Raw genomic sequence first — 224,637 nt, 5'->3', positions numbered from 1 at the left:
GCCCGCCTGCCAGATCAGGCTGGTCGTGAGACCCGCGTTGCCGGAGTCGTTCAGGATGTAGACCTCGGGGTCCGCGGCGTGCAGCTGCTCGGCCGCGGTCACGTACTCCGACCAGGTGGTCGGCACCTGGACGCCGAGCCGATCGAAGACGGCCTGGTTGTAGAACATCACCATCGGGCCCGACGCCCAGGGCAGCCCGAGTGTCCTGCCGTTCAGCTGCGATGCCGCCCAGGGTCCGGGAGCGAAGTCGTCGGCCAGCTCGTCCGCGCCCAGGGGACCGAGATCGGCCAGCGCGCCCGCGATGCCGAACTGCGGAAGGGCGGTCGCGTCGAGGAAGGCGATGTCCGGGGCGCCCGACTTCGCGGCGATCGCGTTCTGGAGGGCGGTGTACTGGTCGATGCCGGTGCCCACGTTGACGACCTCGATCTCGACCCCCGGGTGCTCCTCCTGGTAGGCCTCTGCGATCTGCGGGACGTTGCCGTCCCAGGTCCAGACGAGGAGGCTCTGATCCTCCGGCGCGGCCCCGCCGGCGCACCCGCCGAGGGCGAGGGCGACCGCCGCTGCCACGACTGCGGCCGCGACGCGACGCGCGCGGTTCGACGTGTGAGAAGACATCTTCGTCCCTTCTATGTGCACGATCCGAGTTTCGTCGTTCGTGCATGGTTGCGTTACCATCATCGCATGTCACATGAAAATGCGCAAGGCTCATTTTCCGGCGACGATCTTGTCGACGACGTGATGAACCACGTCCGCGAGCGGAGGAGCCAGACTGAGGACATGACCGAAGCCTCTCGGCGCCCGTCGCTCGCGGACGTGGCGCGCCTCGCCGGTGTGGCGCCCGTCACGGCGTCCCGCGTCGCCAACGGCCAGTCGAACGTCGTCCCCACGACGAGGGCCGCCGTGCTGGACGCGATGCGCGCCCTCGGATACCGGCCCAACAGCGCGGCGCGCGCCCTGAAGAGCGGCTCGTTCCGCACCATCGGCGTCGCCGTCTTCAGCCTGGACAGCCTGGGGATGACGAGGACGATCGATTCGATCGCCCGCGCCGCCGCCGCCGCCGGGTACGCGATCACCCTCGTCCCGGTCTCGGCGCCCAGTCAGACCGGGCTCAACGGCGCGTTCACGCGCTTCGGTGAGCTGGCCGTCGACGGACTCATCGTCATCGTCGAGACCCACCTGCGGGACACGGAGGAGCTGACCCTCCCGGAGATCCCGCGGGTGCTCGTGAACGCGGCCGCCGGCGCCCGCGGACCGGTGGTGGACGCCGATCAGGCGGGCGGTGTCCGCGCCGCCGTCGAGCACCTGCTGCAGCTCGGGCACCGGACCGTGCACCACATCGCCGGCCCCCGGGGCTCGTACGCGGCCGAGCGCCGCGAGGCGGCGTGGCGAGAGACCCTCCTCGCGGCGGGAGCACCCGTGCCGCCCGTGCGGTACAGCAACTGGCGCTCCGACGGCGGGCACCTGCAGGGCGCAGCCCTGGCCGAGGACAGCGAGTGCACCGCCGTGCTGGTCTCCAGCGACGAGGCCGCGCTCGGCGTCTACCGGGCGTTCGCGGAGCACGGACTTCGGATCCCGGAGGACGTCAGCGTGGTGGGGTTCAACGACATCCCGGAGGCGCAGGACTTCTCGCCCCCGCTGACGACGATCCGCCAGGACTACCGGGCGATCGGCGAGAGGTGCGTGGCGCGTCTGCTCGAGCAGCTCGCGCACGGGGTCACCGACGAGCCTGTCGTCGAGCTGGTGCCGACGACCCTGATCGTGAGGGCGAGCACGGCGCCGCCCGCGAAGCGAGAGGCCGACGCTCGTGCCCGATAGCGCAGCGCCCGTTCCCGCAGTGCCCGACCTCGCGCGGGTGATCGCCCTGCTGGAGGTGACCTGGCCCGACAACCGGGCGGTGAACCTCGTCTTCCATGGGCACAGCGTCCCCTCCGGCTACTTCGCGACGCCGGTGATCGATCGCCGCGCCTCCTACCCGCACGTCGTCGCCGGCCGGCTCGCGGAGCGCCATCCGCACGCCGTCCTCAACGCGATCGTCACCGCCGTCGGCGGCGAGCACTCGGAGTCGGGAGCGCGGAGGATGAGCGAGGTCCTCGGCCATCGCCCGGACGTCGTCCTGATCGACTACGCGCTGAACGACAGGGCGATCGGACCGGAGCGCTCCCGCCGCGCCTGGACATCGATGATCGACTCCGTGCTCGAGGCGGGCGTCGTCCCCGTGCTGATCACGCCGTCGCCGGATCTGACCGCGGATCTCGCCGACCCCGCCGACGACCTCGTCCGGCAGGCGGAGCAGATCCGCGAGCTCGCCGGCCGCGAGGGCGTGCTGCTGGCGGACCCGTTCCGGGTCTTCTGCGCCGTGCAGGAGCGCGGCGAGCCTCTGGCGGACGTGATGTCGTACGTCAACCATCCGAACGAGCGCGGCCACGCGATCATCGCCGCGGAGATCCTCGCGGTGTTCGACGCGGCTGCCGCACGTGCCGCTGCGGCACGCGCCGCTACAGCTGAGAGCGCCGGCTGAACCGCCGTGAGCGCCGGCAGCCGGGGGAGTCGGAGCGAGTGACGGGAATCGAACCCGCGCCATCTGCTTGGGAAGCAGAAGTTCTACCATTGAACTACACTCGCGCGGCGCCGCTCGGGCGCACCGCCCCATGGTAGCAAGCCCCGCGCCCTAAGCTCGCCTCGTGCTGCTCTCCGATCGCGACATCAAGCTCGAACTCTCCTCCGGCCGCGTCGGGCTCTCGCCCCACGACCCCGCGATGATCCAGCCGTCGTCGGTCGACGTGCGGCTCGACCGCTTCTTCCGGCTGTTCGACAACCACCGCTACCCCTACATCGACCCGGCGGAGGACCAGCCCGAGCTGACGCGCCTGGTCGAGACCCCGGCGGGCGAGGCGTTCATCCTGCACCCCGGCGAGTTCGTGCTCGGCTCGACCTACGAGGAGGTCTCGCTCCCCGACGACATCGCCGCGCGGCTCGAGGGCAAGAGCTCGCTCGGGCGGCTGGGGCTGCTCACCCACTCGACCGCGGGGTTCATCGATCCGGGCTTCACCGGTCACGTGACGCTCGAGCTGAGCAACGTCGCGACGCTGCCGATCATGCTCTGGCCCGGGATGAAGATCGGCCAGATGTGCTTCTTCCGCCTGAGCTCGCCCGCCGAGCAGCCCTACGGCTCGGCCGCCTACCTCTCGCGCTACCAGGGCCAGCGCGGCCCCACCGCCTCCCGCTCGTCCCTCAACTTCCACCGCACCGACGTCTACGGCGACTGACCCCCTCCGCGAGATGCCACTTGTGCACGCTCTCCACGGCGTGTCGCGTGCACAAGTGGCATCTCGCGGGAGGGAGCGGTCAGCCGAGCAGGCGGGGGAGCTGCAGCACGAGCCAGGGGGAGAAGGCCCAGGGGGTCGCGCGGACGGCGGCGAGGGTCGCCTCGGGGTCGACCCACTCGACGTCCATGACCTCGTCGGCGCGCGGACTCAGCGCGTCGCGGCTCGACACGGTCGCCGTGTAGACGGGGCAGATCTCGTTCTCGACGATCCCGGAGGCGTCGACCGCGCGGTAGCGGAAGTCCGGCAGCGCGACCTCGAGCGTCTCGAGCCGGGCACCGAGCTCGCGCTCGGCACGGCGCACCACCGCGTCCTCGATCCGCTCGCCGGGAGCGGGGTGCCCGCAGAACGAGTTGGTCCACACGCCGGGCCAGGTGCGCTTGCCGAGCGCGCGCCGGGTGACCAGCAGCGCGCCGTCGGGGGCGAAGACGTGGCAGGAGAACGCGAGGTGCAGGCGGGTCTGCGTGTCGTGCACGGTCGCCTTGTCGGCCACACCGACGGCGGTCCCGGACTCGTCGAGGAGGACCACCTCCTCGAGGAGATCCAGCTGCTCGAGCTCGTCGGTGCGCACGGCGATTCCTTCCGAAGTCATGACCGTAAGTCAAGCACGACGACGGAACTCAGCCGGCTTATTGCTAGAGAAGCGAGTTTGTTAGCCTCGACCCCGTGGATACGCGCGACCCCGTGGTTCTCTCCCGAAGGCGGCAGGAGCACGTCGATGCTGTCCTCGACCGGTTCTTCTCGCTGGCGCGCTCGCGCGCGACCCGGCTCGGACCCCGCTACCTGACCCTCTGGCAGACCATCGAGGCGAACACCCGCGGCGGCAAGCGCTTCCGCCCGCTGATGGTGATCTCGGCCTACGAGGCGCACGGCGGACTCGACCCCGAGGCGTCCGCCCACCTGGGCGCGGCCTTCGAGCTGCTGCACACCGCGCTGATCGTGCACGACGACGTGATCGACCGCGACTTCGTCCGCCGCGGCGGCCCCAACGTCTCCGGCAGCTACCGCGACGAGGCGACGACCGCCGGCCTCTCGATCCCGATCGCCGAGCACCGCGGCACCTCCGTCGCCGTCATCGCGGGCGACCTCGCGCTCACCGGCGCGCACCGCCTGGTCGAGGGCGTCGGCGCCTCCGACGGCGTCCGCGCCCGGCTGCTCACCCTGCTCGACGAGGCCGTCTTCGCCTCCGCCGCGGGCGAGCTGGCCGACGTCGACTTCTCGCTGATGCCTGGCATGCCCTCCGTCGACGAGGTGCTCGAGATGGAGCGGATGAAGACCGCGGTCTACTCGTTCGAGGCGCCGCTGCAGGCCGGCGCGATCCTGGCCGGCGCCGACGACGCGGCGGTCGAGGCGCTCGGCGAGTTCGGCCGCGGCATCGGCATCGCCTACCAGATCGTCGACGACCTGCTCGGCGTCTTCGGCTCCGAGGGGCAGACCGGCAAGACCACGCTCGGCGATCTCCGCGAGGGCAAGCGCACGGTGCTCATCGCGCACGCGGCCGGCACCGACCGCTGGCCGGAGATCGAGGGGCTGATCGGCGACGAGCACCTCGACCCGGACACGGCGGAGCGGGTGCGCTGCATCCTCGAGGAGTGCGGCTCGCGCGGCTACGCGGAGGCGCTCGCGAGCGACTTCGCGAACCGGGCCTGGGACGCGCTGCACACCCCCGCGGTGACGGAGGCGTTCCGCACCGAGATGCGCCCCCTCGTCTCCAGCGTCCTCGGGCGCACCCGATGACCGCCGGACCGGCGGCTGCGCAGCGGAGGACCGCTCGCCACGCGCGGATCTCGGCCCCGATGCTTCTCGACGCCCGCGCGCGCCGTACGGTGGCACGATGAGCCGGCAGAGCGAACTGTACGACCGCGTCGCCCACGAGGCGTCCGCGCAGGTGATCCGGCGCTACTCCACCTCCTTCGGCCTGGCGACCCGCCTGCTCGGCGCCGGTGTCCGCGAGCGGGTCGAGGACGTCTACGCGCTGGTGCGCGTCGCCGACGAGATCGTGGACGGGGTCGCCGAGGAGGCGCACCTCGACCGCGCCGCCGTCGAGGAGTCGCTCGACGCCTTCGAGGCCGAGACCGAGCGCGCGCTCGCCAGCGGCTACAGCGCGAACCTCGTGATCCACGCCTTCGCCCGCACCGCGCGGGCCACCGGCTTCGGCACCGAGCTCACCGCGCCGTTCTTCGCCTCGATGCGCGCCGATCTCCGCGAGACCGTGCACACGCCCGAGTCGTTCGAGAGCTACGTCTACGGCTCGGCCGAGGTCGTCGGGCTGATGTGCCTGCACGTCTTCCTCGCCGCACCCGACGCGGGCCTCGTCTCGCCCGCCGCGCGCGAGCGCCTCGTCGCCGGCGCCCGTCGCCTGGGCTCCGCGTTCCAGAAGGTCAACTTCCTCCGCGATCTGGCCGCCGACGTCGACGGCCTCGGCCGCAGCTACTTCCCCGGCGTCGACCCGCGGGCGTTCTCGGAGACCGACAAGGCGGCCCTGCTGGCCGACCTCGACGACGACCTCGCCGCCGCCGGCGCGATCCTGCCGGAGCTGCCGCGCTCGAGCCGCCGCGCCGTGCTGCTCGCGCACTCCCTCTTCGCCGCCCTCGCCGATCGGATCCGCGCGACCCCCGCGGAGGAGCTCCTTCGAGCTCGAGTCAGCGTGCCGACCGCGACGAAGGCGGCGCTCGCCGCCCGCGCCGCCGTCTCGACCCTCGGCCCGCGCCTGGGCACCGGCCCCGCCCGCGCCTCCCGCTCCGCGAGCGGCCCGCACCGCGCCGTCGTGATCGGCGGCGGCATCGGCGGACTCGCCTCCGCCGGCCTGCTCGCCCGCGACGGCTGGGACGTCACGCTGCTCGAGCAGCGCGAGGTCGTCGGCGGCCGCGCCGGCTCCTGGGAGCGCGACGGCTTCCGCTTCGACACCGGCCCCTCCTGGTACCTGATGCCGGAGGTGTTCGACCACTTCTTCCGCCTGATGGGCACGACCGCCGCCGAGCGCCTGGACCTCCAGCGCCTCGACCCGGGCTACCGCGTCTACAGCCAGGGCGTCGAGGAGCCGATCGACGTGCTCGCCGACCTCGAGTCGAACCTCGCCCTGTTCGAGAGCATCGAGCCCGGCGCCGGCGCGCGGATGCGGGTCTACCTCGAGTCCGCCCGCGACACCTACGAGGTCGCCAAGCGCCGCTTCCTCTACACGAGCTTCGCGTCCTTCCTCCCGCTGCTGCGCCGCGACGTGCTCAGCCGAACCGGCCGGCTCGGCCGCCTCCTGCTCACCCCGCTCGACACCTTCGCGGCGACCGCGGTCACCGACAACCGGCTCCGGCAGATCCTCGGCTACCCGGCCGTCTTCCTCGGCTCCTCGCCGTTCGCGGCGCCGAGCATGTACCACCTGATGAGCCACCTCGACCTGGCCGACGGCGTGCTCTACCCGATGGGCGGCTTCACCCGCCTGATCGCGGCGGTCGCCGAGGTGGCGGAGGAGGCGGGCGTCACGATCCGCACGTCCTCGCCCGCGACGCGCATCCTCACGACCCGCGCCCCGCGCGGCAGCCGGCGCGGCGCCGAGGTCGTCGGCGTCGAGTACGAGGGGCCGGAGCGGACGAGGCGGCTCCCGGCCGAGCTCGTCGTCAACGCCTCGGACCTCTTCACCACCGAGCAGTCGCTGCTGCCCGACGAGCTGCGCAGCTACCCGCCCGAGTACTGGGAGAACCGCGAGCCCGGCCCGAGCGCCGTGCTGGTGCTGCTCGGCGTCCGCGGCGCGCTGCCGCAGCTCGAGCACCACACGCTGCTGTTCACGAGCGACTGGCGCGAGAACTTCGGCCGGATCTTCGGCGAGACCCCCTCCGTCCCCGACCCCGCGTCGATCTACGTCTGCCGCCCGAGCGCGACCGACCCCGGCGTCGCTCCCGAGGGCCACGAGAACCTCTTCGTGCTCGTGCCGATCCCGGCCGACACCTCGATCGGCCACGGCGGCGTCGACGGCGCCGGCGACGCGCAGGTCGAGGCGATCGCGGACGCCGCGATCCGCCAGATCGCGACCTGGACCGGTGCCGAGGATCTCGCCGAGCGGATCGTGGTGCGCCGCACCATCGGCCCGGCCGACTTCGAGAGCGACCTCGGCGCCTGGCGCGGCTCGATGCTCGGACCGGCGCACATCCTCTCGCAGAGCGCGTTCTTCCGCTCCGGCAACGCCAGCGCGCACGTGGACGGGCTGCTCTTCGCGGGCAGCTCGACCATCCCGGGCATCGGCCTGCCGATGTGCGTGATCAGCGCCGAGGTGATGCTCAAGCGCGTGCGCGGCGACGTGTCGACCGAGCCGCTGCCGGTGCGCGAGGTGCCCTCGGCGCCGGTCGCTCCGAGCGTGGCTCCCGAGCCCGAGCCCGTGGCCGAGCCCGAGCCCGTGCCCGAGCCGGTCGTCGCGGTCGCGGGGGAGTAGCGCGTGGGGGTCCTCTACCTGCTCGCGCTCGTCGTCTCGATCACCGGGATGGTCGTGCTCGACCGGCGCTTCGGCCTGTTCTTCTGGGCGGACGCCCGCCGTGCCGCGATCGTGCTCCCGGCCGGCGTCGTGTTCTTCCTGCTCTGGGACCTCGCCGGGATCGGTCTCGGGGTCTTCTTCCGCGGCGAGACGCCGTACATGACCGGGCTGCAGATCGCGCCGGAGCTGCCGATCGAGGAGGTCCTCTTCCTCACGCTGCTCTGCTACCTGTCGATGGACGTGCACGGGTTCCTCGCGAAGCGGGCGGAGGCGCGCGCGTGACCTACCTGCTCCTGAACGCGGTGTTCCTCGCGGTGGTCGCGGTGCTGCTCGTGGTCGCGCTCCGCCGCGGCCGGCTCCGGCTGCCCGCGTTGCTCGGCACCCTCGCGGTGCTGCTCGTGATGACCGCCGTCTTCGACAACATCATGATCGGCGTCGGGCTCCTCGTCGCCTACGACGACGACCTGATCTCCGGCATCCGGATCGGCGTCGCGCCGATCGAGGACTTCGCCTACGCGATCGCCGCCGCGCTCGCCCTGCCGGCGCTCTGGACCCTCCTGCCCGCCCGCCGCCGGAGCGCCCCGTGAAGCGGCTGCGCGCGCTGTTCGTCTCGAGCCGCCCGCTGAGCTGGGTCAACACCGCGTACCCGTTCGCCGCGGCCTACCTGCTGACCACCCGCGAGATCGACCTCGCCTTCGTGCTCGGCACCCTCTACTTCCTGATCCCCTACAACCTGGCGATGTACGGGATCAACGACGTCTTCGACTACGAGTCCGATCTGCGGAACCCCCGGAAGGGCGGCGTCGAGGGCGCGGTCCTGGATCGCAGCGAGCATCGCGCGACGCTCATCGCGGCGGTGGCGACCAACGTCCCGTTCCTGATCGCGCTCGTGCTGCTCGGCTCGCCGCTCTCCTGGCTGGTGCTGGCGATCAGCGTCTTCGCCGTCATCGCCTACAGCGCTCCCGGGCTGCGCTTCAAGGAGCGGCCGTTCGTCGACTCGCTCACCTCGGCGACGCACTTCGTCAGCCCCGCGGTCTACGGCCTCGCGCTCGCGGGCACGACGGCGACGCCGGGTCTGTGGGCCCTGCTGGTCGCGTTCTTCCTCTGGGGGATCGCCAGCCACGCCTTCGGTGCGGTGCAGGACATCCTCGCCGACCGGGCCGGCGGCATCGGCTCGATCGCCACGGTGATCGGCGCGAAGGCGACGGTGCGCTTCGCGATCGGCGCCTACGTCGCCAGCGGACTGCTCCTGCTGCTGCTGCCCTGGCCGGGGACGCTCGCCGCGCTGCTGGCGATCCCCTACGCGCTGAGCGTCTGGCCGTACCGCTCGCTGACCGACGAACAGGCCGAGCGGGCGAACGCGGGCTGGAAGCGCTTCCTCGCGCTCAACTTCCTCACCGGTTTCCTGGTGACGCTGCTGCTGATCCTGTTCTGGCTCGCGTCCTGATCGGAGCTCGCCGCCTGATCGGAGTCCGCGAGCTGTTCAGTCGCTCGTCCGGGCGGCGGCGGCCGGCGTCTTGACCGGCAGCAGCAGCGCGAGCCCCGCGGCCAGCACGACGACCAGCCCGAGGATGCCCCAGTACTGCACGTCGGCGTCGCCGGAGAAGCCCGCGGCGATCGAGACGGCCGCGGCGAAGGCGGCCGGCGCGAGGAACGACGCCGCACGACCGGTCGTGGCGTAGAGGCCGAAGATCTCGCCCTCGCGCCCCTCCGGGATCAGCCGGGAGAGGTAGCTGCGGCTCGCCGACTGCGCGGGACCGACGAACAGGCACAGCAGCAGGCCGAAGACCCAGAACGCGGTCGCGCCGGCGTCGTGCAGGAGGAAGACGGCGCCGCCGCAGACGATCAGCCCGATCAGCGAGGCGACGATGACGGACTTGGGGCCGAGGCGGTCGTCGAGAGCGCCGACGGCGATCGTCGCGACCCCGGCGACGATGTTCGCCGCGATCGCGAAGAGGATGACCTGGCCCGCGCTGAAGCCGAAGGTCCCCTGCGCGAGGACGCCGCCGAAGGTGAAGACGCCGGTCAGGCCGTCGCGGAAGACGGCGCTCGCGAGCAGGAAGGCGAGCGTCGTCGGGCTCTCGCGGCGGAGCGCCCCGATCTGGCGGAAGAGCGCGCGGTAGGACTCGAGCACACTCACCCGCTCCCCGCCGCCGACCCGTCCCGGGAGCTCCGGGACCGCGAACAGCACCGGCAGCGCGAAGACGGCGAACCAGACGCCGGCGAGGAGGATCGAGACGCGGACGTCGAGGCCGTCCTCGCCGGTGACGCCGAAGAGCCCGACCTCGGGCGAGATGAAGCCGAAGTAGAGGATCAGCAGGAGTGCGATGCCGCCGACGTAGCCCATGCCCCAGCCGAAGCCCGACACGCGACCGACGCTCGCCCGGGTGGAGACCTGGCTGAGCATCGCGTTGTAGTTGACGCTCGCGAACTCGAAGAAGACCGTGCCGACGGCGAGCAGACCCAGCCCGAGCCAGAGGTAGGCCGGGTCGGGGCGGACGAGGAACATCAGCAGGATGCAGGCGACGACGACCGCGGAGTGCAGGCCGAGCCAGCGGCGCCGGCTCCCGCCGAGGTCGGCGCGACGGCCGGTGACCGGGGCGATCAGCGCGACGACGACCCCGGCGCCGGCGAGGGTCCAGCCGAGCGCGGCCGAGACGCCGCTCGGCGTGCCGAAGAGGCCGTCGGTGGTGAGGTAGACGGTGAAGACGAAGGTCGTGACGACGGCGTTGAAGGCGGCGCTGCCCCAGTCCCACAGCCCCCAGGCGAGGACGGGCCAGCGGCCGGTGCGGGGGCGGGGGAGGGTTCCGGCGGTCATGGACTCACCGTAGGGGGACCGGAAGAACGGCGGGTAGCGTGACGTTTTCTGCAGCCTGAGAGTTGAGTCGAAGCGACTCAGGTTTTCAGCTCTCGACTTGACTCCCCGCGACCCACGCGTAAACTTGAGCGTGCGGGGCTCAACTCCCGCGAACGACTTTCCCGCAGAAGATCCACCAGTGAGGGGCGGCCCGACGGCCGCCCGCGAAGGAGAAACACGCATATGTCCCGTGCCGTAGGCATTGACCTGGGAACCACCAACTCGGTCGTGGCCGTCCTCGAAGGTGGCGAGCCCACCGTCATCGCCAACGCCGAGGGCTTCCGCACCACCCCGTCCGTCGTCGCGTTCACCAAGGACGGCGAGGTGCTCGTCGGCGAGACCGCGAAGCGCCAGGCCGTGACGAACGTCGACCGCACCCTCGCCTCCGTCAAGCGCCACATGGGCACCGACTGGACCTTCGCGGTCGAGGACAAGAAGTACACGCCGCAGGAGATCTCGGCGCGCATCCTCGGCAAGCTCAAGCGCGACGCCGAGCAGTACCTGGGCGAGAAGGTGACCGACGCGGTCATCACCGTCCCGGCCTACTTCAACGACGCCGAGCGCCAGGCCACGAAGGACGCCGGCGAGATCGCCGGCCTCAACGTGCTCCGCATCATCAACGAGCCGACCGCCGCGGCGCTCGCCTACGGCCTCGACAAGGGCAAGGAGGACGAGCTCATCCTCGTCTTCGACCTCGGTGGCGGAACCTTCGACGTCTCCCTCCTCGAGGTGGGCAAGGACGACGACTTCTCCACCATCCAGGTCCGCGCGACCTCGGGTGACAACCGCCTCGGCGGCGACGACTGGGACCAGCGCGTCGTCGACTACCTGGTCAAGCGCTTCAAGGACTCGACCGGCGTCGACGTCTCGAAGGACAAGATCGCGCGCCAGCGCCTCAAGGAGGCGGCGGAGCAGGCCAAGAAGGAGCTCTCCTCGAGCACCTCGACCAGCATCCAGCTGCCGTACCTCTCGCTCACCGAGAACGGCCCCGCGAACCTCGACGAGACGCTCACCCGCGCCAAGTTCGAGGAGCTCACGAACGACCTGATCGAGCGCACCCGCAAGCCGTTCACCGACGTCATCGCGGAGGCCGGTGTCAAGGTCGACGACATCGCGCACGTCGTGCTCGTCGGCGGCTCGACCCGCATGCCCGCCGTGGCCGAGTTGGTCAAGAAGCTCACCGGCGGCAAGGAGCCCAACAAGGGCGTCAACCCGGACGAGGTCGTCGCCGTCGGCGCCGCGCTGCAGGCCGGCGTCCTCAAGGGCGAGCGCAAGGACGTCCTGCTCATCGACGTCACCCCGCTCTCGCTCGGCATCGAGACCAAGGGAGGGATCATGACCAAGCTCATCGAGCGCAACACGGCCATCCCGACCAAGCGGTCCGAGACCTTCACCACGGCCGACGACAACCAGCCGTCCGTCGCGATCCAGGTCTTCCAGGGCGAGCGCGAGTTCACCCGCGACAACAAGAACCTGGGCACCTTCGAGCTGACCGGCATCGCTCCGGCGCCGCGCGGCATCCCGCAGGTCGAGGTCACCTTCGACATCGACGCCAACGGCATCGTGCACGTGTCCGCCAAGGACAAGGGCACCGGCAAGGAGCAGTCGATGACGATCACCGGCGGCTCGTCGCTGCCCAAGGACGACATCGACCGCATGGTGCGCGAGGCCGAGGAGCACGCCTCCGAGGACAAGGCCCGCCGTGAGGCCGCCGAGGTCCGCAACAACGCCGAGACCCTCGCCTACTCGATCGACAAGCTGATCAAGGAGAACGAGGACAAGCTGCCCGAGGACGTCAAGACCGAGGTCCAGGGCGACGTCGACGCGCTGAAGACCGCGCTCGCCGGCGACGACGACGCGGCCGTCAAGACCGCGTTCGATGCGCTCAACGCCTCGCAGACCAAGATCGGGCAGGCCATCTACTCGCAGGACCAGGCCGCGCAGAGCGCTCCGCAGGACGCGCCGGCCGAGGACGAGAAGAAGGACGACGAGGACATCGTCGACGCCGAGGTCATCGACGAGGACGAGCCGAAGGACACGAAGTAGCGATGGGGAAGCACAACCAGGAGCCGGACAACGGCGTGCCCGAGGACGAGCCGACCAGCGGAGCCGAGGCGGCCGAGTCCGCCCAGGACACCGAGGGCCTGATCGAGGCCGAGGGTCCCGACGTCGAGACGACGCTCTCCGACGCCGACCTCTCGTTCCTCTCCGGTCAGTCCGACGCCGAGACGCTCGCGGCCGAGCACCTCGCCGACCTCCAGCGGGTCACCGCGGAGTACGCGAACTACCGCAAGCGCACCGAGTCGAACCGCCAGGTCGACAAGGAGCGGGCGATCGGCGACGCGGTGAAGGTCATCCTCCCCGTGCTCGACGACATCGACCGCGCCGAGAAGCACGGCGACCTCGCCGAGGGCGGTCCGTTCACCGCCATCGCGCAGAAGCTGCGCGGCGGGATCGAGAAGCTCGGGCTGGTGAAGACGGGCGCCGTGGGCGACCTGTTCGACCCGAACATCCACGAGGCGATCTTCCAGCAGCCCACTCCCGGCGCCGAGACCTCCACGGTCGCGGACGTCGTCGAGTCGGGCTACTACCTCGGCGGCTCGCTGCTGCGCGCCGCCAAGGTGGTCGTCGCGGTCCCCGCCGACTGACCCGCCTCCCGCACCACTGCGGAGCCTCCGCTCCCGAGCAGGGGCCGTCCCGATCACGGGCGGCCCCTGCCGGGCGGCGGGGGCCGCGCACCACGACGCAGGCCGCACGACGACACCGGGCCGCACGACGACCCGGTCCGCAGGACGGCACAGGCCGCACTACCGAGAAGAAAGAGGCGCATGGCCAGCCAGGATTGGTTCGACAAGGACTTCTACAAGATCCTCGGTGTCTCGAAGGACGTCTCCGCGGCGGACCTGAAGAAGACCTACCGCAAGCTCGCCCGGCAGTTCCACCCCGACTCCAACCCGGGGGACGCGAAGGCCGAGGCGCGCTTCAAGGAGATCAGCGAGGCGTACACCGTCCTCTCCGACGCCGAGCACCGCAAGGAGTACGACCAGATCCGCGCGATGGGCTCCGGCGCCCGCTTCACGGCCGGCGGCCAGCCCGGCGGCTTCGACGACGTCTTCGGCAACGTCTTCAACCAGGGCGGCGGCGGCCGCACCTCGTACAGCACCCAGCAGGGTCCGCCCGCCGGCTTCGAGGACATCCTCGGCGGCATGTTCGGCAACGCGGGCGGCGGCCGCTTCGGCCAGCCCAGCGGCGGATTCCGCGGCTTCGGCGGCCCGCAGAAGGGCGCCGACGTCACCGCCAGCACCACCATCGACTTCCGCACCGCCACCCAGGGCGACACCGTGCAGCTGCAGACCGGCGAGGGCCGCGCGCTCTCGGTCCGGATCCCGGCCGGCGTCGCCGACCAGCAGAAGATCCGCGTCCGCGGCAAGGGTCGCCCGAGCCCCGACGGCGGCGAGCCCGGCGACCTCGTGCTCACCGTCGCGGTGCGCAAGCACCCCGTCTTCGAGCGCGACGGCCTGAACCTGCGCGTCACCGTCCCCGTCACCTTCGTCGAGGCCGTCTTCGGCGCGACGATCGAGGTGCCGACCCTCGGCGGCGACCCGGTCAAGCTCCGCGTCGCGCCCGGCACCCCGAGCGGCCGCGTGCTGCGGGTCAAGGGCCGCGGGGTCGCGACCGGCAAGGGCACGGGCGATCTGCTGGCAGAGATCCAGGTCGCGGTGCCCGATCACCTGTCCGGCGCGGCGCGCGACGCCCTCGAGGCCTACGCGGCCGCGGAGCCGTCGGACAACCCGCGGGACGACATCCTGGAGAAGGCCCGCTACTAGCGCGGCATCAGGGCGGTCCGGCCCGAGCGGGCCGGCCGGAGAGGAGGAGACGTGGACGAGAGCACCCCGGTGTTCGCGATCGCGGTCGCCGCCGACCTCGCCGGCATGCACCCGCAGACGCTGCGGCAGTACGACCGGCTGGGCCTCGTGCGGCCGACCCGGACGGCCGGCAAGTCGCGGCGGTACTCGATGCGCGACGTCGTGCAGCTGCGCGAGGTCGCCCGGCTCTCCTCCGAGGGTGTCTCGCTCGAGGGCATCGCCCGCATCCTCCAGCTCGAGAACCAGGTGCTCTCGCTGTCGCAGCGCGTGCGCGAGCTGGAGTCCGCGCTGGCCGACGAGCTGCTCAACCGCCCCGGCCGCCGGGTCTTCGCCGCGGGCCTCGAGGGCGACGTGGTCACCCTCCGGCACGGCACGCGCGCGCAGCGGCGGACCGAGCTCGTGGTCTGGCGGCCGCTTCCGCGCGGTGCCGACGAGGATGCCGACACCCCCTGAACAGGGCTAGCCTGACGGGGTGCTCGGAACGGACCGGGCCGCTGAGAGGGCACCATGACTCAGGACGACCGCGGCGACGACGCCGCGACGCCGGACGCCGAGACGGCCGACTACAGCCGCGAGGACTACGCGATCCACGCGACCCGGAGCGAGCTGCCGCTCTTCGCGGACGCGGTCGCCGACCGGCGGAACGACTCCGACTGGCTCTCCTCGCTGTCAGGCGTCCTCGGCGGCACCGAGAAGGACACCGCTGCGGCCGCCGCGCAGGCGGCGCTCGAGCGCCGCGCGCGCAGGACCGACGGCGCCTGACCACCCTGCTGGGGCCGGTGGGTCTCCTAAGAAAGATCACCTAGTAGGTATGGGAAAGCCATGCTGATCGAGTAGCCCGCGCAGCGGGCGTATCGAGATCCACCAGCATCAGAAGCCGAGTCTGCAGACCGCCCTGCTGGCGACGGCGGGTCTCGATACGCCCCTGCGGGGCTACTCGACCAGCATGACGCGGCGCAGCCGCGTCCTTTCCCTCACCACCGAGACGCGAAGCGGCTTCCTCGCTCGATACGCACCTGCGGGGCTACTCGACCAGCATGGGCCGGCTACTTGCGGGCCGGGACGCGCAGGGGGGCCGGGGCGCCGAGGCGGCCGCCGCTGAGGCGGCTCAGGATCTCGGAGCCGAAGGGGACCGCGCCGACGAGACGGCGCGCGTCCACGTGCTCCTCGTCGGAGTAGCTCACGAGCACGTAGACGCCGACGACGACGATCGCGGCGATGGTCGCGACGCGGACCGGGATCTGGTCGACCGCGCCGCCCCCGCCGTCGACCGGCTCGGCGAGCGTGACGCACATCAGGAAGACCGTGGCGTAGACCGCCAGGTGCCGGTGGGTGCTGCGCCAGGGCCGTGAGAGCGCGGCGATCGGCAGGATCCACAGCGCATACCAGGGGTGGATGGCGGTCGACGCGGTGACGAAGGCCAGCAGCGCGCCGGTCAGGCGGGCGAGCGGGTCGATCGCCCGTCGCGACAGCATCAGGGCGCCGGCGGCCAGTCCGGCGGCGAGCAGGGCGAGCATCTTGACCACGGCGATCGCCGTCGCCGGGTCGTGGCCGGTCATCTGCACGGCAGTGGAGACCGCGACGACGACCGCCGACATCGGCGCGTACCAGTGCAGGATCGAGCCGGGCACGATCATCGCGCCGATCCAGCCCACGCCCACGCCCGCGGCGAGGCCGATCGCGACCACGACGGCGAGCGCGCCGGCGCCGCTCCAGGCCCAGGCGCGGATCCGCTCACGCAGCGTCGCGTCGTGGCGGAGCCAGAGCAGCGCGAGCACCGGCAGTGCGATGACCGCCACCGGCTTGACCGCGATCGCCGCTCCCATCAGCAGCACCGCCGCCACCCGGCGGTCGGTGTGCCCGTAGTAGAGGGAGGCGAGGATCAGCGCGATCATCACCGAGTCGTTGTGCCCGGCGACGACGAAGAGGACGAGGGTGAGCGGGTTGGCGACGAGGCTCCAGGCGGTGAGCGGGACGGACAGCCCGCGCAGCCGGGCGAGCCGGAGCGCGTAGACGGCGCTGACGGCGACTCCGGCGACGGAGAGCGCGCGGAGCATCGCGATCGAGAGCTCGGGGAACGTCCAGCCGGCGACGTGCACGGCGGTCTGCTCGGCGAGCAGGTAGAGCGGGCCGTAGGGCGTCGGGGTGTCGGCCCAGCGCGGATCGACGCCGAGGGCGAACCAGCCGGGGAGGGTGGCCACACCGCTCGAGTACGGGTTCACGCCGGCCGTCATCAGCCGGCCCTGCGCGACGTACGAGAACATGTCGCGGCTGAACAGCGGGACGGCGAGCAGCAGGGGAGCGGCCCAGGCGAGCGCGGCGACCAGGATCGCCCGGACCGAGCCGGGCCGGTCGTCCAGCGCGACCGCGCGCAGGCGCAGCCAGGCGACGAGCAGCAGGATCCCGCCGCCGACGACGGCGACGACGCCGAGCTCGGTGGCGCCCGAGGAGGCGCGCAGTGCCGCGATCAGCGGCCAGCTCCGGATCGGCGAGTCGAGCGGCAGGTAGCCGACCGCGAGCGAGCCCGCGAGGATCGCGAGCGAGCCGATCAGTCCGACCACGAGCGGCGCCGCCGTCGACAGCAGCGGTGCGCGCAGGCGCAGCCCCTGCGTCCGGACCTCGTCCGGTCGTCGTGTCGTCCCCCGAGTCACCATCCCGGCCACGCTAGGGGACCCGCATCGGAAAGCGGTGGACAGGCGGTGAACGGTTGACCAGCGGACTCTCAGGCGTTACCGGCGTCCGGGGCGGCCTCGGCGAAGCGGAGCTGGTTCCCGAACGGATCGATCAGATCGAGCGCGAAGCCGAAGGGCGACCGCGTGATCCGCGGGTTGAGGTACGGGTACTCCTTCGAGTCGAGCTCGGCGTGCAGCTCGCGCACCCCGCGGAGGGCCACGTGCACCGCCGCTCCGGGGCTCCCGTCGCGGTGGTGCTCACTCAGGTGCAGCCGCAGACCCGACCTCGAGACCTGCAGGTAGAGCGGTGCGTCGCGGGAGGCGCGGTGCTCCCAGTCGACCGTGAAGCCGAGGTAGTCGACGTAGAACTCGCCCGCCTTGGCGACGGAGAAGATCCTCAGGATCGGCACAGCCGCCTCCAGCCGGACCGCTTCCAGGCGCGGAACGTCGCCTCCGGTCGGATGGTCTCTGGCGCGTCGTCTCGTCTCCACGCCACGAGGCTAGCCGCCTGCGCGGGGGCCGCTCGCCAGCGTCGTCGGCCGGTGACGTCCCGCTCAGTCGACGAGGTCCAGGGCCTGCAGCCGCGCGAGCGTGTCGACCCCGGCGGGCGGGCAGCGGTGCGCGTCGGCGCCGGTGATCCAGTGCAGGGCGTCGATCTCACCGCTGGCGCGCGGCTCGTCGGCGAGCTCCGCGGCGAAGACGGTCATGTGCACCTCCCGCCCCTCCGGCTCGCCGTGCGCCTGGGTGCGGACGGTGAAGAGCTCGCGCAGGGCCGTGGGCGCGGTGCCGAGCTCCTCCTCCGTCTCGCGCGCCGCCGCCTCGGCGCTCGTCTCGCCCGGGTCGACCTTGCCGCCCGGGAGGTAGACGACGTCGCGTCCGCGGGCCGTCACCATCAGCACGCGGCGCTCGCGCAGGACGGCGACGGCGGAGACGACGAGGGGAGGGAGGCTGCTCATCCCGCCATCATGCCCGCGGACGGACCCCGCCCGCGGTCGGCCGCCGGGCCCGCGGCTACCATGGACGCACACCAGAAGGACGCGCGCAGCCGGCGCGCGCCAGGGCCCCGTGCGCCCGAACAGCTAGGAGCTCCCCGTGGCAGAACCCACCACCCTCGACAAGGTCGTCACCCTCGCCCAGCACCGGGGGTTCGTCTTCCCCTCGGGCGAGATCTACGGGGGCACCCGCTCCGCCTGGGACTACGGCCCCCTCGGCGTCGAGCTCAAGGAGAACATCAAGCGCCAGTGGTGGAAGGCGTTCGTGCAGGGCCGCGGCGACGTCGTCGGCCTCGACTCGGCCGTGATCCTGCCGACCGCGATCTGGAGCGCCTCCGGCCACGTCGGCGTCTTCTCCGACCCGCTGACCGAGTCGCTGATCACCCACAAGCGCTACCGCGCCGACCACCTCTTCGAGAAGTACGAGGAGGTCAACGGGCACGCTCCCGAGAACGGCCTCGCCGACATCCCGGACCCGGAGCACCCCGACAAGATCGGCCAGTGGACCGAGATCAAGCAGTTCTCCGGGCTGATGAAGACCTACCTCGGCGTCGTCGACGACGAGTCCGGGCTGCACTACCTCCGCCCCGAGACGGCGCAGGGCATCTTCACCAACTTCGCCAACGTGCTGCAGAGCGCGCGGAAGAAGCCGCCGTTCGGCATCGGCCAGATCGGCAAGGCGTTCCGCAACGAGATCACCCCCGGCAACTTCATCTTCCGCACCCGCGAGTTCGAGCAGATGGAGCTCGAGTTCTTCGTCGAGCCCGGCACGGACGAGGAGTGGCAGGAGACCTGGATGCAGCTCGCCTGGGACTGGTTCGTCGACCTCGGGATCTCGCCGGAGAACATCCGCCAGTTCGAGCACCCGAAGGACAAGCTCTCCCACTACTCCAAGCGCACCGTCGACATCGAGTACCGCTTCAGCTTCGCCTCGGGCGAGTGGGGCGAGCTGATGGGGGTCGCGAACCGCACCGACTTCGACCTCAAGACGCACATGGAGCACTCCGGCAAGGACCTCTCCTTCTTCGACCAGACGAAGAACGAGCGCTTCGTGCCGTTCGTGATCGAGCCGTCCTTCGGCCTGACCCGCGCGCTGATGGCGTTCCTGGTCGACGCCTACGAGGAGCAGGAGCTGGCGCCGAACGCGAAGGGCAAGGTCGAGACGCGCACCGTGCTGCACCTCGACCCGCGCCTCGCGCCGGTGAAGGTCGCCGTGCTGCCGCTCTCGCGCAACGAGGCGCTCTCGCCGCTCGCCCGCGAGGTCGCCGACCGGCTCCGCGCGCTCTGGAACGTCGACTTCGACGACTCCGGCGCGATCGGCCGCCGCTACCGCCGCCAGGACGAGATCGGCACGCCCTACTGCGTCACCATCGACTTCGACTCGCTCGAGGACAACGCGGTGACCGTGCGCGACCGCGACACCATGAAGCAGGAGCGCGTCCCGCTCGACCAGCTGGAGACCCACCTCTTCACGGGCCTGCGCGGCGCCTGACCCCACCCGGATCTCGATACGCCCGCTGCGCGGGCTACTCGATCACCATGACACGGGCGTCAGTGCTCGCGGGCGAGGAGGGCGTAGACGAGGGTCGAGGTCCACTCGCCCTTGCAGTACTCGTCGTCGAGGTGGTGCGCCTCGAGGCGCAGGCCGAGCCGCTCGCAGAGGCGGGCGGAGGCGGTGTTGCGCGCGTCGAGCTGCGCGACGACCCGGTGGGCGCCGAGCCGGTCGAAGGCCAGGTCGATCAGGGCGCGGGCGGCCTCCGTCGCGAAGCCCCGGCCCTGCGCCTCCGGGTGCAGGACCCACCCGATCTCGACGCCGGCCTGCTCCGACGAGGTCGCGATCAGCGTGAGATCCCCGACGACCCGGCCGGCGAACGGCCCGGAGCGCGGCACGATCGCGAGCACGACGACGTCGCCGTCGGCCGCGAGCCGCCTCGAGGGCAGCCGGACCGCAAGGTGCGCGCGCGACTCCTCGGGCGTCCGCACCGGCCAGCGCAGATAGCGGACGGCCTCCGCATCGCCCTGGTAGCGGGCGTGGTCCTCGGCGTCGTCGAGCGAGAGCGGACGCAGCAGCAGCCGCTCCGTCTCGATCGGCTCCGCCTCGTACGGGAGCCGCAGCGGCGTCACGCCGAGGCCGCGGACTCGCCGCCGGCCTCGAGCGGACGGGCGGCGGTGCGCTCGGACGGCACCTCGATGCCGAACAGCGCCTCGAGGCCGGTGAGGTACGCCTCCTGCTCGCCGGCGCGGGCGTAGTCGCGGGCGCGGACGCTCGGGGTGTGCAGCAGCACGCCGGCCAGGTGCCGCAGCGCCTGCTCGGTGCGGCCGTCGTCGTCGCCGCGCGAGCGGGCGCGCTCGATCTCGGCGTCGAGCGCATCGAAGACGTGGGCGCGCAGGGCGACCACGGCGGGGGTGAGGCTCTTCTCGTCGGCCACGTCGGAGAACTTGCGAGCGGCCTTGTCGACGAGGGCGCGCGCCTGGGTCGACGCGTCGAGCACGTCGAGCGGGGCGTGCAGGCTGATCGTCTCGAGGTCGAGCAGCTCGACGCCGGTCACGGTGGTGACGTCGGCGGCGACGTTGCGGGGGAGGCCGAGGTCGATGACCAGCTGGCGCTCGCGGGAGAAGCCGCGCAGGCGTCCCTCCGTGAGGATCGCCGCGTCGAGGACGGGCTCCTGGGTGGTGGTGCAGGTGATGACGACGTCGGCGGCGACGGCCTCGGTCGCCAGCTCGGCGCCGTCGATCGGGCGGAGCGCGCGGCGGGTCGCGAAGCCCTCGGCGCGGCCGGAGGGGGAGTGGACGGCGATCTCGAGCACGCCGCGGTCGCGGAGCGCCGCGACGGTCGCGCGGGCGTAGCTGCCGGTGCCGATCAGCAGCACCCGGGCGGCGCGCCAGTCGGTGATGCGGCTGGAGGCGAGATCGAGGGCGAGGCGCACGATCGAGCGGCCGGCGCTGCCGAGGCCGGTGCGGTTCTTGATGCCGCGCGAGGTCTGCGAGGCGCGCTGGAAGAGGCGCTCGAGCTCGGAGGAGGTGGTGCCGAGACGGCGGGCCTCCTCGAGCGAGCGGCGGACCTGGCCGGCGATCTCGCCCTCGCCGACGACGACGGACTCGAGTCCGCTGGAGACGGCGAAGAGGTGCTCGGCGACGCGGTCGCCCGAGACGACGGTGACCGAGCTCCGCAGCTCCTCCTGCTCGACGCCGGTCGCGGCGCTCACCGCGGCGGTGGCGGCCTCGACGGTCACGGCCTGCGCGGCGGTGAGCGGCTCGTCGATGTCGAGGTAGGCCTCGAAGCGGTTGCAGGTCGCGACGACCACGGCACCCGAGACGAAGTCGATGCCGTCCGAGAGCGCCGACGCGACGGCGGAGGAGTCGACGGAGAGCTTCTCGAGGAGATCGAAGCTGGCGTTCTTGTGCGACGCCGTCAGACACAGAAGCACCAGGGCAGTCTACCCGGGGCGTCCGGGGTCGGCCGCGGTCCTCGGGAAGACTGCACGAATGCTCCCGGATCAGCGGGGCCTGGAATAATGCCGCGGTGACCTCCCCCATCGCCGGCCTGCTCGATCCGCTGCACCCGCTCGCCTCCGGGCGCACGGCCGACTCCTCTCTCCTGCGGGCCTACCGCTCCGATCGGCCGGAGTCGACGCCCGTCTGGTTCATGCGCCAGGCCGGCCGCAGCCTGCCCGAGTACCGGGCGCTGCGCACCGACACCCAGATGCTCGACGCCTGCCTCGACCCGGCGCTCGCGAGCGAGATCACCCTGCAGCCGATCCGCCGGCACGGGGTCGACGCGGCGATCTTCTTCAGCGACATCGTCATCCCGCTGCGCCTCGCGGGCGTCGCGGTCGACATCGTCCCCGGGCGCGGACCCGTTCTCGAGAAGGCGGTGCGCACCGCCGCGGACGTCGACGAGCTGGTCGCGCTCGATCCGGCCCTGCTCGACGAGACGCTCGAGCCGATCCGCGAGGGCGTCCGCCGCACGGTCGAGGGTCTGCGGGAGATCGGCGAGGGAGGGACCCCGCTGATCGGCTTCGCCGGCGCCCCCTTCACCCTCGCGGCCTACCTCGTGGAGGGCGGGCCGTCCAAGGACCACATCCGCGCCCGAACCCTGATGCACGCCGACCCCGAGGCCTGGGCCCGGCTGATGGAGTGGACCGCCGAGGTGACCGGCCGCTTCCTCCGCGCACAGGTGCTGGCCGGGGCGAGCGCCGCGCAGCTGTTCGACTCCTGGGCCGGCGCGCTGTCCCTCGCCGACTACACCGCGCACGTGGCTCCCGCCTCCTCGCGGGCGCTGACCCACGTGCGCGACCTGGCCTACGACCACGGCGAGACCCGCCGGAACGTGCCGATCGTGCACTTCGGCGTCGGCACCGGCGAGCTGCTCGGCGCGATGCACGGGATCGGCGCGGACGTCGTCGGCGTCGACTACCGCATCCCGCTCGACGAGGCGAACCACCGGCTCGGCGGCTTCGTCCCGGTGCAGGGCAATGTCGACCCGGCGCTGCTCTCCGCCCCGTGGGAGGTGCTGGCCGCGCACGTCGACGACGTCCTCCGCCGCGGCACCAGCGCCCCCGCCCACGTGCTCAACCTCGGCCACGGCGTGCCGCCCGAGACCGACCCCGACGTGCTGACGCGCCTGGTCGCGCACGTGCACGCCTGGCGGCCATGACCGAGGGGAACAGCACCCAGGGACACGGCAGCGAGGCCGGCGCCGACTACGACGTCGCGGTCGTCGGCGGGGGAGTGGCGGGACTCGCCGCCGCCGCCGAGTGCCTGCGGATCGGCCTGCGCGTGGTGGTGCTCGAGGCGGGCGACGCGGTCGGCGGCTCGGTCGCCCCGCTCGAGATCGCCGGAGCCGTCCTCGATGCCGGCGCCGAGAGCTTCGCCACCCGCGGCGGTCACGTCGAGAAGGCGCTCGCCGCGCTCACCCTCGACGGCCGGCCGCTCGCCGAATCGATCGTCGAGCCGCGGACCGGCGGCTCCTGGCTGCACCTCGCGGGCGGCCGCTCCGTCCCCTCACCGCGCGCCGGGATCCTCGGCATCCCCGGCACCCCGCTCGCCCCCGACGTCGTCCGTGCGATCGGCCGCCGCGGCGCCGCCCGCGCCTGGCTCGACGCCGTGATGCCGGTGCTGCGGATCGGCCGCGCCCACTCCCTCGCCGAGCTGGTGCGCACCCGGATGGGGCAGCGGGTCCTGGACGATCTCGTGGCGCCCGTCGTCTCCGGCGTCTACTCCAGCCGTCCCGAGGACATCGACGTGGACGCCGCGGCGCCCGGGCTGAACGGGGCGATCACCCGGGCGGGGTCGCTCGCCGGCGCGGTCGCCGCGCTGCGCGCGAACCTTCCGGCCGGCGTGGCCGTCCGCGGGATCGACGGCGGGATGCACCGCCTGGTCGCCGCGCTCGTCGAGCGGATCGACTACCTCTCGGGCGAGATCCGCACCGGCACCGCCGTGACCCGGCTCGAGGGCGACGGCGAGCCGTTCCTGCTCACCCTCGGCGACGGCGCCGTGCTCAGCGCGCGGTCGGTCATCGTCTCGACCCCGGAGCGCGACGCGCGCGAGCTGCTCGCCGGGATCGTCCCCGCCGTGCGCGACGAGGCGGCGGAGGTGCTGCACGACTCCGTCGAGCTGGTCACCCTCGTCGTCGACGACGCCCGCCTGGACGCCGCGCCGCGCGGCTCCGGCGTGCTCGTCGCGCCGACCGCCCGGGACGTCACGGCGAAGGCGATCACCCACGCCACCGCGAAGTGGGCCTGGCTGGCGGCCGGCCTGCCCGCGGGACGGCACGTCCTGCGCCTCTCCTACGGGCGCCCGGGCGAGCATCCGCCGCTCGAGGGCTCGAGCGACGCCGAGGCGGCCGCGACCGCCCTGCGCGACGCGTCGATCCTGCTGGGGATCGAGCTCGACCCGGCGACCCTCGTCGACTCGGCCCGGGTGCGCTGGGCGAACGTCCGCCCGGCCGCGGCGCTCGGCCGGCGCGCGCACCTGGAGGCCTTCCGCGCGGCGCTCGCCCCGGTCGCCGGGATCGCCGTCACCGGCACCTGGCTCGCGGGGACCGGGCTGGCCTCGGTGCTCCCGCACGCCGCCGAGACCGCCGCTCTTATCCGCCGCCGACTGGTGCGTCAAGGCGTCGGCATACCGCGCGAAGAATATGACGGCGACGGCTACTCTGGGTCGGAGGCTCCCGCATGACTGCGGCGTGCCCCGACACGAGTGGTCATCGACCGCGTGAACGAGCCGCGAGAGCGGCCCAGGACGAGGAGTAGGCGTGAAGGGCAAGATTCTTTTCGTGGCAGGAGCCGCAGCCGGCTACGTGCTGGGAGCGCGTGCCGGTCGCAAGCGGTACGAGCAGATCGCCTCGGCGGCGAACAGGTTCTGGCAGACGCAGCCCGTGCAGGACGTCGCGGGTGCGGTCGGCGGAGCGGCGAAGACGCAGCTCAGCACCGTCTCGGACAAGGCCTACGAGCTCGTCCGCACCGTCGTGGTGAAGGCGGTGTCCGGTGGCAAGAAGGCCCAGGGCGCCTCCTCGGCCGAGGCGACCGCCGCGGCCCGCTCGGCCGCGTCGAAGGTCGACGAGGCCGCCGCAGCGGCCGGCTCCGGAGGATCGACGTCGTCGTCCTCCACCAGCAAGGCGTAGTCCTCATCCCTCCGGGCCGTCCGTTCGGCCGAGGCCCGGCACGACCACCCTCCGAGGAGCCCCCGTGGTGAACGAACGCAATCCGAAGAACGCCCGATCGCTGGGCGAGCTGGTCAGCGACCTCCCCGGTCTCGTGATCGAGCTCGTCAAGGCCGAGATCGCGTCCCTCAAGAACGAGCTGTCCGGCAAGGCGAAGAGCGCCGGACTCGCGGTCGCGCTGTTCGCGGTCGCGGCCTTCTTCCTCCTCACCGCGTGGGCGACCCTCGTCACCTTCGCGATCATCGGCATCGCCTCCTGGCTCCCCGCCTGGCTGTCGGCGCTGATCGTGACCGTGTTCTTCCTGCTCGTGGCGGTCGTGCTGATCCTTGTCGGCGTCAAGTCGATCAAGAAGGCCGTCCCGCCCGTTCCGCAGGACTCGATCGAGAGCATCAAGAAGGACGTCCAGGCGTTCAAGGGAGTCGGCAGCTATGACCACTGATCGCGCTGTATCCAGCACCACGCCCCGCTTCGTCGACCCGGCGGAGCTCCAGCCGAGCCAGCTGAAGGCCGACATCGAGCGCGCGCGCACCGAGCTCGCCGCGACGCTCGACGCCATCGAGTACAAGGTGAACGTCCCGCGCAAGGTGCGGAACGTCCAGCGGACGCTCGAGCGCAAGGTCTCCGTCGTGCGCAAGCACCACCCCGAGGCGCTGATCGCCGGGGCCGCCGGTGCTGCCGCCGCGGTCGGCCTCGTCGTCTGGGGCATCGTCCGCGCCGTCGTCGAGGACTGACCCCACCCGCCTCACCTCCTGCGCCGAGGGGTCCGGATCGCTAGCGCTCCGGACCCCTCGGCGCCAGAGTCCCTCCCGCTTTTGTGCATCGGCACGAGCGGAGGGATGATGGATCAATGACCGATCAGACCGCCGACACGGCGGGTCCCGTTCAGTCCGCCCCCGACACGAGCGCCGCTCCGGCGCCACAGCCCCCCGCCGATCAGGATCACTCCGATCAGGCCCTGGGATACACGCTCTGGGCGGTTCTCCGCAGGGATCCCTCACGTCCGTTCACCCTCTCCGCCGACGAGGCCGCCCAGGCGGCCGCCGGCTACGAGGACACCGTCGCGCGGCTCGCGGGCGAGGGCGTCACGGTGCGCGGCACCTACGACGTCTCGGCCCTGCGCGCCGACGCCGACATCATGCTCTGGCTCACCGGAGCGGCTCCGGAGGAGCTGCAGCGCGCGTACCGGGAGCTCCGCCGCACCGACCTGCTCTGCGCGCTCCTGCCCACCTGGAACGCGATGGGCGTGCACCGCGACGCGGAGTTCAGCGCGAACCACCTCCCCGCCTACATGCGGGGCAAGGCGCCCGCGCGCTGGCTGACGGTCTACCCGTTCGTCCGCTCCTACGAGTGGTACATCCTCCCCGAGGAGGAGCGCCGCACGATGCTCGCCCAGCACGGCCGTCAGGGCTCGCGCTTCCGCTCCGTGCTGACCAACACGGTGGCCTCGTTCTCGCTCGGCGACTACGAGTGGATCCTCGCGCTCGAGGACGAGGAGCTGGTCAACCTGGTCGACCTCATGCGCGATCTGCGAGCCACCGAGGCCCGCCGTCACGTGCGCGAGGAAGTCCCCTTCTACACCGGTCGGCGCATCGAGGCCGACCAGATCGCCGAGGTCCTCCGATGAGCTCCACCGTCCCCGCCCCCGAGGCGCGCGACTTCGCCGAACCCGTCCCCGAGGTCGCCGAGGGCGTCCTCGTCCGCGGTGCCACGCCGGCCGCGGCGTCGGGCCCCGAGCACGTCACCGAGCCGGTCGCCTACGACGCGATCCTGCTCGCCGGCTTCGGCGGCCCCGAGGGGCAGGACGACGTCATCCCGTTCCTGCGCAACGTCACCCGCGGCCGCGGCATTCCGGAGGAGCGCCTCGAGGAGGTCGCCCACCACTACCGCCACTTCGGCGGCGTCAGCCCGATCAACGCGCAGAACCGCGCGCTCAAGGCCGCCCTCGAGGCCGAGCTCGCGAACCGCGGCATCGACCTCCCGGTGCTCTGGGGCAACCGCAACTGGGCGCCGTACATGAGCGAGGCGGTGACGGAGGCGAAGGAGCGCGGCTTCTCGAACCTGATCGCCATCGCCACCAGCGCCTACTCCTCCTTCTCGTCCTGCCGGCAGTACCGCGAGGACTTCGCGGCCGCGCTCGACGCGACCGGCCTCGAGGGCGAGCTGCGGATCGACAAGGTCCGCCAGTTCTTCGACCACCCCGGCTTCGTCATGCCGTTCGTGAAGGCCGTCCACGACGGGCTCGACGAGCTGCGCTCGCGCCTGCCCGGGCTGGAAGCCACCACCGAGGTCGAGGTGCTCTTCGCGACGCACTCGATCCCCTCCACCGACGCCGCGCGCAGCGGCCCGCACGAGCGGCACGAGGACGGCACGGTCGTCGACGTCCACCACTTCGGCGACGGCGGCGCCTACGAGGCGCAGCACCTCGCGGTCGCGGAGGTCGTGATGGCGGCCGCCGGCGCGGAGGACGTGCCGTGGCAGCTCGTCTACCAGTCGCGCTCCGGGCCGCCCACGCAGCCCTGGCTCGGGCCCGACATCAACGACGCGATCGCCGAGCTGCCCGCCAAGGGCCGCAAGGCGCTCGTGATCGTGCCGCTCGGCTTCGTCTCGGACCACATGGAGGTCATGTGGGACCTCGACAACGAGGCCCTCGAGACCTCGGAGGAGCACGGCCTCGTCGCCGTCCGCGTCGCGACGCCGGGCACCGACCCGGTCTACGTCTCCGGTCTCGTCGACCTCGTGATGGAGCGGGTCGACGGCACGCCCGTGGAGGACCGCCCGTCGATGACGGCGCTCGGCCCCTGGTACGACGTCTGCCGTCCCGGCTGCTGCGAGAACGTGCGCGCGGGCTTCAAGCCGGCGCTGGCGGGGATCGCGCCGTGACGGGCGGGGTCGCCCTGTGACAGGGAGCACCGCCCCGTGAGCATCCGAGTCGGCACCCGCGCGAGCGCTCTCGCGGTGGCGCAGACCCGGATGACCGCCGATCTGATGGCGCAGGCCGCCGGCGTGCCGGTCGAGCTGGTGCGCATCGAGTCCGACGGCGACCGGATGCGCGGCTCGCTCGCCTCGCTCGGCGGCACCGGGGTCTTCGTGAGCGCGCTGCGCGACGCGCTGCTGGCCGGGCGCTGCGACGCGATCGTGCACTCGCTCAAGGATCTGCCGACGGCACCGGTCGAGGGCCTCGTCCTCGGCGCGGTGCCCGAGCGAGAGGATCCGCGCGACGCGCTCTGCGCCCGCGACGGGGCGACCCTCGCGACGCTGCCCCGCGGTGCGCGGGTCGGCACCGGGTCTCCGCGGCGTCGCGCGGCACTGCTCGCGGCGCGCCCCGACCTCGAGATCGTCGACATCCGCGGCAACATCGACACCCGGCTCGGCCGCGTGGCCGCCGGGAGCTCGTCACCGCTGGACGCGATCGTGCTCGCCCTGTCGGGGCTGCGGCGCCTCGGGCGGACTGACGCGGTCACCGAGGTCCTCGACTTCGGTGTCTCGCCGCACGCACCCGGTCAGGGTGCGCTGGCGATCGAGGTCCGCGACGAGGAGCCGTCCGACGAGCTGCGCGCGGCCCTCGCGGCGGTCGAGCACACTCCCACCCGGGCGGCGATCACCGCCGAGCGGGCGCTGCTCGCCGTGCTCGAGGCGGGCTGCGCGGCGCCGATCGGCGCGAGCGCGACGGTCGAGGGCGGCCGTGTGGTGACCCGCGGCGTGGTCTTCGCGGTCGACGGCTCGGCGTCCCTCTCTCGGGAGGTGGCGGAGCCGATCGATAACGGTTCGGTCGACGGACCTCGACACCTGGCGGTTTCGCAGTATGGTGGTCGCGAACTGCCCGTCGTCGAAGCCGCGTTCCGTTGCGGCTCTCTGCTCGCTGACGCGCTTCTCGGTGCGGGTGCCGCCCAACTCGCACCTCTGGGAGCCTCTTCGTGATCGTGCCCGCCGCCTACTCCCAGTGGGAGAAGCCGTTGCAGGGCTGGCGTGTCCTCGTCCCCCGCGGAGGTCCGTGGGGCGACGGCGTCGCCGGTGCCCTCCGTGCGAAGGGAGCGTCGCCCGTCGTCGCTCCGATGATCAACTTCGCGCCCACCGACGACTTCCCGGCGCTCGAGCAGGCCCTGGCCGACCTCGAGTCCGGCGCCTTCGACTGGATGACGGTGACGAGCGCGACCACGGTCGACGTGCTGTCGCTCCTGCGCACGACCGTGCCCGCGAGCACGAAGGTCGCCGCCGTCGGCGAGACCACGGCCGCGGCGCTCGTGGCGGCCGGCTACTCCGTCGATCTCGTGCCGTCCGAGGACAACTCCGCGAAGGGCCTGCTCGCCGAGTGGGAGCAGGCGACCGGCGGGCAGCACCCGCTCCGCGTGCTCACGCTGCGCTCCGAGATCGCGAAGCCGCTGCTGACCGAGGGTCTGAAGCGCATCGGCCACGACGTCCGCTCGGTGGTCGCCTACCGCACCGTCGGCGTGCAGGTCGAGGACCGCGTCGTCGCGGACGTCGCGAGCGGTGCCGTGCACGCGATCCTGGTCACCTCGGGGAGCGTGGCCGAGCAGGTGCAGAAGCAGCTCGGCCCCGTGCCCGAGTCGACGCTCGTCGCCGCGATCGGCCCGCAGACCGCCAAGGACGCGCGCGCCTTCGGCCTGCGCGTCGACGTCGTCGCCGACGAGCGCTCCGCTTCCTCCCTGATCGAGGCCGTCGCCGGCGTCGCCGCGGAGCGCGCGACCCGCTGACCTCCGCTCTTCGCGCACAACATCAGCTGAGACGGGTGGGCCTCCGCTGACAGAGGAGGGACCCCCTTCTCAGCTGATGTTGTGCGGCCGTCCCTCGTCGAGGTGGACGCTCACAGGATTTCGAGTGCCCGGCGCCTGCGCTGCGCTGCAGTCCACCTGTGCTCGTTCCGGCGGATCATCTCGAGGAGGGCCGCTTCGGTGCGGGGCCAGTCGTCCATGATCTGGTGGTTGTCGAGCCGGATGCAGAGGTACTCCTGGCGTGCGAGCTCGAGATCGCGCCGCCGGTCCTCGTGGAACTGCTCGATGCTGGAGTGGTAGCGGTAGCCGTCGGTCTCGAGGACCATCCGCTCGCCGATCACCTCGTCCACACGTCCGACACGCGGAACGAGGACCTGCGTGCGGACCGGCACGTTGCGGCGGCGCATGCTCAAGCGGGTCTTCGTCTCGAGTCCGGACTGACTGCGGCCGTCGACACGGGCGAAGACCGCCCGCTTCCCCGCCGGAGCGAGCGCGCGGAGCGTCGGAAGGTCGTCCTCGGCGAGCAGGCCCAGGTTGAGAGCCGAGTCGATCGTCACGACGGCGTCGTCCTCACCGATGCAGGTGATGAGATTCAGGATCGCCGCACCGATCCCGTCCTGCGAGAACGAGCGCCGACCCTGACCCGGCCATCGCCGCCAGTGGCCGACCGCCCCCGGACGCAGGGCATGGACGAAGGAGTCGCCGAGCGCGATGTGCAGGCCTGGCCGCTCGGTGGTCCAGAGCCCGAGAGCGTGCAGCAGAGAGACGCACGTGAGGACTCCCCCGGCGCGCACGGCGGCCAGTTCGGCCTCGGGCGCTCCTGCCATCGCGTACCAGCCGCGACGCACCCGGACGATCTCGCCCGTCGACAGGGCGCGCTCGACCGCGGACCGGTCCACGCCGGCGGCGCGAAAGGCGCTCGCGGGAGCGAACCCGCCGCCCGAAACGAGGAGAGAGCCGACTCCGTCCATGGTGTCGACGGTGGCGGAACACCGCCTCGGGTGCGGGCGCTCGTCCGTGATCTGTGCAGGAAGGACGACGAGACGACCCTGGGGAGGAGTGGATGTCGACGGTCAGGGGACGCGACGCGAGCCCGGCTTAGGCTGGAGGCATGACCGCGATCCGCCCGCGGCGCCTCCGCACGACCCCGGCCCTGCGCCGGCTCGTGCGGGAGACGCGCGTCCACCCCGCCCAGCTCGTCCTCCCCCTCTTCGTCGCCGAGGGGATCACGGAACCTCAGCCGATCGGCTCGATGCCGGGGGTGTCGCACCAGTCGCTGGACAGCGTCCGCCGCGCGGTGACCGAGGCGGCCGAGGCGGGGATCGGCGGCGTCATGCTGTTCGGCGTGCCGAGTACCCGCGACGCGGTGGGCTCCGGAGCGACCGACCCCGACGGCGTGCTCAACGCCGCCGCGCGGGTCGTCGTCGAGGAGGTCGGCGACGCGCTCGTCGTGCAGACCGACCTCTGCCTCGACGAGTTCACCGACCACGGGCACTGCGGCGTGCTCGACGCGCACGGCCGGGTCGACAACGACGCGACGCTGCTCCGCTACGAGCAGATGGCGCTCGCGCAGGCCGAGGCCGGCTCGCACCTGCTCGGGCTGTCCGGGATGATGGACGGCCAGGTCGGCGCGATCCGCGCGGCCCTCGACGGCGCCGGCCACCTCGACACCGCGATCCTCGCCTACTCCGCGAAGTACGCCTCCAGCTTCTACGGCCCCTTCCGCGAGGCCGTCCAGTCGACGCTCGAGGGCGACCGCCGCACCTACCAGCAGGACCCGGCGAACCGCCGCGAAGGGCTGCGCGAGGCGACGCTCGACCTCGCCGAGGGCGCGGACGTCGTGATGGTGAAGCCGGCGATGTCCTACCTCGATGTGCTCTCCGACGTCGCGGCGATCTCGGACGTGCCGGTCTGGGCGTACCAGGTGTCCGGCGAGTACGCGATGATCGAGGCCGCCGCCGCGAACGGCTGGATCGACCGCGACGCTGCGATCGTGGAGTCGGTCACCGGAATCGTCCGCGCCGGCGCCGACGCCGTGCTCACCTACTGGGCCGTCGAGCTCGCGAACGATCTGCTGAAGTAGGCCGGGCGGTCCCGCGTCCGGCGTCCGCTGAGGCGCGCGCCGTATCGTGGTCGGGTGACTCCCACCGCGAACGACACCCTGTACGAGCGTGCCCGGCACGCGATCCCCGGCGGCGTGAACTCGCCGGTCCGCGCCTTCCGCTCGGTCGGCGGGACCCCGAGGTTCATGGTGTCGGCGACCGGCCCGTACATCACCGACGCCGACGGCCGCGAGTACGTCGACCTGGTCTGCTCCTGGGGTCCGGCCGTGCTCGGCCACGCGCACCCCGAGGTCGTCGCCGCCGTGCAGGAGGCGGCGGCCCGCGGGCTCTCCTTCGGCGCGTCGACCCCGGCCGAGACCGAGCTGGCCGAGCTGGTCGAGGCGCGGATCACGGCCGGCGGAGTGTCGCCGATCGAGAAGCTGCGGCTCGTCTCGACGGGCACCGAGGCGACGATGACCGCGATCCGCCTGGCCCGCGGGGTCACCGGCCGCGATCTGCTGATCAAGTTCTCCGGCCACTACCACGGCCACTCCGACGGACTGCTGGCCGACGCCGGCTCCGGCCTCGCGACGCTCGCCCTGCCCGCCTCGGCCGGCGTCACCGCGGCCACCGCCGCGCAGACGATCGTGCTGCCCTACAACGACCTCGACGCGGTGCGCGCGGTCCTCGCCGAGCGCGGCTCCGAGATCGCCGCGGTGATCACCGAGGCGGCCGCCGCGAACATGGGCGTCGTCCCGCCCGCGCCGGGCTTCAACGCGGCACTCGCCGAGCTCGTGCACGCCAACGGCTCGCTGCTGATCATGGACGAGGTGCTGACCGGCTTCCGCGTCAGCGCCGGCGGCTGGTGGGGTCTGGAGAACGCGGGCGCCGGTGCCGATGGCGCCGAGGCGCCCTACGTCGCCGACCTCTACACCTTCGGCAAGGTCATCGGCGGCGGGATGCCGGTCGCCGCGCTCGGCGGCCGCGCGGACGTGATGGACCACCTGGCCCCGCTCGGGCCGGTGTACCAGGCGGGCACCCTCTCCGGGAACCCGGTCGCCGTGGCCGCGGGCATCCGCACCCTGCAGCTCGCCGACGACGCCGTCTACGCCGCGCTCGACCGCGCGTCCCTGACGCTGCAGCGCGAGGTCTCGGCCGCGCTCTCGGCCGAGGGCGTCGTGCACACGGTGCAGAGCGCGGGCAGCCTCTTCAGCTTCATGTTCACCGACATCGGCGGACCGGTGCGCGACTACGCGCAGGTCCAGGCGCAGGAGTCGTTCCGCTACCCGGCCTTCTTCCACGCGATGCTCGACGCGGGCGTCTCGCTGCCGCCGTCGGTGTTCGAGGCGTGGTTCGTCTCGGCCGCGCACGACGACGCGGCGATCGGCCGGATCGTCGACGCGCTGCCGGCCGCCGCGAAGGCCGCGGCGGCAGCGCGCCCTCAGGAGTAGGCGGTCGCGCCGGGGTCAGCCTCGGCGCGACACCGACTTCGGCAGCACGAAGACGAGCGCGAAGGCGGCGATCGCCATCAGCGCGCTGACCAGCATCGCCGGGGCCGCGGCGTCGAGGAAGCCCGAGGCGACGGTGTCCGGGCCGGTGATGACCAGGCCGCCGAAGAGGATGCTGCCGATCGCGGCGATGCCGACCGCCGAGCCGATCCGCTGGATCGCGGAGATGACGCCACTGGCCGCGCCCGCGTCCTGCGGGTCGACCGTCGAGACGATGAACTGCACGTTCGGCGCGATGAAGAAGCCGTTGCCGACACCCGCGATGAACAGCGGCGCGAGCAGCTGCCAGTTGGTGATCGAGTCCGGCGTCGCGGTCAGCAGCACCAGCCACACCCAGATCAGGCCGACGGCGAGCAGTCCGCTGCCGAGCACCAGGACGTTGCGGCCGAGCTTCGCGGTGAGGCGGTTGCTCTGCGAGGAGCTGACGATGCTGCCGATCGCGAAGGGGATCGAGACGAGGCCCGACTCCAGCGCCGTGTGGCCGAGGCCGGACTGCCAGAGCAGCGAGATGGTGAAGAAGATGCTCGTGAAGGCCGCGAAGTAGACCAGCGCCAGGATCACGCCGCCGGTGAAGGCGGGGTGGCGGAACAGGGTCGGCGGCACCAGCGGCGCGCGGCCGCGGCGGGTGTACGCGACCTCCCAGGCGCCGAACGCGGCGAGGAGGATCACGCCGCCGGCGATCGAGAGGAAGGTCCAGAGCGGCCAGCCCTCGTCCTCGCCCTGGATCAGCGGCACGAGCAGGGCGACGAGTCCCCCCGAGACGAGGATCAGGCCGAGCCAGTCGACGCCGCCGCTCGGGGCGCGGTCGCCGTCCTGGAGCTCGCGGCGGGTCGGCAGCAGCATCGCCGCGGCGATGAGCGTCGCGACGCCGATCGGCAGGTTGACCCAGAAGACCAGGCGCCAGCCGTTCTCGTCGCCGAAGGCCTGGATGATCAGTCCGCCGATGATCGGACCGAGCGCCGACGAGACGCCGAGGACGGCTCCCATCACCGCGAACGCCTTGCCGCGGGCGGGGCCGCGGAACAGGATCTGGATGTAGGCGTTGACCGCCGGGACGAAGATGCCGCCCGCGAGGCCCTGCACGACGCGCGCGACGACGAGCTGGACGTCGTCGGCGGCCAGGCCGCAGGCGAAGCTCGCGACGGTGAACAGCGCCACGCCGCTGACGAAGACCCACTTGTGCCCGAAGCGGTCGCCGAGGCGGCCGGCCGGGATCAGCGCGAGGCCGAAAGCGAGCGCGTAGCCCGAGATGATCCAGGAGAGCGTCGACTCGGAGGCGTCGAGGGTGGTGCGGATCGTCGGCAGGGCGACGTTCACGATGGTGGTGTCGAGCAGGGCGATGAACATGCCCGCCAGGAGGACCACGAGGGAGCGCCAGGCGCGGCGGTCGGGGGCCGGCGGGGCGCCGGTCGCGCGGTCGGACGACGTCTCGGTCATGCGGAGGGAGGCCTTTCGAGAGGCGGCAGAAAGCGGGGAGGGGGAGCGGGACCACCCATCGGGGGTACGACCGCATGTGAACTCTCGCAGGAGCACCCGGGTTTCTGCACGCCTTGGCCTGTGGGGGCCTTCAGGTGCGGGGCGCGGACAGCGCCGTCAGCGGTGGCGCGACTCGGCCTCGCGGGCGCAGGCGATGCAGAGGTCGGCGGTGGGGCGGGCCTCGAGGCGGGCGGCGCCGATGGGGAGGCCGCAGCGGGCGCAGTCGCCGTAGTCGCCGGCGGCGAGGCGCGCGCGGGCGGCGGCGAGATCGCGCTCGGTGCGGGCGAGGGCGTCGCGCACCCCGGCCATCCGCGACCACTCCGCGGAGAGCGGGGTGCCCTCCGGATCGTGCTCGTCGTCGGCGGTGCCGTCGGCGCGGTCGAGGAGGAGCTCGCGGAGGGACTCGTCGAGTGCCGCCGCCTCGCGCCGAGCCTCGGCCTGCCGCTCGGCGAGGCGTGCGTCGAGGAGGCGCCGCTCGTCCGGATCCGTGGCCATCCCTCCATGCTGCCACCGCGACCCCCGGGCGCCGAGTGCGATGGGCGGGGCAGACTAGGGGCATGCCCGTCGTGACCGTGCTCCCCGACCGCCTCGAACTCCGCCTGACCCGCGCCGAACGGCTGCTCGCCCTGCATCGCGGCGACGTCGTCGTCGAGCGCTCGAGCATCCGCTCGGCGACCGTCACCGAGGATCCCTGGATCTGGGTGCGCGGCATCCGGGCGCCGGGGACCGCGGTGCCGCTGACCCTCGCGGCCGGCACCTGGAAGTTCCACGGCGGCAAGGACTTCCTGTTGATCAAGCGCACGGCCGCGGCGGTGGTGATCGACCTGGTCGGCGAGGAGTACTCGCGCCTGATCGTCAGCACGAAGCACGCTCCCGAGCTGATCGCGGCGCTGCAGCTGGGCACCACGACCTCCGCGATCCCGGTGATCGAGACGGACGACCTGGTCGTCGTCCCGGCCGTCGCCGAGCAGGCCGCCGAGCGCCTGGCCGCGGCGCAGGCGGAGGCGGAGGCGCAGGCAGAGGCGGAGCGCAGGGACGAGGAGAAGCCGGCGGAGGAGAAGCCGGCCGAGAAGGAGACCGTCGCCACGAAGCCCGCGGCGAAGAAGGCGCCCGCGAAGAAGCCGGCGCCCGAGAAGCCGGTCGCCGAGAAGCCCGCCGCTGAGGCGCCTGCGCCCGAGAAGCCCGCCGCGAAGAAGTCGGCCTCGAAGAAGCCCACCGCGAAGCCGCGCCCCGACTCGTCCGTCGGTCACGCTTCCGCCGAGCCCAGCGGCGCCACCGAGGCCGCCGAGTAGCTCGGACCGCCGCGCGACCCGAGCTGCGGAGCGTCAGCCCCGGACGTCGACCAGCGTGCGCCCGTGCGCGCGCCCTTCCAGCAGGTCGGCCGCGGCGTCGATCGCGCCCGCGAGCGGCACCGCCGTGGTCAGGCCGTCGAGCAGCTCCAGGTCGAGGTCGTGGGCCAGCCGGCGCCAGGCCTCCTCGCGCAGCTTCCGCGGCGCCTCCACCGAGTTGATGCCCGCCAGCGTCACTCCGCGCAGGATGAACGGCATCACCGTCGCGGGCAGGTCGCCGCCCTGCGCGAGACCGCAGGCGGCGACGGTGCCGCCCCAGCGGGTCTGCGCGAGCGCGTTGGCGAGGGTGTGCGAGCCGGCGGAGTCGATCGCGCCGGCCCAGCGCTCCGACTGCAGCGGCTTCCCCTTCTCGGACAGCTCGGCCCGATCGAGGACCTCCGTCGCGCCCAGGCGTTGGAGCAGCTCGCCGTGCTCGTCCGCGCGCCCGGTCGAGGCGACCACCTCGTGGCCGAGCTTCGCGAGCAGCGCGACGGCGAGGGAGCCCACGCCGCCCGAGGCGCCGGTGACCAGCACCGGTCCGTCGCCGGGGCGGACGCCGTGCCGCTCGAGGGCGAGGACGGCGAGCATCGCGGTGAAGCCGGCGGTGCCGATCGCGCCGGCGCGGGCGGAGGAGATCGCGCCGGGGATGCGCAGCAGCGACGCGGAGTCGACGCGGGCCCGCTCGGTGAATCCGCCGTCGAAGCGCTCGCCGAGGCCGGCGCCGTTGAGCACCACGCGGTCGCCGGAGTCGAAGCGCTCGGCCGCGACGCCGTCCGCGTACTCGACCGTGCCGACGACGTCGATGCCCGCGATCAGCGGGGTGCGGCGCACGACACCCGGCCGGCCGGCGAGCGCGAGGGCGTCCTTGTAGTTCACGCTCGAGTACTCGACGGCGAGGGTCACGTCCCCGTGCGAGCGATCGGGATCGTCCCGCTCGGTCAGTCGTGCGCGATTCGGGGTCTCGGTGTCGGAGGAGGAGTGCTGCTCGACGACGACGGCTCGGAACATGAGCCCACGCTACGCCCGAGCGCGCGGAACGCGCCCGGGCGGCGGGGTCAGTTCAGCGGACGGGTGCCCTCGGGCAGCGCGCCGCCGGCGTAGAGGGCGGTCGCCGCGTCCTGCAGGGCGGTCAGCGCGACGCGCTGCGTCCAGGGTCCGTAGGAGACGCGGGCCAGGCCGAGCTCCTCGAGGCGCGCGGGCGACTGCGAGCCGGGGACGCCGATCACGCTGACCCGCTGGCGGCCGAGCGCGGCCACGAGCGCCTCGAGCTCCGCGTCCCGGAGCAGGCCGGGGACGAAGAAGCAGGTCGCCCCCGCGTCGAGGTAGGCGCGTCCGCGCTCGATCGCGTCGGCGAGCACCTCGCCGCGGTCGCGGTCGCCGGCGCGGAGGAAGACGTCGGTGCGGGCGTTGAGGGCGAAGGGCACGGCCTCCTCCTCGGCGGCGGCGACCGCCTTCTCGACGGAGCGCAGCGCCTCGGCGAGCGGCTTCGCCTGGTCCTCGAGGTTCGCGCCGACGACGCCGACCTCGATGGCGCGGCGGACGGTTTCGCCGGCGTCGCCGTAGCCGGCCTCGAGGTCCGCCGAGACGGGGACGTCGACCGCGGCGACGATCCGCTCGATCATGCTCAGGTGCAGGTCGAGCGGGATCCGCTCGCCGTCCGGGTAGCCGAAGGTCGCGGCGATCGAGTGGCTCGCCGTCGCGAGCGCCCGGGTCTCGGGGAGGGCGGCGATCGTGGTCGCCGAGACCACGTCCCAGACGTTCACCACGCTCAGCAGCTCGGGGGCGGTGTGGAGGTCGACGAGGGTGCGGCCGCGCGCTTCGATGCTCATCCGAGCACCGTAGCCCGCTCCACGACGTCCCCACCGTGCGCCGCGCAGGCCGCGCCGCCGCAGCCCTCGCAGACGACGAGCTGGGCGCGGCAGGCGGGATCGGTGCAGTTGCGCATCCGGCTGGTCGGCTCGGCGCAGACGGCGCAGCGGCCGAGCACCTCGGCGTCGGGGGAGAAGGTCAGCGAGCCGCGCCCGTCGAAGACGTAGAGCGCACCGCGCCAGAGGCCGGTGTCGCGGCGGGCCTCCTGGTAGCGGACGACGCCGCCGTCGAGCTGGTACACCTCGCCGAAGCCGCGGGCGAGCATCAGGCTCGAGAGCACCTCGCAGCGGATGCCGCCGGTGCAGTAGGTGACGACCGGCCGGCCCTTGAGGTGGTCGTAGGCGCCCGAGTCGAGCTGCTCGACGAACTCGCGTGTGCTCGCGACCCCCGGCACGACCGCGCCGTCGAAGCGACCGATCTCGGCCTCGAAGGCGTTGCGGCCGTCGAAGAAGACCACGTCCTCCCGCTCGGCCACCAGGGCGTCGAGCTCGTCGGGCGCGAGCCGGACGCCGGTGCCGACGACGCCGGACTCGTCCACCCGCAGCTCCTCGGGCGCTCCGAACGACACGATCTCCTCGCGCACCTTCACCGAGAGCCCGGGGAAGTCGACGCTGCGGCCCTCGTCGTCCAGGCCCGTGCCGTCGCTCCACTTCACCTCGAGACCGCGGAAGGCGGAGTGCTCGCGGGTGCGGCGGACCCAGCGCTTGAGCGCGCCCATCTCCCCGCCGAGGGTGCCGTTGACGCCGTCCTTCGAGAGCAGGACGCGGCCGCGCAGGCCGAGGTGCTCGGCGAGCTCGCGCTGCCACAGCCGGACGGATTCGGGGTCGGCGAGCGGCACGAAGCGGTAGAACAGCAGGATCTTCGGCAGCACCGGGTCATCCTACGAGGGCCGGGCCGGGTCGGCCGAAACGCTCCCGCAACGCGGGTGTGACAGCATCTCCCGGTGACCGACGCCCCTCTCCCCGTGCCGCACAGCCGATTCGAGGACGTCTTCGGCCTCGTGACCGGCGCGTTCGTCGTCTCGCTCGGCCTGTTCCTGCTCCGCGCGAGCGAGGCGGTGACCGGCGGGACCGCGGGGCTCGCGCTGCTGCTGGGCTACGTCGTGCCGATCCCGTTCGGCGTGATCCTCGTGGTGGTCAACCTGCCGTTCCTGGCGCTCTCGCTCTGGAAGAAGGGCTGGCGCTTCACCCTTCGGACGATGTCCTCGATCGTGCTGGTCTCGGTGCTCGCCGGGCTGCACCCGCTCGCCTTCGGGACGCTCCGGATCGATCCGGTCTACGGGGTGCTCACCGGCGACGTGCTCGCGGGGATCGGCCTGCTCATCCTGTTCCGGCACGGCTCGAGCCTGGGCGGCTTCAGCATCCTGGCCCTCCTCGCGCAGGAGCGGCTGGGCTGGCGGGCCGGCTACGTGATGATGGCGCTCGACGCCTGCGTGGTCGTCGCGGCGCTTCTGGTGGTGCCGCCGCTGAACGTGCTGATCTCGGCCGCGGGCGTCGTGGTGCTGAATCTGGTGCTCGCCTTCAACCACCGGCCCGGGCGCTACCTCGGTTCCTGAGCGGCGCAAGCCCTCGACCTGCGGCCGTCGGTTCTTAGGCTGGACCCAGGCGCGCGACTGCCGCGCCCGAACGGAGAACCGGATGTCCGACTGGAACTACGACCCCTACGCCCGCCTCGGCGAGGTGCCGACCTTCACCCTCGAGAGCGACGACATCAGCGACGGCGCAGCGCTCGCCCCGCGCCACTACGGCGAGGGCTCGGGCGGCGAGGACGTCTCGCCGCAGCTGCGCTGGTCGGGAGCGCCCGCCGAGGCCAAGAGCTTCGCGGTGACCGTGTTCGACCCGGACGCGCCGACCGGCTCGGGCTTCTGGCACTGGGCGGTCTACAACCTGCCGGCCGACACCACCGAGCTGCCGACCGGCGCAGGGGCGGCCGGCTTCGAGCTGCTGCCCGCGGGCGCGCAGACCCTGCCGAACGAGGTGCGGCTGCGCCAGTTCATCGGAGCGGCGCCGCCGGACCGCGAGCACCGCTACTTCTTCGTCGTGCACGCCCTCGACGTCGAGGAGCTCGAGCTCGACCCGGAGTCGACGCCGGCGATCCTCGGCTTCAACGTGCACTTCCACACGCTCGCGCGTGCGGTGCTGGTCGCGACGGCGACCCCGGACGGCGCGAAGGGCTGACGACGGCGGGTCTCGATACGCCGCTTCGCGGCTACTCGACCAGCATGCAGCTTGCTGATCGAGTAGCCCTCGCAGAGGGCGTATCGAGATCCGCGCTACCCGAAGAGGGTGCGCGCCTCCTCGTAGCGGGAGTCGGGCACCGTCTTCAGGGTGCCGAGGGCCTCGGCGAAGTCGACGTGGTAGATGTCGGTGCCGCGCAGGGCGACCATGCGGCCCCAGTGCTCGGCGACGACGGAGTCGGCGGCGGCCATGCCGAGGCGGGTGGCGAGGACGCGGTCGAAGGCGCTGGGGGTGCCGCCGCGCTGGATGTGGCCGAGGGTGGTGGCGCGGGTCTCGATGCCGGTGCGGTCCTCGATCATCGGAGCGAGCATCTCGCCGATGCCGCCCAGGCGCGGGCGGCCGAAGGCGTCGAGGCCGCGCTCGGAGTGCGCGTCGTCCATCGAGTCGAGCGAGAAGCCCTCGGCGACGACGACGAGCGGGGCGCGCCCGCGGTCCTGGGCGCTCTGCACCCACTCGACGATCTGCTCGATCGAGGTCTTCTTCTCCGGGATGAGGATGACGTGCGCGCCGGCGGCCATGCCGGAGTGCAGGGCGATCCAGCCGACGTGGCGGCCCATGACCTCGGCGACCATGCAGCGGCCGTGCGAGTCGCCGGTGGTGCGCAGGCGGTCCATCGCGTCGGTCGCGATGCCGACGGCGGTGTCGAAGCCGAAGGTGTAGTCGGTGGCGCCGAGGTCGTTGTCGATCGTCTTGGGGACGCCGACGATCTTGAGGCCCGCGTCGGTGAGGCGCTTCGCGGCGGCCAGGGTGCCCTCGCCGCCGATCGCGATGATCGAGTCGATGCCGTTGCGGTCCATCATCTCGGCGATCTTCTCGGGGCCGCCGTTGTCGCCCTCGAAGGGGTTCGTCCGGCTCGTGCCGAGGATCGTGCCGCCCTGCTTGGCGATGCCCTGGATCTCGGGCCGCCCGAGGGGGAGGAGGTCGCCGTCGACCACTCCGCGCCACCCGTTGCGGAAGCCCACGAATTCTTGGTCGTACACCTTGATGCCCTTGTACACGGCACCGCGGATGACGGCGTTCAGCCCGGGGCAGTCGCCCCCGGAGGTCAGGATCCCGATCTTCACCCGCTCAGAGTAGAGGACGCGGGAGAGCGCTCGAGGCACCCGTTCGGGCAGGTCCCGGCGGGCCGGCCGTTCGAGCGCCTCTGAGCGGGTACGACGAAGGGCCCCTCCTCGCCGCCTCGAGGAAGGGCCCTTCGTCGTTCAGGGACTAGAGAGTGTCAGTGACTAGTTGGCCTGGCTGGTGTTGACGACGCCGTTGACGCCGGCGGGGAAGAATCCACCGGAGGTCGCGGCCTTGCTGTTCAGGTAGACGACGTTCAGGACCTGGCCGGGGTTGCGGCTGAAGGCGATGCCGTTGGCGTCGGTGGGCTGGATGTTGGCCTGCCCGTCGACCTTGACGCCCTGGTCGTCGTCGGTGGGGCCGTCGAGGCTGTCGCGCGCGTCGGACAGCTTGCCCGCCTGCACGTCGAGTCCGGCGCCGTAGATCGCCGAGCGGATGGCACCGGCGTGGTACGCCTCGACCGCGAGGATGCCGGCGGCCGCCTCCAGGTAGAGCTTCGACTGGATGAGGGGGGCAGCGCCCTTGTAGGCGGTGACTCCGACGTCCTCGAAGACGAAGGCGCCGAGCAGGAAGTTCTGCTCGTTGAGGAACGGGTCGAACGTGCCGCCCGCGGGGATGAGGCCGGCCGCGGCTGCCGCCGCGTTGAAGCTGGCCTCGAGGTTGATGGAGGGGCGGGCGACGGCGGCAGCGCCGAGCTGGCCGCGAAGGAACTTGACGTGCGCCTTCTCGTCGTTGGCGACCTCGCGGGCGAAGGACTTCAGCCACGGGGTCTTGAACGGGACGGCGCGGCCGCCCTTGACGCCGCCGAGCTTGCCGGTGCCGCCGGTGTCGCTGCTCGCGAGGCCGGAGCCGGTGACGGCGCGGAGGTAGAACTCGGCCTCGAGGTACTCGAGGTTGAGCGCGAAGTTGAGGACGGCGGCGTCGCCGGGGCCCTCAGCGGCGACCTCTTCGGCCGAGGCGGCGGGGGCGGAGGCCAGGGCCGCCGCTCCGATGCCGAGTCCGGCGACGCCGGTGGCCTCGAAGAAGCGGCGACGGTCGAGAGCCGTCTCCGAGCTCCTGACGATCGCGTTGCGGATGAATGTGGTGTCGAACATGTGCGCATCTCCAGTGATAGGCGGTTGGCCGGGCTGACGGACTGTGCCGCGACAGCGCGAAACTACGCCCGGTATCGGGGCGCTGCCTAGCGGAATCGGGGGATCCAGATTGCGCATGTGTTCTTCCGGGTTGAACCAATCCGGGCGGGGCGCCGCTCCGAACACGTCGTGGATGGCAGTTCTGCGGGAGGCCTAATCAGGGCGGGGATCGACCGGTCCCGGCGGGTGTCGGCGGCCGCGGCTACCATCGCAGCGTGTCGTCCGTCCTCCCCGCTCCCGTGCCGTTCCTGGCCACGGTCTACGCGCCCGCCGTGCCGGTGAGCCTCGCGCTCACACTCCGCACGCTGCTGCGCGGCTCGGGCGACCCGACGATGCTGATCGACGCGACCGGCTTCTGGCGCGCGTTCCGCACGCCGCTCGGCCCCGGCACGCTGCACCTGCGGCAGGCGGCCGACGGTGCCGTGCACGCGCGGGCCTGGGGCGAGGGCGCGGAGTGGCTGATCGATCACGTGCCCGAGCTGCTCGGCCACGGCGACGACTGGAGCGCGCTCGATCTCTCCGCGCACGGCCCGCTGGCCGAGGTGCTGCGCCGCTCGGCGGGGCTGCGGCTGACCCGGGCCAACCTCGTCTTCGAGATGCTGGCGCCGTCGATCCTCGAGCAGAAGGTCACCAGCACGGAGGCGTGGCGCGCCTACCGCGCGCTGGTGCGGCTGCACGGCGAGCCGGCTCCCGGGCCGGTGGCGCTGCACGTGGCGCCGTCGGCCGAGCAGTGGCGCCGGGTCCCGTCCTGGGACTGGCACCGGGCCGGCGTCGACCCGCGGCGCTCGCGCACCGTGCTGACGGCGGCGCTGGTGGCGAAGGGGCTCGAGCGCACGCTGGCGCTCGGCCGCGGCGGCGAGGTGGTGGCGCAGCGCCTGCAGTCGGTGCCCGGCATCGGGCCGTGGACGGCGTCCGAGGTGATGATGCGGGCCCACGGCGACCCGGACGCGGTGAGCGTGGGCGACTACCACCTGGCCGCGGCGGTCGGCTTCGCGCTGACCGGTCGCCTCGGGGTCGACGACGACGGGATGCTCGAGCTGCTCGAGCCGTGGCGCGGGCACCGGCAGCGGATCATCCGCCTGATCGGCACGAGCGGCGCCCGCAAGCCGCGGCACGGCCCGCGGATGACGATCCAGGACCACCGGTGGCACTGATCCGCCGAGTGCTCTGATCCGCCGCATGCTCTGAGGCGGTCCCGGTCTCAGGCGCCGAGCGCCTCCAGCACCGCCATCGCCGCGTTGTGGCCGCCGATCCCGGAGACCCCGCCGCCTCGGCGCGCGCCCGCGCCGCAGAGCAGCACCCGCGGGTGCTCGGTGGCGACACCCCAGCGCTGGGCCGGGGTGTCCAGCGGCTCGTCGTCCTCCGCGAACGGCCAGGACAGCGGTCCGTGGAAGATGTGGCCGCCGGGCAGGCCGAGGCTCTCCTCCAGGTCGCGGGTCGTCCGGGTCTCGATGCAGGGGTTCCCGTCGGCGTCCAGGAGCAGCAGGTCGCGGATCGGCTCGGCGAGCACGGAGTCGATCGAGTCGAGGACAGCGGTCTCGAGCTGCTCGCGCGTCGGAGCGGCGTCGCCGGTCAGCAGCCGGTCGGGGACGTGCAGGGCGAAGACGGTGAGCGTGTGCGCGCCGCTCGCGGCGAGCTCCGGCGAGAGGATCGTCGGGTCGGTCAGCGAGTGGCAGTAGATCTCGCAGGGGATCGGCGAGGGGAGGCGGCCCTGCTCCGCCGCGCGGTGGGCGTCGTCGAGCTGGTGGTAGCCCTCGTTGACGTGGAAGGTGCCGCCGAAGGCCGCCTCCGGGGCGACGCTCTCGTCGCGGAGGCGCGGCAGGCGGCGCAGCACCAGGTTCACCTTCACCTGAGCGCCCTCGGGGCGTGGGACTGCCGGGCGCACGGCCTCGCCGCTGCCGCCCAGCAGCCGGTCGAGGACGAACGGGGCGACGTTCGAGAGCACGAACCGCGCCCGCACGCGGCGGGTCCGCGGTCCGCGGCGGTAGACGACCTCGCCCGCCGGGTCGACGCTCGTCACCTCGGCGCCGGTCAGGATCCGGGCGCCGGCGTTCCGGGCCGCCCGCTCCAGCGCGCCCGAGACGCTGCCCATGCCGCCGACCGGGACGTCCCAGTCGCCGGTGCCGCCGCCGATCACGTGGTAGAGCAGGCAGCGGTTCTGCGCGAGGTCGGTGTCGCCGGCCCTGGCGAAGGTGCCGATCAGCGCGTCGGTGAGCAGGACGCCGCGCGCCGCGTCGCCCGCGATGTTCCGCTCGATCACCTCGCCGATCGGCCGCTCGATCATCGCCCGCCAGATCGCGTCCTCGCCGACCAGCCGCCGCGCCTCCTCCCGCCGCAGCAGCGGCTGGGTGAGGGTCGGCCAGAGCGCGCGCGCCAGCCGCGAGGTGTGCCGGGAGAAGTCGGCGAAGGTCTCGGCGTCCTCCGGCGTGCCCATCCGCGCGAAGGAGTCCGCGGTCGCCAGGGCGTCGCCGGTGTCGACGAGCAGTCCGCGCGTCGGATCGGCGGGGTCGGGCGTGTAGGAGGAGTAGCGGCGGCGCACGAGCGGCACGTCGACCCGCAGATCGGCGAGGATCGACGGCGGCAGGAGGCTGACGAGGTAGGAGTAGCGGCTGAGCCGCGCCTCGACGCCGCGGAACGGGTACTCCGAGACGGTCGCGCCGCCCGCGCGCGCCCCGCGCTCGAGGACGAGGACGTCGAGTCCGGCCTGGGCGAGGTAGGCCGCCGCGACCAGGCCGTTGTGACCGGCGCCGACGATCACGACGTCGACCGAGGGATCGACCGCTGCGGGGGTGTCGGAGCGCAGCGGGCCGGGCGCGGTGCCGCTGCGCTCGGTGAGGTCTCGGGTGCGGTGCCTGTCGCGTCGGGCCATGGTTCCCAGTCTGGCGCGCGGCGGTCAGGGCTCGTCGCTGCGCAGCGCCTCGGTGACGAACTCGCGCAGGGAGAAGAGGATCTCCTCGCTGGAGCGGCCGCTCGCCTCGACGAGGCGGCCGGTCAGCCAGGTGAGGCAGATCACCGCGGCCCCGGCGACGTCGGAGGAGGTGGGGACGACGACGCCGTCCTCGTCCAGGACGCCGTTCTCGATCGGGCTCAGCGCGCGCTCGAGGACGGCGCGGTTGACGGTGCCGGTCGCCTCGCCGTCGTAGGAGGCGGAGCTGTCGATCAGGGCCTGCGCCGCGATCATCGCGGCGCGGGGGATGGGCAGCGGATCCATCGGGGTCTCCGATCGGGAGCGGGAGTGTCGGGTGCGCCCCATGGTGCTCCTCCGCCGGGCTCGCGTCCATCGCCCCTCGACGAGGGTCGTCCACAGCGGCAGTTCTCCGTCGAGTGTCCACAGACGGGGCGACACGACCGGCCGTCGCGCCGCCTCGGGCATAGCCTCGGGGGATGGAGAAGTCGACGCCCTCAGCCGTGCCCGGGAACGACCCGGAGCAGGACGAGACGATCGACCCGCAGGACGAGACGAGCGCTGAGCCGGACGAGACGGGCGAGCCGGACGAGCCGGCCGAGCACGACGAGAAGATCGACCGGCACGCCCTGAGCGACACCGGCCAGTACCAGACCGGCATGGCGCTGCGGCTGCCCCGGCAGAAGCCCGAGTTCGACGTCGAGGCGCCGATCCTGTCCCGCGTCGAGGCGCTGGTGCGCCGCTGGCTGGTGCGCAGCCGCGCGTTCCCGGTCGACCCGGCGGCCCAGCGCCTCGCCGGCGTCCTGCAGGACCCGAACGGCCTCGACTTCACGGTCGGCTTCGTCGACGGGGTCGCCCGCCCGGAGGACCCGGTGGTCGCGGCCGAGAACCTCGCCGCGCTGACCGCGAAGACCCCCGCGTTCCTCCCCTCCTACCTGCGCGCCGCGGTCGCGACCGGCGGCGCCGTCGGCCCGGTGCTGCCATGGGTCGTCGTCCCGGCGGCCCGCCAGGTGCTGCGCAGGATGGTCGGCCACCTCGTCGTCGACGCCTCCGACGCCCGGCTCGGCTCGGCGATCCGCCGGCTGCGCGAGGGCGGCGACCGCCTCAACCTGAACCTGCTCGGCGAGGCCGTGCTGGGCGAGCGCGAGGCCGACCGGCGCCTCGAGGGCACCCGGCGGCTGCTCGAGCGCGACGACGTCGACTACGTGAGCATCAAGGTCTCCAGTATCGCCAGCCAGCTCTCGATGTGGGCGTTCGACGAGGCCGTCGACCGCGTCGTGCAGCGGCTGACCCCGCTCTACCAGTTCGCCGCGGCGAGCCCGGAGCCGAAGTTCATCAACCTCGACATGGAGGAGTACAAGGACCTCGACCTCACGGTCGCGGTGTTCCGCCGTCTCCTCGAGCAGCCGGGGATGCAGCAGCTCGAGGCAGGGATCGTGCTGCAGGCGTACCTCCCCGACGCCCTCGGCGTGCTGGTCTCGCTGACGGAGTGGGCGACCGAGCGCCGGCGGCTCGGCGGCGCGCCGATCAAGGTCCGCGTCGTCAAGGGCGCGAACCTCGCGATGGAGCGGGTGGACGCGGCGATCCACGACTGGCCGCTCGCGACGGTGGGCAGCAAGGCCGAGGCCGACACGAACTACAAGCGGCTCCTCGACTACGCGCTGCGGCCCGAGCGGACGGACGCGGTCCGGATCGGCGTGGCCGGTCACAACCTCTTCGACATCGCCTGGGCCTGGATCACCGCGAACGAGCGCGGCGTCGCCGACGCGGTCGACATCGAGATGCTGCTCGGCATGGCGACCGGTCAGGCGCGCGCCGTCCGCGAGGACGTCGGCCGGCTCCTGCTCTACACGCCGGTCGTGCACCCGCGCGAGTTCGACGTCGCGATCTCGTACCTGATCCGCCGCCTGGAGGAGAACTCCAGCCCGGAGAACTTCCTCTCGGCCGTCTTCGAGCTCGAGGACGAGAGCGTGCTGCAGCGCGAGCTCGGCCGCTTCCGCGCCTCGCTCGAGGCGCTCGACGACACGGTGCCGACCCCGAACCGCACCCAGGACCGCCTCCGCGAGTGGGCGTCGGGCTCCGGTGTCCGTCTCGTGCGCGAGCACGCCGGCGCCGGCGCGCGCGTGCAGGACCCGGCCGCCGAGGGCCTCACCGAGGCGGTGCTGGGGCTGCGCCGCGGCTCCGGGGCGACCGCGGCGACCAGCGCCTTCCGCAACGAGCCCGACACCGACCCGGCGCTGCCGGGCAACCGCCGCTGGGCCCGGCTGATCACCGACCGCATCGCGCGATCGACCATCGGCACCCTCGCGGCCGACCGCGCCCGGATCACCGACGCGGCGGAGCTGCAGGAGCTGCTGCGCCGGGTCGCGCTCCGGGCGGAGCGCTGGGGCGAGCGCCTCGGCTACGACCGCGCCGCGATCCTCGACCGCGCGGGGCTCGCCCTCGCGGCGAACCGCGACCGGCTGATCGAGGTGATGGCCTCCGAGACCGGCAAGACGGTCGCCGAGGCCGACCCCGAGGTGTCGGAGGCGATCGACTTCGCCCACTACTACGCCACCCGCGCCCGCGAGCTGGACGCCGTCGGCGGCGCCACCTTCGTGCCCGAGCGGGTCACCGTGGTCGCGCCGCCGTGGAACTTCCCGGTCGCGATCCCGGCCGGCTCGATCCTCGCGGCGCTCGCCGCGGGCTCCGGAGTCGTCGTCAAGCCGGCCCCGCAGGCCCGGCGCTCGGCCGCGGTGCTCGTGGAGGCGCTCTGGGACGCTGGGATCCCGCAGGACCTCGTCGCGCTCGTCGACCTCGACGAGGAGACGCTCGGCCGCGCCCTGATCACCGATCCGCTGGTCGACCGGGTGCTGCTCACCGGCTCCTACGAGACGGCGAAGCTCTTCCGCTCCTGGCGACCCGACCTGCCGCTGCTCGCCGAGACCAGCGGCAAGAACGCGATCGTCGTCACCCCGCACGCGGACTACGACCTCGCCGTCGCCGACATCGTGCGGAGCGCCTTCGGGCACGCCGGGCAGAAGTGCTCGGCCGCCTCGCTCGTGATCCTCGTCGGCTCGGTCGCCCGCTCGAAGCGGTTCCGCGCGCAGCTGGTCGACGCCGTGACGTCCCTCCGCGTCGGCTGGCCGAGCGACCCGGCCGCCGCGATGGGCCCGCTGATCGAGAAGCCGACCGGCAAGCTCGCGCACGCGCTGACCACCCTCGGCGCGGGGGAGTCCTGGCTCGTCGAGCCGAAGCGCCTCGACGACACCGGGCGGCTGTGGTCGCCGGGTGTGCGCGAGGGCGTCACCGAGAACAGCTACGCCCACCTCACCGAGTTCTTCGGCCCGGTGCTCGGCATCATGCACGCCGCGACCCTCGAGGACGCGATCCGCCTGCAGAACGCCACCGACTACGGCCTCACCGCCGGGCTGCACTCGCTGCACTCGGACGAGCTCGCGCTCTGGCTCGACTCGGTCGAGGCCGGCAACCTCTACGTGAACCGCGGCATCACCGGCGCGATCGTGCGCCGCCAGCCGTTCGGCGGCTGGAAGCGCTCCTCGGTCGGCGGCGGGGCGAAGGCCGGCGGGCCGAACCACCTGATCGGGCTCGGCTCCTGGAAGCCCTCGCCGGCCCGCCCGTCGACGACCCTGCACCTCCGGGGCCTGGACGACCGCGCCCGGCAGTTCATCGAGGCCGCGCAGTCCTCGCTGCAGTTCGAGCAGTTCGACCTGCTGCGCCGCTCGGCGCTCTCGGACCAGCTGGCCTGGGCGACCGAGTTCGGCGTCGTCACCGACATCTCGAAGGTCGGCGTGGAGCGCAACCTGTTCCGCTACCTCCGGGTGCCGGTCGCCGTGCGGCTGGCCGACGGCGGCGACCTCGGCGAGCTCCTCCGCGTCATCGCCGCCGCGCTGCTCGTGCGGGCACGCCTGGACGTGTCGACGTCGATCCCGCTGCCGCCCAAGGTCGCCGGGATGCTCGCCGGCGACGAGCTGCTCGAGATGGCGGGCCTGGCCCCGAAGGTGGTCGTCGAGTCCGACGCGCAGTGGCTCGCCCGCGCCGCGGGCGGCCGGATCACCGCCTCGCGGATCCGGATCGTCGGCGACATCGTCTCGGACCGGGTCGACGAGTTCGGCGGACCCCAGGGCGGCACCGCGCCGTCGCTCGGCCCGGACTCCTCGATCGAGGCGCTGCAGAGCGTCCGCGACTCCACTCGCTCCTTCACCGACGTGGTCAGCGGCATGACCCGCGGCAGCACCGGCAAGCCCGTCCCGCTCGTGCGCGCGGACGGCTCGCGGGTGCCGCTGTCGACGGCGCTCGCCGAGGCGCTCGGTGGCTCGCCCGACGTCGCCATCTACGCCGACCCCGTCACTCCGGCCGGCCGGGTGGAGCTGCTGCCCTTCCTCCGGGAGCAGTCGATCTCGATCACCAACCACCGCTTCGGGGCGCCGATCGACCTGTCCGACGACGTCGTCTGAGCTGTTTTCCGAGCCGCCCCCTGTGCGGCTCGGCGCGGTCGGCTCGCGAGGGGGGCGCGTTCCAGGGAGCGGGGTGCGTTCGGCTTCGTGGATTCGCTGGCACGCGAATCCGCGGGTCGCCTCGTGCGTGGTCGCCGATCTCGGAGGCGGGACGTCGCACAGTCCTTCTCGCTTGCTTACTTGTCGCGGCAACAAAGCGGTAGGGTGGGGGGATGGATGACGGGGGAGCGGCGGGTGCCGACGGCACGCGCTGGCTCACGGAGGAGCAGCTGGCGGCGTGGCTGCGGTTCGTCGCGGTGGTCGAGCTGCTGCCCGGCGCGCTCGACACCCAGCTTCAGCGCGACGCGGCGCTGACGCACTTCGAGTACATGACCCTCGCGATGCTGTCGGAGGCGCCCGACCGCGCCCTCCGGATGACGACGCTCGCCGCCCGCACGAACGCCACCCTCCCGCGGCTCTCGCACGTCGTCACCCGGCTCGTCGCCCGCGGCTACCTGGAGCGCCGGCCGTGCCCGACCGACGGGCGCGCGACCAACGCCGTGCTCACCGACGCCGGGCTGCAGAAGATCGTCGACACCGCCCCGGGTCACGTCGCGACGGTGCTCGCCGACGTCATCGACCCGCTCGACGCCGAGCAGATCCCGCAGCTCGCCGACATCATGACCCGGATGCTCACCCGCCTCGATCCGGAGGGCCGGATGACCGTCGACGCCGTTCGCTCGGCCCTCGGCGATCCCGGCCGGCAGGACGGCGAGGACCCGGCCGACCGCGACTGCTGAGCCCGCGGCGGGCGAGGGCGTCTGGCGGGCGGAACGGCCGCGTGCCATCCTCGTCCCGTGCGCTACACGACGACGCTCTTCCAGGTGGGCAACAACACCGGCATCGAGGTGCCGCCCGAGGTGCTCGACGTGCTCGGCGGCGGCAAGCGGCCCGCGGTGAGCGTCGTCGTCAACGGCTACGCCTTCCAGGGCACGGTCGGTGCGATGGGCGGCCGCGCGCTGATCTCGTTCTCGGCGGAGAAGCGCGCCGCGTCGGGGCTGGCCGGCGGGGACGCCATCGAGGTCGACCTCGAGCTCGACTCCGCCCCGCGCACGGTCGCCGTGCCGGAGGACCTCGCCGCCGCGCTCGACGCGGCCGGGGCCACCGCCGCCTTCGACGCCCTCTCGCCGAGTGCGCGGAAGGCCCACGTCACCGCCGTCGAGGGCGCCAAGGCCGCCGAGACGCGCGCCCGCCGCGTCGCCGCGGTCGTCGCGAAGCTCGGCTTCTGACGCCGGTGGATCTCGATACGCCCGCTGCGCGGGCTACTCGATCAGCATGAGGCGGAGGGGTGGGGCGTCCGCCCCCGGAGTAGTCACAGCGGCTGACGCGCGCTCCGTCACGCGGTCGATAGGCTGCCGATCGGCGCGCCACGGGGGAGTGCCGCAGGGCGCACGGGCGCCGGAGTCGGGGGACAGACATGAATGCGGTTCGACGATGGGTGTTCCCGATCCTCTGGCTGGTGGTCATCGGGGCCGTCGCGGTCGCGCTGGTCAAGATCGCGTTCTTCCCGGACGGGTCCGCCGAGGCCGACCCGACCGTCCCCACCGGTGAGCTGACCGAGCCGACCGTCGTCGTCGGCCGCGGCACCGTCACCAACGACCTCACGCTGCAGGGCACCGTCGCCGCCGACCCGGCCGTGCCGGTCAAGGCGACCGCCGTCGGCACCGTCGACGACGTCTACATCACCCAGGGCGCCACCGTCGCCTCGGGCGACCTGATCTACGACATCCGCGTCGAGACCGTGCGCGATCCCGTCGAGACCACCGGCGCCGACGGCCTGGTCACCGTCACCCAGCCGCCGCCCTCCGTCCGCTTCGAGCGCGTCTACGCGCCGGCCGCCGGCGTGCTCAGCGCCCTCGGCGTCATCCACGACCAGGCCGTCGTGGTCGGCGAGGTCACCGGCCAGGTCGCCCCGCCGACCTACGCCGTCACCGGCTCGATCGACGCCGAGCAGCTCTACCGGATCCAGAACCGGCCGACCGAGGCGCAGATCGCCGTCACCGGCGGCCCGGCCGCCTTCACCTGCACCGGGCTCACCATCACCACCCCGCTCGCCGGCGAGGGCGAGACGCCCGCGGGTGAGACCGGCGGCACGGGCGCGACCGGCGGCTCCGGCACCAGCTTCCGCTGCCAGGTCCCCGGCGAGGTGACCGTGTTCCCCGGCCTCGCCGCCACCGTCACCCTCGCGGGCGGCCTCGCCGAGAACGTGCTCGTCGTGCCGACCACCGCCGTCGAGGGCACCGCCGAGTCGGGCGTCGTCTACCGCCTCGCCGAGGACGGCTCGACCGAGGAGGTCCCGGTCACCCTTGGCCTCACCGACGGGATCAGCATCGAGGTCACCGGCGGCGTGGACGAGGGCGCCGAGATCCTGCAGTTCGTGCCGGGCGCCGCCGCGAGCGAGGGCGAGCAGCTCGAGGGGAACTGCGTGACCAACGCCGACGGCTCGGTGTACTGCTCGTGACGGACGGGCTCGTGACCGACGGGAAGCGCACGATCCTGCGACTCGAGGGGATCCGCAAGGTCGTCCCCCTGCCCGACGCACCCCCGCTGACCATCCTCGACGGCGTCGACCTGGAGGTCGGCGAGGGCGACCACGTCTCGGTCGTCGGCCGCAGCGGCTCCGGCAAGTCGACGCTCCTGAACATCCTCGGCCTGATCGACGAGCCGACCGAGGGGCGGATGCTGCTCGAGGGGAAGCCCACCGAGACGCTCTCCTCGCGGGCCCGCGCACGGATCCGCGGCGGCAGCATCGGCTTCATCTTCCAGCAGTTCAATCTGCTCGAGGGCCGCACGGCCCGCGAGAACGTGATGACGCCGCTGCTCTACGCGACCGGCACCGAGTTCTGGCGGCGGGCGTCGCTGGCCGCCGAGATGCTGGAGCGGGTCGGGCTGGGGCACCGGGTCGACTCGATGCCCGGCCGGATGTCCGGCGGCGAGCAGCAGCGGATCGCCATCGCGCGCGCGCTGGTGCGCCGTCCGCGGCTGATCCTCGCCGACGAGCCGACCGGCGCGCTCGACACCGACACCGGGGAGAGCGTGATGAGCCTGCTCGACGAGATCGCCCAGGAGTCCGGCTCGGCCCTGGTCACCATCACCCACGATCCCGCGATCGCGGCCCGGGCGGAGCGGCACTACCGGCTCGATCACGGCAGGCTCAGCGCCTCGACGTCCGCGACCGCCGCTCCCGCGACGAGCTCGGGGCGGCACTGATGGGCGGCCTCACCGGCGTCGTCGGCGCGATCGTCGAGGCGTGGACCGAGCTGCGGATCCACCGCGGCCGCGTGCTGCTCTCGCTGATCGGCGTGGCGGTGGCCGTCGCGGCGCTCACCGGCGTCGTCGCCGCGGGCGGGATCGGCCGGCAGGCGAACATCGAGGTCTCGGAGCGCAGCGGCGGCCGGCCCGCGAGCCTGTACATCAGCGCCTACACGACCGGCCCCGAGGGCGTCGTCGACCCGGTCGTGATGCAGAACGCCTGGGAGAAGGTGCTCGAGCGCTACCGCATCGAGTACGCGAGCCGCACGACGTACGGCGGCACCCGCGTCCAGTTCACCGACGGCGCGGTCGACGTCGGGATCACCGCGGTCGACCAGCCCTACGCGGAGATGCACCGGGTGGAGCTGACGAGCGGCAGCTGGTTCGCCGAGGGCGACGAGCGGCGGCTCGCTCCCGCGCTGGTGGTCAACGAGGTCTTCTGGGACCGCCTCGGGCGCCCGGACCTGCGGACGCACCCGACCGCGACCCTCCTCGGCGGCGAGCACGACACGACCGCGGTCGTGATCGGGGTGACGCCCTCGAACCAGTACGACACCACTCCGAGCGCGATGATGCTCGTCGACGCCTACTCGGCCGTCGCGCCCGAGGCGGACCCCGCGTTCGGCGGGCCGCAGCTGCCGAACTACGAGATGTGGGTGCCGCTCGAGATCGCGGACCCGCTGATCGAGGCCGTCAAGCGCGACGTCACCGCGGCGCTCGGCCCGGGCTTCGAGGCGGACGTCTACCGGCAGGACTACCTCAGCTACGACTCCGACCCGTTCGCGGTGCTGACCTGGGTGATCGGCGGTGTCGCCGGCCTCGTGCTGGCGCTCGGCGCGCTCGGGCTGCTCAACATCGCGCTCGTCACCGTGCGGCAGCGGATCCGCGAGATCGGCATCCGGCGCAGCTTCGGCGCCTCCTCGGGGCGGATCTTCTTCTCGATCATGATGGAGAGCGTCGTCGCGACGGTCGTCGCCGGCGTGGTCGGCGTGACGATCGCGGTGATCCTGGTGACGAATCCGTGGACGGTCGCGCTCGTCAAGGAGAACGGGATCAGCGACATCCCGCCGTTCCCGGTCGAGGCGGCGCTGCTGGGGCTCGGGGCGGCGACGCTCGTGGGCGCGCTGGCCGGGCTCGTGCCCGCCATCGTGGCGGTCCGGGTGAAGGTGATCGACGCGATCCGGTACTGAGCGCCGGAGGCGCGTGCCGGCTCAGGGCAGGGTGAGCACCAGCTCGTCGCCGTCGCGCTCGACGCCCGCGTCAGCGTAGTGCGGGATCCGCGGGAGCCCGCGGGTGGTCTCGGACTCGTGCGCGCCGACGACGACGACGCGCATGCCGGCGGCGAGTCCCGCGAGGATCCCGGCCTCGGCGTCCTCGAAGACGATCGCGTCGGCCGGGTCGACCCCGAGGAGTCCGGCGGCGGCGAGGTAGCCGTCGGGGGCGGGCTTGCCGTGCACGACGTCGTCGGCGGTGACGACGGCCTCGGGAGAGGGGACGCCGGCGGCGGCGAGCCGGCCGGCGGCCAGCGCGGGGCTCGCCGAGGTGACCAGCGCGACGCGGTCGCGGGGGAGCGCGGCGAGGAAGGCGACGGCGCCGGGGATCTCGACCGTCCCCTCGGTGTGCTCGAGCTCGTAGGCGTTCAGCTCGTCGACGATCCCGGCGACGTCGCTGCCCGCGGGGGCGAAGCGGCGGACGCTGTCCTCCGCGCGGACCCCGTGCACGGCGCCGAGGATCAGGTCGGCGTCGAGCTCGAAGCGCTCGGCGAAGGAGCGCCAGATCGTCTCCACCACCGCGGTGGAGTCGACGAGGGTGCCGTCCATGTCGAAGAGCAGGGCGCGGGCGCGGAGGAGGTGCGGCATCCGTCCATCCTGGCGGAGGCGGCCGCACGGCGTCCGCTCAGGCGCGGCAGAGGTCGTGGCAAGGCCGCGTCCAGGTGCGACCGGGGATCGCGGCGATACGCTCGTCTCCGATGGCGGGCAGAGCGCCCGAAGGGGAGCGGAGGACGCGATGACGGACGACCAGGGCGGCAACGAGCACGGCGACGACCGGAACGGCGAGCAGGAGCGGGGCGGTGCCTCGGCCTCCGGACCGCGCGCCGGCTGGTACCCGGATCCCGCGGGCTCGCCGCGCCAGCGCTGGTGGGACGGCCAGGGCTGGACCGACTCGCTGCGCGACGCCCCCGCCGCGGCTCCCGCCGCCCCGACCCCTCCCGCTGCCCCGACCCCTCCCGCTGCGCAGGGCGCACCGCAGCCTCCCGCGGCGCCGCAGCCGCCGATCGTGCCGCCCGTCTCCGGCCCCGCCTACGGCGAGACCTCGAGCGGCCAGGCCACGAGCTACGGCCAGTCGGCGTCCGGCCAGTCGGCTCCGGAGCGTGAGATCCCGCAGCAGCCGCGGTACGGCGAGCAGACGCCGCAGCAGCCGTACGCTCAGCAGCCCCAGTACGGCCAGCAGCCCCAGTACGCTCAGCAGCCGCAGCACGGCCAGCAGCCGCCGCAGGAGTACAGCCAGCAGTACCCGCAGCAGTACGGCCAGCAGCCCGGCCAGCAGCCCGCCTACGCCGGTCGCCCCGCGCCGCAGCCGCGCGACCCGAGCATCGTCACCAGCACCCCGTGGATCTGGGTCGTCGTGCTCCTGCCGCTGCTGTCGGCGCTGTCGATCTTCCTGCTCTCACCGGGCGCCATCGCCGACTCGGCGGTCTCGTCGACTTACGGCCCGCGCGCTTCGATGGGGATGTCGACCGCCTACCTCGTCGGGCTCGGCGCTGTGCAGGTCGTCGGCTTCCTGATCTACGCGGCCGAGGTCGTCTTCGCGTTCCTCGACTATCGGCAGCTGAAGAAGGCCGGTGTGCAGCGCCCGTTCCACTGGGCCTGGGCGTTCCTCGTCGCTCCGTACGTCTACGTGATCGGCCGCAGCGTCGTCGTGAAGCGCGTGACCGGCGGCGGACTGCTCCCGCTGTGGATCTTCCTCGGCGTGGTGGCGGTCTCCTTCATCATCGCGATCGGCTGGACCGCCGCGCTGTTCTCGGAGATGATGCAGACGTTCCCGAGCTCGGGACTCTGATCCTTCGCGGGACTCTCGCCCGCTGAGATCCGCGAGACCGGGGGAGGCCCACTGTGATCAACGGCGACGTGTCGTTCTGGTGGGCCTCCCTCGGTCGTTCCACGCCCCGGGCCGCCCTGCCCGGTCCGCTCGACGTCGACGTCTGCATCGTCGGCGCCGGCTACACCGGCCTGTGGACGGCCTACTCGCTCGCGAAGGCCGACCCGTCGCTGCGGATCGCGATCCTCGAGCAGCGCTTCGCCGGCTTCGGCGCCTCCGGTCGCAACGGCGGCTGGCTGACGAACGAGATCACCGGCGGGGTCGCCTCCTACGCACGGACGCACGGGAGCGAGGCGGTCAACCGCTTCCAGCTCGCGATGAACGAGACGGTCGACGAGGTGATCGCGGCCGCTGCGGCCGAGGGGATCGACGCCGACATCGTCAAGGGCGGCGAGTTCCAGGTGGCGCGCGGCGAGGCGCAGCGGGCCCGGCTCCTGGCCACCGCGGCGGCGGCCCGGGCCCGCGCGCACACCGACGTCGAGCTGCTCGACGCGCGGGAGACGACCGCGCGGATCGCGGTCAGCGGCGCGTCGGCCGGCCTCTGGCATCCGCACTGCGCGCGCCTGCACCCCGCGAAGCTCGCGGCCGGGCTCGCCCGCACGGTCGAGGCGCTCGGCGTGCGGATCTTCGAGGACACCCGGGTGGAGGAGATCCGACCCGGCGCGGCCGTCACACCCCGCGGGCTCGTCCGCGCGCCGATCGTGCTGCGCGCGACCGAGGGCTTCACCGCCGGGCTCTCCGGGCACCACCGCGAGTGGCTGCCGATGAACTCGTCGCTGATCGCGACCGAGCCGCTCGCGCCCGAGGTCTGGGACGAGATCGGCTGGGCCGGCCGCGAGACGCTCGGCGACGCGGCGCACGCCTACATGTACGCGCAGCGGACGGCCGACGACCGGATCGCGATCGGCGGGCGGGGCGTGCCCTATCGCTTCGGCTCCCGGATCGACCGCGACGGGGCGACCGATCCGCGCACGGTCGGCCGGCTGCGCGAGATCCTCGAGCGGTTCTTCCCGGTGCTGCGCGGCGTCGGGATCGAGCACGTCTGGTCCGGCGTGCTCGGTGTCCCGCGCGACTGGCACGCGACCGTCGGGCTCGACCGCGCCACCGGCCTCGGCTGGGCGGGCGGCTTCGTCGGCACCGGGGTCACGGCGACGAACCTCGCCGGGCGGACGCTGCGCGACCTCGTGCTCGGCGAGAGCACGCCGCTCACCGAGCTGCCGTGGGTGGGCCACCGGGTGCGGCCGTGGGAGCCGGAGCCGCTGCGCTGGCTGGCGGTCACGTCGCTCTACCGCGCCTACGGCCTGGCCGACGCGGCGGAGGCGCGGGGCCGGGCGACGACGTCACCGCTGGCGACGATCGCCGACGTGGTCGCGGGCCGCTCGCACTGAGGCGGGAGCGCTCTTGCTAGGCCTCGCCGCGCTGGATCAGGCGGGAGAGCACGATCGCGGAGCGGGTGTGGTCGACGTTCGGCGCGATGCGCACCTTCTCGAGGGCGAGCTCGAGGCTCGGGATGTCGCGCGAGCGGATGTGCACGATCGCGTCGGCCGAGCCGGTGACCGTGCCCGCGTCGACGACCTCGGGCACGGCCGAGAGGATGCGGCGCAGCTCGTCGGGGGCGACCGTGCCGCGGCAGAACAGCTCGACGTAGGCCTCGGTGGCCATGCCGTCGACGGCGGGGTCGACCTTGATCGTGAAGCCGCGGATGACGCCGTCGGCCACCAGCCGATCGACCCGGCGCTTCACGGCGGACGCGGACAGCCCCACGACACCGCCGATGTCGCCGTAGCCCGCGCGGGCGTTCTGGCGCAGCAGATCGAGGATCTTCCGATCGATGTTGTCCATGCGTCGAGCCTAGGGGCGGGGTCGGAGCCGCGCCGGGCACCGCGGGATCACGGCGGGTCCGCGCCTGATCGTGGATACGCCCTGCGGGCTACTCGACCAGCATGAAAGGCGCGCCTCGGGAGCGGTTCAGCGCTTCATGCTGATCGAGTAGCCCGCGCAGCGGGCGTATCGAGATCCACCAGCGTCAGAAGGACGAGTCTGCAGAACCGCCCTGCTGATGACGGTGGGTCTCGATACGCCCCTGCGGGGCTGCTCGACCAGCATGCAGGCGGGTGTCTCTTCCCCATGGATCCGCGGTGGTCGGGAAGGGGCGCCTCCGTGAGGGGTCGGCGTTGCATGCTGATCGAGTAGCCCGCATCGCGGGCGTATCGAGATCCACCGTTCTCAGAACGGCGGCGGCACATCGACGAAGCGCGGTCGCCGGGGCGGGTCCGGCGGCCGCCCGGGCAGCGGGGGCGGCCGGTTGCTGATGCGCCTGCCGGTCGGTGTCGTCCACACGATCGCCCCGCCGTCACCTTTCGTGTACGTCCACCGGTCGCCGTGTCGGAGGTGATGGTGCGCCGTGCACAGCGACACGAGGTTCTCCAGCGAGGTCTCGCCGCCGTTGCGCCACTCGATCGTGTGGTCCGCTTCGCTGCGGGCGGAGGTGCGCAGGCAGCCCGCGAAGCGGCAGGTCTGATCCCGCAGCTGCACGTGCAGCCGCATGCGGGACGGAGGGACGCGTCGGGTCCGGCCGACGGAGACGACGGCACCGGTGTCCCGATCGGTCAGGACGCGGGTGAAGGAGGCCGCCGTCCGGATGAGCTCCCGTGCGACATTGGCGGGAACAGGGCCGTAGCCGTCGAGCTCCGCGGGTTCGTCGTCGAGGTCGACGGCCGTGGACGCCGCGAGCGTGAGCCGCACCTCCGCCCGGACACCGGGAACGAACGTCGGGTCAGGCCGGTCCTCGGCGTCGGGAGTGGTGCCGATGATGTCGCCGTCGCAGAGCAGATCCACGGCGACGTCCGCGCGAAGCTGCGAGAGCGTGCGCACATCCCCGGCATCACGCAGAGAACGCGCCATCCGGTCCGCGCGTTCGTAGGCGCCCATCACGGCCGGGGCCGGGCCGTAGACGCAGAAGGTCGCCATCCCGTCCACGTCCGGGGTGACCCACACGGCGCGGTCCGCTCGGGCGCGGGCGTGCCGCTTCGCGAGCGACTCTTCATGCAGCTCCTCTCGCCAGCGGCGCAGGGCGCGGCGCAGCTGCGTGAGCGTCATCGACGGTGCCGCTTCTGCGACGCGCTCATCGAGGGCCGCGCGGGAGGACTCGGGCAGGCTGCCCGCGGTGGCGCAGATCGCCTCCCCCTCCTCCCAGTGAAGGCGCGCCTGTGCGAGGAGGGCGCGGGTGAGCGGCAGGTGCTCGAAGAGCAGGTGCGCGTTCTCGAGGCGCCGGGCGATCACCTGCTCCGGCAGGCCCTCGGCGACGGCGAGCTCTGCGCGGATGGAGCGCTCGACGAGATCGCGGGTCTCGCTGGGGGTCGCGCCGCGGGCGAAGGCGTCGGGGTGGGCGAGGGCCGTGCGATGGAAGTCGTAGAGGAATCGGGCCTCGGCGAGACGCGGCTGGGCTGCGGCGCGGGCGTTCGCGGCGGCGCCGTCGCTGAGGGCGCGCAGGTGCGCGAGCACCTCTTCCTTCGATCCGAACTCCGTCATACGAGTATTGAAGCAGGGACCACCGACACCGGGGCGCGAGTCCGAGCGGCTCGGGGACAGTGCGGAAGGATCGGCGGTTGTGGAGGAGGCTCGCTCCCGGGTGTCCGACGACGGTGGGTCTCGATACGCCGCCGGAGGCGGCTACTCGACCAGCATGCAGGGGCAGCCGAGGGCAGCTGGTCGACCGGCACGGAGGGGGCGCCTCGGGAGAGGGTCAGCGCTCCATGCTGATCGAGTAGGCCGCGGAGCGGGCGTATCGAGATCCACCCGCGTCAGCAGGACGAGTCCGCAGACCCGCCCTGCTGATGACGGTCGGTCTCGATACGCCCCTGCGGGGCTGCCCGGCCAGCACGACTCGGCGCGCGGGAGGGAAGGGTAGCCTTGCCTTCTGCCGAGCGAGGAGAGGGAGGCGCCGCATGCCCGCCTTCTTCGACGAGCTGGGGTTCGTGGAGCTGCTCGCGGCGCTGTTCGTCATCGTGCTGGTGCGGGCGCAGGCGACGTACTGGCTCGCGCGGGCGGTCGTCACCGGGGCAGCCTCGCGGCGGTGGGGGCGGTGGCTGGAGTCGCCGGCGCTGAGGGGCGCGTCGGCACTGCTCGCTCGCTACGGCGCTCCCGCGGTCACCGTGAGCTTCCTCACCGTCGGACTCCAGACGATGATCAACGCCGCGGCCGGAGCGGCCCGGATGCGCTTCGGCGTCTACCTGCTCGCGATGCTGCCGGGCTGCGCGGCCTGGGCGCTGATCTACGCGACGGTCGGCTTCGCCGTGCTCTGGGCGGTGATCGGCGCCGCGGCCGGCTCGCCGCTCGGCGTCGCGGTCCTCGTCGCGCTCGCGGCCGCGGTCGTGACGGCGATCGTACTCCTCCGCCGGCGCGGCATCGCCCGCTGACAGGCCCGCGAAAGCACCTCGGCACAGCACTGGCCAAAACACCTCGCTCGGCTATATAGTTGCACTCGGTCAATAGTTGACCGCCGTCAACTAGTACCGCCGCATCGCCACCGGTGCCGCACCGTGAACAAGGAGCCGTATGTCCCGCGCAGAGCGCACGCGCACTCGAGAAGAGCGCACCACCCCCACCGGCCCCGACGGGGCCATGTCGCACCGCCAGGTGCTCGAATCCCTCAGCGGACTGCTGCTGGGCATGTTCGTCTCGATCCTCGCGGGCACGGTCGTGTCGACCTCGCTGCCGCTGATCATCTCCGACCTCAAGGGCGACCAGAACGCCTACACCTGGGTCGTCACCGCGACGCTGCTCGCGACCACCGTCTCCACCCCGCTCTGGGGCAAGTTCGCCGACCTCTTCAACCGCAAGCTGCTGATCCAGCTCGCGCTCGCGATCTTCGTGATCGGCTCGGCCGCGGCCGGCTTCTCGCAGGACACGAACATGCTCATCGTGTTCCGCGTCTTCCAGGGCCTCGGCGCCGGTGGACTCGCCGCGCTGAGCCAGATCATCATGGCCGACATCATCAGCCCCCGGGAGCGCGGCAAGTACGCCGGCCTCTTCGGCGGCGTGATGGCCATCGGCACCGTCGGCGGCCCGCTGCTCGGCGGCGTCGTCACCGACGCATTCGGCTGGCGCTGGAACTTCTTCATCGCGCTGCCCGTCGCGATCGTCGCGATCATCCTGCTCCAGGTGACGCTGCGCCTCCCCGCGCACCCCAAGCGCACCGTCAAGATCGACTACCTCGGCGCGGTCCTCATCGCCGGCGGCGTCTCGCTGCTGCTGATCTGGGTCTCGCTGGCCGGCAAGAACTTCGACTGGGCCTCCTGGGAGACCGCGGTCATGGTCGGCGGCTCCGTCGTGCTGCTGGTCGCCGCGGTGATCACCGAGCTCACCGTCGCCGAGCCGATCATCCCGATGGGGATGTTCAAGAACCGCACCTTCAGCCTCGCCGTCGTGGCGAGCATCTCGGTCGGCGTCTCGATGTTCGGCGTCGCGGTCTTCCTCGCGCAGTACATGCAGCTCTCGCGCGGTGCCACGCCGACCCAGTCGGGTCTCCTGACGATCCCGATGATGGCCGGACTGCTGATCGCGTCCACCATCTTCGGCGGGATCATCTCGCGCACCGGCAAGTGGAAGGCGATCATGGTGACCGGCGGCGTGCTCGCGGTCGTCGGCACCTTCCTGCTCAGCACCCTGCGCTACGACACGAACCTCGTGCTGGTGGGCGTCTTCATGGCGATCCTCGGCGCGGGCCTGGGCATGCTGATGCAGAACCTGGTGCTGGTCGTGCAGAACTCGATCGACATCAAGAACCTCGGCGTTGCGACCAGCGCGGTCACCTTCTTCCGCAGCCTCGGCGGCACCGTGGGCGTCTCGGTGCTGGGCTCGATGCTCGGCACGGTGATCGCCGATCACATCAAGACCGGCATCGCCGGCCTCGCGCCGGCCGACCAGGCGATCGCCGCCCAGGCGCTCGGCAGCGGCACGATCCCGCAGGTCAACACGCTCCCGGACGCCGTGCGCGTCGTGGTCGAGAGCGCCTACGGCATCGGCGTCGGCGACGTCTTCCTCTACAGCATCCCGCTCGCGGTCATCACGCTGCTCGCGGTCCTGCTGCTGCCGAACGCGCCGCTCGGCACGATGAACGCCGTGCAGCGCAAGACGGAGCCCTCGGGCGTCGTCGCCGGCGCGGAGGACGCGCTGATCGCCGCTTCCGACGGCCAGGCCGCGCTGCGTCCGGTCGGGCAGAGCGTCCGGAGCGACAACGCGGTGCACGCGGAGGAGCGTGCCCACGTCGACCGCGTCGCTGTCGACCGCGCTCACGACGACAGCGCACACGGCCGCCACGCCGCGCCCGTCGCCCACGCCCGGCACGCCGCCACCGGCGCGATCGACGTGGCCGAGCGCCCCTGATGACCGCCGCACCGGCCGTCCCGACCCTCGCCCCGGCGAGCGCGCTGCTCCAGGTCGAGGAGCAGATCACCGCGCTCGCCGTGCAGGTCCGGACGGCCGTGCGCGACGCGGCGGCGAGCATCGACCCCGGCCTGCCGCCGTTCGGGCTGCGGCTGCTCCGGATGCTGGAGCGCTGCGGTCCCGTGCACTCGAGCGTCGCGGCCGAGCGCCTCGGCGTGGACCGCAGCGTGATCAGCCGGCAGATCCGCCAGCTCTGCGCGCTGGAGCTGGTCGGGACCGCCCCCGACCCGGCCGACGGCCGCGCCCGCTTCCTCACGCTCACCGAGCACGGCCGCGAGCGGATGGGCGACCTCGGCGGGCAGCAGCGCCAGCGGATGCAGGAGGCCCTGAGCAGCTGGCCCGAGGCCGACCTGCTCGCTTTCGCCGGCTACCTCGAGCGGCTCACGACCGCGGACTGACCGCGGTCGACCCGCAAATGCTCGTCAGCCGCTAGGGGTCGCTCTTGAGAACCGGTCCTTCGACTAAGTTGTTCAAGTTGAGCGACGCCCGAATCGTTGAAGAGTCGCTCCTTCTAGTCGCTGCGAGGGGAATCTGCTGTTGTTTGGTTCGGTGCTTCCGGGTATTAGAGAACTGCGAGTGCCGCTGGCTGTAGGGTTTTTGTGGTTCGCGGTTGCTTGGGTCACATTTTCTGAAGCTTTTCGCAATATTGCCCCGAATAGTCTTTTTAGCGACGTCGCTCTGTTAATCGAGTGGTTAACGGTTCCGGTCGCGCTGAGTGTTTTGACATTCTTCGCCTATCTGGCTGGCGTTATGCTAAAAAACTTCTCATTTAGACCGATTGCTCGACGATTATATTCTCGTGATGAGTTTATAAGTGCGGTTGAATTGCGAGAGCTGATACGCCAGGACCCAGCTCGTCGTCGTCCTCGACGGCACGATCGTCACCATCGCCCTCCCCGCCGCGCAGGCCGACCTCGGCCTCACCGACGTCGAGCGCCAGTGGGTCGTCACCGCCTACGCGCTCGCCTTCGGCGCCCTCCTCCTGCTCGGCGGCCGCATCGCCGACTACACCGGCCGCAAGCGCACCTACCTCATCGGCATGGTCGGCTTCGGCGCGGCCTCGGCCTGGGGCGGCGTCGCCTCCTCCGGCACCGAGCTGATCGCCGCCCGCGGTCTGCAGGGCGCCTTCGCCGCGCTGCTCGCCCCGGCCGCCCTCGCGCTGCTCACCGTCTCCTTCCCCGGCGGGCGCGAGCGCAACACCGCCTTCGCCGTCTTCGGAGCGGTCGCCGGAGCGGGCGCCGCGGTCGGCCTCGTCCTCGGCGGTCTGCTCACCGAGTTCGCCGACTGGCGCTGGTGCCTCCTGGTCAACGTCCCCGTCGTGCTGGTCGGCGTCGTCGCCGGCGCCCTGCTGGTGACCGAGAGCCGCGCCGAGGGCCGCAACCGCTTCGACATCGCCGGCACGATCACCGTCGCGCTCGGCCTCGCGAGCCTCGTCTACGGCTTCACGCTCGCCGAGCAGGGCTGGCTCCGCGTCGACACCCTCGGCTTCCTCCTCGCCGGTGTCCTGCTGCTCGCGGTCTTCGTCCGCATCCAGGCCCGCTCCGACCACCCCCTGCTGCCGCTGCGCATCGTCACCGACCGCATCCGCGGCGGCGCGTTCCTGATCCAGGCGATCGTCGGCAGCGTCATGATCGGCTCGACCCTCTACCTGACGCTGCACCTGCAGCTCGTGCTCGGCCTCGCGCCGCTCGAGGCCGGCCTCGCCAACCTCCCGATGACCGTCACGATCATGATCGTCGCGGGCATCGCCACCAAGCTGCTGCCGACCGTCGGCCCGCGCATGCTGATGATCGTCGGCCCGCTGATCGCGGCCGCCGGCCTGCTCTACCTCAGCCGCATCACCGCGGACGGCTCCTACCTCGTGCAGGTGCTGCCCGGCCTGATCCTGCTCGGCGTCGGCATGGCGATGATCTTCGTGCCCGTGCAGAACGTGGCGCTGACCGGGATCGCCGGCCACGACGCCGGTGCCGCGGGAGCGACCGCGAACGCCGCGATGCAGATCGGCGGCTCGATCGGCCTCTCCGTCTTCACCACGATCTACGCCGGAGTCGCGGGGGAGCAGTCCTCGCCGGTCGCCTTCGTCGACGGCTACTCCGCGGTGTTCATCGCGGCGGCCGTCGGGCTGGTGCTCGCCGCGGTCATCGCGTTCACGATGATCCGGATCAAGAAGGAGCAGTTCCTCGCGCAGGCCCCGCGGGAGGCCGTCGCGCACCTCGGCTGATTAGGCTGGAGAGGACATGCGCGCCCTCACCGACCAGCAGATCCGCGACTCCTTCGTGAACGCCTCACGCAAGGAGGTCGCGGATCTCTCGCTCCCCGCCGGCTTCGACGACCTCGACTGGGAGTCGTTCGACCATCTCGGCTGGCGCGACAAGAAGATCGGCCGCCGCGCCTACGTCGTGGTGCCGCTCGAGGACCGACTCGTCGGCGTCCTGCTCCGCCAGGCCGACGCGAACCCGCGCTCGCGGGCGCAGTGCTCCTGGTGCCGCGACATCCGCCTGCCCAACGACGTGGTCTTCTTCGGCGCGAAGAAGGCCGGCCCGGCGGGGCGCGCGGGCGACACCCTCGGCACGCTGGTCTGCGCGGACTTCCAGTGCTCGGCCAACGTCCGCACCCGGCCCTCGGTCGCCTACGTCGGCTTCGACGTCGAGGCGGCGAAGGCCGAGCGGATCGCGACCCTGCGCGTGAAGACGACCGGCTTCGTCCGCGAGGTGCTCGGCGAGAGCTGAGCGGCGCGCGCTCAGCGCCGCGTCGACGCGCGGACGTGCATCCGCTCGCCCTGGCGCCCGAAGAGGCTGAGGAACTCGACCTGCTGCTCGTCGGCCCGGCCGAACCAGTGCGGCACCCGGGTGTCGAACTCGGCGGCCTCGCCCGCGGGCAGGACGATGTCGTGCTCGCCGAGCCGCAGCCGGAGCCGGCCGCTCAGCACGTAGAGCCACTCGAAGCCCTCGTGGGTGCGCTGCTGCTCCGGCGCGGGAATCGGACCGGCGGGGATCGTCGTCTTGAAGGCCTGCAGGGCGCCGGCGTCGCGGCTGAGCGGCTGGATCCGCATCCCGTGCCGGGTGAACGGCCGGCCGTGCACGCGCGGGTCTTCGGGCGCGGCGCCGACCAGCTCGTCGAGCGGGGTGCCGAGCGCGCGGGCGATCGGCAGCAGCAGCTCGAGCGTCGCGCGCCGGCCGCCGCTCTCCAGACGCGAGAGCGTGCTCGCCGAGATGCCGGTCTCCGCGGCGAGCGAGGCGATCGTGCGGTCGCGGCGCAGGCGGAGGCGCTTGAGTCGCGGTCCGACGGCGGCGACGATCTCGTCGTCGGAGGGGGTGTCGTGCTCGGGGTGCATGCCCCGATCCTGACACGCGGGCCGCGCGGTCGTGCCGGAACGGCACGGATCCTCGACGCGCCGCGGCCGCCACCGGATGCTCGGGACATGACCGCTTCAGACCTCCCCGACGTCCTCATCGCCGGCGCCTCGTTCGCCGGACTCGCCGCCGCCACCGCCCTCGGCCGCAGCCTCCGCGACGTGCTCGTCGTCGACGGCGGGCCGCCCCGCAACGCGCCCTCGCCCGGCGCCCACAACGTGCTCACCCGCGACGGCACCGCGCCCGTCGAGCTCGCCCGCCTCGCCCGGATCGAGGCCGAGGGCTACGGAGCACGCGTCGTCCCGGGGCGGATCGTGTCGGCCTCGACCGCCGACGGCGGCGTCACCGCCACCCTCGCCGACGGCACCGTGCTCCGCGCCCGCCGCCTGCTGCTCGCCAGCGGCTCCACCGACCGCCTGCCCGGGATCCCGGGGCTCGCCGAGCGCTGGGGCCGCGACGTGCTGCACTGCCCCTACTGCCACGGCTTCGAGGTGCGCGGGCGCCGGATCGCGGTGCTCGGCAGCGGCTTCTCGGGCCACCAGGCGCAGATGTTCCGCCAGCTCAGCGACCGGGTGTCGATCCTCACCAACGGCGTCTTCGCGCCGGGAGCGGAGGAGGCCGAGGGGCTGGCCGCCCGCGGCATCGAGCTGATCGACGGCGCCGTCACCGAGGTCCTCGTCGAGGACGACCGCCTGGTCGGCGTCGTCGTCGACGGCCGCCGGATCGAGCTCGACGCGCTCGTCGTCGGCCCGCGCGTCGAGGGGAACCTGCCGGACGGCCTCGGCCTCGAGCTCGTCGACCACCCCTCCGGCGCCGCCCGGCACCTCACCGTCGACCCGATGGGCCGCACCACCGCGCCGCGGGTGTTCGCCGCCGGCTCGCTGGTGGAGCCGATGTCGCAGGTGATGGCGGCCGCCGCCGACGGCCTCCGCGTCGCCGCCGCGATCAACTACGACCTCATCGAGGAGGAGATCGCCGCCGCGGTCCGCGCCACGAGGGGCTGACCGGCGCTCGGGGTCGTCGCCCGGTGAATACTGGACCGATGACCCCGCCGCGCCCCCTCGAGCAGTCCTCCAAGCTCCGCAACGTCCTCTACGAGATCCGCGGCAAGGCGCTCGTGGAGGCTTCGCGGCTGGAGAGCGAGGGGCACCGGATCCTCAAGCTGAACACCGGCAACCCGGCCGGCTTCGACTTCGAGGCGCCGCACCAGATCGTCCGGGACATGATCGCCGCGATGCCCAGCGCGCACGGCTACAGCGACAGCCGCGGGATCCTCTCGGCGCGCCTCGCGGTGACCTACCGCTACGAGGAGGTCCCCGGCTTCCCGCCGGTGGACCCCGAGTGGGTGTTCCTCGGCAACGGGGTGTCCGAGCTGATCACGATGACGCTGCAGGCGCTGCTCGACGACGGCGACGAGGTGCTCATCCCGGCGCCCGACTACCCGCTCTGGACGGCGATGACGAGCCTCGCCGGCGGCACCGCGGTGCACTACCGCTGCGCGGAGGACGACGGCTGGCAGCCCGATCTCGAGGACATCCGCTCGAAGATCACGGCGCGCACCAAGGCGATCGTCGTCATCAACCCCAACAACCCGACCGGCGCCGTCTACACCCGCGAGGTGCTCGAGGGCATCGTCGCGCTGGCCGAAGAGCACTCGCTGCTGCTGCTCGCCGACGAGATCTACGACCGGATCCTCTACGACGACGCGCAGCACGTCCCGCTGGCGTCGCTCGCGCCGGACCAGCTCTGCCTCACCTTCAACGGCCTGTCGAAGACCTACCGCGTCGCGGGCTACCGCTCCGGCTGGCTCGCGATCACCGGGCCGCGCGAGCACGCCGCGGGGTTCCTCGAGGGGATCACTCTGCTCGCCTCGACCCGGCTCTGCCCCAACGTGCCGGGGCAGTACGCGGTGCAGGCGGCGCTCTCGGGGGTGCAGTCGATCGAGGCGCTGATCGCGCCGGGCGGGCGGCTGCGGCGCCAGCGCGACGCCGCCTGGAAGGGGCTGCAGGCGATCCCCGGCGTCTCCTGCGAGCTGCCGATGGGGGCGCTCTACGCGTTCCCGCGGCTCGACCCGGAGGTGCACGAGATCCGCGACGACGGGCGGCTCGTCTACGACCTGCTGCTCGCGGAGCACATCCTGCTGGTGCCCGGCACCGGCTTCAACTGGCCGACGCCCGACCACCTGCGGATCGTGACGCTGCCGGAGGAGCGGGTCATCTCGGAGGCGATCGAGCGGCTGGGCAACTTCCTGTCGTCCTACAAGCAGTAGCCGCTCAGACCCTGCGGTACTCCAGCTCCGGCCGCCCCGGCGAGCCGTAGCGCGGGGCGCGCTCGGCGACTCCCGAGTCGGCGAGGTGCTCGAGGTAGCGCCGCGCGGTGACCCGCGAGACGTCGAGCCGGGCCGCGAGCTCGCCCGCGGAGAGGCCGACCGGGCCCAGCAGCGCGGTCACCGCGTCGAGCGTCTCCGCCGAGAGCCCCTTCGCCAGCCCCGGCGCGTTGGACGTCCGCAGCGCGGCGAAGGCGCCGTCGACCTCGTGCTGGCTCGCGACGTCGGCGCCGTGCATCCGCTCGCGGTACTGGCGGTAGCTGGCGAGCTTCGCCGCGAAGACGCTGAAGACGAACGGCTTGATCAGGTACTGCACGATCCCGGCGGCGACGGAGGCGCGCACCACGGCCGCGTCGCGCACGGCGGTGATCGCGATCACGTCGACGTCCAGGCCGGCGGTCCGCACGGCGCGGCAGAGGTCGAGCCCGCCCATGTCGGGCAGGTTCATGTCGAGCAGGATCAGCGCGATCGCGGGATCGGCGCGCAGGGCCCGGATCGCCTCCGCCCCGCTGCCGGCGACGGCGGCGACCTCGAAGCCCTCGACGCGGCGGACGTAGTCGGCGTGCGCGCTCGCGGTCAGCGGCTCGTCCTCGACGACGAGGACGCGGATCGGCGCGGTGCTCATCGCGTCGCCCCGGCCGGGTCCCGCAGCGGCAGCTGCACCGTGAACACCGCGCCGACGTGGCGCGTCACCTCGATGCTCCCGCCGAGCCGCTGCACCACCTGCTGCACCAGCGCGAGACCGATGCCGCGGCCGAACGCGTCGGACTCCTTCGTCGAGTAGCCGCGCGCGAAGACGTCGGCCGCCTCGGCGACGCCGGGTCCGCTGTCGGAGACCTGCAGCACCAGCTCGGCGCCCTCGGCTCCCGACGCCTCGGCCAGGCCGAGGTAGACCTCGACCCACGGCTCGCGGTCGGCGGCGGAGGAGGCGGCCGCGTCGAGCGCGTTGTCGATCAGGTTGCCGAGCACGGTCACCAGGTCGCCGGGCTCGAAGCCCTGCGCGCCCGGCTCGAGGTGCGTCTCGAGGTGCAGCTCGACCCCGCGCTCGCGGGCCTGGGCGGCCTTGCCGAGCAGCAGCGCGGCGATCACCGGCTCCTGCACCGAGCCGAGCACCCGGTCCGCGAGCCGCTGGCTGAGGTTCAGCTCGCCGGCCGCGAAGGCGAGCGCCTCCTCCGGCCGGCCGAGCTCGATCAGCGAGGCGATGGTGTGCAGGCGGTTGGAGAACTCGTGGGTCTGCGAGCGCAGCGCGTCCGAGAGCGTGCGCATGGACTCCAGCTCGCCCGACACCCGCTGCAGCTCCGTGCGGTCGCGGAGCGTCGTGACGGTGCCGAGCGGCCGGGCACCGGGGGAGGCGGCCGGTCGCTCGTTGACCACCAGGATCCGCTCGTGCGCCACGACCAGACGGTCGGCGACCGGCTCGTCGGCCAGCAGCACCGCGCGCAGGGCGTCGGGGAGGTCGAGCTCGGCGACGGGCACCGGGATCGACACGCCCTCGAGCCCGAGCAGCTCGAGCGCGTGGTCGTTGGCGAGCACGAGACGGCCGCGGTCGTCGACGAGGAGCAGCCCCTCGCGCACCGAGTGCAGGACCGACTCGTAGTAGGCGAAGACCTGGCTCATCTGCTCGGGCCCCCGGCCGCCCGTGACCCGGCGGAGGTAGCGGGCGAGCAGCCAGGAGCCGATGCCGCCGAGGGCCACCGCGCCGAGGACGCCGCCGGCCACGACCTGCAGGCGGGGGAGGAAGGAGGCGTCCACGCGGCTCAGGGTCACGCCGGCCGAGACCAGCGCGACGACGGTGCCGTCGGCGCTCTCGATCGGGGCGACGGCGCGCACCGAGGGCCCGAGGGTGCCGGTGTAGGTCTCGGTGAAGGTGCGGCCCTCGAGCGCCGGCGCGATGGTGCCGATGAACGGCAGGCCGATCTGCGCGCGGTCGCGGTGGGTGTAGCGGGTCCGGTCGGGGTTCATGATCGTGAGGAAGTCGACGCCGGTGTCGGCCATGATCTCCTCCGCGTAGGGCTGCAGCGAGGCGGACGGGTCCGCCCCCTGCGCCGCGTCGAGGACGAACGGGTTGTCAGCGACCGTGCGCGCGACCACGAGGCTCCGCTGGGCCGCGTCGTCGCCGGCGCGCCCGCGGGCGTCGAACGCGAGGACCAGGACCGCCACCGCGCCGATCACGAGGATGCAGACCAGCTGCACCGCGAACAGCCGGGCGGCGATGCTGCCGCGGGGGCTCGTTCCGGGCATCCGACCTCCTCGTCCACGACCTGGACCTCGATGTCCGTGGACAGCTCGATGTCCGTGAACAGTATGAACGCAACATCGGACGGGCGACCCGCGGGGGCCAGCATCGTCTCACCCCCTCCCAGCTCGATGAAGAGACAGGACACGCTCATGGCGAAGACGCCCGGCAGCCCCGCCGACCGGCCCCGCACCGACAGGCTCAGCCCCGCGGTCACCCCCGCGAAGACCCGCCGGCGGATCGACCGCAACCACTGGCTCTACATCGCCGTGATCATCGCGGTCGTCGCCGGCGTGATCGTCGGCCTGGTCGCCCCCGCGTTCGCCGCGACGCTCGAGCCCGTCGGCAAGGCGTTCGTGGGCCTCATCAAGATGATGATCGCGCCGATCATCTTCTGCACCATCGTGATCGGCATCGGCTCGATCGCCAAGGCCGCGACGGTCGGCAAGGTCGGCGGCCTCGCCCTCGGCTACTTCATCGTGATGTCGACCTTCGCGCTGGCCATCGGCCTGGTCGTCGGCAACATCCTGCACCCGGGTGAGGGCCTCGACATCTCGAGCGCCACCTACGACACCACCGACCTCAAGGCGGAGTCGACCAGCGACTTCATCCTCGGGATCATCCCGGTCTCGCTGTTCTCCTCGCTCGTGGACGGCAGCATCCTGCAGACGCTCTTCGTCGCGCTCCTGGTCGGCTTCGCGCTGCAGAAGATGGGCGCCAAGGGCCAGCCGATCCTCGGCGCGATCAAGCAGCTCCAGGTGCTGGTCTTCCGCATCCTGTCGATGGTGCTCTGGGTCGCCCCGATCGGCGCGTTCGGCGCGATCGCCGCGGTGGTCGGCAAGACCGGCTGGGGCGCGGTCGTCGCCCTCGCCACCCTGATGATCGGCTTCTACCTCACCTGCGCGATCTTCGTGGTCGTCATCCTCGGCCTGCTGCTGCGCCTGGTCACCGGCGTCAACATCTTCTCGCTGATGAAGTACCTGGCCCGCGAGTACCTGCTCATCGTCGGCACCTCCTCCTCCGAGGCCGCTCTGCCCCGCCTGATCGCCAAGATGGAGCACCTGGGCGTCTCCAAGCCCGTCGTCGGCATCACCGTCCCGACCGGCTACTCCTTCAACCTCGACGGCACCGCGATCTACCTCACGATGGCCTCTCTCTTCATCGCCTCGGCGACCGGCGCCCCGATGTCGATCCCGGAGCAGATCGGGCTCCTGCTCTTCATGATGGTCGCCTCCAAGGGCGCCGCGGGCGTCACCGGCGCCGGCCTCGCCACCCTGGCCGGCGGTCTGCAGTCCTTCCGCCCCGACCTGGTCAACGGCGTCGGCGTCATCGTCGGCATCGACCGCTTCATGTCGGAGGCCCGCGCGGTCACCAACTTCACCGGCAACGCGGTCGCCACCCTCCTCGTCGGCACCTGGACCAAGCAGATCGACATGGTGCAGGTCCGCGAGGTGCTCGGCGGCCGCGCCCCCTTCGACGAGGCCACCCTCGGCGCGGACGAGCACGAGGCCCCGGCCTCCGGCACCTCGATCACCGAGGGCATCGCCTCCATCCAGGACTCGGACGAGGCCGAGCGCACCCGCGCGGAGCTGAGCGCGAAGCGCTAGCCGGAGCACTGGGCGGCCGGGCGCCGCACAACATCAGCTGAGAAGGGTGGGCCTCCTCTGTCAGGGGAGGCCCCCTCGTCTCAGCTGATGTTGTGCGGCCACCTGCTGGTCGAGTAGCAGCGCAGCGGCGTCTCGAGACCCACCGTCCTCCGCAGGGCGGGAATGCAGACTCGTCCTGCTGGCGGTGGTGGATCTCGATACGCCCGCTGCGCGGTCTACTCGATCAGCAAGAACGGCGCCGCTTCGCGGTCTACTCGATCAGCATGAACGGGGCCGCTGCGCGGTCTGCTCGATCAGCATGAACGGCGGGCGGCGGTCAGCGCCGGCGCACGCCCAGCAGCGGCAGGGTCACCGCGCAGAGCGGGCCGATCAGGAGGGCGAAGGCGAGGGTGCCGAGGCCGACGTCGCCGCCGAGGGCCCAGCCGATCAGGAGCACGGTGAGCTCGACGCCGCCGCGGGCCGCCCAGATCGGCAGCCCGAGGCGGTTGTGCAGGCCGGTCATCAGGCCGTCGCGCGGGCCGGCGCCGAGGCGGGCGCCGATGTAGATCCCGCTCGCGACGGCCAGCAGCACCAGGCCGCCGGCGAACAGCAGCGCCTTCCCCCACCACTCGGCGGGGACGGCGAGCAGCTCGATCCCGACGCCGATCGTCGTGCCGACCACCAGCACGTTCAGCACGGTGCCGAGGCCGGGTCGCTGCCGCAGCGGGATCCAGAGCAGCAGGACGAGCAGTCCGATCACGTTGGTGAGCAGTCCGATCCCCAGTCCGGTCTGGCGGGCGACGCCGAGGGCGAAGACGGTCCACGGGTCCACGCCGATCGAGGCGCGGATCATCATCGCGTCGGCGAAGCCGTAGAGCACGAGCCCGACCAGCAGCCGCGGCACGGGTCGCAGGCGCCACTGACTCGCCGGGGGAGCGGGGACGGCGAGGGGCGCGGTGATCGTCATGCCGAGAATCCCATCGCAGGAGTGGCCTTCTCCGCGCGGTCCAATCCGGCTATCTTGGACGCATGGCTGATGTCCACTTCGGCGTGCGCGCCCTGCAGACCCTCCTCGGCGACTGGCGCGAGCAGCGCGGCACCCGGCCCGCGTACCTCGCCCTCGCCGACCGCATCCGCCTGCTCAGCATCGACGGCCGCATCCCGACGGACAGCCGGCTCCCCGCCGAGCGCGAGCTGTCGGCGCGGCTCGGCGTGAGCCGCACCACCGTCGCCGCCGCCTACCGCGAGCTGCGCGACAGCGGCTACCTCGTCAGCGTCCGCGGCTCCGGCAGCGCGACCCGCCTCCCCGGCGCCGCGGTGCACGCCGTGCCGTCCCTCGCCCCCGACTTCGTCGACTTCACCAAGGCGGCGCTGCCCGCGGTCCCCGAGCTCGCCGAGGCCTACGCCCGCGCCGCGCGACTCGCGCCGGAGTACTTCGAGGACGGCTCCTACGACACCGTCGGCCTGCCGCTGCTGCGCCGCGCGATCGCCGAGCGCTACACCCGCCGCGGCCTGCGCACCGAGCCCGGCCAGATCATGGTGACCATCGGCGCGCAGCACGCGATCGCGCTCGTCGCGCGGACCCTGCTCGCCCGCGGCGACCGCGCCCTGATCGAGGCGCCGACCTACCCGCACGCCTACGAGGCGCTGCGGCTCGCCGGCGCCCGGCTGGTGCCGGTCAACGTGGACGGCGCCGACGGCTGGGACGGCGAGGGCCTGATCGCGGCGATCCGCGGCACCAGCCCCACGCTCGCCTACCTGATGCCCGACTTCCACAACCCGACCGGCCGCTCGATGGCCGTCGACCTGCGCGAGCGCGCGATCGCCGCCGCGGCGCGCCAGGGCACGCTGATCATCGCCGACGAGACCACCGCCGAGCTCGACATCGACCGGCGGATGTCGCCGCTGCCCTTCGCCTCCTACGGACCCGAGGGCACGGTGATCTCGATCGGCTCGGTCGGCAAGACGCTCTGGGGCGGCATCCGGATCGGCTGGATCCGCGCCGAGCGGAGCGTCATCCGCAAGCTCGTCGCCGCGCGCTCGGCCGGCGATCTCGGCAGCCCGATCGTCGAGCAGCTCCTGGTCGCCGACATGCTCGGCCGGATGGACGGGGTGCTGGAGCTGCGCCGCGAGCAGCTGCGGGCCGGCCGCGATCACCTCGAGGCGGCGCTCGCCCGCGCGATCCCGGAGTGGAGCGTGCCGCGGGTCTCCGGCGGCCTCTCCACCTGGGTCGGCCTCGGCCGCCCCGCGAGCTCGCAGCTGGCGCTCGCCGCCCGCACCTCCGGACTGCTGATCACCGCCGGCCCGCGCTTCGGGATCGACGGCGCCTTCGAGCGCTTCCTGCGGATCCCGATCGGCTACTCGCCGGAGATCACCGACCGGGCCGTGGAGGCGCTCGCCGTCGCCTGGAGCCAGGTCGCGCGCCACCCGGCGGCCGACACCGGCTACCTCGCCGACGTCGTCTGATCCTCCAGGTCCTCCCGGAGGGGGACGAATACTCAGCCAGCTGATGGAAGACTCACGGCGTGCATCTCCTCGCGGTCCTCAGCATGAAGAACCGGGCGCTCATCGCGCTCGTCACCGTCGTCATCGCCGTCTTCGGCGGCGTCGCCCTCACCGGGCTGAAGCAGGAGCTCGCGCCGTCGATCTCCTTCCCGCAGCTGGCGGTGATCTCGAGCTACCCGGGCGCCGCACCGGAGGTGGTCAACGACGACGTCTCGACGCCGATCGAGACCGCCATCCAGGGCGTTCCCGGGCTCGAGACGACCAGCGCGACCTCGTCCACGAACTCGTCGCTGATCTCCGCCTCCTTCGCCTACGGCACCGACCTGGCGACCGCCGAGCAGAAGATCCTGCAGGCGATCAACCGGATCAAGAGCACGCTCCCGGACGGCGTCGACCCGCAGGTGGTGACCGGCTCGTTCGACGACCTGCCGGTGCTGCAGCTCGCCGTCTCGAGCGACGGTGACGCGAAGGCGCTCGCCGACCGCCTGCGCACGAGCGTCATCCCGGACCTGGAGAAGGTGGACGGCGTCCGCGAGGTCGCCCTGGTCGGCGAGAGCGCGCAGCGCGTCACGATCACCCCGGACGACGCAGCGCTCGACGCCGCCGGCCTCTCGACCGCCGACATCCGCACCGCGCTGCAGCAGAACGGCGTGCTGGTCGCCGGCGGCGAGATCACCCAGGACGGCAGCACCTTCTCGGTGCAGTCCGGCGTCAAGCTCGACTCCACCGACGCGATCGCGGCGCTGCCGCTGATCCGGTCCGCCGGAGCCTCTGCGGCCGCCGGCATCCAGGTCGGCGGTGCCCTCGCGCCCACGCCCGCCCCCACCCTCGGCTCCGTCGCCACCGTCGCCGTCACCGACGCCCCGATCACCTCGATCTCGCGGGTGAACGGCCAGCCGGCGCTGACCCTCTCGATCACCAAGCTCCCCGCGGCGAACACGGTCGAGGTCTCCACCGGCGTCACGGCGCTGCTGCCGGATCTCGAGGCGTCGCTCGGCGAGAACGCGACCTTCACCTCGGTCTTCGACCAGGCCCCCTACATCCAGGACTCGATCGAGTCGCTCGCGCAGGAAGGGGCGCTCGGCCTCGTCTTCGCGGTGCTGGTGATCCTGCTGTTCCTGCTCTCGGTGCGCTCGACGCTGGTCACCGCGATCTCGATCCCGACCTCGGTCCTGATCACCTTCATCGGCCTGCAGACCGCGGGCTACACGCTCAACATCCTCACCCTGGGCGCCCTGACGATCGCGATCGGCCGCGTGGTGGACGACTCCATCGTCGTGATCGAGAACATCAAGCGGCACCTCGACGCGGGGGAGGAGCGCGCGGCGACCATCGCGGTCGCGGTGCGCGAGGTCGCGGGCGCGATCACCGCCTCGACGATCACCACCGTCGCGGTGTTCCTGCCGATCTCGTTCGTCGGCGGCACGACCGGCGAGCTGTTCCGGCCGTTCGCGCTGACGGTGTCGATCGCGCTGCTCGCCTCGCTGCTCGTCGCGCTGACGATCGTGCCGGTGCTGGCGTACTGGTTCCTCCGGCCCTCCAGGCGCCCCGGTGTCCGCGAGGCGGCGCAGGCGGCGCTCGCCGAGGAGCGCGGCGCAGCCGGCGAGACCGTGGTCCCGGCTCGCGAGGCCGAGCCCGAGCACGCCCGCCACAGCGCCCGTGCGACTCCCCGCCGCGCGGCCGGCCTGCAGCGGGTCTACGGCCCGGTGATCGCCTGGACCCTCCAGCACTCGGTCGCGACGGTCCTGCTCGCGCTGCTCGTGCTCGTCGGCACCGGCGCGCTCTACCCGCTGATGAAGACCAACTTCCTCGGGGCGAGCGGTCAGAACACCTTCACCGTCACCCAGACCGTGCCCGACGGGCAGAGCCTGGACGCGCAGGACGCGACCGCGCAGCAGGCCAGTGCCGCGATCCTCGAGGTCGGCGGCGTGCAGACCGTGCAGCTCTCGATCGGCTCGGCGGGCGGCGGGCTGCAGAGCGCGTTCGGCGGCGGAGGCGGCGGCACCTCGATCCGCTACTCCGTCACGACCGACGAGTCGGCCGACCAGGAGACCGTGCAGGCCGACGTCCGCACGGCGCTCGGCTCGGTCGCCTCGGCCGACGACATCAGCGTCGCCGCGTCGTCGGGTTTCGGCGCCTCCTCGAACATCGAGGTGGACCTCTCGACCGCCTCGCAGAGCGACCTGCAGAGCGCGAACGACGCGCTGCTCACGGCGCTGCGCGGCACCGACGGCATCAGCCAGGCCGAGAGCAACCTCTCCTCCTCGCTGCCCTACATCGCGGTGCGGGTCGACCGCGCCGCCGCCGCCGACGCCGGGCTCACCGAGGTCGCAGTCGGCACTCTGGTCAGCCAGGCGCTGCAGCCGACGCAGACGGGCAGTGTCGTGATCGACGACCGCACCCTCTCCGTCTACCTCGCCGACGCGCAGCCGCCGGCCACCCTCGACGAGCTGTCGGCCCTCGAGATCCCGACGCGCACCGGCACGGTGCCGCTCTCCTCGCTCGCCGTCGTCGAGCGGACCGACGGGCCCGCGAGCATCACCACCGAGCGCGGGCAGCGCACCGCCACCATCACCGTGACGCCCGAGGGCGACGACCTCGCCTCGGCGAACGTCGCGGTGCAGAGCGCGATCGACGACACGGAGCTGCCGGCCGGCGTCTCCGCCTCGCTCGGCGGCGTCACGGCCGATCAGAGCGACGCGTTCTCGCAGCTCGGGATCGCGCTGCTGGTGGCGATCCTGATCGTCTACGTCGTGATGGTCGCCACGTTCCGCTCGCTCCTGCAGCCGCTGCTGCTGCTGGTGTCGGTGCCGTTCGCGGCGACCGGCGCGATCCTGCTGCAGGTGCTCACCGGCGTGCCGCTGGGCGTGCCCTCGCTGATCGGCGTGCTGATGCTGATCGGCATCGTGGTCACCAACGCGATCGTGCTGATCGACCTGGTGAACCAGTACCGCGAGCGGGGGATGCCCGTGCGCGAGGCGCTGCTGCACGGCACCGAGCGGCGGCTCCGCCCGATCCTGATGACGGCGCTCGCGACGATCTTCGCGCTGCTGCCGATGGCGCTCGGGATCACCGGCCACGGCGGCTTCATCTCGCAGCCGCTGGCGATCGTCGTGATCGGCGGCCTGGTGTCCTCGACCGTGCTCACCCTGGTCGTGCTGCCGGTCGTCTACAACCTGGTCGAGGGGTATCGTGAGCGGCGGCGTGCCGCCCGCGCCGGAGAGGCGTCGGCATGAGCGACACAGGATTCAGCACCCCGGCAGTGGAGACCACGGCAGCGGAGGTCGTCGCGGCCGCACCCGAGACGATCGGCTCCCGCTGGACGAGCGGCCCCGACCGCGCCGCCCGCGCGATCGCCGAGGTCGGCCCCGAGCGCTTCGTCGCCGCGGACTACCGGCCCGGCACCATCCGGCACATCGTGCTGTTCCGCTTCCGCCCGACGGCGCTCGTCGCCGAGGTGGACGGCGTGATCGCAGCGTTCCTCGCGCTCGGCGAGGAGTGCCTCCGCGACGGCCGTCCGTACATCGTCTCGATCGAGAACGGCCCGCAGCTCAGCACCGAGGGCGCGGGCGAGGGCTTCGACCGCGCGTTCCTGCTGACCTTCGCGTCCGAGGGCGACCTCAACTACTACATCGGCCGCCCGGCGGTCGATGCGCCCGGGCTGTTCGATCCGGCGCACGACGCCTTCAAGGGCCTCGTCGGCCCGCTGCTCGACACGGCCGGGGTGGTCGCCTTCGACTTCCGTCCCGAGCCGTTCGACGCCGGCGCGCTCGCGGGCTAGGGCTCGGGAGCCGGACGACGTGGCGACCCCCGACTTCATCCTCCGCCTGCGCGAGCGGGTGGGCACCGAGTTGCTCTGGCTCACCGGCGTCACCGCGGTGATCGTCCGCGAGGAGCCGGTCCGCCAGGTCCTCCTCGTCCGCCGCGCGGACACCGGCGCCTGGACCGCCGTCACCGGGGTCATCGATCCCGGTGAGACGGTCGCCGGCACCGCGCGGCGCGAGGCGCTGGAGGAGGCGGGCGTCGAGATCGAGGTCGAGCGCGTCGTCTGGCTGCACACGCTGCCGCCGATGGAGTACCCGAACGGCGACCGGGCCCAGTACCTCGACCACGTGCTGCGCGCCCGCTACCTCTCGGGCGAGGCGCACGTCGCCGACGACGAGTCGAGCGAGGTCGGCTGGTTCGCGCCGGACGCGCTGCCGCCGATGAGTGCCGATCACCGCGAGCGGATCAGCCGCGCGCTGTCCGACGAGACGGCCTGCGCCTTTGACTGAGCGCCTGCGCCTTCGACTGAGCGCCTGCGCCTTCGACTGAGGGCCAGCGCCTTCTCAGATCTGCTCCGAGACGAGCACGGCGCTCGTCCCGGGCTCGAGGGCGTCGAAGACGTGCGGCTCGTCGCCCGGGTAGGACAGGCAGTCCCCGGGCGCGAGCTCGACCGGGTCATCGGCCGGCCCGGCCAGGGCGCGTCCGGTGGACAGGATCAGGTGCTCGACGGTGCCGCGGGCGTGCGGCTCCGAGTTCCGTGCGGCTCCGGGCTCGGCGGTGAGGCGGTACACGTCGCGGCGGGCTCCCGGCGGGCAGGCGCTGAGCAGGGTGGCCGCGGAGTCCGCCGTCGCCGAGGCGCTGCGCGGCCCGTCCCCGGCGCGGATCAGCTGCACGGAGCGGCGCGGCGGCTCGACCAGGTGCGAGAACGGCACCCCGAGCGCGCCGCCGAGCGCCCAGAGCGTCTCGAGGCTCGGGTTGCCCTCGCCGGCCTCGAGCTGCGAGAGCGTCGACTTGGCGATCCCGGCGCGGCGGGCAATCTCGGAGATGCTGAGGCCGAGGCGGCCGCGCTCGCGGCGCAGAGCGGAGGCGACCAGGTCGCGCGGTGAGACGGCGTCCGTCATCGCACCGAGCGCGCGAAGCAGACGCCCGAGTCGTCGCCCACGTGCGCGCCGAAGCCGTCGATCTCGGTGAAGCCGAGCGCGCGCGCGGCGGCGAGGGCCGCGTCCGCCTCGACCGGGACGCGGAAGCGGAGCGTGCGGATGCGCTGCACGCTCGCGTAGGAGAGTGCGGCGGCGACGAGCCGGCGGGCGACTCCGCTCCGCCGCGACTCCGGGGCGACCTCGAGGGCGAGCAGCTCGGCGAAGTCGTCGGGTCCGGGCGTCAGCGCCAGCACGCCGATCGGCTGCTGCGTCGTACCGTCGCGGGCGACGAGGAGCCGGGCGTGCGGCGGAAGCTCGAAGGTGAGCAGCGAGGCGAGCGCTCCCGTCCCCGTCCGCTCGAGCCGGACGACGACCCCGGCGGTCACGACGACGGCGCCGCGGCCGGCTCGGTCTGCGCAGCGGGCTCGAGCGAGAGCGTCTGCTCGGCCGGCGCGTCGAGCTGCTCGTGCAGGAAGTCGACGACGGTGCGGCGGAGCGAGTCGTCGAGCATCGCGATCGAGTGCCGGGTGCCGGGCACGAGGACGAAGTCGACGCTCGCGCCGGCCGCGTCGAGCGCTTCGGCGAAGTCCTGCGACTGGCTGAGCGCCACGCGCTCGCCGGCCGAGTGGGCGATGAGGAAGGGCGGCTCGGAGCCGTCGACGTGCGCGATCGGCGAGGCCTCCTCGGCGACGGCGCAGTCCTCGAGGTCGGCGCAGTCGAGGTAGCCGCGGACCGCCGCGCCGACTCCGACGATCGGGTCGTCGTCCGCCAGGCCTGCCGCGGTGAGATCCGCGGGGCCGCTGAGGTCGACGACCGCGGCGAGGCGCGAGGTGCCGGCCTCGTCGGCGGTCAGCGCGTCGTCGGTGCCGAGCAGCGAGACGAGGTTGCCGCCGGCCGAGCCGCCGAACGCCGCGACGCGGGTCGGGTCGATGCCGAAGCGCTCCGTCTGCTCGGGCGCGAGGATCCAGTCGAGCGCGGCCGAGACGTCCTCGATCTGCGCGGGGAAGACGTCGGCCGGGGCGAGGCGGTAGTTCACCGAGACGGCGACGAAGCCCTCGGACGCGAGCCACTGGCAGAGCGGGCGCCAGTTCGGGTCGGCCTTGTCGCCGCGGGTCCAGCTGCCGCCGTGCACGACGAGCACCGCGGGGAGGGCGGCTCCGGCCGCGGCGTCGACCGGCGAGCAGACGTCGAGCGCCTGGCCCGTCACCTGGTCGTAGACGAGGTCGGCGGTGACGGGCACGTCGTCGTAGGCGGTGACCGCGGCGGCGCCGGCCGCCTGCGCGATCGGCTGCGAGACGGGGGCGCTCGAGCAGCCGGCGAGGCCGACCGCGAGCAGCGTCAGGATCGCCGACGAGAGGGCGATCGGTCGCGTGGGTCGGCTGGGCTCGCGCATGGGTGAGGCGAGCATAAAGGACGAGGCGGCGCCCGCCTAGAGCGACCCCGCGATCAGGGGGTGGACAGCGGCACCGGCGGCCGTTCGTCCGACTCCAGCGGGTCCGGTGCGACGGCATTCGGCGCCTCCGCCTGCAGCCGGACGAGCACCACGCCGATCAGGATCAGCGCCCCGCCGCCGAACTGGATCGGCGCCGGCAGCTCGCCGAGCAGGGCCCAGGCGGCGACGATCGAGAACAGCACCTCGGTCAGCCCGACGAAGGAGGCGATCCGGGTGCCGAGCCGCGAGCCGCCCTCGATCCCGAGCAGGTAGGCGAGCACCGTGGACATGCCGAGGATGACCGCCGCGGGCAGGAACCACGGCACGTCGTTCCCGACGAAGACGACGTCGCCGAAGGTGGCCCGCAGCGGGACGAGCCCGGTGACGCCGAGCACGAGCAGGAGCCCCGCGCCGACCGTCATCGCGCCCGCGGTGAGCGCGATCGGCGGCAGCTCCGGATCGATCCGGCCGGCGATCACGTAGTAGACGCAGAGGCCGAGCGACGCGGTCAGCGCCCAGGCGACGCCGACGAGCTCGGGAGTCGATTCGCCCGAGAGGTCGAGCACCAGCACCAGGCCGGCCAGCGCCAGCGCCGAGCCGGCGAGCGTGAAGCGACCGGGGTGCCGGCGGGTGCGCGCCCAGGCGAAGAGGACGAGGAACACGGGAGCGAGGTACTCGATCAGGAGCGCGACGCCGACCGACATGTGCTCGATCGCGCTGTAGAAGCAGAGCTGCGCGGCGATCACGGCGAAGACGCCGTAGAGGCCGACCGTGCCGAGGTTGCGGCGGAGCACGTGCCAGCGGCCTCGCAGCGACAGCGCGGCCGGGATCGCGAGGATCAGCGCCGCACCGCCGGCCCGCCAGAGCACGGCGGCGGAGGGACTCCAGCCCGCCTCGAGCAGCGGCTTCACGAAGGGCCCGCCCAGGCCGAACGCGGCGGCGGCGGCGAGGGCCAGGAGCAGGCCGGAGCCGAGCTGCCGCGGTGGCGCAGTGGGAGTCACGTCAGCCTCTTTCAGGAGTCAAAGTCGTTATGCTCGTGACAGTACTGAGCGAACGTGTCAGGAGTCAACATGGTCTTCGCCTATGACGTGGAAGCGGCCCTCACCTCGACGGCCGTCCTGGTCAACACCCTCCCCGAGCTGTCCCCGTCCGGCGAGGACGAGATGGCGTCGATCGAGCAGCTCGACGAGTTCCTGCTGGACAACCGCTACACCGGCAGCCGCGACGGCTCGACCGCCGAGCTGGAGGCGGTGCGCTCGGTGCGCGCGCCGCTCCGCTCGCTCTGGCGCAGTCGCGCCGAGGAGGACCTGGTCGCCGTCGTCAACGGGATGCTCGAGGACGGCCGGGCCCTCCCGCAGCTGGTGCGGCACGGGATCTTCGGCTGGCACCTGCACGCGACCCGCGACGAGAGCCCGCTGGCCACCCGCATCGTGGTGGAGGCGGCGATGGGCTTCGTCGACGTGATCCGCGGCGACGAGCGCGACCGCATCCGGATCTGCGCGGCGGACGACTGCGCGGCGGTGCTCGTCGACTTCTCCCGCAACCGCTCGAAGCGCTACTGCGACACCGGCAACTGCGGCAACCGCGCGAACGTCGCGGCCTACCGGGCGCGCCGGGCGTCGAGCTGAGGGGCGGGCTGCCGGTGCCCTAGCCAGCGCCCGGGGTCGCGTGTAAACTCCCTGGGTCGGCTCTTGACTCCGTGCGTCGCCGCGCGGATGGGTTTGTCAGTCAAGCGGGCCGGATCTCCGACAGTCGTCGCGAGATGAATCACATGTGTGAATCGGCCCCGGTCAGCGTCTCAGAGCAGCGACTCACCCGGGTTCCCGCAGCGCCCTGTCCGTTCGCACCCCACGAGGGTGATCGATCGGCGTGTGCCTGCTCGCGCAAGACCTGAACCCAGGAAGCAGCCATGCCCAAGAACAAGAAGCCCGCCGGCGGACGCCCCGCCAAGAACTTCGAGCCCAACCGCTTCGGCGCCTCGAGCGGCAAGTCCCAGCTCGGCGGCCGCCCGCGCTTCGCCGCGCCGAAGTCCGGCTCCCGCAGCGAGGGCCACCGCGGCTACCGCCCCGTCGACGAGAACGCGCCCAAGAAGGCGCGCTGGAACGCCGAGGAGCGCGCTGCCAAGCTGACCGAGCGGGGAGAGAACCGCGGAAGCGACCGCGGCGAGTCCCGCCCGGGCCGAAGCTACGACCGCGACGACCGTCCGGCCCGCTCGTACGACCGGACCGACCGCCCCGCGCGCTCGAACGACCGCGACGACCGTCCGGCCCGCTCGTACGACCGCGGCTCCGACCGCCCGGCGCGCAGCTTCGACCGTGACGCGCGTCCTGCGCGCTCGTTCGACCGCGACGACCGTCCGGCCCGCAGCTACGACCGCGACGCGCGTCCGGCCCGCTCGAACGACCGGGACGACCGTCCGGCGCGTTCCTATGACCGGAGCGACCGCCCCGCGCGCAGCTTCGACCGCACGGACCGCCCGGCCCGCTCGTTCGACCGCACGGACCGCCCGGCCCGCTCGCTCGACCGCGACGCCCGCCCGGCCCGCACGAACGACCGCGACGCCCGTCCCGCCCGCAGCTTCGACCGCTCCGACCGCCCGGCCCGCAGCTCCGACCGCACCGAGCGCCCGGCGCGCGGCTTCGACCGCGGCACCGAGCGCCCCGCCCGCGGCGGCTACGACCGGAACGACCGCGGCCCGCGCCGCGACTCCGGCTCGGACTTCTACCCCAAGCGCGACGGCCGCGCCTCGCACCAGGCCGACGACGTCGTGCTCGAGCGCCTCGAGGCGACCGCCACGCTCGCCGTCGACGTCGAGGGCGTCAGCTTCGGCGACCTCGGTCTCGGCGCGAACATCGTCCGCCAGCTGACCCAGATGGGCGCGGCCTCGCCGTTCCCGATCCAGGCCGCGACGATCCCCGAGGTCCTCGCCGGCAAGGACGTCCTCGGCCGCGGCAAGACGGGCTCCGGCAAGACGATCGCGTTCGGCGCCCCCGTCGTCGAGCGCCTGATGGAGAACGACGGAGCCAAGGGCCGCAAGCCCGGCCGCGCCCCGCGTGCCCTCATCCTCGCGCCGACCCGCGAGCTGGCGATGCAGATCGACCGCACCATCCAGCCGATCGCCCGCTCCGTGGGCCTGTTCACCGCGACGATCTTCGGCGGCGTGCCGCAGTACAAGCAGGTCGGCGCCCTCCAGCGCGGCGTGGACATCATCATCGCCACGCCCGGCCGCCTCGAGGACCTGATCGAGCAGGGTCGCCTCGACCTCTCGACCATCACGGTGACCGTCCTCGACGAGGCCGACCACATGTGCGACCTCGGCTTCCTCGAGCCGGTGCAGCGCATCCTCCGCCAGACCAAGCGCGGCGGCCAGCGCCTGCTGTTCTCGGCCACCCTGGACAAGGGCGTCGCGACGCTCGTCGACGAGTTCCTCGTCGAGCCGAGCGTGCACGAGGTCGCGGGCGAGGACCAGGCGTCCTCGAGCATCGACCACCGCGTCCTGCTGATCGAGCACCGCGACAAGGGCGCGATCATCGAGGAGCTCGCGGCGCGCGCCGGCAAGACGCTGATCTTCGCCCGCACCCGCGCGTTCGCGGAGCAGCTCGCCGAGCAGCTCGAGCACGCCGACATCCCGGCGACCAGCCTGCACGGCGACCTCAACCAGTCCCGCCGCACGCGCAACCTCGCGCTGCTGACCAGCGGCCGGGTCGACGTCCTCGTCGCGACCGACGTCGCCGCGCGCGGCATCCACGTCGACGACATCGACCTGGTCATCCAGGCCGACGCCCCCGACGAGTACAAGACCTACCTGCACCGCTCCGGCCGCACCGGCCGCGCGGGCAAGAAGGGCACGGTCGTCACGCTGATCACGCGCAACCGCCGTCACCGCATGGAGGAGCTGCTCGAGCGCGCCGAGATCCGCGCCGACATGATCCAGGCGTACCCGGGCGACCGGGTGCTGGCCGAGATCAGCACCGGCGAGTAGCTGCTCTCCTCCTGCTCGCAGGAACGCCGAAGGGCGGACACCCGGTGGGTGCCCGCCCTTCGGCGTATCATGGGTGCGATCCGAGGATCGCGCCGGCTCAGGAGGCCGGGGGGGTCAGAACGGTGTCGATGAGGTACACGGTCGCGTTGGCGGTCTGGACGCCGCCGCAGATGACCTTCGAGTCGTTGACCATGATGTTGTCGCCGGAACCGGTGACCGTGACGTCGCCGCCCTGGACGGTGGCGTGGGTGCCGTCGATGTCGTCAGGGGCGATCTGGCCGGGGACGACGTGGTAGGTCAGGATCGAGGAGAGCGTGGCCGCTCCCTCGGGGGTCTTCAGCGTCTCGAGCGTCGCGGCGTCGAGCTTGGCGAACGCGTCGTCGACGGGGGCGAAGACGGTGAACTCGGCGCTGTTCAGCGTGTCGACGAGGTTGACGTCGGGGTTGAGCTGACCCGAGACCGCAGCGGTCAGGGTGGTGAGCAGCGGGTTGTTCGACGCGGCGGTGGCCACCGGGTCGAGGGCCATTCCGCCGACCGAGCCGGCGCCGTCCGGGACCTGCTCGGCGTACGCGGCGCAGCCGGAGCCGACGAGGTTGGCGGCCGGGTCCATGGTCGCCATGGGGGTGGCGGACTCGGTCATCATCGGGGTCGACATCTCGGAAGCGGTGTCGCTGGCGGCGTCGGTGGTGCCGGCGCCGGACGAGCAGGCGGTGAGGCCGAGGGCGGCGGTGCCGAGCAGGGCGAACGCGGCGAGGGTGGTGCGCTTGGTGGATCGCATGGGGATGCTCCTTCGTGATACGGCCCCCACGGGATGCGGAGGACCTGGCTGTGTGTGGACCGTTTCGCGGCCGTTGAACAGTCTTCGGAGCCCTCCCCGAGGGGGTTTGGAATCGATCGGAGCAATCGGGTCACGGGTTCATAACGGCGGAGGCAGGGCGATTACCCTTGATGTCGGTCCGCGCACGCTGTGCGGCACGAGAGACCAGCGACACGAGAGACCAGGAGTCGAGCAGGTGCAGACGCGCAGGGCACGGACGGCACGCGGAGTCGTCGCCGCCGTCGCCGCGACCGCGACCGCCGCCGCCTCGCACACCCTCGCCGGCGCCGAGGCCCCCGCTCCGGCGATCCTCGCGCTCGCCACCGCCTTCGCGGCCGTCGTCTGCGTCCTGCTCGCCGGTCGCACGCTCTCGCTCGCGCGCCTCGCGGTCGCGGTGCTGCTCAGCCAGCTGGCCTACCACTCCCTCTTCCTGGTGACCGGCGGTGGCGGCGACGTCAGCGTCGTGGGCGCCACCGCCGGCGGCCACTTCCACGGCGGCGGCACCGTCGAGCTGATCGCGGGGGCGTCGGGTCACGCCGCGCACACCCCGCTGATGCTCCTCTCGCACCTGGTGGCCGCCGTCGTCACCGTCGCGGCGCTCCGCCACGGCGAGCGCGTCTTCTGGACCCTCGGCACCGCCGTGCTGCGCGTCGTCGTGCGCCTGGTCGCGCGGGCGTCCGCCCTGCTGGCGCCGCTCGGCGCCTCGGTGGCCGTCCTCGGCGCCGTCGAGCCGAGCGCGCCTCGCGCCCTCGACGCGGTCCTGCGGGTCCTGCGGCACCGCGGCCCGCCCGCGCGCACCCTGCTCGCCGTCTGACGTCCTGCCCTCTCGAGTGGGCCGTGTCCGCCGGTGAGCCCGCGCGCACCGCGATCCCGCGCTGCGCCCTCACCCTTCTCGGTGCCGCCCTCTTGCGGCTGCGCCGACTCCAGCTAGGACTCCTCACGATCATGACCACCACCCGCACCTCCTCCTCCTCTGCCTCCGCGTTCTCCTCCCGCGTCCGCCTCGTCGGCGGCGGCGCGCTCGTCGCCGCGGGCTCCGTCGCCCTCGCGCTGGCCGCTCCGACGGCCGCGAGCGCGCACGTCACCGCCGCGGCGTCGAGCACGGCCGCCGGCTCGTACACGGTCGTCACCTTCTCGCTCGCCCACGGCTGCGAGGGCTCGCCGACGACCGGGCTCAGCATCACCATCCCCGAGGGCATCAACTCGGTCAGCCCGACCGTGAACCCCAACTGGGACGTCGTGAAGAACGAGGTCGAGATCGCCGACCCGGTGACCGACTCGCACGGCAACACCGCGACCCAGCGCGTCTCCGACGTCGTCTACACCGCGAAGACCGCCCTCGCCGACGGCTACCGCGACACCGTCTCGCTGCAGCTGCAGCTGCCGGAGGACGCGGCCGGCTCGACCCTCGAGTTCCCGGTGCTGCAGAGCTGCGAGACCGGCTCGACCGCCTGGGACCAGCCCACCGTCGAGGGCGAGGACGAGCCGGAGCTGCCCGCGCCGACCGTCGCCGTGACCGCCGCGATGGAGGGCTCCGGCCACCACGACGACGACGGCGACGGTGACGAGGCGGTCGCGACGACCGCCTCCGCCACCACGGCCGCCGGCCAGAGCGACGATGTGCTCGCGCGCGTCCTCGGCGTCGGCGGACTCGTGCTGGGTGCCGTCGGCGTCGCCTTCGGTCTCGCCTCGCGTCGCCGCAGCCCGAAGGCGTCCGCGTGACGCTCGCTCACCGGAAGGGCGGACGCCTCGTCCTCGCCGCCGCCGCGCTCGGGCTCCTCGGCTCGGTCGCGGTGGCGGCGCCCGCCAGCGCGCACAACTACCTCGTCTCGACGACGCCCGCCGTCGACTCGACGGTGACCGAGCAGCCCGGGACCCTCGCGCTGACGACCAATGACGACCTGCTGGTCCTCGGCAACGACGGAGCGGCCGCGGCCCTGCGCGTCGTCGGGCCGGACGGCCTCTACTACGGCGACGGCTGCGTCAGCGTCGTCGGACCGGAGGCGTCGATGCCGCTCGAGCTGGGCGCGGCCGGAGCCTACGAGGTGACCTGGCAGGTCGTCTCGACCGACGGGCATCCCGTCTCCGGGCAGTACGGCTTCGACTGGCAGCCGGGAGCGGACGTCGCCCTCGCCGAGGGCTCGGAGTCGGTCCCCGACTGCAACGGCACCGTCGCGGTGTCCGACGCCACGGCGCCGTCCGCCGACGAGGCGGAGGCGGCGACCGGGTCGGACCCGGCGCTGCTGGGCGACGTGCTGTGGATCGGCGGCGCGCTCGTGGCCGTCGTCGCGGCGATCGGCATCACGCTGCTCGTGCTGCGGAGGCGCCCGCAGAGCTGACCGCGGGGGCGGGCCTCCTGCTCTCCTCCCGGGGTCAGCGCAGGAGGCTCGCCAGCGGTCCGCCCTCGAGATCCGCGAGGATCGCCGCGGCGTCCTCGTAGACCGCGACGGCGCCGGCCTCGCGCAGCTCGTGCTCGCCGGTGCCGCCGGACTGCACCGCGACCGTCGCGAGGCCGGCCCGCTCGGCGGCGAGGACGTCCCAGGTCGCGTCGCCGATCATGATCGCGCGATCGGTCGAGACGCCGGCGCGCTCGAGCGCGATGCTGATCACATCGGGCGACGGCTTCGCGGTCTCGACGTCCTCTCCGCTCGTCACCGCGTGCACCGCGTCGCCGAGGTCGAGGACGTCGAGCAGGATCTCCAGCTCGTTCTGCGGCGCGGACGTCGCCAGCACGATGCGGACGCCCCGCCCGGCGAGCGCTCGGATCAGCTCGCGCGCTCCGGGCAGGAGCGCGATCCGGGCGGACGCCTCGGCGTAGTTCTTCGCGTGCAGGCCCTTCACCAGGGTGCGCGCGTCGTCGTCGACGTCGTCCTCGAGGAGCAGGTCGAGCAGCTCCGAGGAGTCGGCGCCGATCGCCCGCTGGATCCGCCAGGTCGCGACGTCGAGGTCCGCCTGCCAGAAGGCGCGCGACCACGCCTCCACGTGCAGGAAGTTGGTGTCGGCGAGCGTGCCGTCGATGTCGAAGAGCACGGCGGTCGGTGTCGTGGGCATGTGGTTCGTCCTCTGCTGGATGCGGGAGCTGGATGCGTGAGCCGAGTGCGGGAGCCGGTTCTCACCAGGCCGAAGTGGGAACCCTACGCCTGCGCGCGGGCATCAGCAGGACCCCTTGACTCGTGATCGGCGGGTCCTGACGGGCGACGCCGCGGGCGACCTCGTCGGCGATGACCTCGAGCCGGGCGACGCCCTCGAGATCGCCGGGCAGGATCACGCGGTCGTAGCCGAGGTTCACGACGAGGTGCTCGGGCCCGAGCGCCCAGTGCAGGCTTCCCGCGCCGGCGGTGGCCGGGACGATGCTCGCCTTCCTGCCGCGGTCGGCGGACCGGATGCCGATCCGGCCGCGCCACGCGTTGTGGAGGCGGACGAGCAGCGCGTGCAGAGCGGCGACGACCTCCGGGTCCGCCGTCCGAGTGTCGGGGGTGGACTCCGGTGGCTCCCACGGCGGCGGGAGCTCGGCGTCCGCGTCGATCTCGAGGGCGACGCGGAGGGTCGCGCCGCCGGTGGAGCGGTCCCAGGACGCGAGTCGCTGCAGCCTCCGTCGGGAGGGGTCGGGGACGAGGACGCCGCCCTCGCCGATCGCCGGGATGCTGCCGAGCACCGTCTCGCCGACAATCCCACGCACTGTTCCTGCAACCGGCCGTGCGTTCGGCGACGTGTCGTGGTGCTCCTCGCCGTACTGCTCGGGGCGACCCGCCCGAGCCGGGTAGCCCAGCAGCGACCAGGCGACCTGGTCCCCGACCGCGAACGGCGCGCCGCAGCAGTCCAGCTCCCAGCCCTCGCGGACGACCTCGATCAGGCGTGGCGAAGAATCGATCATCGGTGGCTCCCGCTCCCGTTCTCTCGCTGAACACGTCCCAACTCCGATCCTCGCACCGCCACCTCGTGACCTCAGGACGGCGGTGGCTCGTCCTTCACGGCGTCCGCTTCTCTGCCCGGTGCCGCGCGGCCTCTCGGCGGCCCCGTGCGCGCGGGGTGGGTGACGTGCCGCCTGCCGGTCGGGCTCGTCCAGTGCAGGATTCCGGCGGGCCGGTGCTCGACCTGCCAGGTGCTGGTGTGCCGGAGCCGATGGTGGTGGCGGCAGAGGTGGGCGAGGTTGTCGGCGTCGGTGCGGCCGCCGTGCTGCCACTCGACGCCGTGGTCGACGTCGCTCGCGGAGGCCGCGCGGGTGCAGCCGGGGAAGCGGCAGGTCTCATCGCGGTGCAGCAGGTGGCGCCGCAGATCGGCGGGCACCCGGTACGAGGTGCGTCCCACGGAGAGCACCGCGCCGGTCTCCGGATGGGTGAGGATCCGCGTGAAGGAGGGCGCATCGGCCGCGAGGCGGCGGGCGGTCTCGGGGTCGATCGGCCCGTAGCCGTCGAGGGTGCCGGGCTCGTCGGAGCGGCCGAGGAGCGTGAGAACGGGGACGGTGACCGCGACCCGCGGACGGATCCCGACGGGGACGGCGGTACCGGTCGAGCGCCGCTCCGCGCAATCGGTCTCGCCGTCGATCAGGAGCGCCGCTCCGACGTCCGCCCGCAGCTGCCCGATCGTCCGCTTCTCGCCGGGCAGCTCGCGCAGGGAGCGCGCCGCGCGGTCGATGCGGTCGAAGGCGCCCTGCGCCTGGGGAGCGGGAAGGTGCAGGAGCAGGGTGGCCATGCCGTCGCTCCCGCCGTCGAGCCAGACCGCGCGCCGCGCGGCGCAGCGGCGGTGGCGCTCGGTCGTCGACTCGGGATGCAGTCGCTCCCGCAGAGTCCGGAGGCGGCGCTGCAGCTGCGGGGGAGTGCGGTCGGCCGCGACCACGGCGGCCTCCTCGTCGAGGCGACCGCGCACCTCGGGCGGCAGCTCGACGGCCGCACGGAGGATCACCCGCGCGTGCTCGGGCGAGATCCGCCCCTCACGGAGCGCGGCGAGGGTCTGCGGGAGCTCGTTGACGAGCAGCCTGCTCTCCTCGATCAGCCCGGAGACGTGCGCTTCCGACATCCGCAGCGCGGTGGCGAGTTCGGCGACGAGCGCCCGCAGCGCCGCCTCCCGCCGTTCCGCGCGGCTGCGCACCAGCGGATCGACCAGCACCTCGTACGAGGCCGCCGCCGCGAGCCGGGCGCGCTCGACCAGCTCGGCACGCTGCGCCTCCGCTCGCGCCCGAAGCGGATCGGCCGCGCACACCGCCTCGACCGCGGAGGCGAGCACAGCATCCGCGCCCCCGCGCCCCTCGCGGGGTCGCTCCCCGTCCTCGTTCTGAACCATACGGGAATGGTTCCAGAGACCACCGACGCGCGGTCGCCTCCTCCGACGGATCGTCAGAGAACTCGCCGAAGTCGTCCCTGTGGAGGAGCCATCACCTCAGCTCTGGCGGACTCTAGGCATACACGCGCACCGTCTCCCGGATCGTGTTCGCGTACTCGTATATCTCGTCCAGCGTCGAGATCGCGTGACGCGTCTCGTTCTTCTCCTGATCGAAGGTTCCGAGGTACTTCTGCTTCCGGTTGAAGTGCAACCGGGCCACGGGCTTGCGGTTGTTGTCGTCGATGATGATCGCGAAGTACGACTTCGCGTCGCGCGAGGCGATTCTGCTCACCTTGACCTCGCTGCAGGCGATCGCCTTCACGATCTGATAGCCCTCGAGCTCCTCGAGCGTGGTCTCGATGTCGCTCTGATCCTCGAGCTCCTCCTCGACCACGGCCTGACTCGTGACCGCCTGCTCGGCGGCGATCATCTCCGTCCGCGGGAAGTTCGGAGCTCCGAGTGCTGTCTTCAGTCGTTCATTGACCTGCTCGTTGAGGAACTGCTTCGAGGCCTTCGTCACCAGGGCCGTGAACTGCTCCCGCACCTTCTGCGTGTAAGCACCGCCCTCGTAGACGCGAGTCGTGAAGAACTTGACCCACTCGTCCGTGGGAGAGGCGAACTGAGCCGCCAGCTCGCGCTTCAGCTGTCCGATGTACTTCAGCTCGCCGGCCGCGCTGATGATCGAGTCGAGGTCGAAGACCTCCTTGGTCAGCTTCACCAGCTCGGGGATCAGTGTCTCGTCGATGTCGGTGAGGTCGAGCACCAGGAAGGGCTTGGCGTCCATCCGGTTCGGAGCGTCGAGGTCGGTGTAGAAGTGGTACTGCTCACCATTGGTGAGGATCGCGATACGGGCGTTGGTCACCGCGAAGTATCGGAAGAGCTGCGAGGCGTGCTCGATCTTCAGCGGCTCACTCGACTTCTTGCACTCGACGAGCATCTGCACGTCCCCGTTGTGGACGATCGCATAGTCGATCTTCTCGCCCTTCTTCACGCCGACATCGGCGATGAACTCCGGGACGACCTCGAGGGGATTGAAGACGTCGTAGCCGAGGATCGTCGAGATGAAGGGCATGACGAAGGCGTTCTTCGTCGCCTCCTCGGTCTGGATGATGTCGCGCTGCTGGGTGACCTTCGTCGCAAGGGCGATCAGTCGTTCGGTGAATTCCACGGGTCTCCTCATCGAGGCGGAAAGGCTCTGTCCCGGTGAATGCTCACCGATGATCGTGCGAATCGCCACCCCCTTTTGGGGACCGTGAATGTCACACCCGCCGCGGCACCGTGAACACCGTCTCGACGCCCGGGGAGTACAGCACCGAGTCCGGCGCACGCGACGCCAGCCCCGGGAAGCCCGCGACCTCGAGCAGCCCGTCGTCGAGGGCGAGCAGCTCCGCGCGCTGCAGCGGCCACGGCCGGTGCAGGTTGCGGCCGTACCAGGTCGAGCCCAGGTGGCGCTCGTGGTAGGCCCAGCGCGAGGTCAGGAAGCCGGCGAGCGGGTCCTCGGACGCGTCGGTGCCGGGGGTCGGTCGCACCACGATCCGCGAGCGCGCGGCGGGATCGCCGATCCGCTCGGTCGTGTAGATGACGGCGCCGTGGCGGTGCTCGATCCCCATCCGCGCCCAGCGGTACGGCAGGCCGAAGACGGCCTGGGCGGTCAGCACGGGCAGTAGGTGCGAGGCCTCGAGCGAGACGAAGACGACTCCGCGGCGCCCGTGCCGGTCGATCGAGTAGAGCCGCACGTTCACCTCGGGGAAGGTCCCCAGCCACGGCACGCGCGGCCCGCCGAGGAACGCCGTCCGCGACAGCCGGAACGGGATGAGGCCCACCCAGGAGGCGCCGTCGTGCTCGTCCGGACGCACTCCGGGCGGCAGGTGCGGCGCGACCAGCGCCGGGTCGACCCGCCAGTGCAGGAAGGCGGCCTCGGTCCAGCGCTGGCGGAGGATGCGCGGCCCGCCGAGCGCGGGCGCGGAGCGGGTCACGGATTCGACGGAGGTCACGCCGCCATCGTGCTCCCCGCTGCTGCGAACCGGCCGGTGCAGCGCAGTATCGGCGTGCCCCGCGGCCTCCGCGGCGCGATTCACCGCCCGGAGCCGGCTCCCGCGAGCTCCACCAGCGCCGAGACGGCGACCTGCACCGGCGCCGACGACGCCACCGACCCGCGCACCACCGCGTGGATCGACCGCAGCGGGCGCGGCCGCACCAGTGGCACCGCCACGAGCCCGGCCGGGAGGGGCTGGGCGGCCAGCGCCGGCAGCACCGTCAGTCCCATCCCCGCGGCGACGAACGCGACCGCCGTCACGTGATCGTTCGCCTGCACGTGGAAGCGCGGCGTGAACCCCGCCGCCGCGCAGGCGTCCACGAGGGTCCGGCGGCACCAGCCGGTCGGCAGGTCGTTGTCGATCCACCGGTCGCCCGCGATCTCGGCCAGCTCGATCTCGGCGCGCCCGGCGAGCGGGTGCGACCGGCTCAGCACGGCGAGATACGGGTCGTCGATCAGATGGTGCGCCGTGAAGCCGGGGGAGTCCGCCGACCCACCCGGCTCCGCGACCAGCAACTGCACGTCCGGCCGCTCCGCCGGGTCCTCCGCCACCTCCTCGCCCAGGCGCAGATCGAGCGCCAGCTGCGGGAAGCCGGCGATCAGCCGCCGCGCCACCTCGGGCATCCAGGCGCTGCCGACCGAGGCGAAGTAGGTCATCGAGAGTCGCCCGGCCCGGCCCGCGCGCAGGTCGGCGACGACCGCCTCCGCCTCGCCGAGCCGCTCCAGCACCCGGTCGGCCTGCTCGGCGAGGGTGCGGCCCGCGGCGGTCGGCCGGACCCCGCGACCGACCCGCTCGAGCAGGGTCAGCCCGGTCTCGCGCTGCAGCGCGGCGAGGTGCTGACTGATCGCCGAGGGCGTGTAGCCGAGCGACGACGCGGCGCCGACGATCGAGCCGGCCGCGACGACGGCGCGGAGGACGCGAAGGCGCTGGACGTCGAGCATGCGCCGACCCTAGCGATCATGAAGCCGCACTGCACGATCCGGGAGAACCGTGGACTGGTGCTGACGCCCGCCGCCCCGCCACGATGAGTCCATGACCAGCACCGCGCCCTCCCGCACCACCGCCGCCCCGAGCCGCCGCGACGCGGCCCTGCTCTGGTCCGCGATCGCGGTGACGGTGCTGCTCTGGGCCTCGGCCTTCGTCGGGATCCGCTTCGCCGCGGACGACTTCGGCCCGGGCGCCCTCACCCTCGGCCGGATCGTCATCGGCTCGATCGCGCTGACGGTGGTGCGCCTCGTGCTCACGGCACGCCGCCACGGCGAGCGGCCCGCGCGCAGCCGGGTGCCGCGCGGCCGGATCCTCCTGCTCGTGATCGTCTGGGGCGTCGCCTGGTTCGGCCTCTACAACCTCGCGCTCAACGCGGCCGAGCGGCACGTCGACGCCGGCACCGCGGCGCTCCTGGTCAACATCGCGCCGATGATCACCGCGGTCCTCGCGGGCCTCCTGCTCGGCGAGGGCTTCCCGCGGCGACTGCTCGGCGGCATGGCGGTGGCGCTCGCCGGAGTCGCGGTGATCGCCTTCTCCACCTCCTCGGGGCAGTTCGACGTGATCGGCGTCGTCCTCGGCCTCGCCGCGGCGGTCCTCTACGGCGGTGCCGCGACGCTGCAGAAGCGCCTGCTCGGGCACGTCGACGCGATGACGATGACCTGGATCGGCTGCCTGGCGGCGACCGTCGCCTGCCTGCCGTTCGCCCCAGAGCTGCTCGCCTCCCTCCAGGCCGCTCCCGCCTCCTCGATCGCCGCCGTCGTCTACCTCGGCGTCTTCCCGACGGCCGTCGCCTTCACCACCTGGGGCTACGTCCTCTCGCGCTCCAGCGCCGGCCGCACGGCCGCCACCACCTACGCAGTCCCGGCCGTCGTGGTGCTGCTGTCCTGGCTGCTCCTGGGCGAGACTCCGCCGGCCGCGGCGCTGATCGGCGGCGCGATCGCGCTGGGCGGAGTCGCGGTCGCCACGCTCCGGAGGCGGCCCGCGGGAGTCTGAGGGAGCGCTCACTCCCCGGCGATATGCTGGGGCCACGTTCGTCCAGTCGGCGCCGAGCGCCGGTCCCGGTGCGCGCCCGTTACGGTGAGGATCCCCCGATGACCGAGGCCCTGCAGCCGCCCCAGAACGCCCTCTCGCTCACGCCGCCCGAGCCCGTCGCCGCCGTCGCGACCACCTCGGCGCCGTCGATCGCGCCGAAGGTGCCCGAGCAGGCGCTGCCCGGCCTCGAGGCGAAGGTCGACGGCTACCTCGCGTCGCTGATGTCCGCGGAGGCGCGCAGCCCCGAGTTCGCGGCGAAGGCCAACGACATCCGCACGATGGGCGACGCCGACATCCGCTCGGCCGCCGACTCCTCGAACCGCCTGCTGAAGACGCCCGTCCGGGCGCTGCAGGAGGGCGGGCTCTCCGAGGGCTCGAACATCGGCAAGACACTGCTGGAGCTGCGCCGGACCGTCGAGGACCTCGACCCCTCCGAGGACAACATCCAGAAGAAGATCCTCGGCTTCATCCCGTTCGGCAACAAGATCACGGACTACTTCCGCCGCTACGAGAGCGCGCAGTCGCACCTCAACGCGATCATCCAGGCGCTCTACGACGGCCAGGACGAGCTGCGGAAGGACAACGCGGCGCTCAACCTGGAGAAGCAGAACCTCTGGGACACGATGACGCGTCTCAACGAGTACATCTACGTCGCCGAGCGCCTCGACGTGAAGCTGTCCGCGAAGATCGCCGAGCTCGACGCGACCGACCCGGACCGCGCCCGCGCGCTGCGCGAGGACGTCCTCTTCTACGCCCGCCAGAAGCACCAGGACCTGCTGACCCAGCTGGCCGTCTCGATCCAGGGCTACCTGGCGATCGACGTGGTGATCAAGAACAACGTCGAGCTGATCAAGGGCGTCGACCGCGCGACCACGACGACCGTGTCGGCGCTGCGCACGGCGGTCATCGTCGCGCAGGCGCTCGCCAACCAGCGGCTCGTGCTCGACCAGATCACCGCGCTCAACACCACGACCTCGAACATGATCGAGGCGACCTCGCGGATGCTCGCCGAACAGTCCGCGAGCATCCAGTCGCAGGCGGCGTCGGCGACGGTCGGGCTCCCGCAGCTGCAGGCGGCGTTCGCGAACATCTACCAGACCATGGACTCGATCTCGGACTTCAAGATCAAGGCGCTCGACAGCATGGCGCAGACCGTCGGCGTCCTCCAGGTCGAGACCGCGAAGGCCGGCGAGTACGTCGAGCGGGCCCGGCGCAGCAACTCCGACATCGACGCGGCCTCCTCGCTCGATCTCGGCCGCTAGCCGATGGGCTGGCTCTCCCGCCTGTTCGGCGGCACCGACCCGGTGCCGGAGGAGACCGCGCCCGCACTCCCGCGCGTGCCGTCCAGCGACGACATCCTCGCGGCGCTCGACCGGGTCGCCGCGGAGACCGCGGGCAAGGTCCCCGCGATCGTCGCGGCACGCATCCGCCGGGTCGACGAGACCGTGCGCGAGATGGTGCCGCGCCTGGACCGCCTCGGCGGGATGAGCCGCCAGGGCCACACCGTCGTCGCGACGGCCACCAGCTACCTGCCCGAGGCGGTCGAGGGCTACCTTCGCCTGCCGCGCGACTTCGCCGACCGCCGCGCCGTCTACAAGGGGAAGACCTCGCTGATGATCCTCTGCGACCAGCTCGACCTGCTCGGGGGCACGCTCGACCGGATCTCGGACGCCGTCTCGCGGCAGGACGCCTCGGCGCTGATCGCGCACGGGCAGTTCCTCGCCGAGAAGTTCACGGAGTCGTCGCTGTCGAGCGGGCTGGACGCGCCGCCCGCGTCCTCGAGCCCGACCGCTCCCGGCTCGCTGACCCCGCCGAGCGCCTCGTGAGCACGCTGCCGGCGTCGCTCGACGCGCTCGTCCTGGTCGGATCCGCGGCCGGCCTCGACGGCGCCGCCGTGCGCGCCGAGGGCGGTCGGCTCGCGGCCGCGGTCGCGGAGTCGATCACCGGGGCCGGCCAGGACTGGCTCGCCGAGACCGGGACCACCGGCGGACTCGAGGCGTTCTTCACCGCGGCGTCGAGCGCCCGGCGCTGGCGCAGCTCGCCGACCGATCTGCTCGCCGGGCTGGTCGCGGCGCGGTCGGAGCAGGCCGGCGCGTACGCGCGGGCGCTGACCGAGGTCGTGTCCGCGGCGAGTTCGCTCGGGGAGCCGGGGATCGGCGGGATCGCGGCGGCGTCGGCGACGGCGGCGGCGCAGCTGGGGGCGGTGGGGGGAGCAGCGGCTTCGCCGGCCGGGTCCTCGGCGCCCACCGCTCCGCGCGATCTTCCCGCCGGAGTCCCCGGGGTCGACGAGATCCTCGCTCGGCTGCGGCGGACCGAGCACGACGGGCCGCAGGACGAGCCGGGACCGGCCGCCGCCGCGCCGCCCGCGTCTCCCGTCGCCGAGCCCGAGCCCGAACCGGTCGAGCCGCCCGAGGCGATCGAGGACCTGCTCGCCGAGCTCGACGCGCTGATCGGCCTCGACCGGGTGAAGAGCGAGATCAAGCGGCAGACCCAACTGCTCCGGATCGACACCCTGCGCCAGGCGGCGGGACTCACCACGCCGACGCTCACCCGGCACCTCGTCTTCACCGGCAATCCGGGCACCGGCAAGACCACCGTCGCGCGGCTCGTCTCGCGCATCTACCGCTCGCTCGGCATCCTCTCGAAGGGCGTGCTCGTCGAGGTCGACCGCTCCGAGCTGGTGGCCGGCTACCTCGGTCAGACCTCGATGAAGACGGCCGAGGTGATCGCCTCGGCCCGCGGCGGCGTGCTCTTCATCGACGAGGCCTACGCGCTCGCGCTCGACCAGTACGGCGCGGAGGCGGTGACCACCCTGGTCAAGGACATGGAGGACCACCGCGGCGACCTGGTCGTCATCGTGGCGGGCTACTCCGGGCCGATGCAGGGCTTCCTCGACACCAACCCCGGGCTCGCGAGCCGCTTCTCCACCACCATCGACTTCGCGGACTACAGCGACGAGGAGCTGTCCGCGATCTTCGCGCGCCTCGCCGCCGCCGCCGACTTCACCCCGACGGAGGAGGCGGTCGCCGCCTTCGCCGACGTCGCCGCCGCGCAGGAGCGCACCGAGGCGTTCGGCAACGGACGCTGGGTGCGCAACGTGCTCGACGCGGCCATCGCGCGCCACGCCTGGCGCCTGCGCGACACCGAGGAGCCGACGCTCGACGAGCTGCGGACCCTGGAGGCGGAGGACGTCGTGGAGGCGGAGCTGCCGGACGCGGAGCTGCCGGACGCGGAGTCCCCGGTGGCGGAGCCCGAGACCGACGCATCGACCGAGGAGATCGCATGAGCATCGCCACTGCCGCGCCGCCGGCTCCGCCCGCACCCGCTCAGGCTGCGCCGGCCGCTCGGCGGCCGACGCTCCTCGCCCGCGCGACCTCGACCACTCCGCGCACCCTCCGCCTGCTGCTGGTGCTCACCGCGCTCGCCGCCGTGCTGTTCGGCGTCTTCGGCCAGCAGGCCGCGTCGCTGCAGGCGCGCGCCGCGCAGGAGGCCCGCGAGCAGGCCGCCCAGCTGATCGGCGTGCAGGACGTGCGGAACCTGCTCGTCGACGCCAACGCGATCGCGGCGAACACCTTCCTGGTCGGCGGTCTCGAGCCCGCGGAGCAGCGCCAGACCTACGTGGACAACCTCGCCGACGCGTCCTCGCGGATCGCCCAGCTCGCCGCGACGCAGCCCGACGACGCCGAGACCCTCGCGAAGGTCGCCACCAAGCTGACCACCTACAGCGGACTGATCGAGCAGGCCCGCGCCAACAACCGGCAGGGCTTCCCGGTCGGCTCCGCGTACCTCGATCAGGCCTCGTCGCAGCTGACCGACGCCGAGAAGGGGATCCTCACGGATCTCAACGGGCTGGTCACCCGCGGGGCGGACCGCGTCGCCGCCGCCTACGACACCGTGCGCTTCAGCGTGCTGCTGCTGATCGGCTCGCTCGCGATGCTGCTCCTGCTGATCGCGGCGCAGGTCTGGCTGGCGCGGCGGACGCACCGCTACCTCAACCGCCCGCTCGCCACCGCCACCGGGCTGCTGCTGCTGGTCGGGATCGGCGGCGCGCTCGTGCTCGGCTCGATCGCGGGGCGTGCGGCGGCGGTGCGCGCCGAGCCGTACCAGGCGACGCTCGTGGTCTCGCAGGCGCTCACCGCGGCGAGCGACGCGAAGTCGCTGGAGAGCTTCACGCTGATCAAGCGCGGCTCGGGAGCGGCCCTCGAGTCGGAGTTCCAGGCGGCGGCGAAGGACGCGGGGGACCGGCTGCAGGCCGGGGTCGACGACGGCATCGTCGACGGGGCGCTGCTGACGGAGCTGAACGCGTGGCTCGATCTGCACGCGGCGATCCGCGAGCAGGACGACGGCGGGAACTGGGACGACGCGGTGGAGCTCGCCACCGCCACCGGGGACGGCACCGCCAACGGCGCGTTCACCACTTTCGCGAACGACGCGCGCCTGGCGATCGTCGACGACACGACCACGACCCGCACCGAGCTCGACGACGGGAGCGCGACCGCCTCGATCGCCTCCTGGATCCTGCTCGCCGCCGGCCTGGCGGGCGCCCTGCTCGCCTGGCGCGGCGTCGCGCAGCGACTGGAGGAGTACCGATGACCCGCCTCAGCACCCTGCGCACGGGCGCCGTCGCGCTCCTGCTCACGACCGTGCTCGCCGTCTCCGGCTGCACCAGCGGCGCGAGCGACCTCGGCACCATCACCGAGGCGACCACGCCGACCCCCACGGCGTCGGCGCCGTCGACCGCCGCTCCCGCCACCGCGGAGTGCTCGCCCTCGGCGACCACCTCCTACGCGCCCACCGGCGTCACCGACAGCCCCCGCCTCGCGCAGATCCGGGACTACGGGAAGCTCCGCGTCGGCGTCTCGGCCGACACCCTGCTGATGTCCTCCCGCAACCCGCTGACCGGCGAGATCGAGGGCTTCGACATCGACATCGCCCGCGAGATCGCCGGCGCGATCTTCGGCGACCCGACCGCGATCGAGTTCGTCGTGATCACCTCGGCTCAGCGCCTGCCCGCCCTCAGCGGCGACGCGGCGACGCCGCAGGTCGACCTGGTCGCCCGCACGCTGACGATGACCTGCGACCGCTGGAGCAGCATCGCCTTCTCCTCCGAGTACTACGCCGCGGGGCTGAAGGTGCTCGTCTCGGAGAGCAACGACGCGGACGGCATCGACGAGCTGGCCGGGCAGAACGTCTGCGCACCGCGGAGCACCACCACGCTCAGCCGGCTCGAGAGCGACTACCCCGACGTCGAGGCGGTCGCCGCCGACACGCACACCCAGTGCCTCGCGCAGTTCCAGGAGGGCTCCGTCGACGCCATCGCCGGCGACGACACGATCCTCGCCGGCTTCGTCGCGCAGGACCCGTACGCCAAGGTCATCGGCGACCAGCTCAGCTCCGAGCCCTACGGCCTGGGGATGCCGGCCGGCGACACCGACTACGTGCGCTTCGTGAACGCGGCGCTCGAGAGCATCCGCGCGGACGGCCGCTGGCAGAGCATCTACCAGCGCTGGCTCGGCGATCTCGGCACGGCGACGCCGCCCGCCGCGGTGTACGGGCGCTGATGGCGGCCGGGACGAGCGCGCAGGGGGTCTCGGGGGCGGGCGTCTCGGAGGGGACGCCCGTCGCTCCGGGGCGCCTGGGCGAGGCGATCCCGCAGCGTGCGCTCTTCGACTACCTCGCTCAGCTCGGCCGCTGGCTGGAGCGGACGACCCGCGAGCTCTCGCGGCTCGACGCCGCCGCGCTCGCCTCGCCGCAGGCCGACAGCTACACCGCCGACGTCGTCCTCGCGCAGTCGCTGCGCGAGTCCGTCACCCGGCGACTGGCCGAGCTCGAGGTCGTCTGGGACTCCGGCCGCGTGGACACCGTGGCCCGCGAGCGGATGTCGCAGCTGATCTGGGGGCGCCTCGACTCCTCCGGCTCGGGCGGCAGCGCCGCCGTCTCGCTGGTCGAGGCCGTCCGGCTCTGCGACGCCGTCATCGGCCAGCTGAAGTCGCGCCTGGAGCTCGACCCGAGCGGCACCGACGTCGCCGGCCGGATCGTCGGGGTGCGCGCCGAGATCGAGCGCTGCCGCGACCTCACCCGCGACGCGCGCGGCACCGTCGACCAGGCCGCCGCCCAGCGCGTCGCCGTGCTCCGCTCGCGGCTGGACGCCCTCGCCGAGAAGGCCGGCCGCGGCGCCGACGTCTCCGGGCCGCTCGGCCAGCTCGAGAGCGACTCCGCCCGGCTGGAGCGCGATCTGATCATCGCCGCCTCCGAGCGCCGCGGACTCGAGCACGACCGGGTCCGCGCCCGCGAGCTGGCCGCCGCCGCGGAGCTGCGCGAGGCGCCGCTGCGCGAGCTCGTCGCCCGCTGTCGCCGCGAGATCGCGGATCCGCCTCGCCTCGCCGTGCCCGACGTCTCGCGCCTCGGCGAGCCGCCGACCGGCCGGGAGGCGCTCGACGCGCATCTCGCCCGCCTCACCGCCGTCGGCCGGGCGTTCGACGCCGTCGAGGCCGCCTACACGTCGCCGCTGCGCGAGCGGGCCGCCCTCGGCTTCCGGCTGCGGGCCCTGCGCGAGCGCGCCGCCGCCAACGGCCGGGCCGCGTCGCCCGTGGGCGCCGCGGCCGACGCGGAGGTCCGGGCCGCGCTCGACGCGGTCCCGTGCTCGGTGCCGCTCGCCCGACACCTGGTCGAGCAGTACGACGTGGTCACTCGCGACCTGCCCACCGCCCCGTCTCCCTCGCACCACCGGAAGGCCAGCTCATGAACGGCGACCCCTGCACCTCGACTCCGGGCTGCACCGGCGTGATCGAGGACGGCTACTGCAACGTCTGCGGGCTGCCGGCGGAGGCGCCGGCCGTCGCGGTGTCGGCTCCCACCGCGCGCCGCCCCGCTCCCGCGTCCGGCCCCACTCCCGCCACCGCCTCCGCCGCCTTCGGCACCGGCTTCGCCGAGGGCGCGCCGAACGCGCAGGCCCCCGTCGGCTCCAGCACCGAGGAGGCGGCGACCGCCCGCAGCGGCCGCACCTCCTCCGCCCGCCTCGCCACCGCCGCGCTCGGCTCGGCCCGCACGGCGCAGACCGGCTCGAAGACCACCCGCCGCGTCGGCACCACCTCCACCCGCCTGCGCGGACCGCGGCTCGGCGCCGGGCTGACGACCGTCCCCTCCCGCCCCGCCGCCGACCCGATGGCCGCGCTGATGAAGGAGGCGGTGCTCCCCGAGCGCAAGCGCTTCTGCTCCAACTGCGGCACCGCGGTCGGCCGCGGCCGCGACGGCAAGCCCGGCCGCACCGAGGGCTTCTGCCCCAACTGCCGCACCCCGTTCAGCTTCACGCCGCAGCTCGCGAAGGGCGACGTCGTCGGCGGGCAGTACGAGGTGGTCGGCTGCCTCGCCTACGGCGGACTCGGCTGGATCTACCTCGCCCGCGACCGCAACGTCTCCGGTCGCTGGGTCGTGCTCAAGGGCCTGCTGAACTCCGGCGACCCCGACGCCTATGCGGCGGCGGTGACGGAGCGGCAGTACCTCGCCGAGGTCGAGCACCCGCTGATCGTCGAGATCTACAACTTCGTCCTGCACGAGGGCGCCGGCTACATCGTGATGGAGTACGTCGGCGGTCCGAGCCTCAAGCAGATCCTCCAGGAGCGCCGCGACGCGAACGGCGGCTCCGCGGATCCGCTGCCCGTCGACCAGGCGCTCGCCTTCGTCCTCGAGGTGATGCCCGCCTTCGCCTACCTGCACGACCACGGGCTGCTCTACTGCGACTTCAAGCCGGACAACATGATCCAGGTCGGCGACCAGGTGAAGCTGATCGACCTGGGCGGCGTGCGCCGCGCCGACGACGAGGAGTCGGCGATCTACGGCACCGTCGGCTACCAGGCGCCCGAGGTGCCCGAGCTCGGGCCGTCGATCGCCTCCGACGTCTACACGATCGGGCGGACGATCGCCTCGCTCGTCCTCGACTTCCGCGGCAACCAGACCACCTACGTCGCCTCGCTGCCGCCGGTGTCCGAGACGCCGCTGTTCCAGAAGTACGACTCGTTCTACCGCCTGGTCGCGAAGGCCTGCGCGCCCGACCCGCAGGACCGCTTCGCCACCGTCGACGAGATGCGCGGGCAGCTGCTCGGCGTGCTGCGCGAGGTCGTCGCGACCGACCGCGGGCCGGGGCACCCCGCGCTGCACTCGACCGAGTCGGCGCTGTTCGAGGCGCCCGTCGCCGACGTGGTCGACCGTCCGCTGCCCTGGGACGCGCTGCCCGGGCTCAAGACCGACGAGTCCGACCCGGCGCGCGCCTGGCTCGCGGGCGTCAACGTCGCCGATCCGATCGTGCGGCTGCGCGCGCTCGCGCTCGCGCCGACCGTCACCGTCGAGGTGCGGCTCGCCCGCGCCCGCGCGGCGATCGAGGCCGAGCGCTGGGAGGACGTCGCCCGCGCGACCGGGGAGATCCTCACCGAGGACCCGTGGGAGTGGCGCGCGGTGTGGATGAGCGGGCTGGCCCAGCTCGCCCGCCACGACGACATCGGCGCCCGCGCCTCGTTCAACACCGTCTACGGCCAGGTGCCCGGCGAGCTCGCCCCGAAGCTCGCGCTCGCCGCGGCCTGCGAGTCGAGCGGCGAGCCCGAGGTGGCGGAGTCGCTCTACGTGATCTGCGCGCGTGCCGACGCCAACTACACCGCGCCGGCCGCCTTCGGTCTCGCCCGGGTGCGGCAGCACCGGGCCGACCTGGACGGCGCGCTCGACGCGCTCGACATCGTCACGCCGACCCGCTCCTCCTACGTCGACGCCCGCCGCCGCCGCGCCGAGCTGCTGGCCGGCTCCGGCCGCGGACTGCCGGCGCTCTCCGCCGCGCTCGCCAGTGTCGACACGGTGGCGATCGACTCGCGGACCCGGCTCGAGCTGACGACGGGGGTGCTGGAGTCGGCGCTCGAGCTGGTCCGCCGCGACGGCCCCGCCGAGGGCGCGACGATCGGCGGGATCGACGCCACCGAGCCCGCCCTCAGGGACGGCCTCGAGACCTCCTACCGCTCGCTCGCGGCCGCCACCCGCGAGAAGGAGGAGCGCCTGCGCCTCGTCGACCGGGCGAACGCCGTGCGCCGCTGGACGCTGACGTGAGCGGGGAGAGCGACGTGGGCACCGCGCTGTCCACGCCCTGCCCGAACTGCGGCGAGCCGGTCTCGACCGGGGACGCCTTCTGCGAGGCCTGCGGGACGACGCTGATCGTCCCGGCCGCCGCGGCCGCCCCGCCCGCCGCCGGCTCGGAGGGCCCGACGGCCTGCCTGCACTGCGGGGGAGTGATCGCCGACGACGGCTACTGCGAGCAGTGCGGTCAGCGCGCGCCGACCGAGCGCGAGCACTGGGCGGAGGCGCCGCACCCGCTGGTCGGCGGCGTCTGCGACCGCGGGATCCGGCACGCGGCCAACGAGGACGCGATGGCGCTCGGCGCGACGGCCGGCGAGGACGGCGGCCTGCGGACGGCGCTTCTGGTGGTCTGCGACGGCGTCTCCTCGACCCCCGACTCCGACACCGCCTCGCTCGCCGCCGCCCGCGCCGCGCTGAGCGCGCTGCGGTCCGAGGTCGGCGGGGAGGTGCACGGCGCCGAGCGCTGGGGCGCGCTGCTGCAGATGGCGGTCGCGCGCGCCTCCGGGGCGATCGACGCCGCGGTGCCCGAGAAGCGCGACAACCCGCCGTCGTGCACCTTCACCGCCGCGATCCTCGACGGCGCGCTGCTGGTCACCGGCAACGTCGGCGACAGCCGCAGCTACTGGATCCCCGACGCGGGCCCCGCGCGGCAGCTCACCGTCGACGACTCCTGGGCGCAGGAGCAGATCGCCTCGGGCGTGCCCCGCGCCGAGGCCGAGTCGGCGCCCGACGCGCATGCGATCACCAAGTGGCTGGGGGCCGACGCGCACGACGAGTCGCCCACCCTCGCCTCCACAGTGCTCGACGAGCCCGGCTGGGTGCTCGTCTGCTCCGACGGCCTCTGGAACTACGCCTCGCCCGCGGACGACCTCGCGGCCGTGCTACACGACGCCGTCGCCCGCGTCGCCGACGACCCGGTCGCGCTGGCGGAGGCGCTCGTCGCCTGGGCGAACGAGCGCGGCGGCCAGGACAACATCACGGCGGCCCTGGCGCGCTTCACGCCGGCGACGGAAGCCGCGCCGCCCCCTTCCCTGCTGATCGAGTAGGCCGCGCAGCGGCCGTATCGAGATCCCCCCGCCGTGCCGCTCCGTCCATCCGACCTCCCGGTGCCTGGACACATCCGCACCCCGCCCCCGCTCGCTCCCCGCCTACCCTCGACCCCATGAGCATCGCCGAGTCGCCCGCCACCTCGCTGTCCACCGTCGGCCACTGGATCGACGGGGCCGCGTCGCCCTCGTCGTCCGGTCGCACCGCGCCGGTCTACGACCCGGCGCTCGGCGTCGCGACCAAGGAGGTCGCGCTGGCCGACGCCGCCGAGATCGATGCAGCCGTCGCCTCCGCCAAGGCCGCGTTCCCCGCCTGGCGCGACACCTCGCTCGCGAAGCGCCAGCAGATCGTGTTCAAATTCCGCGAGCTGCTCGAGGCCAAGAAGGGCGAGCTGGCCGAGATCATCACCTCCGAGCACGGCAAGGTCCTCTCCGATGCGATGGGCGAGATCACCCGCGGCCAGGAGGTCGTCGAATTCGCGACCGGCCTCGCGCACCACCTCAAGGGCGAGTACTCGGAGCAGGTCTCCACCGGCGTCGACGTCTACTCCGTGAAGCAGCCGCTCGGCGTCGTCGGCATCATCAGCCCCTTCAACTTCCCCGCGATGGTGCCGATGTGGTTCTTCCCCATCGCCATCGCCGCCGGCAACACCGTCGTCGTGAAGCCGTCCGAGAAGGACCCGTCGTCGGCGATCTGGCTCGGAGCCCTCTGGAAGGAGGCCGGCCTCCCCGACGGTGTGTTCACGGTCCTGAACGGCGACAAGGTCGCGGTCGACGGCCTCCTCGAGCACCCCGACGTCAAGTCGATCTCCTTCGTCGGCTCCACCCCGATCGCGCAGTACGTCTACGAGACCGGCACCCGCAACGGCAAGCGCGTCCAGGCCCTGGGCGGTGCGAAGAACCACATGCTGGTGCTGCCGGACGCCGACCTCGACCTCGTCGCGGACTCCGCGATCAACGCGGGCTTCGGCTCGGCGGGGGAGCGCTGCATGGCGATCTCGGTCGTCGTCGCGGTCGAGCCCGTCGCTGACGAGCTGATCGCGAAGATCCAGGAGCGCGCCGCGACCCTGCGGATCGGCGACGGTCGTCGTGGCTGCGACATGGGCCCCCTGGTCACCGAAGCGCACCGCGACAAGGTCGCCTCCTACATCGCGATCGCGGAGGAGGACGGCGCGAAGGTCGTCGTCGACGGCCGCGGCATCGAGGTCGACGGCGACGAGAACGGCTTCTGGCTCGGCCCGACGCTGCTGGACGACGTCCCGATCACCTCGAAGGCCTACACCGAGGAGATCTTCGGACCGGTCCTGTCCATCGTCCGCGTCCAGTCGTACGAGGAGGGCGTCGCGCTGATCAACAACGGCGCCTTCGGCAACGGCACCGCGATCTTCACCAACGACGGCGGAGCGGCCCGCCGCTTCCAGAACGAGGTCGAGGTTGGCATGATCGGCATCAACGTGCCGATCCCCGTGCCCGTGGCGACGTTCTCCTTCGGCGGCTGGAAGTCGTCGCTCTTCGGCGACACCAAGGCCCACGGCGCGGAGGGCGTGCGCTTCTTCACGCAGCAGAAGGCGATCACGTCGCGCTGGCTGGACCCCTCGCACGGCGGCATCAACCTCGGTTTCCCTCAAAACTGAGCCGGGCCGCGAGATGCCACTTATGAGCGACTTCTACGGCGTGTCCTGCTCATAAGTGGCATCTCGCGGGGCCACGGCACACCGACCATCGCAAGGTCGAGCGCAACCGGCGAATCGCGTGTCAGCGATTCGTCGTGGGCGGACGTGCGTCGCTCTGTGGGGCGTCCCCCTCTCGCTCGGCCGACCGCGGCCGATCGACGACGGAGGAGGAGACCGGCGCCGAGAAGCACAGCGCCAGCCACAGCTCAGTCCGGGCATCCACGTCGTCCAAGTCCACACCCAGCGCCCGCTCGACCGCCGTCACGCGGTTCCGCAGCGTGTGCCGGTGCACGCCGAGCTCGCGGGCGGCCGGCTCCCACGCGCCGTTGCAGCGGAGCCAGACGCGGGCGCTCTCGAGCAGCACGCCGCCCTCGGGGGTGAGCAGCGGCGCGAGCAGCCGCCGGGCGAGAGGCTCGGCGCCGGCCGCGGTGAGCAGGCCGCGCATCCCCTGCGCCGACACGTCCTCGAAGCGGAGCAGCGGATGCTCCGCCGTCGCCCGGTCGGCCGCGCGCCGCGCCTCCACCAGCCCCCGGTCCAGCTCGGCCCAGGCGACCGGCGCCGAGGACCCCGCCTGTGCACCGTGCCGCTCCAGCACCCCCGCGATCAGCGCCAGATCCTCCGCACCCGTGATGACGACGAGGGCCCCGTCGCGCTCGGCGAAGAACAGCCGCGCCCCGTTCTCCTCCGCGAACACCTCCAGCTCGTCGAGCAGCGAGTCGCCGCGCACCGGCTCGCTCAGCACGCTCACGCGGACCGGCTCGGCGGGCAGCGTGCCCCAGAGCTGCCGTGCGGTGCGGGCCGCGACGTCGAAGGCCCCGGCGACGAGCAGCTCGAGCAGACCCGAGCGCAGCTGCCGCCGCGAGGTGTCGAGGGCGCGCCGCTGCTCGAGCGCGATGCTCGCGAGCCCGATGACGCTCGCCACCAGGTCGTTGCCGGCCGGATCCAGGGGAGTGCCGGTGCCGACCGCGAGCACCCCGCGCAGGTGGTCGCGCTGCCCGAGCGTCTGCAGGGTGACACCGCCGCCGTCGTCGAGCCGGAGCCCCGCGCGGCTGCCCCGGGCGAGCGCCTGGCGCACGGCCGCCGCGACCGAGCCCTCCGCCGCCTCCGGCACGTCGAGCCGGGTCGGCAGGTGCACCCGCTGGCCGACCGCGTCGTAGAGCGCGACCCAGCAGTCCAGCTGGCGCTCCAGCTCCGAGAGGATCGCCGCGAGTCCGTCCGGTCGCAGCGCCGCCCGCGCGACCCGGCGCTGCGCCTCCAGCGACCACTCCAGTCGCTCGCGCTGCTCGCGCGAGATGACGTCCGCGACGAAGCGGATGATCCCCATGAACGGCGTCAGCTCGGCGACCTCGAGCAGCGGCAGCCCCTGCCGGGCGCAGGCCGCGACGAGCGGGGCGGGCACCTCGTCGTGCACGATGCCGGTCGCGAAGCCGAGGGCGCGGATGCCCCGGCCGCGGAGACGCGCCACGTACGCCTCCGAGAAGTCGGCGCCCTGCGTCTCGGGGCTCTGCTCGAAGTGCACGCCGTCGGTGAGCAGCAGCTGCCCCGATTCGAGCCACGGCGTCGGATCGACGAGGTCGGAGGAGTGCGCCCAGACCAGCGGGGCGTCGAGCGCCGCCTCGTCGTGCACGCCCGCGAGGACGTGGAGGCGGAAGGCCGGCTCGGCGAGCAGATCGCGGACGGTCGCGGGCACGGGCGGCTCCACTCGGGATCGGATTCGACGTTCTGTCCATCGTAGGGCTGCGGCTTCGACAAAGCGGGCCGCCTACGACGGCCCCCCGCGCGGCACGATGGAGGCATGACGCTCTCGGACACGACCTCCTCGGACACGACTCCCACCGGCAGCACCAATGCCTCCGTCACCGCCGCCGATCGCTCGCGGGTCTTCCACTCCTGGTCCGCGCAGGGCGCGCTGAATCCGCTGCCGATCGCCGGCGGCCTCGGCGCCGAGGTCTGGGACGTCGACGGCACCCGCTACCTCGACTTCTCCAGCCAGCTCGTGAACGTCAACATCGGCTACCAGCACCCCAAGGTCGTCGCCGCGATCCAGGCGCAGGCCGCCGTGCTCACCACCGTCGGCCCGGCCTTCGCGAACGAGACCCGGGCCGAGGCGGCGCGCCTGATCACCGAGCGCGCGCCCGAGGGCTTCGAGAAGGTCTTCTTCACCAACGGCGGTGCGGACGCCAATGAGAACGCGATCCGGATGGCGCGGCTCTACACCGGTCGCGACAAGATCGTCTCCTTCTACCGCTCGTACCACGGCAACACCGGGGCCGCGATCGTCTCGACCGGAGACTGGCGCCGCATCCCCAACGAGTACGCCCGCGGGCACGTCCACGCCTTCGGCCCCTACCTCTACCGCTCCGAGTTCTGGGCCGAGACGCCCGAGCAGGAGTGCGAGCGGGCGCTGCACCACCTCGAGCGCGTCGTGCAGGCCGAGGGTCCGGAGTCGATCGCGGCGCTGCTGCTCGAGACGATCCCCGGCACCGCGGGCATCCTGACGCCGCCGCCCGGCTACCTCGCCGGCGTGCGGGCGCTCGCCGACCGCTACGGCATCCTGCTGATCCTCGACGAGGTGATGGCCGGCTTCGGCCGCACCGGCGAGTGGTTCGCCTTCGACGCCTTCGACGTCCGGCCCGACCTGATCACCTTCGCCAAGGGCGTCAACTCGGGCTACGTGCCGATCGGCGGCGTCGTCATCGACGACCCGATCGCGCACCACTTCGACGAGCGCGTCTTCCCCGGCGGGCTGACCTACTCCGGCCACCCGCTCGCCGCGGCGAGCGTCGTCGCGACCCTCGAGGCCATGGCGGAGGAGGGCATCGTCGACAACGCGAAGACCATCGGCTCCGAGCACCTCGCCCCCGGCCTGGCCGCCCTCGAGGCGAAGCACGACCTGATCGGCGAGGTCCGCGGCTCCGGCGTCTTCTGGGCGCTCGAGCTGGTGACCGACCGCGGCACCCGCGAGCCGCTGCCCGTCGCCGCCGTCGGCCGCCTCAAGGCCGACCTGCTCTCCCGGGGCCTCCTGCCCTTCACCGCCGACAACCGCATCCACGTCGTCCCGCCCGCCGTGGTCACCCCCGCCGAGGTCGCCCGCGGCCTCTCGATCCTCGACGACGCCCTGACGGCTTTCAGCGGCTGACGCGCCCGGTCTCGATACGCCGCTCCGCGGCTACTCGACCAGCATGCTGCGGTCGTGCTGATCAGCCGCGCGGCGGGACATGCTGATCGAGCCGCCCGCGGGCGGGCCTCGGCATGCTGATCGAGTAGCTCGCGGAGCGGGCGTATCGAGATCCGCCGTCCTGCAGACGCCGGGTCCCGATACACCCCTCCGGGGCTACTCGACCAGCATGCTGCGATCCGCCGCCGAACCACCCGGCCACGCACGAGCCGTATCCGGGAATCCGCGTCCCAGCGGATTCCCGTCGGCGCACGCAGGACGCTCTGCAGAACGTGCCACCGCCTCTGCCGACCGCGGGACGCCGCAGTGCGGCGTCCGAAGTTCACGACACGGAGTGCAGCGCGAACGCCGTCACGAACCCGAGGACGGCGTACAGCCCGGTCAGCACGTCGTCCCGGTCGAACGCCTCCGGGATCATCGTGTTCGAGATCATCGCGAGGATCGCGCCGGCCGCGACCGTCGTCACGAACGCCACGACCGCTCCCGGTGCGCTCGCGAAGACGAGGAAGCCGACGAGCGCGGCGATCGCGGAGAGCGCGGCGATGCCGCCCCAGACGGTGAAGACGTAGCGGGCGGAGCGTCCGTCGGCCTTCATGCCGACGGTCGAGGAGAGCCCCTCCGGCAGGTTCGAGATCGCCACGGCGGCCACGATCGGAACGCTGATCGCCGCTCCCGCGCCGCCCTGCGCCACCGAGAGGCCGAGCACGATCGACTCCGGGATCCCGTCGATCAGCGCGCCCGCGGCGATCGCGGTGCCGCCGCCCGCGGAGCCGGAGCCCTTCGCGCTCTTGCGATTCCCCGCGCCGGCCCGGGTGAGCAGCGCGTCCGCCCCGACGAAGACCACGGCACCGGCGAGCGTGCCGAGGATCGTCGGCAGGAGTCCGCCGTCGTCGGCCGCCTCCTGCACCAGCTCGTAGGCGAGCGCCGAGATGAGGACGCCCGCGCCGAACGCCGAGATCGCCGCGGTCAGCTTGGGCGGGACGCGGACGAACCAGGCGAGCGCCGCTCCGATCAGGAGGGTCGCCCCGCCGATGGCGCCGCTGAGCAGCGCGAGGGACCAGGGAGGCACGGCGCTCAGCCTGTCAGGCGGACGCGGACCGCGGACCGGGGTTGACCTGCACGCACAGCCTCCGCGGTCCCGGCCTTCCCGCCCGCCCAGCCTGCCAAATGGCCCGAAGTCGGGCTAGAATCGCCGTCATGCAGACTCTCTCGGTCAGTGAAGCGAAGAACCACCTGTCGTCCCTCGTCGATTCGGTGGAGGCGACCCACGACGCCGTCGTGATCACGCGCCACGGCAAGGCGGCGGCGGTCCTCATCTCGCCGGACGATCTCGACTCGCTGACCGAGACCATCGCCTGGCTCTCCGATCCGGCGCACCGGGGAGAGATCGATGAGGCGGAGTCGGAGGTCGCAGCGGGTCGAACGCTCAGCCTCGACGAGGTCCGCGCGCAGCTGGCGAGTCGACGGGCGTGAGTCCGGAACCGCCCTTCGAGGTCCGGTTCACCAGTCCCGCCGTTCGAGCCCTGCACCGCCTGCCGCCGAAGCTGGCCGAGGCGGTGCTCCGCTTCTGCGCCGAGCCCCTCGCCGAGAACCCCCTGCGCGTCACGAAGCCGCTGAGCGCGGAGCTCGCGGGTCTGCGCTCCGGCTACGTCGGCGTGGCTTATCGCGTGCTGGTCGCCATCGACGAGGAGGTGCGAGTGGTGTCCGTCCTACGGATCGGGCATCGCGCCGACATCTACGGCACCCGCTAGGGACCCCGCCCTCAGCACCGCTCCGAGACGTACCCCTCGTCCTCCGGCGTGAGCAGGTCGCGGTCGCGCAGCAGCACGCCGATGCCGTCGCTGCGCGCGCACGCCCGCGCGAAGACCGCGTCCGCATCGTCGACGTCCGTGTACTCCACCTCGTACACGCGCTCGCCGTAGACGTCCGTGTAGGCGTCGCACTCGGTGAACACCTCGCACTCCTCCGTGATCGCGAAGTCGAAGCCGAGCCCGCGCATCTCCTCCGCGCGCTCGGCCGCGTTCTTCTGGCCGATCGCGAGGCCGGCCCGGTGTGCGGCGTCGACGAGCTCGCGGGCGAACGCGGCGGTGTCGGAGTCGGTCAGCAGCCCCTCGGAGCGGGTGGCGGAGTCGAGGTTGTCGGCCTCGACGGCGTCGAAGCCGCTCTCGGCGCAGCCCTCCAGCCACGGCCCGACCACCTCGAGCAGCGCCTCCCGCTTCGCCGCCGTCGACACGTCGAGCAGCGTCTCGTCCGGCCAGTCCGGATCGGTGACCGGCTCGCCCGCGGCGTCCCGCAGCAGCAGCTCGGGTCGCGACGCCCACTCCGCCTCCTCGCCGGGCTGCGTCTGGAAGGCGTTGACGTAGCAGACCGAGTACACGCCGGGCGCGGGCTCGGCCTCGCGGTCGCGGACGACGAGGTCGACGCCGTCGGCCGGCGGATAGCTGCCGCCGAGCTGGTAGTCGAAGCCCGCGCCCGCCGGAGGAGGGGCCGGCTGTCCGACGGTTGCTGCGCATCCGGCGAGGAGGAGGGCCGTCGCGGCCAGGCAGCACAATAAACTGGCCGAATGGCGGAGTTCAGCGCGAGTGTCTTTCAGAACGAGTTCCTCTCGGACGGCGCGACGGATGTGCACGCGATCGTGACGGTGACCGCCTCGGGCACCGGCGCGGCCGGCAGCGACGGAGCGGCCGCCGAGATCATCATCGTCGACTGCTCGGGGTCGATGACCGGCGAGAACATGACCGCGGCCAAGCGCGCCGCCGCCGTGGCGGTCGATCAGATCCTTGACGGCACCTTCTTCGCCGTCGTCGCCGGCTCCGAGCGCGCCGACCGCGCCTTCCCGTACCCCAACGCCTCCGTGTCGATGGTGCGGATGGAGCCGGGCGCCCGGGCGGCCGCGAAGGAGGCCATCGGCTTCCTCCAGGCCGACGGCGGCACCGCGATGGGCACCTGGCTGACCCTCGCCCGCCAGCTCTTCTCCAGCGTCCCCGAGGCGAAGCAGCGGCACGCGATCCTGCTCACCGACGGCAAGAACGAGCACGAGTCGCGGATGCAGCTCGACGCGGCGATCCGCGCGGCCGGCGGCGTCTTCCAGTGCGACGTCCGCGGCGTCGGCTCCCGCTGGGTCGTCGAGGAGGCGCGCACCATCGCCAGCGCGCTGCTGGGCACCGTCGGACTGATCGCGAACCCGGCCGACATGGCCGCCGACTTCGAGCAGCTGATCCAGGCATCGATGGGCCGCGGCGTCGCCGACGGCGAGCTGCGCGTCTGGACCCCGCAGGGCTCCCAGCTCCTCTTCGTCCGCCAGGTCGCGCCGAACCTCGAGGACCTCAGCTCGCGTCGCACCTCGGTGAACCCGCTGACCGGCAGCTACCCGACCGGCGCCTGGGGTGACGAGTCGCGGGAGTACCACGTGGCCGTCCGCGTCGCCTCGAAGCCGGTCGGCGCCGAGCAGCTCGCCGCCCGCGTGCAGCTCAGCGTGCGCGACGAGGTCGTCGCCTCCGCGCTGGTGAAGGCCCGCTGGACCGACGACTCGGCGCTCACCGCACGGATCGATCCCGCCGTCGCGCACTACACCGGCCAGACCGAGCTCGCCTCGGCGATCCAGGACGGCCTCGCTGCGAAGGCCGTCGGCGACGACGCCACCGCGACGGTCAAGCTCGGCCGCGCCGTGCAGCTCGCCGCCGCCACCGGCAACGACGAGGCGACCGCGAAGCTGCGCAAGGTGGTCGAGATCGACAACCCCAACGAGGGGACGGTCCGGCTGAAGCGCGGCGTCGCCCGCCTGGACGAGATGGCGCTCGACACCGCCTCGACGAAGACCACGCGGGTGCGCAAGTGAGCTACCGCTGCCCGGAGGGGCACACCTCCCAGTCCGGCGACTACTGCGACGTCTGCGGTGCGCCGATCGCGCCCGCCGCGCCGTCCGCCCCCGCGCCGCGCGCCGCCGACCCGACCACGGCGATCCCGACCGGTCCCGCCGTCTGCCCGAACTGCTCGTACCCCAACGAGGCCGGCGCGCTGTTCTGCGAGAACTGCGGCTACGACTTCACCACCGGCTCGCTCCCCGAGGCCGACCCGTTCACCGAGTCGGGCGCGGTCCGCGCACCCGGCGAGGTCGGCGGCTCCGCCACGCCGGCCGGCGATCCGGCCGCCCACCTGGGCGAGGCGCCCGCTCCGGCCGCTCCCGGTGCGCCGCCCGCGCTCGTTCCGGAGGAGGAGGCGGGGTTCGACGTGCCCGTCGCGACCGCGCCGCCCGCCGCGCCCGCCACCGAGGTGATCAGCGAGGTCACCGGGAGCACGCCGACGGCCGCGCCCGCCGTGCCCGCGGCCTCGGAGGAGGGCGACCCCTGGATCGCCGAGATCTGGGTCGACCCCGACTGGTACGCGGAGCAGCGCGCCGAGGATCCGATGCCCTCCGCTGGCCCGCCGACGATCGTCGTGCTCCGCGAGCGCTCCGTGCTCGTCGGCCGGCCCTCCGTCTCGCGCGGCATCTCGCCGCAGATCGACTGCGGCACCGACTCCGGCGTCTCCCGCCGACACTGCCAGCTCAACACCGACGGCTACCGCTGGTGGGTCGAGGACCTGCAGTCCGCCAACGGCACCTACCTCGCCGCGGCCGGCGCTCCGCTGCCGCAGACCCCGATCCCCACCGGCCAGCGCCGCGAGATCGAGGAGGGCGACCGCGTCTACGTCGGCGCCTGGACCCGCATCGTCCTCCGCCAGGCCCTCCCGGGCGAGGCCTGACCGCCTGCCGATCGACGCCGCCGAGGAGTCCGCGGACCGGGCGCCCTCCTACTGATCGGGGAGCCCGCGGAGCGGGCCCCTGCATGCTGATCGAGCAGCACGCGAAGCGTGCGTATCGAGATCCACCGTCACCGAGACCTGAGCCGCCGGGCTCACGTCAGGGAGGGGTGGGTCTCGATACGCCGCTGCGCGGCTACTCGACCAGCATGAGGGGCGCGTCCGCCGCCCTCGCGGCAGCCCCTGCATGCTGATCGTGCAGCCCGCGCAGCGGGCCTTGCATGCTCCTCGTTTGCACGCGGAGCGGGCCTTGCATGCTGATCGAGTAGCGCGCGAAGCGTGCGTATCGAGATCCGCCGTCACCGAGAGCTGAGCCGCCGGGCTCACGTCAGGGAGGGGCGGGTCTCGATACGCCGCTACGCGGCTACTCGACCACCATGAGAGGCGGCCGCTGCGTGGCTGCTCGACCGGCATGCAAGGCGGCCGTTGCGCGGCTGATCCACCAGCATGTGCGGTGGACGATGCTCGGCCGGCGGGGGTGCGACTCAGCGGCCGGCGAGCATCCCGAGCATCCAGGAGAGCGCGGCGACGGCGCCGACGCCGACGACGCTCGAGCCGATGATGACGGCGCGGCGCAGGCGGACGGCGCGGCCGTCGGGAGCGGATGCCGCACCCAGCCCGGAGGGGGACGACGCGGTCATGCCCGCGCGCAGTCGGTGCGCGACCTGGTCGGCGGTGGGCCGCTTCGCCGGGTCGCGCTCGGTCATCGAGGTGAGCAGCGCGCGCCAGGGTGCGGGCAGCGTCGCCGGGACGACGGGGGAGCGGTTGAGGCGCGCGATCGCGGCCTCGAGGACGGTGCCGGAGTACTCGCGGTGCCCGGTGATCGCCTCCAGCAGCACGAGGCCGAGCGAGAAGACGTCGCTGGCGCCGCTGATCGGCTCGCCGGCGACCTGCTCGGGGCTGACGAAGCTGGCGGTTCCGATCACGATCCCGTCGCTGGTGAGGCGCGAGCCGTCCATGAAGTGGGCGACGCCGAAGTCGGTGAGCTTGGCGGTGCGGGCGTAGCCGCTGGAGGCCACCTCGCTGACCAGGATGTTCGCGGGCTTCACGTCGCGGTGCACGACGCCGCGCTCGTGCAGGTAGGCGAGCGCCTCGGCCAGCTGCGTGCCGATCGCGGCGACCTCGTCCGGTGCCATCGGGCCGGGCTCGAGCCGCGCCTCGAGGGTCGGGTCTGCGACGAGCTCCATCACGACGTAGCGGCGCACCTCGCCGCCGAAGTTGTGCAGGCCGGCGTCGAAGAGGTTGACGATCCCGGGGTGCGCGAAGGAGCTGAGCATCCGCACCTCGCGCTCCTGGCGGGCCACGTCCTCGGGGTTGGAGGCCTCGGCGCGGAAGACCTTCACGGCCACTTCGCGCTGCACGGTCTCGTCGCGGGCCCGGTACACCGAGCCCATCCCGCCGGAGCCGATCCGCTCGATCAGGTAGTAGCGACCGGCCACCCGCTGCTGGGCGGCATTGGCGGCGATGGTGCTCACGACGACCCGCCTTCCGCTGGAGCGGAGTGCTCCGTGGCGCTCAGGACGAGCACCTGGGTAGACGGTACCGCGGTGCCGCGACAACGGGGAGCGCAATAGCCGGGATTGACATACGGCCGTGATAGAAGCAGTCGATCCGGCACCGAGCGGGACCGCTCAGCGCAGCCCGCTGCGGGCGAAGCCCTGCACGAAGTAGCGCTGGAAGATCAGGAACAGCACGACCATCGGCAGCACGTTCACCAGCGCGAAGGCCATCGTTCCGCCGTAGTCGCTGCCGAACTGCCCTTGCAGGTAGAGCAGACCGATCGGGAGGGTGAAGAGGACGTTCTCCTTGAGGGCGATCAGCGGCCAGGCGAAGTCGTTCCAGGAGCCGAGGAGTGACATGAAGAACAGCACGGCGATCAGCGGCTTCGAGAGCGGGAGCACGATCCGGGTGAAGACGCGGAAGTGACCGGCCCCGTCGATCCGGGCCGCCTCGATCAGGTCCCGCGGGATGGCGAGGATGAACTGCCGTGCCAGGAAGAGCCCGAAGGCCGAGGCCGCGGTCGGCAGGATCACCGCCCAGTAGCTGCCGTAGAGGCCGAGATCGGTGACGAGCCGGAAGAGCGACACCATGATCACCTGCACGGGCAGGGTGAGGGTCGACAGGGCCAGCAGGAAGAGCACGCCGGAGCCGCGGAAGCGCAGCTGCGCGAAGGCGTAGCCGCCGAGCAGGTTGATCGCCACGGTGATCAGCGCGGTGGTGAGGCTGATCGCGAGCGAGTTGCCGAACCAGGTCGCGACCGGGAACGAGTCGAAGACGCGCTCGAAGTTGGCCAGCGTGAACTCGCGCGGCCACAGGCGCAGCGTGCCGCCGAGCAGCTCGGCGCGCGAGGAGAACGCGACGACGAGCATCCAGTAGAGCGGGAAGAGGATGACGAGGGAGACGAGGACCGCCAGGACGAGCCGGAGTGCGGTCGTCGAGCGGGAGAGGCGGTTCATTCGACGAGGTCCCTCGAGCGGTTCGTGCGCCACTGCACGGCAGTGAAGATCATCGTCAGGATCAGCAGGACGATGCCGATCGCCGCCGCGTAGCCCTGATCGCGGGTGACGAAGCCGGTGTCGTAGGCGTAGGTCACCAGCACCGACGTGGAGTTCTGCGGTCCGCCGCCGGTGAGGACGAAGACGATGTCGAAGACCTGGAACGAGTAGATGACGTTGAGGATGAGCAGGAAGAACGTCGACGGCCCGACCAGCGGCACCGTCACGTGCCGGAACTGCTGCCAGCCGTTCGCGCCGTCCAGCCGCGCCGCCTCGTAGAGCGCCGGGTTCACGCCCTGCAGCCCGGCCAGGTAGATCAGCATGTTGAAGCCGGTCCGCCACCAGAGCGTGACGAGGATCACGGAGGCGAAGGCCGCCGCGCCGCCCGACTGCCAGGCGATGCGCGGCAGGCCGATGGTCTGCAGCAGCCCGTCGAGCACGCCGCTGTTCTCGTCGAAGATCAGCACGCCCATCAGCGCCGTCGCGACGCCCGAGACGGCCATCGGCAGGATCAGGATCGAGCGGAACACGGGCCGGGCCGGCAGCACCGAGTTCAGCAGCACCGCGGCGCCCAGGCCGAGCGCCATCGAGAGCGGCGTGACGATCAGCGTGAACAGCGCAGTGTTGAGGGTCGAGCGCCAGAAGAGCGGGTCGCTGAGCAGCCGGGCGTAGTTGTCCAGGCCGATGAAGACGCCGTCGCCGAAGCCGTTGGTGCGCTGGAAGCTGAGCAGGAACGCACCGACCAGCGGCACGAAGACGAACAGCGCCAGCATCAGCAGGTTCGGCGCGAGGAACCCGTAGGCAGCCACCGTCTCGCGGGCGGCGGGCGCCCGGGAGGGGCGGCGCGGTCGCGCCGTCACCTCCTTGGGGGCGGGGAGGGTGCGGGTCACGGTGTGGCGACGCTCACTGCACGGCGGTGGCGATGCCGGAGGTGAGCTTCGCGATCGTGTCCTCGGTGCTCTGACCGCCGACGAACGCCTGCTCGAGCTGGTCCTTCAGCACCGCGATGATCGCCGCCATGTCCGGCGAGGCCACCTGCGCCGCGTCCGACGCCTGCACGGTGCCCGCCTGCCCGAGGAAGACCTCCGCGAGCTCGGGGCGCACCTCGAACTCGATGCCCGACTCGGTCAGGTCGCGGCGGGTGGGCAGGAGCGAGGCGCCGGCGCAGAAGTCGCGCATCGACTCCTCCTCGGTCACGAAGGCGAGGAACGCCGCCGCGAGCTCGGGGTTCGCGGTCGCCTTGGTCGCGACGAGCGCGTTGCCGCCGAAGTCGCCGCCGCCGCGCACGTTCCGCGGCGAGTAGGTCGCGCCCCACTCGAAGTCGAGCGTCGACTCCGCGTCCGGGATGAGGAACGCCCCGCCGAAGGTCATCGCGGTCGTCTGCGAGTACCAGAGGTCGCTCGCGTAGGTCGTCGCCTGGATCGAGCTGCTCGGCGGCACGAGGCCGTCGGTGAAGAAGCTGCGGCTGAAGTCGATCGCCGCGCGGCCGGCGTCCGAGTCGATGGCCGGCGCGGAGAGGTCCTCGGTGAGGAAGCGGCCGTCGGCCTGGAAGAGCAGGCTCAGCCAGCGGGTGACGCCGTTGCCCTGCCAGTTGTAGGCGAAGGGGTAGCGCTCGGCGGGGAGCGAGGCGCGCAGCTTCTGGCCGACCTCGGTGAACTCCTCCCACGTCCACGCCTCGTCCGGCGAGGCCGGGAAGTCGGTGATGCCCGCGGTGGCGAGCGCCTCGGTGTTGTAGAGGATCAGCGAGGTGTCCGTGTGGTGCGGCACGCCGAACGGGCTGCCGCCGCTCTGCACCGCGGCCCAGGCCGGGTCGGTGAAGCGCTCGGCCACGTCCGCCTCGAGGTGCGGGGTGAGGTCGAGCAGCTGGTCGCGACCGGCGTAGCTGCCGAAGGTGTAGTACGGCACGCGGAAGACGTCCGGCGGGTTGCCCGCCTGCAGCTGCGCGTCGATGTTGGTGAACATCTGCTCGTAGGGCACCGAGTTCAGCGCCACGGTCGAGCCGGGGTTCGCCTCCTGGAAGCGGTCGATCGCCCGCTGGAAGCCGGCCAGCTCGGCGTCCGTGCCCCAGGTGGTGAAGGTGAGGGTGCCGCTGTCGGCGCTCGCCGCGGGCCGGGCCGGCGCGAAGCCGCAGCCCGCCAGCACGGGGACCGAGGCGGCGACGCCGAGGGCGCCGAGGAACCGGCGCCGATCCAGCGTCACCCGATCGAAGGCGCTCCTGCCGCGCGACGTCCTGTCCAGAGCCATCATGGCCTCCCCTCGGGGGCCACCGGCGGGCCCTCCGAGGGGAGGCTAGCTGCGGGCATCGGCGTGCGCCGCTACTGGACGGATCCGCGCTCCTGTGAGAGAAGCGGTGCTCAGCTCCGGCGGCCGAGCATCCCCTCGAACGAGCCGTCGAGCGCCCACGGGTCCGCGGGAGCGCGGGAGGTGCGCGCCGCCTCGGTCGCGAGCTCACGGCCCGCCCGCTCGATCCGCGAGGGCAGCGCGCGGCCGTCCTCGGTGGCTCCGCCCCAGTCCTCGGTCGCGGCGAAGACCGTCGTCGACAGCGGAGCCGCGTGCAGGTAGCTGAAGAGCGGGCGCATGGCGTAGTCGACCGCGAGCGAGTGGCGGGGCGAGCCGCCGGTCGCCGCGAGCAGCACGGGCAGGCCGCGCAGCGCTTCGGTGTCGAGCACGTCGACGAACGACTTGAAGAGCCCGCTGTAGCTGGTGGTGAAGATCGGCGTCACGGCGATCAGGCCGTCCGCGCCGGCCACCGCGTCGAGCGCGGTCTGCAGCGCCGGGCTCGCGAAGCCGGTGAGCAGGTTGTTCGTGACGTCGTGCGCGAGGTCGCGCAGCTCGACGACGCTGCGCTCGACGGCGAAGCCCTGCTCGGTGAGCGAGGCCTCGGCCGCGTCGGCGAGGCGGTCGGCGAGCAGGCGGGTGGAGGACGGCGTGCTGAGGCCGGCCGAGAGGACGGTGATCCTGCGGGTGTCCATGGGCGGGGCCTCCTAGGCGCTGACGGGGACGGGGCTGACGGGGACGGGCTGCTCGGCGCGGGCGGCGACGAGCGAGGAGTGGGTGGGCGCGTCCGGCACGTGCGCCGGGCGGCCCTCGGCGAAGCCGACGCGCAGAGCGGGCAGGATCTCGCCGAGCATGTCCATCTGCTCGAGGACGGTCTTCAGCGGCAGGCCCGCGTGGTCCATCAGGAACAGCTGGCGCTGGTAGTCGCCGACGTACTCGCGGAAGCCGAGGGTGCGGTCGATGATCTCCTGCGGCGAGCCGACGGTGAGCGGGGTCTGCTCGGTGAAGTCCTCCAGCGAGGGGCCGTGGCCGTAGACCGGGGCGTTGTCGAAGTAGGGGCGGAACTGCGAGACCGCGTCCTGCGAGTTCTTCGCGAGGAAGATCTGGCCGCCGAGTCCGACGATCGCCTGGTCGGCGCTGCCGTGGCCGTAGTGCTCGAAGCGCTGGCGGTAGAGCTGCACCATCTTGGCGGTGTGCGAGGCGGGCCAGAAGATGTGGTTCGCGAAGAAGCCGTCGCCGTAGTACGCGGCCTGCTCGGCGATCTGCGGGGAGCGGATGGAGCCGTGCCAGACGAAGGGGGCGACGCCGTCGAGCGGGCGCGGGGTCGACTGGAAGCCCTGGAGCGGCGTGCGGAACTGGCCCTCCCAGTCGACGAACTCCTCGGTCCAGAGGCGGTGCAGCAGGTCGTAGTTCTCGATCGTCAGCTCGATGCCGCGGCGGATGTCCTTGCCGAACCACGGGTAGACCGGGCCGGTGTTGCCGCGGCCGAGCATCAGGTCGACGCGGCCGCCGGCGAGGTGCTGGAGCATCGCGTAGTCCTCGGCGAGCTTCACCGGGTCGTTCGTGGTGATCAGGGCCATCGCGGTGCTGAGCTGGAGCCGCTCGGTCTTCGCGGCGATGTAGGCGAGGGTCGTCGTGGGGGAGGAGGACCAGAACGGCGGGTTGTGGTGCTCGCCGAGCGCGAAGACGTCGAGGCCGATCTCCTCGGCCTTCTGGGCGATCGCGAGGGTGGCCGCGATCTTCTCGGATTCGGTCGGGGTGCGGCCGGTCGTGGGGTCGGTCGTGATGTCGCTGACCGTGAAGATGCCGAACTGCATCGGGCGCTCCTTCTCTCCGTGGCCCCGTGCTGGCGAGACCTGATTCATGCGTTCGCATGTACATCCTCATCCAACCACGTGCGGCTGGGGATATTCCCGCGGATTCGGCCGGAGGAGCGGAGGAAGCGCACTGAACGCTGAACCTGCCATTCCGCGCTAGTCTGTCACTTACAGAGTTCAGGAGTCTTCGCATGGTCGCACGACGATCGCCTCGCCGCTCCCTCCAGCTGGCCGAGATCGGCGCCAACATCCGGCGCTGGCGAGCCGTGAACGGGATGACCGCGTCCTCGCTCGCCGAGCGGGCGGGCGTCACCCGCGAGACACTGCGCCGCCTGGAGGCGGGGGACGGCTCGGCCCGCCTCGACTCCGTCGTCGCGGTCCTCGGGGCGCTCGGCATCGCGGACTCCCTCGTCCAGGCGACCGACCCCTACCGCAGCGAGACGGCGCGGGCCCGCATCGACGCGATCCTCGGCGCCGGCGGCTCCCTGTGACCGCCGGGCCGGTCGAGGTCCACCTCGATGACGAGTCACTGGGACTCGTGCGGGTCGGCACCCTCCATCCGTCGTTCGCGGGGCGCGTCCTCGCCTCGTCGTCCTTCCAGTACGACTCCGACTACCTGTCCTCGCCCGGCGCCTTCGCGATCTCGCCCGATCTGCCCCTCGTCAGCGGCAGGATCTGGACTCCCGAGTCGCACTCGCTCCCCGGCGCGTTCGAGGACGCCTCGCCGGACGAATGGGGTCGCCGTCTGATCGAGGCGAATCAGGCCGCTCGTCGGAAACGGGATCCGAGTGCCCCCGCGCTGCAAGGCTCGTGGGACCACCTCCTGGGCGTCTCGGACGCCGCTCGGATGGGCGCGCTCCGCTTCCGGCCGCCCGGCGCGGAGGAGTGGTCCTCCTCGGACACCGGGGTGGCGAACGTCCACGAGATCGAGCGGATCCTGCGCGTGGCGGCGCGCTACGAGGCGGACGACGCCTCCGAGGAGGACGTCGCCTACCTCTCCGGGATCGCGACCTCGCCCGGTGGAGCTCGACCGAAAGCCAACGTCCTCCGCGCCGACGGCCGCCTCGCTCTCGCGAAGCTCCCGCACTCGAAGGACGAGGGTCTCGACGTCGAGCGCTGGGAGGCGGTGGTGCTCGTCCTGGCCGAGCGGATCGGCCTCCGGACTCCCGCGTGGACGCTGCTGCGCGCCTCGGCGGAGAAGAGCGTGCTGCTGCTCGACCGGTTCGACCGCACCGCCGCCGGCGGTCGTCGCGCCTACCTCTCCGCCGCCTCCGCCCTGGAGATCGGCGCGAACGATCTCGGCCGATACTCGTACGAGCAGTTCTCGGACGTGCTGGCGGACCTCAGCGCCGATCCGCGCACGGACCTGCGGGAGATGTTCACCCGGATCGCTCTGACGGTCCTCGTGAACAACGTCGACGACCACTGGCGCAACCACGGCTTCCTCCGGCAGGACGGAGGCTGGCGTCTCGCCCCGCTCTTCGACGTGAACGCGAGCACGAGCACCGGAGTCGTGCACGCGCGGCCGATCAGCGACCGCGACGACCCCCGCCACCGCGACCTCGGCGAGCTCCTGGCGACGGCCGACGCCTACCGGCTCACCCGCCCCGACGCCGCGCGGATCGTGCGAAAGACTTCGGAGCAGGTGCGGGAGTGGGAGGCCGTCGCGATCGAGCTCGGCCTCCCCGTCGGGGAGCGGCGGAGGATGGCCCGCGCCTTCGACGCAGACCGGATCTCCCGCGCGCTCACGATCGAGTGACGGGCGGGCTCCTCGCCCTCCGGCCGCCCGAAACATCCCCGCAATCTGCCCCGCACTAGAGTCGTGCCATGGGTGACCTCTTCGACGGATACGGGTCCCAGAAGGTCGAGCGGCCCCGCACGGGCGCCTCACCCTGGGACGAGATGTTCGCCGATGTCGCGGCGACGAGCGGCCCCGCCGGTGTCCGCGACTCCTACCGCGACATCTACTCCTCGCTCGCGAGGATGACGCAGGAGGAGCTGCGCGGTCGCACCGATGCGCTCGCCTCCTCCTACCTCGCGCAGGGCGTGACCTTCGACTTCGCGGGCGAGGAGCGGCCCTTCCCGCTCGACGCCGTCCCGCGCGTGATCGAGAGCGCCGAGTGGAACGAGGTGCAGAGCGGCATCAAGCAGCGCGTCCGCGCGCTCGAGGCCTTCCTCGCCGACGTCTACGGCCCGCAGAACGCGGTGAAGGACGGCGTGATCCCGGCCGCCCTGCTCTCCAGCTCCAGCCACTTCCACCGCCAGGCCGCCGGGATCGAGCCGGCGAACGGCGTGCGGATCCAGGTGTCCGGCATCGACCTGATCCGCGACGAGGTCGGCGACTGGCGGGTCCTCGAGGACAACGTTCGCGTGCCCTCCGGTGTCTCCTACGTCATCTCGAACCGCCGGGTGATGGCGCAGACGCTGCCCGAGCTGTTCGTGTCGATGCGGGTGCGCCCGGTCGGCGACTACCCCAACCGCCTGCTCCAGGCCCTGCGCGCCTCCGCTCCCGAGGGCGTCGACGACCCCACCGTCGTCGTGCTCACGCCGGGCGTCTACAACTCGGCCTACTTCGAGCACACCCTGCTCGCCCGGCTCATGGGCGTCGAGCTGGTCGAGGGCCGCGACCTCTTCTGCACCGGCGGCAAGGTGTTCATGCGCACGACCTCCGGGCCCACCCGCGTCGACGTGATCTACCGCCGAGTCGACGACGAGTTCCTCGACCCGCTGCAGTTCCGCGCCGACTCGATGCTCGGCTCGCCCGGTCTGATGCTCGCCGCGCGTCTCGGCAACGTCACGATCGCGAACGCGGTCGGCAACGGCGTCGCCGACGACAAGCTCGTCTACACCTACCTCCCCGACCTGATCCGCTACTACCTCTCGGAGGAGCCGGTGATCAAGAACGTCGACACCTGGCGCCTGGAGGATCCGGGCGCGCTCGAGGAGGTGCTCGACCGCCTCGACGAGCTCGTCGTGAAGCCGGTCGACGGCTCCGGCGGCAAGGGCCTCGTGGTCGGGCCGGCCGCCTCGGCGAAGGAGCTGGCCGAGCTGCGCTCGCGGCTCCAGGCCGATCCGCGCGGCTGGATCGCGCAGCCGGTGGTGCAGCTCTCGACCATCCCGACCCTGGTCGACGACGGGATGCGGCCGCGGCACGCGGACCTGCGCCCCTTCGCGGTCAACGACGGCAAGGACATCTGGGTCCTGCCCGGCGGTCTCACCCGCGTGGCGCTGCCCGAGGGCCAGCTGGTCGTCAACTCGTCGCAGGGCGGCGGCTCGAAGGACACCTGGGTGGTCGGCCTCGAGGGCCAGCAGACCACCGAGCCGGACGCCCACGACATCTCCGGACTCGTCGAGGACCAGGCCGCGGTGACCAGCTCGATCCCGATCGTCTATCCGCTGAACCACACGCCCGACCAGTCGCCGCAGGACGCGGCCAACCACGACCAGGACCAGCAGCAGCAGCAGACGCTCGCCGCAGGGGAGGACGCCTGATGCTCTCCCGGATCGCCGAGTCGCTGTTCTGGATCGGCCGCTACATCGAGCGGTCCGACGGCACCGCACGCATCCTCGACGTCCACCTGCAGCTCCTGCTGGAGGACCCGTGGATCGACGAGGACACCGCCTGCCGCTCGCTGCTGTCGGTGATGGGATCGACCGCTCCGGACGACATGAAGGAGGTCACCCGCGCCGACGTGCTGACCATCCTCGCGATCGACCGCACGAACCCCGCCTCGATCGCCTACTCGCTCGGCGCCGCCCGCGAGAACGCCCGCCGTGCCCGCGAGATCGTCTCGACCGAGCTGTGGGAGTGCCTGAACACCACGCGCACCCGGATGCCCCGCCGCGTGACGGGGGAGCGGGTGTCGGAGTTCTTCGGCTGGGTGCGCGAGCGCTCGGCGCTCGCCGTGGGCATCATCGAGTCGGCCACCTCGCGCGACGAGGCCTGGCAGTTCTTCACCCTCGGCCGCTCGATCGAGCGTGCCGACATGACGGCCCGGCTGCTGGCGACCCGGTCGCTGACCGAGGCGAGCGGCCCGTCCTGGACCACGATCCTGCGCTCCTGCGGCGCCTACGAGGCGTACCTCCGCACCTACCGCGGCGTGCCGAGTGCGCGCAACGCGGCGGAGTTCCTCCTGCTCGACCGCCTCTTCCCGCGCTCGATCCTCTTCTCGGTCTCGCGTGCCGAGATGTGCATGCGCGACATCGAGCCGCGCACCGGCCGCGTCGGGCACACCGGCGACGCCCAGCGGGTGCTCGGCCAGATCCGCAGCGAGCTGGAGTACCGGCCGATCGCCGAGATCCTCGAGGACCTGCCGCGGCACATGGACAGCGTGCAGGAGGCGACCTCATCGGCCTCCGAGGCGATCCGCCAGCGCTACTTCCCCACCAACGTCATGCCGAGCTGGATCGGGGAGGCGCTGTGAGCAGGCTGCGCATCACGCACACGACAGGGTTCACCTACCGGGGCGACGTCGTCGCCTCCTACAACGAGGCGAGGATGCTCCCGGCGTCCTCGGACGGGCAGCTCGTGCTCTCCTCGAACCTGGTCATCCGCCCGGTCACCTCCGCGCACACCTACACCGACTACTGGGGCACCCGGGTCTCGTCGTTCGACGTGCTCGACCCGCACCAGGAGCTCTCGCTGACCGCGACCTCGCTCGTCGAGATCCGGCCCAAGGCGCACCCCGACCACCCCGTGGGCTGGGAGCAGCTGGACGATCAGGTCCAGACGCTGACCGAGTACGTCGAGCAGCTCAAGCAGACCAACCGCACGGCGCCGCCCGAGGACCTGGTCGAGCTCGCCCGCCGGCTGGCCGATGCGGCGGAGGGCCCGTGCGACGCGGCCCTGTCGATCGCCGAGACGATCGGCCGCGAGATGACCTACCGCCAGGGCGTCACCGGCGTGCACTCGACGGCGACCGAGTCGTGGACCGCCCGCGAGGGCGTCTGCCAGGACATCACCCACATCGTCCTGGGCGCGCTGCGCTCGACGGGCATCCCGGCGCGCTACGTCTCCGGCTATCTGCACCCCAAGCCGAACGCGGCGATCGGTGAGACCGTCGTCGGCGAGTCGCACGCCTGGGTCGAGTGGTTCTGCGGCGGCGCCTGGCGCGGCTACGACCCCACCAACCTCATCGACATCGGCGACCGCCACGTGATCGTCGGCCGCGGCCGCGACTACAACGACATCGCGCCTCTCCGCGGCGTCTACGCCGGTCCGCACTCCTCGAAGCTGTTCGTCCGGGTGGAGATCACGCGCGAGGCGTGAGGGCGGGGGTCGTCACGAGGGCGACCTCCTCCTGGACGGCGGGCTCGCCGGCGCGGGCGCGGCGGCGGGTGCGCAGGTACCAGCCGAGGCCGACGCCGGCGGCGAGCGCTCCGGAGGCGGCGCCGACGAGCATCGCCCAGCGCGGGCCGTAGGCGTTCGCGACCCAGCCGATCAGCGGGGCGCCGATCGGGGTGCCGCCCATGAAGATGGCCATGTAGAGGGCCATCACCCGGCCGCGCATCTCCGGAGTGGTGGAGAGCTGGACGTAGCCGTTGGCGGAGGTCATCAGCGTCTGCGCGGCGATGCCGACGAAGGGCAGCAGGATCGCGAAGGCCCAGACGGTCGGCATCAGGCCGGCGAGGGCCAGCGCGACGCCGAAGGCCGCCGCGGCGCCGACGATCAGGCGCAGCCGGGGGCGGTCGCGACGGGCCGACAGCAGGGCGCCGACGACCGAGCCGACGGCGATGGCGGAGGAGAGCAGGCCGAACTCGCTCGCGCCCATGTCGAACTCGACCGTCGCCATCGTCGACGCGAAGATCGGGAAGTTGAGGCCGAAGGTGCCGATCAGGAAGACGATCGAGAGCACGACCAGGATGTCCGGCCGCCGCGAGACGTAGCGGAAGCCCTCGAGCAGCGCGCCCGGGCCGCGGGTCGCGCGCGGGGCGGAGCGCAGCTGCTCCCGGTGCAGGAAGCGCAGCGAGACCAGCACCGCGATGAAGCTCGCCGCGTTGAGGAGGAAGACCCAGCCGGAGCCGACCGCCGCGATCAGCACGCCCGCGAGGGCCGGGCCGATCATCCGCGCGGAGTTGAAGGAGGCCGAGTTCAGCGACACCGCGTTGGAGAGGTCGCGCTCCTCGACCAGCGCGGAGACGAAGGTCTGGCGCACCGGAGCGTCGATCGCGGCGGCGAAGCCCAGGAGCAGCGCGAAGACGTAGACCATCCAGAGCTGGACGATCCCGGTCACGACGATCAGGCCGAGCGCGAGGCCGAGGACGGCCATCGCGGCCTGCGTCGCCATCAGGAGCTTCCGGCGGTCGAAGCGGTCGGCGATGAAGCCGGAGAAGGGGACCATCAGCAGCTGCGGGCCGAACTGCAGCGCCATCGTCACGCCGAGCGCGGTCGCGTCGTGGTCGGTCAGATCGTTGATGACGATCCAGTCCTGGGCCGTGCGCTGCATCCAGGTGCCGATGTTGGAGACCATCGCACCGGCGAACCAGATGCGGTAGTTCGGCACCGCGAGCGAGCGGAACATCGCGCTCATCGGTCCGCCACCTCGCGCAGCAGCGCTGCGGCGTCGTGCAGCAGCCGGCGCTGGGCGGGATCGAGCTCGCGGAGGCGGGCGATGAGCCAGGCGTCGCGGCTGCGCCGGACGTCGAGGACCAGCTCGGAGCCGCGCGCGGTCGCGCGGATGCGGGTGACGCGGCCGTCGGCCGGGTCGGGGAGGCGCTCGACGAGTCCGTCGTCGGCGAGGCAGCCCACGGTGCGGGTCATCGAGGGCGGACGGACGCGCTCCGCCTCGGCGAGCTCGCCGAGCGTGCGCGGTCCCTCGCGGTGCAGCAGGGCGAGGACACCGAACTGCGCGTCGCTCAGCTCGTGCTCCGCCTTCTCCTGGCGCAGGCGCCGGCCGAGCCGGCCCACGGCGATGCGCGTCTCGCCGGCGAGGGCGGGGAGATCGGTGTCGGCAGGAGTCACATAGTTAGCCTAACAAAAGAGTTGGCCCGCTGCACGCTGATCGAGTGGCCCGCGCAGCGGGCGCCCCCATGCTGATCGAGGAGACCGCGCAGCGGGCGCCACCATGCTGATCGAGTAGCCCGCGCAGCGGGCGTATCGAGATCCACCATTGTCAGAACGCGGGTCTGCAGACCCGACCTGCTGGTGACGGCGGGTCTCGATACGCCCCTGCGGGGCTACTCGACCAGCATGGAGTGGGTCGATGGGGATCGAGCAGCCCGAGCGTGAGTGCGGTCAGTCGATGAGGAGCATGCTGGTCGAGTAGCCGCGCAGCGGCGTATCGAGACCCCGGTCCGCCGGTCCCCCCCCCGTTGTGGCCACGCCGATCGCGACAGCTTTGCGGGACGGGCGGCGCTCAGTACGGTCGGAGGCAGACCAGGCCGGGGACACAACGCGTACGGTGACCTGGTCCGATCGGCCGCCCGACCCGAAAGGGCGGCTCCCGCGCCCCGGCCTGGCCTCCGCCTCCCGTCGTTCCGCGACGGCAGCGGGACGGGCGGGTCAGGTCCGACGGGCGGTGCGCACCGCGCCGACGCTCGCCGCCACGACGAGGGCGATGCCGACCGCCTCGATCGCGGTCAGCCGCTGGCCGAGCACCAGGAATCCCGAGAGCGCCGCAGCGCCGGGCGCCAGCGCCATCAGGATCGAGAAGGTCGACGAGCGCAGGCGCCGCAGAGCCAGCAGCTCCAGCGCGTAGGGCAGCGCGGACGACAGCACGGCGACAGCGAGTCCGAGCAGCAGCACCGGCGGCAGCACGAGGGCGGGCCCGGCCGTGGCGATGCCGAACGGCAGCGACACGATCGCGCCGGCCGTCAGCGCGAGCGCGAGGCCGTCGAGCCGCGGGAAGCGCCCGCCGGTGCGCCCGGCGAAGACGATGTAGGTGGCCCAGAGCGCCGCCGCGCCGAGTGCGAAGGCGACGCCGACGGGGTCGAGCGAGGAGAAGCCGCCCTGCGAGAGCACGACCACGCCGCCGAGGGCGAGCGCCGCCCAGAGCAGACTGACGAGGCTCCGCCCGGCGATCACGGAGAGCACCAGCGGACCGAGCACCTCGAGCGTCACCGCAGCGCCCTGCGGGATCCGGGCGATCGCCTCGTAGTAGCAGGCGTTCATCCCGCCGAGGGCGAGGCCGTAGGCGCCGACGGTGGCCCAGTCCGAGCGCGAGTAGCCGCGGATCCGCGGCCGGCAGACGACGAGCAGCACCAGCGCGGAGAAGACCAGGCGCAGGGTCACCGTGCCGATCGGCCCGGCGGCGGGGAAGAGCAGGACGGCGAAGGACGCGCCGAGCTGCACGCTCGCGATCGAGCCGAGCACGAGGCCGATCGACCCCGCGCTCGCCCGGGCGGGCGGGACGGCGTTCAGCTCGAGCGCCGCTGCTTCTGCACGGGAGGGACGTTGTAGCCGAGCAGTCCGACACCGGTCTCGTCCCAGAGCAGGGTCGTCAGCGACACGTTGTCGACCGAGGGGAAGGTGTGCCGGTAGGTCTCGGGATTGATGCCGAGGTAGGCGCAGAGCAGGAGCCGGATGAGGGTGCCGTGCGCGACGACGAGCACGCGGCCGTCCGGGTGGTCGCGGTGGATCCGGGCGAGCGCCGTGTTGGCGCGGGCGACGGCGTCGAGGCCGGACTCGCCGCCGGGCATCGGCTGGATTGCGGGCGCGGCGACCCAGGCGCGGTACTCGTCGGGGAAGCGCTTCTCCATCTCGGCGTTCGTCAGCCCCTCGCCCTGGCCGAAGTCGACCTCGACGAGGGCCGGGTCGAGCTGCACCTCGAGGTGCGCGGCCCGGGCGGCGGGGACGGCGGTGCGCACGGCGCGGACCAGGGTGGAGGAGTACACCGCGTCGAGCTCGGCATCGACGGCCCAGGAGGCGAGCGTCGCCGCCTGGTCCTGGCCGAGCGGGGTCAGTGCGATGTCGGAGGAGCCCGCGTAGCGGTTCTCGGCGTGCCAGACGGTCTCTCCGTGCCGGGCGAGGATCAGGGTCGTCACTCGACGAGCCTACCGAGGCGGCCCCTGGGAGCCCGACCGCAGCGGGGAACCCGGCCGGTCATGCGGCGCGCACGTCGTAGTGCGCGTCCACCAGCACCGGGAGGTGGTCGGAGACGCCCTGCGGCAGGGTCGAGACCCGCTCGATCCGTACCGAGTCGCTGATCGCGAAGTCGAAGTGCCCGCTGAAGTAGCGGTAGCGCGCATAGGTCGGGGAATCACTGCGCGACACGAGGTAGCCGTTCCGCGTCATCTTGCGGTCGAGTCCGCGGAAGAACCAGGGGTAGTTGTAGTCGCCGACCATCAGCGACGGGGTGTCCGGGGCGTAGTCGCGGAGACGGTCGAGCGCCTCGCCGATCTGCTTCCGGCGCAGCGCGTTGCCGGCCGAGAGCGGAGCCGCGTGGAAGGACGAGACGGCGATCGATCCGCCCTCGCGGTCCTCGAGCCGGACGGCGAGCAGGCGCTCGTGAGCGGGGGACATCACCCGGTCGTGCATCGACTTGCTGAGCTCGAACGCGGCGCTGCCGAGGAGCTCGAAGCGGGCGTGCGAGTAGTAGACGGCGAGCCCGAGGCGGTTCCGCGCGGTCACCGAGGCGAGCCGCAGATCGCCGAGCTCCTGGGGGAGCTTGGTGGTGTCGCACTCCTGGAGGCAGAGGACGTCGACGTCGTGCCGGGCGGCGAGAGGGGCGATCTCGCCGTGCGCCCGGTGCTCCCGGAGGTTGTAGGAGATCACGCGGAGAGCGCGTTCGTTCGGCTGCATTGCGCCAGTGTAGGGCCGCCGGCGGGGGCCTCCGGCGACGTTCCGGCGAACACGGAGGGACGGCGCAGGGCCCCCGCGCTTCCCGGCCGGCGCGGTGCCGGAGGGGAGGTGCGAGGGCCCTGCGGAGGGACGGTCAGTGACCGGCGGTGCCCGACGCGTCGGTGCCGTCGGCGGTCTCCGCGTCGGTGCCGTGGACGCCGTCGGTGGGTCCCCAGTCGGGCAGGGGCGGGTTCTGCTCCTCGCCCGCGGCGCCGACGCCGTCGGGTCCATCGGGGGACGGGCTGCCCACCTCGTCGAGTCCGGCGGGGTTCCCGGTGCCGGCGCTGCCGGTGGTCTCCTCGGGGTCGACGGGGGTGGTCTCGATGTCGTTCTCGGAGCTGCTCATAGGGCAACGCTAGGACGCCTCCTCCGCGCCCGGAAGCCCCTTGCGTCTCGCCCGGAAGCGGCTGCCATCGAACGCCGTCCCACTGACGGGGGACAGGCTCCGGGCGCTGGCGTCGGCCTGCGCCTCTCGCGAGCATCGAGCCGGACCACCCGTCACCGTCGCCGGTGTGGCGCCGAAGCCCGCGCACCTCGACCGGAAGGCCACACCGTGACCCACGACTCCTCGCCCCGCCCCGATTCCGACCGCCTGGTCACCCGCCGCTCCGTCACCGCCGCCGCCGCGTGGACCGTGCCGGTCGTCGCCGTCGCCGTCGCCACCCCGTCCGCTGCGGCGTCGATCGTCGATCTCGGCGCCTACGCGCTCCGCGGCACCTGCGGCACCCTCGGCCTGATCGGTCCCGGCTTCCTGCTGCAGGCGGGCCCCACGGAGCCGCTGCCGACCGGCACGACCGTCCTCATCACCGGCTCCGGGGTCGCCAACATCGGCGTCTTCTCGGTCTCGGGAGGCACGGCCACCGTGAACGTGCTGAGCAACACGTCCCGTCAGATCACGCTGACCGCCCCGCTGGCAGCGGGAGCGACCATCGCCCTCCGCACGACGCTCTCGATCAGCGTCGCCTTCCAGCTGAACGCCGTCTCGACGCTGCCCTCCGGCTACAGCGGGACCGGCTCGAAGACCGCGGCGAACGTGTCGAGCACGCTCATCCTCTGCTCCGCGAACTGACGAGCGGAACGGCGAAGGCCCTCCTCCTCCTTCTCGGAGGGGAGGGCCTTCGCCGTTCGTGCGGTGCGGAGCGGCGGCTCAGCGCCCGTAGGCGCCCGCGGCGGGGCAGTCGAACGGATCGCCGCCGGCCGAGAGGCCCACGCGGTTGAGGTAGCGGACGACGATGCCGTACGACTCGAGCAGCGAGGTCTCGGTGTAGGGGATCTGGTGCGTCGCGCAGTACTCCTTGGCGATGACCTGGGCCTCGCGCAGGGCGGGGCGGGGCATGTTCGGGAAGAGGTGGTGCTCGACCTGGTAGTTCAGGCCGCCCATGAAGTAGTCGTTGAACCAGTTGCCGCGGATGCTGCGCGAGGTGAGGACCTGGCGGCGCAGGAAGTCGACGCGCGCCTCCTTGGGCAGGATCGGCATGCCCTTGTGGTTCGGGGCGAACGAGGCGCCCATGTAGAGGCCGAAGACGGCCATCTGCACGCCGACGAAGGCGAAGGCCATGCCGAGCGGCAGCGCCCAGAAGACGACGGCGAGGTACAGGCCGACGCGGGCGACGAGCATCGAGATCTCGACCCAGCGCTTGTCGACCTTGCCCTTGCCGAACACGGTCCGGAAGCCGTGCAGGTGCAGGTTGATGCCCTCGAGCAGCAGCAGCGGGAAGAAGGCGTAGCCCTGGCGGCGGGTGAGCCAGGCGTAGGCGCCGCGCGAGCGGGCCGCGTCCTCCGGAGTGAACGACACGACGTCGCGGACGATGTCCGGGTCCTTGCCGAGCACGTTCGGGTTGGCGTGGTGGCGGCTGTGCTTGTTCATCCACCAGGAGTAGCTGATGCCGACGACGAGGTTCGCGAGCGTGCGGCCGGCGACGTCGTTGGCCTTGCCGGACTCGAACACCTGGCGGTGCGAGGCCTCGTGCGCGAGGAAGGCGAACTGGGTGAGGACGATGCCCAGCGCGGCGGCGAGCAGCAGCTGGAACCAGGAGTCGCCCAGCAGGACGAAGCCGGTGACGATGCCGCCGAGGGCGAGCGTCAGCACGGAGAAGAGGATGTAGTAGAAGCCGCGGCGGCGGCGGAGGAGCCCGGCGTCGCGCACGGTGCTCAGCAGACCGGAGTACTCGGTCGTCGGGTTGGTGTTGCCCTCGCCGCGGGGGCGGGTGCGGATCACACGGGGGGAGGCCTGGACCCGGGGGGAGGCCTGGACCCGGGGGGAGGCCTCGACCCGGGGGGCGGTGGGGACGTTTCCGTCGGACAGTGCGGTGGGGGTGCTCATCGGCGCCTCGCTCGTTCGGGGTGGCCGTCCTCGTCGACGGCCGCTCGGTGAGCGATCCCCGGGAGGTCCGGGTCCGCTCATGGTGTTCACCGCGTCGGTAGGGGCCGGACGAGGCTGCGGCCAACCGGGTTCCGGGGCGACCGAGGTCAACACTATGGGGTGCCGCGCGGCCCCGCATCAGGGCGATTGCCAGTCTTCGAGAGGCATGCCGGAGGGGGCATGCGATGAGGAGAACTCCGGGCCGACCAGGCGTTCGTCGACCCGGAGCACTCCGCTCGGTCAGGAGCCGATCGAGTCCTGCGGACGGCCCGACTTGAGGGCGGCCAGGCGCGCCTCGACCTCGGTCATCTCGCCGAGGTCCTCGAGCGACTCGAACTGCGCGTCGAGGCTCGAGGACGCGAGCTCCTCGGCGCCGCGCACGCGGGCCTCCTCGCGGCGGATCTTCTGCTCGAAGCGGCTCACCTCGCTGGTCGGGTCCATGATGTCGATGCTCTTGATCGCGTCCTGGACCTGCGACTGCGCCTCGACGGTCTTGGAGCGGGCGATCAGCTCGTCGCGCTTGGACGAGAGCTGGTTGAGCTTCTCGCGCATCTGGTTGAGGCCCGACTTGAGCTTGTCGACGACCTCGGTCTGCGAGGCGATGGTCGGCTCGGCGTCCTTCGCCTCCTTCTCGGACTGGATCTGGCGGGTGAGGGCGACCTTGGCGAGCGCGTCGAACTTGTCGGCGTCGCCGGCGTTGCCGGAGGTGCGGAGCTCGTCGGCCTTGCGGCTCGCGGCGAGCGCCTTGCCGCCCCATTCGTCGGCGTTCTGCACGTCCTCGCGGTAGTCGTCCTCGAGCAGGCGCAGGTTGCCGATGGTCTGCGCGATGGCGGCCTCGGCGTCGCGGATGCTGTCGGTGTAGTCGCGGACCATCTGATCGAGCATCTTCTGCGGGTCCTCGGCCTGATCGAGGAGCGCGTTGATGTTGGCCTTCGCGAGCTGCGCGATGCGGCCGAAGATCGACTGTTTCTGGGCCATGCTGTCTCTCCTTGGGTGAGGTGCTTGCGGGCGGGGGCCGAGCGGATGCGGGCCCGGGGTCTGTGAGAGGGGTCGTCGGATCGAGCGGGTGGTCCGGAGCGGGTCAGAAGCGTCCGCCGCCGCCGCGACGACCGCCGCCGCCGCCACCACCGCCGAAGCCGCCGCCGGAGGAGCGACGGGAGCCGCCGCCGAAGCCGCCACCGCCCCCGAAGCCGCCGAAGCCGCCGGAGCGGTAGCCGGAGCGCCGGCCGCCGCCGCCGAGGAGCGACTCGACGAGGATGCCGCCGAGGAAGGCGCCGGTGGTGTTGCCGCCGTAGCCGCCGCCGAGGCCGGGGGCGGAGTAGGCGCTCGCGTCGGAGCGGGCGGCCTGGAGCGCCTGCTGCGCGAGGGCGGAGGCGCGCTGCGCGGAGGCGAGCGCCTCGGCCGGGTCGGTGGCCGCGATCTGCGCCGCGTACTCCGCCGAGCGCGCGGCCTCGGCGACGCGGGTGCGCGCCTGCGAGCCGACCGCCCCGCGCCGGGCGGCGATGAAGTCCTCCGCGGCGGACACCCGGCTGCGGGCGGCGCCGATCTCGGCGGCGAGAGCGGCCCGCTGGCGCTCGCGCTGTGCCTGGGCGTCGCGGTAGCCGCCGACCGCGGCGTCGATGGTGGCGTCTGCCGCCGTCAGACGCTCCAGCAGCGCGAGCGGGTTGCGCGGGCTCGCGGCGGCGTCCCGCTCCACGGCGTCGAGGGCTGCCTCCGTCGTGGCGACCGCGGACTGCACGTTCGCGACGAGGGGTGCGCTCGCGGCGTCGGCGGAGTCGCCCGCGGCGACGATCGTGCGGCCCTGGGCGACGTCGGCGCGGATCTCGGCGACCCGCCCAGCGAGGGTGCGCTCGGCCTCCTGCAGATCGGTGGAGCGGGTGGCGACGGCGTCGAGGAGGCCCGAGGCCTGCTCGGCCGACTGCTGGCCGGCGCGCAGGAGCACGGCCGCGCGGCCCGAGTTGCCGGCGGCGAGGGCCGTCTGCGCCTCGGCGACCTGGTCGTCGGTGAAGCGGAGGCGGTCCTCGGCCTGGTCGGCGTCGTCCTCCACATCGTCGATCGCCGTGGGGGCGTAGCGGGTGGAGAGGTCGGCGAGCAGGGCCCGGGTGGGGGAGAGGCGGGCCCGGACCTCCGCGGTGCGCATGGTCAGGCGGGCGGCCACCTCCGGAGCGTTCTTCTCGAGGGCGCGGAGCTCCTCGAACGCCTCCGCCTTCTCGTCGAGCACCTGCTCGGCGTCGGCGCAGAGCTGCAGGATGCGCTGGTAGCCGTCGCGGCGCTCCTGGTCGGTGTCCGGCTCCGCGTCGTCGAGCCGCTGCTGGAGGGCGAAGGCCTCGCCGAGAAGCCGCTTCGCGGTCGTGAGTGCCTCGCGGAAGGGGCCGGTCGCGTCCGAGCCGAACTGCGCCTCCGCGAAGCCGACCTCCTGCTCGCTGGTGCGCACGGCGTCATCGGCGTGCACGAGGGCGGAGCCGGCGCGGGTGGCGAGCTCGTCGATCGACGCCTCCACGGCCTCGGCGGCCTTCCGGCGGCGCGCGCGGCGGACGAGGAGCCAGACGATCACTCCGACGACGACCAGTGCTGCCAGCACGGCGAGGACGACCAGGAGACCGGAGCCGAGCGCCTGGCCCGCGCTCGGGGCGTCGAGGCGGGTGCCGATGCCCTGGGCGGCGGCGACAGCGGCGCCGGCCCAGTCGCCGTCGACGAGCTGCGGCTCGATGTCGTCGGTCTCCAGCGCGGAGACCTGGCCGGCGTCGAGGGCGAAGCCGTTGTCGACGGACACCTGGTACTGCCGGGACTCGACCGCGACGGCGAGGAGGACGTCGTTCGTGCCGAGTCCGTTGAGCTCGGCGGTCGCGTCCGACCAGCGCTCGTCGCCGGTGGTGCCGGTGAAGGTGTCGACGTAGGCGACGAAGAGCTGGACGCTGTGCTCCTGGTAGAGCTGGGCGGAGGCGGCCTCGATGTCGCTGATCTCCGCGGAGCTGAGGACTCCGGCCGAGTCGAGGACGACGGAGGAGCCGAGCGTCGCGGGCGGCTCGGCCGCGGCGCCGGCGGCAGGGACGAGCGCGAGCGCGGCGGCGGCGAGCAGGGCGAGGAGCGCTGCGATCGGCGATCGGCGGGCGCCCCGGCGGGCCACGGCCCTCGTCGGGGATGAATCGTTCGGCATCGCGCACTCCCTCGTCGTTCGCCTCCCGAGTGTAGACAGCCCGGGTGTCACCCGAGCGAGGGCTGTCCGAGGGGGGAGAGCGGAGAGGTCGGCAGTGCGCACCGGTGTCCGGAGTCTTCAGAGCCGGGCCGGTCGACGATGCGTGATCGAGTGGTCAGTCGCGGGAGTCGTCGTTCTCAGTGTCTGCAGCGGCGATCAGAATCGACCTTCGCCACCACGGCGGCCGATTCCTGAGTACGAGCAGTGTCGTTTGTAGTGTCCTTCCGGCACGCGACTGTCCACATCCTTGAGAGCGCTCGACCTCGCGGACGCCTCGGTGTTCCCCTCGCCGTAGCCCTCGATGTAGCCGATCGTCTCGTTGGGCTTGATGCGGACGAGCTGGCACTTCGCATTCGCCGTGTAGATGTGAGCTTCCACCGAAGTCTGGAACTCGGAGCGCTCGAGAGCGTTCATCACAGTGGGAACGGCTGCTCCACCCACGACGACCAGCGCCGCGGCGAGACAGAGAGCGGTCGATCGTTTCATTGCACGACTCCTCGTTGATCTGGTGCAGAGAACGGCGCAACCGTAGGTCGACCGGCTCGCCGAGGAGCCGGCTGGCGTGGAGTGCTGTCGCGCGATGTCTGGCCTTCCGGCGCACCGTGGGTGGGAGAACGCCGGGAGGCGGAATGCGCGCGGGGCGGGCGCCGTTGCTTCCGGGGTGCGTCCCGGGAACGGTGACGCGCCCTCCCCCCGCTCTCCGATCGAAAGGCGATCCGTGGATCCCTTCTCCCCCCTCTCCGCCGGCGACCTCGAGCTGCCGAACCGCCTCGTGATGGCGCCGATGACGCGCCTGCGCGCCGACGAGCAGGGCGTCCCCGGCGCCCTCATCGCCGAGCACTACGCCCAGCGCGCCTCCCTCGGCCTGATCATCAGCGAGGGCGTCTTCCCGAGCGCCGAGTCGAAGGCGTACCCGGGCCAGCCCGGCATCGTCACCGCCGAGCAGGCCGAGGGCTGGAAGGGCGTCGCCGACGCCGTGCACGCCGCCGGCGGCCGCATCGTCATGCAGGTCATGAACGGCGGGCGCGTCACGCACACCGACGTCACCGGCACCGACCGCATCGTCGCGCCGAGCGCCGTCGCGATCGACGGCGAGGTCCGCGTCCCGAGCGGCGAGAAGAAGCCGTTCCCGGTCCCGCACGCGCTGACCACCGAGGAGCTCGCCACCGTCCGCGACGAGTTCGTCGCCGGTGCCCGCCGCGCCGTCGACGCCGGCTTCGACGGCGTCGAGGTGCACGGAGCCAACGGCTACCTGCTGCACGAGTTCCTCTCGCCGGTCTCCAACGTCCGCACCGACGCCTACGGCGGAAGCCCCGCCGCCCGCGCCGCGTTCGTGATCGAGGTCACCCGCGCGGTCGCCGAGGAGATCGGCGCCGGCCGCGTCGGCATCCGCCTCTCGCCCGCGCACAACATCCAGGACGTCGTCGAGACCGACGAGGCCGACGTGCGCGCCACCTACGAGGCGGTCGTCGACGGCCTCGCGCCGCTCGGCCTCGCCTACCTCAGCGTCCTGCACGCCGAGCCCGCCGGCGAGCTGGTCCAGGACCTGCGCACCCGCTTCGGCGGCGTCTTCGTCGCGAACAGCGGCTTCGGCAGCCCGACCTCCCGCGAGGAGGCGACCGCGCTGATCAGCGACGGCCACGCCGACGCCGTCGCGGTGGGCCGTCCGGTCATGGCCAACCCCGACCTCGTCGAGCGCTGGCAGGGCGGCCACCCCGAGAACGAGCTCGTCCAGGAGACCGTCTACGGCGGCGGCGCTGAGGGCTACACCGACTACGAGCGCCTCTCGGCGTAGTCACCCGCCGCTCGCCCGGCACGATCGGAAGGCCCGCTCCCTCACCGGGGAGCGGGCCTTCCTGCGTTCTCGTCGCCGGCGCGAGTCGCGCCCAGCGCGGGGTTCGCCTGGACGGGCCGCGTTTCGCGACAGCACTCGAAGGAACCATACGCAGATGGTATTCCTTTTCGAGCGGGAGCTTTCTCCCGTGGTGGGGGAGGACTCGAACCCGCCGGCTGCTGACCAGGATCGGGCAAAGATGTCATTCCGTTTACCGCTCAAGAAGACCGTCCTCGCCGCGATCATCGCCGTGGCAGTCCCCGTCGGTGCAGGCACACCTGCGGAAGCGGCGCCGTCGGTCTGCAACCGTCAACTTCCGAGGACGTCGACGGAATCCGATGGCGTCCCCGGAACGAACTTCTGGAAGCTCCTCCAGTGCTACGCCGCCGATGGCGGCTACAGCGGCCCGATCGATGGAGACCTCGGGCACAACAGCTGGGTCGGCGTGGAGAGGCATCTCAAAGGCCAGCTCTTCTACTCCTCCGGGTCCTTCCCCGGCGTCCTGGATCAGGAGACGACCCGGGGGCTCGAGCGTTTCGGCGGTCACTACGGCAGCGGCCGCGCGACGGTCAACGGCTCGCTCGGCCCGGAGGACTACCGGGACATCGCTCAGGCACTCAACAACAAGTACGGAGCATGAGGCAGAAGTACCCGGACGGCTGGGCCCTCGTTCGAGTTCCGGCTTCTGACGCAGATGCGGTCGAGTGGCGGTCGCGCGGCAGCGCTCGGAAGCGACGGAGTCGCCGCCTGTGAGGCGCTCGAGTGCGGTGCCGGTCCGGCACGGCCGGTTGCGCCGAAGGTCCGCGGCGCGGGATGTGGTGAGGGTCGCGGTCTCCGTGGTCGCCGTGCTCGTCGTGGGCTGCGGGTCCGTGGGCGCCATCGCGGCGGCGAGCATCGGCCGCACCGTCGCGGAGAACGCCGTCGATCTCGACGTCGGAGCGGCACTGTCCGCGTCGGCGACGCCGCGTCCGATCGGCGAGGTGGAGGGCGGCTTCAACCTGCTCGTCGTCGGGGCGGACAACGATGCGGCGCAGGGCGACGAGTACGGCGGCAGGGACGCGACGCTGAACGACGTCAACATCCTCCTGCACGTCGCGCGCGACCACCGGAGCGCGGTGGTCGTCTCGCTGCCCCGCGACCTCCTCGTCGACCGGCCGGACTGCACCGACCCGGAGACGGGGGTCGTCACGGCGGGGGAGGGCGACGTGCCGCTGAACTCCACGTTCTCGGCCGGCGGGCTCGCCTGCGTCAACCGCTCGGTGGAGCAGCTGACCGGACTGGACATCCCCTACGCCGGCTGGATCTCCTTCCAGGGTGTCATCGAGATGAGCGACGCGGTGGGCGGCGTCGACATCTGCTTGACGGGAGCCGTGCGGGACACGGATTCGGGGCTCGATCTCCCCGCCGGGACGAGCACGGTCTCCGGTGCGACAGCGCTCGCGTTCCTGCGGACGCGGCATGGCGTCGGGGACGGCAGCGACCTGGCGCGGATCTCGTCGCAGCAGCAGTTCCTGTCCTCGCTGATGAGGAAGGTGAAGTCGTCCGGCACGCTCTCGGACGCCGGCGCCCTGTACGGACTGGCGCATGCGGCGTCGCACGCGATGCACCTGTCGACGTCGATGACCGAGCCCCGGACATTGATCGGGCTCGCCCTCACGCTGAAGGACGTGGAACTCGATCGGCTGGTCTTCGTGCAGTACCCGGGCAGCACCGGCGCCCCCGAGTTCCCCGGGAAGGTCGTGCCGGACCCGTCGCTCGGCCCTGACCTCATGGCGAAGGTGCGCGACGACGTCCCCTTCACCCCCGCGGCGCCGCAGGGAGTCGAGGGGGCGGAGGGCGGCGCCGAAGAATCGCCCGCGGTGCCGGAAGCAGCCCCGCCCGTCGCGACCGGCGCCGTCGCGCCGGACGCCGATCCGCTCCCTGGCGTCACCGGTCAGAAGGCGTCGGACCGCACGTGCGCTGTACCGGCGGAGTGAACTTCGTCGTCGGCTCGGCACGCAGGAAGGCCCGCGCCCTGGAGGGGGCCTTCCTGCGTTCTGTGTCCGGTCAGTCGAGGTCGAGGCCGCCCTTGAGCTCCTGCTCGACCTGCTCGACGGTCTGCGGGTCGCCGTGCTCGACGTCCGACTCGTCGGCGGCGTCGCCGCGGCGGCCCTCGCCGACGGCGCGGATCGAGGCCAGCTCGTCGGCGAGCGCCGGGTCCACGGCTCGGCCGGTGTCGACGTCGTCGGCGCTCACGACTCGATCTCCCCCGCGGAGACGGCCTCGGCGTACTTGCGGAGGTCCGGGCCGGGCTCGAAGTCGATGAACTGATCTTTCAGTCGTGCGTTCAGCTCGGCGAAGACGTCCTCCCAGGGCTCGCCCTTCTTGGTCTTCGCGAGGTCGAGCACCGCCTCGCGGAGGACCCTGTCCGAGTCCTCGAGGATCTTGTCGCGGGCTTCGTCGTTCCAGCGGATGTCCTGTGCGTCCATGCCTCGACCGTAGGCGCGCGGCCCGCCCCGACGCAGGGACTTGCGGACCGCGCGAGCGAGGCGTAGGCGCTGCCGATCCGTTGGGAACGGTCGTCTCGCCCGTGTGGCGAGAGCCGTTCGCGACGGATCGACGGCGCGGGTCAGGACAGGTGCGGGACGACGTCGCGCTCGAAGAGCTCGAGGCCGGAGCGGTCGTAGGCGGCGTCCGGGAAGTACGTGATCGCGTAGTCCATGCCGCGCTCGCGCATGTCGCCGAGGCGGTCGACGATCTGCGCGGGGGTGCCGACCGCGAGCGCGTCGGGGCTGCGGTACTCCGCGACGAACGCAGCAGCCGCCTCGGCGCCGAGCGCGGGGGTGACGCGGTCCTCCAGGCGCTGCAGGCCCTTCTCGACCTCCGCCTGCGTCTCGGCGATCATCACGTTGTAGTTGGAGCTGCGGGTGATCGCCGCGTAGTCGGTGCCGAGTCGCTCGCAGTGGCCGCGGAGGACGGCGCTCTTGTGGTCGAACGCCTCCGGGGCGCCCGCGAAGTTGGTGTACTGCGCGTACTGCGCCGCGATGCGCAGCGTCACCTTCTCGCCGCCGCCGGCCACCCACAGCGGGATCCCGCCGTCCTGCAGGGGGAGCGGGCGGTTCACCGCGCCGTCCACCTGGTAGTAGCGGCCGTCGAGCGTCGAGACGCCCTCGGTCCAGGCCTGGCGCATGATCTGCACGCCCTCGTCGAGGCGGCCGAGGCGCTCGGCGATCGGCGGGAAGCCGTAGCCGTAGGCGCGCCACTCGTGCTCGTACCAGCCGCCGCCGATGCCCATCTCCACCCGGCCGCCGGAGACGATGTCGACGGTGGTGGCGATCTTGGCGAGGTGCGCGGGGTTGCGGTAGCTCATGCAGGTGCACATCTGGCCGAGCCGCACCCGCGAGGTGGCGGCGGCGAACGCGGCCATCAGCGTCCACGCCTCGTGGGTGGCCTCCTCCGTCACCACCGGGACGGTGTGGAAGTGGTCGTAGACCCACACCGACTCCCACGGGCCGGCGTCGGCGTGCTGGGCAAGGTCGCGCATGGTGCGCCACTGGTCGGCGGGATCGATGCCGACGAGGTCGTAGCGCCAGCCCTGGGGGATGAAGAGTCCGAATCGCATGCCGCCGACCCTAGGGTGGCGCGACGCCCGGGTCGAGGGGGTGGCGGCGGCCGGATACGCTTCCGACCGATGCTGACGTTCACCGAGGACCTCGCCCTCCCCGTCATCCTGCTGATGATCCTGGCCGCGTTCGCCGCGGGCTGGATCGACGCGGTGGTGGGCGGCGGCGGCCTGCTCCAACTCCCCGCCCTGCTGCTCGTGCCGGGCATCTCGCCCGTGCAGGCGCTCGCGACCAACAAGCTCGCCTCGATCTTCGGGACCACGACGAGCGCGATCACCTTCTACCGCCGGGCGAGGCCGGACCTGCGGACGGCGCTGCCCATGGCGGCGGTGGCGCTGGCCGGCAGCTACGGAGGAGCCAATCTCGCGGGGCTGCTGCCCGCCTCGGTGTTCAAGCCGATCATCGTCGTCGCGCTGATCGTCGTGGCCGTGGTGACGATCGCGCGGCCGGCGATGGGCGCTGTCACCGCGCTCAAGCACGCCGGGCGCCGGCACCTGGTGACCGCGGGGGTGCTCGGGCTCGTCATCGGCTTCTACGACGGGCTGATCGGGCCGGGGACCGGGACGTTCCTGATCATCGCGCTGATCACGGCGCTGGGCTACGACTTCCTGCTCGCGAGCGCGAAGGCGAAGATCGTCAACGTCGCGACGAACCTCGGTGCGCTGCTGTACTTCGTGCCGGGCGGCCACGTGATCTGGGTGCTCGGGCTGTTCATGGGGCTCGCGAACGTGGCGGGCGCCTACCTCGGCTCGCGGATGGCGGTCGCGAAGGGCAGCCGGTTCATCCGGATCGCGTTCCTCGTGGTCGTCGGGGCGCTGATCGTGAAGCTCGGCTTCGACGTCTGGACGGAGAACCTGGCGCCGCTGCTGGGCTGACCGGGGCAGGGCGCACGCAGAACATCAGCCAGGAGGGGCCGCCATCGCTGATCGCGGATGACGGCCCCTCCTGGCTGATGTTCTGCGGTCGGATCAGCCGAACGGGATCGCTCCGACCAGGACGCCGACCGCCAGCATCACCAGCGAGACGATCACCGCGCGCCAGAGGACCTTGCGGTGGTGGTCGCCCAGGTTGACCGCGGCGAGCGAGACCAGCAGCAGGATCGCCGGCACGAGCGGGCTCTGCAGGTGGACGGGCTGGCCGGTGATCGAGGCGCGGGCCATCTCGACCGGATCGATGCCGTACTGCGCGGCGCTCTCGGAGAGCACCGGGAGGATGCCGTAGTAGAAGGCGTCGTTCGACATGAAGAAGGTCATCGGGATGCTCAGCACGCCCGTGATCACGGCGAGGAACGGGCCGAGCGCGGGCGGGATGACGTCGACGACCCACTCGGCCATCGCGTCGACCATGCCGGTGCCGTTGAGGACGCCGATCAGCACGCCGGCCGCGAGGACCATCGAGACGACGCCGACGATGCTCGGCGCGTGCTTGACGATCTCGGACGCCTGGTCCTTCATCTTCGGGAAGTTGATCAGCAGCGCGACCGCGGAGCCGACCATGAAGACGTAGGGGAGCGGGAGGACGTCGGCGACGAGGAGGGTCATCACGGCGAGGGTGAGCACGAGGTTGACCCAGATCAGCTTCGGGCGGAGCGTCTCGCGCTCGGGGTCGAGCATGGTGTCGGCCATCGCGGTGTCCGCGTCGTCGGCCTGGACGCGGGCGGCGACGGCGACCTGGGCGCCGCGCAGCGACTCCGGGCCGCGGAGGAAGGAGAAGCGCTCGCGGGCCACGGTGCGGATGCCGCCGGTGAGGGCGGCGAGGCCGCCGGTGCGCGCTCCGGAGCGGGCCGCGCCGCCGCGCGACGAGCCGGCGCCGACGAGCTCCTGCTCGAGCATCGGCTCGGCGAGGGCGAGCGAGCCGAGGCGGCGGCGCTCGCCGAGTCCGAGGAACCAGGCGAAGACCAGCGTGACGGCGAGGCCGACGGCGAGCGAGGGCAGCATCGGCACGAAGATCTCGCTCGGCGAGACCTGCAGCGCCGCGGCGGCGCGCACCGTGGGGCCGCCCCAGGGGACGATGTTGAGCGTGCCGTTGGCGAGGCCGGCGACGCAGGTGAGGACGACGGGGTTCATCCCGAGGCGGAGGTAGATCGGCAGCATCGCGGCCGTGGTCACGATGAAGGTGGTCGAGCCGTCGCCGTCGAGCGAGACCGCGCCGGCCAGCAGCGCAGTGCCGAGGACGACCTTGGCCGGGTCGTCGCCGAGCGCGCGGACGATGAAGCGGATCAGCGGGTCGAAGAGGCCGACGTCGATCATGATGCCGAAGTACATGATCGCGAACATCAGCAGGGCGGCCGTGGGGGCGAGGCTGCCGATCGCCTCGAGCACCATGTCGCCGATGCCGAGACCGGCGCCGGCGAAGAGCCCGAAGATCGTCGGGACGACGATCAGGGCGACCATGGGCGTGAGCCGCTTGGTCATGATCAGGGCCATGAAGGCCAGGATCATCGTGAATCCGAGTACTACCAACACTGCTGACTCCTTCGTCGTCGTGCGTCCGGGATCCCGCGGCGGGCTCTCCAGGTCGTGGACACACTAGGCAGCCGCGGGCGTCCGGCCCGGGTATCGCTCATAAGCGCGGGATCTGCGCATAGTGTGGGTTCTGCGCATTCTGCGCAGCCCGACCAGCCCGACCAGCCCGACCAGCCCGACCAGCCCGACCAGCCCCGCCGGCCCGGCCGTCTCGACGACGAGGAGTTCGATGCGCTTCGCGACCCACGTGCTCGTGCTGCAGCTCGCGACCGTCGCCGCGGCCGTCCTGGTCTGCGCGGGACTCGTCACCGCGCTCAGCGTGCAGCAGCTGCAGGGCGAAGCGGAGGAGACGGCGCTCGCCATCGCCCGCACCGTCGCCGAGGACGCCGACGTGCGCGACGCGGTCGCCGCGTCCTCCGCCGACCCGGCCGTGCCCTCCCGGACCGAGCTGGAGGGCGGGACGCTCGAGACCGCCGCCGAGGCGATCGAGGAGCGCACCGGCGCCCTCTTCGTCGTGATCACCGACGACCGCGGCATCCGGCTGGCCCACCCCGACCCCGAGCGGCTCGGCGAGGTGGTCTCGACGAGTGCGGAGGAGGCGCTCGCCGGCCGGGAGTCGGTGTCCTGGGGCACCGGCACGCTCGGGGAGTCCGCGCGGGCCAAGGTGCCGGTCTACGGGCCGGACGGTGCGCGCGTGGTCGGCGAGGTGAGCATCGGCTTCGCCCGCTCCAGCGTCTTCGACGACCTGCCGACCGCGCTGCTGGGCGTCCTGGCGGCGGCGCTCGCCGGGCTCGTGCTCGCGGCCGTCGCCTCCGTCTTCATCCGGCGCCGGCTGCTGCGGCTCACCCTCGGGCTCGCTCCGGAGGAGCTCACCGCGCTGGTGCAGGACCAGGCCGCGGTGCTCGACGGAGTCGACGAGGGGGTGCTCGCCCTCGACCGCGACGGACGGGTCGGCGTCTGCAACGCCCGCGCCGCGGCGATCCTCGGCTCGGAGGATCCGACCGGTCGCGCCCTGCACGGCCGCGCGCTCGCCGACCTCGGGCTGCCGCAGCCGCTCGCCGACGCGATCGCCGCGGCCCTCGCCTCGACGGAGCCCTCCCGCGGCACCGGCGAGGAGGGCTTCGTCGTGCGCTCCCGCATCGTCTACGTCGACATCCGGCGGGTCACCCGCGGCGACCGCGATCTCGGCGTCGTGGTGGTGCTGCGCGATCGGACGGCGCTCGCCGCGCTCAGTCGGCGCCTCGACGCCGTCGGCGCGATGACCAACGCGCTGCGGGTGCAGCGGCACGAGTTCGCCAACCGGCTGCACGTGGTCGCCGGGCTGCTCGACGCCGGCCGGATCGGCTCGGCGCGCGAGTACCTCGACGAGGTGCTGACCCGCGGACCGCTGAAGTACCCGGTGCAGCACGCCGACCGGCTGCAGGAGCCCTACCTCCAGGCGCTGGTCGGCGCGAAGGGGATCGAGGCGGCCGAGCGCGGCGTGCTGCTGACTCTCGGCGAGGAGACGCTCGTGCGCGGGACGGTTATCGAGCCGGAGGACGTCGCGACCGTGGTCGGCAACCTGGTCGACAACGCCGTGCGCGCAGCGGTCGAGGGGAGCCGGGACGTCCGGTTCGTCGAGGTCGAGCTGCTGGACGACGGGGACGCGCTCTTCGTGACGGTCGCGGACTCGGGGGACGGCGTCGCGGATCCGGAGTCGCTCTTTGCGCGCGGGCCGGGTGCTGTGGACGAGGACGACGACCGCGTGCACGGCCGCGGCTTCGGGCTGCCGCTCTGCCGCGAGGTCGCGGCGCGGCGCGGCGGCGAGGTCTGGCTGGCGGACGCCGGTGGCGAGTCCTCCGGGGCGGTGCTGTGCGCGCGACTGCCGGGCGCGGTGCTGCCGCCGGAGGAGCTGCCCGATGAGTCGCCGCTCGAGGAGGAGGACCGATGACCCCGGATCAGCAGGAGCGGACCGTTCTCGTCGTCGACGACGACTTCCGGGTGGCGCAGCTGCACGCCGACCTGGTCGACACCCGGCAGGGCCTGCGGGCGCTGCCGCCGGTGCACACCGCCCGGGCGGCGCGGGCGGCGGTGCTCGAGCACGCGCCGGACCTGCTGCTGCTCGACGTGCACCTGCCGGACCAGAGCGGGATCGCGCTGCTGCGCGAGCTGGAGACGGACGCGTTCGTGGTGAGCGCCGCCTCCGACGGGGCGACGGTGCGGAAGGCCCTGCACGCGGGGGCCCTCGGCTACCTGATCAAGCCGTTCGACGCGCGCCTGCTCGGCGAGCGCCTCGACGCCTACGTGCGCTTCCGCAACGTGCTGCGCGAGGACCGGGTCGCCGACCAGGAGGCGGTGGAGCGGGCGCTGCGCATCCTGCACTCGGGCGATGCGGCGGCGACCCAGCCCTCCCGCTCCGCGACGGAGCAGCTGGTGCTGGCGCGCCTGTCCGAGTCCGGCGCCGAGCTCTCGGCCCTGGACGTCGCGGAGCGCGCCGGCATCTCGCGCGCGACCGCCCAGCGCTACCTGTCGGGGCTCGCGGGCCGCGGCCTGGTCGAGATGACCCTGAGCTACGGGACGACGGGCCGCCCCGAGCATCGGTACCGAGCGAAGTAGTCGCACGACGAAGGCTGGGACGCACGACCCGGAGGATTCGTCCCCGGATCGGCGTCCCAGCCTTGTCTCTGCAGGTCAGTGTGTCGCGTCGACGTCCGCGCCCGCTGCTGCGGCTACGCGCTTGCGCTCCGCGGCCTCGGCGGCCATGCGGCGGCCCTTCGGGCTGACCAGCGAGGCGATGACCGTGACGGCCAGCACTCCGATGATCACGGTGAGCGAGAGGCCGGTGCCGATCTCGAAGACCTCGACGTGCTCGCCGCCGTTGATGAACGGCAGGTTGTTCTCGTGCAGCGCGTGCAGGATCAGCTTCACGCCGATGAAGGCGAGGATCGCGGCGAGGCCGTAGCTGAGGTAGACGAGGCGGTCGAGCAGGCCGTCGATCAGGAAGTAGAGCTGGCGCAGGCCCAGCAGCGAGAACGCCGTGGCGGTGAAGACCAGGAAGACGTCGCTGGTGAGACCGAAGATCGCGGGGACGCTGTCGAGGGCGAACAGGATGTCCGTGCCGCCGATCGCCGCCATCACCAGGATCATCGGCGTGAGGACCTTCTTGCCGTCGATGTGGGTGTAGAACTTGTCGCCGTCGTACTGGTCGCTCGTCTTGAAGATCCGCTTGGCGAGGCGGACCATCACGTTGTCGCCGGCGTGCTCGTCGCCGGGCTTCACCAGGTTGAACGCCGTCAGCAGCAGGATCAGGCCGAAGAGGTAGAAGATCCAGGCGAAGGAGTTGATCAGCGCGGCGCCGAGGAAGATGAAGCCGGTGCGGGCGATCAGCGCGAAGACGATGCCGAAGAGCAGCACCTTCTGCTGGTCGGCGCGCGGCACCTTGAAGCTCGCCATGATGATGAGGAAGACGAAGAGGTTGTCGACCGACAGGGCCTTCTCCGTGATGTAGCCGGCGAAGTACTCGGAGCCGGGGGTCGGTCCGCCGAAGACGAGGACGCCGACGCCGAAGAGCACGGCGATGCCGACGTAGAGGGCCGACCAGAGCGCCGACTCCTTGAGGGTCGGCTCGTGCGCCTTGCGCACGTGGAAGAAGAAGTCGAAGAGCAGGAGCAGGACGATGAAGACGATCGTCAGGGTCCAGATCAGGGGCGACACGGTCATGTGGGGGCTGGCCTCGCTCGAGAAGGGGGATGGGGACGGTCGTGGGGGCTCCGCACGGCGGTAGAACGCTAGCGATCGGGCGGGCGGTCGGGACCGTTGTCCGACGGATCGTGAGTATCTTCTCAGTTCTCCCACTCGTCTTCGCGCTCAGCGGCCGGAGGGCCACACTGGTCCCATGCCCGGCACCGCGGTCGACAGGACCTTCCAGGACGCCTACGGCGTGACGATCCACTGGCGCTGGTGGTCGCACCCGCGCCCGAGGGCGATCGTGCAGATCGCGCACGGCGTCGGCGAGCACTCCGGCCGCTACGTCGAGCTCGCCGAGGCGCTGGTCGCCGCGGGCTACGCCGTCGCCGCCGACGACCACCGCGGGCACGGGCGCACCGGCCTCGAGCAGCACGGCGGCGACGTCGCCGAGCTCGGCCGGCTCGGGCCGGGCGGTCTGCGCGCGGCGGAGGAGGCGATCAACCGGCTCACCCGCGAGCTCGCGGGGGAGAACTGCGGCGTCCCGATCGTCCTGCTCGGCCACTCCTGGGGCTCGCTGATGGCGCAGCGGATCGTCGACCACCGCTCCGCCGACTACGCGGCCCTGATCCTCAGTGGCACGGCCTACCGGCTGCCCGGCTACATGAACGCGGGCGATCTGGCCCGCCGGCACCGGGTGCCCGGCGGGCTCGGGCTCGAGTGGCTCTCGCGCGACCCGGCGGTCTGGCAGCTCTTCCACGACGACCCGCTGACCTTCACCACTCCGCTCGCGAAGCGGATCGGACTGCGCGAGACGCTCCGGCTGATCGGCCGGCCCGCGCGGCGGCCCGAGCACCCGCTGCCGCTGCTGCTGGTGGTCGGCGCCGACGACACGCTCGGCGGCGAGCGCTCGGTGCGGGCGCTGGCGCAGGCCTACCGGCGTCGCGCGGGCTGCACCGACGTCAGCGTGCGGGTGTACCCGGAGGCGCGGCACGAGCTGTTCCAGGAGCTCAACCGCGTCGAGGTCACGGCCGACCTGGTCGACTGGCTCGACCAGCGGTTCCCCGCACCAGGGGAGGACGCCGCTCCTCCGGCCTAGGCTGGCGTCATGCATGGCGAGTACAAGGTCCCCGGTGGAAAGCTCGTGGTCGTCGACCTCGACGTCGTCGACGGGAGGTTCGCCGGCTTCCGGCTCGCGGGCGACTTCTTCCTCGAGCCAGACACGGCGCTCGACGACATCGACCGCGCGGTGGTGGGGCTGCCGGCCGAGAGCGACGCGAAGACGATCGCCGCGGCCATCCGGCAGGCGCTGCCGACGGACGCGGTGCTGCTCGGCTTCACGCCCGAGGCCGTCGCGGTGGCGATCCGGCGCTCGCTGCAGAAGGCGACCAGCTGGCGCGACTACGACTGGCGGATCGTGCACGCGAAGGCGGTCTCGCCGTCGATGCACCTCGCGCTCGACGAGGTGCTCACCGCCGCCGTGGGCGAGGGGCGCCGCGAGCCGACGCTGCGGATCTGGGAGTGGGACCAGCCCGCCGTGGTGATCGGCAGCTTCCAGTCGCTGCGCAACGAGGTCGACCTCGAGAACGCGGCGAAGTACGGCGTCGAGGTCGTCCGGCGCATCTCCGGTGGCGGCGCGATGTTCATGGAGGCGGGCAGCGTCGTCACCTACTCGCTCTACGTGCCCGGCGATCTGGTGCAGGGCCTCACCTTCGCCGACTCCTACGCCTTCCTCGACGAGTGGGCCGTCAGCGCGCTGCAGTCGCTCGGCATCGACGCGGTCTACCAGCCGCTCAACGACATCACCTCGCCCTCCGGCAAGATCGGCGGCGCGGCGCAGAAGCGGCTCGGCTCCGGTGCCGTCCTGCACCACGTCACCATGAGCTACGACATCGACGCCGAGAAGATGGTGCAGGTGCTGCGGATCGGGCGCGAGAAGCTCTCCGACAAGGGCATCGCCTCCGCCGTGAAGCGCGTCGACCCGCTGCGCAGCCAGACCGGGCTCAGCCGCGCCGAGATCATCGAGCGGATGAAGGCGACGTTCGTCCAGCTGCACGGCGGGACCGCGGGCGACCTGACGGCCGAGGAGTACGCGGAGGCCGAGGAGCTCGTGGCGTCGAAGTACTCGACGCCGGAGTGGCTGCGCCGGGTGCCGTGAGGCGGGGCGCCCTCCGCGGCTCCGGCTCCGGCTCCGCTCCGCTCAGCTCGCGAGGAGCTCCTGGTAGTCCGGGTGCTCGGCGATGAAGTCGGCGACGAACGGGCAGAGCGGGACGACGTGCGCGCCGCGGTCGTGGGCGTCGTCCAGGGCCGCCTCGACCAGACGGTCGCCGAGGCCCTCGTGCCGGTGCTCGGGCGCGATCTCGGTGTGCAGGAAGACCACGTCCGCGCCGCGGACCGCGTAGTCGGCGAGGCCGACGTTCTCGCCGTCGACCCACAGCGTGTACTGGGACCGGTCCTCGTCGTGGCGCACCTCGGAGATCATCGCGTCACTCTACGCCGGGGCCCGCGGCGGCCCGGGCACCCGCCCGCCGAGGCGTGTCGGAGGGGCCCGGGCCGTGTCGGAGGGGCCGGCGCCCCCGTGACACCATTGCGGAGTGCCCAGGACGATCCAGATCGCGGACGGCGTCCCGGCGACCCGGAGCGCGGTGATCCACGCCGAGAACCTCGAGGTCCTGCCGCTGCTCGCGGACGGGTCCTTCACCGTGGTGTACCTCGATCCGCCGTTCAACACCGGCCGCGCGCAGGTGCGGACGTCGACCACCTCCGTCCGCTCGGCGACCGGGACCATCTCGGGCTTCAAGGGCCGCAGCTACGAGCGGATCCGCGGCGACCTCCTCCGCTACGACGACCGCTTCGACGACTACTGGTCCTTCCTCGAGCCGCGCCTCGCCGAGGCCTGGCGCCTGCTCGCCGACGACGGGACCCTCTACCTGCACCTCGACTACCGCGAGGCGCACTACGCGAAGGTGCTGCTGGACGCTCTGTTCGGCCGCGAGTGCTTCCTCAACGAGATCATCTGGGCCTACGACTACGGCGCCAAGGCCACCAAGCGCTGGCCGACCAAGCACGACACGATCCTCGTCTACGTGAAGGACCCGCGCGGCTATCACTTCGACTCCGCCGCCGTCGACCGCGAGCCGTACATGGCGCCCGGCCTCGTCACCCCCGAGAAGGCCGAGCGCGGCAAGCGCCCCACCGACGTCTGGTGGCACACCATCGTCTCGCCCACCGGCCGCGAGAAGACCGGCTACCCCACCCAGAAGCCCGAGGGCGTGCTCCGTCGCATCGTCCAGGCCTCCAGTCGCGAGGGCGACGCCGTCCTCGACTTCTTCGCCGGCTCCGGCACCACCGGCGCCGTCGCCCACGCCCTGGGCCGCCGCTTCGTCCTCGTCGACGAGCACGCCGACGCCATCGCCGTGATGCGCCGCCGCTTCGCCGCCCACGACCCGGAGCCGCTCTACCTCTGAGGCCGCCCCGCCCCCTCTCCAAAAGTTGTCGTACTCGCGCACCCGCTACGACAACTCCTGCGGACGTGATGGCCGCCTCGTCGGCGTGAGGATCCGCTCTCCAGGAGTTGTCGTAGAGGAGCGCCCAGTACGACAACTTTTGAGGAGAGGTCGGGGGCGTTAGTCCTCCACAGGGACAGTCGGAGGGAGTTGTCCCTCGGTTGGAGGGAACGGAGCTACGGCGTCGGCTCGGGTGCAGCACGATCGGCGCATGACGGACATCGATCTCGGAGCGTTCACCCGCCGCGCGGCCCTGCGCGAAGGCGCGACGGACGGCGAACTGCGGTCGCCGCGACTGGCGAGCCCGTTCCACGGAGTGAGGACACGCGTCATGCCGGTGACGCACGTCGAGCGTGCTCTGGCCTATCGGCCACGGCTGCGTCCGGGGCAGTTCTTCTCGCATCTGACGGCAGCCGAGCTCTGGTCGGTGCCGCTTCCCTTCCGGCGGCCGGAGGACGATCCGATCCACGTCGCAACGTTCTCCCCGCGGCGACCGCCGCGGACTCGGGGCGTTGTCGGGCACGTCCTTCTGCCGCACAACGTCGCCGTGTCCAAGAGGTTCGAACTGCCGGTCGCCGATGCGGCGTCGACGTGGGTCTCGCTCGCGATGCTCCTTCCCGACCGCGACCTCCTGGCGGCCGCCGATCACCTCCTCCTCGTGCCCCGCTACCCGGACGAGGTCGATCCGCGTCCGTACACGGGACTCTCCGACCTGCAGGACCGAGTGAACGGGTACCACGGGCCCGGACGACGACGGCTCGAGAGCGTGCTGCGGCTCGTCTCGACCGCGGCCGCCTCCTGCAGGGAGACGGCACTGCGATCGCTGGTTCGCGAGGCAGGACTCCCGGCCCCGGAGGTCAACGCCGAGATCACGGTCGGCGGCCGGCTCATCGCGATCGGCGACCTCGTCTTCCGCCGGTGGAAGGTGCTCGCGGAGTACGACGGCCGCCAGCACCAGACCAGCGATGCGCAGTACGCGCGCGATCGCGAGCGCTCCCTGGCGCTCCAGCTGGCGGGCTGGATCCAGGTCGTGGTCCGCGCCGACGGCCTCGAGCGGGACCGCGCGCGCACCGTCGCCGAGATCCGGGCCGCCCTGATGGCGCACGGCTGGCGGCCATGAGCTCGCCGAGGTCGCTCCGTGCTCGACCACGCCAACCGGTCCTCAGAAGTTGTCGTACTCGAGGGTCGAGCACGACAACTCTCGGAGTGTGGGCGCGGTCAGGAGCTCGCGCGGACGATCAGCTCGGTGGGCATCAGGGTGCGGTGCTCGACGTCGGCGCCCTCGATGCGGGCGGTCAGCAGCTCGGCCATGCGGGCGCCGAGCTCGACCGGGACCTGGCGGACGGTGCTGAGGGCGGGCACCGCGGAGCGGGCGAAGATGTCGTCGTCGAAGCCGACGACGGCGACGTCCTCGGGGACGCGGCGGCCGGCCTCGCGCAGCGCGGCGTAGGCGCCGACGGCCATCTGGTCGTTGGCGGCGAAGAGCCCGTCGATGGCGGGGTCGCGCTCGAGGAGGCGGCGCATCGCCTCTGTGCCGCTCTCGGGCGAGAAGTCGCCCCACTCGACGAGCGAGTCGTCGAGCCCCGCGTCGGTGAGGGCGCTGCGCCAGCCGATCAGGCGGTCGACGCCCGGCGGCATGTCGGCCGGGCCGGCGATCGTCGCGATGCGGCGGCGGCCGCCCGCGATCAGGTGCGCGGTCGCGACGGCGGCCCCGTCGGCGTTGTCGACGTCGACGAAGTAGGAGTCGCGCTCGTCCGGCGAGAGCGGCCGGCCGCCGAAGACGATCGGCAGCGAGTTCGACAGCGCGGCGTAGGAGTGGTCGCCGGAGTGGTGCGAGACGACCAGAGCGCCGTCGACGTTGCCGCCGAGGAGGTAGCGCCGGGTCTTCTCGCCGCTGGTCTCCGACGCGATCAGCATCGAGAGCGTGTAGTCGGTGTCGGCGAGACGCATCGCGGCGCCCTGCACGATCGCGGCGAAGAAGGGGTCGGCGAAGACGCGCGCGGTCGACTCCGGCACGATCAGCGCGATCGACTGCGTGCGGCGGGAGGCGAGCATCCGCGCGGCCCGGTTGGGCACGTAGTCGAGCTCGGCGATGGCCTTCTGCACGGCGGCGACGATCTCGGCGGCGACCTGCGGCGCGTTGTTGACCACCCGCGAGACCGTGGCGCGGGAGACCCCGGCCCGCGCGGCGACGGCCTCGAGCGTCGGCGAGCGCCCGCCTCCCCTGATCCCCTCGGACACGGTCTAGTCCAGCGCCTCGGCCGCGGTGCCGCCGATGAGCCGCGAGTAGACGAGTCCCGAGTCCTTGATCAGCCGCTCCTGGCTCGAGTAGTCGACGCGGACGATACCGAAGCGCTTCTCGTAGCCCCAGGCCCACTCGTAGTTGTCGAGCAGCGACCAGACGAAGTAGCCGCGGACGTCGGCGCCCTGGTCGATCGCGTCGGCGACCTTCTCGACGTGGTCGAGCACGTACTGCGTGCGGTCGACGTCGTGCACGCGGCCGTCCTCGACGACGTCGTCGTAGGCGGCGCCGTTCTCGGTGACGTAGAGCGGCGGCAGGTTCTCGTACTCCAGGCCCAGCCGGGTGAGCAGGTAGCGCAGCCCGTCGGGGTGCACCTCCCAGTCCATCGCGGTCCGCGGCAGGCCGCGCGAGGGGAAGGTGATCGACTCCGAGCCGACCCACGGCGAGCCGACCTCGCGCTCGGTGGCCTGGGCGAAGTCCTCCGCGCCGGCCGGCAGCGGGTGCCCGGAGACGTTGTCGTCGTGGTAGTGGTTCACGCCGAGGAAGTCGAGCGGCTGCGCGATCGTCGCGAGATCGCCGTCCTGGATCAGCTCGTCCAGGCCCAGGCCCGCGACGTCCTCGAGCAGGTCCTCGGGGTACTCGCCGAGCAGCAGCGGGTCGAGGAAGATGCGGTTCTGCAGCGCGTCGAAGCGGCGGGCGGCGTCGAGATCGACCTCGTCCTCCGGGTCGTCGGGGACGGCGTTGGAGAGGTTGAGCGTGATGCCGAGGTTCTGCGCGCCGAGCTCGCGCAGGGCCGAGACGGCGAGTCCGTGCGCGAGGTGCGTGTGGTGCACGGCGGCGAGAGCGGCCTGCTGCGAGATTACACCCGGCGCGTGGATCCCGGCGCCGTAGGAGAGCAGGGTCGAGCAGAACGGCTCGTTGAAGGTGGTCCAGTGCGCCACCCGGTCGCCGAGGCGTGCGTGCACGGCCTCCGCGTAGTCCCGGAAGCGCTCGGCGGTGTCGCGGTTCGTCCAGCCGCCCGTCTCCTCGAGGGCCTGCGGGAGGTCCCAGTGGTAGAGGGTCAGCCAGGGCAGGACGCCGGCGCCGAGCAGCTCGTCGACGAGGCGGGAGTAGAAGTCGAGCCCCTCGTCGTTGACGGCGCGGTCGCCGGGCTTCACCCGCGACCAGCTGACCGAGAAGCGGTAGGAGGCCAGGCCGAGGCGCTTCATCAGCTGCACGTCGGCCGGCATCCGGTGGTAGTGGTCGACGGCGACCTCGGGGGTGTCGCCGTTCGCGACGGCACCGGGGACGCGGGAGAAGGCGTCCCAGATGCTGTCCTCCTTGCCGCCCTCGTGGCCGGCGCCCTCGATCTGCGCGGCGGCGGTGGCGGAGCCCCAGAGGAATCCGGCGGGCCAGTCGCGTGCGGCGAGGCGCTCGGCCAGAGCGATCTGGGCCGGCAGGGTCGGCGAGGCGGGGGAGGGGGGAACGGTCACTGCGGACTCCTTCGGCGGCTGTCCCGTCATCCTACGACCATCCCGGTGGAGCGCTCTCTCGCCGCGCTGGCGGGGCGGGCGGTGGGCCGGGCGGCACGGCGGGCGGAGGCACGGCTCCGGGAACGCCGACGGCCCGGCACGCCGAGGCGTCCGGGCCGTCGAGGGTCGCGGGGAGTCGACCGGGCGCAGCGCTCAGCCTCGCCGGTCGCCGTCCTCCGAGCGCCGGGGCGCCGTGGCGACGGAGTCGGTCCGCACGTCGGGCTCGATGCTGCCGGCGGCGAGATCGGCACCGGCGCGGGCGGCCATCTGCGGGTCGGTGCGGCGCAGCTCGGCCGCGGCGTCCTCGTTCGCGAGGTCGTGCGCCTCCTGCATCGCCGACTTCGCCCGCAGCGGCGGGGTCTTCAGGAACCAGGAGAGCACGAAGGCGAGCAGCACGACGCCGAGCGCGACCTGGAAGACCGTGACCGTCGCGTCGTTGAAGCCGGTGAGGAACGGCGCCGAGAGCGCGTCGTTCGCCGTGTTCAGGAACGAGGTGTCGCCGTCGAGCGCCGAGCCGATCGCCGCGGTGTCCTGCGACTGCAGCAGCTTCAGGATGCCGGCGTTGGCCGGGTCGGCCGCGATCGTCGGGTCCGAGGCGGCGGCCTGCAGGTTCGCGGCGATCGTCGGGTTCTTGAACGCGGCGGCGATCGTCTCGGGGATGCGGCTGAACAGCACCGAGAAGATGACTGCGGTGCCGAGCGTGCCGCCGATCTGGCGGAAGAACGTCGAGGCGCTGGTCGCGACGCCCATGTTCGCCGTGTCGACCGAGTTCTGCGAGGCGAGGGTCAGCGTCTGCATCATCTGGCCGAGGCCGAGGCCGAGCAGCAGCATGCCGCCCATCACGAAGATCACCGGCTTGTCGATCGAGACGAAGGACAGGTAGAAGAACGCCGCCGACATCAGGAAGGTGCCCAGGATGGGGAAGGCGCGGTACCGGCCGGTGCGCGAGATGATCTGGCCCGAGACGATCGAGGCGATCATCAGGCCGAGGATCATCGGCAGCATCAGGAAGCCGGACTCGGTCGGCGTCGCGCCGTTGACGAGCTGCAGGTAGAGCGGGAGCGCCATCATGCCGCCGAACATGCCGAAGCCGACGAGGACGCCCAGGACGGTCGCCATCGAGAAGGTCGGCGAGCGGAAGAGCTTGAGCGGGATCAGCGCGTCGTCGCCCATCATCCGCTCGGCCGCGATGAAGCCGACGATGCCGAGCACGCCGACGACGTAGCAGACCCAGGCGATCGGCGAGCCCCAGCCCCACTCGCGGCCCTGCTCGGCGACCAGCAGGAGCGGGACGGCAGCGACGATGACGAGCGCGGCACCCCACCAGTCGATCCGGACGGAGCGGCGGGCGGCGGGCTTGGGCAGGTGCAGGAAGCGCACGACGATGAAGAGCGCGACGGCACCGATCGGCAGGTTGATCAGGAAGACCCAGCGCCAGCCGGTGATGAAGAGGATCTCGGGGGTGCCGGCGAGGAGCCCGCCGATCAGCGGACCGACGACGCTCGAGATGCCGAAGACGGCGAGGAAGTAGCCCTGGTACTTGGCGCGCTCGCGCGGCGGGAGGATGTCGCCCATCACCGTGAGGGCGAGCGACATCAGTCCGCCGGCGCCGAGGCCCTGCACCGCGCGGAAGCCGGCGAGGCCGAGCATCGATGTCGCGAAGCCGGCCAGGAGCGAGCCGATCAGGAACAGGACGATGGCGATCAGGTAGAGCGGGCGGCGGCCGAAGATGTCGGAGAGCTTGCCGTAGATCGGCGTCGCGATCGTCGAGACGATCAGGTACGCGGTGGTGACCCAGGCCTGCTGCGAGAGGCCGTCGAGGTCGTCGGCGATGGTGCGCATCGAGGTGCCGACGATGGTCTGGTCGAGCGAGGACAGGAACATCCCCGCCATCAGGCCGAAGATCACGAAGAGGATCTGGCGGTGCGTCATGATCGCGCCCGACGGGGTGGCGGCGGTCGCGGGTGGGCGGGCGGAATCGGTCACGGGGGTCCCCTTGTCTGGCGGACGCCGCCAGGGCACGGCGGACCGCCGCAAACGTTGCGTGCTGCGCAAAGTTACACCGCGTGCGAGCTCACCGGCACTGCTTCCGGCGAGCCTGTGGAGGATCTCAGAGGGCGCCGCCCGATCCGGGGTCCGATGCCGTCGCTCAGGGTCCGGGAGCGCCCCCGATGAAGGGCCCGAAGCGCCCCCGATGAAGGGCTCGAAGCGAGCGGCGATCAAGGGCGCCGATCGCCGCCGATCAGCTGTGCGCCGGGATCCCCGCCTCGGCCCAGCCGGCCTCGCGGAGCGCCGCCCGCGCCTCGGCCCGCGCCGAGTACGGCGTCCGCACGCCCTCGATGTCGCGGTAGTTCTGGTGCCCGGGTCCCGCCCAGAGGATCGAGTCGCCCTCGTGCGCCAGCGACACCGCGACGCGGATCGCGCGCTTGGGGTCGTCGACCTCGTGGATCTCGCCGTCGGGACGCGCCGCACGGGCCGCCGCCAGCAGCGTGGCGCGGATCGACGCCGGGTCCTCGAAGCGCGGGTGGTGGTCGGTGATCACCAGCACGTCGCTGCCCGAGACGGCCGCCTCGGCCATCGCCGGCCGCTTGAGGGCGTCGCGGTCGCCGTCGGCGCCGAAGACCATGATCACGCGGCCGGGGGTGACCTCGCGGACCGCCTCGAGCGTGCGGGCGAAGGCGTCGGCGCTGTGACCGAAGTCGACGTAGACGGTGGGGCCGCGCTCGCCCGAGACGCGCTCGGTGCGGCCGGGGAGCGAGACGTCGAGGCCGCCGTCGCGGTGCAGGGCGGCGCGGATCTCGCCGATCGGCCGGCCCGCCTCGATCAGCATCACGATCGCCAGGGCGGCGTTGGCCGCCATGTGCGAGCCGATGATCGGGACGGAGGTGGTGATCGCCCGGTTCTCGCGGTTCTCGACGCGGAAGTGGGTGCGGCCGAACTCCTGCTCGAGGATGCTCACCCGCCAGTCGGCGTCGACGTCGGGGAGCGAGGTGATCGTGGTGACGGGCACGCCCGCCTCCGCCACGACCCGGTGCCCGGCGGGCGAGTCGAGCGAGACGACCGCGCGGCGGGAGCGGTCGGGCTGGAACAGCTGCACCTTCTGGGCGAAGTAGGTGTCCATGTCGCCGTAGTCGTCGAGGTGGTCGTGGCTGAGGTTCGTGAACGCCGCGACGTCGAAGACGACGCCGTCGACGCGGTGCCGGGTGAGGGCCTGCGCGCTGACCTCGATCGCCGCGGCGCCGACGCCCTCCTCCTGCATGCGCGCGACGAGGGCGTGCAGCTCGGTGGCCTCGGGAGTGGTCAGCCCGCTCGTCACCGAGGTATCGCCGATGTGGCGCTCGGCCGTGGAGCTCAGGCCCGGCACGACACCGAGCTGGCGGAGCATCCCCTCGAGCATGTGCACCGTCGAGGTCTTGCCGTTGGTGCCGGTCACGCCGAGGAGCAGGGGCGCGCGCTCGGTGGTCGCGTAGACGACGGCCGCGACGGCGCCGAGGCGGGCGCGCGGGTCGTCGACGACCAGCACGGGCAGACCGGTGGCGCGCGAGGCGGACTCGCCGGCGGGATCGGTGAGGACGCCGACGGCGCCGCGCTCGGCGGCCTCCGCGACGAAGTCGGAGCCGTGGCGGTGGACGCCGGCGAGAGCGACGAAGAGGTCACCCGGCTCGACGTCGGAGGCGGTGAGCGTGATCCCGGTGACCTCGACGGGCGGGACGTCGCCGTCGGGCAGCTCGATCGCGCGGGCGAGGGCGGGGAGGGGGACTGCTCGGACGTGCAGGGGGCGCAGCATGGGGTCCTCTCGTCATCGGGACCGGTGGGCGGCTCATCCGAGGGGGCGGATGCGCGCGGTCGCCGAGGCTGTCACTCAAGCTAGGGGGTCTGCTTATGTGAATCCTTTGAGGATATTCGACACCCCCATGGAGGAGCAGTGCTGAACGGATACACCCCTCAGTGCTTGACAGGGCTCTCCGCGGGCGCGAACGGGGCCCCGCGTAGGCTCGGAGCATGACCTCGGACGAGAACCCGGCCCCCGACGGGCGCCCCGTACGGCGCCGAGCCCTGGTGATCGGGGGAGTCGCCGTGGCCGCCGGGATCGCCGCCGTGGGAGTGAACGCGGCCCTCGGTGCGGGGGGCGCGAGCACTCCGACCGCGTCCGCGACTCCGAGTGCCACCCCGGGCGCGTCGGCCGGCGCCTCCGCCACGGCGAGCGCCGCTCCGGTCGAGACGCCGACCGAGACGCCCACGCCGACGCCGACCGCGACGACCGGGATCGACCTCTCCGCCCACTCGAACGACGACCCGGCCAGCATCTGGGTGGTCGTCAACAAGCTCCGCACCCTGAACCCGGTCGACTACGTGCCGGCCGACCTCGTCTACCCCGACGTCCGCTACGTCAACCGCCAGCCGATGCGCCAGGCGACCGCGGACGCGCTGGTGCCGATGTTCGCGGCGGCCTCGAGCGAGGCCGGGCTGACGCTCGCGGTGCAGAGCGCCTACCGCTCCTACGACACCCAGGTCAGCGTCTACGCCGGCTGGGTCTCCTCCCGCGGCCAGGCCGGAGCGGACGCGACCAGCGCGCGCCCGGGGCACAGCGAGCACCAGACCGGCTGGGCCGTCGACGTCGTCGGCTCCTCGGGGACCTGCGCCCTCGAGATCTGCTGGGGCGACACCCCCGAGGGCCAGTGGGTCGGCGCGAACGCGCACCGCTTCGGCTTCCTCGTCCGCTACAAGCCCGACACCACGCCGATCACCGGCTACGAGTCCGAGCCGTACCACCTCCGCTACATCGGCGTGGAGCTCGCGCAGCACCTGCACGACGCCGGCATCCCGACGCTCGAGCGCCTGTTCGGGCTTCCGGACGCCCCCGACTACGCGCCGGGCACGGTCTCGTAGCCGGGTCCCGGGTCGGTTGAGCGGCGGGCTCGTGAGCACCCCCTCGCGCCTCCTGGCGCGCCCCGTCGGGCGTCCCACGCCACGCCTTCCGTTCGAAGGAGCGCGTCCCTAACCTCTCCTTCACAGCGAGGCAGGCTCGCTTTCGATCGAAGGAGATCTCATGACATTTCCGCTGCTCGCCTCCTCGAGGCGCTCGTCCGCGATCATGGTCTGCCTCAGGGGAAAGTAGGGCCGGAGCGTGTTCCGCCGACGTTCACCTGAGTGCTTATTGCGTGAGCTCCGCTCGATCGATGACGCCATTGCAGCGCATCCCTTCAGGTCCGAGCCGATCACGCGCGCCTTCGCCGTCATCGAGGACGGCGACGGGGACAAGGAGCTGATCAGCGCGCGACTCCGTGAGCAGGGCCTGCCGGAACTTCAGACGATCGGAGCTTCCACGCTGCGGTACTCGCTCAGCTGGTGGTGGCTGCACAATCGACGGCGTGCCGCCCGGCGCAGGATCGAGCGGCATCGGGGTTGAACCCGCTCGTCGTCCGTCGGTAAGCCCGCCCTGTGATCGAACGGGCTGGGGAGCTGTCGGCGCATCCATCGGAGGGTGACAAGCCTGTTGAGACGCGGGCGGGAGGGGTTCCCGCCCGCGCGGCCGGAAGGCGGAAGGGAAGCACGGTGCTCCGGAGACCGACACGGGAGAAGCTGCAGCGCGAGCTGGAGGTGATCGACGCCGCGATCGCCGGACATCCGTTCTCCTCCGACGTGCTCGTTCGCCTCCAATCGGTCTTCGCCGAGAGCGACGGCAGTGGGAAGGACGGGCAACGGATCAACGCGCGCCTGGCGGAGGAGGGTCTGCCGACCATCCCGGGAATCTGGATCTTCTACGCCCGGAACTTCTCCAGCTGGGGGTGGCTGCACAATCGGCGGCGTGCGGCCGTTCGGAGGATCGAGCGGCGCGAGGGCTGACGGCGTGTCCGTTCGGACATCCGGATGTGTCCGGAAATCGGTGCGCAAGGGCTTGCGGAGACGGTCGCGATCAGAAGCGGACGTGACAGACGGGCGTTGTTACCGTACCGTTACTCGGAGTGCTTTCGGAGGCAACCCTTATGGGACTCCGACTCCCGCGTGGTGACATGGCCGCTTCCCCCTGAAATCCCGCACGCCCCCGCCCCCGTGCGCACCGACCCGTGAGTTCCCCTGTGCCCCACAGTTCCACCCGTTCCACCGTGCCCGCCGCCGCTGAGGTCGCCCCCGCCGACGCTCAGCTCGCACCGCCGCTGACCCGCCGAGAGGCGCGCGAGCGCGAGGGCCGCGTCCGCGCGACTCCGGTCGCCGCTCCTGCCGCCCCCGCCGTCGAGGCCCCGGCACCGGCCGTCCTCGCCCCCGCCGTGCTCGCGCCGGCCGCCGAGGGCATCCGCCCCTCCGCCGGAGCGCCGCTGCACCCCGTGAGCGGGGACGTCTTCCCCTCCCGCCGCGACCGCCGCGCCGCCGAGGGGCACCGCCAGCGCGTCGAGCCCGCTCGTCGCGGCTCCTCCTTCTTCCGCCCCTCGCGCCGGCACCTCGTGCTGGCGATGTCGGGCGGGCTCGTCCTCGTGGCCGCCGCCTCCGGCGTGAGCCTCACCGTCGGCGCCTCCGCCGACGCCGAGTCGGCGACCGCCTCGACCGCCGCCCCGACGGCGACGGCAGCGCCCGTCACCGTGCTGCCGGCCATCACCGCCGACGCCCGCGTGGTGCTCAGCAGCGTCTCGACCACCACCGGCACCGTCGCCGGCGGCACGAGCGTCACCATCGCCGGCTCGAACCTCGACTCCGTCGCCACGGTCCGCTTCGGTGACGCCGAGGGCAGCGTCACCGTCGACAACCCCGACCAGATCACCGTCACGGCGCCGCCCGCGGACGGCGAGACCGAGGGTGTCGTCCCCGTCGCCTTCTTCGACGCCGGGGGAGCGCCGATCACCTTCGACGCCGTCACGGACTCCGTCGCAGCCGCGACCGTGGACGGCACGCCGGTCGAGACGGTGCAGCCCGCCGTGGACACCACGACTTCGACCGAGGAGCCGCTGACCGCGACCACGGCCACACCGGCGGCCACTCCGACCACCGCCGACGCGACCGCCACTCCGACCGCGACGCCGGCCGCCGCCGCGACCGAGGCGCAGCCCGCCGAGCTCGTCGCCCCCACCGCGACCGCCTCGCCCAGCCCGACCGCGACCGGCGTCCTCGCGACCACCAAGGTCGTCGCCTCCGCGATCACCTTCGCCTACACGCCCGACCCGGCGATCGAGGCCGCGAAGGCCGCCGCCGCGCTCGAGGCCAGCCGCCTCGCCTCGCAGCTCGACTACCTGCAGACCTACTGGTCCGACTACAACTCCGCGCAGTACGGCGTCATCGGCGGCAACGACTGCGTCAACTTCACCTCGCAGTCGCTGATCGCCCGCGGCTGGGAGATGGACGGCGAGTGGAGCTACTCGCGGACCGGCGGCTACAGCTCGGCCTGGGCCTCCTCGACCGCGTTCAACTCCTACCTGGCCGCGCACCCGGAGCGGGCGACGCCGCTCACGAACGCGCAGCGCTCGGAGGTCAAGCCCGGCGACGTCGTGCAGTTCGACTGGGACGGCTCGGGCGACTGGGATCACACCGGCGTCGTCACGAGCGTGAAGGGGAGCACGATCCTCTACTCCTCGCACACCGCCGACAACCTCGACCAGAGCATCGACTCGGCCTCGGCCGGACGCATCATGTTCTGGAGCGTCTGAGCCGGAACCCCGGGGCCGCGAGCCCAGGACTCCGCAGGGAGCCCGGACACAGCGAAAGAGGCCGCCGTCGCATCAGCGACAGGCGGCCTCTTCGTCGTTCGACGAGGGCGTCAGTTCTTGAAGACGTCCTTGACGTCCTCGCCGACCTTCTTGGTGTGCGCCTTGGTCTGGTCGGCCTTGCCCTCGGCCTCGAGCTTCTCGTTGTCGGTCAGCTTGCCGGCCGCTTCCTTGGCCTTGCCGAGCAGGTTCTCGGCCGCGTTGCGGATCTTGTCGTCAGCACCCATGAGGGGGCTCCTTCCGTTCGATTCGGTTCGTCCTCCGGCGACGTCCGCCGGAGGAAGTGGTGGCGAGCGCGGGCGCTCGCGGATCAGGCGACCCGGTCCTCCTTGGAGAACCCGGCCCGGGCGCTCGAGGCGACCTCGAGCACGACGGGCAGTCGCGCGCCGAGCAGGCGATCGAGCTCCAGGACCTCCTGGTGCACCGCGTCCACGACCGTGCGGGGCGAGACCCCGCCGCGGGGCAGGACCCGGACCTTGAGCGCCGTCGACGAGCCGTGGCGGTAGGCCGAGACGGTCACGTCCAGCAGGTCGGTGCGGCCGGCCAGCGCGTTCTCGAGGACGTCCTCGGCGAAGCCGGTGGCGATCTCGACCTCTCCGGCGACGCCGCTGGACGAGCCCGCGTCGGTGAGGACGGTGCTCGTGCGGCCGTGGCCGTGGGCGGAGATCAGGACGATCGCGAGCACGATGCCCAGCAGGCAGATCCCGACGATCGCGTAGAGCGGCCACAGCACGGCGGCGTCGCTCCAGGCGGTGCCGTCCTCCGGCGAGATGCGGGAGACGAGGGCCGCGCCCTGGCCGTCCGCGAAGTCGGCGACCGCGTCGCGGACCGGCTGCGAGACGGCGATCAGGACCAGGCCCGCCGTGACGGCGGCGAGGACGAGGCCGACCAGGAAGAGGATCAGGCGGTTCACGAACCGGTTGCTCGTGGTCATCAGATCCTCCCGGACTCGGAGATGCGGACGGTGGCGCGGGTGGCGGGCGTCGCCGCGATGCGGCTCAGCTCGTCGTCGACGGCGGACTGCACGGAGTCGCGGTCGACGGTGATCCCCGAGGAGGGGGTCACCTCGATCACGGCGGTGCGGCGGCCGATCGAGGCGCGGGTGTCCTCGCGGCGCGAGCGGGCCGCCGAGCGGGCCGAGCGGGCGAGCGAGGAGGCGATCACGCCGTCGTCGATCACCACGGCGAGCCGGTCGTCCGCCACGGTGTGGCGGGCGCGGGCGCCCGGGGCGAGGGCGAGGACCAGCAGGATCAGCGCCAGCACCGCGGTGCCGACGGCGATGCCGATGATCGCGCCGGAGGCGAGATCGGTCACGCCGACGATCGCGCCGAGGAGCGCGGACGGGGCGAGCAGCAGCGGAGCGGCCCCGACGATCGCGAGCACCGCCTCCGTTCCGACGTACGCGGCGATCAGGATGATCAGCACGAGCACGACGATCTGGGCGGCCGAGCGCGAGCTGTGGGTCTCGCGGCGCAGGTAGCGGCGGTAGCGCGCGTCCGGTGCCGCGTCGCGCGGTGTGGCTGCGGGGCTCATGCGACTCTCCTCGTGGCTCGGGTCGGGATGCGGGTGCCGGTCACGCGGATGTCCACGCGGCTGACGGTGCGGCCGGTGAGCGCGCCCATCCGGGAGGCGATGGCCGCCCGGTCGCGGTGGAGGCGATCGAGCAGGCTCCCCTCGGCGGTGGAGGCGCCCTCGGTCAGGACCGGGGCGGAGACGGCGAGCGCGAGGCCGCCGCTGTCGTCCGACAGCCGGACGCGGATCGCGGAGACCTCGACGCCCAGCTCCTCGTGGACGACCGCCACGGCCATCCGCTCGAGGGAGCGGACGGAGATGGTGACGGTGCCCGGCTCCGACGGAGCGGTCCGCTCGCCGGGACGCTGGTCGAGTGTGGTCACGGCGACTCCTAGCGGGAGGTGGTGCGGCCGCGGAACACGTCCACGAGGCTGCGCACGTCGAGCGAGCCGTCCAGCATCCGCGCGATCAGGACGCCGAGCGCCATGAAGACGGCGGTGAGGACGAAGCCCCAGAAGCCGAAGAGCAGGGCGGCGAAGGCGAGGATCGCGCCGACGACGAGGCCGAGCGTGGTGCTGCGGCCGGTCGGGGCCGGTGCGGGGGTGCGGGGGTCGCTCATCGGACGCGGCTCTCGGTCTCGGTGTCGCCCTTGTCCTCGCCGGGGATGTGCACGTCGACGATGGCGACGTTGATCTCGGCGACGGACATGCCGACGAGCTCGGTGATGGCCTCGGAGACCGCGGCGCGGACCTGGTCGGCGACCGACTGCATCGGCACCGGGTACTCGACGACGAGGGTGACGTCGGCGGCGACCTGGGTCTCGCCGACCTCGACGCTGACGCCCTGGGCGTGGTCGTTCCCGCCGACGGCCGAGCGGATCGCGCCGAAGGCACGGGCGGCGTTGTTGCCGAGGGCGAAGACGCCGGGCACCTGGCGCGCGGCGATGCCGGCGACCTTGGCGATCACGGCGTCGTCGATGACGGTGCGGCCCTGAGCCGTGCCCGAGGCGGCGCTGTTGCCGAGGCTGGTGACGGTGTCGACCGACGCCTTGTCGACGCGGGGGGCGCTGAGGGTGGCGGGGGTGGCGGGGGTGCGCGTGCTGTCGCTCATGGTGACTCCTGTGCGTGTCGTCGGCCGCTGGTGGTGCGCGGCCGGGGTCGGGGAGTCCGGCGGATTTCCCGTCGGGCTGTGCTTTCATGAGTGAGACGGAGCCCGACGGGGATTCGTCACGGTGCGATCCGGAGTTTTTCCTGATAGTCACCTGATGGTCGATGCCGGCTCGAGCCGGTGCCCGCTGGAGGAGCCCCATGCCCGGTCTGGAGACGGCGAGCGACGCGCTCCTCGCCGAGCGCTCCGCCGAGGGCGACGTCCGCGCGTTCGAGGTGCTGGTCAAGCGGCACCAGTCGATCCTCCGCGCCTACGCCTGGCGGCTGACCGGCTCGCAGGCGGACGCCTCCGACGCGGTGCAGAACGCGCTGATCACCGTCTGGGCCCAGCTCCCGCAGCTCCAGGAGCCGGCGAGCGTGCGGAGCTGGATGATGCGGATCGTCAGCCGCTCCAGCGTCGACCTGCTCCGCCAGCGCAAGCCGGTCGACGACGTCGACGCCGTCGAGCACCCGCCGGCCCGCGAGCCCGGGCCGTTCGAGTCGGTCGAGCAGAGCGACGCGATGCGCGCTCTCGCCCAGGCGCTGGCCGAGCTGCCCGAGACCCAGCGGCAGTGCTGGCTGCTCCGCGAGGTCGGCGGCGAGTCGTACAGTGAGATCGCCGAGCACCTCGGCATCACCGCCACCGCCGTCCGCGGCAAGCTCGCCCGAGCACGGGAGTCGCTGGTCGTGGCGATGGAGGACTGGCGATGAGGGCCTGCGATGAAGGAGTCTGCGCGATGAAGGAGTCGGCGCGATGACCCCGGACGAGACGCCCGGCCTGCCCGGCACCGGCGAGGACGCCGTGCTGCCGCTGCCCGTGCCGCTGGTCGCGGACGACGCCGACGCCGATCCGGACGCCGGCTCCGCCGACGCGATCGGCATCGACGAGCTCGGCGACTACCTGGACCGGGGCCGCCTGCCCTACGACCCCGCCATCGAGGAGTCGCCGGAGCACCGGCGCACGCTGCGCGCCCTCGAGCGCGTCCGCGCGCTCTCCGGTGCGCTGATCGACGACGACGCGGCGCACCTGCCCGCGCCCACCGAGAGCTGGTTCGGCTCGATCCTCACCCAGGTGCGGCGCGAGGCGCGGGCCGGTCGGGACATCCCGCTCGCGAGCACCGACCCCGACGTCGAGCTGACGATCACCGAGGGCGCCGTCCGCGGCATCGTCCGCGAGGCGGGCGACAGTGTCTCCGGAGTCCTCGTCGGCCGCTGCCGGCTGCAGGGCGACGTCGCCGATCCGGGTGCCGACATCGCGGTCGAGGTGACGATCTCGGTGTTCTGGGGCGTGCCGATCGCCGACGCGGCGCAGCAGGTGCGCGAGCGCATCCACTCCCGCCTGCTCACCCAGACCGAGCTGCGCGTCTCGACGATCGACGTGCGCGTCGAGGACGTCTACGTGCCGGGGGAGGAGGAGTCGTGAGCGGGTCCGAGCAGCTTCCCGTCGCCCCGGCCGTGCTGGTCCCCGCGGCGGCCCCCGGTGGATCCGCGCCGAGTGCGGCCGCCGTGCTCACCGCCGAGATCCGCGCCCTCGCAGGAGTGGCGATGCTCGTCCCGGCGCGCGGCCAGGTGCGCGACGTCCTCGCGCACGCGGCCGGTGCGCTGACGCCCGCCACCGTCGATCCGGCGGACGGCCCGCTCGGCGCGGTCTCCGGCGGCACCTTCGCCGAGCCGGTGCTCGTCCGCGTCCTCGGCGACGAGGTGTCGGTGTCCGCGGACGTCTGCGTCGCCGCCGAGTCGTCGGCGCCGGACATCGCCCGCGCGGTCGGCTCCGCGGTGCGCGAGTGGTGCCGGCGCGAGCACCCCGGGCGCCGCGCGCGCGTCGCGGTCCGGATCGCCTCCGTCGACTGACGCCGGAGTGCGCCGTCGCTGAGGGTGCCGCCGCTAGGCGCCGTGCTCGGCGAGGAACGCCTCCGTCTCGCCGGCCGTCGGCGTCGAGACCGCCGCTCCCGCCCGGGTGACCGAGATCGCCGCGGCGGCGGTCGCCCAGCGGACGAGCTCGACCAGCGCGGCCGGGTCGTCGAGCCTCTCGCCGCCGGCCGCGAGCCGTGCCGCGAAGACGCCGCAGAAGGTGTCGCCCGCGCCGGTCGTGTCGACGACGGAGACGCGGAAGGCCGGTGCGCGCACCGGCTCGCGGTCGCGGACGGCGACCACGACGCCGTCCGCGCCGAGCGTCACCAGCACCACCGGGACGAGCGCGGTCAGGGCGACGGCGAGGGCGGTGTCGTCGGCCGCCGCGACGCCGCGCTCGGCGCCGAGCTCGCGCGCCTCGTGCTCGTTGACGATCAGGACGTCCAGCTCGGCGAGCAGCTCCTCGGGCAGCGGGCCGATCGGCGCCGCGTTGAGGATCGTGGTGGTCCCCGCCGCACGGCCGGCCCGCGCCGCCGCCAGCACGGTCGGGACCGGGATCTCGAGCTGCAGCAGGAGCGCCGAGGCGCTGGCGATCAGCGCCTCCTCCGCCGCGGTCAGGTCGGTGAAGGCGGCATTGGCGCCGGAGTCGACGACGATCGCGTTCTCGCCGGAGTCGTCCACCGTGATCTGCGCGGTGCCCGTGCGCTCGTCGCCCCGGCGCGCGTGCAGCTCGAGCGGCTCCTCCGCCAGCAGCCCAGCGAGCTCGTCGCCCGCGGCGTCGCGGCCGAGGCTCGTGACGAAGCTGCTGCCCGCGACCGTGCGGGCGGCGGCGACCGCCTGGTTGAGCCCCTTGCCGCCGGGGAAGGTGCGGGAGTCGAGGGCGAGGACGGTCTCGCCGGGCGCGGGGATGCGGGCGACCCGGTGGACGTGATCGAGATTGGCGCTTCCGAGGACGACGAGGCTCATGCTCCGACGGTAGGGCACGCGCAAGGGGCTGCTCGCATCCTCCGGCCGCACCTACGGTGGTGGGATGGAAACTCGAATCTTCGGCCGCACCGGTGCGCCCGTCTCCGTCGTCGGCCTCGGAACCTGGCAGCTCGGTGCCGACTGGGGGGACGTCGAGGAGAGCGACGCCCTCGCGATCCTCGACGCCGCGGCGGAATCGGGCGTCACCCTTCTCGACACCGCCGACGTCTACGGCGACGGCCGCAGCGAGCGGACCATCGGCGCCTGGCGCGCCGCGCACCCCGACGCGGGCGTCTTCGTCGCGACGAAGATGGGCCGCCGCGTGGAGCAGATCCCCGCGAACTACGTGCTGGACAACTTCCGCGCCTGGACCGACCGCTCGCGCTCGAACCTCGGCGTCGACACGCTCGACCTCGTGCAGCTGCACTGCCCGCCGACCTCCGTCTACTCCGACGACGCCGTCTTCGACGCGCTGGACACCCTGGTCGACGAGGGCGCCATCGCGCACTACGGCGTGTCGGTCGAGCGCACGGAGGAGGCGCTCACCGCCATCGCGCGGCCGAACGTCGCGAGCGTCCAGATCATCCTGAACGCGTTCCGCCTCAAGCCGCTCGACGCGGTGCTGCCGGCGGCCCGTGAGGCCGGCGTCGGGATCCTGGCGCGCGTCCCGCTCGCGTCCGGTCTCCTCAGCGGTCGCTACACGACGGAGACGACCTTCGCGCCCGACGACCACCGCAACTACAACCGCGACGGCTCCGCCTTCGACGTCGGCGAGACCTTCTCCGGCGTCGACTTCGCGACCGGCGTCGAGGCCGCCCAGGAGTTCTCCCTCCTGGCCGCCGACCACGGCCTCGCGCCCGCCGCCGCCGCGCTGGCCTGGATCATCCAGCAGGACGGCGTCACCGCCGTCATCCCCGGCGCCCGCTCCGTCGAGCAGGCGAAGGCGAACGCCACCGCCGCGGACGCCGCCCCCCTCGGCCCCGCCTTCATGGAGGCCGTCAACGCCCTCTACGACACCCACTTCCGCCCCACGGTCCACCCCCGCTGGTAGCCGACACCCGCTGAGCCGCCCGAGAAGGCTCGTTCTCCACCCCGAGAACGGGCCTTCTCGGGCGAGTCAGTGGTGCCTGTGGACAACTCGACGCACGGGTCGCTCAGGGGCGCCAGCATGGCGCGGTGAGTGGCGACGGGCCGGAGGGCCTCTTCAGGGTGGCGGAGGGGAGCGCCGCGGGGCTGTCGCGGGCGCGGATGCGGTCGGCGGAGTTCTCGTCGCCGGCCTACGGAGTCAGATCGTCGGCTCCGGCCGTCACGCTCGCGGATCGCTGTGCGGCGGTGCTGCACCGGCTCGGTGACCACGTCTTCGTCTGCGGGCCGACCGCGGCGCTGCTGTGGGGCGCTCCGCTCGACCGGCACTGGGAGCAGCGCGCCGTCCTGGACGTCGCCGTCGTCGCACCGGCCCGGGCCCCGCACGCGCGAGGGCTGGCGGGCCGCAGCCTCACGCTCGATCGCGACATCGATGTCGTGACCGGGAGGAGGGGCGCTCTCACCACTCCAGCGCGCACCTGGTGCGACCTCGGCGCAGTGCTCTCTCTCGCGGACCTCGTCGCGGTCGGCGACGACTTCCTCCACCGTCGTTTCGTCGGCGACGAGTCCCTGCGTGCCGCACTCGCCCGGTATCCGGGTCGACGCGGGATCGGGCGCCTGCGTCGAGCCCTCGGGCTGCTCGATGGCCGCGCGGAGTCCCGGCCCGAGTCGCAGGTCCGCGTGGCGCTCGTGCTCGCAGGCATCCGGGGTCTCGAGGCGAACGTCGAGATCCGTGACGAGTCGGGCGCCTTCCTCGGTCGGGTCGACCTGTGCCTCGCCCGGGCACGCCTGATCATCGAGTACCACGGCGACTACCACCGCTCGGAGCCCGGCCAGTGGCGCAGGGACGTCGCGCGCGCCCGCCGCCTCCGCGCGGCCGGCTGGACCGTGATCGAGCTCACCGGCGACGACCTCGCCGACCTCGACTCCGTCGTCGCCCAGGTGCGCGCGGCGCTGCGGCAGTGACTCGCCCGAGAAGGCTCGTTCCCGGGGTGGGGAACGAGCCTTCTCGGGCGACTCGGCGGGGGCGAGCCGCGGGCGGCGCGGGCTAGGAGCCCAGGGCGGCGTCGACGATGGTGCGGGCCTCGGCCTGCACCTCGTGCAGGTGGTCGAGGCCGCGGAAGGACTCGGCGTAGATCTTGTAGACGTCCTCGGTGCCGGAGGGGCGCGCGGCGAACCACGCGTTCTCGGTGACGACCTTGACGCCGCCCACCGCCGCGTCGTTGCCGGGGGCCTTCGAGAGCTTGGCGATTATCTCCTCGCCGGCGAGGGTGGTCGCCGAGATCGCGTCGCCGTCGAGCTTGCCGAGCGCCGCCTTCTGCGCCTTCGTGGCGACCGCGTCGACGCGCTCGTAGACCGGGTCGCCGAAGCGCTCGGTCAGCTCGCGGTAGAGCGCCGACGGGCTCTTGCCCGTGACCGCGACGATCTCGGAGGCGAGCAGCGCCAGCAGGATGCCGTCCTTGTCGGTGGTCCAGACGGTGCCGTCGAAGCGGAGGAACGACGCGCCCGCCGACTCCTCGCCGCCGAAGCCGACCGAGCCGTCGACCAGCCCGGGCACGAACCACTTGAAGCCGACCGGCACCTCCCAGAGGCGGCGGCCGAGCGACTCCGCGACCCGGTCGATGATCGAGGAGGAGACCAGCGTCTTGCCGATCGCCGCGTCCTCGCGCCAACCGGAGCGGTGGCGGTAGAGGTAGTCGATCGCGACCGCGAGGTAGTGGTTGGGGTTCATCAGGCCGCCGTCGGGGGTGACGATGCCGTGGCGGTCGGCGTCGGCGTCGTTGCCGGTGAGGATGTCGTAGTCGCCGGCCCGGGCGACGACCGAGGCCATCGCGCTGGGGGAGGACGGGTCCATCCGGATCTTCTCGTCCCAGTCGAGGGTCATGAAGCCCCAGGCCGGGTCGACCGCGCCGTTGACGACCGTGAGGTCGAGCTCGTACATCTCGGCGATCAGCTGCCAGTAGTGCACCGACGCGCCGCCCAGCGGGTCGGCGCCGATCTTCACCCCGGCCTTCTTGATCGCGTCGATGTCGATGATGTTCTTCAGATCCGCGACGTAGTGGGTGCGGTAGTCGTAGGTCTCGACGGCGCTCGGCTCGGCCGACTTCACGTCGCGGTTGCCGTCGGCGATCAGCTCGTTGGCGCGGTTCGCGATCCAGGAGGTGGCGTCGGAGTCGGCGGGGCCGCCGTGCGGCGGGTTGTACTTGAAGCCGCCGTCGCGGGGCGGGTTGTGCGAGGGGGTGACCACGATGCCGTCGGCCCGGTCGGTGTGCGACGGGTCGTTGTTGTAGCGGAGGATCGCGTGGCTGAGCGCCGGGGTCGGCACGTAGTCGTCGAACTCGTCGACGAGCACGCGCACCTCGTTGGCCACCAGCACCTCGAGCGCGGTCGTCAGCGCGGGGCGCGAGAGGCCGTGGGTGTCGGCGCCGATGAACAGCGGCCCGGTGACGCCCTCGTTCGTGCGGTACTCGACGATCGCCTGCGTCACCGCCGCGATGTGGTCCTCGTTGAAGGCGGTGTCGAACGACGAGCCGCGATGCCCGGAGGTGCCGAAGACCACCTTCTGCAAGGGGTCGGACACGTCCGGCTTCTTCTCGTAGTACGCCCTCACGAGGGCCTCGACGTCGATGAGATCGGAGGCCTCTGCCGGCTTCCCTGCGCGATCGGTCATGGGGTCCATAGTGGCAGTCGCGCCGGGGCCGCGATACCGGCTGGACAGGCGCTGGCTAGGCTGTCCGCCATGCCCGACCGCGCCTCCGACGGTGTCCCCGACACCGCCTCCGCCCCCCGCACCTACAGCTATCTCGGGCCCTCCGGCACGTTCACGGAGGCGGCGCTCGCGCAGGTGCCCGAGGCGCGCGGGCACGTCTGGCGGAGCGTCGGCAACGTCGGCGAGGCGCTCGACGACCTGGTCTCGGGGCGCAGCGACGGCGCGGTGATCGCGATCGAGAACTCGGTCGAGGGCGGAGTGACGGCCGCGCAGGACGCGCTGGCGAAGATCCCGGGCGTGCGGATCGTCGGCGAGTACCTCGTGCCGGTGTCGTTCATCCTGGTCGGCCGCCCGGGCTCGCGGCTCGAGGACGTGCGGATCGTCGCCGCGCACCCGGTCGCCTACGGCCAGTGCCGCGGGTGGCTCGACCGGACGATCCCGAGCCACGAGCACCTGCCGGCGTCGAGCAACGTGCAGGCCACGATCGACCTGCTCGCGGGCTCGCCCGCGCAGGCCGCGATCGCGCCGCCGGGCATCGTCGCCCACCACGACGTCGAGGTTCTCGCGGAGCGGATCGGCGACAACCCGAACGCGGTCACCCGCTTCGTCCACGTCTCCCGCTCGCGGGAGCTGCCCGAGGCCACCGGCGCCGACAAGACCAGCCTGATCGTCGAGCTGCCCTCCGACGCCCCGGGAGCGCTGCTCGACATGCTGGAGCAGTTCGCGACCCGCGGAGTGAACCTGAGCATGATCCAGTCGCGGCCCATCGGCGACGCCCTCGGCCGCTACCGCTTCGTCATCGACCTCGACGGCCACGTGCACGACGAGCGGGTCGCCGACGCCCTTCTGGGGCTCCGCCGCTTCAGTCCGCGGGTGATCTTCCTCGGCTCGTATCCCCGTGCGGATCGCCGTCCGGTCTCGTACGTGCGACGCTACGACGACGAGGTGTTCATCGAGGCCCGCGACTGGCTGCGCGGGATCCTCGGCAGCGAACCGGAGGTCGACGATGACTGAACGAGGCGGAGCCGAGCGCGAGCGCGTCGATCCGCGGTACGACGCCGCCTTCCAGCGGGGTTTCGCCGGGGGAGTGGACCGGGTGCGCGGCGACGAGCGCGCCTTCACCCGGCCGGGGACGGCACCGGAGGGGATCGCGCGCCGGCGGCCGCCCGCCCTCGCCGACATCGCGACCACGGCCGACAGCCGGCGCTCGCGGCGGGCGGCCGAGGGCGGCGCTCCGATCAGCGCGCCCGCCCGGCTGCCCTCGGACGCGGCGCCGGCCCGGGAGCCGTTCGCCGATCCCGCGCCCGAGGAGGCGTCCGTCCGCCGAGTCGAGGTCGCCGTGGAGCCGTCGGCGCCGCTCTGGCGGAACCCCTGGCTGCTCGCCCTGCTGCTCGCGGGGCTGGCCGGCAGCGTGCTCGGCGTCGCGCTGCTCTACAGCGGCTACTCCTCGCCGCCCGCGTCGTACTACGGCGACTCCGACACCCCGTCACCGGAGTGGATCCAGCGCCAGATCACCTACTACGCCTCGATCCCGCTGCTGGGCAGCCTGCCGTTCGCGCTGCTGCTGGCGATGGGCGTCGCCGCACTGCGCTGGCGCGGCCGGCCCGCCAAGCCGGCTCCCTCCGACGACGTCGAGGCCGAGTCCGAGGCGACGACCCTCTGACGCCGGCCCCTCCGGCGGAGGGGGATCCACTTGGAAGAGACACCCGCACACATGCTGGTCGAGTAGCCCCGCAGGGGCGTATCGAGACCTGCTGTCACCAGCACTTCCGGCGGAAGTGGATCTCGATACGCGTGCGGCGCGCGCTACTCGATCAGCATGGGGCAGGCCGTTGCGCTGGCTGACTGAGCAGCGTGTCCTCTACACCCCCGACGCGCCGAACAGCAGCCCGAGCAGGTAGGTGACGAGCGCCGCACCGTAGCCGATGCCGAGCTGGCGCAGGGCGCGAGCGAGGGGCGGCGCGCCGGAGAGCAGGCCGACGATCGCGCCGGTGGCGAGCAGCGCCAGGCCGACCAGGACGGACGCGAGAACCACCGCGGCCAGCCCGGACATCCCGAGCAGGTACGGCAGCACCGGGATGATCGCTCCCGAGGCGAAGAAGCAGAAGCTCGACAGCGCCGCGCCCATGCCCGTGCCGATCGACTCGTACTCGTCGACCGACGGGTCGGCCTTCACTCCGCCGATGGTGATCGGCGAGGTCGGCGCCGCGCCGCCGCGCAGTCCCGCGAAGACCCGGGCCGCGCGGGCGTCCGCGTCCTCCTGCGAGAGCCCGCGGGCGCGGTAGACGAGCGAGAGCTCGTTGGCGTCGACGTCGAGGTCGGGGACGACGTGGTTGGTGTCGAGGTCGGGGGAGGAGGCGGAGAGCAGCTCGCGCTGCGAGCGCACCGAGACGAACTCGCCGGCGCCCATCGAGAGCGCGCCCGCGAGCAGCCCGGCGATGCCGGTGAAGAGGACGACCCCGGTGCCGACTCCGCTCGCGCCGACGCCGAGGACGAGAGCCAGGTTCGAGACCAGGCCGTCGTTGGCGCCGAAGACCGCGGCGCGGAAGGTGCCCGAGAGCCGATTGCGACCGCGCTCGGCGAGCCCGCGGACGACCTCGCCGTGGATCCGCTCGTCGGCGGCCATCGCCTCCGTCGCATCGTCGTCGTCGGCGTAGGGCGAGCGGGCCTCGGCGCGCTGGATCAGCGCGAGGACGAAGACCGAGCCGAACTGCCGGGTGAGGAAGCCGAGCAGCCGCGTGCGCAGGTCCGGCCGGGGCTGCGGCTCGGCGGCCGGCCCGAGCAGCTCGCGCCAGTGCTCCTCGTGCCGGCCCTCGGCGGCGGCGAGGGCGAGCAGGATCTCGCGCTCCTCGCCGGAGCGGCGCTCGGCGAGATCGCGGTAGCTCGCGGCCTCGGCCAGCTCGTCGGCGAGGTAGCGCCGCCAGCGGCGGATCTGCACGGGAGTGGGGGAGGAAGGGGTGTCTCGGGCGGTGGTCGCCATGGGATCTCCTGGGCTTCGGCACCCCGGCCGACCCGCGCGAGAGGACCGGCCAGGACACGTGTCGACTGGCCGAAGGTCTCGTTCGCCCGATTCCGCGAGGATCCGGGTGGCGCGCCGGGTCCGGGACTCTCCGGACCAGCATGTCGACGCGCCTCGTCGTCCGCTCGGCGGACGGTGGGAACTACTCCCCTTCGCAGGGTCCACCGTAGTCGAGAAGGCAGCGCCGCGCCCCTCCGATCGCGGGGCGGCGCCCGCGGGTACAGTCGAGCCGCGGCGGAGCCTCCCGGCCCCGCCCCCGCGCCGCACCGGCGCCCTCGAAGGGGAGGCCGCCCATGACCGCCGACAGCGCACCGACCCGCCGATTCGTCGCGGAGCTGGAGGAGCGCGCCCGCGAAACGCTGCCCTGGTTCGTCGCCGACTACTACGGCGCCGTCGCGGGCGGCCGCTCGGAGCGCGACGCCGACCTCGCGGCCTGGGACGCGATCCGCTTCCGGCCGGCGGCGCTGCGCGGCGAGCTCGACGGCGACACCACGACCACGGTCCTCGGCACGGAGGTGCGGGGCCCGGTGCTGATCGCGCCGATGGCGCAGCAGAACGCGGCGGATCCGCGGGGCGAGATCGCGATGGCGGAGGCGGCGGCCCGCGCCGGCACCCTGCTCGGCGTCTCCACGAACACGGCGCTGCCGTTCGAGCGGATCGCCGCGGCGGGTGCGCCGTGGTGGTTCCAGGTCTACCTGCTCGCGGACCGCGACGTGACCCACGCGCTCATCGAGCGGGCCGCGTCGAACGGCGCCCGCGCGCTGATGCTCACGGTCGAGATGCCGGTGCTGCGCGGCGAGCGCCCCGGCATCGAGCCGCTGACCTGGCCGGAGATCCCCGGGAAGGCGCGGCTCGGCAACCTGACCGAGCAGGAGCGCGCCCTGGTCCTCGGCCGTCCCGTGCCGAACCCGGGACTCGACGACATCGGCCGCCTGCGCTCGGTCAGCGGTCTGCCGGTCCTGGTGAAGGGCGTGCTGCGCGGCGAGGACGCCCGGCGCGCGGTCGACGCGGGCGCCTCCGGGGTCGTCGTCTCGACGCACGGCGGCCGGCGGATGGACGGCTCGATCACCGCGGTCGGGGCGCTCGCCGAGGTGGTCGACGCGGTCGGCGCCGACGCCGAGGTCTACATCGACAGCGGGGTGCGCACGGGCCGGCACGTGCTCGCGGCTCTCGCGCTCGGGGCCCGCGCGGTCTTCGTCGGGCGGCCGCTGATGTGGGCGCTCGCCGTGGGCGGTGCCGACGAGGTCGCCGGGCTGCTCGGGCTCCTCGACCGCGAGTTCCGGGTCATGCTGCAGCAGTCGGGGGCGGCGTCGATCCGCGATCTCGGCGGGCTCGTCGCCCGGTCCTGACGAAGGTGCGCGGTCAGGCCGCGATGCTGCTGCGGGCCCGGCGGCGCTGCTGCCGCTCGTGCTCGGCCTCGAGCAGCGCGCGGGTGCGCTCGGTGGCGAGCAGCTCGACGAGGGTGTCGGTCTCCTCCTCGATCCGCTCGCGCAGGTCGAGCGGCTCGGTGGTCAGCAGTCGCTTGGCGGCGGCGGCCACCAGCGGCGGGCGGGCCGCGAGCGCCCGGACGCGCTCGTCGACGCGGGCCGCGAGCTCGGCGCGGGGGACGACCTCGGTGACGAGCTGCCACTCGAGCGCCTCGGCGGCCCGGACGGAGCGGCCGGAGAGCACGAAGTCCAGGGCGCGGCGGCGCCCGATCGTCGCGGGCAGGGTCGCCGTGACGCCGCAGTCCGGCACGAGCCCGACGTCGCCGTAGGCGCTGACGAAGGTCGCGGCGGGCGTCGCGACGACGATGTCGGCGGCGAGCGCGAAGGCGATCCCGGCCCCCGCGGTGATGCCGTCGATCGCGCAGACGACGACGGCGCTGCTCTCGCCGAGGAGGCGGAAGGCCTCGCCCGCGGTCGTCGCCAGATCGCGGAGATACTGGTCGGGCCGGTCGGCGCCCATGATCGCCGAGACGTCGCCGCCGGTGCAGAACGCGCGACCCGCGGACTCGACGACGAGGACGGTGCAGCCCGCGTCGGCGTTCAGCGTGATCAGGGCGCGGACCAGCTGCAGGGCCGTGTCGAGGTCGAGCGCGTTGAGAGCGTCCGGCCGGTCGAGGATCAGGCGGGCGACGGGTCCGGAGCGCTCGACGCGCACGGTCGGGGGTCGGGGAGTCATGGCGGGGCCTCTCGGGCTGAGGTCGGGGAGCTGCGATGGAGCGCTGCGGCCCTCTCGCGGGGGAACGGAGGGGGCCGGCGCCGTCCGTCGGGGGAGGTGGCGCAGAAGTGGTTCGCAGCCCCGGCCCCGCCGGTTCGGTCCGCCCGGCCGATCCTCAGGCGCGCCTCCCGGCCCCTCTAAACTGCTGGGGTGATTGATCCCGTACTACTCCGCGAGAACCCGGACGTCCTGAAGCGCTCGCAGGAGGCGCGCGGCGACTCCGTCGAGCTCGTCGACGACGCCCTCGAGGCCGACCGCTCACGCCGGGCCGCGATCACCGAGGCCGAGCGCCTCCGCGCCGAGCAGAACGCCTTCGGCAAGACCGTCGCGAAGGCGCCGAAGGACGAGAAGGCGGTCCTGGTCGCCGAGGCGCAGCGCCTCGCCGCCGCCGCCAAGCAGGCGCAGCAGGAGGCCGCCGAGGCCGACGAGCGCTTCGGCTCGCTCGTGAAGCGGCTGGCCAACCCGATCATCGACGGCGTTCCCGCCGGTGGCGAGGACAAGTTCGAGCTGGTGCGCACGGTCGGCGAGCGCCCGGTCTTCGACTTCGCGCCCCGCGATCACCTCGAGATCGGCGAGCTGCTCGACGGCATCGACATGCAGCGCGGCGCGAAGGTCAGCGGCGCGCGCTTCTACTTCCTCAAGGGCCTCGTCGCCCGCCTCGAGATCGCGCTGATGAACCTCGGCCTGGAGCGCGCCCTCGAGGCAGGCTTCACGCCGCTGATCACGCCGACGCTGGTGCGCCCCGAGATCATGGACGGCACCGGCTTCCTCGGCGAGCACGACGACGAGGTGTACCGCCTCCGCGACGACGACCTCTACCTCACCGGCACCAGCGAGGTGGCGCTCGCCGGCTACCACGCCGACGAGATCCTGGATCTCGCGGGCGGCCCGAAGCGCTACGCCGGCTGGAGCACCTGCTACCGCCGCGAGGCCGGCTCGGGCGGGCGCGACACCCGCGGCATCATCCGCGTGCACCAGTTCAACAAGCTCGAGATGTTCGTCTACACGCTGCCCGAGGACGCGGAGGCGGAGCACGCGCGCCTGCTCGCCCACCAGGAGGGCGTGCTGCAGAGCCTCGGCCTGCACTACCGCGTCATCGACGTCGCCGCGGGCGACCTCGGCCAGAGCGCCGCGCGCAAGTTCGACGTCGAGGCCTGGGTGCCCACCCAGGACGCCTACCGCGAGCTCACGTCGACCTCGAACTGCACCACCTTCCAGGCCCGCCGCCTGGACACCCGCTACCGCACCGAGTCGGGGAAGACGGCGCCCGTCGCCACCCTGAACGGCACGCTGGCGACCACCCGCTGGATCGTCGCCCTGCTCGAGACGCACCAGCAGGCCGACGGCTCGGTGCTCGTCCCCGAGGCGCTGCGCCCGCACCTGGGCGGCCTCGAGGTCCTCGAGCCGGTCCGCACCGCATGAGCGCCGGCCGCCGCCTCATCGCCCTCGACATCGACGGCACCGTCATGCACGAGGACGGCACCATCACCGACGCGGTCGTCGAGGCGATCGCGGGCGCGGTCGCCCAGGGCGACGAGGTCATGCTCGCCACCGGCCGCTCGCCGTCGACCACGCTGCCCGTCGTCGCGCGCCTGGGAATCGCTCCGGAGTTCGTGATCTGCTGCAACGGCGCCGTCACCCTGCGCCGCGACCCCGAGGCCGAGGGCGGCTACCGCCCCGACGTCGTCGAGACCTTCGACCCCACCGAGGTCCTCGAGACCATCCGCCGCCACCTGCCCGACGCGCACTACGCCGTCGAGGACGCCGACGGCGCCTTCTCCTACACCGAGGCCTTCCCCGGCGGAGCGGTGATGGGCGCCGAGACGGTGCACGTGCCCTTCGAGGAGCTGCTGGGGGTGCAGTCCACCCGCGTGGTCGTCATCTCGCCCGGCACCGGCATCGAGGAGTTCACCGAGCTCGTCGAGCGGATGGGCCTGCACCAGGTCAGCTACGCCATCGGCTGGACCGCCTGGCTCGACATCGCCCCGCACGGCGTCAACAAGTCGACCGCGCTCGAGCTCGTCCGCGACCGCCTCGGCATCGAGCGGAGTGACGTGGTCGCGCTCGGCGACGGCCGCAACGACATCGAGATGCTCACCTGGGCCGGCGAGCACGGCGCCGGCCTCGCGATGGGCCAGGCGCCCGCCGAGGTCCTCGCCGTCGCGTCCGCGATCCTCCCCGGCGTGCACGAGGACGGCGTCGCCGTCGCCCTCGCCGACCTGCGCTGACCCGACGCGGCGCCCGCCGCTCCCGCGGCGCGCGGACCGTCGGTTACCATCGACTGTCTCTCCCCGCGGGGAGCGGCAGGGAGGGCTGTCCGAGCGGCCGATGGAGCCAGTCTTGAAAACTGGTGGGCAGAGATGTCTCTAGGGTTCGAATCCCTAGCCCTCCGCCACCGCGATCGAGCGGCGACGCCTTCCGCCGGCAGGTGACGAGGACGCGGACGCGATCCCGCCGTCATGCCGGCTGAGCAGCCCGCAGGGATGTGCATGCCGGTCGAGTAGCCCGCAGGGATGCGCATGCCGGCTGACCAGCCTGCAGGGATGTGCATGCCGGTCGAGTAGCCCGCAGGGATGTGCATGCCGGCTGAGCAGCGTGCAGGGATGTGCATGCCGGCCGAGTAGCCCGCGGGGATGCGCATGCCGGCTGACCAGCCTGCAGGGATGTGCATGCCGGCCGAGTAGCCCGCGGGGAAGTGCATGCTGGTCGAGTAGCCCCGCAGGGGCGTATCGAGACCCACCGTCACCAGCAGGGTGGGTCGGCAGACACGCCCTCCTGACGTGGGTGGATCTCGATACGCCCGATGCGCGGGCTACTCGATCAGCATGGAGCGCCTGTTGCGCGGGCTGCTCGATCAGCATGGAGGGCCTGCTGCGCGTCCCTGGCGCACAGCGATCTCATCGTTGGGCCCAGACGCTAAAGTGACGTTCTGTCGATATTCGAGACGGGTCACCTCCGCCGAGACCTCCTTTCCGAGCTTCGGGCCGCCCGCCTCTCGAGGGAGAAGGAGCGGTCATGAGCGACGAGAACGTGCCGGGACCTCGCACTGAGCGCCTGCGACCGGGGGTGCACGCGACCCGGGACGGCAGCGGAACGACCGTGATGGCGTGGCCGCGAGCGCTGGCGCTCGGCGGCGGCGCGGACGTCGACGAGCGACTCCGGCAGCTCGTCGAGGGCGGGCCGGGCGGTGCCGACGATCCCGTCACTGTGCGGCTGCGCGAGGACGGCTGGCTCGTCCAGGAGTTCGGGGACGACGACGGTCCCGGCTTCGTCGTCCGTCCGCTTCGGGCCGCGGTCGAGCCCGCCGCTGCACTGTCCGCCGACCTCGACCTCTCGAGGTTCGCCGTGGTCCGCCGCGACGGCGCCGACCTGCTCGTCGAGTCCCCGCTCGCCAGCGCCGAGATCGTGCTGCACCGGCGGTCGCTGCTCGCCGACGCGCTCTCGGGCTCCGGCGGTCTCGCCGCCGCCCTGCGCCGCGAGTTCCAGCGGCACGGGTTCCTCGCGCTGCCGGGCGGACCGGAGGACACCGAGTTCCGCTACCGGCAGTGGGCACCCCACGAGCTGCTCTTCCACGACCGCAGCCGGCAGGGCTACCGCGGCCCGGCCGCCGACTTCGGCGGCACCTGGTGGGGTGGGAAGGCGGGCTTCGCTCCGGAGGGCGCCGCCCCGGTTCCGTTCGGCGGCCGCCGGGTCGCCCTCCCCGCGGTCGATCTCGCAGCCCTGCGCGCGAGCGACCCGCCCTACGCCGAGGTCGTCGAGCGCCGGATGTCCCTGCGCGACCACGACGATGCCGCGCCGATCGACGTCGCCGAGCTCGGCGAGCTCCTGTTCCGAACGGATCGGGTCCGCGGGCTGCGCGTCGACCACGGGACGGAGGTGGTCAGCTCTCCGCGTCCGTCCGGCGGCTCGCTCGCGGAGCTCGAGCTGTACCTGGCCGTCTCGCGCTGCGCCGGGCTCGAGCCGGCCTTCTACCACTACGACGCGCACCGCCACGAGCTGGAGGAGGTGTGCGGCATCGGCGCTCCCGCCCTGCGCCGAATGGTCCAGGTCGCGAGCGGAGTCGCGGCGACCGGAGTCGCCCCGCAGGTGCTGATCGTCGTCTCCGCCCGCGTCGGCCGCGTGATGTGGAAGTACCAGAGGATGGCGCTCGAGCTCGTCCTGAAGGACACCGGGGTCCTCTACCAGGCCCTCGCCGGGGCATGCAGCGCGATGGGGCTGGCGGGCTGCCCGCTCGGCACCGACGACCCCGTCGCCTTCGGCGAGGCGACCGGTCGCGACCCGCTCCTCGAGTGCAGCGTGGGCCAGTTCATCGTCGGCTCGATTCCGCGACCGGTGCCGGCGGCGACGCGATGACCCTCACCGTGGACACCAGCGCCTGCGTGATCGACCACGAGGGCCGCACCTACGGCATGACCGCCACCGGTGACATCGAGCTCACCGGCGAGGTCGCGGGCTGGATGCGCGCGATCGCGGCCTGGATCCTCGCGGGTGACGACGTCGAAGAGTGCACTCGGTCGCTCGATCCCGCCCGAGCCGACCAGGTTCGGCGCGTGCGGAGCGCGATGCTCAGCCTCGGCCTCCTCTGCGAGGCTCCCGTCGCCGGTCGCGTCCGCCTCCTCGGCGAGACAGAACTCCTGCAGCGCGCGGTGGCGCGGAGCGGCCGCACGCTCCCCGAGTCCTGGCTCGCCGTCGGCCCGGTCGAGGGGCGGTGGCTGATCGACGAGGTCCGCGAGCACCCGGAGCGGACGTTCGGGGCGGTGCTCCTGCGTGACGGCGCGGCGCTCGTCGTCGGTCCGGCCCCCGCGTCGGAGGTGCTCCCGGTGCTGGTGGCCTTGGCGGAGCGCGGGGTCGCGGCGGGCAGGCCCGAGGAGCACGTGCTCCGGCTGGCCGTCGCCCAGCTGGTCCGCCGGACAGCGTCCGGCCACACGGATCCGTGGCGGGCCACGACGGTCACTGCGGACGGAACCGTGCTCACCCGGATCAGCCCGCACCCGTGGCAGGCCGGGCAGCCGGAGGCCACCGGCCCGTTCGAGGAGCGCGCGATGACGCTCGTCGATCCCGACTTCGGGGTCGTCCGGCTGATCGAGGAGGCGGACCTGCCGCAGGTGCCGCGGCACCACTCCCGAGCCCTGGTCGCCTGCGACGCCGTCGTCGACCGGCGGGACGTCGAGGTCGTCGGCGAGGGCGCCGACTTCGCGGAGGCACGGGCGGACGCCGTGCGCCGGGCACTCGCGATCCGCGCGGAGTCGGTCCTCGATCCGCGCCGGGTGCTCGACGCCGCAGGATGTGCCGTCGCCGCGCCGACCGCGACGTTCGAGGAGCTGCGTGCGGCGGTCCGCGACATCGTCGCCGGTCCCGCGGAGTACACCGTGCCGGGCCGGCGCCTGGCCGACAGCGCGACCGTCCGGATACCGGTCTCCCTCGCCTTCCGCTGCTCGGACGCCCCTCCGGCGACTGGCGGCCTCGGGGTCGCCGCCACCGAGGAGGAGGCGCTGAGGCTCGCCGTCGAAGCGGCTCCCACCTCCGATCCGCGGGCGGTCGTGGTCGACCTGGACCACGATCCCGTCGTCGCGCGACTCGGGCTCGTCGTCCGGAAGGTGGTGATCCTGCCGTGAGCACGGGTGAGATCGACGCTGCGGACGCCGCGGACGGACTGCTCCAGTGCACGCTGGCCGGCATCGGCGCGCTGAGCGGGGTCGCCGTCCGGGCGTCCGACACCTGGCGGATCCCGAGCCGCCCCGCGGCGGACGTCCCGTGGCTGCCCGTGCACGTCGAGGTGAGCCGCATCGTGATCGGGCCCCTCGTCCGTCCCGGACTCCCGGGCTGCCCCCAGTGCCTGGCGCTCCGCCGGGAACGCCTCGGCGGCGCGGAGCCGTGGCGGGTGCGGCTGCGGGCGGAGTACGCGGAGCAGCTCGAGGGCCGCCGCCCCGAGGCGCTCGACGAGCTGGCGGCCGACGTCGCGGCGATCGCGCTCGAGCGCCTCCTGGCCCGGGAGTGCGAGGCGGCGGGCGCCCAGCGCCGGGTCGCGGTGGTCCGCCTCGACACCCTGGAGGTGGAGTCGCACGCCTTCCTCCCCGAGCCCCTCTGCGAGCTCTGCGGCGACCTCCCGGAGGACACCGCCGAGGCTGCCCAGCACGTCCTCGCGCCGCAACCCAAGTCGACCCCGTTCGGCGCCCGGATCCGAGACGTCGTGAGCGAGTCCGACGCGCTCCGCTCGCTCTACATCGACCCCTTCTGCGGCACGATCGCCGCCACGCGCCGCGGCGACGAGGGCGGGCTGGTCATGGCGGCCGCGCCGATGCCGATGCGCCTGGACGGCCTGGTCGAGCCGGGCTACGGGCGCGGTCGCGACTACCGGTCCGCCGAGGTCACCGCGGTGCTGGAGGCGCTCGAGCGCTACGGGGGAGTCGCGCCGGGCGGGCGCCGGTCGACGGTGCGGGGGAGCTACCGGGAGCTCGCCGCCGACGCCGTGCATCCCGACGTCTTCGGCCGCCATCCGGACGAGTCCTACGACGATCCGGCCTTCCGCTACCGGAGGTTCGACGAGGACGTGCCGATCCAGTGGGTCTGGGCGCACTCGTTTGCCGAGGGGCGTGCGCGCCTGGTCCCCGAGGCCCTCGCCTACTACTTCTCGCAGCGACTGCGCGGGGACGACCCCGTCTCGTACTACGAGGTCTCGAACGGCTGCGCGCTCGGCTCCTCCTGGGAGGAGGCCGCCCTGCACGGCCTGCTGGAGACGGTCGAGCGCGACGCGTTCCTCTGCACCTGGTACACCCGCAGCACGCCCGCCGGCATCGACCTGAGCAGCTGCCGCGATCCCCTCGTCGCCGATCAGGCGGCGGCGATCACCGCGGCGACGGGCTACGAGGTCGCCGCCTTCGACGTCACGACGGACTGGGGCATCCCGGCGGTGTGGCTGCTGGCGACGCGGCAGGGCGGCTCCGGACCGGCCGCGCTCTGCACCGCCGGGGCGGGCCTGGACCCCGAGCGCGCCCTGCTCGGCGCGATGAACGAGCTCGGCCCGATCCTGGCGGACCTCCTCCGGCGCTACCCGGGCGAGGAGGCGCACGCCGCGCAGATGGTGCGCGACCCCTCCGCCGTGCGGACCATGATCGACCACTCCGCCCTCTCCGCGCACCCGGACGCCCTCCACCGCCTCGACTTCCTCCGCGCCGGTCCGACGATCCGCGCCGACGACATCGGCGGAGCGGACCGCGTGCGCCCGGACGCCGCGGACCTGGCGGTCGATCTCCGCGCCGCGGTGGACCGGATCGGCGAGGTGCTCGTCGTCGACCAGACCACGCCGGAGCACCGCGCGGGCGGATTCGCCTGCGTGAAGGTGCTCGTGCCGGGCGCCGTGCCGATGACCTTCGGCCACCGCAACCGCAGGATCGACGGGCTTCCCCGGCTCCTCGAGCTGCCGCGGCGGCTCGGCAGGCTCGACCGCGACCTGCTCCCGGACGAGCTGAACCCCGACCCGCACCCGTTCCCGTGACGCCCGCATCGGGGAGCGGAGCAGACGCGTCGACCGACCCGGGTCTCCGCCGGGGCTCGGAGGTCGCCCATCCGCGACGACCGGAGACCGCCGACCCGCGGCGGCGGGAGCGCATCCTCGACGCCATGCGCGATCTCGTCCTCCGCTGGGGCTACCGCAAGGTCTGCATGCAGGACGTGGCCGACGCCGCGCACGTCGGCAAGGGCACGCTCTACCTGCACTGGAGCAGCAAGGACGAGCTCCTCGACGCGGTCCTCGTCCGCGAGGCGGGCCGGATCGACGCCGAGCTCGGGGCGGCCCTCCTGCGCCGGCCGGAGCTGGTCGCGTTCGGCCTCACCGCGGCGATGCTCTACCACGGGACCATGGCGGTGCCGCTGCTCGGCGCCTACAACCGCGGAGACACCGCGGTCCTCGGCTCGCGCGGCGCCCGGCCCGGAGCGCCCGACCGGCTCGGGCTCTCCCTCGTCTCCCGCCTCTCCGACCCGGGCTACCTCGCAGCACTCAGCCGGCACCACCTCGTCCTCGGCGACGCGCGCTCGGAGTCCGGTCGGCTGGCGGTCGGCGCGGTCGTCGGCGGCTTCGTCCTCCGGCCGGAGGGGGCCGGCGATGCGGATAGGGACGGCGACTGCGCCCGGCTCCTCGGCACGGTCCTGCAGCGGTCCTTCGGGCAGCCGGCCCACGACCGGCACGCCGAGTACGCGGCGGCGGTCGCCGAGACGGTCTCGCCGGAGGGCCGGTGGGCTGCCCCTCCGGCGTCGCCGCGGACAGCAGAGGGCTCCCGTCCTGCGTGAAGCGGGACGGGAGCCCGGTGCGGCACGCGGAGGGACGCGTGCTCGCGAGCCGTGCCGAGGGGGCGACCGGCGCGCACTCGGCGCTCAGGCGGCGGGGCCGCCGCAGCAGATGTAGCAGACGCAGTTGGAGTCGGCGAGCTCCTTCATGCCGTGACCGGCGGTGAGGGACTCGACGACCCCGCCCTGGTCCGCCACCTCGAACACGGTCATCGGCAGGTCCCGAACGTCCGTCAGGTGCTTCTCGTTCATGGTCTCTTCTCCTTCACTCGGTGCGCGTCGCGCCCGGGACGATCCCCGAGGCGTCTCCTCGACTCTGCGCCGGTCAGCGTCGGGCCCACCCCTCCGATGAACGGATGACCGGGATCCGCGCTCGGTCATCCGGCCGCCGGGGCCGTCCGTGGTGGCGCTGCCATCCGCCAGATGGCGGGCAGATGCGCGTCGCCGTCCGGATGACTCCGGGCCGCTGCGTCGGCAGAGTGGCCGGTGGCGTCGATCCCCTCGCGGGGAGTCGCCCCACCCGCACTGCCTGTCGAAGGAGACACGATGCACGTCCACGGACCCACCACGAGATCCCGCCGCCTGACGTCGGCACTGGCCGCGGCCGCGGTGGTGCTGCTGCCGCTGACCGGCTGTCAGAGCGCGACCTCGTCACCCCCGGCCGGCGAGCGCCTGGCCGAGTGCGACGGCGTCGGGCTCACCCGCGTCGGCTACTCGCCGTACTCCAATTCGGGCGGCTACTTCCCGCTGGTCGAGAAGGGACTGCAGAGCGTCCTCGGCGACTGCGGCATCGACGTCGTCACCTCCGACCCCGACGGCGAGTCCGGCGAGCAGGTCTCCGGCATCGAGAACCTCGTCGCCGCCGGCGCCAAGGCGGTGATCGTGTGCCCGACGGACCCGAAGGCGATCTCGCCGGTGGCACGCCGCCTGGCGGGGCAGGACGTCCTCGTCATCGGCCTCGCGACCGACATCCCCGAGGCGGACGTCGTCTTCAACCTCGACGACCGCGCCTTCGGCGAGCTCGAGGGCGAGAGCGCCGGCGGCTGGCTCGCGGCGAATCGCACGGACGAGAAGCCCACCGTCGCGATCCTGCACCAGGACTCGGGCGGTGCACCGCTGATCGCCCGGCACGAGGGCGTGATCGCGGGGCTCGACGCGGCGCTCGGGGAGTGGGAGTGGACGCTCGTCAGCGAGGTCGAGGCGTATCAGGAGGACACCGGCAACGCGCAGACCTCGACCGTCCTGCAGGCGCACCCCGATCTCGACCTGATCGTCGGCCTGAACGACTCCAGCGCGCTCGGGGCGCTCTCCGCGGTCAAGGCCTCGGGACGCACCCCCGGCGAGGACGTGGCGATCGTCACGGGCGGCGAGGACGCGCGGATCCTCCAGGGCGTCCTGTCCGGGGAGGTCGTCTCGACGGTGGGACTCTTCCCGGTCCAGCAGGGCGAGATCATCGCCCGAGCGGTCCTCGAGCTCTCCTCGGGCGGCGACGTGGAGCGCGAGCAGATCGTGCCCGTCGAACTCGTGACGGCGGAGAACGCCCAGGGGATCCTGGACTCCCTCGGATGACGGCACCGCAGGGCAGCGCCCCCGTCCTCACCGTCCGCGGAGTGAGCAAGTCCTTCGGCGGGGTCGCGGCCCTCACCGGCGTCGATCTCACGGTGCGCGCGGGCCGGATCCTCGGACTGGCCGGCGCCAACGGGGCGGGCAAGTCCACCCTGATCAACATCCTCACCGGCCAGCTGCCACCCGATTCGGGCGAGCTGCGGGTGAACGGGGAGCCCGTCTCGTTCTCCAGCCCTCGGGAGGCGCAGCAGAAGGGCATCGGCGTGGTGCGCCAGGAGCTGGATCTCGTTCCCGATCTCACGATCGCCGAGAACCTCTTCCTCGGCGACGAGCGGGTGTTCCAGCGGCTGCTGCGGCTCGATCGGCGGCGGATGCGCGAGGCCGCTCGCGCGCTGCTGCGCAGGATGGGGCTCGAGAACGACGTCGACACCCTGGTGCGCGACGTGTCGATCGGCGACCGCCAGCTGATCGCGGCCGCCCGCGCGCTGCGCAGCGCCGGATCCGTCCTGCTCCTGGACGAGCCGACGTCCTCGCTCACGCCGTTCGAGGCGGCTCGCCTCTTCCGCGTGATGCGCTCGCTCAGCGACGAGGGCGTCGGCGTCGTCTTCATCTCGCACCGGCTCGACGAGGTCGTCCAGCTCTGCGACAGCATCGTCGTGCTGCGGGACGGGCGCGTCGCCGGCGAGTTCGGCGCCACCGCCGCCGTGCTGCCGCAGGTGGTCGACGCCATGGTGCCCGGCTCCGCCGCGGTCACCCGGGTCGAGCGAGCGGCCGTCTTCGGCGAGCCCGCCTTCGTCGGCAGTGCTCTGGTGGTCAAGGGACGCCCGCCCGTCGACCTCGCGATCCGGCGGGGCGAGGTGCTGGGCGTCTTCGGGCTCGTCGGCGCGGGCAAGTCGTCGATCGGCCGCTCGATCGCCGGGCTGGAGGCCCTGCACTCCGGCTCGATGCAGCTGGCCGGCCGGCCCTACCGTCCCCGCTCCGCCGCCGCCGGCTTCGCCCGCGGTGTCGCGTACCTCTCCGAGGACCGCCGCAGCGAGGGGATCCTGCCGCACCTCAGCGTGCGGCGGAACATGATCGTCCGGGCGCCGCGGAACGTCGCTCGAGGCGGGGTCTTCGACCGGCGCGCGGTGACCGCCCTCGTCGCCGAGATGACGTCCCGGCTGCGGATCAAGGCCGCGAGCGACGCCCTCGACATCCGCTCGCTCTCCGGCGGCAATCAGCAGAAGGTCCTCGTCGGGCGCCTGCTCGCCGAGGACCTGTCCCTGCTCGTCCTCGACGAGCCCACCCACGGCATCGACGTCCGGGCCAAGGCCGATCTCATCGACACGGTCTGGGACCTCACCGCGCAGGGCGTCGCCGTCCTGCTCATCAGCTCGGAGATCGCCGAGCTGCGCGCCGCCTGCGACCGGATCGTCGTCGTCCGCAACGGCGCCGTCGTCCGGGAGCTCCCGGCGACCACCGCCACCGAAGGAGAACTCATGTCCGCAGCGACCGGAGGCGTGGCATGACCCGCCTCGACACGCCCGTTCCCGGAGTGGCCCGCGCTCCGCGCCGCGGGTTCGACCAGGAGCGCCTCGCCACGATCGTCCTCCCGGTGGCGCTGGCCGTGATGATCGTCGTCTTCGCCGTCAGCTCGACGACGTTCTTCACCGTGGACAACCTCTTCGTCGTGCTGCGGCAGTCGGCGGTGCTCGGCGTCGCGGCGATCGGCGCGACGATCATCCTGATCGCCGGTCGGCTCGACATCAGCCAGGGCGCGCTGATCGCGGCGTCCGGGATCACCTGCGTCTCGCTCCTGCAGGCCGGGCTGCCGCCGCTCGTCGCCGTCCTCGGGGCGATCGCGCTCGGGGCCCTGCTCGGCCTCGTCAACGGCGTCCTGACCGAGAGCCTCCGGATCCCGGGGTTCATCTCGACGCTCGCGGTGGCGCTGGTGGTGCGCGGTGCCGCTCAGGTCTGGACCAGCGGGCAGTCGATCGCGGCGCCGGTCGTGGAGGGCTTCGACCTCCTGCTCTGGGTCGGCACCGGGTCGATCGGTCCGCTCCCGGTCGCGGTGGTGCTCGTGACCGTCCTCTACGTCGTCGCGTGGCTCGTGATGCGCACGACGACCTGGGGGCTGCGCTCCTACGCGATCGGGTCGTCCGGGCGGGCCTCGAGGGTCGCGGGTCTGCGGGTGAACCTGCACGCGATGCAGGTCTTCGTGGTCGCCGGGGCGCTCTCAGCGGTGGCCGGCGTGCTCCTCGCGGGACGGCTCGGCTCCGGATCGGCGAACAACGGCCAGGGCGCCGAGTTCGACATCTTCGCCGCGGTCGTGCTCGGCGGGACCTCGCTCTTCGGCGGCCGCGGCAGCATTCCGCGCACGGCGCTCGGCATCGTCTTCCTCTCGACGCTGAGCAACGGCCTCGTGATCCTGAATGTATCGTCCTACTGGCAGGGCATCGCGACGGGGACCGTGCTGGTGCTCGCCCTGGCGATCGACCGGTTGCGAGCACGCGATGACGAGTGAGGCTGTGACGCATGGAGGGTCTTCTCCGGCGGCTGTCCGAGGGCGGCGAGAGCGGTGCGGACGCGCTGCGCGTCGTCAGCTTCTTCGACAAGCTCCAGCAGTTCCGGGCCGGGATCGACGAGCTGGTGCGCTCGACGGCGATGCTGATCGGGACCGAGGCGGGGTTCGCCGGTCCGGGCGGCGGCTGCGGCTTCGACAGCCTCGGACGCGCGAGGCCGCACGATCCGCCGACCGGGGCTATCAGCACGGCGATCGGCGGGGGCACGGCGGACGCCGGCCTGGTCTGGGTGGCGCCCGCGAGCAGCGACCCGGACATGGCGCAGCTGATCCTCGAGCGCATGTCCCTGACGGCGGCCACGATCCTGATCCGGCAAGCCGACGCGGCCCGGCTGGGCGACGGCGAGCCGCTGCGGATGCTCATCGAGGCGCTGCCCTCGATCACGGAGCACCGGGAGGAGGCGCTCCGGCGGCTGGGCTTCCGGCCGGACTGGCGCGTGCGCGTCGTCCTCGCCCGGGGCGCGAGCGGACCGCTCTCGGATCCGCGCGGCTGGCGGGAGTGGTGCGGGCCGGAGCACCGCTGCACCGCTCCCGTGCGCTTCGGGACGGCGCACGCGGTGCTGCTGCACGGTCCCTGGACACGTCCGGGCACGCTCCCCGTGGGTGCCGAGACCGTCGCCGTCGGCGCGACGGCCTCGGCGCTCTCGCCGCGGGACTCCTACCTCTCCGCGCTGCGCACGCTGCGGCTGTGCTCGCCGGTGCTCGGTCCGCGCGCGCTCGCGTACGACGCGCTCGGCTCGCTGCGCTGCCTCGCCCGGGTCTCCCCGGCGGAGGCCGCCGGCTCCGAGCTCGTGCAGCGGATGCGGCTCCTGGTGCGGACGCCCATCGGTCTGGGCGAGATCCTCGCCCTGGACGCGTACTGCCGCCACGCGAACGTCCGCGCGGCGGCGACGGAGCTCCTGCTGCACCACAGCTCTCTGGGGCACCGGCTGAAGAACGTGGGCGCGAAGCTGGGGATCGACGTGTTCGACGCCGTGCAGCGCAACGACGCGTGGCTCGCGCTGCAGCTGCTGCGCATCGCCGAGGCGGAGCCGGACGAGGCGTGAGCGCCCTGGGCGCGGCAGGCGGTGGTCGCCGTGGACGCTGAGCTCGCCGCCGCCACCGAGCTGATGCTCCGGCCCGATCTGAACGACGTCGAGGGCACCCGGCGACTGATGGGCTCGTCGACGATGCAGCCGTCGTCCGCCGAGATGGTGTTCGGCGGGTCCGTCGCGATCGAGTCGCGCTCGGTGCGCCTCGACGGACACGACATCGGCCTCCGGCTCTATCGCCCGTCGGCGTCGGTCGGTTCCGCCCTGCTCTTCCTGCACGGCGGCGCCTTCGTCGCGGGGGACACCCTCTCCGAGAACGCCCGGTGCCTGCGCTACGCGGGGGACGCGGGCTGCCTCGTCGTCTCGGTCGACTACCGACTCGCGCCGGAGCACGCGTATCCGCACGGCCTCCGCGACTGCCGGGCGGTGCTCCGGTGGATGATCGAGCGAGCGGCCGAGCTCGGGATCGATCCCGCCCGGATCGCGGTCGCCGGCGTCAGCGCGGGCGGGGCACTGGCGGCGGGAGTGAGCATGCTCGCCCTCGACGAGGGCGAGCGGGTGCCGCGGGCGCAGCTGCTGCTGTTCCCCGTGCTGGACGACCGCCTGCACAGCACGTCGATGCGGGAGTTCGACGCCACGCCGGTCTGGGACAACCGCAACGCCGCGGTCATGTGGCGGCTCTACCTCGCCGGTGCGCCCGCCGACGAGTACGCGGCACCGGCGCGACGGGAGTCGCTGCTCGGACTGCCCGAGACCTATCTCCTGGCCGCAGAGCTCGATCCCCTGCGCGACGAGGCTCTCCGATTCGGAGCGCGGCTCCTCGAGGACCGGGTCCCCGTCGATCTGCGGCTCTGGGCCGGCACGTACCACGTCTTCGATCAGCTGGTGCCGGACGCCGCCGTGTCGCAGGCCAGCCTCGAGGATCAGGTGCGGTTCCTCCGGCAGACGCTGCGGCCCTGAGCCGGGCGCTTCGGCGCGTCGATCAGCCGGTGTGATCGCCCGAGCGCGCGGCGTCCAATGCTCGCGCGGCCAGGCGGGCGAACGCCGCGCGGAGCTCGATCGGCTCGACGCCGCTGATCGGCACGTCGAAGCGGGCGATCGACGCGGCGACGCCGGGCCAGGACCAGGAGCCGATGCGGATGCGGCAGCGGCCGTCCGGCTCGACGGTCAGCGTTCCGTCGCCGAGGTAGGGCGCGACCTGCGCGGCGTCGGCGTCGAGCGTCGCCGAGCCCCGGCAGGGCCAGGTGTCCGCTCCGGTCGAGCCCGTGAAGCGGGCGGAGAGGAACGCCGCGGGGTCACCGCCGGGCACGTTCCGCGGAGTGAAGGCGGCACCGTTGTGGCTGCGGAGCCGGATCCGGTCGACCCGGTAGGTGCGCCAGTCGTCGCGCTCGGGGGTCCAGCCGATCAGGTACCAGCGGCCCCAGGCGAGGACGAGGTGGTGCGGCTCGGTGGCGCGCACGGCGTCGGTCGGTCCTGCGGGCGAGTCGTAGTCGAACCGCAGGGTCAGCGCGTCGCGGATCGCGTCGCCGATCCGCAGCAGCACCCCGGCGTCGGCGCGCGCCTTGGCCGGGCGGGAGGCGGTGCCGGCGCTCGCCGCGAGTCCGTCGACCCGGTGGGCCAGCCGGCTGGGCAGCAGGCGCCTCATGGTCCGGAGCGCCCGCTCGGCCGCCTCGTCGAGGTCGGTGCCGAGGGCGCCGGCGGTCCGCAGCGCCAGGGCGATCACGACGGCCTGCTCGTCGTTGAAGAGCAGCGGCGGCAGTTCCGTGCCGGCGGCCAGGCGGTAGCCGCCGTCGGGGCCGCGCGTGGTCTCGATCACGTAGTCGAGCTCGCGCAGTCGCTCGACGTCGCGCCGGACGGTGCGCTCGCTCACCTCCAGCCGCTCCGCCAGCACCGGAGCGGACCAGTCGCGGCTCGACTGCAGCAGCGACAGGAGGGCGAGCAGCCGCTTGGAGGTGGAGGGCGACGAGGAGGAGGGCATGGAACGATCCTCCTGCGCGAAGCGGACGTTCCCTGGCCGGTACCGACGAGATCGTGGTGTCAGCCCCGGAGGAACGGGGAGAACCGCGGCCCAACCACCGCGCAGCGAAGGAGCACACCATGACCGCAGCAGTCGTCGCCCACCTCAACTTCACCGGAGAGGCCCGCGCCGCCCTCGAGTACTACGCCGCTGTCTTCGGCGGACAGGCCGTCGTTTGCACATACGGCGACTTCGGGATGCCGCCGGGCCTGCCCGACACCGATCGCGTCGTCCACGGCCAGGTCGTCGGCGCGGGCGGCTTCACCGTGATGGCGTACGACGTCCCCTCGAGCGAGGCGGCCCTGCAGGCGGGAGCCACGCGCCGCGAGAACGGCACGACGATCACCGACCGTCCCTTCTTCCTGGCGCTGCAGGCCGCGACGCTCGGGGAGGCGACCGGCCACTGGGACGCGCTCGCCGACGGAGCGAGCGTCGTCGAGCCGCTCGCGGCGTCGGCCTGGTCGGCCGGCTTCGGCATGCTCACCGACCGCTTCGGGGTCGTCTGGGCGATCAGCGTCGTCGAGCAGCAGGGCTGAGCGCGGGGCGGGTGGCCGTGTGGCGCGGCCGCCCCTGCCCTCCGGCGCGGATTCCGGGCAACGGATGGCTTTCCGGAGCGCTCTGGGTACTATGTCCCGACGCGGTGGGAGTCCCCTCCTCCGCGCCCGCGGGTCCCAGGCCCGCCCCTCAGCTCCACACCCCAGCCCCACCAGCCCCAGCCCACAGACGAACGGGAGACGGATGCGCACGACGCGCCCTTCGACGGACCACTCCGCCGCGGACGAGTCGGCGCGCACGCCGCGACCCCACGTCCGGCACGGACGGCAGAAGCGCCACAGCCTGCCGCGGACCCTCGTCAAGGCCGCTGCGACCGTCTCGGGAGTGGGCATCGTCGCCTCGATCTCGATCGTCGCGATCGCCGCGACGCTGCTCGTGCAGTCCGCCCAGCCGTCCGTCAGCCTGCACCCGATCGCGGCGGGCTCCGAGGTCGCGGCCGGCTCGGTCCCCGAGATCGGCGCCCTCGAGGGCGGCTTCAACGTCCTCGTCGTCGGCAGCGATTCGCGCCAGGGTCAGGGCGACGCCTACGGCGACCCGGACGAGGAGACCAGCGTCCTGAACGACGTCAACATGCTGATGCACGTCTCGGCCGACCACAGCAACGCGACCGTCGTCAGCTTCCCCCGCGACATGTACGTCGACATCCCGTCCTGCGTGAACGCGGTGACGGGGGAGACCATCCCCGCCCGCTACGACACCAAGATCAACGAGGCGATGGGCAAGGACGTCAGCCTCGGCTGCGTCGCCGGCGTCGCGGAGGAGCTGCTCGGCGTCCGGGTCGACTACGGCGCGGTCGTGCAGTTCAACGGCGTCATCGAGATGTCGAACGCGATCGGCGGAGTCGACGTCTGCGTCGCGACCGAGATCGCCGACCCGTACACCAACACCTATCTCGAGCCGGGCGTGCACTCGCTCGAGGGCATGGCCGCGCTGCAGTTCCTCCGCAGCCGGCACGGCATCGGCGACGGCAGCGACCTGACCCGGATCAGCAACCAGCAGGTCTTCCTCTCCTCGCTGGTCCGCCAGGTCAAGAGCGCAGACACGCTGCTCAACCCCGTCGCGCTCTACGGACTCGCCAAGGCCGCCCTGGGCAACATGACGCTCTCGGACGAGCTGAACAACGTGAACACCCTCGTGCAGATGGGCCTCGCGCTGAAGGACGTCGACATCGCGAACGTGGTGTTCGCCCAGTACCCGACCGGCTCGGTGTCCGGCGGCGTCGTCCCCGACCGCACGGCCGGCGACGTGCTCGCCACTGCCCTGCAGACCGACCAGCCGATCGCCCTCACCGGCGGCACCGGTGCCGGCGCGACGACCACGGGTGAGCCCGCGGCCCCTGCGGCGACCGAGGCCCCCGCCGCCGGCCCCGCCACGACCGATCCGCTCGCGACCGCTGAGGCGACTCCCGGCGCCACCGCCGCGCCCGGGACGCCCGCGGCCGGCGCACCGGTCGAGCTGCCGGAGGCCATCACCGGCCAGCCCGCCGATCAGCAGACCTGCTCGGTCGGGTTCTTCGGCTGACGCCGGAGGCGGATCCGATGACCGACCCCGTCGTCTCGCGCCGGACAGCGGCCCGTCACGGGCGGCTGCGTCCGCGCAGCGGGCTCCGGTTCGCCGGGCGGATCCTCGCGGCCTGCGTCGGCGTCGGCGTGCTCAGCACGATCTCGATCGTGGTGATCGCCCTGTCGATGATCGCGGGCAGCGCGCGGCCCTCCGTCGACCTCGGCGTCGGCTCGACCGACGCCGGCTCCGCGATCCCGGAGATCGGCGCGATCGAGGGCGGCGTCAACATCCTGCTCGCGGGCAGCGACAGCGCGGAGGGCTCCGCGGCGGGCGCGTACGGCGACCGCTCGGAGAACCTCAACGACGTCACGATGCTGATGCACATCTCGGAGGACCACTCGACGGTCGAGGTGATCAGCTTCCCCCGGGACATGTACGTGCCGATCCCGTCCTGCACCGACCCGGCGACGGGCACCGTCTCGGACGCGCTCCGCTCCGCCAAGATCAACACGTCGCTCAGCTACGGCGGGCTCGCCTGCACCGTGCAGACCGTCGAGCAGCTCACCGGCCTCGACATCCCCTACGCCGCCCTCATCCAGTTCGACGGCGTGATCGAGATGTCGAACGCGGTGGGCGGGGTCGACGTCTGCGTCGCCACCCCGATCGAGGACGAGTACACCGGCCTGAACCTCAGCGCCGGCACCCACACGCTCGTCGGCGCGGAGGCGCTCGCGTTCCTGCGCACCCGGCACGGCGTCGGCGACGGCAGCGACCTCACCCGCATCTCCAGCCAGCAGGTGTACCTGTCGTCGCTGGTGCGCAAGGTGAAGGACGCCTCGACGCTCTCGAACCCCGTCGCCCTCTACGGCCTCGGCAAGGCGGCCGTGTCGAACATGCAGCTCTCCACGTCGCTCGAGAACGTCAACACGCTGGTCTCGATCGGCCTCGCGGTGAAGGACGTGGACCTCGCCAGCGTCGTCTTCGTGCAGTACCCGACCTTCATCGACGGCGACGGCGTCTCCCCGAGCGAGGAGGCGTCGGCGACGCTGAACGCCGCGCTCCTGGCCGACCAGCCGATCGCCCTCACCGGCACCACCGGCGGCGGCTCGGAGTCGGCCGACGGGTCGACGCCCGCCGCGACCGATCCCGCGGCGACCGCGGATCCGGCGGCGACCGCCGACCCGGCCGCGACGACCGACCCGGGGACGCCGGCTCCGGGCGAGACCGCGGTCGCCCTCCCGAGCGACGTCTCCGGCCAGACCGCCGACCAGCAGACCTGCACCGTCGGCCGCACCCTCGACGAGCAGTAGCGCCGCCGCGCCGGGTGTCACGCCCGGCTCCCGGGTGCGGTTATAGTGGTCGTCGTGCGTTCGCCTGGCGAGCGCTCAGGAGACGTCGCATAGTCCGGTCGAGTGCACCACCCTGCTAAGGTGGAGAACCCTTTATTGGGTTCCGTGGGTTCAAATCCCACCGTCTCCGCACTCCAGCTTCTTCGGGCTTGCGCTCCCGCCCACTGACAGGATCGGCACGGCGGACAGCCCTCGGCCCGCCTCTCCCGCGCCAGGTGCCTTCTCGTTCGGCCTCGTCGCGTACGATCGACGTACGCCGTGACTGCGCCATCACCTGCAGGTTCGAGTGCGAACTCGACACGGCGTCTCAGTCTCCGGCCCATCTCTCGAGGACTTCGTGGCTCTGTCCGGTCCTTGACGTTCAGGCGGCGGAACGGCCACCCTTCGAGGCGACTCCAAGAACGCTGCAAGTCGGCGACTGGCGACATGTACTCCGGATGCCGTGATACACGTCCGGGACGTCGTTGTAAGCGGCGCGGCGATGCTACGATTTGCGCCCGCGCATCCCGGGCGAACCGGTGCCCTCAGGTAAACTGCCGTCGGCAGAGGAGGTGGCCATCGTGACGGTGCTTGTGAAGGACGCTGCCAGGGACGCTGCGACTTCGACGACTCAGGCTTTCTGGGGGTCTGGTATCCCGGTGAACCCGCACGTGATCGCTGAGAAGCTGGGCATTCATGTTTTCGAGAGTTCCCTGCCGGATGGTGTCTCGGGTTTCATCAGAAAGACCGCAGACGAGGACCCAGTCGTCTTCCTCGAGGCGAGCCACTCGCCGTTGCGCAAGCGATTCACGTTGGCGCACGAAATCGGGCACTACATCGAGCGCACGCAGATTCAGGAGCGCCCCGATGAGGATTTTGGCTTCGTGGAGAAGCGAGGAGCCAATCAGGACATTCATGAGTACTTCGCCAACGAATTCGCCGCGAACCTCCTGATGCCGGTTGACGCTGTGAATCGTGCCTTCGGGAGCGACGCGGACGCGATCCGGCTGGCAGCCCAGTTCCGAGTCTCGGTGCCGGCGATGCGCCTTCGGCTCGACAAGCTCGGTCTTCTGTCATAGTGGTGGACGACGAGGACGGCGCCGTCGATGACGATCGTCAGTCACCTCGCGAGACCGGTCTCTACGAGTTCATCGATCTCAGTGCGACCTTCGACACTGCGACGCTCGAGTCGATCAGAGCCGCCAGCGACGTCTCCTCAGAGAGCACTGCTGCACCATTCGATTATGTCGAGCAGAAGCAGCGGCAGAAGATCGAGCGGACGAAGAATGAAAACGACATGCGAGTTCGCTTCTTCGGGTGGTCGTCGAAGCTAGCCGGCTGGATGATCGCAGTCAATTTCTTGCTGTTTGCGGCTTATCTCGCCATCGAGGCCTTCTTGCCGGAAGCAAATGTCCCGGAAGCCGTGATGCTTGCGTGGATCACCGCGACAGTCGTAGAGATCATCGGGGTAGTGCTGATCGTGGCGAAGCATCTATTTCCTGGGAAGAAATGGAATCCGACAGGCAAACAGGCCGTGGGTAAGTGATCTTTGATCTGTCTCCGGGCCGGAGATCTCCGCGTCGCCTCGTGAAGTCGTGCAAGAACTGATCGTCATCCCTCGGTCGGGTGTGCATCAAGAATGGTGAGCTTCTCGCCGGGCCACAGATGATCTCGGCAACCATTCCATCAGTGATCTCTCAGCGAGATGGCATCGCGGCAGGGCAGGTTCGGTCGTCGATCAGGGGCGAGACCCGCCTGGCCCCGCACGACCGGCTAGCCTGGCGGGATGTCCAGTGCGATCCTCGAGGCCCTGTCCGCAGCTCCCGCCCGGCGGGACGTCGCGTCGATCCGCGGGGCCCTCACCGAGGTCGCGATCGGCGACTCGGTGCGGGTGCTCGTCCGCTCGCCGCGCTACGGGCTCTACGGCATCGAGGGCGTCGTCCGGCAGGCGGTCGGCGGGGAGCTCGTCGTCGCCGACGTCTTCCTCAACACGGGGACCGAGATCCAGAGCATCGCGCTCGCGCCCGAGCCGGAGGCGGGCGCCGACGGCGACCGTTCGGTCGACGGCCTCGCGCACGGAGACCCGGTGCGGGTGACCTTCTCGACGCCGACGATCGGCTCCTTCACCGTGACCGGGCCGCTCACCGCCGGCGGCCGCGACCCCTACCTGCTCGTCGGCAGCTGGATCGTCGCCGAGGACGCGAGCGCCGCGCGCCACGTCGACCGGATCGAGCGGCTCAGCGACGTCGCGCTGCACATCAAGCACGTCCCCGGGCACCGCTCGGCCGCCGTCGAGGAGTAGCTCCCGCTCGACGCCGGACCGCCCTGCGTCAGGTCTGGCAGCGCGGGCACCAGTACGTCACGCGCAGCTGCAGCTCGTCGTCACCGAGCTCGCCGCGGCGGATAGCGGTGCCGCAGCGCCGGCACGGCTTGCGGTCGCGGCCGTAGACCCACAGCTGCTGCCCGGGGCGGAGGTTGCCCGTCGTCGTCCGCTCGATGCGCTCGCGGTTGACGGTGATCAGCTTCTTCGCGAGGGCGATGGTGCGGACGAGGTCGCCGCTCTCACCGACGGGACGCGTGGGCAGCACACCGCGGAGGAAGCAGAGCTCGGCCCGGTAGACGTTGCCGAGCCCGGCCATGATCCGCTGGTCGAGCAGCGCCAGTCCGATCGGCCGCTCCGGGTCGGCGGCGAGGCGCCGCAGTGCCTCGTCGGCGTCCCAGTCCGCACCGAGCAGATCGGGGCCGAGGTAGCCGACGACGTCCTCCTCGGCGGCGCGCGGCACGATCTCGAGGAGGCCGAGCTCGAAGCCGACGGCCTGCCACTCAGGAGTCTCGAGCACGATGCGCGCCTGGAAGGCGGGGCGGTGCCACTTCGGCCGGTCGCCGGTCAGCGAGTAGAGGTGCCAGCTGCCCTCCATCTTGAGGTGCGAGTGGATCACCGCGTCGCCGATGCGCATCAGCAGGTGCTTGCCGCGCGGGACGACGGAGTCGATGGTCTCGCCGGTGAGGTCGACCGTCGCGAACTTCGGCACCCGGACGTCGCAGCGGGTCAGCACCTGCCCGTCGAGGGCGTCGGCGAGGTTGTGAGCGGAGCGGTAGACGGTGTCACCCTCGGGCACGGGCGCTCCTCTCGGGGCGGCCGGCGCTCACGCGCGCAGCCTCAGGCCACGTGGGTTCGCGACGAACCCGGCGGCGGTCAGGGCGTCGCCGAAGGGCGTGCCCAGGGCGAAGACGCCGTCGATCTTCTCGACGGTGAGCTTCTCCACTCCGCGGGAGCGGACCAGCTGGGCGAGTGCTCCGGCCGCGTCCACGAGGACGGTCTCGTCGGCGGAGAAGGTGAGCGCCGTCTTGCCGCCGCGCTCGAGGTAGACGGCCAGCTCGCCGTCGACGACGGCGACCAGGGCGCCGGCCTTGCGACCGGGCCGGTGGCCCTCGCCCTGCGGCCACGGCAGTGCCGCGCCGAACGGGTTCGCCGGGTCGGTCGCGGCCAGCGCGAAGACGGGCCGCGCTCGCTGCTGGGCCTCGTCCTGCGGCGCGAAGGTGCGGAGCCGGTCGACGCTGCCCGCGGTGCCGAACTGCGCGGCACCGAGCTTCTCGATGAAGTAGCCGCGGCGGGCGCGGCCCTGCTGCTCGAAGCCGCTGAGCACCTTGTAGGCGAGCGCGAAGCCGCCGAGCACCCCCTCCGCCTGGACGGAGCCGCGGGTGACGATGCCGTAGCGCTCGAGAAGCGTCTCGCCGAGCGCGTGCCCGCGGATCGTCGCGTCCGACTCCGCCAGCGGCACGATCGACCAGCGGCCGCCCGCGGTGGGCGGGCCGACGCGGGTCGCCATGGTGGGCCGTGCGGTCATCCGGCCGCGGGGCGCCCTGGCGCGGGCGGGGGCGCGCGGCTGCCGGTGCGCGCCGCCGGTCGAGCCGACGAGGGTGCGCAGCGGAGCGAGGGTGTCGTTCGTGAGCAGGCCCGCCCAGACCAGCTCCCACAGCGCCTCGACCAAAGTCTTGTCGTCGGTGGAGCCGACCGCGTCGGAGAGCTGGCGGAAGAAGTAGCCGCCGCCGGAGCCGAGCACGCCGACGATCTCCTGCTGCAGCTCGCCGAGCGGCACCGCCTCGGCCGCGGGGACGGGCAGCGTGAGACCGGCGGTGTCGGCGAGGTGCAGGCTCACCCAGCCGTCGTTGCCGGGGAGGGTGCCCGCGCCGGCCCAGAGGACCTCGCCGGTCGCGGTCAGCTCGTCGAGCATGGCGGGCGAGTAGTCGCGCACCCGGGCGGGGAGGATCAGCGACTCCCAGGCCGACGCGGGGATCGGCGCCCCCGCGAGCTGGTCGATGACGGAAGCGACGCCGTCGATGCCGCGCAGCGAGCCGCCGAGGTGCTGCCAGGCCGGCAGGAAGCGACCGTAGGCGGCGGCGTCGACCGGCTCGACCTCCTTGCGCAGCGCCGCGAGCGAGCGGCTGCGCAGGCGCCGCAGCACCTCGCTGTCGCACCACTCGGAGCCGGTGCCGTTCGGGCGGAACTCGCCCTCGGAGACGCGCCGCTCGCCGGAGAGCCGGCGGAGCGTGTCGTTGACGACCGCGACGCCGAGACCGAGCCGCTCGGCGACGGCGACGGCGGTGAAGGGGCCGTGGGTGCGCGCGTAGCGGGCGACGAGGTCGCCGAGCGGGTCGCGCACCGGGTCGATGAAGGCGACGGGGACGCCGATGGGCAGCGGCACGCCGAGGGCGTCGCGCAGGCGCGAGGCGTCCTCCATCGCGGCGTAGCGCTGCTCGCCCGCGAGGCCGACCGGCAGGACGCGCTTGGCGCGGACCAGCTCGGCGATGATCGCGTCGAGCGTCGCGCGCGCGATCGGCTCGGCCTTCGCGACGTCGGCCGACGTCACCGACTCATCGACGAGCCGCTCGCCCAGCTCGTCGATCGTCAGCGGGCCGAGCAGGCGGAGCAGGTCGGCGGCGCCCTCGAGCCCGCGCAGGCGCCGCTCCGGCTCGACGCGCTGCAGCTCGCGCTCGATCTGCGCGAGCACCAGCGGGTCGAGCAGCTCGCGCAGCTCCGCGCGGCCCAGCAGCTCGCCGAGCAGCGTCGCGTCGACCGAGAGCGCGGCGGCGCGGCGCTCGGCGAGCGGGCTGTCGCCCTCGTACATGAACGCGGCGACGTAGCCGAACAGCATCGAGCGGGCGAAGGGGCTCGCCGTCGGCGTCTCGACCTCCATGATCTGCAGCTCGCGCCCGTCGAGCCGTGCGGCGAGGCGCAGCAGGGCAGGCAGGTCGTACACGTCCTGGAGGCACTCGCGCACCGTCTCGAGGATGATCGGGAAGGTCGGGTAGGTGCGCGCCACGTCGAGCAGCTGGGCGGCGCGCTGGCGCTGCTGCCAGAGCGGCGAGCGCTTGCCCGGGTTGTAGCGGGGGAGCAGCAGCGCCCGCGCCGCGCACTCGCGGAACCGGGCGGCGAAGAGCGCCGAGCCGCCGACCTCGCTGGTCACCAGCTGCTCGAGCTCGTCGCGCTCGAAGAGGAAGAGCTCGGCGCCGGGCGGCTCCGACTCGGTGTCGGGGATCCGGACGACGATGCCGTCGTCGCCCGCCATCGCCGCGCCGTCGACCCCGTGCCGCTCGCGGACCCGTGCGCCGATGGCGAGGGCCCAGGGGGAGTGCACCTGCATCCCGTAGGGCGAGTGCAGGACGAGCCGCCAGTCGCCGAGCTCATCGCGGAAGCGCTCGAGCACCAGCGTGCGGTCGTCCGGGATGCGGCCGGTGGCCAGGCGCTGCTCGTCGAGGAAGGAGAGCAGGTTGTTGGTCGCGTACTCGTCCAGGCCCGCGGCGGTGCAGCGCTCGCGCGCGGTCTCGACGGCCGCGCCGCCGATCTCGCGGGTGAAGGCGCCGATCGCCTCGCCGAGCTCGGCCGGCCGGCCCTGCGAGTCGCCCTTCCAGAACGGCAGGCGCCCGGGCTCGCCGAACGCGGGCGTGACGATCACGCGGTCGTAGGTGATCTCCTGGATCCGCCAGCTGGTCGCGCCGAGCGCGAAGACGTCGCCGACGCGCGACTCGTAGACCATCTCCTCGTCGAGCTCGCCGACCCGGTTGCCGGTCGAGCCGGGCTCGCCGACCATGAAGACGCCGAAGAGCCCGCGGTCCGGGATCGTCCCGCCGCTGGTCACCGCGAGGCGCTGCGCTCCGGGGCGGCCGGTGAGGGTGTTCTCGTCGCGGTCCCAGACGACGCGGGGCCGCAGCTCCGCGAACTGGTCGGAGGGGTAGCGGCCCGACAGCAGGTCGAGCGTCGCCTCGTAGGCCGAGCGCGGCAGGGCCACGAAGGGGGCGCTGCGGCGGACGGTGTCGAACCACTCGTCGACGTCGAGCGATTCCAGTGCCGTGGCGGCGACCGTCTGCTGCGCGAGGATGTCGAGCGGGTTGGCCGGCACCATGATCGCCTCGATCAGGCCGGCGCGCATCCGCTCGGTGGTGACGGCGGAGTGCAGCAGGTCGGCCCGGTGCTTCGGATAGAACGAGCCGCGCGAGACCTCGCCCACCTGGTGTCCCGCCCGGCCGACACGCTGGAGCGCGCTGGCGACCGACGGCGGCGTCTCGACCTGCACGACGAGGTCGACGGCGCCCATGTCGATCCCGAGCTCGAGGCTCGAGGTGGCGACCACGCAGCGCAGCCGGCCCGACTTGAGGTCGTCCTCGATGATCGCCCGCTGCTCCTTGCTGACCGAGCCGTGGTGCGCGCGGGCGAGGAGCGGCTCGTCCTCGGGTGCGGCCTGGCCGGTGCCGCTGGTCGCTCCGGCGGCGCCCATGGCGGCGGCCGGAGTGCGGCGGGCGGAGGCGCCGACGACCCCCTCGAGGAGCGCGCCGACCGCGACCGGCTCCCCGGCCTCGCGGGCGCGCTCGGCCTCGGCCTCCCGCCGCTCCGCGTAGATCTCGTTGAGCCGGGCCGTCAGCCGCTCGGCCAGCCGCCGCGAGTTCGCGAAGACGATCGAGGAGGTGTGCGCGAGCACCCGGTCGACGATCGACTCCTCCACGTGCGGCCAGATCGAGCCGCTCTGCGGACCGGTGGCGCCCATGGTCGAGCCGTCCTGCGAGGCGGTGGAGCCGAGCTCCGACATGTCCTCGACGGGGACGACGACGCTGAGGTCCCACTGCTTCTCGGAGACGGAGGCGACGATCGTGACGGGCGAGCGGCCGGCCAGGAAGCGCGCGACCTCCTCGCGCGGACGGACCGTGGCCGAGAGCCCGATGCGCTGCACGGGCTTCGGCAGCAGCGCGTCGAGCCGCTCGAGCGAGACCGCGAGGTGCGCGCCGCGCTTGGTGGAGGCGACCGCGTGCACCTCGTCGACGATGACCGTCTCGACCCCGCGCAGCGACTCCCGCGCTGCCGAGGTGAGCATCAGGTAGAGCGACTCGGGCGTGGTGATCAGGATGTCCGGCGGCGTCTTCTGCAGCACCCGCCGCTCGGCCGCGGGGGTGTCTCCGGAGCGGACGCCGACCGTGACCGTCGACGGCGCGCTGCCGATGCCCTCGGCGCTGAGCCGGAGCGCGGTCTGCGTGACGCCGACCAGCGGCGAGCGGAGGTTGCGCTCGACGTCGACGCCGAGCGCCTTCAGCGGTGAGACGTAGAGCACGCGGGTGCGATGCTGCGGATCCTCCGGCGGCGGGCCCTGCACGAGCCGGTCGATCGCCCAGAGGAACGCCGACAGCGTCTTGCCCGAGCCGGTGGGAGCGACGACGAGGGCGTGCGCGCCGCTCGAGATCGCCGACCACGCGCCCTCCTGGGCGGCCGTCGGCGCGGGGAAGGCGCCCTCGAACCAGGCCCGGGTGGCGGGGCTGAAGCGATCGAGGACGTGCGGCATGCGTGAATCCTCCCTGCCACCACCGACATTGCCGTGCGCGGGCCCCGCGGGCGAGCCCTTGACGAGCGGTCGCCCCGGCGGGACCTCGTCGGGCGGCTCCCGAGTCAGGCGAAGCCCAGCCGCACGAAGGTGCCGATGTCGGCGAGCTCCGCCTGGCTCACGCCGTGGGCCACGCCCTCGTAGACCCGCGCGTCGAGCGCGGTGTGCGCCGGGAACCACTCCGCCGCGGCCGCGACCAGCTCCGGCGGGATGACGGCGTCGAGCGTGCCCCGGCCCCAGAACACCGGCGGCCGCTGCTCGGCGAGGACCTCGTCGGCCGCGTCGCCCTCGGTGAGCGGCACCACGAAGCCCGAGAGGGCCACCGCGAACGCGAACCGGCCCGGGGCGCGCCGCAGCAGCTGCACGGCCAGCGCCGCGCCCTGCGAGAAGCCGAGCAGCCCGACTGGACCGTCGTGCTCGAGCGCGTCGAGCCAGTCGAGGACGCCCTGCGCCGCCGCCTCGACCGCGACCGGGTCGGCCCGGGGCTGGTCCGGATCCAGCGGCACCCGCAGCGGCCACCAGGCGTTCGCGCCGCCGTCGAGGGCCAGCGGAGCCCGGAGCGACGCGAGCACCGGCTCCAGTGGCAGGTAGGCGCCGAGGGAGAACAGGTCGCCCTCGTGCGAGCCGTAGCCGTGCAGGAGCACCAGGAGGGGCCGCCCGGCCCGGTCCTTCGCGGAGGAGGACCACAGCACTGCGTTCGCGTCGATAGCCATCGGACCATCATCGCCGAGCCCGCCGGATGCGAGCCGAAACCGGACTGACATGAACGTCGGGTAAGAATGGCCCTATGAGCGTGCGTACCCCTGATCCCAACTCCGGGTGGCTGTCCGACGATGAACTCGCCGAGATCCGCCGTCGGCTCCCGCTGCTGTACGTCGAGGCGGTGCCCGTCCGCGTCGACGGACTCGGCCAGGTGACCGAGGTCGGGGTGCTGCTCCGGGCGACCGCTTCGGGGCAGATCACGCGCACCATCGTCTCCGGCCGGGTGATGTACGGCGAGACCCTCCGCGACGCGCTCTTCCGCCACCTCGAGAAGGACCTCGGCCCGATGGCGTTCCCGCTGCTGCCGGCCAGCCCCCTGCCCTTCCACGTCGCCGAGTACTTCCCCATGCCCGGCATGGGCCCCTTCACCGACGACCGGCAGCACGCCGTCTCGCTCGCCTACGTCGTCCCCGTCACCGGCACCTGCGACCCCCGCCAGGACGCCCTCGAGCTGACCTGGATGACCCCCGACGAGGCCTGCTCCGACGCCGTCTCCGCCGAGATGGAGGGCGGGCGCGGCGCCTTGCTGCGGGCAGCGCTCGCATCCGTAGGGAAGCTCCGCTGAAGGAAGGCCCGCAGCGTGCCTTCTCGCGCGCCGCGGGGCGGCGCGCCGCGGTCGGCTCTCGCAGGTGGTCGGGTTCCGCAGAGCGTCCGACGTCCGCCTAGCGGAATTCGCTGGCACGCGAATTCCGCTTACGGCTCAAAGCGCGCTCTCGCGCCGAGAGTCGGGGCGAGGGGGCTTCCCGCCTCTGGGCTCAGTGGTGGCCGCAGTTCTCGGGTCTGAGAGGCCTTCGACCTGAGCCGGCCGTGCTCTCGCGCGGGCACGCCGATGGGACGGGAGTTGCGCTCGGACAGACCATTCTGCGTCAGCAGGAAACTCAGCAGTGGGGGAGCGGGGTCGTCGAACGACTCGCGAACGATCTGCGAGCGGAGTTCCCGGCGATGAAGGGCTTCTCTCGTCGCAACCTGCTCTACATGCGCGCATTCGCCGCCAGCTGGCCTGAGCCGGGAATCGTGCAACAGCCTGTTGCACGATTGCCCTGGGGCCACATCACCGTGCTCCTCGACCGGCTCGACGAACGTGATGCACGCGACTGGTACGCCGAGACGGCGGTGGAGCGGGCCTGGTCACGGAACATGCTGGCCAACCAGATCATGAACCGCACCCGCGATCGGATCGGCGCGGCACCGACCAACTTCACGGACCGACTCACCCTGTCCGACTCGGACCTCGCGCGGGAGCTCGCGAAAGACCCCTACGTGTTCGACTTCCTCGACCTTTCCAAGGACGCCGCAGAGCGAGACCTCGAGCAGGCCCTCATGGATCGCATCGTCGACACCCTCCGCGAGCTCGGCGCGGGCTTCGCATTCATCGGCCGCCAGGTGCATTTCGATGTCGACGGTGACGACTTCTTCCTCGACCTGCTGTTCTTCCATGTGGACCAGCTCCGGTACGTGGTCATCGAGCTCAAGACCGGCAGATTCCAGCCCGAGTACGCGGGCAGGCTCGGCTTCTACGTCGCCCTCGTCGACGACAGACTCCGCAGGCCGGCACATGCTCCGACGGTGGGGATCCTGATCTGCGGCAGCCGTAACGAGCACACTGTCAGATACTCGCTGGGAGGCGCCGAATCGCCGATGGCGGTGTCGACCTACTCGTACGACAGTCTGCCGGCGGCAGAACGAGCCGTCCTGCCCGACGCCGAGCGACTCGCTGAAGCTCTCGACTGGGAACGAGAAGCCCCGGCCTGACGACAGTCGGAGCAGCGCCGACTGCCGTTCCTCCTTCGCCACCGCCGCAGAAGAAGCAGCCTCTCCGAGAGACGACGAAGGCCGGGACCCCGACCCGCGACTCCGTCGCGGGAGGACTCCCGGCCTTCCTCATCTGTCTTCGTGCAGTCGTCGCGGCACGCCCACGTCGTCAGACGCTGCGCCCCCGGACCGGCCGCCCCTCACGAGGCGGAGCGGCGATTCGCGTGCCAAGCGAATCGCCGGAGCCGTTCGCAACCCGCTCTGCAGAACGCGACCGTCCACCCAGCCGACTGCGGCGCGCCGCCACGCGGCGCGCAAATCGGCTCAGCCTTGCGCGCGTCGCGCAGGGCGGCGCTCGGCGCCGGCCGGGGCGGAGCTGCTGGAGCCCGAGCCCGTGCTGTAGTACGAGCGCGAGCCGCCCGAGGTGGTCGCTGCGGCGGCGGAGCGGCCGCGGCCGCCGCGCTGTCCGCCGCGAGCGGCGCCGTCGGAGCTTCCGCCGGTGCCGCGGCGGGGACGGTCGGAGCCGGCGCCGGCGGGAGCCGCCGAGCGCTCGCCGCGTCCGCCGCGGGGGGCGGTGCCGCCGTCGGTGCGTGCAGCGCGCTTGCGCTGCGCGTTGGCGCCCTGCGAGCGGCCGCCCTGCGACTGGCCGCGGACGGGCTCGACGACGGCGGTCGGGGTGACGTACGCCGCGACGTCGCCGACGAGCTTCGACACGGCGGCCGAGTCGGCGGTGACGAGCTGCGGGGTGACCTGGATGGCGGCCTTGCGCAGGAGGGTCTTCACGTCGCCGCGCTGGCTGGGCAGGACGACGGTGACGACGTCGCCCTCGCTGCCGGCGCGGGCGGTGCGGCCCGAGCGGTGCAGGTACGCCTTGTGCTCCATCGGCGGGTCGACGTGGATGACCAGCTCGACGTCGTCGACGTGCACGCCGCGGGCGGCGACGTCGGTGGCGACGAGCACCTTCACGGTGCCGGCGCCGAAGGCGGCGAGGTTGCGGTCGCGGGCGACCTGCGAGAGGTTGCCGTGCAGGTCGACGGCGGGGATGCCCTGGCCGGTGAGCTGCTTGGCGAGCTTCTTCGCGTGGTGCTTGGTGCGCATGAAGAGGATGCGGCGGCCGGTGCCGGACGCCAGGGTCTTCACGAGGGCGTTCTTGGCGTCGAGGCCGTCGACCTCGAAGACGTGGTGGGTCATCAGCGCGACCGGCGAGTTGGCCTCGTCGACCGAGTGCAGCACCTCGTTCTGCAGGTACTTCTTGACGAGCTTGTCCACGCCGTTGTCGAGCGTGGCCGAGAACAGCAGGCGCTGTCCGCCACGGGGGGTCTTGTCGAGGATGCGCGTGACGACGGGCAGGAAGCCCAGGTCGGCCATGTGGTCGGCCTCGTCGAGCACGGTGATCTCGACGGCGTCGAGGTTGACGAAGCCCTGCTTCATGAGGTCCTCGAGGCGGCCGGGGCAGGCCACGACGATGTCGACGCCCTGCTTGAGCGCGGCGACCTGGCGCTGCTGTGAGACGCCGCCGAAGATCGTGGTGGTGACGATGCCGTAGGCGTCGGCGAGGGGCTGCATGGCCGCGGTGATCTGCGTGGCGAGCTCGCGGGTCGGCGCGAGGATCAGGCCGAGCGGGCGGCCCGGGCGGCGGCGTCCGCCGGCGAGGGCGCCGCCGAGGCGGGCGACCATCGGGATGGCGAACGCGAGGGTCTTGCCGGAGCCGGTCTTGCCGCGGCCGAGCACGTCGCGGCCGTTCAGGGTGTCGGGGAGCGTGTCCACCTGGATCGGGAACGGCTCGGTGATGCCGTTCGCGGTCAGGGCGGTGACGAGGGGTGCGGGGACGCCGAGAGCGGCGAAGGTGGGGATGGTCGACATGGATGGTGCCTTTCGGGGCATCATGCCGATCTGACAGCGCAGGCGGTGGCCGGGCGCGGGTGATCGGCTGTTCGGGCGAAGGTGACGGTGGTCACATCCGTTCGCCGTACGAAGCGGTGCGCGCGGCCGGGGGCCTCATGCACGTGCGCCAGATGGTCGGGATCCAGAGGGATCCGCAACGGAAAATGGGCGTTCTACGACGCGGGGGAGCGCAGTCGTCGCGCTCGCACCCTTCCACCCTAGTGGGTGCCGATCCATCCCCGCATGGTCGACTGCACGCGGGAGCCGTCGAGGTCGGCCAGCTTCAGACCGACGAAGTCCCGCGCCCAGTCCGAGGTCTGCACCCGGAAGGGCGGCTCCGGGTCGCGCAGGGTCTGCAGGATCACCGCGGCCACATCGGCCGGCTCCTGGGCGTGGGTGGAGGAGAAGGCGGAGGCCGTGCGGTCGAGGTAGGCGCCGAGCGCGCCGGCGTAGGGGCCGGCCTCGGCCATCAGGGCGGAGGCGTCGATGCCGACGTTCTCGACGAAGCTGCTGCGGACGGCGCCCGGCTCGATCAGCGAGACGTGCACGCCGACGGCCGCGGCGACGGGCGCGAGCGCCTCGAAGAAGCCCTCGATCGCGAACTTCGCGGCGCAGTAGTCCTCGTTGAAGGGCTGGCCGACGGCGCCGCCGACGCTCGACACCGTCACGATCCGACCGCGCGAGGAGCGCAGCAGCGGCAGCGCGGCGCGGGTCACGGCGACCGTGCCGAAGAAGTTGACCTCCATGACGCGGCGCAGCTCCGCCGGGTCCTCGAGCTCGGTGATGCCGATGTGGCCCGCGCCGGCGTTGTTCACCAGGACGTCGAGCCCGCCGTGCACGGACTGGATCCGCTCGAGGCAGGCGGTGACGGAGTCGGCGTCGGTGATGTCGAGCTCCTGCACGTCGAGCTCCACCCCGGCCCCGCCGATCGCCTCGCGGAGTCCGTCGGCGTGCTCCACGTCGCGGACCGTCGCGACCACCTGCCAGCCCGAGCGGGCGGCCTCGATCGCTGTCGCGCGGCCGATGCCGGTCGAGGTTCCGGTGACGAGGAGGACGGGTCGGGGCATGCTGATTCCTGCTTTCCGGCGCGGGAGCGCGCCGCCCGGAGGCTATCGGCGGAGCCTCCGAGAACGGTCAGCATCGGCGGCGGGATCTCGATACGCCCTCTGCGAGGGCTGCTCGATCAGCATGTCGGCGCCGCGTCAGCCCCTGTAGCGCTCGCCCACCGGCACCTCGACCGGCAGCGTGTTGCCGGCCTGCGCGAGCGGGCAGGCCCAGGCCGGATCGTACGCGCAGGAGGGGTTGTAGGCGAAGTTGAAGTCGAGCACGAGCGTCGACGGCGTCGCTCCGGTACCGAGATCGGCGCCTTTCACAGTGTCGAGCAGGTAGCGCCCGCCGCCGTAGGTGCCGCCCGGCGTCCCGGCCAGCGCGTCCTTGACGGGCACGAAGAGCCCGCCGCCGTAGGAGCCGAGCTTCCAGACGTCCAGGGTCCCTGCGGAGGGGACGTCGACGGTCCCGACCAGCTCGAACGGCACGACGCCGTCCGTCCCGGTCTCCACGTCCATGCGCCGAGCCTCCTCGGCCGGCGCGACCTCGAGCTCGAACCGCCAGGCCGCGTCGTACGGTGCGATCGGCAGCGAGCGGAAGTGCGCCCGGTCGGCGGGCAGCAGGGGAGTGGCGGGGTGTCGGTCGAACAGCGCGTTGCGCGCCCGGATCCACGACGCGTGCGCGGCGAGCAGGTCGACGTTCGACAGCCTGCGGACCTCGGCGTACATCGCCTGGACGTGGCGGCGCCAGTCGGCGACCTCGATGGCGGAGGCGAGCCGGCGCCGCGGCGACACGGCGCCCTCTTCCTCGCTGCCGTCGTCCTCGCCGGAGGGCCAGCGGAAGCGCAGCAGGTCCGCGCGGGACAGCTCGACGGCCTCCTCGGCCGATCCGTCGGGGCTCACGGTGCGTCCTCCCCTCGGGGGCGGGTATCGGCGCCGACGTCGTGACGCCAGGTCGGGGCCAGCGCGCGGATGCGGATCCCGCGCCACTGCCAGAACGCCCACATCGACGGCCAGAGCGCCGGCGAGGCGAGTCCGGCGCTGAACTCCAGCCGGTCGCGGAAGAGCGTCCGCCCATCGGGGAGCGGCGCGACGGCCATCCGGTGGTCCCACGCGGTGATCAGCCGCAGCGCGCCGGAGAGCGGAGCGCCGTTGTCGCGGAGGATCCGGACGTCGGGCATCGACGGGACGCGGCGGTAGGAGAGGTCGATCTCCTGCGCTCCCATCGGCACGATCCCGAGCGCGTCCATCGCGACGTCGTGCGGCCCGAGGCCCCAGGTCGGCCGGAAGCCACCCTCGTCCAGGGACGCGGCGGTCAGGAACGGGGACATCACCTCGCGGAACACGGCCGGACTCTGCAGGGCGCGCCAGGCGGAGTCGGGGTCGGTGTCGAGCACGTGCTTGAGCATCACCTTCACGGAGTCCATCCTCCTCCGGGTTCTCCCGGGCGGGAACCGGGTGCGCGCCGGGCCGCGGGCGTGTAGGCGGCGGCGGAGCGGTCGGTACCGTGGAGGAGTGAACGCCGCGCTCCCCGACTCCGACCGCACCGCCGCCGCCCCGGCCGCCGCCTTCGACCAGGGGTCGTACCAGATCCGCTTCGACTGGGGCGCCCGAGGCCTCCGGGACCTCGCCCCGGCACACATCACCGTGCTGGTCGACGCGCTCCCCGGAGGCGCGGACGACGCGATCGACCCCGACGGGATCGACGGCCACGTCGTCCGCGCCGGCTTGGCCGACCGCAGCGCCGTGGCCCGCTGGATCCTCGAGCGCCAGCACGAGAACGGCGGCCGGACCAGCGTCAACGTCGTCGCCGTCGGCGAGCTCGACCCGAGCGGCGAGCCGCGCTTCGCCGTCGAGGACCAGCTGGCCGCCGGCGCGCTGATCGACGCCCTGATCGGGCTCGGCATCGACCACGTCTCACCCGACGCGGCCGTGGCCTCGGCCTCCTACGAGGGACTCCGCCGGGCCTGCGTGCACCTGCTGACCGCCTCCGCCACCGGACGCCTGCTCACGGCGCAGGGCCGCGGGGCCGAGATCTCCGCCGCCGCCCGCGTGGACACCGTCGACGCGGTGACGGTCCTGCGCTCCCCGCGCTGACGGACCGGGCCTGAGCGTCTCCGCAAGGGGTGCGGCCGCGCTCGACCCGCGGGGCCGGAGCGGCGTAGCGTTCCCCGGGAGCGGAGGACCGCCTCCGCCGATCGTCTCCGCGACAGGAAAGCTGGCCCGAATGAAAGCCGTCCTCAACGACGTCGTCATCGCCGACGCCCCCGACTCCGACCTCATCTCCATCGAGGGCAACTGGTACTTCCCGCCCACGAGCGTGAACAACGACTACCTGGTGCCGAGCAGCACCCAGTACACCTGCCCGTGGAAGGGTGAGGCCCAGTACTACGACGTGAAGTCCGACGACGGGATGCTCAAGGACCGCGCCTGGTCCTACCCGACGCCCTACCCGACCGCGTTCGACCGCGTCGGCAAGGACTTCTCGGGCTACCTCGCGTTCTGGAAGGACGTGAAGGTCGTCGACTAGCCCTCGCCGTGGTCCGCGCGCTCGGCGCTCCGGCGCCGGTGCGCGCGGACCTTCGCCCGGTTGCCGCAGCGCTGCATCGAGCACCAGCGCCTGGAGCCGGCCCGGGAGGTGTCGAGGTAGAGGATGCGGCAGTCCTCCGCGTCGCAGCGGCGCAGCCGCCCCGGAGTGCCGCCGCCGAGCAGGTCGACCGCCTCGCGGGCGAGGGTCGAGAGCGCCTGCCGCGCCGCCGCGTGCGAGCGGCCGGCCTGGCGCGAGCCGCCGGAGAGCGACGGCGGCACGTCCGGCATCGCGGCGAAGAGGTTGACGACGTCGACGTCCGCCGGGTCGCCCACGGCACTCCGCTCGGCGGCGACTGCCAGCCGCGAGACCGCGCCGCGCAGCATCAGCGCGTCGTCGAGCCGGGCGTCGCGGGCGGTGGCGTCGACGGCATCGAAGCGCTCGGCGAGCCAGGCCGCCAGGGCCTCGTCGGAGTCGAGGCGCTCGCCGGGGATCCCGCGGAGCGGTCCGGTGCAGGCGAAGTCGAGCGCCAGGCTGCCGGAGTCGAACCACCAGCGCAGTCCGCCCGCGTCGACCAGCCACTGCCCGGTGCTCGGCACCCGGCCGCGGACCACGCGATGCGGTGCGCCCTCGCTCACGCCGAGCGCTCGCTCGCGGCCGGTCGCGCCGGCACCTCGCGGCGCCGCCACTCGATCGCGTTCGCGGCCTCGAAGCGCCGGGCGCACTTCCCGCAGGCCAGCGGCCGGCTCGGGCGGCGGTGCCGGTAGAAGAGGTGCCCGCTCGGGCAGCTGCCGACCCACGGGGCCAGCTCGTCCGCGGTCGGGTTGCTGTGCGTGCGGTCGCCGGTGTAGCCGAGCGCGGTGGCGATCCGCCGCCACGCGGGCCCGTGCCCGGCCTTCGGGCCGGCGAGCGCGTGCGCGACCTCGTGCAGCAGCGTCTGGTGCACCTCCTCGTCGCTCCACCGCGCGGCGAGGTGACGCGAGACGGTGATGCGCCGGTCCTTCCAGTGGCAGGCACCGCCGCGGGTGCGGGCGTGATCGAAGGCGAAGCTCCACGAGGCGTCCAGGTGCTCGCGCAGCAGCGCGTCCGCCCAGCGGGCGACCTGGTCGAGCTCAGCCATCGGTCGGATCGGCTCCGGGGCTCAGGCCTCGTCGCCCTCGGCGCGGCGGCGGCCGCGCACGGCGCCGTCCGCCCGGGGGCCGCGGGTCGACTCGTCCTGGAACTCGGAGGCGGCGGCGAAGCCGAGGCGCGCGACCTCGAGCTCCTCCTCCTCCACGCCGACCCGCTCGCCGAGCGCGGTCGCCGCGTCGAAGTCTCGCGCCGCCTGGCTGTACTCGCCGCTCTCGAAGAGCGCGAGCCCGCGGTGCTTGAGTGCGAAGGAGTGCTCGACGTGCCACTCGTGCGTGCGCGCCTCCTCGACGCAGAGCGTCAGCTCGGAGAGCGCCTCGTCCGAGCGGTCGCGCAGCTGCATGAGGCGCGCGCGGCGGACGCGCGCGGTGAGCAGCTCGGCGCGGTCGCCGGAGAAGCGGGTGCGGCGGACGGCCTCGGTGGCGATGTCCCAGGCCTCGTCGAGGCGGCCGAGCAGGCGCAGCAGCTCGGCCTTCTCGGTGAGCGCGGCGAGGGAGCGCAGCGCGCCGATCTCCTCCAGGCGGTCCTGGGCGGCGTCGACGTCGATCTCCTCGCGGAGCGTCGCGGGGTCGTGGCGGATGATGATGCTCAGGGCGGTTCTTCCTCGTGGATGCGGATCCGGATCGGCGCACGTGGCGGCGAGAGGACGGAGGGGGCTCTGGCCCCCGTCCACTGTACGGGCAACCGGGCCGGGCCGCCCGGCCCGGGCACGGGTTCGAGGTCGGCCCCGGCGCCGCTCCTCGGCCCCGGCGCCGCTCCTCAGCCCCGGCGACTCTCCTCAGCCCCGGCGGACCTGGAAGATGCTGCGGGCCGGCAGCGGCGAGGGCGTGGCGGTGTCGTCGGTGACGACCGAGGCGCCGCCGAGGAAGTTCTCCAGCTCGCGCCCCTGCACCAGCTTCGCGGGCGCGGGATCGGAGGCGAGCCGCCGCGGCAGCCCGTCCACCGGCAGCGGAGAGGGCGAGGCGAGCATCACCACGTTGCCGAAGCGCTTGGCCTTCAGCATCTGGGTGTCGGTCATGATCGCCGTGTGCGCGAAGACCGCCGCGAGCGTGGCGGCCTGGGCGCGGGCGAAGGCCAGCGCCCCGCCGTCGGCCACGTTGACCGCCACGACGCCGGTGGGCGCGAGCAGCGGCGCGATCTCCCGGTAGAACTCGGCACTCGTGACGTGCGCGGGCGTCCTGGCCCCGGAGAAGATGTCGACCACCACGACGTCGACCGTGCCGAGCAGCCCCGGCGGCAGCTTGCCGAGCACCTCGCGGGCGTCGCCCTGGCGGATCCGGATCTGCGCGCCGCGGGGCAGCGGGAGCGCCTCCCGCACCAGGTCGACGAGCGCCGCCTCGATCTCGACCACCTGCTGGCGCGAGCCGGGCCGGGTCGCCGCGACGTAGCGGGGGAGGGTCAGCGCGCCGGCGCCCAGGTGCAGCGCCGTCACGGCCTCGCCCTCGGGCGCGAGCAGGTCGATCGCGTGGCCGATCCGCCGCACGTACTCGAAGGAGAGGTGCGTGGGGTCGGCGAGGTCGACGTGCGACTGCGGGGTCCCGTCGACGACGAGGGTCGCCGCGTCGGAGGAGTGCCGGTCGGGCTCGATCTGCGCGAGGAATCCGCTGGCGAGCACGGCGCGGGGGTGCTCGGAGTCGTCGCCGCGTCGGCGACCGGTGCGTTCGGCCATCCGACCAGTCTGCCGTGCCGCGCAGGAGGGGAGGCGGAGCGGGAGAGGCGGGGAGGGCGAGACCCTCGGCCCGGCCGTATACCCGAGGCCCGTGCCGGGCGCAAGCACCTGCACTTGCGCGGCGTGGCGCGGTGCATCTATAGTTGTACTTTGCGCTCCCGAGTGCCGAGTCGTCATATTGCGGTCGACCAGCCATCGGAACCCGGCATCAGATGGTGGATGCCGATGCCACACTCTAGCCCCCGCCCCGAAGGCCGCGTCAAACCGGTCGCTTCGTCGCTGCGGCCGCGTCACCGCGGTCACGGAACGGGGAGCAGGACGTGTCGGCCCGCCCGGCGGGAGCCCACTCCACACATCCCACAGATTGAGACCCGCGAGGGTCTACGGAGGTTCCTTCCTTGGCTGCTGCGCCCAACGCAACCACCACCTCACCCAAGAACGGACGCGGAGCTTCGCGTCTCTCGTTCGCCAAGATCAGCGACACCCTGACGGTTCCGGATCTGCTCGCGCTGCAGACCGAGAGCTTCGACTGGCTCGTCGGCTCGGAGGCGTGGAAGACCCGCGTCGCCGAGGCGAAGGCCGTCGGCCGGGAGGATCTCCCCGCCAACTCCGGACTCGACGAGATCTTCGAGGAGATCTCCCCGATCGAGGACCTCAGCGAGACGATGCAGCTGAGCTTCACGAACCCGTACCTCGAGCCCGAGAAGTACACGATCGAGGAGTGCAAGGAGCGCGGCAAGACCTACGCCGCTCCGCTGTACGTCGAGGCCGAGTTCATGAACCACCTCACGGGTGAGATCAAGACCCAGACGGTCTTCATGGGCGACTTCCCCCTGATGACCGAGAAGGGCACGTTCATCATCAACGGCACCGAGCGTGTCGTCGTGTCCCAGCTCGTCCGCAGCCCGGGCGTGTACTTCGAGCGCCAGCAGGAGAAGACGTCCGACAAGGACATCTACTCCGCCCGCGTCATCCCCAGCCGCGGTGCCTGGCTCGAGTTCGAGATCGACAAGCGCGACCAGGTCGGCGTCCGCATCGACCGCAAGCGCAAGCAGTCGGTCACCGTCTTCCTCAAGGCCCTGGGCCTGACGAGCGAGGAGATCCTCGAGCAGTTCGCCGGCTACGAGTCGATCGAGCTGACCCTCGAGAAGGACAACATCCTCACCAAGGAGGACGCCCTCCGCGACATCTACCGCAAGCTCCGCCCGGGCGAGCAGGTCGCCGCCGAGGCCGCCCGCGCGCTGCTGGACAACTTCTACTTCAACAGCAAGCGCTACGACCTCGCCAAGGTCGGCCGCTACAAGATCAACCGCAAGCTCGGCATCGACAAGGCGCTCTCCGACTCCGTGCTCACGGTCGAGGACATCATCGCGACCATCAAGTACCTGGTCGCGCTGCACGACGGCCGCACCAACCTGCCCGGTGTGCGCGACGGCGCCGCGGTCGACCTCCGCCTCGACGTGGACGACATCGACCACTTCGGCAACCGCCGCATCCGCGCGGTCGGCGAGCTCATCCAGAACCAGGTCCGCACCGGTCTGTCCCGCATGGAGCGCGTCGTCCGCGAGCGCATGACCACGCAGGACATCGAGGCGATCACCCCGCAGACCCTGATCAACGTCCGCCCCGTGGTGGCCGCGATCAAGGAGTTCTTCGGCACCTCGCAGCTGTCGCAGTTCATGGACCAGAACAACCCGCTCGCGGGTCTGACCCACAAGCGCCGCCTGTCGGCGCTCGGCCCCGGCGGTCTCTCCCGTGAGCGCGCCGGCGTCGAGGTCCGCGACGTCCACCCGTCGCACTACGGCCGCATGTGCCCGATCGAGACCCCGGAAGGCCCGAATATCGGCCTGATCGGCTCGCTCGCGTCCTTCGCGCGCATCAACTCGTTCGGCTTCATCGAGACCCCGTACCGCAAGGTCGTCGACGGCGTCGTCACCGCGCAGATCGACTACCTGACCGCGTCCGAGGAGGACGAGTACCTGGTCGCCCAGGCGAACGCCCCCCTCACCTCCGACATGCGCTTCGCCGAGGGCAAGGTCCTGGTCCGCCCCAAGGGCGGAGAGGTCGAGCTCGTCGACGCCGAGCGCGTGCACTACATGGACGTCTCCCCGCGCCAGATGGTGTCGGTCGCGACGTCGCTGATCCCGTTCCTCGAGCACGACGACGCGAACCGCGCGCTCATGGGCGCGAACATGCAGCGTCAGGCCGTCCCGCTGCTGCGCAGCGAGTCGCCCGTCGTTGGAACCGGCATGGAGGGCTTCGCGGCCATCGACGCCGGCGACGTCATCACGGCCGACAAGGCCGGCGTGGTCCAGGAGGTCTCCGCCGACTCCGTCACCGTCCAGCTGGACGAGGGCGGCACGCAGACCTACTTCCTGCGCAAGTTCGACCGCTCGAACCAGGGCACCTCGTACAACAACCGCGTGGTCGTCTCCGCCGGCGAGCGCATCGAGGTCGGCGAGATCGTCGCCGACGGTCCCGCGACCGAGAACGGCGAGCTCGCGCTCGGCAAGAACCTGCTCGTCGCGTTCATGCCGTGGGAGGGTCACAACTTCGAGGACGCGATCATCCTCAGCCAGAACCTGGTGAAGGACGACGTCCTCTCCTCGATCCACATCGAGGAGTACGAGGTCGACGCCCGCGACACCAAGCTCGGCAAGGAGGAGATCACCCGCGACCTCCCCAACGTCAGCCCGGAGCTCCTGGCCGACCTGGACGAGCGCGGCATCATCCGCATCGGCGCCGAGGTCCGCCCCGGCGACATCCTCGTCGGCAAGGTCACGCCCAAGGGCGAGACCGAGCTCTCGGCCGAGGAGCGCCTGCTCCGCGCGATCTTCAACGAGAAGAGCCGCGAGGTCCGCGACACGTCGCTGAAGGTGCCCCACGGCGAGCAGGGCACGATCATCGGCGTCAAGGTGTTCGACGCGCAGGACGGCGACGACGAGCTCGGCTCGGGCGTCAACCAGCGCGTGGTCGTCTACATCGCCCAGAAGCGCAAGATCACCGAGGGCGACAAGCTCGCCGGCCGCCACGGCAACAAGGGCGTCATCTCGAAGATCCTGCCGGTCGAGGACATGCCGTTCCTCGCCGACGGCACCCCGGTCGACATCGTGCTCAACCCGCTCGGCGTCCCCGGCCGGATGAACTTCGGCCAGGTCCTCGAGATCCACCTCGGCTGGATCGCGAAGCAGGGCTGGAAGGTCGACGGCAAGCCCGAGTGGGCCAAGCGCCTGCCCGAGCACGCCCGCGAGGCCGCTCCCGGCACCAAGGTCGCCACCCCGGTGTTCGACGGCGCGGCGGAGGAGGAGCTCGCAGGGCTCCTCGACTCCACCACCCCGACCCGCGACGGCGAGCGCCTGATCGGCTCGTCCGGCAAGACGCAGCTGTTCGACGGCCGCTCGGGTGAGCCCTTCCCGGACCCGGTCTCGGTCGGCTACATGTACATCCTGAAGCTGCACCACCTCGTCGACGACAAGATCCACGCGCGCTCGACGGGCCCGTACTCGATGATCACCCAGCAGCCGCTCGGTGGTAAGGCGCAGTTCGGCGGCCAGCGCTTCGGCGAGATGGAGGTGTGGGCCCTCGAGGCCTACGGTGCCGCCTACGCGCTGCAGGAGCTCCTCACCATCAAGTCGGACGACATCCTCGGCCGCGTGAAGGTGTACGAGGCCATCGTCAAGGGTGAGAACATCCAGGAGCCGGGCATCCCGGAGTCCTTCAAGGTCCTCATCAAGGAGATGCAGTCCCTGTGCCTGAACGTCGAGGTCCTCTCGGCCGACGGCACCGCGGTCAGCCTGCGCGACACGGATGACGAGGTCTACCGCGCCGCGGAGGAGCTCGGCATCAACATCTCCTCCCGGTTCGAGTCGTCCTCCGTCGACGACATCTGATCCCGCGCCAGCATCTGACGACTCCCCGTCTCTGACGAGACACCCTGTTTTCCGACAAGGAGAAAACATTGCTCGACGTAACAACTTTTGACGAGCTGCGCATCGGCCTCGCGACGGCCGATGACATCCGTCGCTGGTCGCACGGTGAAGTGAAGAAGCCCGAGACCATCAACTACCGCACCCTCAAGCCCGAGAAGGACGGTCTGTTCGGCGAGCAGATCTTCGGACCCTCGCGCGACTGGGAGTGCTCCTGCGGCAAGTACAAGCGGGTCCGCTTCAAGGGCATCGTCTGCGAGCGCTGCGGCGTCGAGGTCACCAAGTCCTCGGTCCGCCGCGAGCGGATGGGCCACATCGAGCTCGCCGCCCCCGTCACCCACATCTGGTACTTCAAGGGCGTCCCCTCGCGCCTCGGATACCTGCTGGACATGGCGCCGAAGGACCTCGAGAAGGTCATCTACTTCGCGGCGTACATGATCATCGACGTGGACGACGACGGCCGTCACGCCGACATGCCCGGCCTCGAGAACGAGCTCCGGCTCGAGATCAAGACCCTCTCGGACCAGCGCGACTCCCGCATCGCGGACCGCCTGGCGCGCCTCGAGACCGACCTCGCCGCCCTGGAGGCGGAGGGCGCGAAGAGCGACCAGAAGCGCCGCACCAAGGACGGCGCCGAGAAGGAGATGGGCCAGATCCGCAAGTCCTTCGACGAGGACATCGCGCGACTGGAGAGCGTGTGGGAGCAGTTCCGCACCCTGAAGGTGGGCGACCTCAAGCCCGAGGACGCCGTCTTCAACGAGCTCGTCGACCGCTACGGCGTCTACTTCGAGGCCTACATGGGCGCCGAGGCGATCAAGAAGCGCCTCGAGCAGTTCGACCTCCAGGCCGAGGCCGAGACGCTGCACCTGCAGATCGCCGAGGGCAAGGGTCAGAAGAAGATCCGCGCCATCAAGCGCCTGCGCGTCGTCAACTCGTTCCTCGCCACCGGCAACTCGCCGGCCGCGATGGTCCTCGACGTGGTCCCGGTCATCCCGCCGGAGCTGCGCCCGATGGTCCAGCTCGACGGTGGCCGCTTCGCCACCTCCGACCTGAACGACCTGTACCGCCGCGTCATCAACCGCAACAACCGCCTCCGCCGCCTGCTCGACCTCGGTGCCCCCGAGATCATCGTGAACAACGAGAAGCGCATGCTCCAGGAGGCGGTCGACGCCCTCTTCGACAACGGCCGCCGCGGCCGTCCCGTCACCGGTACCGGCAACCGCGCCCTGAAGTCCCTGAGCGACATGCTCAAGGGAAAGCAGGGTCGCTTCCGCCAGAACCTGCTGGGCAAGCGCGTCGACTACTCGGGCCGCTCGGTCATCATCGTCGGACCGCAGCTCAAGCTGCACCAGTGCGGTCTGCCCAAGCAGATGGCACTCGAGCTGTTCAAGCCGTTCGTCATCAAGCGCCTGATCGACCTCTCCCACGCGCAGAACATCAAGGCCGCCAAGCGCATGGTCGAGCGCTCGCGTCCGCAGGTCTGGGACGTGCTCGAGGAGATCATCCGCGAGCGCCCCGTCCTGCTCAACCGCGCGCCCACCCTGCACCGACTCGGCATCCAGGCCTTCGAGCCCCAGCTGGTCGAGGGCAAGGCGATCCAGCTGCACCCGCTCGTCTGCGCCGCGTTCAACGCGGACTTCGACGGCGACCAGATGGCCGTCCACCTGCCCCTGTCGGTCGAGGCCCAGGCCGAGGCGCGCATCCTGATGCTCGCCTCGAACAACATCCTGAAGCCCTCCGACGGCCGCCCGGTCACCCTGCCCACGCAGGACATGATCATCGGCCTCCATCACCTGACGACCATCCGCGAGGGTGGCGCCGGTGAGGGCCGCGCGTTCTCCTCCGTCTCGGAGGCGATCCTCGCGAAGGACCAGGGCTCGCTGCACCTGAACTCGAAGGTCCGCATCCGCATGTCGGACGTGTACTTCGTGCAGGGTCAGGCTCCCGAGGGCGTCGAGATCGACGACAAGGGCAAGGTCACCGCGCCCGTCCTCCTCGACACGACGCTCGGCCGCGCTCTCTTCAACGAGGCGCTGCCGGTCGACTACCCCTACTTCGAGCAGGTCGCCGACAAGACGACCATCTCCGGCATCGTCAACGACCTCGCGGAGCGCTACCCGAAGGTGGAGGTCGCCGCCTCGCTCGACCGCATCAAGGACGCCGGCTTCTACTGGGCCACCCGGTCCGGTGTCACCGTCGCCCTCTCGGACATCCTCACCCCGCCCTCGAAGCCCGTCATCATCGCGGGCTACGAGAAGAAGGCGGCCAAGGTCGAGTCCGAGTACGACAAGGGTCTGACCACCCAGGCGGAGCGCCGCCAGGAGCTCGTGAAGATCTGGACCGAGGCGACCGACGAGGTCGCCAAGGCGATGCGCGCGAACTTCCCGATCGACAACACGATCAACCGCATGGTCACCTCCGGTGCCCGTGGTAACTGGCTGCAGGTGCGCAACATCGCCGGCATGCGCGGCCTGGTGAACAACCCGAAGGGCGAGATCATCGCCCGACCGATCATCTCCTCGTACCGCGAGGGACTGTCGGTAGCCGAGTACTTCATCGCCACGCACGGTGCCCGCAAGGGTCTGGCCGACACCGCGCTCCGCACCGCGGACTCGGGCTACCTGACGCGTCGACTCGTCGACGTCTCGCAGGACGTCATCATCCGCGAGGACGACTGCGGCACGACCAAGGGCCTCGACCTGCCGATCATGCTCCAGGACGCCACCGGCGCCTGGATCCAGGACTCGAACGTCGAGAACTCCGTCTACGCCCGCTCGCTCGCCACCGCGGCGACGAACGAGGCCGGCGAGGTCGTGGCCGAGGCCGGCGAGGACGTCGGCGACGTCCTCATCGAGAAGCTGGTCGGCGCCGAGGTGCGTCACATCAAGGTGCGCTCGGTCCTGACCTGCGAGTCGGCCGTCGGCGTCTGCGCGGCCTGCTACGGCCGCTCGCTCGCCACCGGCAAGCTCGTCGACATCGGAGAGGCCGTCGGCATCATCGCGGCCCAGTCGATCGGCGAGCCCGGCACGCAGCTCACGATGCGCACCTTCCACACCGGTGGATCGGCCTCGGCCGACGACATCACGCAGGGTCTGCCCCGCGTGCAGGAGCTCTTCGAGGCCCGCACCCCCAAGGGTGCGTCGCCGATCGCGGAGGCCGCCGGTCGCATCACGATCGAGGACACCGATCGGGCCCGCCGGGTCATCCTCCAGCCGGACAACGGCGACGAGGCGGTCATCTACCCGGTGCTCAAGCGCTCGCAGCTCCTCGTCGAGGACGGCCAGTCGGTCGTGCTCGGTCAGCAGCTGCACGTGGGAACGGTCGACCCCAAGGAGGTCCTGCGCGTGCTGGGCGTCCGCGAGGTCCAGAAGCACCTCGTCGGCGGCGTCCAGGGCGTCTACCGCTCGCAGGGCGTCCCGATCCACGACAAGCACATCGAGGTCATCGTCCGGCAGATGCTCCGCAAGGTCACCGTCGTCGACCACGGCGACACCGACCTGCTGCCGGGTGAGCTCGTCGACCGCTCGCGCTACAGCGAGGTCAACCGTGCGGCTCTGACCGAGGGCAAGCGGACCGCGTCCGCCCGCCAGGAGGTCATGGGCATCACCAAGGCCTCGCTCGCGACCGAGTCGTGGCTGTCGGCCGCATCCTTCCAGGAGACCACCCGCGTCCTGACGCAGGCGGCCATGGAGGGAAAGCGCGACCCGCTGATGGGCCTCAAGGAGAACGTGATCATCGGAAAGCTGATCCCGGCCGGAACGGGTCTGCCCCGCTACCGGAACGTGTCGGTCGAGGCGACGGAGGAGGCGAAGGCCGAGCGGTACCCCAACCGCATCTTCGCCGACGACGCCGCGTTCAGCGACGCGGACCTCTCGTTCGTCGACTTCGACTCGTTCTCGAGCGACGGCTACGAGCCCGGCAACTACAGCTGAGTTCGGTCTGAGTGACGAAGGGCCCCGCCGGGAGACCGGCGGGGCCCTTCGTCGTCCGCGGCACCGTGAGGGCGGGACGACGCGGGACGGCGGCCTCGCGCGGCGCGCGGTAAGGGCACCCTGACTGGGGGTCCGTCGATTCCCGACAGCGAGCCCGAACGGGGGCCCCGGGATGATTGACTTCTCGGACGTTCGTCCGGTCGATCCCCTGAACCCGCTCAGCAGGGGTCGCGGCGGTGAGGAAACGTGCGGATGAGAGTCCTGATCGCCGTGCTGGCCGCCCTTCTCGTGGTGGTCGGTGCCGTCGTCGTACCGTCGGGCACCGCGGCCGCCGCGGCGGCAGCCACCGCCCCTCCGCCGGCGACCTGCGGCATCGCCGAGCTCGCCCCGGTCCTCCCGGGCGACGACGTCGAGTCCACGGCGGCGGCCTCGCTGGTGCCGATCCTGGTGCTGCACGGCTGGCTCGGCACCGCGACGCACGACGAGTCGCGCACGGGCGCCTTCTCGCACCTGGTCGACCTGGTCGCCACCAACGGCGTCGACCAGCCGGTCACCACCTCCCAGCGCTCGCTCATCGGCGCGTTCCAGGACACCGAGGGCGCCGTCGTCTACACCTTCGACTACCGCGATCTCGCGGCCCGCTGGGTGACCGATCCCGGCATCGCCGACGCCCTGGCCTCCTCGATCGCCTGCCTCACGGCGGCGACCGGCCACCGGGCCGTCGTCGTCGCCCACTCGATGGGCGGCCTCGCCGCGCGCCAGGCCCTCAGCCAGAGCGTCGACGGCGTGCCGGTGGAGTCGATGGTGCGCGAGGTCGTCACCTTCGGCACGCCCAACACGGGCTCGGACCTCGCCCTCCGCCTCGGCCAGATCATCGACTCCACCGGCACGGTCAGCCCCGCGGTGGTCGGCGGACTCGAGCCGCAGTCGCGCCTCGGCCTCTCGGCGCTGCTCGCCTCCTGCGGCGCGGCGGCCTCGCAGGACGCGGGCAACGCGGGGGAGTGCACGGGCATGCCCATGATCGATGCGCTGTCCTCGCAGGCGGGGATCGCCCTGCGCACCGGCTCCACGCAGCTCGCGGCCCTGCCGCCGTGGCCGGAGAGCGTCCGCGTGGTCTCGCTCGCCGGCGACATCCGGGTGACCATCGCCTCGGTCCTGGGTTCGCGGACGGGCTCGGTGTCGCTCGGCGACATCATCGTCGCGCCGCCGTCGGCCGAGGCGGGCGTCGACGACTACGTCGTGTCGACCTGCTACTACACGCTCCAGTCGATGCCGGACGTCCCGTCGGTACTCGCGGAGCTGAACCCGATGGCGCGGCTGGGCGACGCGCTGCGCTTCTCGGCGATGGTGGTCGCCATCGACGCCAGCCCGTGCCACCACGCCAAGCTGATGCGCAACGTCGAGCTCGCCGGTCACGCCGAGGCGGAGGTCGCCGGTGCGGTGGCGGACGAGCTCGGCATCCCGCGCCTCGGGGCCGTGCGCGCGGGGCAGCACCTCCTGCCGCCGTCGGACGAGCCCCGCCGCCCCTTCCGCCCCTGACCGGCGGGACATGATGTCCGGAGTTTTGACGCGGCCCTGATCGAGCGCCTACGGTCGAGATCGGCCGAAGGGGCGGCCGCCTGGGGGA

Annotated in this window: 208 protein-coding genes, 3 tRNA genes and 1 pseudogene (1 of these 212 cut by a window edge); 123 read left to right on the top strand and 89 right to left on the bottom strand. The window is 72.7% G+C overall.

The features are described 5' to 3' along the window. Positions 1 to 615, bottom strand: partial view of a sugar ABC transporter substrate-binding protein gene (locus EDF35_RS03345; protein WP_123701754.1) — the beginning only. Its footprint begins 684 nt before the window's first position; only the first 615 of its 1,299 coding nucleotides appear in the window; it begins with the start codon at positions 613 to 615; its stop codon lies off the left edge, out of view. A gap of 162 nt (positions 616 to 777) precedes the next feature. Here EDF35_RS03345 and EDF35_RS03340 point away from each other — a divergent pair, with 162 nt between their 5' ends. Beyond that, positions 778 to 1,815 (top strand): LacI family DNA-binding transcriptional regulator, encoded by a 1,038-nt coding sequence (locus tag EDF35_RS03340; RefSeq protein ID WP_133960718.1) that lies wholly within the window; start codon positions 778 to 780, stop codon positions 1,813 to 1,815. Beyond that, positions 1,805 to 2,518 carry an SGNH/GDSL hydrolase family protein gene (locus EDF35_RS03335; RefSeq protein WP_133960717.1) on the top strand — a complete coding sequence of 238 codons (714 nt, stop codon included), beginning with the start codon at positions 1,805 to 1,807 and terminating at the stop codon, positions 2,516 to 2,518. The genes EDF35_RS03340 and EDF35_RS03335 overlap by 11 nt, the downstream gene beginning before the upstream one ends. Positions 2,519 to 2,551: 33 nt before the next feature. On the opposite strand, the gene EDF35_RS03330 is transcribed toward EDF35_RS03335, so the two are convergent. Continuing rightward, positions 2,552 to 2,622, bottom strand: a tRNA-Gly gene (locus tag EDF35_RS03330). 59 nt (positions 2,623 to 2,681) lie between these two features. Between EDF35_RS03330 and dcd the strand changes: the two genes are divergently transcribed. Continuing rightward, positions 2,682 to 3,266 (top strand): dCTP deaminase, encoded by a 585-nt coding sequence (dcd, locus tag EDF35_RS03325; protein WP_123701759.1) that lies wholly within the window; start codon positions 2,682 to 2,684, stop codon positions 3,264 to 3,266. A gap of 79 nt (positions 3,267 to 3,345) precedes the next feature. Here dcd and idi read toward each other — a convergent pair whose 3' ends face one another. Further along, a complete protein-coding gene (gene idi / locus EDF35_RS03320) occupies positions 3,346 to 3,915 on the bottom strand; it encodes an isopentenyl-diphosphate Delta-isomerase (protein ID WP_123733369.1) in 570 nt (189 codons plus the stop codon). A 74-nt stretch (positions 3,916 to 3,989) separates the two neighbouring features. Between idi and EDF35_RS03315 the strand changes: the two genes are divergently transcribed. The 5 genes from EDF35_RS03315 to EDF35_RS03295 all read left to right on the top strand — a co-directional run bounded on the left by EDF35_RS03315 (position 3,990) and on the right by EDF35_RS03295 (position 9,229). Continuing rightward, positions 3,990 to 5,060 carry a polyprenyl synthetase family protein gene (locus EDF35_RS03315; protein ID WP_243839828.1) on the top strand — a complete coding sequence of 357 codons (1,071 nt, stop codon included), beginning with the start codon at positions 3,990 to 3,992 and terminating at the stop codon, positions 5,058 to 5,060. A 97-nt stretch (positions 5,061 to 5,157) separates the two neighbouring features. Continuing rightward, complete coding sequence (crtI, locus tag EDF35_RS03310) at positions 5,158 to 7,743, top strand: phytoene desaturase family protein (protein ID WP_133960716.1); 2,586 nt, start codon at positions 5,158 to 5,160, stop codon at positions 7,741 to 7,743. A 3-nt stretch (positions 7,744 to 7,746) separates the two neighbouring features. Further along, complete coding sequence (locus EDF35_RS03305; RefSeq protein ID WP_123701767.1) at positions 7,747 to 8,064, top strand: lycopene cyclase domain-containing protein; 318 nt, start codon at positions 7,747 to 7,749, stop codon at positions 8,062 to 8,064. Continuing rightward, complete coding sequence (locus EDF35_RS03300) at positions 8,061 to 8,369, top strand: lycopene cyclase domain-containing protein (protein WP_123701769.1); 309 nt, start codon at positions 8,061 to 8,063, stop codon at positions 8,367 to 8,369. The genes EDF35_RS03305 and EDF35_RS03300 overlap by 4 nt, the downstream gene beginning before the upstream one ends. Continuing rightward, positions 8,366 to 9,229: a prenyltransferase gene (locus EDF35_RS03295; protein ID WP_123701771.1), complete on the top strand. Its 864-nt coding sequence runs from the start codon at positions 8,366 to 8,368 to the stop codon at positions 9,227 to 9,229. The genes EDF35_RS03300 and EDF35_RS03295 overlap by 4 nt, the downstream gene beginning before the upstream one ends. Before the next feature lie 36 nt (positions 9,230 to 9,265). Here EDF35_RS03295 and EDF35_RS03290 read toward each other — a convergent pair whose 3' ends face one another. Continuing rightward, the gene (locus EDF35_RS03290) at positions 9,266 to 10,600 is read right to left on the bottom strand and encodes an MFS transporter (RefSeq protein WP_123701773.1); all 1,335 of its coding nucleotides are present in this window, start codon (positions 10,598 to 10,600) and stop codon (positions 9,266 to 9,268) included. Between the two features lie 222 nt (positions 10,601 to 10,822). Between EDF35_RS03290 and dnaK the strand changes: the two genes are divergently transcribed. The 5 genes from dnaK (at position 10,823) to EDF35_RS03265 (ending at position 15,267) form a co-directional block, all read left to right on the top strand. Then, positions 10,823 to 12,685: a molecular chaperone DnaK gene (gene dnaK / locus EDF35_RS03285; RefSeq protein ID WP_123444861.1), complete on the top strand. Its 1,863-nt coding sequence runs from the start codon at positions 10,823 to 10,825 to the stop codon at positions 12,683 to 12,685. Between the two features lie 2 nt (positions 12,686 to 12,687). Further along, positions 12,688 to 13,287: a nucleotide exchange factor GrpE gene (gene grpE, locus EDF35_RS03280; protein ID WP_123444862.1), complete on the top strand. Its 600-nt coding sequence runs from the start codon at positions 12,688 to 12,690 to the stop codon at positions 13,285 to 13,287. Positions 13,288 to 13,467: 180 nt separating this feature from the next. After that, positions 13,468 to 14,466, top strand: a complete 999-nt coding sequence (locus EDF35_RS03275; RefSeq protein ID WP_123444863.1) for a DnaJ C-terminal domain-containing protein — start codon at positions 13,468 to 13,470, stop codon at positions 14,464 to 14,466. A 51-nt stretch (positions 14,467 to 14,517) separates the two neighbouring features. Next, positions 14,518 to 14,958 (top strand): MerR family transcriptional regulator, encoded by a 441-nt coding sequence (locus tag EDF35_RS03270; RefSeq protein WP_133960715.1) that lies wholly within the window; start codon positions 14,518 to 14,520, stop codon positions 14,956 to 14,958. Between the two features lie 54 nt (positions 14,959 to 15,012). Beyond that, positions 15,013 to 15,267 carry a hypothetical protein gene (locus EDF35_RS03265; RefSeq protein ID WP_133960714.1) on the top strand — a complete coding sequence of 85 codons (255 nt, stop codon included), beginning with the start codon at positions 15,013 to 15,015 and terminating at the stop codon, positions 15,265 to 15,267. 284 nt (positions 15,268 to 15,551) lie between these two features. On the opposite strand, the gene mptB is transcribed toward EDF35_RS03265, so the two are convergent. The 3 genes from mptB to EDF35_RS03250 all read right to left on the bottom strand — a co-directional run bounded on the left by mptB (position 15,552) and on the right by EDF35_RS03250 (position 18,133). After that, positions 15,552 to 17,159, bottom strand: a complete 1,608-nt coding sequence (gene mptB / locus EDF35_RS03260) for a polyprenol phosphomannose-dependent alpha 1,6 mannosyltransferase MptB (RefSeq protein WP_133960713.1) — start codon at positions 17,157 to 17,159, stop codon at positions 15,552 to 15,554. A gap of 68 nt (positions 17,160 to 17,227) precedes the next feature. Further along, complete coding sequence (locus tag EDF35_RS03255; RefSeq protein ID WP_260321442.1) at positions 17,228 to 17,668, bottom strand: glyoxalase superfamily protein; 441 nt, start codon at positions 17,666 to 17,668, stop codon at positions 17,228 to 17,230. A gap of 63 nt (positions 17,669 to 17,731) precedes the next feature. Beyond that, entirely contained in the window at positions 17,732 to 18,133 is a 402-nt protein-coding gene (locus EDF35_RS03250) for an NUDIX domain-containing protein (protein WP_133960712.1), read from the bottom strand. 136 nt (positions 18,134 to 18,269) lie between these two features. Between EDF35_RS03250 and EDF35_RS03245 the strand changes: the two genes are divergently transcribed. After that, positions 18,270 to 19,661 (top strand): glycine--tRNA ligase, encoded by a 1,392-nt coding sequence (locus EDF35_RS03245; RefSeq protein ID WP_133960711.1) that lies wholly within the window; start codon positions 18,270 to 18,272, stop codon positions 19,659 to 19,661. Positions 19,662 to 19,720: 59 nt separating this feature from the next. On the opposite strand, the gene EDF35_RS03240 is transcribed toward EDF35_RS03245, so the two are convergent. Next, positions 19,721 to 20,293, bottom strand: coding sequence for a GNAT family protein (locus EDF35_RS03240; RefSeq protein ID WP_243839827.1), 573 nt, complete (start codon positions 20,291 to 20,293; stop codon positions 19,721 to 19,723). Beyond that, the gene (locus EDF35_RS03235; RefSeq protein WP_133960710.1) at positions 20,290 to 21,597 is read right to left on the bottom strand and encodes a glutamyl-tRNA reductase; all 1,308 of its coding nucleotides are present in this window, start codon (positions 21,595 to 21,597) and stop codon (positions 20,290 to 20,292) included. The genes EDF35_RS03240 and EDF35_RS03235 overlap by 4 nt, the downstream gene beginning before the upstream one ends. 95 nt (positions 21,598 to 21,692) lie before the next feature. On the opposite strand from EDF35_RS03235, the gene hemE reads away from it, so the two are divergent. The 9 genes from hemE (at position 21,693) to EDF35_RS03190 (ending at position 29,545) form a co-directional block, all read left to right on the top strand. Continuing rightward, positions 21,693 to 22,826 carry a uroporphyrinogen decarboxylase gene (gene hemE / locus EDF35_RS03230; protein WP_243581005.1) on the top strand — a complete coding sequence of 378 codons (1,134 nt, stop codon included), beginning with the start codon at positions 21,693 to 21,695 and terminating at the stop codon, positions 22,824 to 22,826. Next, positions 22,823 to 24,349 carry a protoporphyrinogen oxidase gene (hemG, locus tag EDF35_RS03225; protein ID WP_133960709.1) on the top strand — a complete coding sequence of 509 codons (1,527 nt, stop codon included), beginning with the start codon at positions 22,823 to 22,825 and terminating at the stop codon, positions 24,347 to 24,349. Before hemE ends, hemG begins: the two co-directional genes overlap by 4 nt. 97 nt (positions 24,350 to 24,446) lie before the next feature. Continuing rightward, complete coding sequence (locus tag EDF35_RS03220) at positions 24,447 to 24,794, top strand: YtxH domain-containing protein (protein WP_185038648.1); 348 nt, start codon at positions 24,447 to 24,449, stop codon at positions 24,792 to 24,794. A gap of 64 nt (positions 24,795 to 24,858) precedes the next feature. Next, positions 24,859 to 25,272 carry a phage holin family protein gene (locus EDF35_RS03215; protein WP_123444871.1) on the top strand — a complete coding sequence of 138 codons (414 nt, stop codon included), beginning with the start codon at positions 24,859 to 24,861 and terminating at the stop codon, positions 25,270 to 25,272. Continuing rightward, positions 25,262 to 25,564, top strand: coding sequence for a DUF3618 domain-containing protein (locus EDF35_RS03210; RefSeq protein ID WP_123444872.1), 303 nt, complete (start codon positions 25,262 to 25,264; stop codon positions 25,562 to 25,564). Before EDF35_RS03215 ends, EDF35_RS03210 begins: the two co-directional genes overlap by 11 nt. A gap of 116 nt (positions 25,565 to 25,680) precedes the next feature. Continuing rightward, positions 25,681 to 26,457, top strand: a complete 777-nt coding sequence (gene hemQ, locus EDF35_RS03205; RefSeq protein ID WP_133960708.1) for a hydrogen peroxide-dependent heme synthase — start codon at positions 25,681 to 25,683, stop codon at positions 26,455 to 26,457. Next, positions 26,454 to 27,713, top strand: coding sequence for a ferrochelatase (locus tag EDF35_RS03200; protein WP_133960707.1), 1,260 nt, complete (start codon positions 26,454 to 26,456; stop codon positions 27,711 to 27,713). The genes hemQ and EDF35_RS03200 overlap by 4 nt, the downstream gene beginning before the upstream one ends. Before the next feature lie 36 nt (positions 27,714 to 27,749). Beyond that, entirely contained in the window at positions 27,750 to 28,751 is a 1,002-nt protein-coding gene (gene hemC, locus EDF35_RS03195; RefSeq protein WP_123701794.1) for a hydroxymethylbilane synthase, read from the top strand. Next, positions 28,751 to 29,545, top strand: a complete 795-nt coding sequence (locus EDF35_RS03190; protein WP_123733538.1) for a uroporphyrinogen-III synthase — start codon at positions 28,751 to 28,753, stop codon at positions 29,543 to 29,545. Before hemC ends, EDF35_RS03190 begins: the two co-directional genes overlap by 1 nt. 110 nt (positions 29,546 to 29,655) lie before the next feature. On the opposite strand, the gene EDF35_RS03185 is transcribed toward EDF35_RS03190, so the two are convergent. Continuing rightward, positions 29,656 to 30,462 (bottom strand): hypothetical protein, encoded by an 807-nt coding sequence (locus EDF35_RS03185; protein WP_133960706.1) that lies wholly within the window; start codon positions 30,460 to 30,462, stop codon positions 29,656 to 29,658. Between the two features lie 212 nt (positions 30,463 to 30,674). Between EDF35_RS03185 and hemB the strand changes: the two genes are divergently transcribed. Together hemB and hemL are read left to right on the top strand one after the other, a co-directional pair. Then, a complete protein-coding gene (gene hemB, locus EDF35_RS03180; RefSeq protein ID WP_133960705.1) occupies positions 30,675 to 31,646 on the top strand; it encodes a porphobilinogen synthase in 972 nt (323 codons plus the stop codon). A 54-nt stretch (positions 31,647 to 31,700) separates the two neighbouring features. Continuing rightward, positions 31,701 to 33,056, top strand: coding sequence for a glutamate-1-semialdehyde 2,1-aminomutase (gene hemL, locus EDF35_RS03175; RefSeq protein ID WP_208323002.1), 1,356 nt, complete (start codon positions 31,701 to 31,703; stop codon positions 33,054 to 33,056). Between the two features lie 15 nt (positions 33,057 to 33,071). Here hemL and EDF35_RS03170 read toward each other — a convergent pair whose 3' ends face one another. Both EDF35_RS03170 and EDF35_RS03165 read right to left on the bottom strand, forming a co-directional pair. After that, the gene (locus EDF35_RS03170; protein ID WP_123733385.1) at positions 33,072 to 34,550 is read right to left on the bottom strand and encodes an MFS transporter; all 1,479 of its coding nucleotides are present in this window, start codon (positions 34,548 to 34,550) and stop codon (positions 33,072 to 33,074) included. Positions 34,551 to 34,706: 156 nt separating this feature from the next. Then, positions 34,707 to 35,084, bottom strand: coding sequence for a TraR/DksA C4-type zinc finger protein (locus EDF35_RS03165; RefSeq protein WP_133960704.1), 378 nt, complete (start codon positions 35,082 to 35,084; stop codon positions 34,707 to 34,709). 62 nt (positions 35,085 to 35,146) lie between these two features. Here EDF35_RS03165 and EDF35_RS21120 point away from each other — a divergent pair, with 62 nt between their 5' ends. Beyond that, complete coding sequence (locus EDF35_RS21120) at positions 35,147 to 35,881, top strand: hypothetical protein (protein ID WP_243839826.1); 735 nt, start codon at positions 35,147 to 35,149, stop codon at positions 35,879 to 35,881. 33 nt (positions 35,882 to 35,914) lie between these two features. Here EDF35_RS21120 and EDF35_RS03155 read toward each other — a convergent pair whose 3' ends face one another. From EDF35_RS03155 to EDF35_RS03145, 3 genes are read right to left on the bottom strand one after another with little or no spacing between them, the layout of a single operon-like run. Next, a complete protein-coding gene (locus EDF35_RS03155) occupies positions 35,915 to 36,925 on the bottom strand; it encodes an MDR family oxidoreductase (RefSeq protein WP_123701804.1) in 1,011 nt (336 codons plus the stop codon). 47 nt (positions 36,926 to 36,972) lie between these two features. Further along, positions 36,973 to 37,746, bottom strand: coding sequence for an isocitrate lyase/phosphoenolpyruvate mutase family protein (locus tag EDF35_RS03150; protein ID WP_133960703.1), 774 nt, complete (start codon positions 37,744 to 37,746; stop codon positions 36,973 to 36,975). After that, positions 37,743 to 38,657 (bottom strand): rhodanese-related sulfurtransferase, encoded by a 915-nt coding sequence (locus EDF35_RS03145; protein WP_243839825.1) that lies wholly within the window; start codon positions 38,655 to 38,657, stop codon positions 37,743 to 37,745. Before EDF35_RS03145 ends, EDF35_RS03150 begins: the two co-directional genes overlap by 4 nt. A 72-nt stretch (positions 38,658 to 38,729) precedes the next feature. Between EDF35_RS03145 and EDF35_RS03140 the strand changes: the two genes are divergently transcribed. Continuing rightward, a complete protein-coding gene (locus EDF35_RS03140) occupies positions 38,730 to 39,341 on the top strand; it encodes a YitT family protein (protein ID WP_132434816.1) in 612 nt (203 codons plus the stop codon). A gap of 82 nt (positions 39,342 to 39,423) precedes the next feature. Next, complete coding sequence (locus EDF35_RS03135; RefSeq protein ID WP_133960702.1) at positions 39,424 to 39,963, top strand: YbhB/YbcL family Raf kinase inhibitor-like protein; 540 nt, start codon at positions 39,424 to 39,426, stop codon at positions 39,961 to 39,963. A 95-nt stretch (positions 39,964 to 40,058) separates the two neighbouring features. Here EDF35_RS03135 and EDF35_RS03130 read toward each other — a convergent pair whose 3' ends face one another. Further along, positions 40,059 to 41,087, bottom strand: a complete 1,029-nt coding sequence (locus EDF35_RS03130; RefSeq protein WP_123701816.1) for a 6-phosphofructokinase — start codon at positions 41,085 to 41,087, stop codon at positions 40,059 to 40,061. Between the two features lie 162 nt (positions 41,088 to 41,249). Further along, a complete protein-coding gene (locus EDF35_RS03125; protein WP_123444885.1) occupies positions 41,250 to 42,179 on the bottom strand; it encodes a ferritin-like domain-containing protein in 930 nt (309 codons plus the stop codon). 254 nt (positions 42,180 to 42,433) lie between these two features. On the opposite strand from EDF35_RS03125, the gene EDF35_RS03120 reads away from it, so the two are divergent. Further along, positions 42,434 to 43,372, top strand: coding sequence for a DNA-3-methyladenine glycosylase (locus tag EDF35_RS03120; protein WP_133960701.1), 939 nt, complete (start codon positions 42,434 to 42,436; stop codon positions 43,370 to 43,372). A 47-nt stretch (positions 43,373 to 43,419) separates the two neighbouring features. On the opposite strand, the gene EDF35_RS03115 is transcribed toward EDF35_RS03120, so the two are convergent. Together EDF35_RS03115 and EDF35_RS03110 are read right to left on the bottom strand one after the other, a co-directional pair. Then, the gene (locus EDF35_RS03115; RefSeq protein WP_166673989.1) at positions 43,420 to 45,087 is read right to left on the bottom strand and encodes an NAD(P)/FAD-dependent oxidoreductase; all 1,668 of its coding nucleotides are present in this window, start codon (positions 45,085 to 45,087) and stop codon (positions 43,420 to 43,422) included. Positions 45,088 to 45,111: 24 nt separating this feature from the next. Beyond that, positions 45,112 to 45,429, bottom strand: coding sequence for a hypothetical protein (locus EDF35_RS03110; protein WP_123701821.1), 318 nt, complete (start codon positions 45,427 to 45,429; stop codon positions 45,112 to 45,114). A gap of 173 nt (positions 45,430 to 45,602) precedes the next feature. On the opposite strand from EDF35_RS03110, the gene EDF35_RS03105 reads away from it, so the two are divergent. The 6 genes from EDF35_RS03105 to EDF35_RS03080 all read left to right on the top strand — a co-directional run bounded on the left by EDF35_RS03105 (position 45,603) and on the right by EDF35_RS03080 (position 54,061). Continuing rightward, positions 45,603 to 49,580, top strand: a complete 3,978-nt coding sequence (locus EDF35_RS03105) for a bifunctional proline dehydrogenase/L-glutamate gamma-semialdehyde dehydrogenase (protein WP_243839824.1) — start codon at positions 45,603 to 45,605, stop codon at positions 49,578 to 49,580. A gap of 212 nt (positions 49,581 to 49,792) precedes the next feature. Then, positions 49,793 to 50,359 (top strand): MarR family transcriptional regulator, encoded by a 567-nt coding sequence (locus tag EDF35_RS03100; RefSeq protein WP_133960700.1) that lies wholly within the window; start codon positions 49,793 to 49,795, stop codon positions 50,357 to 50,359. Between the two features lie 57 nt (positions 50,360 to 50,416). Continuing rightward, on the top strand, positions 50,417 to 50,848 hold the full coding sequence (locus EDF35_RS03095) for a DUF1905 domain-containing protein (RefSeq protein ID WP_133960699.1): 432 nt from the start codon (positions 50,417 to 50,419) through the stop codon (positions 50,846 to 50,848). 209 nt (positions 50,849 to 51,057) lie between these two features. Beyond that, on the top strand, positions 51,058 to 52,080 hold the full coding sequence (locus EDF35_RS03090) for an efflux RND transporter periplasmic adaptor subunit (RefSeq protein ID WP_133960698.1): 1,023 nt from the start codon (positions 51,058 to 51,060) through the stop codon (positions 52,078 to 52,080). Positions 52,081 to 52,091: 11 nt separating this feature from the next. Next, positions 52,092 to 52,829, top strand: coding sequence for an ABC transporter ATP-binding protein (locus tag EDF35_RS03085; protein WP_123733543.1), 738 nt, complete (start codon positions 52,092 to 52,094; stop codon positions 52,827 to 52,829). Next, on the top strand, positions 52,829 to 54,061 hold the full coding sequence (locus EDF35_RS03080) for an ABC transporter permease (protein WP_133960697.1): 1,233 nt from the start codon (positions 52,829 to 52,831) through the stop codon (positions 54,059 to 54,061). Before EDF35_RS03085 ends, EDF35_RS03080 begins: the two co-directional genes overlap by 1 nt. 21 nt (positions 54,062 to 54,082) lie before the next feature. Here EDF35_RS03080 and EDF35_RS03075 read toward each other — a convergent pair whose 3' ends face one another. After that, complete coding sequence (locus EDF35_RS03075) at positions 54,083 to 54,730, bottom strand: HAD-IA family hydrolase (RefSeq protein WP_123733395.1); 648 nt, start codon at positions 54,728 to 54,730, stop codon at positions 54,083 to 54,085. A gap of 148 nt (positions 54,731 to 54,878) precedes the next feature. On the opposite strand from EDF35_RS03075, the gene EDF35_RS03070 reads away from it, so the two are divergent. Next, complete coding sequence (locus EDF35_RS03070) at positions 54,879 to 55,931, top strand: DUF2510 domain-containing protein (RefSeq protein WP_166673988.1); 1,053 nt, start codon at positions 54,879 to 54,881, stop codon at positions 55,929 to 55,931. A gap of 53 nt (positions 55,932 to 55,984) precedes the next feature. Further along, positions 55,985 to 57,358 carry an FAD-dependent oxidoreductase gene (locus tag EDF35_RS03065; protein ID WP_133960695.1) on the top strand — a complete coding sequence of 458 codons (1,374 nt, stop codon included), beginning with the start codon at positions 55,985 to 55,987 and terminating at the stop codon, positions 57,356 to 57,358. A gap of 16 nt (positions 57,359 to 57,374) precedes the next feature. Here the strand turns inward: EDF35_RS03065 and EDF35_RS03060 are convergent, their stop codons facing one another. Both EDF35_RS03060 and EDF35_RS03055 read right to left on the bottom strand, forming a co-directional pair. Further along, entirely contained in the window at positions 57,375 to 57,812 is a 438-nt protein-coding gene (locus tag EDF35_RS03060) for an Lrp/AsnC family transcriptional regulator (protein ID WP_055786568.1), read from the bottom strand. A 384-nt stretch (positions 57,813 to 58,196) separates the two neighbouring features. Continuing rightward, positions 58,197 to 59,501: an HNH endonuclease signature motif containing protein gene (locus tag EDF35_RS03055; protein ID WP_133960694.1), complete on the bottom strand. Its 1,305-nt coding sequence runs from the start codon at positions 59,499 to 59,501 to the stop codon at positions 58,197 to 58,199. A gap of 416 nt (positions 59,502 to 59,917) precedes the next feature. Between EDF35_RS03055 and EDF35_RS03050 the strand changes: the two genes are divergently transcribed. From EDF35_RS03050 to EDF35_RS03030, 5 genes and pseudogenes are all read left to right on the top strand, one after another. Then, positions 59,918 to 60,388 (top strand): VTT domain-containing protein, encoded by a 471-nt coding sequence (locus EDF35_RS03050; RefSeq protein ID WP_133960693.1) that lies wholly within the window; start codon positions 59,918 to 59,920, stop codon positions 60,386 to 60,388. Between the two features lie 205 nt (positions 60,389 to 60,593). Beyond that, on the top strand, positions 60,594 to 62,357 hold the full coding sequence (locus tag EDF35_RS03045) for an MDR family MFS transporter (RefSeq protein WP_133961485.1): 1,764 nt from the start codon (positions 60,594 to 60,596) through the stop codon (positions 62,355 to 62,357). After that, on the top strand, positions 62,357 to 62,815 hold the full coding sequence (locus EDF35_RS03040) for a MarR family winged helix-turn-helix transcriptional regulator (RefSeq protein ID WP_133960692.1): 459 nt from the start codon (positions 62,357 to 62,359) through the stop codon (positions 62,813 to 62,815). Before EDF35_RS03045 ends, EDF35_RS03040 begins: the two co-directional genes overlap by 1 nt. A gap of 464 nt (positions 62,816 to 63,279) precedes the next feature. Continuing rightward, positions 63,280 to 64,638 (top strand): annotated as a pseudogene (locus tag EDF35_RS03035) (MFS transporter); the annotation flags it as partial. A gap of 16 nt (positions 64,639 to 64,654) precedes the next feature. Then, complete coding sequence (locus EDF35_RS03030) at positions 64,655 to 65,146, top strand: FBP domain-containing protein (RefSeq protein WP_133960690.1); 492 nt, start codon at positions 64,655 to 64,657, stop codon at positions 65,144 to 65,146. 11 nt (positions 65,147 to 65,157) lie between these two features. Here EDF35_RS03030 and EDF35_RS03025 read toward each other — a convergent pair whose 3' ends face one another. After that, a complete protein-coding gene (locus EDF35_RS03025) occupies positions 65,158 to 65,751 on the bottom strand; it encodes an XRE family transcriptional regulator (RefSeq protein WP_133960689.1) in 594 nt (197 codons plus the stop codon). Between the two features lie 87 nt (positions 65,752 to 65,838). On the opposite strand from EDF35_RS03025, the gene EDF35_RS03020 reads away from it, so the two are divergent. Together EDF35_RS03020 and EDF35_RS03015 are read left to right on the top strand one after the other, a co-directional pair. After that, positions 65,839 to 66,774, top strand: a complete 936-nt coding sequence (locus EDF35_RS03020) for an NAD(P)/FAD-dependent oxidoreductase (protein ID WP_133960688.1) — start codon at positions 65,839 to 65,841, stop codon at positions 66,772 to 66,774. A gap of 38 nt (positions 66,775 to 66,812) precedes the next feature. After that, complete coding sequence (locus EDF35_RS03015; RefSeq protein ID WP_133960687.1) at positions 66,813 to 68,039, top strand: pyridoxal phosphate-dependent aminotransferase; 1,227 nt, start codon at positions 66,813 to 66,815, stop codon at positions 68,037 to 68,039. A gap of 4 nt (positions 68,040 to 68,043) precedes the next feature. Here the strand turns inward: EDF35_RS03015 and EDF35_RS03010 are convergent, their stop codons facing one another. Beyond that, positions 68,044 to 68,721, bottom strand: coding sequence for a response regulator (locus tag EDF35_RS03010; protein ID WP_123444903.1), 678 nt, complete (start codon positions 68,719 to 68,721; stop codon positions 68,044 to 68,046). Beyond that, entirely contained in the window at positions 68,718 to 70,337 is a 1,620-nt protein-coding gene (locus EDF35_RS03005; RefSeq protein WP_133960686.1) for a sensor histidine kinase, read from the bottom strand. Before EDF35_RS03005 ends, EDF35_RS03010 begins: the two co-directional genes overlap by 4 nt. Positions 70,338 to 70,484: 147 nt before the next feature. Between EDF35_RS03005 and EDF35_RS03000 the strand changes: the two genes are divergently transcribed. Further along, positions 70,485 to 71,939 (top strand): cation:dicarboxylase symporter family transporter, encoded by a 1,455-nt coding sequence (locus tag EDF35_RS03000; RefSeq protein WP_133960685.1) that lies wholly within the window; start codon positions 70,485 to 70,487, stop codon positions 71,937 to 71,939. A 316-nt stretch (positions 71,940 to 72,255) separates the two neighbouring features. Here EDF35_RS03000 and EDF35_RS02995 read toward each other — a convergent pair whose 3' ends face one another. Continuing rightward, positions 72,256 to 72,885, bottom strand: coding sequence for a hypothetical protein (locus EDF35_RS02995; protein ID WP_347876888.1), 630 nt, complete (start codon positions 72,883 to 72,885; stop codon positions 72,256 to 72,258). 62 nt (positions 72,886 to 72,947) lie between these two features. Here EDF35_RS02995 and EDF35_RS02990 point away from each other — a divergent pair, with 62 nt between their 5' ends. Genes EDF35_RS02990 through EDF35_RS02975 form a run of 4 tightly spaced genes read left to right on the top strand, consistent with a single transcriptional unit; the run spans position 72,948 to position 78,697 of the window. Beyond that, on the top strand, positions 72,948 to 74,384 hold the full coding sequence (locus EDF35_RS02990; RefSeq protein ID WP_133960684.1) for a PLP-dependent aminotransferase family protein: 1,437 nt from the start codon (positions 72,948 to 72,950) through the stop codon (positions 74,382 to 74,384). A 59-nt stretch (positions 74,385 to 74,443) separates the two neighbouring features. After that, complete coding sequence (locus tag EDF35_RS02985) at positions 74,444 to 77,659, top strand: efflux RND transporter permease subunit (protein ID WP_133960683.1); 3,216 nt, start codon at positions 74,444 to 74,446, stop codon at positions 77,657 to 77,659. After that, positions 77,656 to 78,204, top strand: a complete 549-nt coding sequence (locus EDF35_RS20990; RefSeq protein WP_133960682.1) for a Dabb family protein — start codon at positions 77,656 to 77,658, stop codon at positions 78,202 to 78,204. The genes EDF35_RS02985 and EDF35_RS20990 overlap by 4 nt, the downstream gene beginning before the upstream one ends. Positions 78,205 to 78,223: 19 nt before the next feature. Further along, the gene (locus EDF35_RS02975) at positions 78,224 to 78,697 is read left to right on the top strand and encodes an NUDIX domain-containing protein (RefSeq protein WP_123444910.1); all 474 of its coding nucleotides are present in this window, start codon (positions 78,224 to 78,226) and stop codon (positions 78,695 to 78,697) included. Between the two features lie 54 nt (positions 78,698 to 78,751). On the opposite strand, the gene EDF35_RS02970 is transcribed toward EDF35_RS02975, so the two are convergent. The 4 genes from EDF35_RS02970 to EDF35_RS02955 are packed head-to-tail and all read right to left on the bottom strand — an operon-like array spanning position 78,752 to position 81,760. Then, positions 78,752 to 79,309, bottom strand: coding sequence for an XRE family transcriptional regulator (locus EDF35_RS02970; RefSeq protein WP_133960681.1), 558 nt, complete (start codon positions 79,307 to 79,309; stop codon positions 78,752 to 78,754). Then, positions 79,306 to 79,713, bottom strand: a complete 408-nt coding sequence (locus EDF35_RS02965) for a GNAT family N-acetyltransferase (protein ID WP_133960680.1) — start codon at positions 79,711 to 79,713, stop codon at positions 79,306 to 79,308. Before EDF35_RS02965 ends, EDF35_RS02970 begins: the two co-directional genes overlap by 4 nt. Then, the gene (locus EDF35_RS02960) at positions 79,710 to 80,720 is read right to left on the bottom strand and encodes an alpha/beta hydrolase (RefSeq protein ID WP_166673987.1); all 1,011 of its coding nucleotides are present in this window, start codon (positions 80,718 to 80,720) and stop codon (positions 79,710 to 79,712) included. Before EDF35_RS02960 ends, EDF35_RS02965 begins: the two co-directional genes overlap by 4 nt. A gap of 53 nt (positions 80,721 to 80,773) precedes the next feature. Further along, a complete protein-coding gene (locus tag EDF35_RS02955; protein ID WP_166673986.1) occupies positions 80,774 to 81,760 on the bottom strand; it encodes a DMT family transporter in 987 nt (328 codons plus the stop codon). A gap of 69 nt (positions 81,761 to 81,829) precedes the next feature. Here EDF35_RS02955 and EDF35_RS02950 point away from each other — a divergent pair, with 69 nt between their 5' ends. Together EDF35_RS02950 and EDF35_RS02945 are read left to right on the top strand one after the other, a co-directional pair. Continuing rightward, the gene (locus EDF35_RS02950) at positions 81,830 to 82,387 is read left to right on the top strand and encodes a CGNR zinc finger domain-containing protein (protein ID WP_133960677.1); all 558 of its coding nucleotides are present in this window, start codon (positions 81,830 to 81,832) and stop codon (positions 82,385 to 82,387) included. Positions 82,388 to 82,668: 281 nt separating this feature from the next. Continuing rightward, positions 82,669 to 84,741, top strand: coding sequence for a DEAD/DEAH box helicase (locus EDF35_RS02945; protein WP_133960676.1), 2,073 nt, complete (start codon positions 82,669 to 82,671; stop codon positions 84,739 to 84,741). Positions 84,742 to 84,838: 97 nt separating this feature from the next. Here the strand turns inward: EDF35_RS02945 and EDF35_RS02940 are convergent, their stop codons facing one another. Further along, positions 84,839 to 85,519: a fasciclin domain-containing protein gene (locus EDF35_RS02940; RefSeq protein ID WP_123701880.1), complete on the bottom strand. Its 681-nt coding sequence runs from the start codon at positions 85,517 to 85,519 to the stop codon at positions 84,839 to 84,841. Between the two features lie 235 nt (positions 85,520 to 85,754). Here EDF35_RS02940 and EDF35_RS02935 point away from each other — a divergent pair, with 235 nt between their 5' ends. The 3 genes from EDF35_RS02935 to EDF35_RS02925 all read left to right on the top strand — a co-directional run bounded on the left by EDF35_RS02935 (position 85,755) and on the right by EDF35_RS02925 (position 87,897). Beyond that, complete coding sequence (locus EDF35_RS02935) at positions 85,755 to 86,372, top strand: hypothetical protein (RefSeq protein ID WP_133960675.1); 618 nt, start codon at positions 85,755 to 85,757, stop codon at positions 86,370 to 86,372. A 131-nt stretch (positions 86,373 to 86,503) separates the two neighbouring features. Next, a complete protein-coding gene (locus tag EDF35_RS02930) occupies positions 86,504 to 87,280 on the top strand; it encodes a YcnI family protein (RefSeq protein ID WP_133960674.1) in 777 nt (258 codons plus the stop codon). Continuing rightward, the gene (locus EDF35_RS02925) at positions 87,277 to 87,897 is read left to right on the top strand and encodes a copper resistance CopC family protein (RefSeq protein ID WP_133960673.1); all 621 of its coding nucleotides are present in this window, start codon (positions 87,277 to 87,279) and stop codon (positions 87,895 to 87,897) included. Before EDF35_RS02930 ends, EDF35_RS02925 begins: the two co-directional genes overlap by 4 nt. A 34-nt stretch (positions 87,898 to 87,931) precedes the next feature. Here the strand turns inward: EDF35_RS02925 and EDF35_RS02920 are convergent, their stop codons facing one another. The 6 genes from EDF35_RS02920 to EDF35_RS02895 form a co-directional block, all read right to left on the bottom strand. Further along, positions 87,932 to 88,609, bottom strand: a complete 678-nt coding sequence (locus tag EDF35_RS02920) for an HAD family hydrolase (protein WP_127885832.1) — start codon at positions 88,607 to 88,609, stop codon at positions 87,932 to 87,934. Between the two features lie 61 nt (positions 88,610 to 88,670). Then, positions 88,671 to 89,432, bottom strand: a complete 762-nt coding sequence (locus EDF35_RS02915) for a DUF6578 domain-containing protein (protein WP_123701890.1) — start codon at positions 89,430 to 89,432, stop codon at positions 88,671 to 88,673. A 71-nt stretch (positions 89,433 to 89,503) separates the two neighbouring features. Continuing rightward, positions 89,504 to 90,838 carry an HNH endonuclease signature motif containing protein gene (locus tag EDF35_RS02910; RefSeq protein ID WP_133960672.1) on the bottom strand — a complete coding sequence of 445 codons (1,335 nt, stop codon included), beginning with the start codon at positions 90,836 to 90,838 and terminating at the stop codon, positions 89,504 to 89,506. Positions 90,839 to 90,950: 112 nt separating this feature from the next. Continuing rightward, positions 90,951 to 92,045, bottom strand: a complete 1,095-nt coding sequence (locus EDF35_RS02905; RefSeq protein WP_123733426.1) for a type I restriction endonuclease — start codon at positions 92,043 to 92,045, stop codon at positions 90,951 to 90,953. Between the two features lie 91 nt (positions 92,046 to 92,136). Continuing rightward, complete coding sequence (locus tag EDF35_RS02900; protein WP_208323001.1) at positions 92,137 to 92,871, bottom strand: DUF2071 domain-containing protein; 735 nt, start codon at positions 92,869 to 92,871, stop codon at positions 92,137 to 92,139. A gap of 80 nt (positions 92,872 to 92,951) precedes the next feature. Continuing rightward, on the bottom strand, positions 92,952 to 93,854 hold the full coding sequence (locus EDF35_RS02895) for a LysR family transcriptional regulator (RefSeq protein ID WP_133960671.1): 903 nt from the start codon (positions 93,852 to 93,854) through the stop codon (positions 92,952 to 92,954). 91 nt (positions 93,855 to 93,945) lie between these two features. Between EDF35_RS02895 and EDF35_RS02890 the strand changes: the two genes are divergently transcribed. The 10 genes from EDF35_RS02890 to EDF35_RS02845 all read left to right on the top strand — a co-directional run bounded on the left by EDF35_RS02890 (position 93,946) and on the right by EDF35_RS02845 (position 106,726). Continuing rightward, the gene (locus EDF35_RS02890) at positions 93,946 to 94,893 is read left to right on the top strand and encodes a DMT family transporter (RefSeq protein WP_133960670.1); all 948 of its coding nucleotides are present in this window, start codon (positions 93,946 to 93,948) and stop codon (positions 94,891 to 94,893) included. Positions 94,894 to 94,991: 98 nt separating this feature from the next. After that, complete coding sequence (locus EDF35_RS02885) at positions 94,992 to 96,194, top strand: toxic anion resistance protein (protein WP_123701898.1); 1,203 nt, start codon at positions 94,992 to 94,994, stop codon at positions 96,192 to 96,194. A gap of 3 nt (positions 96,195 to 96,197) precedes the next feature. Further along, a complete protein-coding gene (locus tag EDF35_RS02880; RefSeq protein WP_243839823.1) occupies positions 96,198 to 96,758 on the top strand; it encodes a hypothetical protein in 561 nt (186 codons plus the stop codon). Beyond that, a complete protein-coding gene (locus EDF35_RS02875) occupies positions 96,755 to 98,218 on the top strand; it encodes an AAA family ATPase (protein ID WP_133960669.1) in 1,464 nt (487 codons plus the stop codon). Before EDF35_RS02880 ends, EDF35_RS02875 begins: the two co-directional genes overlap by 4 nt. Beyond that, positions 98,215 to 99,525, top strand: a complete 1,311-nt coding sequence (locus EDF35_RS02870) for a hypothetical protein (RefSeq protein ID WP_133960668.1) — start codon at positions 98,215 to 98,217, stop codon at positions 99,523 to 99,525. The genes EDF35_RS02875 and EDF35_RS02870 overlap by 4 nt, the downstream gene beginning before the upstream one ends. Further along, on the top strand, positions 99,522 to 100,493 hold the full coding sequence (locus tag EDF35_RS02865; RefSeq protein ID WP_133960667.1) for a glutamate ABC transporter substrate-binding protein: 972 nt from the start codon (positions 99,522 to 99,524) through the stop codon (positions 100,491 to 100,493). Before EDF35_RS02870 ends, EDF35_RS02865 begins: the two co-directional genes overlap by 4 nt. Then, on the top strand, positions 100,493 to 101,677 hold the full coding sequence (locus tag EDF35_RS02860) for a hypothetical protein (protein ID WP_133960666.1): 1,185 nt from the start codon (positions 100,493 to 100,495) through the stop codon (positions 101,675 to 101,677). Before EDF35_RS02865 ends, EDF35_RS02860 begins: the two co-directional genes overlap by 1 nt. Next, positions 101,674 to 104,019, top strand: a complete 2,346-nt coding sequence (locus tag EDF35_RS02855; protein WP_133960665.1) for a serine/threonine-protein kinase — start codon at positions 101,674 to 101,676, stop codon at positions 104,017 to 104,019. The genes EDF35_RS02860 and EDF35_RS02855 overlap by 4 nt, the downstream gene beginning before the upstream one ends. After that, complete coding sequence (locus EDF35_RS02850; protein ID WP_243839822.1) at positions 104,016 to 105,092, top strand: PP2C family serine/threonine-protein phosphatase; 1,077 nt, start codon at positions 104,016 to 104,018, stop codon at positions 105,090 to 105,092. Before EDF35_RS02855 ends, EDF35_RS02850 begins: the two co-directional genes overlap by 4 nt. 116 nt (positions 105,093 to 105,208) lie before the next feature. Beyond that, positions 105,209 to 106,726 carry a CoA-acylating methylmalonate-semialdehyde dehydrogenase gene (locus EDF35_RS02845; RefSeq protein WP_123701909.1) on the top strand — a complete coding sequence of 506 codons (1,518 nt, stop codon included), beginning with the start codon at positions 105,209 to 105,211 and terminating at the stop codon, positions 106,724 to 106,726. Positions 106,727 to 106,847: 121 nt separating this feature from the next. Here the strand turns inward: EDF35_RS02845 and EDF35_RS02840 are convergent, their stop codons facing one another. Then, positions 106,848 to 108,455, bottom strand: a complete 1,608-nt coding sequence (locus EDF35_RS02840; protein WP_133960664.1) for a PucR family transcriptional regulator — start codon at positions 108,453 to 108,455, stop codon at positions 106,848 to 106,850. A 105-nt stretch (positions 108,456 to 108,560) separates the two neighbouring features. On the opposite strand from EDF35_RS02840, the gene EDF35_RS02835 reads away from it, so the two are divergent. Continuing rightward, positions 108,561 to 109,904 (top strand): aspartate aminotransferase family protein, encoded by a 1,344-nt coding sequence (locus EDF35_RS02835; protein WP_133960663.1) that lies wholly within the window; start codon positions 108,561 to 108,563, stop codon positions 109,902 to 109,904. Between the two features lie 361 nt (positions 109,905 to 110,265). Here the strand turns inward: EDF35_RS02835 and EDF35_RS02830 are convergent, their stop codons facing one another. Beyond that, entirely contained in the window at positions 110,266 to 111,012 is a 747-nt protein-coding gene (locus EDF35_RS02830) for a ZIP family zinc transporter (protein WP_123733435.1), read from the bottom strand. 128 nt (positions 111,013 to 111,140) lie between these two features. Between EDF35_RS02830 and EDF35_RS02825 the strand changes: the two genes are divergently transcribed. Together EDF35_RS02825 and EDF35_RS02820 are read left to right on the top strand one after the other, a co-directional pair. Next, complete coding sequence (locus EDF35_RS02825; RefSeq protein WP_133960662.1) at positions 111,141 to 111,416, top strand: type II toxin-antitoxin system Phd/YefM family antitoxin; 276 nt, start codon at positions 111,141 to 111,143, stop codon at positions 111,414 to 111,416. Continuing rightward, positions 111,413 to 111,694, top strand: a complete 282-nt coding sequence (locus EDF35_RS02820) for a type II toxin-antitoxin system RelE/ParE family toxin (RefSeq protein ID WP_133960661.1) — start codon at positions 111,413 to 111,415, stop codon at positions 111,692 to 111,694. The genes EDF35_RS02825 and EDF35_RS02820 overlap by 4 nt, the downstream gene beginning before the upstream one ends. Positions 111,695 to 111,705: 11 nt before the next feature. Here EDF35_RS02820 and EDF35_RS02815 read toward each other — a convergent pair whose 3' ends face one another. Beyond that, positions 111,706 to 112,494 carry an endo alpha-1,4 polygalactosaminidase gene (locus tag EDF35_RS02815; RefSeq protein WP_208323000.1) on the bottom strand — a complete coding sequence of 263 codons (789 nt, stop codon included), beginning with the start codon at positions 112,492 to 112,494 and terminating at the stop codon, positions 111,706 to 111,708. 12 nt (positions 112,495 to 112,506) lie between these two features. Between EDF35_RS02815 and EDF35_RS02810 the strand changes: the two genes are divergently transcribed. Further along, the gene (locus tag EDF35_RS02810) at positions 112,507 to 113,781 is read left to right on the top strand and encodes a VWA domain-containing protein (RefSeq protein WP_133960660.1); all 1,275 of its coding nucleotides are present in this window, start codon (positions 112,507 to 112,509) and stop codon (positions 113,779 to 113,781) included. Beyond that, a complete protein-coding gene (locus EDF35_RS02805; RefSeq protein WP_123733442.1) occupies positions 113,778 to 114,686 on the top strand; it encodes an FHA domain-containing protein in 909 nt (302 codons plus the stop codon). The genes EDF35_RS02810 and EDF35_RS02805 overlap by 4 nt, the downstream gene beginning before the upstream one ends. 542 nt (positions 114,687 to 115,228) lie before the next feature. On the opposite strand, the gene EDF35_RS02800 is transcribed toward EDF35_RS02805, so the two are convergent. The 6 genes from EDF35_RS02800 to EDF35_RS02775 all read right to left on the bottom strand — a co-directional run bounded on the left by EDF35_RS02800 (position 115,229) and on the right by EDF35_RS02775 (position 121,332). Beyond that, positions 115,229 to 116,218 (bottom strand): serine/threonine-protein kinase, encoded by a 990-nt coding sequence (locus tag EDF35_RS02800; RefSeq protein WP_133960659.1) that lies wholly within the window; start codon positions 116,216 to 116,218, stop codon positions 115,229 to 115,231. Positions 116,219 to 116,374: 156 nt separating this feature from the next. Continuing rightward, positions 116,375 to 117,199 (bottom strand): carbohydrate ABC transporter permease, encoded by an 825-nt coding sequence (locus tag EDF35_RS02795; RefSeq protein WP_133960658.1) that lies wholly within the window; start codon positions 117,197 to 117,199, stop codon positions 116,375 to 116,377. Next, positions 117,196 to 118,128 carry a sugar ABC transporter permease gene (locus EDF35_RS02790; protein ID WP_243839821.1) on the bottom strand — a complete coding sequence of 311 codons (933 nt, stop codon included), beginning with the start codon at positions 118,126 to 118,128 and terminating at the stop codon, positions 117,196 to 117,198. The genes EDF35_RS02795 and EDF35_RS02790 overlap by 4 nt, the downstream gene beginning before the upstream one ends. Positions 118,129 to 118,141: 13 nt before the next feature. Further along, entirely contained in the window at positions 118,142 to 119,482 is a 1,341-nt protein-coding gene (locus tag EDF35_RS02785; protein WP_133960657.1) for a sugar ABC transporter substrate-binding protein, read from the bottom strand. A gap of 110 nt (positions 119,483 to 119,592) precedes the next feature. Continuing rightward, a complete protein-coding gene (locus EDF35_RS02780; RefSeq protein ID WP_123734953.1) occupies positions 119,593 to 120,210 on the bottom strand; it encodes an FMN reductase in 618 nt (205 codons plus the stop codon). A 12-nt stretch (positions 120,211 to 120,222) separates the two neighbouring features. After that, positions 120,223 to 121,332, bottom strand: a complete 1,110-nt coding sequence (locus EDF35_RS02775; protein ID WP_133960656.1) for an LLM class flavin-dependent oxidoreductase — start codon at positions 121,330 to 121,332, stop codon at positions 120,223 to 120,225. 191 nt (positions 121,333 to 121,523) lie between these two features. Between EDF35_RS02775 and EDF35_RS02770 the strand changes: the two genes are divergently transcribed. The 5 genes from EDF35_RS02770 (at position 121,524) to EDF35_RS02750 (ending at position 126,601) form a co-directional block, all read left to right on the top strand. Next, the gene (locus EDF35_RS02770; RefSeq protein ID WP_123444948.1) at positions 121,524 to 121,823 is read left to right on the top strand and encodes a helix-turn-helix transcriptional regulator; all 300 of its coding nucleotides are present in this window, start codon (positions 121,524 to 121,526) and stop codon (positions 121,821 to 121,823) included. Continuing rightward, positions 121,820 to 123,091, top strand: a complete 1,272-nt coding sequence (locus EDF35_RS02765) for a type II toxin-antitoxin system HipA family toxin (RefSeq protein WP_133960655.1) — start codon at positions 121,820 to 121,822, stop codon at positions 123,089 to 123,091. The genes EDF35_RS02770 and EDF35_RS02765 overlap by 4 nt, the downstream gene beginning before the upstream one ends. A gap of 68 nt (positions 123,092 to 123,159) precedes the next feature. Then, positions 123,160 to 124,824 carry a circularly permuted type 2 ATP-grasp protein gene (locus tag EDF35_RS02760; protein WP_123701954.1) on the top strand — a complete coding sequence of 555 codons (1,665 nt, stop codon included), beginning with the start codon at positions 123,160 to 123,162 and terminating at the stop codon, positions 124,822 to 124,824. Next, positions 124,824 to 125,756, top strand: coding sequence for an alpha-E domain-containing protein (locus EDF35_RS02755; RefSeq protein ID WP_123444951.1), 933 nt, complete (start codon positions 124,824 to 124,826; stop codon positions 125,754 to 125,756). Before EDF35_RS02760 ends, EDF35_RS02755 begins: the two co-directional genes overlap by 1 nt. Beyond that, entirely contained in the window at positions 125,753 to 126,601 is an 849-nt protein-coding gene (locus EDF35_RS02750) for a transglutaminase family protein (protein WP_123444952.1), read from the top strand. Before EDF35_RS02755 ends, EDF35_RS02750 begins: the two co-directional genes overlap by 4 nt. Here EDF35_RS02750 and EDF35_RS02745 read toward each other — a convergent pair. The 6 genes from EDF35_RS02745 to EDF35_RS02720 all read right to left on the bottom strand — a co-directional run bounded on the left by EDF35_RS02745 (position 126,585) and on the right by EDF35_RS02720 (position 131,456). Continuing rightward, on the bottom strand, positions 126,585 to 127,862 hold the full coding sequence (locus EDF35_RS02745) for an MFS transporter (RefSeq protein WP_133960654.1): 1,278 nt from the start codon (positions 127,860 to 127,862) through the stop codon (positions 126,585 to 126,587). The genes EDF35_RS02750 and EDF35_RS02745 overlap by 17 nt on opposite strands. After that, positions 127,859 to 128,293, bottom strand: a complete 435-nt coding sequence (locus EDF35_RS02740; protein ID WP_123701959.1) for a MarR family transcriptional regulator — start codon at positions 128,291 to 128,293, stop codon at positions 127,859 to 127,861. The genes EDF35_RS02745 and EDF35_RS02740 overlap by 4 nt, the downstream gene beginning before the upstream one ends. 540 nt (positions 128,294 to 128,833) lie before the next feature. Further along, the gene (locus tag EDF35_RS02735; RefSeq protein WP_243580972.1) at positions 128,834 to 129,643 is read right to left on the bottom strand and encodes an EamA family transporter; all 810 of its coding nucleotides are present in this window, start codon (positions 129,641 to 129,643) and stop codon (positions 128,834 to 128,836) included. Between the two features lie 44 nt (positions 129,644 to 129,687). Continuing rightward, positions 129,688 to 130,314, bottom strand: a complete 627-nt coding sequence (locus tag EDF35_RS02730) for a histidine phosphatase family protein (RefSeq protein ID WP_123444957.1) — start codon at positions 130,312 to 130,314, stop codon at positions 129,688 to 129,690. Positions 130,315 to 130,372: 58 nt separating this feature from the next. Then, positions 130,373 to 131,071, bottom strand: a complete 699-nt coding sequence (locus EDF35_RS02725; RefSeq protein ID WP_123444958.1) for an endonuclease/exonuclease/phosphatase family protein — start codon at positions 131,069 to 131,071, stop codon at positions 130,373 to 130,375. A gap of 133 nt (positions 131,072 to 131,204) precedes the next feature. After that, on the bottom strand, positions 131,205 to 131,456 hold the full coding sequence (locus EDF35_RS02720; protein ID WP_123733456.1) for a hypothetical protein: 252 nt from the start codon (positions 131,454 to 131,456) through the stop codon (positions 131,205 to 131,207). 207 nt (positions 131,457 to 131,663) lie between these two features. Between EDF35_RS02720 and EDF35_RS02715 the strand changes: the two genes are divergently transcribed. Then, positions 131,664 to 132,179 carry a hypothetical protein gene (locus tag EDF35_RS02715; protein WP_148060208.1) on the top strand — a complete coding sequence of 172 codons (516 nt, stop codon included), beginning with the start codon at positions 131,664 to 131,666 and terminating at the stop codon, positions 132,177 to 132,179. A gap of 78 nt (positions 132,180 to 132,257) precedes the next feature. On the opposite strand, the gene EDF35_RS02710 is transcribed toward EDF35_RS02715, so the two are convergent. The 4 genes from EDF35_RS02710 to EDF35_RS02695 all read right to left on the bottom strand — a co-directional run bounded on the left by EDF35_RS02710 (position 132,258) and on the right by EDF35_RS02695 (position 137,154). Next, complete coding sequence (locus EDF35_RS02710) at positions 132,258 to 133,433, bottom strand: acyl-CoA desaturase (RefSeq protein ID WP_133960653.1); 1,176 nt, start codon at positions 133,431 to 133,433, stop codon at positions 132,258 to 132,260. Between the two features lie 279 nt (positions 133,434 to 133,712). Continuing rightward, on the bottom strand, positions 133,713 to 134,450 hold the full coding sequence (locus EDF35_RS02705) for a PspA/IM30 family protein (RefSeq protein ID WP_123444961.1): 738 nt from the start codon (positions 134,448 to 134,450) through the stop codon (positions 133,713 to 133,715). Positions 134,451 to 134,553: 103 nt separating this feature from the next. Further along, positions 134,554 to 136,629: a TPM domain-containing protein gene (locus EDF35_RS02700; RefSeq protein WP_123733458.1), complete on the bottom strand. Its 2,076-nt coding sequence runs from the start codon at positions 136,627 to 136,629 to the stop codon at positions 134,554 to 134,556. Between the two features lie 195 nt (positions 136,630 to 136,824). Then, the gene (locus EDF35_RS02695; RefSeq protein ID WP_133960652.1) at positions 136,825 to 137,154 is read right to left on the bottom strand and encodes a hypothetical protein; all 330 of its coding nucleotides are present in this window, start codon (positions 137,152 to 137,154) and stop codon (positions 136,825 to 136,827) included. Between the two features lie 232 nt (positions 137,155 to 137,386). Here EDF35_RS02695 and EDF35_RS02690 point away from each other — a divergent pair, with 232 nt between their 5' ends. From EDF35_RS02690 to EDF35_RS02680, 3 genes are all read left to right on the top strand, one after another. Then, positions 137,387 to 138,463, top strand: coding sequence for an alkene reductase (locus EDF35_RS02690; protein ID WP_133960651.1), 1,077 nt, complete (start codon positions 137,387 to 137,389; stop codon positions 138,461 to 138,463). 154 nt (positions 138,464 to 138,617) lie between these two features. After that, complete coding sequence (locus tag EDF35_RS02685) at positions 138,618 to 139,142, top strand: hypothetical protein (protein WP_133960650.1); 525 nt, start codon at positions 138,618 to 138,620, stop codon at positions 139,140 to 139,142. A 196-nt stretch (positions 139,143 to 139,338) separates the two neighbouring features. Further along, on the top strand, positions 139,339 to 140,478 hold the full coding sequence (locus EDF35_RS02680; RefSeq protein WP_166673985.1) for an LCP family protein: 1,140 nt from the start codon (positions 139,339 to 139,341) through the stop codon (positions 140,476 to 140,478). A gap of 70 nt (positions 140,479 to 140,548) precedes the next feature. Here the strand turns inward: EDF35_RS02680 and EDF35_RS02675 are convergent, their stop codons facing one another. From EDF35_RS02675 to EDF35_RS02665, 3 genes are all read right to left on the bottom strand, one after another. After that, the gene (locus EDF35_RS02675; protein WP_133960648.1) at positions 140,549 to 140,737 is read right to left on the bottom strand and encodes a hypothetical protein; all 189 of its coding nucleotides are present in this window, start codon (positions 140,735 to 140,737) and stop codon (positions 140,549 to 140,551) included. Then, positions 140,734 to 140,970: a hypothetical protein gene (locus tag EDF35_RS02670; protein WP_123444967.1), complete on the bottom strand. Its 237-nt coding sequence runs from the start codon at positions 140,968 to 140,970 to the stop codon at positions 140,734 to 140,736. The genes EDF35_RS02675 and EDF35_RS02670 overlap by 4 nt, the downstream gene beginning before the upstream one ends. 140 nt (positions 140,971 to 141,110) lie before the next feature. Continuing rightward, a complete protein-coding gene (locus tag EDF35_RS02665) occupies positions 141,111 to 142,103 on the bottom strand; it encodes an LLM class F420-dependent oxidoreductase (RefSeq protein ID WP_133960647.1) in 993 nt (330 codons plus the stop codon). A 69-nt stretch (positions 142,104 to 142,172) separates the two neighbouring features. Between EDF35_RS02665 and EDF35_RS02660 the strand changes: the two genes are divergently transcribed. Further along, positions 142,173 to 142,979, top strand: a complete 807-nt coding sequence (locus EDF35_RS02660; protein ID WP_123444970.1) for a TSUP family transporter — start codon at positions 142,173 to 142,175, stop codon at positions 142,977 to 142,979. 93 nt (positions 142,980 to 143,072) lie between these two features. Here the strand turns inward: EDF35_RS02660 and EDF35_RS02655 are convergent, their stop codons facing one another. After that, entirely contained in the window at positions 143,073 to 144,545 is a 1,473-nt protein-coding gene (locus EDF35_RS02655; protein ID WP_123701975.1) for a CitMHS family transporter, read from the bottom strand. A gap of 253 nt (positions 144,546 to 144,798) precedes the next feature. Between EDF35_RS02655 and EDF35_RS02650 the strand changes: the two genes are divergently transcribed. Next, a complete protein-coding gene (locus EDF35_RS02650; protein ID WP_133960646.1) occupies positions 144,799 to 146,499 on the top strand; it encodes a sensor histidine kinase in 1,701 nt (566 codons plus the stop codon). After that, positions 146,496 to 147,164, top strand: a complete 669-nt coding sequence (locus EDF35_RS02645; RefSeq protein ID WP_133960645.1) for a response regulator — start codon at positions 146,496 to 146,498, stop codon at positions 147,162 to 147,164. The genes EDF35_RS02650 and EDF35_RS02645 overlap by 4 nt, the downstream gene beginning before the upstream one ends. 75 nt (positions 147,165 to 147,239) lie before the next feature. Here EDF35_RS02645 and EDF35_RS02640 read toward each other — a convergent pair whose 3' ends face one another. Continuing rightward, entirely contained in the window at positions 147,240 to 148,268 is a 1,029-nt protein-coding gene (locus EDF35_RS02640; protein WP_133960644.1) for a TerC family protein, read from the bottom strand. A gap of 175 nt (positions 148,269 to 148,443) precedes the next feature. Between EDF35_RS02640 and EDF35_RS02635 the strand changes: the two genes are divergently transcribed. Together EDF35_RS02635 and EDF35_RS02630 are read left to right on the top strand one after the other, a co-directional pair. Then, positions 148,444 to 149,331, top strand: a complete 888-nt coding sequence (locus EDF35_RS02635) for an alpha/beta fold hydrolase (protein WP_133960643.1) — start codon at positions 148,444 to 148,446, stop codon at positions 149,329 to 149,331. A 9-nt stretch (positions 149,332 to 149,340) separates the two neighbouring features. After that, entirely contained in the window at positions 149,341 to 150,390 is a 1,050-nt protein-coding gene (locus EDF35_RS02630) for a biotin/lipoate A/B protein ligase family protein (RefSeq protein ID WP_133960642.1), read from the top strand. A 42-nt stretch (positions 150,391 to 150,432) separates the two neighbouring features. Here EDF35_RS02630 and EDF35_RS02625 read toward each other — a convergent pair whose 3' ends face one another. Then, the gene (locus EDF35_RS02625) at positions 150,433 to 150,714 is read right to left on the bottom strand and encodes a GNAT family N-acetyltransferase (protein ID WP_133960641.1); all 282 of its coding nucleotides are present in this window, start codon (positions 150,712 to 150,714) and stop codon (positions 150,433 to 150,435) included. Between the two features lie 112 nt (positions 150,715 to 150,826). Here EDF35_RS02625 and EDF35_RS02620 point away from each other — a divergent pair, with 112 nt between their 5' ends. Together EDF35_RS02620 and EDF35_RS20615 are read left to right on the top strand one after the other, a co-directional pair. Continuing rightward, entirely contained in the window at positions 150,827 to 151,699 is an 873-nt protein-coding gene (locus EDF35_RS02620; RefSeq protein ID WP_123701986.1) for a site-specific DNA-methyltransferase, read from the top strand. Positions 151,700 to 152,285: 586 nt separating this feature from the next. Next, on the top strand, positions 152,286 to 152,858 hold the full coding sequence (locus tag EDF35_RS20615) for a DUF559 domain-containing protein (protein ID WP_166673984.1): 573 nt from the start codon (positions 152,286 to 152,288) through the stop codon (positions 152,856 to 152,858). Between the two features lie 98 nt (positions 152,859 to 152,956). On the opposite strand, the gene EDF35_RS02610 is transcribed toward EDF35_RS20615, so the two are convergent. The 4 genes from EDF35_RS02610 to EDF35_RS02595 form a co-directional block, all read right to left on the bottom strand. After that, on the bottom strand, positions 152,957 to 153,979 hold the full coding sequence (locus EDF35_RS02610) for a LacI family DNA-binding transcriptional regulator (RefSeq protein ID WP_123701991.1): 1,023 nt from the start codon (positions 153,977 to 153,979) through the stop codon (positions 152,957 to 152,959). Positions 153,980 to 153,982: 3 nt separating this feature from the next. After that, entirely contained in the window at positions 153,983 to 155,401 is a 1,419-nt protein-coding gene (locus EDF35_RS02605; RefSeq protein WP_243839883.1) for a GH1 family beta-glucosidase, read from the bottom strand. 243 nt (positions 155,402 to 155,644) lie between these two features. Continuing rightward, positions 155,645 to 157,423: an MDR family MFS transporter gene (locus EDF35_RS02600; RefSeq protein WP_123733549.1), complete on the bottom strand. Its 1,779-nt coding sequence runs from the start codon at positions 157,421 to 157,423 to the stop codon at positions 155,645 to 155,647. A 310-nt stretch (positions 157,424 to 157,733) separates the two neighbouring features. Next, positions 157,734 to 159,278, bottom strand: coding sequence for a UDP-N-acetylmuramoyl-L-alanyl-D-glutamate--2,6-diaminopimelate ligase (locus EDF35_RS02595; RefSeq protein ID WP_133960638.1), 1,545 nt, complete (start codon positions 159,276 to 159,278; stop codon positions 157,734 to 157,736). A gap of 215 nt (positions 159,279 to 159,493) precedes the next feature. Between EDF35_RS02595 and EDF35_RS02590 the strand changes: the two genes are divergently transcribed. The 4 genes from EDF35_RS02590 to EDF35_RS02575 all read left to right on the top strand — a co-directional run bounded on the left by EDF35_RS02590 (position 159,494) and on the right by EDF35_RS02575 (position 163,128). After that, a complete protein-coding gene (locus EDF35_RS02590; protein ID WP_133960637.1) occupies positions 159,494 to 160,381 on the top strand; it encodes a M15 family metallopeptidase in 888 nt (295 codons plus the stop codon). A 238-nt stretch (positions 160,382 to 160,619) separates the two neighbouring features. After that, a complete protein-coding gene (locus EDF35_RS02585; protein WP_243839820.1) occupies positions 160,620 to 160,901 on the top strand; it encodes a hypothetical protein in 282 nt (93 codons plus the stop codon). Between the two features lie 32 nt (positions 160,902 to 160,933). Further along, the gene (locus EDF35_RS02580; RefSeq protein WP_133960636.1) at positions 160,934 to 161,338 is read left to right on the top strand and encodes a hypothetical protein; all 405 of its coding nucleotides are present in this window, start codon (positions 160,934 to 160,936) and stop codon (positions 161,336 to 161,338) included. A 260-nt stretch (positions 161,339 to 161,598) separates the two neighbouring features. Beyond that, positions 161,599 to 163,128: an amidase domain-containing protein gene (locus tag EDF35_RS02575; RefSeq protein ID WP_133960635.1), complete on the top strand. Its 1,530-nt coding sequence runs from the start codon at positions 161,599 to 161,601 to the stop codon at positions 163,126 to 163,128. Positions 163,129 to 163,238: 110 nt separating this feature from the next. On the opposite strand, the gene EDF35_RS02570 is transcribed toward EDF35_RS02575, so the two are convergent. The 6 genes from EDF35_RS02570 to EDF35_RS02545 form a co-directional block, all read right to left on the bottom strand. After that, positions 163,239 to 163,412, bottom strand: a complete 174-nt coding sequence (locus EDF35_RS02570; RefSeq protein WP_123702005.1) for a CsbD family protein — start codon at positions 163,410 to 163,412, stop codon at positions 163,239 to 163,241. An 83-nt stretch (positions 163,413 to 163,495) separates the two neighbouring features. After that, positions 163,496 to 164,119, bottom strand: coding sequence for a hypothetical protein (locus tag EDF35_RS02565; RefSeq protein ID WP_123702007.1), 624 nt, complete (start codon positions 164,117 to 164,119; stop codon positions 163,496 to 163,498). After that, the gene (locus EDF35_RS02560; RefSeq protein ID WP_123444988.1) at positions 164,119 to 164,718 is read right to left on the bottom strand and encodes a hypothetical protein; all 600 of its coding nucleotides are present in this window, start codon (positions 164,716 to 164,718) and stop codon (positions 164,119 to 164,121) included. The genes EDF35_RS02565 and EDF35_RS02560 overlap by 1 nt, the downstream gene beginning before the upstream one ends. After that, the gene (locus EDF35_RS02555) at positions 164,715 to 165,080 is read right to left on the bottom strand and encodes a hypothetical protein (RefSeq protein ID WP_133960634.1); all 366 of its coding nucleotides are present in this window, start codon (positions 165,078 to 165,080) and stop codon (positions 164,715 to 164,717) included. Before EDF35_RS02555 ends, EDF35_RS02560 begins: the two co-directional genes overlap by 4 nt. An 8-nt stretch (positions 165,081 to 165,088) precedes the next feature. Continuing rightward, the gene (locus EDF35_RS02550) at positions 165,089 to 165,316 is read right to left on the bottom strand and encodes a DUF2273 domain-containing protein (RefSeq protein WP_123733472.1); all 228 of its coding nucleotides are present in this window, start codon (positions 165,314 to 165,316) and stop codon (positions 165,089 to 165,091) included. Then, entirely contained in the window at positions 165,313 to 165,807 is a 495-nt protein-coding gene (locus EDF35_RS02545) for an Asp23/Gls24 family envelope stress response protein (RefSeq protein WP_133960633.1), read from the bottom strand. Before EDF35_RS02545 ends, EDF35_RS02550 begins: the two co-directional genes overlap by 4 nt. Before the next feature lie 197 nt (positions 165,808 to 166,004). Between EDF35_RS02545 and EDF35_RS02540 the strand changes: the two genes are divergently transcribed. Genes EDF35_RS02540 through EDF35_RS02530 form a run of 3 tightly spaced genes read left to right on the top strand, consistent with a single transcriptional unit; the run spans position 166,005 to position 167,693 of the window. After that, complete coding sequence (locus tag EDF35_RS02540) at positions 166,005 to 166,553, top strand: sigma-70 family RNA polymerase sigma factor (RefSeq protein ID WP_123444992.1); 549 nt, start codon at positions 166,005 to 166,007, stop codon at positions 166,551 to 166,553. 43 nt (positions 166,554 to 166,596) lie between these two features. Then, positions 166,597 to 167,265, top strand: coding sequence for an Asp23/Gls24 family envelope stress response protein (locus tag EDF35_RS02535; RefSeq protein WP_133960632.1), 669 nt, complete (start codon positions 166,597 to 166,599; stop codon positions 167,263 to 167,265). Beyond that, positions 167,262 to 167,693 carry a hypothetical protein gene (locus EDF35_RS02530; RefSeq protein WP_133960631.1) on the top strand — a complete coding sequence of 144 codons (432 nt, stop codon included), beginning with the start codon at positions 167,262 to 167,264 and terminating at the stop codon, positions 167,691 to 167,693. Before EDF35_RS02535 ends, EDF35_RS02530 begins: the two co-directional genes overlap by 4 nt. A 33-nt stretch (positions 167,694 to 167,726) precedes the next feature. On the opposite strand, the gene EDF35_RS02525 is transcribed toward EDF35_RS02530, so the two are convergent. Continuing rightward, on the bottom strand, positions 167,727 to 168,659 hold the full coding sequence (locus tag EDF35_RS02525) for a ribokinase (RefSeq protein ID WP_133960630.1): 933 nt from the start codon (positions 168,657 to 168,659) through the stop codon (positions 167,727 to 167,729). 64 nt (positions 168,660 to 168,723) lie between these two features. Here EDF35_RS02525 and EDF35_RS02520 point away from each other — a divergent pair, with 64 nt between their 5' ends. Continuing rightward, positions 168,724 to 169,710, top strand: a complete 987-nt coding sequence (locus EDF35_RS02520) for an aldo/keto reductase (RefSeq protein ID WP_133960629.1) — start codon at positions 168,724 to 168,726, stop codon at positions 169,708 to 169,710. Positions 169,711 to 169,835: 125 nt separating this feature from the next. Beyond that, a complete protein-coding gene (locus EDF35_RS02515) occupies positions 169,836 to 170,708 on the top strand; it encodes a DUF559 domain-containing protein (RefSeq protein WP_133960628.1) in 873 nt (290 codons plus the stop codon). An 82-nt stretch (positions 170,709 to 170,790) separates the two neighbouring features. Here EDF35_RS02515 and pgm read toward each other — a convergent pair whose 3' ends face one another. After that, complete coding sequence (gene pgm, locus EDF35_RS02510) at positions 170,791 to 172,413, bottom strand: phosphoglucomutase (alpha-D-glucose-1,6-bisphosphate-dependent) (RefSeq protein ID WP_133960627.1); 1,623 nt, start codon at positions 172,411 to 172,413, stop codon at positions 170,791 to 170,793. 69 nt (positions 172,414 to 172,482) lie between these two features. On the opposite strand from pgm, the gene pheA reads away from it, so the two are divergent. Together pheA and EDF35_RS02500 are read left to right on the top strand one after the other, a co-directional pair. Then, positions 172,483 to 173,466, top strand: coding sequence for a prephenate dehydratase (pheA, locus tag EDF35_RS02505; protein ID WP_123702026.1), 984 nt, complete (start codon positions 172,483 to 172,485; stop codon positions 173,464 to 173,466). Further along, the gene (locus EDF35_RS02500; RefSeq protein WP_133960626.1) at positions 173,459 to 174,115 is read left to right on the top strand and encodes a hypothetical protein; all 657 of its coding nucleotides are present in this window, start codon (positions 173,459 to 173,461) and stop codon (positions 174,113 to 174,115) included. Before pheA ends, EDF35_RS02500 begins: the two co-directional genes overlap by 8 nt. 198 nt (positions 174,116 to 174,313) lie before the next feature. Here EDF35_RS02500 and EDF35_RS02495 read toward each other — a convergent pair whose 3' ends face one another. Next, on the bottom strand, positions 174,314 to 175,432 hold the full coding sequence (locus EDF35_RS02495; protein ID WP_123445000.1) for a VIT1/CCC1 transporter family protein: 1,119 nt from the start codon (positions 175,430 to 175,432) through the stop codon (positions 174,314 to 174,316). Positions 175,433 to 175,764: 332 nt separating this feature from the next. On the opposite strand from EDF35_RS02495, the gene EDF35_RS02490 reads away from it, so the two are divergent. Then, positions 175,765 to 176,820 carry an alpha-hydroxy-acid oxidizing protein gene (locus EDF35_RS02490; protein ID WP_133960625.1) on the top strand — a complete coding sequence of 352 codons (1,056 nt, stop codon included), beginning with the start codon at positions 175,765 to 175,767 and terminating at the stop codon, positions 176,818 to 176,820. 13 nt (positions 176,821 to 176,833) lie between these two features. Here EDF35_RS02490 and EDF35_RS02485 read toward each other — a convergent pair whose 3' ends face one another. After that, positions 176,834 to 177,634, bottom strand: a complete 801-nt coding sequence (locus EDF35_RS02485) for an enoyl-CoA hydratase/isomerase family protein (RefSeq protein WP_133960624.1) — start codon at positions 177,632 to 177,634, stop codon at positions 176,834 to 176,836. A 189-nt stretch (positions 177,635 to 177,823) separates the two neighbouring features. Between EDF35_RS02485 and serS the strand changes: the two genes are divergently transcribed. The 7 genes from serS (at position 177,824) to EDF35_RS02455 (ending at position 185,959) form a co-directional block, all read left to right on the top strand. Continuing rightward, positions 177,824 to 179,095, top strand: coding sequence for a serine--tRNA ligase (gene serS, locus EDF35_RS02480; protein ID WP_133960623.1), 1,272 nt, complete (start codon positions 177,824 to 177,826; stop codon positions 179,093 to 179,095). Continuing rightward, a complete protein-coding gene (locus EDF35_RS02475) occupies positions 179,092 to 179,901 on the top strand; it encodes an HAD family hydrolase (RefSeq protein WP_133960622.1) in 810 nt (269 codons plus the stop codon). Before serS ends, EDF35_RS02475 begins: the two co-directional genes overlap by 4 nt. Before the next feature lie 79 nt (positions 179,902 to 179,980). Further along, positions 179,981 to 180,068: transfer RNA gene (locus EDF35_RS02470), tRNA-Ser, on the top strand. Positions 180,069 to 180,688: 620 nt separating this feature from the next. Then, a complete protein-coding gene (locus tag EDF35_RS02465) occupies positions 180,689 to 182,026 on the top strand; it encodes a SagB family peptide dehydrogenase (RefSeq protein WP_133960621.1) in 1,338 nt (445 codons plus the stop codon). Next, on the top strand, positions 182,023 to 183,288 hold the full coding sequence (locus EDF35_RS20610) for a hypothetical protein (RefSeq protein WP_166673983.1): 1,266 nt from the start codon (positions 182,023 to 182,025) through the stop codon (positions 183,286 to 183,288). Before EDF35_RS02465 ends, EDF35_RS20610 begins: the two co-directional genes overlap by 4 nt. Beyond that, complete coding sequence (locus EDF35_RS02460) at positions 183,285 to 185,168, top strand: TOMM precursor leader peptide-binding protein (RefSeq protein ID WP_166673982.1); 1,884 nt, start codon at positions 183,285 to 183,287, stop codon at positions 185,166 to 185,168. Before EDF35_RS20610 ends, EDF35_RS02460 begins: the two co-directional genes overlap by 4 nt. A 125-nt stretch (positions 185,169 to 185,293) precedes the next feature. Continuing rightward, positions 185,294 to 185,959 carry a TetR/AcrR family transcriptional regulator gene (locus tag EDF35_RS02455; RefSeq protein WP_123733551.1) on the top strand — a complete coding sequence of 222 codons (666 nt, stop codon included), beginning with the start codon at positions 185,294 to 185,296 and terminating at the stop codon, positions 185,957 to 185,959. A gap of 84 nt (positions 185,960 to 186,043) precedes the next feature. On the opposite strand, the gene EDF35_RS02450 is transcribed toward EDF35_RS02455, so the two are convergent. Further along, positions 186,044 to 186,208, bottom strand: a complete 165-nt coding sequence (locus EDF35_RS02450) for a thiomuracin/GE37468 family thiazolyl RiPP peptide (RefSeq protein WP_123445007.1) — start codon at positions 186,206 to 186,208, stop codon at positions 186,044 to 186,046. 294 nt (positions 186,209 to 186,502) lie between these two features. Here EDF35_RS02450 and EDF35_RS02445 point away from each other — a divergent pair, with 294 nt between their 5' ends. Genes EDF35_RS02445 through EDF35_RS02425 form a run of 5 tightly spaced genes read left to right on the top strand, consistent with a single transcriptional unit; the run spans position 186,503 to position 192,073 of the window. Further along, positions 186,503 to 187,525, top strand: a complete 1,023-nt coding sequence (locus EDF35_RS02445; RefSeq protein ID WP_133960620.1) for a sugar ABC transporter substrate-binding protein — start codon at positions 186,503 to 186,505, stop codon at positions 187,523 to 187,525. Further along, positions 187,522 to 189,030, top strand: a complete 1,509-nt coding sequence (locus tag EDF35_RS02440; RefSeq protein ID WP_133960619.1) for a sugar ABC transporter ATP-binding protein — start codon at positions 187,522 to 187,524, stop codon at positions 189,028 to 189,030. The genes EDF35_RS02445 and EDF35_RS02440 overlap by 4 nt, the downstream gene beginning before the upstream one ends. Then, positions 189,027 to 190,025: an ABC transporter permease gene (locus EDF35_RS02435; protein WP_123733488.1), complete on the top strand. Its 999-nt coding sequence runs from the start codon at positions 189,027 to 189,029 to the stop codon at positions 190,023 to 190,025. The genes EDF35_RS02440 and EDF35_RS02435 overlap by 4 nt, the downstream gene beginning before the upstream one ends. A gap of 11 nt (positions 190,026 to 190,036) precedes the next feature. Further along, entirely contained in the window at positions 190,037 to 191,128 is a 1,092-nt protein-coding gene (locus EDF35_RS02430) for a helix-turn-helix domain-containing protein (protein WP_133960618.1), read from the top strand. 30 nt (positions 191,129 to 191,158) lie between these two features. Next, the gene (locus EDF35_RS02425; RefSeq protein ID WP_133960617.1) at positions 191,159 to 192,073 is read left to right on the top strand and encodes an alpha/beta hydrolase; all 915 of its coding nucleotides are present in this window, start codon (positions 191,159 to 191,161) and stop codon (positions 192,071 to 192,073) included. A gap of 22 nt (positions 192,074 to 192,095) precedes the next feature. Here the strand turns inward: EDF35_RS02425 and EDF35_RS02420 are convergent, their stop codons facing one another. Then, positions 192,096 to 193,091: a WYL domain-containing protein gene (locus EDF35_RS02420; RefSeq protein ID WP_133960616.1), complete on the bottom strand. Its 996-nt coding sequence runs from the start codon at positions 193,089 to 193,091 to the stop codon at positions 192,096 to 192,098. A gap of 119 nt (positions 193,092 to 193,210) precedes the next feature. On the opposite strand from EDF35_RS02420, the gene EDF35_RS02415 reads away from it, so the two are divergent. The 7 genes from EDF35_RS02415 (at position 193,211) to EDF35_RS02385 (ending at position 198,818) form a co-directional block, all read left to right on the top strand. Further along, entirely contained in the window at positions 193,211 to 193,666 is a 456-nt protein-coding gene (locus EDF35_RS02415; protein WP_133960615.1) for a VOC family protein, read from the top strand. Positions 193,667 to 193,868: 202 nt separating this feature from the next. After that, entirely contained in the window at positions 193,869 to 195,206 is a 1,338-nt protein-coding gene (locus EDF35_RS02410; RefSeq protein WP_123702055.1) for an LCP family protein, read from the top strand. Positions 195,207 to 195,223: 17 nt separating this feature from the next. Beyond that, positions 195,224 to 196,498: an LCP family protein gene (locus EDF35_RS02405; RefSeq protein ID WP_133960614.1), complete on the top strand. Its 1,275-nt coding sequence runs from the start codon at positions 195,224 to 195,226 to the stop codon at positions 196,496 to 196,498. Between the two features lie 78 nt (positions 196,499 to 196,576). Continuing rightward, positions 196,577 to 196,667: transfer RNA gene (locus tag EDF35_RS02400), tRNA-Ser, on the top strand. A 421-nt stretch (positions 196,668 to 197,088) separates the two neighbouring features. Then, the gene (locus tag EDF35_RS02395) at positions 197,089 to 197,595 is read left to right on the top strand and encodes an ImmA/IrrE family metallo-endopeptidase (protein ID WP_166673981.1); all 507 of its coding nucleotides are present in this window, start codon (positions 197,089 to 197,091) and stop codon (positions 197,593 to 197,595) included. 2 nt (positions 197,596 to 197,597) lie between these two features. After that, positions 197,598 to 198,062, top strand: a complete 465-nt coding sequence (locus EDF35_RS02390) for a hypothetical protein (protein WP_133960612.1) — start codon at positions 197,598 to 197,600, stop codon at positions 198,060 to 198,062. 240 nt (positions 198,063 to 198,302) lie between these two features. Next, a complete protein-coding gene (locus EDF35_RS02385; protein ID WP_123733494.1) occupies positions 198,303 to 198,818 on the top strand; it encodes a hypothetical protein in 516 nt (171 codons plus the stop codon). Between the two features lie 28 nt (positions 198,819 to 198,846). On the opposite strand, the gene EDF35_RS02380 is transcribed toward EDF35_RS02385, so the two are convergent. The 3 genes from EDF35_RS02380 to EDF35_RS02370 all read right to left on the bottom strand — a co-directional run bounded on the left by EDF35_RS02380 (position 198,847) and on the right by EDF35_RS02370 (position 205,097). After that, positions 198,847 to 199,635, bottom strand: a complete 789-nt coding sequence (locus EDF35_RS02380; RefSeq protein ID WP_123733495.1) for a DNA-formamidopyrimidine glycosylase family protein — start codon at positions 199,633 to 199,635, stop codon at positions 198,847 to 198,849. Between the two features lie 27 nt (positions 199,636 to 199,662). Next, a complete protein-coding gene (locus tag EDF35_RS02375; protein ID WP_133960611.1) occupies positions 199,663 to 204,345 on the bottom strand; it encodes an ATP-dependent helicase in 4,683 nt (1,560 codons plus the stop codon). Positions 204,346 to 204,449: 104 nt separating this feature from the next. Next, positions 204,450 to 205,097 (bottom strand): alpha/beta hydrolase-fold protein, encoded by a 648-nt coding sequence (locus EDF35_RS02370; protein WP_133960610.1) that lies wholly within the window; start codon positions 205,095 to 205,097, stop codon positions 204,450 to 204,452. Positions 205,098 to 205,171: 74 nt separating this feature from the next. On the opposite strand from EDF35_RS02370, the gene EDF35_RS02365 reads away from it, so the two are divergent. Together EDF35_RS02365 and EDF35_RS02360 are read left to right on the top strand one after the other, a co-directional pair. Continuing rightward, positions 205,172 to 205,711: an NUDIX hydrolase family protein gene (locus tag EDF35_RS02365; protein ID WP_123445016.1), complete on the top strand. Its 540-nt coding sequence runs from the start codon at positions 205,172 to 205,174 to the stop codon at positions 205,709 to 205,711. A gap of 242 nt (positions 205,712 to 205,953) precedes the next feature. Continuing rightward, positions 205,954 to 206,898 (top strand): PDDEXK nuclease domain-containing protein, encoded by a 945-nt coding sequence (locus tag EDF35_RS02360; RefSeq protein WP_243839819.1) that lies wholly within the window; start codon positions 205,954 to 205,956, stop codon positions 206,896 to 206,898. Between the two features lie 324 nt (positions 206,899 to 207,222). Here EDF35_RS02360 and EDF35_RS02355 read toward each other — a convergent pair whose 3' ends face one another. The 4 genes from EDF35_RS02355 to EDF35_RS02340 form a co-directional block, all read right to left on the bottom strand. Next, a complete protein-coding gene (locus tag EDF35_RS02355) occupies positions 207,223 to 208,761 on the bottom strand; it encodes a DEAD/DEAH box helicase (protein ID WP_133960608.1) in 1,539 nt (512 codons plus the stop codon). Between the two features lie 239 nt (positions 208,762 to 209,000). Beyond that, positions 209,001 to 209,849 carry an SDR family oxidoreductase gene (locus tag EDF35_RS02350; protein WP_133960607.1) on the bottom strand — a complete coding sequence of 283 codons (849 nt, stop codon included), beginning with the start codon at positions 209,847 to 209,849 and terminating at the stop codon, positions 209,001 to 209,003. A gap of 135 nt (positions 209,850 to 209,984) precedes the next feature. Then, a complete protein-coding gene (locus EDF35_RS02345; protein WP_133961471.1) occupies positions 209,985 to 210,557 on the bottom strand; it encodes a DUF1684 domain-containing protein in 573 nt (190 codons plus the stop codon). 170 nt (positions 210,558 to 210,727) lie between these two features. Beyond that, positions 210,728 to 211,255 (bottom strand): hypothetical protein, encoded by a 528-nt coding sequence (locus tag EDF35_RS02340; protein ID WP_217274397.1) that lies wholly within the window; start codon positions 211,253 to 211,255, stop codon positions 210,728 to 210,730. Positions 211,256 to 211,343: 88 nt separating this feature from the next. Here EDF35_RS02340 and EDF35_RS02335 point away from each other — a divergent pair, with 88 nt between their 5' ends. Beyond that, entirely contained in the window at positions 211,344 to 211,925 is a 582-nt protein-coding gene (locus EDF35_RS02335; RefSeq protein ID WP_133960606.1) for a 2-phosphosulfolactate phosphatase, read from the top strand. Positions 211,926 to 212,055: 130 nt separating this feature from the next. Then, positions 212,056 to 212,358 carry a DUF427 domain-containing protein gene (locus tag EDF35_RS02330; RefSeq protein WP_123445021.1) on the top strand — a complete coding sequence of 101 codons (303 nt, stop codon included), beginning with the start codon at positions 212,056 to 212,058 and terminating at the stop codon, positions 212,356 to 212,358. Here EDF35_RS02330 and EDF35_RS02325 read toward each other — a convergent pair. The 4 genes from EDF35_RS02325 to EDF35_RS02310 form a co-directional block, all read right to left on the bottom strand. After that, positions 212,355 to 212,993 (bottom strand): CGNR zinc finger domain-containing protein, encoded by a 639-nt coding sequence (locus tag EDF35_RS02325; RefSeq protein WP_243839818.1) that lies wholly within the window; start codon positions 212,991 to 212,993, stop codon positions 212,355 to 212,357. The two genes, EDF35_RS02330 and EDF35_RS02325, sit on opposite strands and share 4 nt — an antisense overlap. Then, positions 212,990 to 213,475 carry a SprT-like domain-containing protein gene (locus EDF35_RS02320; RefSeq protein WP_133960605.1) on the bottom strand — a complete coding sequence of 162 codons (486 nt, stop codon included), beginning with the start codon at positions 213,473 to 213,475 and terminating at the stop codon, positions 212,990 to 212,992. Before EDF35_RS02320 ends, EDF35_RS02325 begins: the two co-directional genes overlap by 4 nt. A 21-nt stretch (positions 213,476 to 213,496) precedes the next feature. After that, on the bottom strand, positions 213,497 to 214,156 hold the full coding sequence (locus EDF35_RS02315) for a hypothetical protein (protein WP_208322999.1): 660 nt from the start codon (positions 214,154 to 214,156) through the stop codon (positions 213,497 to 213,499). 105 nt (positions 214,157 to 214,261) lie between these two features. Further along, positions 214,262 to 215,152 carry a fused MFS/spermidine synthase gene (locus EDF35_RS02310; protein WP_123733504.1) on the bottom strand — a complete coding sequence of 297 codons (891 nt, stop codon included), beginning with the start codon at positions 215,150 to 215,152 and terminating at the stop codon, positions 214,262 to 214,264. A gap of 398 nt (positions 215,153 to 215,550) precedes the next feature. Here EDF35_RS02310 and rpoB point away from each other — a divergent pair, with 398 nt between their 5' ends. From rpoB to EDF35_RS02295, 3 genes are all read left to right on the top strand, one after another. Further along, on the top strand, positions 215,551 to 219,042 hold the full coding sequence (gene rpoB / locus EDF35_RS02305; RefSeq protein WP_123445024.1) for a DNA-directed RNA polymerase subunit beta: 3,492 nt from the start codon (positions 215,551 to 215,553) through the stop codon (positions 219,040 to 219,042). 68 nt (positions 219,043 to 219,110) lie between these two features. Then, positions 219,111 to 223,010: a DNA-directed RNA polymerase subunit beta' gene (locus EDF35_RS02300; protein WP_123733505.1), complete on the top strand. Its 3,900-nt coding sequence runs from the start codon at positions 219,111 to 219,113 to the stop codon at positions 223,008 to 223,010. 252 nt (positions 223,011 to 223,262) lie between these two features. Continuing rightward, entirely contained in the window at positions 223,263 to 224,549 is a 1,287-nt protein-coding gene (locus tag EDF35_RS02295) for a hypothetical protein (RefSeq protein WP_133960604.1), read from the top strand. The last annotated feature ends 88 nt before the right edge of the window (positions 224,550 to 224,637 follow it).

This window comes from Rathayibacter sp. PhB151 (assembly GCF_004366415.1).
Classification (GTDB): Bacteria; Actinomycetota; Actinomycetes; order Actinomycetales; family Microbacteriaceae; genus Rathayibacter; species Rathayibacter festucae.
This window is presented reverse-complemented; position numbering and strand designations above follow the sequence as displayed.

What these genes read in the sequence shown, in the direction of transcription:
- EDF35_RS03340 (WP_133960718.1), top strand. Translation starts at nt 778, where the DNA reads ATGACCGAAGCCTCTCGGCGCCCGTCGCTCGCGGACGTGGCGCGCCTC.
- idi (WP_123733369.1), bottom strand. Translation starts at nt 3,915, where the DNA reads ATGACTTCGGAAGGAATCGCCGTGCGCACCGACGAGCTCGAGCAGCTG.
- crtI (WP_133960716.1), top strand. Translation starts at nt 5,158, where the DNA reads ATGAGCCGGCAGAGCGAACTGTACGACCGCGTCGCCCACGAGGCGTCC.
- EDF35_RS03290 (WP_123701773.1), bottom strand. Translation starts at nt 10,600, where the DNA reads ATGACCGCCGGAACCCTCCCCCGCCCCCGCACCGGCCGCTGGCCCGTC.
- dnaK (WP_123444861.1), top strand. Translation starts at nt 10,823, where the DNA reads ATGTCCCGTGCCGTAGGCATTGACCTGGGAACCACCAACTCGGTCGTG.
- grpE (WP_123444862.1), top strand. Translation starts at nt 12,688, where the DNA reads ATGGGGAAGCACAACCAGGAGCCGGACAACGGCGTGCCCGAGGACGAG.
- EDF35_RS03275 (WP_123444863.1), top strand. Translation starts at nt 13,468, where the DNA reads ATGGCCAGCCAGGATTGGTTCGACAAGGACTTCTACAAGATCCTCGGT.
- EDF35_RS03265 (WP_133960714.1), top strand. Translation starts at nt 15,013, where the DNA reads ATGACTCAGGACGACCGCGGCGACGACGCCGCGACGCCGGACGCCGAG.
- mptB (WP_133960713.1), bottom strand. Translation starts at nt 17,159, where the DNA reads ATGGTGACTCGGGGGACGACACGACGACCGGACGAGGTCCGGACGCAG.
- EDF35_RS03250 (WP_133960712.1), bottom strand. Translation starts at nt 18,133, where the DNA reads ATGAGCAGCCTCCCTCCCCTCGTCGTCTCCGCCGTCGCCGTCCTGCGC.
- hemG (WP_133960709.1), top strand. Translation starts at nt 22,823, where the DNA reads ATGACCGAGGGGAACAGCACCCAGGGACACGGCAGCGAGGCCGGCGCC.
- EDF35_RS03210 (WP_123444872.1), top strand. Translation starts at nt 25,262, where the DNA reads ATGACCACTGATCGCGCTGTATCCAGCACCACGCCCCGCTTCGTCGAC.
- hemQ (WP_133960708.1), top strand. Translation starts at nt 25,681, where the DNA reads ATGACCGATCAGACCGCCGACACGGCGGGTCCCGTTCAGTCCGCCCCC.
- EDF35_RS03200 (WP_133960707.1), top strand. Translation starts at nt 26,454, where the DNA reads ATGAGCTCCACCGTCCCCGCCCCCGAGGCGCGCGACTTCGCCGAACCC.
- hemB (WP_133960705.1), top strand. Translation starts at nt 30,675, where the DNA reads ATGACCGCGATCCGCCCGCGGCGCCTCCGCACGACCCCGGCCCTGCGC.
- EDF35_RS03170 (WP_123733385.1), bottom strand. Translation starts at nt 34,550, where the DNA reads ATGACCGAGACGTCGTCCGACCGCGCGACCGGCGCCCCGCCGGCCCCC.
- EDF35_RS03165 (WP_133960704.1), bottom strand. Translation starts at nt 35,084, where the DNA reads ATGGCCACGGATCCGGACGAGCGGCGCCTCCTCGACGCACGCCTCGCC.
- EDF35_RS21120 (WP_243839826.1), top strand. Translation starts at nt 35,147, where the DNA reads ATGCCCGTCGTGACCGTGCTCCCCGACCGCCTCGAACTCCGCCTGACC.
- EDF35_RS03155 (WP_123701804.1), bottom strand. Translation starts at nt 36,925, where the DNA reads ATGTTCCGAGCCGTCGTCGTCGAGCAGCACTCCTCCTCCGACACCGAG.
- EDF35_RS03150 (WP_133960703.1), bottom strand. Translation starts at nt 37,746, where the DNA reads ATGAGCATCGAAGCGCGCGGCCGCACCCTCGTCGACCTCCACACCGCC.
- EDF35_RS03135 (WP_133960702.1), top strand. Translation starts at nt 39,424, where the DNA reads ATGTCCGACTGGAACTACGACCCCTACGCCCGCCTCGGCGAGGTGCCG.
- EDF35_RS03125 (WP_123444885.1), bottom strand. Translation starts at nt 42,179, where the DNA reads ATGTTCGACACCACATTCATCCGCAACGCGATCGTCAGGAGCTCGGAG.
- EDF35_RS03115 (WP_166673989.1), bottom strand. Translation starts at nt 45,087, where the DNA reads ATGGCCCGACGCGACAGGCACCGCACCCGAGACCTCACCGAGCGCAGC.
- EDF35_RS03110 (WP_123701821.1), bottom strand. Translation starts at nt 45,429, where the DNA reads ATGGATCCGCTGCCCATCCCCCGCGCCGCGATGATCGCGGCGCAGGCC.
- EDF35_RS03105 (WP_243839824.1), top strand. Translation starts at nt 45,603, where the DNA reads ATGGAGAAGTCGACGCCCTCAGCCGTGCCCGGGAACGACCCGGAGCAG.
- EDF35_RS03100 (WP_133960700.1), top strand. Translation starts at nt 49,793, where the DNA reads ATGGATGACGGGGGAGCGGCGGGTGCCGACGGCACGCGCTGGCTCACG.
- EDF35_RS03080 (WP_133960697.1), top strand. Translation starts at nt 52,829, where the DNA reads ATGGGCGGCCTCACCGGCGTCGTCGGCGCGATCGTCGAGGCGTGGACC.
- EDF35_RS03075 (WP_123733395.1), bottom strand. Translation starts at nt 54,730, where the DNA reads ATGCCGCACCTCCTCCGCGCCCGCGCCCTGCTCTTCGACATGGACGGC.
- EDF35_RS03070 (WP_166673988.1), top strand. Translation starts at nt 54,879, where the DNA reads ATGACGGACGACCAGGGCGGCAACGAGCACGGCGACGACCGGAACGGC.
- EDF35_RS03060 (WP_055786568.1), bottom strand. Translation starts at nt 57,812, where the DNA reads ATGGACAACATCGATCGGAAGATCCTCGATCTGCTGCGCCAGAACGCC.
- EDF35_RS03055 (WP_133960694.1), bottom strand. Translation starts at nt 59,501, where the DNA reads ATGACGGAGTTCGGATCGAAGGAAGAGGTGCTCGCGCACCTGCGCGCC.
- EDF35_RS03050 (WP_133960693.1), top strand. Translation starts at nt 59,918, where the DNA reads ATGCCCGCCTTCTTCGACGAGCTGGGGTTCGTGGAGCTGCTCGCGGCG.
- EDF35_RS03045 (WP_133961485.1), top strand. Translation starts at nt 60,594, where the DNA reads ATGTCGCACCGCCAGGTGCTCGAATCCCTCAGCGGACTGCTGCTGGGC.
- EDF35_RS03040 (WP_133960692.1), top strand. Translation starts at nt 62,357, where the DNA reads ATGACCGCCGCACCGGCCGTCCCGACCCTCGCCCCGGCGAGCGCGCTG.
- EDF35_RS03030 (WP_133960690.1), top strand. Translation starts at nt 64,655, where the DNA reads ATGCGCGCCCTCACCGACCAGCAGATCCGCGACTCCTTCGTGAACGCC.
- EDF35_RS03025 (WP_133960689.1), bottom strand. Translation starts at nt 65,751, where the DNA reads ATGCACCCCGAGCACGACACCCCCTCCGACGACGAGATCGTCGCCGCC.
- EDF35_RS03020 (WP_133960688.1), top strand. Translation starts at nt 65,839, where the DNA reads ATGACCGCTTCAGACCTCCCCGACGTCCTCATCGCCGGCGCCTCGTTC.
- EDF35_RS03015 (WP_133960687.1), top strand. Translation starts at nt 66,813, where the DNA reads ATGACCCCGCCGCGCCCCCTCGAGCAGTCCTCCAAGCTCCGCAACGTC.
- EDF35_RS03010 (WP_123444903.1), bottom strand. Translation starts at nt 68,721, where the DNA reads ATGAGCACCGCGCCGATCCGCGTCCTCGTCGTCGAGGACGAGCCGCTG.
- EDF35_RS03005 (WP_133960686.1), bottom strand. Translation starts at nt 70,337, where the DNA reads ATGCCCGGAACGAGCCCCCGCGGCAGCATCGCCGCCCGGCTGTTCGCG.
- EDF35_RS03000 (WP_133960685.1), top strand. Translation starts at nt 70,485, where the DNA reads ATGGCGAAGACGCCCGGCAGCCCCGCCGACCGGCCCCGCACCGACAGG.
- EDF35_RS02995 (WP_347876888.1), bottom strand. Translation starts at nt 72,885, where the DNA reads ATGACGATCACCGCGCCCCTCGCCGTCCCCGCTCCCCCGGCGAGTCAG.
- EDF35_RS02990 (WP_133960684.1), top strand. Translation starts at nt 72,948, where the DNA reads ATGGCTGATGTCCACTTCGGCGTGCGCGCCCTGCAGACCCTCCTCGGC.
- EDF35_RS20990 (WP_133960682.1), top strand. Translation starts at nt 77,656, where the DNA reads ATGAGCGACACAGGATTCAGCACCCCGGCAGTGGAGACCACGGCAGCG.
- EDF35_RS02970 (WP_133960681.1), bottom strand. Translation starts at nt 79,309, where the DNA reads ATGACGGACGCCGTCTCACCGCGCGACCTGGTCGCCTCCGCTCTGCGC.
- EDF35_RS02960 (WP_166673987.1), bottom strand. Translation starts at nt 80,720, where the DNA reads ATGCGCGAGCCCAGCCGACCCACGCGACCGATCGCCCTCTCGTCGGCG.
- EDF35_RS02950 (WP_133960677.1), top strand. Translation starts at nt 81,830, where the DNA reads ATGGTCTTCGCCTATGACGTGGAAGCGGCCCTCACCTCGACGGCCGTC.
- EDF35_RS02945 (WP_133960676.1), top strand. Translation starts at nt 82,669, where the DNA reads ATGCCCAAGAACAAGAAGCCCGCCGGCGGACGCCCCGCCAAGAACTTC.
- EDF35_RS02940 (WP_123701880.1), bottom strand. Translation starts at nt 85,519, where the DNA reads ATGCGATCCACCAAGCGCACCACCCTCGCCGCGTTCGCCCTGCTCGGC.
- EDF35_RS02930 (WP_133960674.1), top strand. Translation starts at nt 86,504, where the DNA reads ATGACCACCACCCGCACCTCCTCCTCCTCTGCCTCCGCGTTCTCCTCC.
- EDF35_RS02920 (WP_127885832.1), bottom strand. Translation starts at nt 88,609, where the DNA reads ATGCCCACGACACCGACCGCCGTGCTCTTCGACATCGACGGCACGCTC.
- EDF35_RS02915 (WP_123701890.1), bottom strand. Translation starts at nt 89,432, where the DNA reads ATGATCGATTCTTCGCCACGCCTGATCGAGGTCGTCCGCGAGGGCTGG.
- EDF35_RS02910 (WP_133960672.1), bottom strand. Translation starts at nt 90,838, where the DNA reads ATGGTTCAGAACGAGGACGGGGAGCGACCCCGCGAGGGGCGCGGGGGC.
- EDF35_RS02895 (WP_133960671.1), bottom strand. Translation starts at nt 93,854, where the DNA reads ATGCTCGACGTCCAGCGCCTTCGCGTCCTCCGCGCCGTCGTCGCGGCC.
- EDF35_RS02890 (WP_133960670.1), top strand. Translation starts at nt 93,946, where the DNA reads ATGACCAGCACCGCGCCCTCCCGCACCACCGCCGCCCCGAGCCGCCGC.
- EDF35_RS02885 (WP_123701898.1), top strand. Translation starts at nt 94,992, where the DNA reads ATGACCGAGGCCCTGCAGCCGCCCCAGAACGCCCTCTCGCTCACGCCG.
- EDF35_RS02880 (WP_243839823.1), top strand. Translation starts at nt 96,198, where the DNA reads ATGGGCTGGCTCTCCCGCCTGTTCGGCGGCACCGACCCGGTGCCGGAG.
- EDF35_RS02870 (WP_133960668.1), top strand. Translation starts at nt 98,215, where the DNA reads ATGAGCATCGCCACTGCCGCGCCGCCGGCTCCGCCCGCACCCGCTCAG.
- EDF35_RS02865 (WP_133960667.1), top strand. Translation starts at nt 99,522, where the DNA reads ATGACCCGCCTCAGCACCCTGCGCACGGGCGCCGTCGCGCTCCTGCTC.
- EDF35_RS02860 (WP_133960666.1), top strand. Translation starts at nt 100,493, where the DNA reads ATGGCGGCCGGGACGAGCGCGCAGGGGGTCTCGGGGGCGGGCGTCTCG.
- EDF35_RS02855 (WP_133960665.1), top strand. Translation starts at nt 101,674, where the DNA reads ATGAACGGCGACCCCTGCACCTCGACTCCGGGCTGCACCGGCGTGATC.
- EDF35_RS02845 (WP_123701909.1), top strand. Translation starts at nt 105,209, where the DNA reads ATGAGCATCGCCGAGTCGCCCGCCACCTCGCTGTCCACCGTCGGCCAC.
- EDF35_RS02835 (WP_133960663.1), top strand. Translation starts at nt 108,561, where the DNA reads ATGACGCTCTCGGACACGACCTCCTCGGACACGACTCCCACCGGCAGC.
- EDF35_RS02825 (WP_133960662.1), top strand. Translation starts at nt 111,141, where the DNA reads ATGCAGACTCTCTCGGTCAGTGAAGCGAAGAACCACCTGTCGTCCCTC.
- EDF35_RS02810 (WP_133960660.1), top strand. Translation starts at nt 112,507, where the DNA reads ATGGCGGAGTTCAGCGCGAGTGTCTTTCAGAACGAGTTCCTCTCGGAC.
- EDF35_RS02795 (WP_133960658.1), bottom strand. Translation starts at nt 117,199, where the DNA reads ATGAACCGCCTCTCCCGCTCGACGACCGCACTCCGGCTCGTCCTGGCG.
- EDF35_RS02785 (WP_133960657.1), bottom strand. Translation starts at nt 119,482, where the DNA reads ATGGCTCTGGACAGGACGTCGCGCGGCAGGAGCGCCTTCGATCGGGTG.
- EDF35_RS02780 (WP_123734953.1), bottom strand. Translation starts at nt 120,210, where the DNA reads ATGGACACCCGCAGGATCACCGTCCTCTCGGCCGGCCTCAGCACGCCG.
- EDF35_RS02775 (WP_133960656.1), bottom strand. Translation starts at nt 121,332, where the DNA reads ATGCAGTTCGGCATCTTCACGGTCAGCGACATCACGACCGACCCCACG.
- EDF35_RS02770 (WP_123444948.1), top strand. Translation starts at nt 121,524, where the DNA reads ATGGTCGCACGACGATCGCCTCGCCGCTCCCTCCAGCTGGCCGAGATC.
- EDF35_RS02760 (WP_123701954.1), top strand. Translation starts at nt 123,160, where the DNA reads ATGGGTGACCTCTTCGACGGATACGGGTCCCAGAAGGTCGAGCGGCCC.
- EDF35_RS02755 (WP_123444951.1), top strand. Translation starts at nt 124,824, where the DNA reads ATGCTCTCCCGGATCGCCGAGTCGCTGTTCTGGATCGGCCGCTACATC.
- EDF35_RS02745 (WP_133960654.1), bottom strand. Translation starts at nt 127,862, where the DNA reads ATGAGCGCGATGTTCCGCTCGCTCGCGGTGCCGAACTACCGCATCTGG.
- EDF35_RS02725 (WP_123444958.1), bottom strand. Translation starts at nt 131,071, where the DNA reads ATGCAGCCGAACGAACGCGCTCTCCGCGTGATCTCCTACAACCTCCGG.
- EDF35_RS02720 (WP_123733456.1), bottom strand. Translation starts at nt 131,456, where the DNA reads ATGAGCAGCTCCGAGAACGACATCGAGACCACCCCCGTCGACCCCGAG.
- EDF35_RS02710 (WP_133960653.1), bottom strand. Translation starts at nt 133,433, where the DNA reads ATGAGCACCCCCACCGCACTGTCCGACGGAAACGTCCCCACCGCCCCC.
- EDF35_RS02705 (WP_123444961.1), bottom strand. Translation starts at nt 134,450, where the DNA reads ATGGCCCAGAAACAGTCGATCTTCGGCCGCATCGCGCAGCTCGCGAAG.
- EDF35_RS02700 (WP_123733458.1), bottom strand. Translation starts at nt 136,629, where the DNA reads ATGCCGAACGATTCATCCCCGACGAGGGCCGTGGCCCGCCGGGGCGCC.
- EDF35_RS02695 (WP_133960652.1), bottom strand. Translation starts at nt 137,154, where the DNA reads ATGAAACGATCGACCGCTCTCTGTCTCGCCGCGGCGCTGGTCGTCGTG.
- EDF35_RS02685 (WP_133960650.1), top strand. Translation starts at nt 138,618, where the DNA reads ATGGTATTCCTTTTCGAGCGGGAGCTTTCTCCCGTGGTGGGGGAGGAC.
- EDF35_RS02670 (WP_123444967.1), bottom strand. Translation starts at nt 140,970, where the DNA reads ATGGACGCACAGGACATCCGCTGGAACGACGAAGCCCGCGACAAGATC.
- EDF35_RS02665 (WP_133960647.1), bottom strand. Translation starts at nt 142,103, where the DNA reads ATGCGATTCGGACTCTTCATCCCCCAGGGCTGGCGCTACGACCTCGTC.
- EDF35_RS02660 (WP_123444970.1), top strand. Translation starts at nt 142,173, where the DNA reads ATGCTGACGTTCACCGAGGACCTCGCCCTCCCCGTCATCCTGCTGATG.
- EDF35_RS02655 (WP_123701975.1), bottom strand. Translation starts at nt 144,545, where the DNA reads ATGATCCTGGCCTTCATGGCCCTGATCATGACCAAGCGGCTCACGCCC.
- EDF35_RS02650 (WP_133960646.1), top strand. Translation starts at nt 144,799, where the DNA reads ATGCGCTTCGCGACCCACGTGCTCGTGCTGCAGCTCGCGACCGTCGCC.
- EDF35_RS02645 (WP_133960645.1), top strand. Translation starts at nt 146,496, where the DNA reads ATGACCCCGGATCAGCAGGAGCGGACCGTTCTCGTCGTCGACGACGAC.
- EDF35_RS02640 (WP_133960644.1), bottom strand. Translation starts at nt 148,268, where the DNA reads ATGACCGTGTCGCCCCTGATCTGGACCCTGACGATCGTCTTCATCGTC.
- EDF35_RS02635 (WP_133960643.1), top strand. Translation starts at nt 148,444, where the DNA reads ATGCCCGGCACCGCGGTCGACAGGACCTTCCAGGACGCCTACGGCGTG.
- EDF35_RS02630 (WP_133960642.1), top strand. Translation starts at nt 149,341, where the DNA reads ATGCATGGCGAGTACAAGGTCCCCGGTGGAAAGCTCGTGGTCGTCGAC.
- EDF35_RS02625 (WP_133960641.1), bottom strand. Translation starts at nt 150,714, where the DNA reads ATGATCTCCGAGGTGCGCCACGACGAGGACCGGTCCCAGTACACGCTG.
- EDF35_RS02600 (WP_123733549.1), bottom strand. Translation starts at nt 157,423, where the DNA reads ATGACGCACCGCCAGATCCTCTTCGTGATCTTCGGCCTGATGGCGGGG.
- EDF35_RS02595 (WP_133960638.1), bottom strand. Translation starts at nt 159,278, where the DNA reads ATGCTGCGCCCCCTGCACGTCCGAGCAGTCCCCCTCCCCGCCCTCGCC.
- EDF35_RS02590 (WP_133960637.1), top strand. Translation starts at nt 159,494, where the DNA reads ATGACCTCGGACGAGAACCCGGCCCCCGACGGGCGCCCCGTACGGCGC.
- EDF35_RS02570 (WP_123702005.1), bottom strand. Translation starts at nt 163,412, where the DNA reads ATGGGTGCTGACGACAAGATCCGCAACGCGGCCGAGAACCTGCTCGGC.
- EDF35_RS02565 (WP_123702007.1), bottom strand. Translation starts at nt 164,119, where the DNA reads ATGACCACGAGCAACCGGTTCGTGAACCGCCTGATCCTCTTCCTGGTC.
- EDF35_RS02560 (WP_123444988.1), bottom strand. Translation starts at nt 164,718, where the DNA reads ATGAGCCCCGCAGCCACACCGCGCGACGCGGCACCGGACGCGCGCTAC.
- EDF35_RS02550 (WP_123733472.1), bottom strand. Translation starts at nt 165,316, where the DNA reads ATGAGCGACCCCCGCACCCCCGCACCGGCCCCGACCGGCCGCAGCACC.
- EDF35_RS02545 (WP_133960633.1), bottom strand. Translation starts at nt 165,807, where the DNA reads ATGAGCGACAGCACGCGCACCCCCGCCACCCCCGCCACCCTCAGCGCC.
- EDF35_RS02540 (WP_123444992.1), top strand. Translation starts at nt 166,005, where the DNA reads ATGCCCGGTCTGGAGACGGCGAGCGACGCGCTCCTCGCCGAGCGCTCC.
- EDF35_RS02535 (WP_133960632.1), top strand. Translation starts at nt 166,597, where the DNA reads ATGACCCCGGACGAGACGCCCGGCCTGCCCGGCACCGGCGAGGACGCC.
- EDF35_RS02525 (WP_133960630.1), bottom strand. Translation starts at nt 168,659, where the DNA reads ATGAGCCTCGTCGTCCTCGGAAGCGCCAATCTCGATCACGTCCACCGG.
- EDF35_RS02520 (WP_133960629.1), top strand. Translation starts at nt 168,724, where the DNA reads ATGGAAACTCGAATCTTCGGCCGCACCGGTGCGCCCGTCTCCGTCGTC.
- pgm (WP_133960627.1), bottom strand. Translation starts at nt 172,413, where the DNA reads ATGACCGATCGCGCAGGGAAGCCGGCAGAGGCCTCCGATCTCATCGAC.
- pheA (WP_123702026.1), top strand. Translation starts at nt 172,483, where the DNA reads ATGCCCGACCGCGCCTCCGACGGTGTCCCCGACACCGCCTCCGCCCCC.
- EDF35_RS02500 (WP_133960626.1), top strand. Translation starts at nt 173,459, where the DNA reads ATGACTGAACGAGGCGGAGCCGAGCGCGAGCGCGTCGATCCGCGGTAC.
- EDF35_RS02495 (WP_123445000.1), bottom strand. Translation starts at nt 175,432, where the DNA reads ATGGCGACCACCGCCCGAGACACCCCTTCCTCCCCCACTCCCGTGCAG.
- EDF35_RS02490 (WP_133960625.1), top strand. Translation starts at nt 175,765, where the DNA reads ATGACCGCCGACAGCGCACCGACCCGCCGATTCGTCGCGGAGCTGGAG.
- EDF35_RS02485 (WP_133960624.1), bottom strand. Translation starts at nt 177,634, where the DNA reads ATGACTCCCCGACCCCCGACCGTGCGCGTCGAGCGCTCCGGACCCGTC.
- EDF35_RS02475 (WP_133960622.1), top strand. Translation starts at nt 179,092, where the DNA reads ATGAGCGCCGGCCGCCGCCTCATCGCCCTCGACATCGACGGCACCGTC.
- EDF35_RS02465 (WP_133960621.1), top strand. Translation starts at nt 180,689, where the DNA reads ATGAGCGACGAGAACGTGCCGGGACCTCGCACTGAGCGCCTGCGACCG.
- EDF35_RS20610 (WP_166673983.1), top strand. Translation starts at nt 182,023, where the DNA reads ATGACCCTCACCGTGGACACCAGCGCCTGCGTGATCGACCACGAGGGC.
- EDF35_RS02455 (WP_123733551.1), top strand. Translation starts at nt 185,294, where the DNA reads ATGCGCGATCTCGTCCTCCGCTGGGGCTACCGCAAGGTCTGCATGCAG.
- EDF35_RS02450 (WP_123445007.1), bottom strand. Translation starts at nt 186,208, where the DNA reads ATGAACGAGAAGCACCTGACGGACGTTCGGGACCTGCCGATGACCGTG.
- EDF35_RS02445 (WP_133960620.1), top strand. Translation starts at nt 186,503, where the DNA reads ATGCACGTCCACGGACCCACCACGAGATCCCGCCGCCTGACGTCGGCA.
- EDF35_RS02440 (WP_133960619.1), top strand. Translation starts at nt 187,522, where the DNA reads ATGACGGCACCGCAGGGCAGCGCCCCCGTCCTCACCGTCCGCGGAGTG.
- EDF35_RS02435 (WP_123733488.1), top strand. Translation starts at nt 189,027, where the DNA reads ATGACCCGCCTCGACACGCCCGTTCCCGGAGTGGCCCGCGCTCCGCGC.
- EDF35_RS02430 (WP_133960618.1), top strand. Translation starts at nt 190,037, where the DNA reads ATGGAGGGTCTTCTCCGGCGGCTGTCCGAGGGCGGCGAGAGCGGTGCG.
- EDF35_RS02420 (WP_133960616.1), bottom strand. Translation starts at nt 193,091, where the DNA reads ATGCCCTCCTCCTCGTCGCCCTCCACCTCCAAGCGGCTGCTCGCCCTC.
- EDF35_RS02415 (WP_133960615.1), top strand. Translation starts at nt 193,211, where the DNA reads ATGACCGCAGCAGTCGTCGCCCACCTCAACTTCACCGGAGAGGCCCGC.
- EDF35_RS02410 (WP_123702055.1), top strand. Translation starts at nt 193,869, where the DNA reads ATGCGCACGACGCGCCCTTCGACGGACCACTCCGCCGCGGACGAGTCG.
- EDF35_RS02405 (WP_133960614.1), top strand. Translation starts at nt 195,224, where the DNA reads ATGACCGACCCCGTCGTCTCGCGCCGGACAGCGGCCCGTCACGGGCGG.
- EDF35_RS02385 (WP_123733494.1), top strand. Translation starts at nt 198,303, where the DNA reads ATGTCCAGTGCGATCCTCGAGGCCCTGTCCGCAGCTCCCGCCCGGCGG.
- EDF35_RS02375 (WP_133960611.1), bottom strand. Translation starts at nt 204,345, where the DNA reads ATGCCGCACGTCCTCGATCGCTTCAGCCCCGCCACCCGGGCCTGGTTC.
- EDF35_RS02370 (WP_133960610.1), bottom strand. Translation starts at nt 205,097, where the DNA reads ATGGCTATCGACGCGAACGCAGTGCTGTGGTCCTCCTCCGCGAAGGAC.
- EDF35_RS02365 (WP_123445016.1), top strand. Translation starts at nt 205,172, where the DNA reads ATGAGCGTGCGTACCCCTGATCCCAACTCCGGGTGGCTGTCCGACGAT.
- EDF35_RS02355 (WP_133960608.1), bottom strand. Translation starts at nt 208,761, where the DNA reads ATGTCGACCATCCCCACCTTCGCCGCTCTCGGCGTCCCCGCACCCCTC.
- EDF35_RS02350 (WP_133960607.1), bottom strand. Translation starts at nt 209,849, where the DNA reads ATGCCCCGACCCGTCCTCCTCGTCACCGGAACCTCGACCGGCATCGGC.
- EDF35_RS02345 (WP_133961471.1), bottom strand. Translation starts at nt 210,557, where the DNA reads ATGTACGCCGAGGTCCGCAGGCTGTCGAACGTCGACCTGCTCGCCGCG.
- EDF35_RS02340 (WP_217274397.1), bottom strand. Translation starts at nt 211,255, where the DNA reads ATGGACTCCGTGAAGGTGATGCTCAAGCACGTGCTCGACACCGACCCC.
- EDF35_RS02330 (WP_123445021.1), top strand. Translation starts at nt 212,056, where the DNA reads ATGAAAGCCGTCCTCAACGACGTCGTCATCGCCGACGCCCCCGACTCC.
- EDF35_RS02320 (WP_133960605.1), bottom strand. Translation starts at nt 213,475, where the DNA reads ATGGCTGAGCTCGACCAGGTCGCCCGCTGGGCGGACGCGCTGCTGCGC.
- EDF35_RS02310 (WP_123733504.1), bottom strand. Translation starts at nt 215,152, where the DNA reads ATGGCCGAACGCACCGGTCGCCGACGCGGCGACGACTCCGAGCACCCC.
- EDF35_RS02295 (WP_133960604.1), top strand. Translation starts at nt 223,263, where the DNA reads ATGAGAGTCCTGATCGCCGTGCTGGCCGCCCTTCTCGTGGTGGTCGGT.